This is a genomic window from Riemerella columbipharyngis (genome assembly GCF_900101995.1).
GTDB classification, from domain to species: Bacteria; Bacteroidota; Bacteroidia; order Flavobacteriales; family Weeksellaceae; genus Riemerella; species Riemerella columbipharyngis.
This window is the reverse complement of the sequence record NZ_FNAS01000002.1, coordinates 1-220,104: the sequence shown is the minus strand read 5'-3', so window position 1 is coordinate 220,104 and position 220,104 is coordinate 1. Positions and strand designations below refer to the sequence as shown.

Below are 220,104 nucleotides of genomic sequence, written 5' to 3'. Positions count from 1 at the left end.
AACGAGACATAAAAACAGCTCAAAAACTTCGTGAAAAATTGAAGAAATTGGGCGTGAGTTTTGATGAGATTTGTACGGACAATTGAGAGGCTTTTGTTTCTGTTTTTCAAGGAAGTAGGTATAAAATTGGTAAAAAAAAACACCACCAATATTGAGGGAAACAATACTCTTTTAAGGCATCGAATACGTCGAGCGGTTCGGAAAACTTTCTGTTTTTCAAAAAAGTTAGAAAACCATATCAAAGCCTTTGAAATCATCTTTTTCTACATCAATTTTGGATGGATTTGAATATCATACTTTGGGAAGCACGACCAAAAACATTTTATATAAACAAATATAATGTTTATTTATTTATGTAAATATTTTTAACTGCCTATTAGAGAAAACAACTACTTTTATCTTTTATAATGTACAAAATATGGCTTTTAGTAAAATTGAAATAGATAATTTTAAAGGTATAAAATATTTCTATCATATTGCACATTTGTTTATGCAAAAATAAGTAGTTTTGTACAAATAAATATGCAATTAGTTGATTTGAATGTTATTTTTTTTGAGCCAGTTAAATAAGTTTGCCGGAGTAGTTCCGTATTTTGAGGCTACAAACTTCTTCGTAGAGCCGTTTTTTAGCAGAGCTTCGATTTCTTCTCTATAAACATCGAGTTTACTTTTTCCTATTCCCTTAGGTCTTCCTAGTTTAATTCCTTTGGTTTTTTTTACGACGAGAGCTTCTTTGGTTCTCTTCGAAATCAAGTCCCTCTCAATTTCCGATGCCATAGAGAATACCATAGCCATTATTTTACTTTGAATGCTATTATCCAATTGCCAGTTCCCTTTTACGGTATAAATATTTATACCCTTTTGCATCGCAATAGATAATATTTCCATACATTCCAACATACTCCGACCAAGTCGTGAAAATTCGTTAAGTAAAATAGTATCCCTTGTTTTTAGAGAATCTAAAATATTTCCTATTTTTCTTTTTCTCCAATGTACCTTTCCAGATATTTTTTCTTCTATGAAATTTACCTTACCCAAATTTTTTTCATTGGCAAGGTTTAATATTTCATATTTGTTTTTATCTAAGTCTTGTTCTTCAGATGACACTCTTAGATAAGCTATAACTTGCTTCATAGATTGAAAATTTAATGAAAATGTATTTATCAGATTTTAAATAAATATTTTCGTAAAGCAAAAATAGATATTTTCATTATATATTTATGTTAAGTTAAAATGTTGTTATAAATTTAGCATCTAACCTTGAGCCCATTTAATATAAAGACATTTACTCAGATGATGTTTTGGTTAATCATATCAATGATTTCATTAACAAAGAAAAAAAAACAGAATTTGAGAAAAAATGGTCTGAATATTTGACATTGTTTGGTATAGAGCTTTAAAAAAAAATAAAAAATAAGCGGTAGTTTGAAAAGTTTTGCTTACATTTGCCAAGTAATTACAGGCAGAAGATTTTTGTCGATTTCTGATTTTTAGTTTCTTGAATATTATTTTCCTTTTACTTCTTTTCAGTTTTTACCACAATCTATTGCACTAATTAGAAAAGAAGAATAATAATTTTAATTTTTACAAAATGAAACAAGGAACAGTAAAATTCTTTAACGAAACAAAAGGATTCGGATTTATAACCCCTAACGATGGCGGAGATGATGTTTTCGTACACAGCTCAGGATTAACAACCAGAGTGAGAGAAAACGACCAGGTAACATACGAAACAGAAATGGGTAAAAAAGGCATCAATGCCGTGAATGTAAGATTGGCTTAATTCATTCAATTTATAAAAAATTAGAAGAGGCTTTTGTATTTTGCAGGAGTCTCTTTTTTATTAGATTTGCACAGAGTAAAAAATATGGAAACTAAACGATGCGCGTGGTGTACAAAGGATATACTGTACCAAGCCTATCACGATGAAGAGTGGGGCATACCTGTCTATGAAGATACCAAACTGTTTGAGTTTTTGGTGTTGGAGAGCTTTCAGGCAGGGCTTAGCTGGCTTACGATTCTCAAGAGAAGAGAGTATTTCCGAGAGGCTTTTGATGGCTTTGATTATAAGAAGATAGCCCGCTATTCGGAGAACAAAGTCTTGGAGCTATTGAGTAACGAAAAAATTATCCGACACAAGGGGAAGATTTCTGCGGTAATCAACAACGCCGAAAAGTTTCAGCAAGTACAGCGTGAGTTTGGTAGTTTCTCGGAGTATCTATGGCAATTCGTAGGGGGAGAGCCTATAAAAAATCATTTCAAAACAATATCCGAAATTCCATCGGCTACCGAGCTTTCGGACAAGATTGCCAAAGACTTGAAAAAAAGAGGCTTTCGTTTCTTGGGGTCTACTACTGTATATGCCTATATGCAGGCTGTGGGCGTAGTAGATGACCATACCTCAGATTGCTGGAAAAGACAATAATAACTCTTTTTTGGGTATATTTTAGAGATATTATTATCTTGAATATTATTTATTAATGAGTTATTATTTGATTAGAAAATACTGAGCAAGGAGGAGGATTTATAAGATTGAGTTTGGTTTTATTGATATTAAAATATAAATAGGATAAAAATATCAAAAAAAAATATTAATATGTCAGATGTTTATATATATATTATGTAAAATGAAATATATTAAGTATCTTTGTAAAAAAATATATTATGAAGAGAGATATTGTTTCTTGTTTACTACTTGCATCATCCTTGGCTTATGCCCAGGTAGGGATAAACACAGATACTCCTAGAGCTACATTAGATGTAGTGAAACATGATGCGTTAGCAGTTAATGGTGTTATTTTCCCTAATCTGACTACAGAACAAAGAGATGCGATGCAAAATATTCCGGAGGGAACTACTATTTTTAATACTACTACTAAATGTTTGGAATATTGGGATGCTACCGAATGGGTATGTACAAAAGGAAGTTCTATACCTACGCCTGCACCAGAACCAGAACCACCTATGACTACATTTCAACTGACATTGACGAATGCAAAAGGTACTTTAGATGGAATTGATGCTTTCTTCGTATCGGTAAACGATAACGATTATCTACCATATAGAGCACAAACAGATGCTGCTTCGACAAGTACTGCTGCTGCAGATGGAACTGCTGACAAACTAATAGATTTCCAAGGTGGGCTGGGAGCAGGATCTTTATCAGGAGAAACTAAAACCGTTCCACTGAGATACAACTGCCAAAATGGACCTTGTAGTTGGGAGGCATTTATTCAAACCGTTACTATAAATAGTCAATACTTAGAAAGCGGAAGTGGTAATCAGATAACATTTACCATACCTGCAGGAAATGTACAAACTGGTGAGGGAGATGTCGAAGGAACGCTTACAGCAGCTACTCCTGTCAAGTTTAAAAAATTAGACTTGAATAAAGGTTTAGGCTCAGATAAAAAGGGTATAACGGTTGCTGATTTTAGTGTTCGTTTGGCAAGCAGTCCTGTTGTTTCTCTAAAAGCAAGGTTAATTCCTGCTGTGGTAGATGCTGCAAATAAATTGGCGTATATTCCTATGAATGCTCAAAATTCTGGAGTATCACAAGTAGCTTTGAATTTAGACTTAGGCGCTGAATATGCAGATATGACTTCACCATACTTTAACCCTACTATTTCTGCTAAGCAAGCAGATAAAGACTTTAGAGCGTTCGGGCATTTGTTTCAGTGGCAAAGAAAAGCTGATGGGCATCAGAAAATTAAATGGACTAGTGCTACATCTTTTAATAGAATCAATCTGCCTACAAGTTCTAATCTTGCTAATGATTGGACAAATGCAGGAACTACTGTGTTTATAACGAATTCAACTACTAACACTGTAAATGTTAGTTCTTGGGTAAATCAGACTTTAAATGAGGATACATCAGGTAATAAACAAACGCTTTGGATGGCTAATGGAAATAATAATCCATGTCCAGGAAGTTTTCATGTACCTACCAAAGATGAAGTGACTGATTTATTGAGAGATGCTGGTATAAACCAGACTCTCCAGCTTTCTGGACATGCAGGAGAAAGGTCTGGTAATCCATCGGGAGCTGGGGTAATAGGCTTTTATTGGTCTAGTACACCGGCAGACGGAGTAGCTGCAGCAAACAATGGTGATATTTATAAGAATAGAACCTCCGAATATTATTTTACTACATATAGTAATGGGGCAAGTTATACAGGATCAGGGGTAAGAGCAAAAGGAATGGCTGTTCGTTGTGTGTCTGATAAGTAAAAAAAGTACGATAAATAATCAAAAAGGAGTAGAGCACGGTCTCTATTCCTTTTTTTTGATCTGTTTTATTAGGACTTAGAAAAAATCCTCTGCCTCTCTGCTAAATCTGGTAAATAATTTGTAATTTCAGCTATTTATAATTGGATTTAGTCCAAATTAGCGTATATTTGCAGGTATGAATTCTACAATTATTCCTTTCAAAGTACCTGTGCTTCTTGTGGTCTGTGCCCATACGGAAATGCTGTGCGGTAAAAAGAAATGTTGCAAAAAATATAAAAAAGGCAAAAGATGCAAAAAATGCCCTGGTAGGTTAAAGATGGCTTAGGCAATATCCCAAGGCGAGCAGTACTATAATTAAAACCATAGCGATAGATGCCTTCCGTAAGGTATTCGGTATAGGTATTTCTGTTTTCTGTGGAGTGTTTTCTGTATCTTGTTTGTGGGTAGATGCTTCCCTTTCTTTATAGGATAATATTTTTATCGTAATAGAGTCGGCAACACTCTTTTGCAAAATAGTATTGGTAGCATTAAGTATAATCCTAAATTCTCCGCTGTCTTCCGGATTTTCTATAATGATTTTTTTCTCGCCATAAGGCTTTTCTAAACCAAAAGGCAATATCTTAACCAAATCCGCATTCAGGGTTTTCCAATAAATGATAACTTCTTCCCCTATTGCAGCTCTTATCTTACTTACGCTGAAACTTTTAATTTTGGGCGGTAAATACGGCTTATTTTCCCTCTGGAAATAGTATAGGTTTTCGTCATAGAGTTTTCGCCTGTCTTCATCTATAAGCGTTTCGTAGGCTTCTTTGAGTTCTCTGAACCTGTGGCTGAAAAAATCATCATCCGGATTTTTGTCCGGATGATATTTAAGAGATAATTTTCGGTAGGCTTTTTTTATATCCTCTACCGCAGCCTCTTCTGGTATACCAAGAAAGTAATAATAGTTTTTCACTCTGCCGTAGTTGATGGTATATCCGCGTCTCTATTGTTGTATTATTTGCCAAAGAGGTTTCCCATTCCGCCGGGCATACCGCCTCCCATTTTGCCCATCATCGCCATCAGCTGTTTGCCTTGCGGGCCTTGCAGCATTTTCATGGTTTTGCCGATTTGCTCAAACTGCTTCATGAGCTGGTTCACTTCTTCCAATTTTCTTCCGCTTCCTTTGGCTATTCGTTTTTTGCGGCTTACATCTATTATGCTTGGTTTTCTTCTTTCGGCAGGGGTCATAGACTGGATAATTGCTTCTATGTGTTTGAAGGCATCATTGTCTATATCCACATCTTTTATGGCTTTCCCTACTCCCGGAATCATACCGAGGAGGTCTTTCATATTCCCCATTTTTTTTATTTGATGAATCTGTTTCAGAAAGTCATCAAACCCAAATTCATTCTTAGCAATTTTCTTTTGGAGTTTTTTGGCTTCTTCTTCATCAAACTGTTCTTGAGCCCTTTCTACTAAGGAAACTACATCTCCCATTCCAAGGATACGGTCTGCCATTCTTTCAGGATAGAATAGATCAAGAGCCTCCATTTTCTCACCAGTAGAGATAAACTTAATAGGCTTATTCACCACAGACCTAATGGTAAGAGCCGCACCACCACGAGTATCACCGTCTAATTTGGTAAGCACCACCCCATCAAAATCCAAAGCTTCGTTAAAGGTCTTCGCTGTATTCACAGCATCTTGCCCCGTCATAGAATCTACTACAAAAAGGGTTTCCGTAGGTTTGATGAAGTAATGGACAGACTTAATCTCGTTCATCATTTGTTCATCAACGGCAAGACGCCCTGCGGTATCCACTATCACGACATCGTGCTTGTTTTCCTTTGCAAACTGGACTGCCTGTTCTGCGATTATCGATGGGTTTTTGTTCTCCAAGTCGGTATATACAGGGATATTTGTTTGTTCTCCCAATACTTTCAGCTGGTCAATAGCCGCAGGACGATACACATCACACGCTACCAAAAGCGGATTTTTACCTCTTTTCTTTTTGAGATAGTTGGCAAGTTTACCGGAAAAAGTAGTCTTACCGGAACCTTGCAGTCCGGCGATTAGGATTATTGTAGGCTTCCCAGATAGGTTTATTCCCTCTTGGGTACCTCCCATCAGCTGTACCAGTTCGTCGTGGACTATTTTGGTCATCAGCTGTCCCGGCGTAATGCTTGTAAGCACATTTTGTCCGATGGCTTTCTCTTGAACTCTTTTCGTAAGGTCTTTTGCTATTTTGTAGTTTACATCGGCATCTACCAAGGCACGGCGTATTTCTTTTACCGTTTCTGCTACATTGATCTCTGTAATCTTCCCTCTTCCCGAAAGATTGTGTAAGGCTTTATCTAATTTATCCTGTAAACTATTGAACATAATCTTTGTTTTTAGAAATGCAAATGTAGTAATTTTAGAGTCAAGAGACAAAAAGAGATTTTACTAAATATTCCTCCTTGCTAAGAGTTCGGCATAAAAATTGTAAAAGTTTCCAACGATAAATTTGACATAAATTTTTAACATTATGAAAACTTTGAAAACTTCTGCATTAGGTCTTTTACTGTTGATAGGATTAAGCTCTTGTTCCAAAAAAGAAACCACTACCACACTATCGGATTCTGTTCCTGTAAGTAATGCTGCAGCCTCTGATTCTGCCACTAAACCCGAAGAAACAGCAGCTGCCGAAAGTACGAACGAATCTGCCATAATAGACAAAATAAAAGGCTATATCAAAAACACACTTCTTACAGAGGCTGATTTGAGGGTAATACAAGACAGCGACCGCAAGTTCAAAATGGCTCAAACAGACTTAAACGGTGATGGCAAAAACGAAACTTTTGTATATTTCAATTCCGATTACTTCAGAGGTTCAGGCGGCGGTACGGTATTGTTATTTAGTCCGGAGGGCGAACTTATTACTAAATTTACTCCAATGAAACTCCCAATATATATAGAAAATACGGCAAATAACAATTGGAAATCATTAGTGGTAAGCGTTTCGGGGAAATGGAAAAAATTATCTTATGCTAATGATAAATATCCGTCTAACCCCTCTATGGTAGCAGTAGAAGTGAATGCTCCGGATAAAGGAGATACTGTCTTATTTGACAACCTTGATGCACTTAAAGAATATGGTTTCTAAATTTTAACAATTGATATTCAGTTATTTATAAATGAATATCTTATTCGGAAATAAAAGTACCCGTCTTGTGAGATCAATGGCGGGTGTTTTTTTTAATCGGAGTAAAAAGTAGAAAAACGAAAAACAAGAGTTTCTTAACGACTGTATATGTAATGTATTTGTGTGATTATCAAAGAGTAAGTTGTATTTCTGCCCGTTTATCAGATACTGTAAAATTACAGATGCCATTGAAGAATACTTCCAAAAATCTTTTGTTTTTTGTGGAAATAATTAAGGTAAATAGAAATTGCATACAGAAAAATTAGAATTGTAAAAATAATCTTTCGGCTCTCTTGGGAACAATTATTTTTAAATCCAAAATATAATTCCGATTTTTGCACTGCTTAAATCAAATGAAAGAATGACTTTAGAACAAGAAATCGCTAAACGGAAAACTTTTGGTATTATCTCGCATCCGGATGCCGGAAAAACGACGCTTACAGAAAAACTTTTGCTCTTCGGTGGAGCAATACAGGAGGCAGGTGCTGTGAAATCCAATAAAATAAAAAAAGGGGCTACTTCGGATTTTATGGAGATAGAGCGGCAGAGAGGGATTTCTGTGGCGACTTCGGTTCTTGCCTTTGAGTACAGAGGTCATAAAATTAATATTCTGGATACCCCGGGACACAAAGATTTTGCAGAGGATACTTTTCGTACGCTCACCGCAGTGGATTCTGTGATTGTGGTGATAGATGTGGCGAAAGGGGTGGAGGAACAAACGGAAAAACTGGTGCAGGTGTGCCGAATGAGAAATATCCCAATGCTGGTGTTTATCAACAAGCTGGATAGAGAAGGGAAAGATGCTTTTGACCTCTTGGACGAGGTGGAACAGAAACTCGGGCTAAATGTAGTCCCTCTCTCGCTGCCGATAGGTATGGGAGTAGATTTTCAGGGAATTTATAATATCTGGGAGAAAAACATTCAGCTTTTCCTTGAAGAAAAAAAACAAAAAGTAGGGGAGTCTATTACCTTTAATGACATTAACGATTCTTCTATAGATGATGTCATTGGCACTAAAGCCGCAATCACACTGAGGGAAGAATTGGATCTTATAGAAACGGTCTATCCAGAGTTTGATAAAAATCTCTATATGAAGGGAGAACAGCAACCCGTGTTTTTTGGCTCGGCACTTAATAATTTCGGTGTTCGAGAGTTGCTGGATGCGTTTATAGACATTGCACCAATGCCTCAGCCCAAAGAATCTGATGTAAGGATAGTAAAGCCGGAAGAAAAAGACTTTACGGGCTTTGTATTTAAAATCCACGCAAATATGGATCCTAAGCATAGAGACCGCTTGGCTTTTGTGAAAATAGTTTCTGGAACTTTTAAACGAAATGAAAACTATCTGCTTGTAAGAGAAAATAAGAAAATGAAATTCTCTTCGCCCAATGCGTTTTTTGCAGATAAAAAAGAAGTGGTGGACGAAAGTTTCCCCGGAGATATTGTAGGACTGCACGATACGGGGAATTTTAGAATAGGAGATACCTTGACTTGTGGTGAGAGGCTAAATTTCAAAGGAATTCCAAGTTTTTCTCCCGAACATTTTAGGTATATCAATAATACGGACCCTCTGAAAGCTAAACAGCTGGCAAAAGGAATAGATCAATTGATGGACGAAGGAGTAGCACAGCTCTTTACCTTGGAAATGAATGGGCGTAAAATCATCGGTACGGTGGGAGCTTTACAATATGAGGTCATCCAATACCGTTTGGAGCACGAGTATGGGGCAAAATGTTCGTATGAGCCCATCAATATCCATAAGGCGTGCTGGGTGGAAGCCGATGAAGAATCAGAAGAGTTTAGAGAGTTTGCTAAGTTGAAACAGCGATTTCTAGCGAGGGATAAGCACAATCAATTGGTGTTTTTAGCAGATTCTTCATTTACCATTACGATGACACAAGAGAAGTTTCCCAATATCAAGCTACATTTCATTAGTGAATTTAGAAATAGCAAAGGGTAATTTTTTTACATTAAGAAATTTAAAGTTAGTTGCCATATAACAAAATCAGCCTAGAAATTTCTAGACTGATTTGCATTCGGAGATATTACTCCAGATTATTTAATGATAAGTTTTACATTTTGTCTCTTACCATTATTATCCACAACATTCAAGATGTAAACACCTTTAGGGTATTGCAATAGATTTAGGTTAAATTTATTGCCTTTGAAGTCGTTTGATAAGATTTGTTTACCACTCATATCATAAACTGCGGCTTTCATTCCCGTTACATCAGATACTCCTTCTACGGTAAATCTGCCATCAGACGGATTAGGATAAACTTTAAGTCTATCATTTGCAGAAGTTTCAGAAGTAGATAGGTTCTGAATATCTATGATTACGGTTCTTTTTTCCGAAGTTTTTCCGTCAGAGTACAAAGCATAAACATCATAAGTGTATGTTCCGTTTTGAGACAATGTGTCGTCATAATACTTTTTGTTGTAATCAGTATTGTATTCAACGGACTCACCATTTCGTTCAACTTGATAGCCCAACAGTTTCGGTAGGTTGGTAGCTCCAAATTCTTTTTTAGTAGAAAGATTGATAGCTTCTACAGATTTGGATTGTTCCAACTCTTTCATCGAAATAATTTCTTTACCTTCTTTTATCATAGCTTTGTAGTCCAAAGAAGGTTTGCTTATTGGTGCCAAAGAAACTTTTCTTACTCTTGTATTGCTTCCGTCAGAGTTTGTAGAATTATCATATCCTATGGATATGTCGTCTATTGCTAAATAGAAACTGTTATCAGTTTTCTTAGTTCTATGATGGAACGCCAAGAAGAAATCTTTTTTGCCAAGTTCCTTGATGTCAAACGATTTTTCTACAAAACTTTTATTTATCGTAGCTGCTTCATCAGTCAACAATATATGGCCTTGTTTTAGTTCGTCAAGTGATGGCAGTGCACCAGATGCTGGTGCTTCTACTAAATAAACATCGTATCTCTCGGCATAAGGATTCTGAAGGAAAAACTTCACATTTTCTGCACCACCACTAATTTTAGGAGTGATCAACCAATCATCCGGAGTAAGAGGTTTAAGATACCAAGAAAATGATACGGCACCGTAAATTCCTGAATTTGCAGCTTTACCTACTTGCCATGTTTTTTCATCTTCGTTTTCATTCAATATGGTATAGTCTGCCGGCATTACTTCTTCTTCTCCTTCGAATCCTTCCTCAAATACAGGAAGCATTATAGGTCTGTCCCATGTAAGTTTTACATCTTTATCCTCGCGTGTATAGGCAAGGTTTCTTACAGGAGCGTGTAGACTGTTGACAGTTATAGCATTCTCCACTACTTTAGTATCGGAGTTATATGGAGATTTTGCCATTAAAGAAACGGTATAAATTCCGGATTTACTGAATTTTACTGTAGGGCTGGCATCGGAATCTTTGGTATCGCCTACATAGCTTACTCCTTCCGAAGGCGTAATAGTCCATTTAAACTCGTCAGGAGCAGGGTTGCCTGTGGATGTATTAGTGAATGTTACAGTTTCGTCCTCAAAGATAGAGCTACTGGATAATTTAAAATTAGCTTTTGTATTTGTATTTTTGATAACGATATAGTCTTGCTTTTCAGAAAAATCACTAAGCCCTACAGAGTTAGTAGCAGTTAATTTCACAGAGTATGTACCTTGCTCGTTAAAGACTACTTTAGGTTCTTTAGAGGCATCTGTAGTACCATCTTGGTATGTTACCGTAGAAGGTGTAAATGTCCATTTGTAAGTCGCAGGTTCTTGTGTAGAAGCTATTATTGTAGAGTTGCTAAACGATATTGTTTCAAAAGAGTTTGCTTTCAGCTTATCTGCTTTGAATTCTACGGAAGGCTTCCCTTCTGCGTGTTCAAATGTAACATCGTCAAGGGCGTATGCATAAGAGTTTTCTCCATCTGCCGATTTGTGGTGGAAACCTATATAAGCAACTTGGTCAGAATCAACCTTAAATTCATAAGAATATCTGTTGTATTCACCATTATTACTTGCCTTAACATCAGATGCCAGAACTTTAGTCATTGCTGCAGATTTTGGTTCGTTTCCGATAGCTACAGAGATTGCTTCATCAAGAGCTTGGAATTTAGAACCATAGAATACCACTCTGTACAATACATCTTTTTTGAGTTTTAATGGATTAGAGAATATCCAATCATCGGTAGACTTGTTATTAGGGAAGTTTACTGCAAAAGATGAACCCGAGTGGGCAAGTCTGGCACTGGAGTACTCTATCCATGTTCTACCATCTTTATCGATATCTTCGCTTGTCCAGCCGTTTTTCTCCATATTATCTTCGTAGCCGAAGTAGTGTTTAGAGTCATCTGGCGTCAAGTCTGCCAATATACCATAGGCTGTTTGCTGGGCGTCGTTATTAATATCTATCTGATCCTCGGAGTAAACGATTTTCCCTTTAATCGTATAGTCTACAAAAGATTTGGATAAATCTAGATTTACTACAACTTCTGTATTCGCTCCTCTTGCTATAGCAGGGATGTCTTTTAGACCAGAAGCTACGGTTTTATTTCCAGAGTCTCCTTTTTCAATGAGTTCATAAAATAATTTGGCTCCGGAGACAGATTCTGTACCCACATTGTCCATTGCAAAAATTATAGGAGTCTCTTGGGTGTAATTTGCACGATCTGCATTTACGGTTACGGCAGTGAGTGCTAAATCTTTTTTAACACCTTCGTTAATTCCATTAATTACAATAGAGTAATCTTGTGAAGAGGTACCTACTAATTTTGTAACGTTTTCACCTTGATCATTTAGTGCAACGGTATTTTTTTTAAGATCTCCTTTGTGGCTGATGATGATTTTGTATTTTGCACCGGCTTCAGGATTGTCTATTACGACTTGTTCCACATTGTCCACCACATTATCTCCTTTTGTAGCGGCATTAGCAGGGTGTTCAGGGTCTAGTTTCCAAGGCATAAACTCTGTTCCATCGCCTCCTACTTTTACGACTCTGATGTCCAAATCATTTACGAGCATAGGCGTTCTGTCGTTAAGTTTATCCTCATCGCTAAGTTGTTCAGGTACAGGGTCTGCCCATACAATAGTTACTTTCAAAGGTTCATTTCCTGAAGCCGTAACTTCTATTTCATTGCTTTGATGATTTTGGAGGGATTTCTCCTGTATCAAGCTGTATTTTCCGTTTAGTGTAATGGCTTTAGCTCCTTCGTAAGCATTTAGCAATCCCCATCCCGAAGCATAATCGGGTCCCGGATTTTCGCCTGCTTCATTGGCTGTAGCAATAGCTAACGCTTTTAGAGTAGCGGCCTTCATAAATGATCCATTTACATTTTTGTAATGCTCTTGGAGTAATAGGAGAGAGCCTGTAATATTTGGAGAGGCCATTGAGGTTCCGCTTAGTACTCCGTATTTGTCGTCTCCTGAAGATATAGAAGAATGAAGTCCTACCCCGATACCGGATATATCTGGTTTAATTCTCCCATCGTCTGTTGGTCCAAAACCACTAAAACTAGCCATTGTAACATCGGAAGGTTTTTGGTATCCTTTGTCTATTTTATGAGCAGCTCCTACTACTAAGATATTCTTACCTGTGGCCCCAAACAAAACGGAATCAAATCCGTCATCTCCACCATTTTTTTGGCGTACTTTGGTAGATTGCTTCCACTTTCTTGTTGCCGGATCATACACATAGTGTACGCCTCCTGGTTCTGGACCGTCTCCTCTTGGGTTTCCTGCAGCTTTTACAGGTAAATAAAAAGGGGCGTTAAGAGCAATTAGATCCCAGTTTTTGTCAAATTCAGAGTATTGTCCCCAGCCTTTGAACTCTGTATCTTCATCGTCTCCCATCCAAAGCCAAGCTCTTGCATCTTGATTGTAAACAAACCCTCCGTTGTATCCATAAGAGTGGTTAGATAGTAGTGCTCCATTGATAGCGGCTTCTGTCATTTCATCTTCGTCGCTATTCCAGTCATAGGCGTTTAGTCTTGCTTTAGGTGCCATACCCTTTGCGAGAGGATCTACTCCGGCAGCTACCATAGTACCTGCAACGTGTGTAGCATGGTCACTTAGTTCATTAGGTTGGTCTATTTGGGTTACTCTGTTTTGAAATTCTTGGTGAGAGGTCAGTACGCCTCCGCCGTCCCATTCGTAAACGGTCATACCAGTTCCTTCAAGGTTGAAATAGCCGGCACCAGGGCGTAGTTTGTTTACTCCTGTACCGATGGCAGCTCCCTCGTTGTGAGTGATGTAGTAGAGAGGGTATCCTTTTTTAGTGAAACCTTGAAGCTGAAAATACTTTCCATTAGATTTTCCCGAAAAAGGCACATTGAGCTGTTTAGCTTTTGTCTTAAGCTGTTTGATAGTCAAAGTATTTCTCTTGAAATTTTGACTTAGTTTCCCTAATTCTTTTAGATTAGAGCGTTTTTGGATTTCTTTTATTTGCACACTATTTTGCGAATACAAAAATGAAGGTGCAAACAAAAATCCTGCTGCGATTGGAATTAAGGTCTTAGCATTTAAGCTAAAATCTAAATTCCCCAAAATAGATTTCTTCATAATAAAATGGTTTAAGTTGTTTAAAATGATTTACAAAAATAAATATATTTTTTATTTGAGCAAGTTTTATTATAAAAATAAGTAAATATAATTTTTTTTAATATAAGAATAGTTTAATAAAAATGGTTTTTTACCGATAATTTTGTAATGTATGTTTTTCTTGAAATTCTTTTTTTATTCCTATGGAAGGAGAATAGAGGCAAGCTTATGTTATTTTTAAATTATCATTATTATCGTTTTATTTTGTAAAAAAAATATTTTCAATTAAAAATATTTTTTATATGAGTACATTTACACATATCGTTGTATTTTAACAGTTATTAATAAATATGATATATCTTACTCTTCTATTGGCGGAATGCATAAGATGACAAAAAGCGGACTCGGGAATAGTAGTTTTTCCGGAATTTACCATAGTTATTCGGAAGATGGCCGATGTCAAGATAATCATTGATTCAAATTCGAAAATCAATTCAGAGCATCATCATCTAAAACTAAATGAATAGTAATGGCGCCGTTTGATATCTTATAATCCTTGATATAAGAATCTCCTGTTTTTTTGACTCACCTCAAAAAATCTATCAAAGTTTATAAACATGAAAAAAATCCTTTTAATTTGTTTTCTATTAATAATCTAATGATATTATTTTTTTAGACAATCAAATAATAAGTCCGTCATGTCTCTGATTTTAGAATATAGATTTGATTTTTTGTATTCGTTCCGTGATTTTGTAGAAAACAACTTTAATCACTTCCACTGAATTTTATTATCTATTCACTGAAAAATGAATAAAATATAGTCATCATCCGTTTTTCAGGGGCAAAACATCGTTTATAAACGGTAAAATATCATTTTTCAGTGGGAAGCATTCATTTTTCAGGGGTAAAACATCGTTTATAAACGGTAAAATATCATTTTTCAGTGGGAAGCATTCGTTTTTCAGGGGCTTTCATTTCATTATATATAGTATTTTATTTTCATAACTTAGTTAAATAGGGCTTGTTCAAATTCTTGCTCGGCTTGGTGTTTTAGTTGAATATTTTTAAGAATGTTATCTTTAATTTCTTTTTCTTTTTTCTTAACTAAAGACATTATTTCCTTTTGTTTAGCTACATTTGGAAAAGGTATTTTAATCTCTTTTAACTCCCCTTCAGTTATTGCGGGATATAAACCTCCTGTCATTTTATTTTTTAATTGTTCTATGCCATAAGTACACTTTAGGAATTGTAATAAATAGGGCAAAAAATAATTATTGCTTTCTTCTATAACAGAAAAACCTGATGAGCAAACACTATTATCATGTTTATCAGTAACTATGGCAAATTTTTTTAAATATGGTCTTGTAGTACCAATTATTAAATCATTAGATTTAATGTATTGGGTTGCTCTGCTTGGAGCTTTACTCGCTAATACTTTTTTTGATTTTAGAATACCTTTAATTGGATCAATAGCACCTATTTCAATATATTCAAAAGTCTCTTTTTTATACTTATTTTTATTAAAACTTCTTTTTACAAATGAAAAAACACTCCCAATTTTAACAAGTGGAAATTTTGATTTATTTATTTCTTGATTTATCATTATGTCTGATGAAAAGTAGTCCCACCTTTCTAGATCTTGAAAATCTATTGTCATTAAACCTCTAATTTTTTCTTTTGATTTATAAGGTTCTAATCCCAGCTCATTTAAAAAGTACTTTTCAATTTCTTGTTCTAAGTTTTGGGCTTGTTGTTCTAAATCTTGGGCTTGTTGTATTTTTGTTTGGTAGGCTTTTACTATGGCTTCTTGCTCGGCAAGGCTTGGTAGTGGGATTTTAAAATTTAAAAATAATTTTTCTTGGAGGTAATTTCTATTAGTTGTTCCAACACTAGCAGACTGACTTAATTTTTGAAATTCTTTTGTTCCTGTTAATAGCATAAGATAGACAGGATTTATTTTTGAATAATCTACATCAAATGTCCAAAAATTACCTGTTATTATTCCATTGTCTAACTCCTTAGGTACAACTCCAAACGCTCCGTTTCGAGCATCAATTTTTGAAAGTAAAAACTGTCCTTCTTTTATTCTAAATTGATTTTTAGTCCCTATGTTTATACCATCAACTTCGTCTCTAAGGGTTATACCCTTAGCATTGATTTTAATAGTGGGTCTTTTATATATGACACCATTTTGAATTTCTACTTGCGTTTTATTCCGTTTTAAGAATTTACCAATTTCTACAAATGGATATTTATTTGTATATACTAACCCTTTTCCTAATATAGCATAGATACTCCAACTGTCAATAGAGCTAAATTGTACAAAATTCAAATATTTATAATCAACGGTTTGCTTCATATCCAATTAATTATAAAAAATTTCGGGTTCCGATGCCACATTGTTATCAATTCGCACACGCCTAATCTCGTCTTTTTCTACAGGGTAAGTCATTTCTTTTAGAGGAATATCCCATAGTTTTTCAGTTTCTCTATATGTTTTAAAATCTTTCGCCAAAGGTATTAACTCATTTTCTATTTTTGCCCCCGTAGTACTTATACCTGCTTTTTCTACCTCTGCTATAGGTACTTGGTAATTAAACTCAACTTTTATTTGTGCTTTTATTTCACTGGCGATGGTGGCTTGTATTTGTTTGAGTTCTTCTTTTAGTTTTGCTTTTTCGTCTTTGGGCAATGCTTCTTTTCCTCTAAGTGCTAATTTATCTTTTATAGCTTGGGTTTGGGGTTTGTATTTTTCGGTAATTTCTTTTTTTGCTTTTTGGGCAATTTTATTATACTGTTTTGCCTCGTCTTCGGTAAATTTCTTTAAGAATAGCAAACTGGGTTTTACCGTTGCTCCACTGGCGATAAAAACATCTTGCGGAATAGAAGTAATCAATAATATTTTGGCTTTACGCTCTACAAAATCTCTTATCTTCTGCAAGTTGGTATTATTCAAAACACCTTCTGGCAAAACGATTCCCATTCTTCCGCCTGGTTTTAATAAGTTTAAACACCTTTCCATAAATAACACCTCTGTAAGCGTACTCATACTGCCTGTTTCGTATAAACTAAGTAGCGGTTTGTTTATGTTTTTATTGACTTGTTCCAATGCTTTATCATAAGCATCGCCGTATCTTTCTTGATATTTTTTTATGCGTTCTCTGTCTGTATATTTATCTGCCTCGGTGATTTTAAGTGATTTTTCCACTCTGCTGCCAAAAGGAGGGTTGGTTAGAATAACATCAAATCGATTTTCAAAAATCCCATTTACATTTAATAGCCCATCGTTATGATGAACTCCACCGTGTCCGTCTCCGTGCATAATCATATTCATCTTGGCTGTTCGGCTCATTCTTGGGTTGGCATCGGTACCAAAAATACAATCATAACTCAACTTTCGTATTCTACTCTTGGGGTTGTTGATGTCTAATTCTGTATTGAGTTTCGTAAATAAATCATTTACAATCTGGTCTATCTGTTCTTTTTTCTTTTCATTAGCCTTTTCGTAAGTTTCATTATAGTATTGCGTTTTTATTTTTTCTTTTGCTTGATGTATTTCATTCTCAATTTTGGCTCTTACATATTCAAAGGCTTTAATCAAAAAGCCACCACTGCCACAACAGGGGTCGCACATTACCTCTTCTTCTTGTGGGTCGAGTACTTCTACCATAAAATCAACAATGGTTCGTGGGGTAAAGAACTGCCCGAGCTCTCCACGGAAAGTTCTCCCCAAAAACTCCTCAAAAGCAATCCCCTTTACATCGTCTGAAGTGGTTGATAGATTGTATATTTCTAATTCTTTGACAATGGCTTCAAAACTGTTTTCTCTGATACGAATAATTTCGTTAGGTTCAAACAGGTCATCATCTTTAAAATCTTCTTTGGTTTGTTCAAATAAAAATTGATAGAAATCTTTACCCTCTTTTGGTTTATATTTCTCATAACTGGCTTTGTCTGCCTTAAAGGCTTCTTCTGAGAAAATTTGATTTTCAGAATTATTTCTTTCGTATCGGATTTTTATAAATAGAATTTTACTGATTTCATCAAAGGCAGCCTCTGGAGAAAGTTTATCGTTATTACGAATGATGTTATGGCATTTGAATAATAGTTTTGAAAACTCCCCTCTGGTGAAGGCTTTAGTCTGTTTTAATAGTGAATTGATTTTGTTTTCATTCTTCACAATATCAGCCTTAGGGATATTCACCACCTCTTCTAATTTTTGGGGTATTTTTCCCTTTACAACTTTGAAAATTTTAGTTTCTTTGAGATTGGTTGTAACAAAGAAGTCTGCCCCAGCCCAAGCAGCATAATTATATCCTTGATAATAATCCTCCTCTCTAATAGTTATGTGTTCTGCTTTGCATTCCACAACAATAATAGGGCTTTTTTTATCTTCCTTGTCTTCCTTACTACGCCACACTACAATATCTGCCATAGCACGTCCTTGCCCTCTTTGGGAGTTATTCACCTTAATTTCTTGCCCCATCTGTTCAATTGAAAAACCATAATAATTGACCAGTCTACAAATATATTCCTGTCTTACTTTTTCTTCTGGTTTTAATACTAACCAAACATCTTTACCTTTTAGAGGAGCTTTTATTTTATTGTCTTTTATTTCTATTTCCATAAACTACATTTGCATTATGAGATGCACAAAGATACAGAATATCATTATATGGTGAATGAAATAAAAAACTTCATTATTAAACATTTATATTAACCCAGCTGTTCTGCAAATCTAATGAAGGAGACAAGCCTAATTTGGCAAAAAAAGCACTGAAATATAAACCTTTAACAAAAAACCTTTGTAAGCATTTCGGTAACGAATAGGTAACTCAACTTTGTCTTTTCCTGTCTTTTTTTTGGAAAACCGGAGGCTTGCACTTACATTTGAACTAATTATTAATCTGTCGTTTTATTAATTAGTTTCACTTTTTTTCGCTTACTTATGCCTCTATTGTAATAGTTGAATTAAAAAGCCTAAGATTAAATTAATAATCTTAGGCTTTTAGTTGTTAATTAAGCCCTACCAGTACAACGCCTATCTGAACAGCGTTTTTATTTGGAATCAATGCATTCTTATTAAATATAGGAGTGAAATCTTTTTCTATGAAAAATGTAAGGTTCTTGTAGCTTAAGCCAAGCTTAGCACCGAATAGGAAAGGATTAACGCCGTTATCCACTTTGTTTGTGTATTTTTTGAATTTGCCATTGTCATCATAATACTTTACTTTAATAATACTTCTCAGCTTCACACCGGCATAGATGCCTGCACTTATGCTAAATGTTGATTTATTGGGTTTTATATACCTTACGCCGTCAAAAGTTTCATAGGTAGGAGAGAGATAGTATTTCAGCTCAATGGGAATGACTAAATAATTATTTCTGAATTTAGAGCGTTTGAGGCTGCCAAGTGTGAAATCTTTTAGTATAATTTGATTTTGGTCTTCTACAAAAACCATTGGTCTTTTAGGCATATAAGTGTCCGAACGAAAGCCTAATCCAAATCTCACGAATAAAGGGCTGCTAAAGCTGCCTACTTGTTTTTTCCAATATCTTGTCAGCTGGAAACTATGACTGTTACCCGTACGCATCTGAGAGTTATCGGGAAAAGGATTTAAGTTGCCTGTAGTGTTTACTAAGTTCAAGAAAGAATAAGTAAGTTCCCATCCATCTTTGCTTAGATATTTTGTAAAGTCTTTAGTAGCTTTGGGTGGTTGTGGTTTAAAACTAATATTCCATCCGCCAATAACGAGACTTATATCTTTCTTCTTTATAGTATCATTTTTCCCCATTATGATATCTTTCACGCGTACTTTGGTCAGTTTGTCCAGTTCGGTTCTTTGTACTGAAATCTTTTCATTGATGTTTTTTTTGTACTTGGTAGCGATGCGATGTTTTATGGTAAAGACCGAATCTTTAGGCAAATTCTGAATTTTAGCCGTGTGTTCCAATGAGTCCAATTCCTTGTTCATTTTTGATTTTTCAGACATTGTGATGCTGTCAATCTTTTGAGTGTAGGATTTCATCTGAGACTCGTAGCTACTTGTGTTTTGGGCAAAACTTCCCAATGCCGCCATACCGAGTATGACACTAAATAATTTTGTTTTCATATTTTAAGGGTTTTAATTATTTACTATCTTCTGAATAGATAGGAATACCTAATATTTCCATGTTTTTAGAAAAGATTTTAGGAGATTTGTAAACCATTTTAGTCGGACTCTTTTTCTCTATATCTCTTTGTTTGTCCAGTTCTCTTCCGAAAAGTAAGTCATCTGCACTAATGTATTCTTTTTCCTCTACATCTTGCTTTTTGTTCTCAGCTAAAGCCCTTGTGTGTATGGTGTCCTCTGCTCTTTTTGCGATGGAAGTGTCTGGCTTTTTCTTTATCAAAGTAGGATGGGTACTATCATCATTTTTTATTTTGTCGGATTTTTTGGCAATAGCAAAATTCTTGTCGTTCCGGTATTCTACTTTCTTATCATTATTTTTTGCAATAATGTTTGTAGAAGGCTCTTCCTTTTTTGTTTGCTCCGTTTTAGTAGTGGTTTGTACTAAGACATTTGGGGGAATATTTTCTTTTTTATCATTAATGAAAAATAGAATGCCCAGCCCTACAGTTAGAGTCAATACGGCTGCATACGGCCACCACAGAAGTTGCTTTTTAGGTGTTCTAAAAGGTTGATTGTCCATCTGTTGCTTTATTTTCTCCCATAGGTTTTCAGACGGCATCATTTGTCTTTTTTCGTATGCACTTTTCAGTGGGGTATAATTATTATTTTTCATTGCTTTTGTGTTTTAGTAAAAATTCTCTCAGCCATTTTTTGGCTTTCATCAATTGGCTTTTGCTTGTACTCTCGCTAATGTTCAGAAGTTGGGCTATTTCTATATGTTTTTTTTCTTCAAATACAAATAGATTGAATATGGTTTTGTAGCCCAAAGGCATTTCACTAATAATATCCTCAATATCCCAATTTTCTTCAATATCCATTTCTTCATCATAAATCGTATCATCACTGATATCGCGGTCTATGTAGAGCAAATGTTTATTTTTTCTGATGAAACTTATGGCTTCATTAACGACAATCCTGCGAAGCCACGCCGGAAATAGTTCGGCACTTTTGCAAGTTTCTAATTTTTTGAAAGCTTTACAAAAAGCCTGCATCAGAACATCTTCGGCATCGTGGATATTGCTGGTGTAAGAGTGTGCTATAGCCAGCATTTTTGGGGCAAATATTTCGTATATTTCCTTTTGTGCCAATCGGTCTTGGTGGATTGCTTTTTTATAGATGTCCCTAAAATCCGTTTTCATTTCATCGTTTCTACTTATAAGACGCAAGTTATTGGAAAAGGTTGCCTCGGGAAAGAAAAAAATCTTAATTACCCGAAAAAATAATCCTATCCTCAAATTTAATTTGAGAGAACTAAATTAACTAAAAATACTTTTATATCCTAATACCCAACGAGTTTTAGTATATCTTCCGGAGTTTGTTTCTCGCGGAAAACTTCGTAAATCAAATTCCCTTCCTCGTCTTTTTTTATCAATACATGCTTAGGCTGAGGAATCAGGCAGTGGTGGGCACCGCCATAGCCACTAATGCTCTCTTGGTAGGCACCGGTATTGAAAAAACCTATATATAAAGGTCGTGTATCCGAAAATACGGGGAGATAGATGGCATTGGTATGCTGCTCGGAGTTGTAATAATCATCGGAATCACAAGTGAGGCCGCCCAAGAAAACACGTTCGTAAGTATCTTCCCAGCGGTTGAGCGGTAGCATAATGAAATGTCTGGAAATTGCCCAAGTGTCGGGTAGGGTAGTCATAAAGCTGCTGTCTATCATATCCCATTTTTCTCTGTCGTTTTGGCGTTTTTGGCTGATGACTTGGTAGAGATTGGCACCGCTTTCACCCACTGTAAAAGACCCAAATTCGGTATAGATATTAGGCTCTTCTACGCCCTCTTCTTCGCAGAATTTTTTGATTTGGGAAACGATTTCATTGACCATATATTCATAGTCGTAGTCGAAATTAAGAGAAGTTTTTATAGGAAATCCGCCACCAATATTGAGGGAATCTACTTCCGGTGCAATTTTCTTGAGGCGAGCATACACACGCAGACATTTGAATAATTCGTTCCAATAGTAGGCAGTATCCTTTATTCCAGTATTGATAAAGAAATGCAGCATCTTGAGACGGGCATTTGGGTGTTCTGCTATTTTTTGGCTGTAATAGGGTATAATGTCTTTATAACCAATGCCTAATCTTGAAGTATAAAATTCAAACTTTGGTTCTTCTTCAGAAGCTATTCTTATTCCGATATTGAAAGTTTCATCAATGGTTTCGGTAAGTTTGTCTAGCTCTCTATAATTGTCTAATATAGGAGTTATATTCCTGAATCCATCGTTGATAAGGTCTGAGATTTTGGATAAGTAATCATCGGTTTTGAATCCATTGCAAATGACTTCTATTTCTTTATCGACTTTGCCTTTTTCATAAAGTTTCTTTACAATATCCATATCAAAAGCCGAAGAAGTTTCCATACTAATATCGTTTTTCAGAGCTTCCTCGAGTACAAAAGAAAAATGACTGGATTTGGTACAATAGCAGTAGCGATAATTGTTTTTATACTCATTTTTTACGATGGCTTCTGCAAACCATTTTTTCGCCCTTTGTATATTCTGAGATATTTTGGGAAGGTAGCTTATTTTAAGTGGAGTTCCAAATTTTTCTACTACTTCCATTAGATTGATATCGTGGAAATGCAGGCTCTCTTTGTCGTAGGTAAATTCCTCTTGAGGAAAGTAGAGGGTCTGGTCTATAAGCTCGGAATATTTTATTTTCATTTTATGATTAAAAATTAGGTGGTACAAAAATGATAAAAAAAAATGAGTTTTATCCCATATTGGAGCTATTATCTTTATATGATTTTTTTAAGGCTTAAAAGTGAAACAATAGGGAACAAGTGTGTGTAGTACTTAATTATGATAATTACCTAAGTTCAAATATAAAAAGTAGCAAATGAGATAGAAGTTTTATTTTTATTAAGAAGATTCTTAAAAAAAGAGAAAAAACAAAAAAATCTTTCTCTTGTAAAGTAAAATATTTAATCTTTATTTTCCAAACAAAAATAACAATGGGTCAATTAACTTTAGCACAAAGATACGCATTAAATGCTTATTTGGAAGCTGAGTTTGCCTTCATCAAAAGATTGCAAGAAAGCTATAAACAGATTTTACTTTGCTCATCCATATACCTCTATCAATGTGTCGCATTGGTTGGTTGAATGTATCTTAGAAATATTTTGGGGAAATAGGATTAAATTTGTATATTTGCAAAATCAATTTAGAAAGGTGCTCGAGTGGTTGAAGAGGCTACCCTGGAAAGGTAGTATACGGGTAACCGTATCGAGGGTTCGAATCCCTTCCTTTCTGCAAAATCCATTTCATTCAAAATTTTGAAATGGATTTTTTGTTTTGAGATTTAGAATAAAAACCGCCTAAATTATAGTTTAGACGGTTTTTAAAACAAAATTAAAGGTATGTTTAATAATTCCCTTTTTCTACATAATGGGCAGCTATTTTTTCGCTTAGTGCAATTACATTCGGCATATTGGTATATTTGGTAAATCTTCTAAGCCCAGAAAGCATCATTCTCTGCTCGTCTCCTTCGGCAAAGGAAACAATGCCTTCTTTCGCAGCTACAATAATTTTTTCTACTGCTTTATATAGGTTAAGCTGTGCCATAGCAGCCTCTACGGAACTTTCGGTATAATGCTTTTCTGCTCTTAAAATGGCAGATTCTGCAATGTAGATTTGGTTGAGAATTTCAGAGGCATTGAGCAATAGATGCTGCTGTTTATCAATGTCCATCATATACTTTTGTAAGGCGGCTCCGGAGACCATTAGAAAAACTTTTTTCAGCTTGGCAATCATTGCTTTCTCTTCACTCATAAACTCTGAATAATCCGGAGTTTCAAATGACGGGATACTCATTAGCTCTTTACCGACAGCCATTGCAGGAGACATCAGGTCTATATGACCTTTCATTGTTTTTTTGATAAGCATTCCCACGGAGAGCAGGCGGTTGATTTCATTGGTACCTTCATAAATTCTGGAAATTCTTGAATCTCTCCAAGCCGATTCCATTGGAGTATCTTCAGAAAAGCCCATTCCGCCGTAGATCTGGATACCTTCGTCGGTAGCTTCCTGTAAGCGGTCTGATACGAAAACCTTTAGAATAGAGCATTCTACCGCAAATTCCTCTACACCTTTTAGCTCTGCTTCTTGATGGTTTTTGCCTTCGGCTATAAGTTCGTCTATTTTATCTTGAATATTTTTTGCTGCTCTATAAGTGGCTGCCTCACTTACAAAAATATTGGTTGCCATCTCTGCTATTTTCTTACGGATTGCTCCAAAAGTAGAGATAGAAACGCCGAATTGTTTTCTTTCATTAGCGTATGAGGTGCTATAATTAAGGATTCTTCTTTGGGCATCAAGGCACGCAGCTGCAAGTTTTATTCTTCCCACATTGAGGGCATTAAGTGCAATCTTAAATCCGTTGTTTCTCTCTCCTAGCATATTTTCCACCGGTATTTTCATATTATTGAAAAACACTTGGCGGGTAGAAGAAGCTCGGATACCCAATTTATGTTCTTCTTCTCCTAAGGTAAGGCTTTCAGGGTTTTCCAATTCGGAACGATTGACTACAAATCCTGTGATATTCTTATCATCATCAATTTTAGCAAAAAGGATAAATGTGTCTGCAAATCCGGCATTAGAAATCCACATTTTTTGCCCATTGATGATATAGTGTTTACCGTCTTCGGATAGACGGGCTTTGGTTTTACCGCTGTTCGCATCAGAGCCTGCATCCGGTTCGGTAAGGCAATATGCTCCGAATTTGTTTCCTGCTGCTAAATCGGGAAGGTATTTTTTCTTTTGTTCTTCTGTTCCGTAGAGTAAGATTGGCAAAGTCCCAATCCCTGTATGTGCACCGTATGCTGTGGCCAAAGATCCTGTGGCTCCGGAAAGATAATCACATGCCAGTAGGGTAGAGATATAGCCCATTCCTAAGCCGCCGTACTCTTCCGGAACTGCTATTCCGAGAAAGCCCAAGTCGCCTATTTCTTTCATGCATTCCTCTGTGAAGGCATAGTCTTTTTTTTCAAAACGCTCTTTATTCGGAACGACTTTTTTGTCAATAAAATCTCTTGCAGCATCTCGCAGCATTCTTTGTTCTTCCGAAAAGTCTTCCATTGCAAAAATATCTTTCGCTTCTGTTTCTTTTACGAGGAATTCTCCTCCTTTGATATTGTTCATAATGTTATTTTTTTTAAGTTAGTAATATATTATAGAAGTTCAATGATGCTGGCTGCACCTTGTCCTGCACCTACACACATTGTTACCATTCCGTATTTACTGCCTCTTTTTCTCATTTCATCTAAGAGCTGTACAGTAAGTTTCGTTCCGGTACAGCCTAATGGGTGCCCCAGAGCAATAGCACCTCCATTTACATTTAGAATTTCTGGGTTTAGGTCAAGTTCTTTTTTTATGGCAACAGACTGAGAAGCAAAAGCTTCATTTAGCTCAATCAGTTCAATATCTTTCATCTGTAACCCGGCTTGTTTTAATGCTTTCGGGATAGCATACACAGGTCCCATTCCCATTATTCTCGGCTCAAGTCCTGCTGTGGCATAAGATACCAATCTGGCTTCCGGCTGCAAGCCGAGTTCTTTCACCATTTCTTCGGACATTACCATTACGAATGCAGCTCCATCGGACATTTGAGAGGAATTCCCTGCCGTTACTGTACCGCCATTAGCAAAAACCGGTTTCAGTTTAGCCAAACCTTCCAAAGAAGTATCTTTTCTTGGTCCTTCATCTACCATAAAGTCAAACTTCTTTGTCTGCATTTTTTGGTTTTCATCCAAATAGTTGTATTCTACCGAAATAGGTACTATTTGACTTGTGAAATAGCCTTCTGCGTTAGCTTTTAATGCTTTTTGATGAGATTCAAAGGCAAATAAATCTTGCTCTTCCCTAGAGATATTATACTGCTTGGCTACAGCTTCTGCCGTATAGCCCATTCCCCAGTAATAATCGGGATTAGATTTTGCAATATCGGTTTCCGGAACCGGTTTGTAGCCTCCCATTGGAATGTAGCTCATACTTTCCACACCTCCTGCGATGATGCAATCTGCCATTCCGGCTTGTATCTTTGCTGATGCTATGGCAATGGCTTCCGAACCGGAAGCACAATATCTATTGACGGTAACTCCCGGAACTTTGTCGGTATTAAGCCCCATAAGCGAGATAAGTCTGGCAACATTAAGCCCTTGTTCTGCTTCAGGCATAGCATTTCCTACGATGAGGTCGTCTATGCGGTTTTTGTCCAATTGCGGAATTTCTGCCATTAGCTTTTGGATAACGGTGGCTGCCATCACATCAGGGCGGGTGAAACGCAGCGAGCCTTTTGGTGCTTTTCCTACTGCGGTTCTATATCCTTTGATTATGTATGCTGTTTTCATACTATTGTAATTTTGTAAATTATATTTTGTATTTATACTGAATTTTAATTCAATATAGTTTTATTATTTTTAATTTCTTAATGCTTTTCCTTTTTGCAACATATATTGGATTCTTTCCAATGTTTTTCTTTCTCCGCAAAGCTGTAAGAAAGTCTCTCTTTCCAGATTGAGCAAGTATTGTTCGGATACCATTGTAGGCTCAGAGAGTTTACCTCCTACCATCACATACGCCAACTTGTCGGCGATTTTCTTGTCGTGCTCAGAGATGAAGTTTCCGGCCAACATTTGGTCTGTTCCCACATAGAACATTCCTAAGGCCTCTTTTCCTAAAACTCTTACTTGTTGCTCAATAGGTTTGGTATAGCCTTGTTCAGCCATTAGCAATGCTACTTTTTTAGCCTCTGCGATTTGTCTATTTTTATTGACGACCACAAAATCTTTTCCGTGCTGAAGGATATCCATATCAAAAGCCTCGTATGCAGAAGTCGCCACTTTACCCATCGCTATATTCATAAAGGCATCTCGCAGACGATTGTTTTTTACATCATCTTTATGCAATTTTTTCATGGTTCTAAGTGTCAATTCTTTAGAGCCGCCACCTCCAGGGATAACGCCTACACCGAACTCCACCAGCCCTATATAAGTCTCTGCTGCTGCTACTACGCGGTCGGCGTGCATTGTTATCTCGCAGCCGCCACCCAAGGTAAGTCCGTGAGGGGCTACCACCGTAGGAATAGAGGAGTAGCGAACCCTCATCATTGTTTTTTGGAAATAAGCAATTGCCATATTGAGGTCGTCCCAATCTTGGTCAATCGCCATCATTAGAATCATCGCAAGGTTTGCGCCTACCGAGAAATTAGCTCCTTGGTTGGCAATTACCAGTCCGTCGTATTCTTTTTCTGCGAGGTCTATGGCACGATTTAGTCCGTCGAGAACTTCTCCGCCGAGAGAGTTCATTTTAGACCTGATTTCAAAATTGATGATACCATCTTCCAAATCTTGAATTGCAGAGCCGGAATTACTCCACAGTGTTTTATTTTTTCTGATATTATCAAGGATGATAAATGCCTCTTGTCCTGGAATAGACTGATATTCATTAGATTTCTCATCAAAGAATGTTTTCTGTCCGGCATCATTTACTTTATAGAAAGTTTCCCCTTTCTCTGTCATTTTTTTAGCCCAATCAGAGACTTCGTATCCGGCTTCTTTTGCTAACTCTATCCCTTTGGCTATTCCTACGGCATCCCAAATTTCAAAAGGACCGTTTTCCCAGCCGAATCCTGCACGCATAGCATCATCTATTTTGTAGATTTCATCGGATATTTCTGGCACTTTGTCGGATACATAGGCGAACAATGCTCCCAGCATACTTCTGTATAGTTCTCCAGCTTTATCTTTACCATTTATTAAAACTTTAAAGCGGTCTATCGGTTTTTCTATCGTCTTGGTCAGTTCTAATGTAGGGAAGCTGTTTTTTACTTGTTCTTCGTATTCTAATGTTCCGAGGTTTAGTTCAAGGATTAAAGATTTCCCCTCTGCATCTTTTACTTTTTTGTAAAATCCGCCATCGGTTTTAGATCCCAGCCATTGATTTTTCATCATAGCCTCAATGAAATCCGGCAATACAAACTGGTTTTTGTATTTATCTATCTCTATGCCACTGCGGTGGACCCCCTCTGCCACATGCACCAAAGTATCCAGCCCCACCACATCTGCCGTTCTAAATGTAGCCGATTTTGGACGTCCTATCACCGGACCTGTGAGTTTGTCTATAGCTGAAACACTCAGTCCTAATTTTTTCACATTATGGAAAAGGTTCATTATCCCAAAAATCCCAATTCTATTGGCTATGAAAGCTGGGGTATCTTTGGCGAGAACAGTCGTTTTTCCGAGAAACTTAGCACCATAGTTCATATAAAAATCTATAATTTCCGGTGCCGTGTCTTTTGTGGGAATAATCTCTAAAAGAGGAAGATACCTTACCGGATTAAAGAAATGCGTACCGGCAAAATATTGCTTAAAATCTTCGCTACGCCCTTCGGTAAGCATATGTATAGGAATTCCGGAAGTATTGGAAGAGACCAAAGTACCAGGTTTTCTGTATTGTTCTATTTTTTCGTAAACAGATTTTTTTATGTCCAAACGCTCTACTACCACTTCTATAATCCAATCTGTATTTTTTATTTTCTGCATATCGTCGTCAAAGTTTCCGACTTTAATTCTTTCGGCAAACTTAGGCGAGTAGAGTAAAGCAGGATTTGATTTTTTCAGCTTTTCGAGGTTCTCTGTTGCTATTCTATTTCTTACCGCTTTATCTTCCTTGGTTAGTCCTTTTTTTTGTTCTGCTTCGGTAAGCTCAGAGGGTACAATATCCAGCATCAGCACCTCTACACCTATATTGGCAAAGTGGGCGGCGATACCGGAACCCATTATTCCGGAGCCTAATACCGTTACATGATTGATTCTTCTTTTCATTTATTTTAGATTTAGGTTAAACTTATTTTTTGTTATTCAAATCGTTTGCCGTTTGCAAGATTTCGTTCATTACTTCTTTAAAAATTTCTAACTTATGAGTGGGAATTTTATCAGTAATGGTTTGGTTAAAATCGAGAACCATTTTTTTTGATAAATCCCTGGATTTCAATCCTTTTTTTGTTAGTTTTATGATGACCTCTCTTTTATCCAGATCTGTTTTTTCTTTATAGATATAGCCGTTGTCTTCCAAAAGTTTGATAATTCTGGTAAGAGAAGTGGGCTCAATAGCCATTTTAGGTCCCAGGTTGGTACTTCGCGTTCCTTTTTTTGGATCTATTTTCAGAAGTGTAAGAGCCTGTACTGTAGTAGAATTATGCTTTTGAGCAAGTTCTGCATACATTTTAGAAACTGCCAACCATGTAGACTTTAGAATAAGATCTATATTATCCATTTTCTTTATCATCTTTATGTTAGATTATAAGGAGCTAAATTGTTTTTTCCAAAGATAATAAATATTATGCATGCATAATAGTTTTGTAAATATATTTTTTTTGTAAACTAATGATATACAAAATTATAAAAAATATTCACAGCATAATATAATGAAATTTTAAGATAATTTGTTCTAAAAATTATAAAATAAGATAGTTTGAGAGTTACCTCAATTTCAGTACAAAAAAAAATTGGAAAAGAAAATAGGCTCTTTTCCAATTGATATTCAGAATATAAGAAGAAGTTTATTTACCTCCTTCCATTTTCTTTTTAAGTTCCGCAAGTGCGTCTATATCTCCTAAAGTGGTTTTCTCTTCAGCAGTAGATTTAGCAGCAGCTTCCTTCATATTTTTCTTTTCTTCTTCGCGGAACAATCCGGTGTGAGAAACCACCACTCTTTTAAATTCTTTGTTGAACTCAATTACTTTGAATTCTGTTTCTTCTCCTTTTTTAACTTTGGAGCCATCTTCTTTTTCTAATAGTCTAGAAGGGCAGAAAGCCTCTATTTCTGCATCTTCAAACTTCACTTGAGCACCTTTATCAAATACCTCTGTAGCTACACCTGTGTGTACTGTTCCTTCAGCATATTTAGTCTCAAATTTGTCCCAAGGGTTTTCTGTAAGCTGTTTATGTCCCAGAGAAAGCCTTCTTGCATCTACATCAAGCTCCAATACAACCACATCCATTTTTTCGCCTACATTGCAGAACTCAGATGGGTGCTTGATTTTCTTAGTCCAAGAGAGATCAGATATATAGATAAGTCCGTCTATACCTTCTTCCAATTCTACAAACACACCGAAGTTAGTAAAGTTTCTTACAGTACCGGTATGTTTAGAATCTACAGGATATTTGTCTTGGATATTGGTCCACGGATCTTGGGTAAGTTGTTTCATACCCAAAGAGATTTTTCTTTCTTCTTTGTCAAGAGTCAATACTTGAGCTTCTACTTCATCTCCTACTTTTACAAAATCTCCAGCACTTCTCAAGTGCGTAGACCAAGACATCTCAGATACGTGGATAAGTCCTTCTACGCCTGGTGCAACTTCTACGAAAGCACCATAGTCTGCAAGAACGACTACTTTACCTTTGATTTTGTCACCTACTTTTAGGTTTTCATCAAGAGCATCCCATGGGTGGGCTTCCAATTGCTTCATACCCAATTGGATTCTTGTTTTGTCTTCATCAAAGTCAAGGATAACTACTTTTACGGTTTGTCCGTCTTCCAAAATTTCAGAAGGATGATTGACTCTGCTCCAAGAAAGGTCTGTAATATGTACTAAACCATCTACGCCACCAAGGTCGATAAACACTCCGTAAGAAGTGATATTTTTAACGGTACCTTCCAATACCTGACCTTTTTCAAGCTGAGAGATGATTTCTCTTTTTTGATCTTCAATATCAGCTTCAATAAGAGCTTTGTGAGATACTACCACATTTTTGAATTCAGGATTGATTTTTACTACCTTGAATTCCATAGTTTTACCTACGAATTGGTCATAATCCTTAATAGGCTTCACATCGATTTGAGAGCCCGGTAAGAAAGCTTCTATACCGAATACATCTACAATCATACCGCCTTTAGTTCTGGATTTCACGAATCCGTTTACAACCTCGCCGCTTTCGTGGAATTGATTTACTCTATCCCAAGCTTTCAGCATTCTCGCTTTTTTGTGGGATAGGTGCAGCTGTCCGGTTTTGTCTTCTCTCTTATCTACCATTACTTCCACTTCATCACCTACTTTCAGATTAGGATTGTAGCGGAACTCGTTAAGAGAGATTACACCTTCAGACTTGAAGTCTATATCTACAATAGCTTCTTTGTCTGTCATTCTTACTACTTTTCCGATGATGACATCATCTTCCGTAAGATCGTTAAGAGAGCCTTTGTAAATGGCTTCCAATTCTTGTTTTTCGTTTCTGTCCTCAGCATTAAGTCCAGATTCGAAAGAATCCCAGTCAAATTCTTCAGGGGATACATTTTGGTTCATTAGAACCTCTTCTTGTTGTTTTGTCTTTTCTGACATAATTAAAAATTTGTATTCAAAAGCAGCACTTTTTTTGAGCCTTATGTGAAAAAGTGGCTTTTGAAGTGGGTTATTTTACAATAATTGCTTCGGCTCAAATGGTTCACAAAAAGCGGTGCAAATATAGGATATTTTTTTTGATAAACAGATATTTAAAGATAAAAACAAGCGAAAAATATAATTAAAGTGTTCAATAACATTTTCGTTAAATGAAAACAAAATCAAAAAAGGGAAAAAACTTAGATTTTAATCCCTATTCCTAACTGCATATAAGATTCTTTTATGTTTATGATAAGGCCGTTATTATTGTAAATTACAAATAAAGGCTGCAATGGAAAATGGCAACTAAAGTCTATGAAATATTTTGTATCTAAGCTAAATCTCATTCCTATTTCTGTTTTGAAAGAGGGATGATGGATTTTTATGATCAATTTATCAATATCTTTTTTATTAGGAATAGAGTCCTTTTGGGGAGGGATTTCTTTTATGTTTTTTTCTGTATATCTTCCCAAAAACAATAACGAGGATTGAATTCCCATATATACTTTGACTGCCTGATAAGAGTGTATTAGTTTTATTCCGCTGCTAAATTCGTAAATGAATAATTTCAGCTTAGCATTTTTGTATTTTTCAATATCGTTTGATAAGTTGGTTTTGAGAAAATAGGCGTTGTTGTCTATATGCCCGCCTGTCTCTGAAAATTTAGCAGAAACCTCTAAACTTAAGCGTTTGGAAAAGATACTATACTCTTTTCCTACTTCTATAAAATAGCCTATTTTATTGCCTGATGTTAATACCAAAGAAGTTGCCGAAGGAGAAGACGCCTCTATTTGGGACCAATTCCCTCCCAATATTAATAACACATTAGACTTTTTCTGCTGCTGGGCATTACAAGAAAGAAACAATATCGTAAATAATACCAATATGGCTTTGTTTTCCATTGACAAAAAGCAGAAAGAGTATGGGTATTTCAAAAAATATGAGTTAAGGTTAATAACAAGAGCCGCGTCAATAAGCTGATACGACTCTTGTTAAGTTTATGTATGTAGTTTTTCTCACATACTAGAATTTATATCCTATACTCATCTGGAAATATCTTTGTTTAAGATTTACATAGTCTGTAAAGTTTTTATTAAGACTGGAAGCTCCAAAATTATATCTTGCGTCTACAAATACATTGTCATTAAACATATATTCTCCACCTAAATGTAATCCGAAATTAGCGGAAGAAAGCTGTGATTTAATAGTTTCGTCTATATCCACATCTTCATTAGTATCTATACTTTTACCATCTAACTCAAGTTTGGTTTTCGCTCCTGCTTTGAAATTTATAGTGCAACCGCCTAAAACTGAAAACTTATCAAATGTATACTTCAAAGATACCGGTACTGAAATTTGGCTTAAAGAAAGAGTAGCATTCGCTTTTTTGAAGTCTAGCTCTTCTATTTCTGGTAAATTTCTCAATTGTTCCTCATTTAATTTATCAGTGTCAACGGTTAGTTTAGCTCCTACATTACTATAAAGAACTTCTCCCTGCAAGCTCAAATTATTCCCTAATCCGTATTCTACAAAACCTCCTACATTAAACCCAGATTTGTTTCCTAATAAAAATCTAACACTAGAAGCTGTGCTTTTTGCACTGATGTTTGACAAATTATATCCTGCTTTTACACCGTACTTAACTTGTGCGTTCATACCACTGAATAGTGCTAAAGCACCAACTAAGAAAATCTTTTTCATTTTAATTATTTTTTTATTTATGCAAATTTATAGTTTTTTTTAAATAATTAAAATTGTTAAAAATTTAATTTTTACTACAACTATATAGTAGGATTTCTAAAGAAAAGGTATAAAGTTTTCTTTAGAATACTAGTGATTTATAACTTATAAATAATGTCTCCTTTAGGAGACTCTAAATATTTAAAGCATTAGTGATTTCAAAAAAAACTCTTTTTTATTTTATTTTGTAAAAAAATACATATTTCGTTTTAGAAAGTTGTATATTTTGTATTGAGGATTATATTGTACAGGTATTTCTGAATATAGATTAATAGAAGATTTAGATACTGAAGATAAAAATGTTTAGAAGAAGATTGAAATAAATAATCATCGATTAAGATTAAGTTCTTACAATATAATTATAAAGAAAAGCATCAATAAAAAAAGATTTTCTAAGACCCAATTCTGAGATTAATTTAATGGAAGTCATAATGTGCCAAAAGTGTTGTTAAAGAATTTTATACTTTTATAATAGTAGTAAGAATTTATTGAAAAAGCTTTATATCAAGTTGGTTATAGAACATCAACATTTCCCTATACGAGTAAATATTTGGCAGGTATTTTAAGGATGAAGCATGGTATACTTACGAAGAGAACTTCAAGACATGGCTTTTCGAGGAGTAGAGTTTTGTGTCTTTGACATCGTTCTAAGACGGAAAGGTGTATGCAATTTTGATCGACCATTTGGATACCCTCATCAATATGTACGACGAGCACAGATATGAGATGTGGCATCAGCGGATTGATATGAACGATAAGGACATGAAGGAAAGCTGTTCCAAGATGGACAATACCCACTATACTGCGTGTGTTTTTTATAAGTGAAATAAATAGATAAATATAATTTTGTGGAAAAAAATAATTTAAATGGGTGGAATTATTACTAAAATTTATATATTTGCAACTGAATAAATTTTAAAAATAATTATTATGTCAGACATTGCATCAAGAGTAAAAGCGATTATCGCTGATAAGTTGGATGTGGAGGAAACAGAAGTAACTCCTGAAGCTAGTTTCACTAACGATTTAGGCGCAGATTCTTTGGATACTGTAGAGCTTATTATGGAATTTGAAAAAGAATTTAATATTCAGATCCCTGATGATCAAGCTGAAAAAATTACTACAGTAGGTCACGCTATCGCTTATATTGAAGAAGTGGTTAACAAGTAAATAAAAAATTAATTATGGAATTGAAAAGAGTAGTCGTTACCGGTTTTGGTGCTGTTACGCCTATAGGCAATAACGCTAAACAATATTGGGAAAACCTAGTAAAGGGTGAGAGCGGAGCTGCTCCGATTACTCTTTTCGATGCCTCTAATTTCAAAACTAAGTTTGCTTGTGAGGTCAAAGGCTTCAATGCGTTGGACTATTTTGACAAAAAAGAGGCAAAAAAAATGGATCGTAATACGCAGTTTGGTTTGGTGGCGGCTAGAGAGGCTGTCGAGCATTCTCGTATTATAGAGGATCAAGTGGATAAAAATAGAGTAGGAGTGATTTGGGGATCTGGTATTGGCGGACTTGATACTTTTGAAAAAGAAGTTTTAGGTTGGGCTAATACAGATATTCCTCGTTTTAATCCGTTTTTTATCCCAAAGATGATAGCCGATATTACACCTGGACATATCTCTATAGAGTATGGCTTTCACGGACCTAACTATACGACAGTTTCTGCTTGTGCATCATCTGCCAATGCGATTATAGATTCTAAAATGCTTATCCAGCTGGGGAAAGCAGATGTTATTGTCTGCGGAGGTTCGGAAGCGGCTGTAACGGCAAGTGGAGTAGGTGGTTTTAACGCTATGATGGCTCTGTCTACAAGAAATGACAGCCCTATAACAGCATCCAGACCTTTCGATAAAGATAGAGATGGTTTTGTGTTAGGTGAAGGTGCAGGATGTATTATCCTTGAAGAATATGAGCACGCAGTAAAACGAGGTGCTACTATATATGCCGAACTTAAGGGTGGTGGTATGAGTGCAGATGCTTATCATATGACGGCACCGCATCCGGAAGGTTTAGGGGCTTATCTCGTGATGAAAAATTGCTTGGAAGACGCCGGAATTACTACAGATGAGGTCGATCATATCAATATGCACGGGACTTCTACGCCGTTGGGAGATATTGCAGAATCTAATGCTATTTCTAAATTGTTGGGAGAGCATGCTTATGATATTCAAATCAATTCCACAAAATCTATGACCGGGCATCTTCTTGGTGCAGCAGGGGTTATAGAAGCTATTGCAGCGGTAGGGACTATTATCCATAATATCGTTCCGCCTACTATCAATCATTTTACAGATGATGAGAAGATAGACAGCCGTCTCAATTTTACATTCAATAAAGCTGTGGAGAAAAATGTAAATGTAGCAATGAGTAATACTTTTGGATTTGGTGGGCATAACGCTTGCGTACTATTCCGAAGAGTGGAAAAATAGCTATGGATATTGTCAGGAAGATTACCAAATTACTTTCTAAAGCCCACAAAAAACAATATTTACTAGAAGAGGACAGATTTTTATTTGAAAAGATTAGAACAATTATAGGTTTTAGTCCAAAAGAATTGTCTTGGTATAAAGAAGCTTTTTCGTTAAAGACTTCTTTTGGAAGGAATAACTATGATCGTTTGGAATTTCTCGGAGATTCCGTTCTCGGTAGTATTATTTCGTGCTATCTTTTTGAACATTATCCTAATGGCAACGAGGGATTTCTTACCCAGATGAAATCAAAAATTGTTAATAGAAAAAACCTCAATCAAATAGGTGAGAGACTGGAACTTCGGTGTTTGATTTCAGAGGAAAAAGGGTTTAAGCATAGCAAAGATCTTTCCGGTAATCTTTTGGAATCTTTTATTGGTGCTGTTTATATGGATTTTGGGTACGAAATTTGTAAGGGAATTGTATTGTCCCGTATCATTCCGGAGGCAGAAATGGATAGACTGAAAAATAAAATTATAAGCTATAAAAGTTTGATTTTAGAATGGTGCCAAAAAAATAAATGGACGCTGAACTACGAAACGAAAGAAGAAATTTTACCTTCAAAGCAAGTTGTTTTCAGATCCGTGATTTTTATCAATGGAAATCAAAGAGCTGCGGCTACCGAAACTTCTAAAAAAAAGGCAGAAGAAAAGGTTGCTCAAAGAGCTTTTTATGCATTAAACAAGAAAGTAAAAATAGTATAGCATTAAATAAGTTAATGGAATAAGATTTTATTACGATAATCATTATGCCGGATAATAAAATTGTACTGACTTTTGAAGACGATGAGGAGGAAGAACTGCCTTTAGGGTTGTGTAGATTGACGTATCCTATGGAAGATTTTCAGTTTTTCTATAAATTGAATCGGCTTAATGATTTTAAATTTTGCAGGACGAAAGATATAGTAATAAAAAGAGGCTATTACAAAGCTTTCTTTAGTAGATTTGAAGCGTATGATAGTAGAAACAAAACACATTATATAGTCGTTGTTAATCGCTCTCATACAGTAGAAGAAGTAGAACAACGGATGAATCTTTTCTCGGGAATAGAGCATACGGAATACTTGTTTTCAGACAGAGCATTGGTAGATTATATTTTATTAACAAAGGGAGGATTTGGCGATTTTTCGTTAATTTTGCTTCCGAAAGAGGAGGTTCTTCAGGTGGAAGAATTGGTTTTAAGCTCTCGGCACGAGCTTTTTGATATTATTCAGTGTGATTATTATGATTAGAGATTTAAAAAAAACAAAAATAATAGCGACATTAGGTCCTGCTTGTTCTACCAAAGAAAAAATGGTAGAGCTCATAAAAGCGGGTGTAGATGTTTTTAGAATTAATTTTTCTCACGCCGACTATGATCTGGTGAGAAGGAATGTAGAAATCATTAGAGAAATAAATGAAGAGTACGGTACAGCTGTATCTATTTTAGGAGATTTGCAGGGACCAAAACTAAGGATAGGGATCGTAAAAGAAGGCTCATACCTCAATCCTGGAGATATTCTCACTTTTACAAATGAAGAAGTAGAGGGAGATTCTACACGGGTGTTTATGACATACAAAAAATTCCCTCAAGATGTGAAAGTAGGAGAGACTATATTGATAGACGATGGTAAGCTGATGCTGAAAGTATTGGAGACTAATGGCGTAGATACCGTAAAAGCAGAGACTATACAAGGAGGACCATTGAGCTCTAAGAAAGGAGTGAATTTGCCCAATACTTATATTTCTTTACCTGCACTTACAGAAAAGGATATCCGTGATGCCAATTTTATATTGGATTTACAATTGGATTGGATTGCTCTGTCTTTCGTGAGGCACGCACAAGATATTAAAGACTTGAAAGAGCTGATTAAAAATCATCCCACAAATAATTTTAGAACACCTATTATTGCAAAAATAGAGAAACCTGAAGGTGTAGAAAATATAGATGAGATTCTGCAAGAAGCTGACGGAATAATGGTGGCAAGAGGAGACTTGGGCGTGGAAGTACCGATGGAAGATGTACCTGTTATCCAAAAAACATTGGTGAAAAAAGCCAGAGCATACGCTAAACCAGCCATTATTGCAACACAGATGATGGAAACGATGATCAATAGCCTTACGCCTACGAGAGCAGAGGTAAATGATGTGGCTAATTCCGTTTTAGACGGTGCAGATGCGGTGATGCTGTCCGGCGAAACTTCCGTAGGGAAATATCCTGTAGATGTGGTAAAAAATATGTCAAGGATAGTGAGACACGCAGAGAATACACATTACTATAAGAGAAGAAACGAAATAATAGATAAGGAAGTAAGCTGTATAGACGAAAGATTTATTACCAAGAAAATCTGTCTTTCAGCAGTGAAAATAGCAAAGAGTGCTTCTGCAAAAGCCATTATTACCCTTACATATTCCGGATACACCGCTTTTCAAATTTCATCGCACAGACCGGATGCTCATATATTGGTATTTAGTTCGAACCCAAGAGTACTCACAATGCTTAATCTCCTATGGGGGGTGAGGGCTTATTATTATGATATGCAAAAAACAACAGACGAAACGATTATACAAGTTAATATGCTGGCCACCAATTATGGATTTGTAAGGCAAGGAGATTTTGTAGTAAATCTTAATGCTATGCCGGTACACGATGGCGGAAAAACCAATACATTGCGTCTGTCTAATATATAATCCCTTTTGCAAATATAAGAACATAAAAATCCTACACTATAAGTAGGATTTTTTAATATTTGCGGATAAGGGCTATTTTATTTTTTTGTTAATGAAAATTTGGTATGATAAATAGAGTAGAGGTAGTGTCATTACAGTAAGATAAAAAAAGTGTTGAATAACGATATTCGTCCGTAATAAAGCAACATAAACCAGCCCAAATGCTGCACCTCCAAGGTGGGCAGAATGTCCGAGATTATCCCATTGTTTAGGGTTCAGCATCATATAGACGGAATAAGAAAAGTAGAGAGTCCCGAAAATCCAACCGGGAAGAAAATTGATATTAATATCATTAGGTGCCATCGCAATTGCCGCAAAGATAATTCCTGATACAGCACCGGAAGCCCCAATGGCAGAATACCAAGGTTTGTTTTTGTAAATGAGCAAGCTGAAAAAGTTACCGGCAATCATTGAACCGAAGTAAATAACCCAAAAGCCAATAGTCCCAAAATAAGTTTCTACAATACCTTGAAAAAAATACAACGAAAGCATATTGAAAAAAAGATGAGACCAATCCGCGTGTAGAAAGCCGGAACTCACCAAACGGATATATTCTTTCCGTACGGTAATATCTTGAACATTGAATTTATATTTCTCAAAAAAAGCTCGGTTGTTAAACCCTTGATAAGAGATAATACAAGTCGCAATAATAATTAAAAAACCTATTGTCATATTTATATTTTTATTCAAATAAATCTCCTATGATACCTTCTGCGGGGGATTCGTCATTGCTATTTGTAGGAGCAATAATTTCTTCCGGTTCTTTTTCAGGCTCTTTTTCCGGAACAGACATATTGATAGATTTTACCTTTTCTTTGATAAACTGGTTTCCCATAGCTTTAATTCCTTTTACGGAAATAAATTCATCAATGTTAATGAATTCCGGTTCTTTGTCCTTTTTAGAAAAAATGATTTCTGCAGTGCAGCCGTCGGTAGTTCCTACAAATTCCACAAAGGATTTAGGGTGTTCGCTTGGCATAAAAATCTGAGAATTGAGATGGTTCTCCAAAAGGAATCTTTTGATATAGTAAATATCTTTTTCTCCGTCGTAGTAAATACAAGAAACCACTTGTTCAGGGTTCCATTTTTCAAGGATAAGATACTCGTCATCAAAACGGTTCATTAAATCAAAAGAAGTAAGTCTGGCTTCTCCTTTGGTATTAATAGTAAGGATTTTGTCATCTCCTTTGAAATAGCCAAGCAGCGTCCCTCTGCCTTCGGCGTTTAGGCGGCGTACGGTATCGTCAAACCAAATTTTCCTTGGGGCTAATGTCGATACGCCTTCTTCTTTCAAATCTACTTTTTTTACAGCATATTTGGTAACGAGATTTCCTTTGGAATTTCGTCCTTTGATGGCTAAATCAGAAAAGTCTATCTCTATTTTGTTTTTACGAATTCGGGCACTTGGTTTTAGCAGCACGCTTACTACTTCCGCTTCTCCGTTGGGATTAGCAGAAAAATAGAGAATTTCGGAACCTTTTTTGTCGGATGCGAGAGGATACTCGGTATTTCTTGTAATGGAAGTTACGGCAAAGCGTTTCATATAGTAAGGCCCTGTTTTTCCTTCGCGGTAAATCATATTATAGACCGTTCTGCTGTCGTTCTTTTTCCAGACGCCTACATGCAGAATATCTTTACCCACGAAAGTTTTAGGCTCTACTTTTGTAATCTGCATTATTCCGTCTTTTCTAAATGTAATGATGTCGTCAATATCAGAGCAGTCAAAGACATGTTCGTCTTTTTTGAGTGCCGTTCCGATAAATCCTTCGGTGCGATTAACATAGAATTTTTCATTGGCTACGGCTACTTTGGTCGCATCAATAGTGTCAAATATTCTAAGCTCTGTGCGTCTTTCTTTCCCTTTGCCGTATTTTTTTTGTATGTTTTTGAAGTAATCGATGGCGAAGGCGATTAGGTTGTCCAGGTGGTATTTCACCTGTTCCATTTTCCCCTCCAAAGCGGCTATATTCTCCAAAGCTTTATCCCTGTCATATCTGGAAATTCGCATAAAAGGAAGTTCTGTAAGGCGGATAATATCCTCCGTAGCCACGGCACGCATTAAGTTTTTGGTAAAAGGCTCCAAGGCTTTTCCAATGGCATCATAGACGGCTTCTTTGCTGTCTTTTCCTTTGATTTCTTGGTAGAGTTCGTTTTCGATAAAAATTTTCTCTAATGATGCAAAGTGCCATTTCTCCTCTAACTCTCCGAGCTCTATTTCTAATTCTTTTTTCAATAAAGAAACCGTAAAGTCTGTATTTTGTTTAAGAATTTCAGAGACCGAAAGAAACATTGGTTTATCTCCTACAATGACGCAGGCATTCGGTGATATGGATATTTCGCAGTCTGTAAAAGCATAGAGTGCATCTATCATCTTATCGGGCGAAACATCATTATTCAGGTGTATATTTATCTCTACCTCATCCGAAGTATTATCCTCTATTTTTTTGATTTTAATTTTACCCTTCTCATTGGCTTTGATGATTTTATCAATCAGATTGCCGGTGGTAATGCCATAGGGCAGCTCTGTGATGCAAAGAGTATGTTTATCCTTTTGAATAATTTTTGCTCTTGAGCGTAGTCTTCCGCCGCGTTCTCCGTCATTATAATTGCTCACATCCAGCATACCTCCGGTCATAAAATCCGGATAGAGCTCAAATTTTTTCCCTTTCAAATGTGCGATGGAAGCCTCTATAAGTTCATTGAAATTGTGAGGCATTATTTTAGTGGAAAGTCCTACCCCTATACCTTCTACACCCTGAGCGAGAAGCAGCGGGAATTTTACAGGAAGATCAATAGGTTCGTTGTTTCTGCCGTCGTATGATTTTGTCCAGTGGGTAGTTTTAGGATTAAAAACAACTTCAAGGGCAAAAGGCGTTAGTCGTGCTTCTATATATCTGGCAGCTGCGGCAGAATCTCCGGTATAGATATTTCCCCAGTTCCCCTGAGTGTCAATGAGAAGTTCTTTTTGTCCAATCTGAACCATAGCATCTGTGATGGAAGCATCACCGTGAGGGTGATATTTCATCGTATTTCCCACGATATTGGCCACTTTATTGTATCTACCGTCTTCCAGCTCTCTCATAGAGTGCATTATTCTTCTTTGTACGGGCTTGAAGCCATCGTATATAGAAGGAATGGCACGATCTAAGATAACATAAGATGCGTAGTCTAAAAACCAATCTTTGTATAATCCTGACAGTTTTTTTAATGTTTCTTCTTTATGGCTGTTTTGCTCTTTCATTTAATTTAGCTCAAATAAAATTAAAAACTTTCTATTCTTTGTTTTCTTTTTATGTAGTTATGATGTTTAGTAAAATGTAGACTGTGATTGATGAGAAAATAGCTAAGTTTACTCACATCAAATGCATCATAACTACAGTAGATATCAGCATAAATAATTCTAAATTGAGTTTTAGTCGTTATCTAATATAACCCCTAAAATTTTATAAATATGTTAATTCATAACTTTCGCCGAAATATTCATCAATATACTCATTGATATCTCTAGCAAAATCCTTGGGATGAACAATAAAATTCTCTGCATTTTCTCTAGGGAAAACAGATAAAAAGTAATTGTTTTCAATTAAATTTGGAATAAAATCCAATAAAAATTCTTCTAATGGAATGCTATAAGGTTGAGCTGCTTCCCACTCATTGATGGCATTTAATTCTGCAAAGATTTTTTCAGGCCAAATAGGGAAGTATATTTGCTCTTCATCACCATAAGTTAATATTCCATCATCATCTAAAATCCAAACTTCCTCGTATTCAGCAATTCTTTTTATTGACAGTAAATAAATTTCTTCTATTTTTAATGATAAAATTGAGTTAATTTCTTTTTTTCGGTTTGTCATAGCCAATATTTTCTTTATTATTATTGTTACATACAATCTTTTTTAATGAAATTTTCAAATCTCTAATTTCCCTTTTGGTTAGATACGAGATATCGTATTTCAATAGAATGACTTTTTCTGTTTTGCTGTTTACTTTTATAAACAATCTTTTAAAAAATAATGCATTAAAAAACTCAAAAGAATGTAATTTGTATTTAGGGAATTCATCTTTTGTTTCTTTATTGAAAATAATGGAGATACTTTTATTGATGAACATTACAGCCTCTCCGTCACTGTCATACTCAAAAATTTGTTTACCTTTTATATAGAATATGAAGTACAATAGTGTAGGGATTATTATGAGAAAAAATTTCCAGTTTCCCATAAAAGATATAAGAGAAATATCAAGTATGTATACAATGAGACACATTATAGATATTACATTGATGAAAGTAAAATAAAAACGGAACAAAGGTGCTTTTTTGCGGTTGCTTAATCTCATTTTGTTGGTTTAAATGTTATATATCAGTGTCTTCTAAAATAAGGTTTTCTAATATGAACTGCTGTCTTTCTGGAGTGTTTTTACCCATATAAAAATCCAAAAGCTGCTCTATGGTTTGGTCTTTGCCAAGAACTACAGGCTCCAGACGAATATCTTTACCTATGAAATGCCTAAACTCTTCAGGGGAAATTTCTCCAAGCCCTTTGAAGCGTGTTATTTCAGGGTTTTTGCCAAGTTCGTTTAGGGCCTTCAGTCGTTCTTCCTCTGTATAGCAGTAGCGTGTTTCTTTTTTGTTTCTTACACGGAATAGAGGGGTTTGCAAAATGTGCAGATGCCCATTCTTTATTAAATCCGGAAAAAATTGCAGGAAGAAAGTAATCATCAGCAGTCTTATGTGCATTCCGTCCACATCGGCATCAGTTGCAATAATGACTTGATTATACCTTAAATCTTCTAAGCTGTCTTCAATGTTAAGAGCGGCTTGTAGCAGATTAAATTCTTCGTTTTCATAGACCACTCTTTTGGTTAGCCCATAGCAGTTCAGCGGCTTACCTTTCAGAGAGAATACGGCTTGTGTTTCTACATCTCGAGATTTTGTAATAGACCCTGATGCCGAATCTCCTTCTGTTATGAAAATTTGAGACTCAGACTTTCGTTCTGCTTTTTGGTCGTTGTAGTGCTGGCGGCAGTCTCTTAGTTTTTTGTTATGGAGAGATACCTTCTTAGCTCTTTCTCGTGCTAATTTTTGTATTCCGGAAAGTTCTTTTCTCTCCTTTTCGGAAGTGAGAATTTTCTTTTGTACCACTTCGGCAATTTCGGTGTTTTTGTGCAGGAAATTATCGAGCTTGGTTTTGAGAAAATCCACTACAAATGTCCTTACCGTAGGACCATTGGGTCCCATATCATTAGAGCCGAGTTTGGTTTTGGTCTGAGACTCAAAAACGGGTTCTTCTACATTAACGGAGATAGCGGCAATGATCGATTTTCGAATATCAGCAGCATCAAAGTTTTTATTAAAAAACTCACGAATAGTCTTTACATAGGCTTCTCTAAAAGCGTTGAGGTGTGTTCCGCCTTGTGTGGTGTTCTGTCCGTTGACAAAAGAAAAATAACTTTCGGATTGCGATTTGTCCGAGTGGGTAATGGCTACTTCTATATCCTCCGCTTTTAGATGGATGATAGGGTAGAGGATATCGTCTTCTAAGTTCTCTTCCAGAAGGTCTTTTAGTCCATTTTCAGAAAAGTAAGTTTCTCCGTTGAACACGATTTTTAATCCGGGATTAAGATAAGCGTAATTCCTAAGCATCCGCTCAATATATTCTTTTCTGAATTTAAAGTTTAAGAATATTTCGTGGTCGGGGATAAAGGTGATTTCTGTTCCATTTCTTTCAGAGGACTCCACTTCCGAATGCTCTTCTGTGATAACCCCTTTGGAAAATTCGGCTACTTTAGCTTTGCCATCTCGCACGGATTTTACTCGGAAATAGTCGGAAAGTGCATTTACCGCTTTTGTACCCACACCATTTAGCCCTACGGATTTTTTGAAGGCTTTGCTGTCGTATTTCCCTCCCGTATTCATTTTAGAGACGGCATCTACCATTTTTCCTAAGGGGATACCTCTACCGAAGTCTCTTATGGTAACGGTTTTCTCGTCTAATTTTATCTCTATTTTTTTTCCGGATTTCATTCGGAATTCATCGATAGAGTTGTCTATTATTTCTTTCAGAAGAATGTATATGCCGTCATCAGCAGAGGAGCCGTCGCCTAATTTCCCAATGTACATACCGGGTCTTAGTCTAATATGCTCCTGCCAATCCAGCGTTCGGATATTGTCTTCCGAATAAATAGGTTTAGTTTCGCTCATCTGTTTTTTGCCTAAAAATCCAATTCTTTACAAAAGTACAAAAAAGTAGTTAAATGAGATTACTATTTATTATTGTTTCTTTTTTTTAGTTACAATGTATTATTTTGTTTGTTATTGATTTTTGTGGTTTTGTAATGTTGTTTATAGTGGTTTTTATTTGCTAAACGATGTTTATTTTGATATCTGAATTTTGAGCGTATGATATTCTTTTGAGTATGAGAAGGAAATCCTTTGGGTAAATATTTGTGGAGATTAAAAAAAAGCCATATCTTTGCAGAAGATTTAGGATAGTGAATGGAAAGGCTTCGGAAGAAAGCCTTTTTTTGTAGCCTAAAATAATTTAAAAAAATGGAATTTGAAACGCAAATAAAGCAGCTATTAGAAACCTTTTTGGAGGAAAGACCAGATTTGTTTCTTATTGATATGAAAATATCAGCAGGAGATAATGTGGTGATTATTTTAGATGGGGACAATGGGATTTCTATCCAAGATTGTTTAGATGCCAGTAGAGCCATAGAATTTAATATGGACAGAGAGGAGCACGATTTCGGTCTTCAGGTGATGTCTGCGGGGCTTTCGGAGCCTCTTACCCAAATTAGACAATACAAAAAGAATATAGGCAGAGAATTGGAACTCTTGATGCAGGATTCTTCTAAAATACAGGGCGAACTGGCGAAGGTAGAAGAAGATCGTATTATCTTGATCCTTAGATATAGAAAGCCTAAGGAGGTAGGTAAGGGAAAGGTAGATGTGATGGAAGAAAGAGAGGTGCTGCTGTCAGAAATTAAAAAAGCATTAGTAATAGTTAAATTTTAGATAAATAGAGCATTATTGCTTGTTTAGTAATTAAATAAAAGATTTTATAAATGGATAATTTAGCCTTAATAGAAGCATTCGGAGATTTCAAAGAAGAAAAGAATATAAGTAAAGTAGACCTTATGGCGATTATTGAAGATTCTTTGAAAACGCTTCTTAGAAAAAGATATGATTCTGATGATCATTTTACGGTAATTGTAAATCCGGATAAAGGAGATTTTCAGATATTTCTTAATAAAACCATCGTGGAAGATGAAATGTCCGAAGATGATGACTTGGAAATAGAAATATCCGAAGCTCGGAAAATAGATGAAACCTTTGAGGTAGGAGAGGATTTTACGCAAGAAATCAAAATTTCCCAGTTGGGGAGAAGAAGTATTCTTACGCTTAAACAAATTTTAGCTACAAAAATACAAGAGTATCACAATGCTCATCTTTATCAGCAGTTTAGAGATAGGATAGGGGAAATTATGGTAGGAGAAGTGCATCATATCCGCTACAAGCATGTAATTTTATTGGACGACGAGGGGAATGAGTTTATACTTCCAAAAGAAAACCAAATCTCGTCTGATTTTTTCAGAAAAAGCGATAATGTAAGAGCGGTAATAGAAAGTGTTGATTTCAAAGGGAGCAAGCCTCAAATCATCGTATCTAGAACTTCGCCGAAATTCTTAGAAAAGCTTTTGGATTTGGAAATTCCTGAAATTCAAGATGGTACTATTATCCTTAAAAAAGTAGCGAGAATACCGGGTGAGAAAGCCAAAATAGCCGTAGATGCCTACGATGATAGAATAGACCCTGTGGGCGCTTGCGTGGGGGTGAAAGGTTCTCGTATTCACGGTGTGGTAAGAGAATTGAGAAACGAAAACATAGATGTTATTCAGTGGTCTAAAAATCCCGAATTGTTGCTCAAAAGAGCTTTGGGGAATGTGACCATTAATAAAATAGAAATTGACGAAGCTGAAAATAGAGCTTTAGTCTATACCCCGTCTGAGGAAATTGCCAAAGTCATCGGTAAGCAAGGACAGAATATCAAATTGGCTTCGTGGCTGTCGGGATATGATATAGATGTTTACAGAGAAGCAGCGGAAGATGATGATGTGGAACTGGACGAGTTCTCAGACGAAATAGAGAAATGGATTATCGATATCTTCAAAAAAGTAGGTTTGGATACCGCTAAGAGTATTATAGACAAAGATAACGATGCGTTAGTTCGTCTTACAGACTTAGAAGAAGAAACGATAGAAGAAGTTAAACGAATTCTTCAAGAAGAATTTGAAGAGGAGTAATCCTGATTCTTAAAGGAATTTAAGAATAAACATAATAAAATCAATAAATTAAAAATCAAAAAAGGGCATTGAAGTTTTATGAAACAATGAATGCCGATTTTAAACATTATGCCAAAAAATATTAGATTAAACAAAGCTATTAAGGAACTCAATATCTCTATTGACAGAGCGGTAGAGTATCTCAAATCTAAAGGGATAGAGATAGATAGAAATCCTAACGCACTGCTCAATCCTGAGGCATATTCTGTTTTGGAAGCAGAATTTAAGAAAGATGGAGAGCAAAAAAAGGCATCTAATGAAGTCGTTATTACCAAAGTACCGGAAGACAAATTGGTAATAGAAGAGGATGTTCCGAAAAAAAATGAGGAGGTAAAAATAGAAAGACCTAAAGTGGGAATTACCATTTTGGATAAGATTGATTTGGATGGAAAAGGCAGTAAAACTACTGTGGAAGAAACACCTAAAGAAACCCCTCAAAAATCGGAGGAGCAGCCTAAATCCGAAAAACCTACTGAAATAAAACAAACACCAAAAGTTTTGGATCGGATAGACCTCACAGAGGTAGGAAGTAAAAAAACTAAAAAATCGGAACCTAAGAAAAAAGAAATACCATCTCAACCTAAGGCAGAAAAAGAACAGCTTGTGGTAGAGAAAGAGGTTGTAGAAAATAAACCGAAAGAACAAAAACCTGTTCAAGAGGTAGAGCAGCCTAAAGAAGAGGAGCCGCAAAAGATAGAAACAAAATATCAAAAGTTGGATGGTCCGAAAATTCTCAAACAGACGGTGGACCTTTCTCAGTTTGAAACCAAGCCGAAAAAGAAAAAGAAAAGGAAGAGAATTACCAAAACCGGTGAAGCCGTCAAAGAGGCTACACCTCAGAATAATAAGCCGCAGCCACAGGGTGCAGGTGGTGCTAAACCTGACAATAACCGTCCTAAAAGGGGGGGGAGAAAAGGTAAGAAAGGAGAAAAGCATATGCCGGTAGAGCTTACTGAGGAGCAGGTAAAAAATCAAATTAAGGAGACTTTGGAAAAACTAACTAATAAAGGTGGTAAATCCAAATCTTCTAAATACAGAAAAGAAAAAAGAGTACAGCGTAGAGAGCTGGATGCAGAAATGCAAGAGCTTGAAGCTAAAGATAAAACACTCAAAGTCACAGAGTTTATTACAGTGAATGAACTCGCAAGTCTAATGGATGTAAACCCTACGGAGGTGATTTCGGCTTGTTTCTCTTTAGGCGTAATGGTAACGATGAACCAGAGATTGGAGGCAGATACGCTTACGCTGGTAGCGGAAGAGTTCGGTTACAATGTAGAATTTGCAGATGCGGATTTGGAAGAAGATATCAATACCGAAGAGCCTGACAGAGAGGAAGATTTGCAGCCTCGTGCACCTATTGTTACGGTAATGGGGCATGTGGACCATGGTAAGACATCATTGTTAGACTATATTAGAAAAACCAATGTAATCGCCGGAGAATCGGGTGGTATTACGCAGCATATTGGTGCGTACAGTGTAGTTTTGGAAGATGGTGAGAAAATAACATTCTTAGACACGCCGGGGCACGAAGCCTTTACCGCGATGAGAGCAAGAGGAGCACAAGTGACAGATATCGCAATTATTGTGATTGCAGCAGATGATGATGTGATGCCGCAGACCAAAGAAGCGATTTCCCACGCCCAAGCCGCCGGAGTACCGATGATTATAGCTATTAACAAGGTAGATAAGCCTAATGCCAATCCGGATAAAATCCGTGAACAACTTTCGCAGATGAATATCTTGGTAGAGGAGTGGGGTGGAAATGTTCAGTCTCAAGAAATCTCTGCTAAATTTGGTAATAATGTAGATTTACTACTTGAAAAAGTGTTAATCCAAGCAGAATTACTCGAGCTAAAAGCTAATCCTAATAAATTGGCACAAGGGGTCGTGATAGAAGCTGCTTTGGACAAAGGTAGAGGCTATGTGGCGACTATGCTGGTTCAGGCAGGAACGCTTAGAGTGGGAGACTATGTGTTAGCAGGTAGAAACCACGGTAAAGTGAAAGCAATGCTGGATGAAAGAGGGAAAAATATGCAGACAGCTGGTCCTTCTATGCCGGTAACTATTCTCGGTTTAGACGGAGCACCTACGGCAGGGGATAAATTCCGTGTTTATGAAGATGAAAAAGAAGCTAAAAATATTGCCAATAAGCGTGAGCAGCTTCATCGTGAGCAATCGATTAGAACTAAAAAACATTTGACCTTAGATGAAATAGGACGAAGAATAGCACTTGGAGACTTTAAGGAACTTAACATTATTCTAAAAGGAGATGTAGACGGTTCTGTGGAGGCACTTTCGGATATGCTTCAGAGACTTTCTACTGAAGAAATCCAAATCAATATCCTTCACAAGGGGGTAGGGCAAATTACCGAGAGTGATATTCTTTTGGCTACGGCTTCAGATGCGGTAGTGATAGGCTTTAATGTAAGAGCCGGTGCTAATGCTAAGGAGCTTGCAGAGAAAGAAGAAATAGAAATCCGGTCTTACTCTGTCATCTATGACGCCATAGACGATGTGAAAGAAGCCATGGAGGGAATGCTTTCCCCTGAAATCCGCGAGCAGGTTATTGGTAATGTGGAAATCCGTGAGGTGTTCAAAATCTCAAAAGTGGGCAGCATTGCCGGATGTATGGTGCTTACCGGTAAGGTTACACGGAACTCTAAAATAAGACTTCTAAGAGACGGTATCGTGAAATATGATGGCGAGCTGGAAAGCCTAAAACGCTTTAAAGACGATGTGAAAGAAGTGAATAAAGGCTATGAATGTGGTCTTAACTTGAAAGGTTATAACGATATTGAAATCGGAGATATCCTTGAAGTGTATGAGGAGGTTTCTGTGAAGAAAAAGCTAAAATAAAATTAGAATTAAACAAAGAAAAATACCCTTGAGCTTTAAGTTTGAGGGTGTTTTTATGTAAGATAGGCGGCTATTTTTGAGGTTTTTAGCTAAAAATAGTTTACATTTGTTTCTTTGTTATTCATTATGTCTGTGAAAGAACAAGAATTTTCTGATTTGATACAACAAAACCAAGGACTTATCATCAAGGTATCCCGTATGTACACGAATACTCCAGAGGATGAGCAGGATCTTTTTCAGGAAATTGTATTGCAGCTATGGCGTTCTTACGATTCGTTCCGAGGGCAGTCCAAGATTTCTACTTGGATGTATCGTGTAGCTCTGAATACGGCCATTACATTGTTCAAAAAATCTTCGAAAAGCCCCAAAGTAGATGAACTGAATGATGTCCATTTTGGTAAGGTTTATGATTCCGATGAGGATAAAAACGAACAAATACAACTATTATACACTGTGATAAAGCAGCTTCCTGATGTGGAAAAAGCCGTAGTGATGATGTATTTAGATGATCAGCCCTATAAGGAAATTGCCGAAACTCTCGGTATTACCGAAGTGAATGCCCGTGTGAAAATGAACCGATTAAAAAAAACTCTTAAAGATTTAATGCAAAAATATGCCTAATTCCGAATTTAATGTTGAGCAAATAAAACAAGCGTGGCAAAACCAAACGCCTAAGAGTACTTACACTAATCAAGAGATTAGAGCGATGCTTAATCGAAAGTCGCGTAATTATGTCAAATATATTCTTTGGATTAGTATTGCAGAGCTTTTGCTGTTTTTGTGTATCAATATATTTACCTTTTTCAAGTCCGGTACCGATGAAAATTTCATTCTTATAATCAAGCAGCTGGGGGCGAATATTACGCCTCATATCCGTGCTCGGTACGAGATGATGAATATTATACTGAAAACCATTGTTTTGGTAGTAATGGCTATTTTTATCCAAATGATATATTTCAGTTACAGAAAAATACGCGTAGAAGAAAATCTGAAAACTTTTATTACCCGTATCTTGAATTTTAAGAAAGTGGTCAATTGGTTTATTTTTGCCAATATATTGATTCTTATTTTATTTGAGATTGTGCTGACGGCTTTTGTGTTCAATACCGTTGCTCATCAGAATATCATTATCAATAAATCGACTAAGATAGGAATGATCGTAGGGGTAACGATTGCCACCATAGGAGGAGTGGCTGTTATTTGGCTTTATTATAAAGTAGTGTACGGCATTATTATGAAGAGATTGACCAAACAGATTCGTCAGCTTCAGGATATAGAAAATACCCAATCTATAGAAGATTAGGTATTTTGTAGAGATATCAAATAAATTTTAGAGTGAATCGCTATACGCTTTCCAGCCCTCTATTTTGTAACTAAGTGCGGCTTTCTCTGCATCTTCGGCTTTATAAATGCCTCTGCCGACAATCATAAAATCGGTATGCAGATTTTTGAAAATATATTCCGGCGTATTGTATTGCTGCCCTTTACCATCACACTTATTAGAAAGGCTTACCCCCGGCGTGAAGTGCAACATTTCTTCCGGTAAAGATTTCTGAGATACCCCACCGATTACACTTGGGTGGGACTGTGCGACTTTAAGGGCTTCCTCACTGTAATGAGCATCGGTAAGTGCTCCCTGCGAAGACATACTAATGATGGCTACCACACCGGAATTTAGGAAATAATTAAGCGAAGTACTTCCCGCAATCATATGGGAGGTGATGAGGTCTGCCCAAAATGAAATTCTATAAGTTCCATACGAATATTGCAATTCCTGCGTACTGCCTATGTCTGCGAATTTTCGGTCTTCCATAAGCAAGAAATTGTGTTTTTTCGCAATGTCTTTTAATGGGAGTATCGTCTTATCAAAATCAAAATCGGTAATGACATCGATATGGGTTTTTAATGCCACAATATGAGGTCCCACTTTATCGGCTAAGTCCAATAGTTCTTTGGTGGTAATGACATCAGCAGATGCAATAAGATTAGACTGTTTTTCTATGGCGATTTCCAAAATCTTTTTTCCGGCTTTATGCTCGGTCAGTTTTAGTTTTTCCTCGTAGGAGCGTCTCTTTTTCTCTTCAAATTTTACGGGATTGCCTTTCAGAAAATCTTTTATTCTAATGATTTCTTGTTCCTCTAATAGATGGGATTCTCTCAGTATCTCGCAAACTTCCGTAATGGTAAACAGCGTATGTACGCGGTAGCCTTTGCTTTCCAAGAATGCTTTTCCGCCTTGCTCTCTGTCTAATACCACGACAATGTCGGATACCTTTACGCCTTTATTTTCTATCTCAGGAATGGTTTCCAATAAAGATTTCCCACTTGTGATGATATCTTCTACCAATAGGCAGCTTTGTCCTTTTTGATAGATGCCTTCAATGAGTTTTTTAGTACCATAGGCCTTCGCTTCTTTTCTTTTAATGATTAAAGGAATATTGCTTTCCAAAGACATAGCGGTAGCCATAGGCAGTGCGGCATAAGGTACGCCGCATATCAGGTTAAAATCTTTTTGGGGCACCATACTCAAAAGATGAGAAGCAAGGGATTTCAGTATTTTAGGCTCGGAAGCCAAAGGTCTCAAATCTACATAGAAAGGACTTTCTATCCCACTTTTAAGCGTAAATTTTCCAAATTTAATGATGCCTAACTTGTAGCATTCTAAGAAAAAGTCTTTTTTGTTTTCCACAGTTGTATTGTATTTGGGTAAATAAAAAAGAGATGCCTAATGACATCTCTCGGTATTGTTATTTTATGTAAAGTACATTTTTGATTTCAGTTTTTACCTTTTCCACTTTTGGGAACCACTCTGCAAATAATGCGGCAGAGTAAGGTGCCGGAGCGTCCGGAGTCGTAATTCTTTTGATAGGAGCATCTAAATAATCAAATGCTTTCTGCTGAACCATATAAGTAATTTCAGTAGCTACAGAACCAAAAGGCCAAGCCTCTTCTAAAACGACTAATCTATTAGTCTTTTTAACAGAGTTAAGAACAGTATCGTAGTCTAATGGACGAACAGTTCTAAGGTCTATCACTTCTACGGAAATACCTTCTTTTGCTAAATCTTCGGCAGCTTGTAATGCCAGTTTCATAATCTTACCAAAAGACACCAGAGTAACATCTTTACCTTCTCTTTTGATATCGGCTTTACCGATTGGGATATAGTATTCTTCTTCGGGAATTTCCATTTTATCGCCATACATCTGCTCGGATTCCATAAAAATGACAGGGTCGTTGTCTTGTATAGCGGTTTTTAGAAGTCCTTTGGCATCGTATGGGTTAGATGGGACTACCACTTTCAGACCGGGGCAGTTTGCATACCAGCTTTCAAATGCTTGGGAGTGCGTAGCACCCAGCTGTCCTGCAGAAGCAGTAGGACCACGGAAAACGATAGGCACATTCCACTGCCCGCCGCTCATTTGGAACATTTTGGCAGCGTTGTTGATAATTTGGTCTATGGCAACCATAGAGAAATTGAAGGTCATAAATTCCACAATGGGGCGGTTCCCATTCATAGCAGCCCCTACGGAAATCCCAGCAAAACCGAGTTCTGCAATAGGAGAGTCTATAACCCTTTTAGGGCCAAACTCATCGAGCATTCCTTTGGAAGCTTTATAGGCACCGTTATATTCTGCTACTTCTTCCCCTATGAGGAATATGGATTCATCTTTACGCATTTCTTCGCTCATAGCTTGAGCGATAACCTCGCGAAATGTATATTCTTTCATTATATCTAAATATAGTAATGGTGCAAATTTAGGTATTTTATTTTATATTTGCGAAAAAATAAGCCTTGAAAAAACTATTTAGTGAGACTATCATTTATGGAATAGGTGCGATATTGCCCCGTATCATTTATTTTCTTCTTAATCCGTTTTTTATTCATTTCATAAAGAGAGACGAGTTTGCACAGTTTACCAATCTCTATGCAATGACAGCGTATGTGAATGTCGTACTGCAGATGGGTTTCGAGACTTCATTTTTTCGCTATTCTGCCGAAAGAGAAAACGAGAAAAAAGCTTTTTATACTTCGTTTTGGTTCTTGTTTTTTACATCTGGATTATTTTTGTTTTTGGTTTTGATTTTCAATCAGCCTATAGCGTCTTTTCTCCACTACGATACACATCCCGAGTATATTCGTTGGTTTGCACTCATTGCCTTTTTTGAAAATATTTGCATCATTCCTTTGGCTTGGCTGAGGTTCAACGGAATGCCGATAAAATACTCTGCCGTGCGTGTGGCTCAGGTTTTACTGCAAGTCCTCTGTGTACTATCTTTATTCTTGTTTGTACCAAAGTCTTGGTCCGAGAGTATAGGGATGAAGACACAGGTCTCTTATGCTTTTGCCAGTAATCTTTTTGCCTGCATTATGGGGGTGTTATTTCTTTCACCGATATTCCTCAAAGTGCGATTTCGTTTTTCGAAGACGCTTTTCAAGAGAATGATTAAATACTCTTATCCTGTAATGTTGGCAGGATTAGCTTTTATGATCAATGAAAATTTTGACAAAACCGTTCAGTATTATCTCATCTCGCCTACGGATGCCGGAGCCTACGGCGGATGCTACAAATTGGCAGTACTGATGACGCTTTTCGTTACCGCTTACCGTATGGGGGTAGAGCCGTTTTTCTTCAAAGAGATGGGAAAAGAAAACCCCCAAAGTACTTATGCAAAGGTTACGGAATATTTTTCCGTTTTCGGTTCTATAGTGGCGTTTGGCATTATTGCTAATATCGGCTGGCTCAAGGTATTGTTTATCCCAAACTCTAAATATTGGGTTTCTATAGACATTGTGCCTATTATCGTTATCGGCAATCTGTGTTTTGGGATATATTACAGCTTATCGGCCTGGTACAAAGTAACGGATAGAACAGTCGTAGGGACATTTATTTCTTGGAGTGGGGCGGTGATTACTATTGTTCTCAATTTAGGATTTCTCAAAACTTACGGATTTATGATATCTGCTTGGGCAACTTGGTTTGTTTATTTCTTTATGATGGTCTTTTCTTATTTTTTAGGACAAAAGTATTACCCTGTTCCTTACCGCGTGAAAAAAATCGGAATGATATTGATAACACTGGGTGTATTTAGTTTTGTTTCTTACAAGCTGTTTGATGCTGATATTATTATTGGCAATCTTATGTTTGTGCTTTTTGTGGGAATTATTGCTTATTCCGAAAGAGAAATGCTTGCAAGGCTTGTAAAAAGGGAATTTTAACGATAATTAATATAAAAAGGAATAATAATTGTATTATGCACTAAAACCAATTTTATGACAAAAACATCAAGCGTAATCTTGGCAGCGTCTTTGGGTTTTCTTGGCGTTGTGGTACTTATCAAACTAAGAAAACAAATACAGTCTAAAAAATCAACATCTGATTTTGAGCATCTCTTTTTGGAGGAAGAATCAGAGTACAATGATATAGAGCTCAATGCCCTTTTGTAAGATAGGCTAAAGCAAAGTCCTATGGCGGAACACAACGACTTTGGAAAATATGCAGAACAACTTGCTGAAAAGTATTTGATAGACAAAGACTATGTTATTTTGACAAAAAACTACCGCTACCAAAAAGCGGAAATTGACATTATTGCCCAAAAAGAAAATACAATAGCCATAGTAGAAGTAAAGGCAAGGCAGTCTAATGCCGTAATGGCACCTTACGAAGCCGTAGGAAAAAAGAAAATGAAACTTTTGGTCTTGGCGGCAGATGCCTTTTTACAAGATAGAGGCGATGAATTGGAAGCACGGTTTGACATTATTTCCATAACAATTTCTGATAACAAAGAACCAAATATCGTCCATATAGAAAATGCCTTTGAAGTAATAGATGTCTGTTGATATATCCTAATCCGGTAAAAGATATTCTCTATGTAAATACATTGGAAGTTCCTACGGAAATCAAAGTGTATGATACCCTCGGGCGTTTGGTAGCTGCCAATACCCACCAGAATACCATAAACCTAAGCCAGCTAAACAAAGGTATATATATGGTATCCGTAGTAGTAAACAGCAAAAAACAAGTGAAAAAAAATATTAAGAATTAAATTATAATATTCTTACGAACTATGCCGCCTTGATTTTTTTTGAGGCGGTTTTTTATTTTGAATAAAATAATAGAGGTGTAAATTTTGTTGCTTGATGTAGTCTAAAACTAAAGCGGTTTTTACTATCTTTGCCACTATAACAAACGGGCTTTTCAATGAAAATTTTACACTTAGAGACCTCGTCCAAAAATTGTTCTGTCGCCATTTCCAATGGGAATGAACTTTTATGTCTTTGCGAAGAAAGAACAGGCGATTACAAGCAAAGCGAAAACCTACACACTTTTGTGGAATGGGCATTGGAGGGAGCAGAAATTACCCTGAAAGATTTAGATGCCGTATGTCTGGGAATGGGGCCGGGCTCTTATACCGGATTGCGGATTGGTGCGGCGTCTGCTAAGGGATTTTGTTTTGGATTAGGGATACCTTTGGTAGCGGTTAATTCTTTAGTTTCTATGGCAGAGCCTTTTTTAGGAAACGGGTACGATGCCATTATCCCGATAATAGATGCCCGAAGAATGGAGGTTTATACGGCAGTATTTGATCCTAATAATGGAGAAATGATTACAAAAACAGAGGCAAAAATATTAGACGAGAATTCTTTTGATGAACACACAGGACAACGGGTTCTTTTTGTGGGAGATGGCTGCACCAAAGCTCAAGAAGTGCTAAAACTACCGAATGCAGAGTTTCGCTCCGATGTTTATCCATCGGCTCAATATCTTATAAAGAAAGGAGTTGAAAAATTCAAAAATAAAGAGATTGAGGATGTGGCTTATTTTGAACCTTTTTATCTAAAAGATTTTCAAGGAGTAAGGCAGAGAAAGAAAGAAATATTTTGATTTAGTTTGAGTGCAGTTTTCTGTTTTATTTCAAAATTTTGTTTATCTTTACTCGTTTTAAGCTAATAACTTTGGTTTAAATAATTTATAATTTGTATTTTTGCATTCAGTAAGTGTTTTATGAAGTTTATTATTAAGAAAAGACCAAAATTCAACTATATCGAAGAAGGAAAAGGAGAGCCTATCGTTCTTCTTCATGGGCTAATGGGGGGGCTCAGTAATTTTGATAAGATGGTAGATTTTTTTTCTGCCAAGGGGTATAGAATGTTAGTACCGGAGCTTCCTATTTATGATTTATCAATTATCAATACCAATCTTACGGCTATTTCTAAATTTGTGGCAAGGTTTATTAAAGAGGAAATAGGCGAATCTGTAACCATCGTAGGTAATTCTATGGGGGGGCATGTAGGGCTTATTCTTACTTTGGCAAAACCGGAGCTGGTAAGCCGCCTGGTGCTTACGGGAAGTTCTGGGCTGTATGAAAAATCTTTCGGAGACAGTTTCCCAAGAAAAAGCGATAAAGAATATATCAAGAGGAAAACTCAAGAAGTGTTTTTTGATCCTGATGTTGCTACGGACGAATTGGTAGATGAGGTTTTTGCTGTAGTAAACGATAGAATGAAAGGCATAAAAACAGTAATGCTTGCCAGAAGTGCCATAAAACATAATATGCTGAAAGACCTTCCGTTAATCTCTTGTCCTACTTGCATCATTTGGGGAAAACAAGACAATGTAACCCCTCCGGAAGTGGCAGAAGATATGCATAAGTATATTCCAAACTCCGAACTTTTTTGGATAGATAAGTGTGGGCACGCTGCTATGATGGAAAGACCAGAAGAATTTAATGAAATTCTATACCAATGGCTGTTAAAGCATAATGCCTAAATATAATATGCTCATAAAATCTGCAATATTTGAGAAAAGTAGCCAAAGATGGCAGGATTGTCCCGATGACAAAATTCCGGAATATGCTTTTATAGGACGGTCTAATGTTGGGAAATCTTCTCTTATCAATGCTGTTACTAATCATAAAGGTTTGGCAAAAACTTCCCAAACACCGGGTAAAACTCAGCTTATCAATCATTTCAGAATTAACAATGATTGGTTTCTTACTGATTTGCCAGGCTACGGTTATGCAAAGGTGTCTAAATCTCAAAGGCAGGTTTTTGAAAAACTCATTACCGGCTATATCCTTAACCGTAAAAATCTGGTTAATCTTTTTACGCTAATAGACATAAGGCATACCCCTCAAAAAATAGATTTGGAGTTTCTGGAATGGTGTGGAGAAAATGGAGTACCTTTCTCTATTATATTTACCAAAGAGGACAAAATGAAACCCAATGCCGCCAAAAGCAATGTGGAAAAATATTCCCAAAGGCTTCTTGAAACTTGGGAAGAGCTTCCTCCTATGTTCATTACTTCGGCAGAAAAAAAAACGGGGACAGACGCTATTTTAGACTTTATAGAGCAGACTAATCAACTTCTGAGAGATAATAAGGTTGGTTTTTGATGCTTAGTTCCATAGGTTAAGATTATCTGCTGAATTTGATTTTTACAGCTTCGAAATTATAAATTACCACTAAAACAAAACTTCTACTGTCATACGGTTATTGATATTGAAAATATTTTATTTAGGAATAATAGTATATGAATTGTATGTCTTATATAAATTGAAATAGGGCAAATTCATTATTTTTATGAAAGTAAAATCAAACTCAATTTTGGCTTTCAGCAACTTTCTTTTGAGGAGAAAGGCTATGGATTTTTTTATTGATTACGGTTTTGAAGAGTTTTACAATAGGAAATTCGGCTTCAAATGTATAGAATAGGATATTTCCTAACGAAGAAAAAAGTTTAATTTTTCAATTAAAAAATATAAAAAACGAAGCGAGATAAATACATTCCGATTTTGTTTGATTATCTTTGCAGAATAAATTATTTTTATCTTTTGTATGATTACCGCATTATTGATTTTGGTTGTTTGCCTTGGTGCTTTGGTTGGCAGGCTTCTGGGGACTAATAGAGGTTTTGCTAAGAAACTCTTGGTACTCAGTGCGGGGTTCATTATAACGGTTTGTGTATGTGAGATTTTTCCAGCCGTCTATGAGAATGGCGGGCCTAATATAGGTATTTGGGTTATTGCCGGGGTTCTTTTACAATTGATTTTAGAAAATATCACTAAAGGCTTGGAGCACGGGCATTTTCATTACAGCAAAGATAATAATGTTTTGATACCTACGGCGTTGATGTTTGGGATGTTTGTACATGCCTTTATAGAGGGAATGCCATTAGCAGGCTCTACTACTATTCGTCTGCCTTATTTGCTTGGTATATTGGTGCATAAATTCCCTATTTCTTTTATACTGGGTGCATATCTCTACACTTCCAAGATGCCTAAGTTTTATGCTATGGCATTGATAGGGGCTTTTGCGGCAGCATCTCCTTTGGGGTTTTTCTTCGGAAACTATATCAATGGACGGTACGAATCTTATCTGTTGGCATTGGTAGAAGGAATATTTCTACATATTTCTTCTGTAATTATTTTTGAGAGCAATAAGAACCACAAGATGGATTTTCAGAAAATTTTTCTTGTTCTTATGGGGGGAGGGGTGGCACTATTAGGACATTTGTTTCATAGTCATTAGAGAATGAATTTTATCAGATTTTAGTAGTCACAAAGTAATTGAACAAAAATTTTAAATTTATTCGATAAGCTCAAAAAATCCTGAATAATTTACTAAAACCAATGGCGGTATAATATATATATGCGTCTGATTTTCAAAATGAGTTCAGACGCATATGGAGTTTTGTGTTTTTTTTTAATTTTATTTTTAATACTTGATGGATTTTCAATCTAATCTTACAAACGAGAGATTGAATGGATGAAATAGGTTACTTCTCGTGTTTTAAGTCAACATTCCGCCATCTATATTAAGAACTTGCCCCGTGATATAAGCAGACAACTCTGAGGCTAAAAATACGCAAGCATTAGCCACATCTTCCGGCTGTCCGCCTCTTTTTAGAGGTATGGCATCTCTCCAGCCTTGTACTGTTTTTTCATCCAATGCGGCAGTCATTTCTGTTTCTATAAAGCCGGGAGCTATGGCATTGCAACGAATATTTCTGGAGCCCAATTCCAAGGCGATAGATTTAGTAAATCCTATTACACCGGCTTTGGATGCCGCATAGTTGGCTTGTCCTGCATTTCCTTTTATGCCTACCACAGAAGTCATATTGATAATACTGCCGCTGCGGGCTTTCATCATAGGTTTGATTACCGCTTTGGTAAGATTGAATACAGAATCGAGATTTGTCTTAATAATAGTATCCCAATCATCTTTGGACATTCTGAGCATAAGATTATCCCGAGTTATTCCCGCATTATTGATTAAAATGTCTATTTTTCCAAAATCTTTCAAAACTTGTTCTGCCAACTGCTGTGATGCTTCGTAGTCTGACGCATCACTTTGGTATGCTTTTATTTCTGTGATTTTACTTAGTTCACTTTCAATAGCTTGAGCTTTATCTGCAGATCCTGCGAAAGTAAAAGCGATCTGAGTGCCTTGTGCTGCAAATGCTTCTACGATACCTTTGCCAATTCCTCTGGTACCACCAGTAATTAGAGCTGTTTTTCCTTCTAATAATTTCATAATTTCGTTCTTTTTAATAGCCCAAAAGTAAGAATTTTAATTTATTTCATTGCTTTTAGAAGGGATATTTCTTCTTTTAGAAGAGCGATGATATCGTCTTTGGCTTTATGAGTTGATCGGTAACTTCTTTGTTTTCTTGATAGAAATTTTCTATTTTAGAAGAATAAATACTCTCGCTTCCGTAGTTGTGCTGTACAAAACTGCATTTGTCAAAATCTAATATTTGGCTGATAGGAGTTTCTAAAATTTCAGAAATTTTAAACAATCTTTCCACGGTTAGTTTTGGTTTCTCCGGTTTCTATTTTTCTATAAGCAGCGGGCGTAAGCTCTAGCTCGTTTGCCATATTTTCGTAGGTATAGCCTTTTTTGTTTCTGTACTGAACAATTTTTTCTACTACTTTTTCTATTTCCATGATATACTAAATTTTTACCAAAAGTATAAAATTTTATACTAATAGTAAAATAAAAGAAACCGAAAATTAAATGTTAATAGATGTTAAAGTTTAATTTTGTAACATAAAAATTAACATTTATGAAAATAAAAACTTTATCTACGATGATGTTGTTGAGTGGAATTTTGGCATCTTGCAACTCTTGGGTGAAAATAGGGAATTTGAATTCTATAAGTAATAGAAATATAGATGATAGCAAACAATATTCATTGATAAGCAGAGATGTAGAAGCCGAAGCAAAATCAGGTTCAGATGCTTTGGAGCAGGCTGTTGACAATCTTACGGGAAAATATCAAGGAGAGTTTGTAAGAAATGCTAAAATTTATGTGAAAGATAATGGTGAGAAAGTAAAAGTAATAGGAGATGTTTGGGGAGTGCAAAATACCATTACGAATATCAAAACAGTGGCAAATGCAGAAATAGATTTGAAAATAGGTGATTCGGTTGTGTTTAAGAGAAAAGGCGATATTACGGAAGGAAAGATTATAGGAATTGGTGCAGAAAAAGTTGTTGTGGAATATGGAAGAAAAGGAAGGAAAAAGATTGAGCTTAGATTTGATGAAATAACGAAAACAAATAAAGAATTAAAATAACTCAAAAATGAAAAAGCTGTTATTAGTGCCATTAACTGTTATTGTGTTTAGTGGCTTGCAGAAAAGAGGAAAGTACTACAAGTACTTCGTCGTCATCCTCTACAGAAATTATTAAAACCTCTACAAGTGCAAAGATTACCGTATTGCACGAGAATGGTTCTACGCAAGAAGGAGTAGTGGTGCTGATGTTTGATGCTAAAGTAGAAACGGATAAACCGCTTCCTAGAATATTGAAAGAGGCGGTTACAGATTCAAATGGATTGGCATACTTTGATTTGGCTTTTTTTGAGTCTTCTGAGGGGCAAACTTTTTACTTTGCCGGATTTACTAAAAATAGCGATGATTCCTATAGTTTGATAGGTAAAAACCAGCCGGCGTTTACTCTGAAAAAAGGACATGTGTATTCTTCTGAAATTGTGATTAAATAACTTAATAAAATAAATAAAACAATGAGAAAGTTTATTCTTTTTACCATTCTTATGGTATTCTTAGGCGGAGTAGTTACATCTTGTAGAAAAGATGATGACAAGAAATCTAACTCAACAACTACAGAAGCAAAAATTAAAGTAGTACAAAATGGAAAGGTAAAACAAGGGGTTACAGTTTATATGTTTGATGCTAATGCTGGACCAAACACTGTTTTCTTTAAACCAATACATTCTGACAGATCTGTTGTTACAGAAGCTGATGGAGTAGCTACATTTAAGTTACAAGATGTTTATGATTTGGAAGTTATAGACAAACAAACTACTATTTATTTCGGAGTTTTTAGTGGAAATAATGTATTGGGATATACTGCTGTAACAATAGAAAAGGGACAAATAAAATCAGCCGGCCTAAAATTTAAGCCGACCGGTTTTTTGGTTAATCATATAGATTCAGAACAAAATGATTTAATCAAATAGATATTGTAGCTGATTGCGTTATAGAAGATTGAGAGAAAATAATTATCTATATTTTATTGGTCAAAATAAAAAAAATGGCTACAAGTTTTTTAATGATTAGAGATAGGTTTAATTAAAATAGGCTGCGTGATATTTGTCTCTATATTTTTACATATGATATTGAATATTAGTCGTTATAATAATTTTTAAGTAATGGTTGTTTTACGGATTTAATAATCGGTGTTTGTCTTGATATAATATAGAGGTAAGATTTTTTAGTCAATTACTTTATTCTTAACCTAAAAAATTTTATATTTGTAGAAATTCAAATCAAGTATGAAAACTAACTATATAGAGACACAAAGTGTGTCGTTTGAAGATTTCAAAAAGTCTGTATTAGAAGATTATAGACTGGGGCGTGTTTCCAGAGAGATGTCTTATTTAGGTAGAAGAGAGGTTCTTACGGGGAAGGCTAAATTTGGGATTTTTGGAGACGGTAAAGAGCTGCCACAGATTGCAATGGCTAAAGTTTTTAGAGATGGTGATTTCCGCTCGGGCTATTACAGAGACCAAACTTTCTCTATGGCTGTAGGTGCCGTTACGATTGAAAGTTTTTTTGCACAACTATATGCGGATACCAGCGTGGAGAGAGAGCCCGCATCGGGGGGGAGACAGATGAATGGTCACTATGCTACAAGAAGTTTGAATGAAGATGGTTCTTGGAAAAATTTAACACAACAAAAAAATATATCTTCCGACATTTCTCCTACGGCGGGGCAGATGCCAAGACTTTTAGGATTGGCGTATGCTTCCAAAATTTATAAAGAAGTGTCGTTTGAAGGGGTGGAAAAATTTAGTAATCAAGGTAGGGAAGTAGCTTTTGGAACGATAGGCGATGCTTCTACGGCAGAAGGACATTTTTGGGAAACCCTCAATGCAGCTTGTGCTTTGCAGGTACCAATGATTGTAAGTATTTGGGATGATGGCTATGGTATTTCTGTGCCTACTAAAAACCAAAGGGCAAAAGCGGATATCTCTGAAATGCTTTCCGGTTTTCAAAGAAAAGAAGGCGAAAACCAAGGCTGTGAAATCATTACTGCCAAAGCGTGGGATTACGAGGGAGTACTGAATGCCTACGCCCGTGCAGAGCAGTTTGCAAGAGAGGAAAGTATTCCTGTGGTGGTGCATATAACGGAGGTTACGCAGCCTCAGGGGCATTCTACTTCCGGTTCTCACGAAAGGTATAAATCTCAAGAGCGACTGGACTGGGAGATAGAGTTTGACGGACTTAAAAAGTTTCGTGAATGGATTCTCGGCTATGAAGCTGTAATAGAAGGGAACAAGGAAATCATTGCAACAGAAGAAGAATTGGATACCATTGAAAAAGAAGCCAAAAAAGCGGTAAAAGATGGGCAAAAGAAAGCATGGGAAAATTACCAAAAAGAAATTTCCGATTTGAGGGACAAGGCAATGCCGTTAGTGAAAAAGATGATTCCTCAGAATGCAGAAATTCAATCTATTATAGATAAATTCAATAAGGTTATATCTAAATCTAAGAAAGATGTTTTTCATCTTGTGCGTAAAACATTGTTGGTAACCAGAGGCAGTCATACCATAGAAAGACAGGCATTACAGCAGTTTTACAAAGAGATTTCGAGCGTAGAGAAAAACCACTATTCTTCTCATCTGTATTCGGAATCCCAGTGGAAAGCAACTAATGTAAAAGAAATAAAACCTATATATAGCGATTCGTCTGAAGAAGTGGACGGCAGAGTAATCATCAGAAATAATTTTGATAAAATATTTGCAAAATACCCTGAAACACTTGTGTTTGGTGAAGATTCTGGAAATATTGGCGATGTGAACCAAGGCTTGGAGGGAATGCAAGAGAAATATGGGGAATTACGTGTCGCCGATACCGGTATTCGCGAAGCAACTATTCTTGGGCAAGGCATCGGAATGGCGATGCGTGGACTGAGACCTATTGCCGAAATTCAGTATTTGGACTATATTCTTTATTGCTTACAAGGAATGAGCGATGATTTGGCTACGGTACAATACAGAACCAAAGGCGGACAGAAAGCCCCTGTGATTATTCGTACCAGAGGGCACCGTCTTGAGGGAATATGGCATTCCGGTTCGCCTATGGCTGGTATTCTCAATTTATCGAGAGGGATTAACATTTTAGTACCAAGGAATCTCACTAAAGCCGCAGGATTTTACAATACGATGTTGAAGAGTGATGAACCCGCACTGATTGTAGAATGTCTCAATGGTTATCGTCTAAAAGAAAAACAGCCGGACAATCTGGGTGAATTTACCGTTCCGGTGGGTAGGGTAGAGGTAACGAAAGAGGGTACGGACATCACTGTACTTACTTATGGCTCTACATGGCGTATTGTGATGGAAGCTGCAGCCGAGTTGGAAAAACTTGGCATTTCTGCGGAAGTCATAGATGTGCAGTCGCTGATACCGTTTGACTTAGGCCATGCTATCGTGGAGAGTGTTAAGAAAACCAACCGTTTAGCGGTAATAGATGAAGATGTACAAGGTGGAGCATCCGCGTATATCCTACAGCAGGTATTGGAAAAACAACAGGCGTTCCGCTATTTAGACAGCGCTCCTATCACGGTTACGGCAGAAGACCATCGTCCTGCTTATGCCAGTGATGGAGACTATTTTAGTAAGCCGTCTGCCGATGATATGGTAGAGAAAATCTATGCCGTGTTTAATGAGGTTAATCCTAAAAAGTTTCCTAATATTTTTTAGTAAAAATCAAAGTCGATTTTCTTTGTTAATAAAATAAAAGAATGAAAATAGGTATTTTAGGCGGAGGACAGCTGGGGAGAATGTTTATACAGGAGGCACTGAAGTATGATGACGCGTTTTATACTTTGGATCCTGCGGAAGATTGTCCGTGTGCGAACATTTCTCATCATACGAAGGGTGATTTTAATGATTATCAGAGCGTCATTGATTTTGGTAAGGATAAAGAGGTACTTACCATTGAAATAGAGCATATAAATGCAGATGCACTTGAATATCTTGAGAAACAAGGCGTGAATGTAATTCCAAAATCCTCTGTTGTCAAAATGATTCAGCAGAAAATTTTGCAGAAAGAATTTTATAAAAAAAATCATATTCCCACGCCAGATTTTCAGGTTATTCAGAACAAATCGGAGGTTGATTTTCCTTTGCCTTTCGTTCAGAAACTGAATACAGGGGGGTATGATGGAAAGGGTGTACAAATCATTAGAACAAAAGAAGACCTAGGAAACCTTTGGGATGCACCGTCTGTATTAGAGACATTAGTAGATATTGATAAAGAGTTGTCTATTATTATAGCCAAAAATCAACGAGGAGAAGTAGCAGCTTTTCCGGTTACGGAGATGGTAGCAGATCCAAAGCTCAATCTTTTAGATTTTAATATCTGTCCGTCCGAGCTTACGGAAGAGGTTCAGAAGCAAATTGCCGAAATAGCAGCATTGTTTATCGAAAAAGTGGATTCTGCAGGACTTTTTGCCATAGAATTATTGTTGGATAAAGAGGGAAAAGTATGGGTGAACGAAACCGCTCCTAGACTTCATAACAGCGGACACCAAAGCCAAGAAGGAAACAGGAACTCTCAGTTTGAGCAATTTTATAGAGTGCTTAGAAATTTACCTCTTGCAAATACGGAGGCTACTGGCTATTCAGGGATGCTAAACCTCGTAGGAGAGCAAGGCTTTTCGGGGAAAGTAGAATACGAGGGACTGGAGGAAGTACTCAAAGATTCCAAAACCTTTGTACATCTTTATGGAAAAACGGAGACCAAACCAGGTAGAAAGATGGGGCATATCAATGTCGTGGCTCATACCAAGAAAGAACTAATGGATAAACTTATTGCTATAAAATCTATGGTAAAAGTGAAAAGTATTAACGAAAAAGTAAAATAATGGTAGGAATAATTATGGGAAGCACAAGCGATCTTCCCGTTATGGAACAGGCTGCAACATTTTTGCAGTCTATGGAAATTCCGTTTGAATTAACGATAATTTCCGCCCATCGTACGCCGGAGCGTATGTTCCGTTATGCTAAAATCGCCAAAGAGAGAGGCATAAAAGTAATTATAGCAGGAGCCGGAGGTGCCGCTCATCTGCCCGGTATGGTAGCGAGCTGTACCACTCTGCCCGTTGTAGGCGTGCCGATTCTTAGCAGCAACTCTATCGACGGCTGGGATTCCATATTGTCTATTCTTCAGATGCCGTCGGGGATTCCTGTGGCTACGGTGGCACTAAATGGAGCTACAAATGCAGGAATTTTAGCCGCTAAAATTATCGGTGCGAATGATGAAAATATCAGCAAAAAGCTGGAAGCATACCAGCAGTCCCTTACCGATAAGGTGCTGAATGGCGTGGAAGAAGTAAATACAAGGTATCCCAATACCTTTGAGAAATAAAAAAAAGAAAATATGAAATCCGAAAAAATTATCTCACATATTGTTAATTGGTTAAAAGACTATGCTGAGAAATCCAAAGTAAAAGGTTATGTAGTAGGGGTTTCCGGGGGTGTGGATTCCGGTGTGGTATCTACCCTTTGTGCTATGACGGGGTTGAAAACATTACTATTAGAAATGCCTATCCGCCAAAAGCAAGACCAAGTCAATCGTGCGTGGGAACATATAGAAAATCTTAAAAATAGATTTGATAATGTGGAGGCTATGAGTATTAATCTTACACCGGCTTTTGAGGAATTGTACAAAACCTTTGATGTTCAAGACGAAATTTATCCTAACGAAAAATTGGCCTTTGCCAATACACGCAGCCGGCTGAGAATGCTTACGCTCTATTATTACGGACAAATTAACGGACTTTTAGTATGCGGTACAGGGAATAAAGTAGAGGATTTCGGGATAGGATTTTATACCAAATACGGCGATGGCGGGGTAGATGTTTCGCCCATTGCAGACCTCTATAAAACCGAAGTTTACGAACTTGCAAGAGCACTTGATTTAGTAAGAAGCATTCAGGAGGCAATCCCTACAGACGGACTTTGGGATGTGGATAGGACGGATGAACAGCAGATAGGTGCCACTTATCCCGAATTGGAAAAAATTCAGAAAGAATACGGCGTGAAAACGGAGAAGGACTACACGGGAAGAGATTTGGAGGTGTATGAAATTTTTGATCGAATGCACAAAGCTGCCCAACACAAAATTAATCCTATACCCGTTTGTAAGATTCCGGAGGATTATAAAAGCTAAATTTTTACTTTTTAATGATAAAAATCGAGGAATTAACCTTGATAGAATTAATAGAACAAAATATGATTCTCAACCATCTATTTACAAACGAAAGGACAGGAGAACAGGATAACCGAAAAGCCTCTCGTAGTGATTTTCAGAGGGATTACGATAGGATAATCTTCTCATCCGCATTCCGAAGACTGCAAAACAAAACTCAGGTGTTCCCGCTTCCGGGGAGTGTTTTCGTGCATAATCGTTTGACACACTCTTTGGAGGTGTCTTCTGTGGGGCGGAGTTTAGGCAGTTTGGTAGGTGAATTTTTGGTTGATAAATTTAGCAAGGACTTGACACTCGAAGCTCAAGAGTTTTATTTGCATCAGTTGGGGAGTGTTATTGCATCGGGGTGTCTGTGCCATGATATTGGAAATCCTGCTTTTGGACATTCCGGAGAAGATGCTATAGCGAGTTATTTTGATAAAAACGAGGCATCCATTAAGTCTAATTTCAGTGATAAAGAATGGAAAGACCTTATTAATTTCGAGGGAAATGCTAATGCAATAAGAGTACTCACTCATCAGCAAAATGGTAAAGATGCAGGCGGTATGCATCTGACTTATACTACATTGGCAAGTATTGCAAAGTATCCGTGTGAGTCCATTGCTAAGGACAAAAAAATCCTTCACAGAAAGAAGTTTGGTTTTTTTCAGAATGAAAAAAGTACATTTGAGGCTATTGCGGCTAAAACTCAAATGATTAAAGAAACGGATGAACCTCTAATCTACAAAAGGCATCCTTTCGTGTGGCTGGTAGAGGCGGCTGATGATATTTGCTATAATATCATTGATATGGAAGATGCTCATCGCTTGGGGATTATATCCACCTCAGATTGTAAAAACCTTTTTTACGACCTTGTGAAATCCGTAGATGGCAATACCAAGAGGGTAGATGCTAAGATGGCTACTCTGGCTGATGATAATGAAACGATATCTTACCTTAGAGCAAAGACCATCAATGCCCTTATCAATAAATCTTTTGAAATTTATAAGGAAAATGTTTCGGCGATTCTCAGTGGAGAAATGGATATGGGGCTACTGGATATCTACCGAAAGCAAAATGATTCTCTTCAGCAAATTGAAAAATTCTCTATAGAAAAAATATATAATCACAAGGCAGTGGTAGAGATAGAAAATGCAGGGTATAATGTAATGTACGAGCTTCTCGACCACTTTATTCCGCCTATGATTTTGGATAAAGAAAAGCGTAAAAAGTATGATGAAAAAGCATTGCTTCTTATCCCTAAACAATTCCGTTACGAGGACGAAAGTACCTACCGAAAAATTCTCGGAGTACTTGATTTTGTGAGTGGAATGACGGATAACTTCGCTACCGACCTTTATCGGAAAATAAAAGGGATAGAGATCGGAATGACAATGTAGAATTTATATCATTTGATAATAATTCCACGCGGCTAAAAATACGCCTGCAGTCTCCGTCCGCAAACGCTGAGAGCCAAGGCTTACCGCCTTTATTCCTCTCTGAGAAAGTATTTTTATTTCATTTGGGCTAAAATCCCCCTCGGGTCCTACGAGAAAAGTCAATGCCGGAACTTTACCGATGGTCTTAATATCAGCTCTTTCAAAAGCCTTATCACAGTGTGCTACAAATGTATTCTCTGTATCTATTTGCTCCAAAAAAGAAGAGAGCTTTTGCATCTCATTCACCATTGGGAAATGGTATCTTAGGCTTTGTTTGGAGGCAGCCACCACTTTTTTTCTTATTTTATCAATATTAATATTTTTTCGCTCAGATTTTTCCGTGAGAAGAAATGAAATTTCGGAGATGCCCATCTCTGTGGCTTTTTCCACAAAAAAATCGATGCGGTCTATATTCTTGGTAGGGGCTATGGCAATGTGGAGTTTTGGAATAAATTTATTTTCGTAAAACTGGATTTTAGCCACTTCTACATTAGTCTTTTTGCCCTCTATACGGAGCGTCCCTTCTGCTAAATTCCCTTTGCCATCGGTGATATAGAGCTGAGCTCCGCTTTTCATTCTCAATACTTTTAGAATATGCTGTTGTTCGTCTTCGTCTAAAATAACGGCATTAGAGTTTATTTCTCCAAAGAATAATTTCATTTTCTGTTTTTGTAGTTTTGTTTAGGATAATGTATGTGGTTGTTTTACAATGTTTTGATTACTGTAAGCAACGGCAAATATAGGAAAATAAATTGACAGCGGTTAATTTTTTAATTGAGTTTAAGGGATTTTTAGCCAATGAGATTTTCAAGATTATAAAATTAGTAATATATTTGAAAGAAATCTATACCATGCGAAAATGAGTTTTTTAGAATATACCATTAGCGAACTCCTTAATCAAAATTCTGATTTATCAGGGTTTAATATTATTTTACCGAATAAAAGACCTGAGATATTCATTAAGCAAATTTTGCAAAACAATCGTTATACAGGTATGTTACCTTGTATTTTTACCATAGAGGAGTTTATGCAATATGCTACAGATAAACAATTGATAAAAGGGGTTTCGCTGTGGCTGTTTGCCTACGATGTATATAGGAGGGGATATAATGATGATTTTTCTTCTTTCCTGAAATGGTTCCCTACATTGTCAAAAGATTGGGAAGATATGCTGAAGTTTTCGGAAGATTACACTAAGGTGCTCGGCTATATGCAAGATGAAGAACGGATAAAAAATTGGGGGGAAAACCTCAATCAAGAACAAAAAATCCGTTACAAGCACTTAGACTTTTGGAAAAAAAACTGTGTTTATTTGCCGGAGCTGGAAAAGGCTTTGGAGCAAAAAGGCTTTGCCACTATGGGAATGATGTACAAGGCACTTAAACAAAATATGAAAAGTTTTATAGAGAAAATTTCCGAAGATTTTGTTTTTTGTGGTTTTAATGCGATGACGCCTATAGAAGAAACTTTGGTAAAAGAGCTTATCAAATACGATAAAGCCCAATGTTTCTTCGATGCGGACGCTTACTATATGAATGATGAAAAGCAGGAAGCGGGTAAATTCCTGAGAACTTACAAAAAATGGAATGTGTTTAATGAAAATAGACCTTTCCGAAGGATAGAAAATAGTTTTAGTCAGCCTAAGGCTGTTACAGTCTATGAAGCACCAGGTAACATTACACAAACGAAAATTCTACCGAAACTCATCAATAGCAATGATGCCTCTTCCAAAACAGCTGTGGTTTTATTAGATGAAAATTTACTTACGGCAACGCTGGAAGCCTTGGGAGAGGTAAAGAGCATTAACATCACGATGGGTGTACCCATTAAAAATTTAGCTTTTAGTACAATAATGAAAGCGGTTTTTCATCTGCATAAGCAAATCAGCCAAAAGAAAACTTATTATCATAAGAATATTGTAACCATACTTGGCGGAATACCTTGCAGTAAGGCAGACCAAGCGTATATTTCGGAGTTTCTGAAACATATCAAAGAGCATAATATGGTGTATATTTCTGCTAAAGTCTTGGAAGAAAAGCTGGGCAGCCTGTCTTTTTTCAAAATATTTCAGGTGCAAGAGGCAGACACACTTTTGGATACTCTTATTGATTTTTGTACTCATCTTAAAGGTTTGCTGTTAGAAGATATTCAGTATGAAAATATATCCTACTTTGAACAAAATTTCAAGACGATTAAAAACCAAATTCAGGCGTATCATTTTCCGATTAGCATAGATGTTTTAGAAGTATTGATGAACCAAATGCTACAGTCGGAGAGTATCAATTTCAGGGGTGAGCCGCTTTCGGGGCTTCAAGTAATGGGGCTTTTGGAAACGCGTTTGCTTAGCTTTGATAATGTGATTTTGGTGTCTGCCAACGAGGGAAAACTACCGCAGGGAGACCAGCAGAGTTCATTCTTGCCATTTGATGTAAGGCGAATTTTTGGACTGAATACCTTTTTGGAGAATGACAGCATTCACGCTTATCACTTTTACAGACTTATCCAGTCTGCAAAAAAAATTAGCATCATATACAATAGCTTGAGTTCCGGATTGAATACCGGAGAGAAAAGCCGATTTATCCGACAATTGGAAATCGAAAGCCCCCACGATATAAAGCAAGTGGTAATAGAAGCCCAATCCGAAGAGGTAAAAAATGATTTAATTACCATTCCTAAAACTCCTGAAATTATTGAAAACCTTAGGGAAAATTGGGCTAAAAAAATATCCGTATCGAGCCTTAACACTTACCTCAGAAATCCTATAGATTTTTATTTCAACAAAGTTTTAGGGATATCGGAAGAGCGGGAAATAGAGGAGGAACTGTCCGTACGAAGCTACGGAACGATAGTGCATAATGCGCTTGAAGCGGTTTACAAAAATTTTGTAGGGAAAATCGTTACAAAGTCAGATTTGGAGCAAGCTATCGGCGAGGCTGATGCGATATTGGACCAATGTATAGAACAGCTTAAATACACCAAAGATTTTTACAATACCGGAGTGAATTACATTCACAAAGCTCTCGCCCGAAAAACCCTTGAAGAGATGCTTCGTTATGATTTGGATTTAGTACAAAAGGGGCATCGTTTGGAGATTATAGGATTAGAGAAGTCATTCAAAGATGTGTCGTTTTCATTGGGAGAAGAGGCAGACGACAAAGTTTATTTTACAGGGATTATAGACCGTATAGACCGGCTGGACGACAAAGTACGGGTGATAGACTACAAAACCGCAAAGGCTAAAAGCTTAAATTCAAGAATAAATAGTGAATATTTTGTTAATGACAGCAAAAAGCAGATTATACAGCTTTGCTTCTACGATTATTGCCTCAGGCATATCTCACCGGAATTGTTTACTTCCTCGGTAGAATGTAGTATTTGGAGTTTCTACGAAATAAAAAAAGGGCCACAGAGCATCAATAATATGACTGTGGCTGATAGGGTGATGATAGGCGTAAAAAATTTAATTTTAGAAATCTTAAACCCTGAAATTCCTTTTTTAGAAAAGCAATATCCAAAATTCTAAGTTTATTTAGCAATAAGCTCCATTATTTTCAGTGCGGCTTTCAGAGCGTGGGTGCCATCTTCCAATGATACTTCTACTGCTTTGTTTTCCGTAATGGATTCGGCGAAGCTTTCTAATTCATCTAAGATGGCATTATTAGGCTGTATATTGGGGTATTCAAAAAGGATTTGATTGCGTTCTCCTTCTGCATTTTCGATAATCATATCAAACTCAGACGGATGTTCTGGTGCCGTTTGCATTCTTATGACTTCTGCCTTCTTTTCTAAGAAATCTACGGAGATATAGGCATCTTTTTGGAAAAATCTGCTTTTTCGCATTGCTTTCATTGATATTCTGGAAGTAGTAAGATTGGCCACACAGCCATTTTCAAAAGATATTCTGGCATTGGCAATATCCGGTGTTTTACTGACTACGCAGACACCGCTGGCGTGTATTTCCTTTATTTCAGATTTTACAAGGCTGAGCAGAATATCCAAATCGTGAATCATTAAGTCTAAAACCACGGAAACATCTGTCCCTCTCGGATTGAACTCTGCCAAGCGGTGAATCTCTATAAACATAGGCTCTTTGATGTATGGCTTGGTAGCTAAAAATGCCGGATTGTAGCGCTCTACATGTCCCACCTGGGCTTTTATGTTTTTTTCTTTACATTGCCTAATGATACTCTCGGCTTGTTCCAAAGTTTGGGTAATTGGTTTTTCTATAAAGAAAGGGAGCCCCCTATCAATAGCCTTCTGAGCATAATCGTAATGGTAGAGCGTAGGCGTTACGATGTCTAACATTTCTATCTCGGAGAGAAGTGCTTCTAAGTCTTCAAAATATTTGTAGCCAAATTCAGCTTCTATGTGTTTTCCGTTTTCTCTATCGGAATCGTGGAAGCCTATGAGATTGTATTTTTCTGATTGTTGGAGTAGCCGGAGGTGAATTTTCCCAAGGTGACCGGCACCTACAAGTCCTACTTTAATCATATCTAAATAATTTCACCAAAGATAAAGAGAAAATTGTAAATGATCATATTGTTAATCATAAAATCTTAACGGCTTTTATTGGGCTTAAGTCTCTAATCAATTTAAATATGCTTAACTTAGATTTGAATGATGAACTCTTAAAGACATTAAATTCAGTAAGTTTATAGAAATAAATGATGAAAAAAATGTACGGCAAAATGTTTATGGCTATGCTCACCTTTATTGCTTATAGCGATTGTAAGGAAATCGGTAAGCATATGGAAAGATGGAATGCGGAAGTGTATAGTTCTCTCTCTTCGTTATACTGTTTTTGGAAAAAAATGAGGTTTTTATCATTGTTGTGATAGGGCATACTTGTTTTTAGATATTTTTATTTAGAGATTCTTCCAATCGATAATCTTTAATAGTATTTTTGTTGATTAAGTCTTTATGGCAATTGTGTGTTATTGCTTGATGGGCATTAGTTTATAAATATATGCCTTGTTGGCTATCTCCGTCTGTGTAAAACCGTATTCCATACAATTGGTGTCATTTATCGAGGTGTATCGGTTGCCGTGAATATAAAATTTACATAAACTCTTACCCTTCCGTAAACTTACTTTTTGTATTTTTGTGCTATGAGAGATGGAAAAGACGAAACGGTAGATTTATTTATCCAAATAAGTGATGCTATGCATCAATGGGTTCTTGCTCACTTTCCAAATGTATGGTGGAGGCTGTGGGTAGATATCGCTGTGGAATTTTTGTTTTTGGTTTTACTTTTATTAACAATAGATAGAATATTCAAGATTATTTTTCGGATATTTTATTTTGTATTGAAAAAATACTCGTATAAATCATTGATAAAAAGTCTCTACGAAAGTAAAGTTACTAATTCGTTTGCCAATTTTATTGCCATTGGACTAACTTCCGAAGCGGTATATTCTATTTTCTATAAACACCCCAAGAGCTATGCTTTTTTAGATACTATTTTTGGATTGTTGCAAGTGGCGGCATTTGGTATTTTATATTTTAGGATTCTAAAATCTATAGAGAAATACTATTATTACAAAAAAGATTTTTATAGGATTACCACCATTAGAGCCATTACTCAATCTCTAAAACTTATAGGGTATATTTTCTTTATATTCATAGGTGTTTCTGTGATTTTTCATATAAAGGCAGGGACAATTCTTGGGAGCTTGGGAGCAATGACTGCGGTTATTTTGTTGATCTTCCGAGATACTATATTGGGATTTGTTACGGGTATTCATGTTTCTACTTCCAAAAATCTAAAAGTGGGGGACTGGATAGGCATACCCAAATACAACATAGAAGGAACGATAGAGGAAATAAGCCTGCTCACTGTCAAAATATTGAACTTTGATAAAACGGTCTCTACCGTGCCTACTTACGATCTTCTTTCGACAGAGATAAAGAATTATCAGCTGATGTCTGAAACCAACACAAGACGGATAAAAAGGGCTATTATTTTTAATATAAAATCTTTCAAATTCGTAGATGAGCAACTTTATGAGAGGCTTTCAAAAATTAACCTTATACAAGATTATCTGCAAGAAAAATGGCAAAATGTAGCACGAGTAAAATTGGGGATGCCCAATAATAAGGAAATCATAAACGGTCCTCAGCTTACCAATATTGGAACTTTCAGAATATATGCACTGAAATATCTTGTCAATAATCCTAACATAGACCCAAGCGGCACATTATTGGTAAGACAGCTGGAAATAACGACTCAAGGGCTACCTTTGGAAATCTATTGTTTTACGAATGACTCCAAATGGGAGCGGTACGAGGAAATACAAGCCGATATATTTGACCATTTACTCGTGGCAGCAAAAGAATTTGACTTGGAAATAATGCAAGTAAGCGTTAAAATATAAAAGAACATTATGACTAAACTAAGTGTAAATATCAATAAAATAGCGACCCTCAGGAATGCACGAGGTGGTGATGTGCCGAGTGTTACCCAGGTAGCCGTAGATGCACAAAAATTTGGAGCACAAGGGATTACCATACACCCACGCCCAGACCAGAGGCACATTACGAGGAAAGATGTGTATGACCTGAAACCTCTTGTCTATACAGAATTTAACATAGAAGGAAATCCTCATCGTTCCTTTATCGATATGGTTTTGGAAGTAAAGCCGGAACAAGTAACTCTGGTGCCGGATGCTGATGATGCCATTACTTCTAACGCCGGCTGGGACTGCAAAAAACACAGTGAGTTCCTTAGCGATACCATCGCCGAATTCAAAAATGCAGGAATACGAACCTCTATATTCCTCGACCCAAATCCTGAAATGGTACAGTATGCTGCTAAAACAGGAGCCGACCGCATAGAACTATATACGGAAAGCTACGCAAAAAACTATGCCGCAGACAAGCAGAAAGCCATTGAAGCGTACATTGCAACAGCTGAAGAAGCCTCAAAACATAGTTTAGGCATCAATGCAGGACACGATTTAAGCCTTGAAAATCTTAAATTTTTTGCCGATAATATTCCTAATCTTCTGGAAGTTTCTATTGGGCACGCCCTGATTTCGGAGGCACTTTATTTAGGACTGGAAAATACAATACAAGCCTACCTCAAGAGATTAGCAAAATGGTAATTGATGATAAATATGGAAATACTACATTCAAAAATATACGGTAAAGAACAATCTGCCACCCCGCTACTTGTATTTCACGGACTGTTTGGTATGTTGGATAACTGGGGAAGTTTTGGGCGAGAGTTTGGGGAACTAATACCTACTCACTTGCTGGACCTAAGGAACCACGGTAAGAGTTTTCATTCCAATCAAATGTCTCACGATGATATGGCGGAGGATATTCTGAACTATATGAATGCCAACCATATAGAAAAAGCCCATCTTTTGGGGCATTCCTTGGGTGGCAAAGCGGTAATGCAATTTGCTGTAAAATATCCCGAAAAAGTAGAAAAACTCATTGTGGTAGATATATCTCCAAAAGCCTATCCACCTCATCATCAGGGGGTGATAAAAGCCTTGAAAACTGTAGATTTTGACAAAATTACTTCTCGGCAGGGCGTAGTGGAGCATCTTTCTCAATATATTCACGAGCCGGCAGTAATTCAGTTTTTGGCAAAAAATCTTTATTGGACAGAAGAAAAGAAACTTAATTGGAGATTTAACCTTGATACTTTATGCAGCGAATACAATACAATGGTGGCCAATGCCATTACTTTTTCTATCTTTAATGGAGAAACTTTATTCATAGGTGGCGAAAAATCCAACTACATATTGCCGCAAGATGAATTTCTCATTAAGCAGCAATTTCCAAACGCCAAAATTCTGAAAGTGCCTAATGCGGCCCATTGGGTACAAGCAGACAATTCGAAGTATTTTAACCAAGCAGTAAAAGATTTCTTATTAAAAAATTAGTATCTTTATGCCTTGAATAAATTAAAGAGATGGTTTTAGTAATAGGAGCTACAGGAATTTTAGGTCGCACAATTGTTTTGGAATTGCTAAAACAAGGCAAAGCGGTGCGTGCTGCCAAGCGTCTTCATTCGGATACGGAAGATGTAAGAAAAACCTTTATGCAATATGACAAAAATGGCGAAAAATTCTTTTCCAACATAGAGTGGGTAGATGTAAATTTTGATGATTTGGATTCTTTAAGGAAAGCTATGGACGGGGTGGAGGAAGTCTATCACTGTGCTGCGATAGTGAGTTTTAATCCTAAAAATAAAAAGAATATGTACCATACCAATATAAATGGTACAAAAAATATACTCTATATCTCGAGCGAAAAGAATGTGAAAAAGTTTCTTTTCGTTAGTTCTATCGCGGTATTAGACGGAGCTAATGAAAAAGGATTTTTGGATGAAAATTCCAATTATAATTCCAAACTGCTGCATCCGTATTATACCGTATCTAAGCATTTTTCTGAAATGGAAGTTTGGAGAGCCGGTGCAGAGGGGATGAATGTCTGTATCATCAATCCCGGTATTATCATAGGCTCCGGGAACTGGGGTAAAAGCAGCGGTACGATGTTTAGTACTCTTATGAAGATCAAATATACTACCCAGGGCGTCATAGGCTATGTAGATGTGAGAGATGTAGCCAAGATAGCAACGGAACTGATGAATAAAAATATCTTTGGAGAAAGATTTATCTTGATTTCAGAAAATAAATCTTACCAAGAGGTATCCGATTTTGTGAGAGGAAAAATGAATCTAAAAAAAGCGGCTGTAGTTTCGTCATCTGTACTGCGAGCTGTAGGGAAATTAGCATCATTAGTCAGCTGGGCGATACCGCTGCTTAGAGCTGTTAATCTTGCGAATATCAATGCTTTGATTACGGACGGGAAAGTAAGCAATGAGAAAATTAAAAATTTATTGGACTATGATTTTATTCCTGTAGAAGAAAGTCTGGAATATCATCTTAATCATTATCTTAATCATAAAGAAAAGCTTAATGAACATTAGTAATTTTATAGAGATAAATGCCGAAAAATTCGTTACAAAACCAGCTATTGGTTTCAAAAAATACGATGAATGGAAAGACATCAGCTGGCAGATGTTTCGCAGGACTATTTATAAAACAGCCAATGCACTGAAAAAATTAGGAATAAAAGAAAACGACCGAGTTGCAATCTATGCAGACAATTCTGCAGAATGGATTATTATGGATTTGGCGACGATGGCGATAGGTGCCATTACCGTACCCATATATGCTACCAACAACAAAGAGCAAACACTATATTGCATAAAAGATTCGGAAGCCAAAGCCGTAATGGTAGGCAATCAGGAGCAGTATGATGCTTGTGCGGAGATTATGCAGGAATGCGAGACTTTGGAACATATCATCGCCGCTAAAAAATCCACCGTACTGAGAGCAAAAAACAGCTGTCATTTTGAGACTATTATCGTTAAAAGTCCGGAGGATTTAGAAATAGTTCCAAAAGAAGAAGACGATATAGCGACGATTATTTATACTTCCGGAACTTCGGGAACCCCCAAAGGCGTAATGATTACACACGGTAATTTTGCAAATGCTTTTGAAGCACATTTTGAGTTTTTTAAGTTCAAAAATTTTACGGAAGAAACTTCTTTGGCATTCCTGCCGCTAAGCCATATTTTTGAAAGAAGCTGGACTCTACTCTGTCTGTATGGAGGAGCGAAGGTGGTATTTTTAGAGAATACAAAACTTATCGCCCACACATTAGAAAAAGTGAAACCGACGATGATGTGTGCCGTGCCGAGATTCTACCAAAAAATATATTGTGCTATACAAGAAAACTTGGAGAAAAGTAATAATACAACTAAAAAACGCCTCTTCTACTGGGCACTGAAACAAGGTGAAATATATGCAGAGCTGAAACGGCAAGGTAAATCTATTCCATTAGGATTGAGATTTAGAAATGGTATAGCTAATGCTTTGGTATTTAAGAAAATAAAGAAAAAACTCGGAGGTAATTTGTGGTTTATGCCTTGTGGCGGAGCATCTATATCTCCGGAAATCATTAAGTTTTTTGATACTATAGGGGTACACATTACTGTGGGGTATGGGCTTACAGAGACTACAGCGACTCTTACTTGTTTCCCAAACACACACTATGAATATGGTACAGCAGGTGTCCCTATCGGAAGTACTCAAATAAAAATAGGGGAGAACAACGAAATCTTAGTAAAAGGAAAAAGCGTAATGAAAGGCTACTACAAAATGCCTGAAGAAAATGAAAAAGTATTTACAAGAGATGGCTGGTTCAAGACAGGAGATGCTGGCATTTTTAAAAACAATACCCTTACCATCACCGATAGAATAAAGGATTTGATGAAAACCTCTAATGGTAAATACATTATCCCCCAATCCATAGAAAATCTTCTTACTAATTCTAATCTCATTCAGCAAGTGATGGTAGTTGCAGAGGGAAAACCCTATGTAACCGCACTTATCGTTCCTAATTTTGAGGTTTTAGAAAAGAAACTGAATGCACTTGGTGTTAAATTGACATCTTGGAAAGAAACTTTGAAGAACGAAAAAATTTATCAACTTTACCAAGATGTTATTACAGAGTTACTCAATCCTCTGTCAGGATATGAAAAAATAAAGAAATTCGTACTGCTTCCCAAAGATTTTGAGATACATTTGGGAGAGATTACCCCTACCTTAAAAATCCGGAGACAAGTAGTAATGAGTAAATATGCTAATGAAATTGAAAGCTTGTATTTTTAACCCGTAAAATTATAAAATGTCTGATATATTCTTAGGTAAAAAAGATTTTAGTCTTAAAAGCACTATTGTAGAAGCAGAATGCCCTTCTAATATTGCTCTCATCAAATATTGGGGGAAATTTCCATCTCAAATTCCTGCCAACCCCAGCATCAGCTATACGCTGAACTATGCTAAAACAAATACAAAAATTGATTTTACTTGTGATAAGAGTTTCGGTGTAAGACTTTTTCTTGGAGGCAAAGAGGAAGTGAAATTTGCAGAAAAAATTGCCCTATATTTTAAGACTATTGAATCTTATCTACCTTGGGTATTAAAAGGGGAATATATTATTAGAACCGAAAACTCTTTTCCTCACAGTTCTGGCATAGCAAGTTCGGCTTCGGGGTTTGGTGCCATAGCAAAGGGGTTGATGCAATTGGATAAAATTTTTACTTCATCAGACAACGATGAATTCTCTATTCAAAAAGCGAGTTTTCTGGCAAGATTGGGAAGTGGGAGTGCCTGTAGAAGCCTCTACAAAGGACTTGTGGTATGGGGTGAAACTCTCGAAGTAGAAGGAAGCTCCAATTTATTTGGTGTACCATATCCCAAAGATGAAGTTCACCCTATTTTCAGAAGTTTTAATGATTGGGTACTACTTATTCATGAAGGGCAAAAAAGTGTATCTTCTACTTTAGGACATGCTCTAATGGATACAAATCCTTATGCCAAAAGGCGTTTTCAAGAAGCTAAAGAGAATTTTATTCCATTAAAAAAAATACTAAAGAAAGGTGATTTAGAGGGGTTTATGAAATTAGTGGAACACGAAGCACTATCTCTTCACGCGATGATGATGATGTGCGACCCTGCGGTTATTCTAATGAAAACCAATACATTAAATACTATCAATAGAATCTGGGCATTCCGAAAAGAAAGTCAGCTGCCTTTATTCTTCACTTTGGATGCAGGTGCCAATGTACATTTGCTGTTCCCTAATAATGGTACAGAAACGGAAATTAAATCTTTTATCAATACAGAGCTTTTACCTTTTGCCCAAAATAGAGGCGTAGTAAAAGATGAAATGATATTTTAAGATATTTTGATTTGTTGTTTTTTTAGAAAATAAATCCGTAAATCGTATTCACTTTTAGTATTTTGCTAAATAAAATTTAGCATAAAACATTATTGTGGAAATTTGTATATACTGGTACGAAAGAATCTTTTAAATTCTCTAACTCTCAAAATAATATTAAAAATAAGTTTTGGATTTAGGAAGGTTTGGTGAAATAAGGAATTGGAGCTATTTACAAAAAACAATAGGCGAATATAAAAGAAAACAACTTCGATATAAATTTTATTGAGCTTTATAGGAAATTGTATTAAATTACTCTATCATCAATCAATATAAAATCCTAAATTCTTATTTTTGCAGTATGGAAATAAGAGAGAAAATTATCATTATAGGAGGTGGATTTGCGGGATTGCAGCTTGCTAGACAGCTGAATGGTAAAAACAAAAAAGTATTACTTATAGATAAGGTGAATCATCATATGTTTCAACCTCTTTTTTACCAAGTAGCTTGTGGGCGTATAGATCCATCTAATATCTCGTTTCCTTTTAGGAAAATTTTTCAGCGTTCGCATAATATTCAATACCGAATGACAGAAGTTACTCAAATACTTCCCGAAAATAAAAAAATAATAACAACAGATGCAGAGTATAGTTATGATAAGCTCGTTATAGCAACAGGATGTAAAACCAATTTTTTCGGAAACAAAAATATGGAAAAGCTGTCCTATGGTATGAAAAATACAGGACAGGCTATTTCTATTAGAAACCATATCCTATTGACTTTTGAAAAACTTATCATAGAAAGACACAGTTCTGATAAAGGAAACTGGAATATTGTGATTGTAGGAAGTGGTCCCACTGGAGTAGAACTAGCTGGTGCATTTGCAGAAATGAAAAAAGATATTCTTCCAAGAGATTATCCTAGAATGAACTTTGACGATCTGAAGATAATATTGATAAGTGCAACAGACCGCCCTCTTTCTGTGATGAGTCAAGAAGCTCAAATAAAATCCGAAAAATATCTGAAAAATCTTGGTGTAGCTCTAATATCTGGTGACAAAGTAACGGATTACGATGGGGAAACATTGTATTTCAACAGTGGAAAAACCCTTGCTTCTACCAATGTCATTTGGGCTGCGGGAGTTACGGGAAACATTATAAAAGGGCTAAAAGAAGAACAAATTTTCCGCAATAGATATATTGTGGATAGATATAACCGTGTCATCGGCTATGAAGATATCTTTGCCATCGGAGATATTGCATATATGGAAACACCAAAATATCCCAAAGGACATCCGCAGGTAGCTAATGTAGCCATTAATCAAGGAAAAAATTTAGGAAAGAATATCTGTAAAAAATCTAAAAAAGATTGGAAAGAATATGAATATTTAGATAAAGGCTCTATGGCTACCATAGGCAAACACCGTGCAGTTATAGATTTACCATTCGTAAAATTTCAAGGTATTTTTGCTTGGTATTTTTGGATGTTTTTGCACCTAATGCTGATACTTTCGGTAAGAAATAAATTGGCAATATTTTTCAACTGGATGTGGAGCTATATCAATAGAGATTCTTCCTTACGCCTTATATTTTATCCATCTAAGAAAAAAATATTATGAGAATAGATATCATCAGTGTAGTACCGGAGCTTATGGAAAGCCCTTTCCAAACTTCCATACTTAAGAGGGCTATAGAAAAAGGACTGGCAGAAGTTCATTTTCATCAATTAAGGGATTATGCATCCAATAATTACAAACAAGTAGACGATACACCATACGGAGGCGGTGCAGGAATGGTAATGATGGTAGAGCCCATAGACAAATGTATTTCTAAATTAAAATCCGAAAGAGACTACGATGAAATTATCTATCTGACTCCGGATGGGGAAACACTGAATCAAAAGACGGTCAATAGACTCTCTATTACAGAAAATCTAATTTTTCTATGTGGGCACTATAAGGGGATAGACCAAAGAGTAAGAGACCTGCACATTACCAAAGAGATATCTATAGGAGATTATGTCTTGACGGGAGGAGAACTGGCGGCTTGCGTGCTGGCAGATGCTGTGATAAGGCTTATTCCGGGAGTTCTCAATGACGAACAGTCTGCACTTTCAGACAGTTTTCAAGATGATTTACTTTCGCCCCCCATATACACTCGTCCGGAAATTTATAAAAATCTTTCTGTGCCAAAAATTCTCCTTAGTGGAAATTTTGCAAAAATAGAAGAATGGAGATACGATCAAGCTCTGAAAATAACACGAGAGAAGCGTCCGGACTTACTGAAAGACGAATAGTTGGTTCCTGTCTTATGATAGTCTCTATAATGATGATATCTTTTTATAGATAATATTGAAATCTAAGTTTCATTGTTTGAATAGTTTGAAAAAATAAGGCTAAAGTTTTTTATGCCTTAGCCTTATACCACAAACACAAAAAATCAATTGAATCTGATAATCCCTATAGCATATGGAAATTTCATGAAAGAAAAAAGTTACTCTGTATGAAAAAATACAAAACTAATTTCTAAAAAAGGACAAAATTTATTTTCTCATCAAGTTTTAAAATTAAATTACTACCTTCTAATTTTTAAGCCTTTCAGAATGATTTTAAATACATAATTTCTAATTTTATTTATGAAATATGTTTCCATTAATTTATAGTGTTTTTTATTTATATCGGTATCAAAAAATTTCAATAATGAGTTTATTAAAAATGTGAGTTGTAATTCTGTTCCTTTCCATTGAATTTTTTTGAAATATTTATTCTCTTCAAATATTGTTTCAAAGTCTTCGATAGAACATTCAATAAAATTTTTCGAGATTAATTTTGAATATAAAAGAGATACAAATTTCTGCTTATCAAATTTATCTTTCAAAAGAAAATGACCTATTCTATTATATTTTAATGGTTTTTCGTCAACAGAATTATTTGCTAACTTAGTATCAATTACTCTTTTGAGTTTTATTAATCTTATTTTAAGCTTCATAAATTCACTGCTCGTCTCATTTTCAACCTCTAAAAGTAAGTTGATAATACCTTGTTCATATTACTCAAAATATTCTTCATAAAAAAACTCATCTTCAATCCTCTCATTATAGCCTCCTTCATAAAAATCTATTAAAACGAATTGACTGAAATGCTGTTACAATTCTGTCTTCAAAGTACTCTACAAGTTGTTTTGTTTTTTCTAATTCCATTGTCTTAAAATTAAATATATTATTTACTATTTTTATTTTCTCCTATTACATATTGCAAAAATAGGTTGCCCGAAGACAACCTATCGTAAGTATTTAGTGTATATTCAATAAGTACTTATATTTACTCGACCATTTGAAAATATTTATTCTCTCCCTCGATTACTATATGAATTAAATTGTTAGAGACTAATAGTTTAGAGGATTTGTCCCATTTTTTTCCGCTTAAACCTGATTGAGTTTTCAAATCTCCAATCAACATTTTTCCGTTATTCTTATTAAGAATATTAAGGATAATTTCTTCATTTTCTCCTAGTTCTACTTTCGGTAGAGCTTTCTCCGGTTTCATTTGAGGGAAGAATAGCACTTCTTGAATAGACGTATTATTGGTAAGGAACATAATAAGCCTATCCATACCTATACCCAAACCGGCTGTTGGCGGCATACCGTATTCCAACGCTCTTAGGAAGTCTTGGTCGATGAACATTGCTTCGTCGTCTCCTTTTTCGGATAGTTTTAGCTGTTCTTCAAAGCGTTCTCTTTGGTCGATAGGGTCATTGAGCTCGGAATAAGCATTTGCAATTTCTTTTCCGCAAACCATCAGCTCAAATCTCTCCGTAAGCCCTTCTTTGCTACGGTGCTTTTTGGTAAGCGGCGACATTTCCACAGGATAATCCGTAATGAAAGTGGGCTGAATGAAATTTCCCTCGCATTTTTCACCAAAAATCTCGTCTATCAATTTGCCCTTACCCATTGTTTCATCTACCTCAATGCCGATAGATCGAGCAAAACTTCTTAGTTCTTCTTCTGTCTTACCCGTAATGTCAAAACCTGTATATTTTTTAATGGCATCCGTCATAGAGATTCTCGGGTAAGGAGCCTTGAAGTCTATCTCGTGTTCCCCGAAAACAGCTTTGGTAGTACCGTTAACCGCCAAGGCACAATGTTCCAAAAGTCTCTCTGTAAAATCCATCATCCAGTTGTAATCTTTGTATGCTACATAGATTTCCATTGCGGTAAATTCCGGATTGTGGGTTCTGTCCATTCCTTCGTTTCGGAAGTTTTTTGAGAATTCATAAACGCCGTCAAAACCGCCTACAATCAAACGTTTTAAGTATAGCTCGTTGGCAATCCTCATATATAGCGGAATGTCCAATGCATTATGGTGGGTGATAAAGGGTCTCGCCGCAGCACCTCCCGGAATGGCTTGTAGGATAGGCGTTTCTACCTCGAAATAGCCTGCATCGTTAAAAAACTGACGCATAGCATTGAATAGTTTTGTCCGCTTTACAAAAATTTCTTTAACCTGCGGATTTACGGTCAAATCTACATAGCGTTGTCTGTATCTTAGCTCCGGGTCGTTAAAGGCATCGTGTACCACGCCGTTTTCATCTGTTTTGGCTTGTGGTAGCGGGCGTAGAGCTTTGGTTAATAGTGTGAAATTTTTAACCATTACCGTCATTTCTCCCACTTGAGTTTTGAACAGCTCTCCTTCGATACCGATAATATCACCAAGGTCTAAAAGGTGTTTATAAACATCGTTATAGAGTGTTTTATCTTCTCCGGGGCATATCTCGTCACGGTTGAAATAAATTTGGATACGCCCGCAAGAGTCTTGCAGTTCTGCGAAAGATGCCTTGCCTTGTATTCTTCGAGACATCAACCTTCCAGCGAGTTTTACCTTTTTGCCTTCTTGGAAGTTTTCTTTTATAGTCCGGGTAGTATCTAAAATTTGATATTCATCTGCAGGAAAGGCATTGATGCCCATCTGAGTTAGTTTCTGTAATTTTTCTCTGCGGATAATTTCTTGTTCGGATAACTGCATAATCTAAATCTTATTTAAAATCAACTGCAAAGGTAATTAAAATTCATAAAAATCAGACTTAGAATAGATACCTTTTGTAGTTTATTTAAGGATTTGTTTAACCAAAGACCTACAATGTTTTTTGAATAGATTTTATCAAATACTTACTTTTGCACTATGAATTATACCAAAAAACTGAAACAGTTCTATTCTGCAAAGCAGACTTATGCAGGAGTGAGGAGTGCATTGGCTATTGTCGTTCCCTCTATTATATTTGGATATTTTGGGATATTCGAGATGATGTTTTTGTTCCCTTTGGGGACCAGTTTTGCAGGGTTTGTAGATAATCCTGGACCATTTATTAGAAGACGGAATACACTTATAGGCTCTATTATATCTTTTTTTGTAGTAGCTATAATAGCCAGTTTGTTGAAAGATTTTCCTATACTCGGTTTTTTAGAGATAATTATTTTCAGCATGTTTTTCAATATGATTGGCATATATGGTGCTCGTCTTACTTCTTTGGGGGGCTTATCGCTTATTGTTTTAGCGATATTTATAGATGGGCATATTACGAGTGGACATATTGTTATAAGTGTTTTATCCTTTGTGGCAGGCAGTATTTGGTATTTCTTGTTGTTGCTTGTATTGTCCAAACTGCAGCCTTATAAATTGGCACGGCAGATGGTGGGAGAAAATTATATAGAACTTTCGCAGTTTCTAAAAGTAAGGTCGGGGTTTTATAAAGAAAATACGGACATCAGCCAGGTGGTAAAAGATCTTTTGGGAAGACAAATTTTGATTAAAAATAAACAAGAGGAAACTCGGGAATTGGTTTTCAAGACGAGAAAATTTGTCAATGAATCTACTACTACAAGCAGATTACTGATGCTTTTGTTTATCAACAGCATAGATTTATATGAAAGGCTGTTTACTTCCGAAAGTGATTACAAAAAACTCCATCAGGCATTTGAGGGGGAAGAGATTTTTTCTAAGCTGGAGAGGCTGCTTGTTATTTTATCCGAGGAATTGGAGAATATCGGCATCGCTATTCAGTCCGGGACGAAACCCAAAATATTGCACGATATAGATGCTGTTTATAGTGATTGTTTTAGTACTTATTTTGAGCTTAGACAGAGGCGGTTAAGTTCCGGCAATGTAGAGGATTTTATGATTTTAAGGCAGATTTTGATGAGAATAGCCGAGGTGGGCGAAGACATTAAAACGATCTATACTACGGCGACACAAGATCCGAAACTTGCGAAGAGCTTGTCTTCAGGGTTGGATCTTGAAAAATTTTTACCAAAAGAACAACCGCTAAATATCAAGATTTTCAAAAATAATTTTTCGTTAAAATCCACTCATTTCAGGCACGCAGTTAGAGTAACACTGGCTATGTTGATAGGTTATGCCATTGCTTTAGCTTTTCCGGATTTGGGACATTCTTATTGGATTCTCATTACTATAATTGCCATTATGAGACCGGCATATAGTATTACAAAAAACCGAAATATATTAAGGCTGTATGGTACTTCGGCAGGAGCTGCTTTAGGGTTTCTTATTATTTACTTTGTTCATATACCTTGGGTACTTTTGTTATTGTTGTTTTTGTCTATGACTATTTGTTTTATGCTCATTAAGACTCAATATTTTTGGGGAGTACTTTTTCTAACGGTATATGTCTTTTTGACTTTTAATTTTTTGAAACCGGGCGGAGAAATGCAGCTGCTTGAGTATCGTATATTTGACACATTTATAGGCGGTATAGTGGCTTTTGCAGTTTCGTATTTTGTACTTCCCGTATGGGAGCATACGCAGAATAAACAGTTTATGAAACAAACGATAAGAGATAATCATAAGTATTTTGAAGAGGTAATGGATATCTTTTTGCATCAGGCTTCGGATGATGAACGCTACCGCCTTCTTCGTAAAAATGCCATTATATCTTTGGCAAATTTTTCGGATAATTTTCAGCGAATGCTTTCGGACCCTAAGGCACAGCAGAAACGGATGGAGCATATCCACCAGTTTGTAACTACAGCTCATCTTTCCACAGCTTACATCGCATCGTTATCTCGTTTTGCAAAGTCGAAGGAGCTGTTCCCAGAAGTTGATTTTCAGACTTGGAAAACAAAGATAAGCTCTGAATTTAGAAAAATAGAGACAATACTAAATGATGATTATTACGACCAAGAACTCAATGATAAAAGTGATATGACACCAGAGGACTATGTAGATGAGCTTCTGAAAAAAAGAAAAACAGAAATTGCAAATGACGGATTAGTGGCTAATACAGAGTTGGATAATGTTACCCATCTCACGCAGCTCAAGAGTATTAGAGAATTGTTAGAACTTATTTTCAGTGTGGTAAAAGACCAACGAAAGATAGCCTTAAAACTCAGAAATCAGGCGGTTACAACGGATAAAATATAATCCTCTATGTGTTCAATTTTAGCATTGTAGTGTGTTGTTTGTCCATTGTTTAATACTTTACAAGAAATGGGCGAAGTGTTTTTATTAGTGTAAGGCATTACTTGATAATATTTTTTCAGCGACCAAAATTTTTCGGGATGTATTTTGTACAAACTTTCCTTAATGCACCATATTTCCGTGAGTTGCTCGGTATCATCTTTAGGAGAAAGCCATTCTTTTTCTTCCGGACTAAGGAATTTGTCTTTTAGTTTTAGTATTCTATCGGATATTTTTTCTATATCCACACCTATTTTTTTATTGGATACCGCCAAAACCGCAAAAGGGTAGGAGTGGCTGATGGAAATATGTGTAGAGGGAATTTCTACAAATGGAGAGCCGTCAGTATAATGTTTCAATTGATGATTGGGCAGTACCGACTGGAGCATCGCTTTTATCATTTTTTTTTCTATGATTTTTTTAGGGTTAATGATAGGTTTTGAGTCTAAGTCATCAAGGCTTACAGCCTCTAAAATCGGTATATCATCGGTCTTATGATGTTTCCAAATCAGTATGGCGGTCGTGCCAAAAGATAATTCTTTGTAGAGCGGCATTTTTCTTTTCGTATTTAAGTTTGTAAATTTGCGAAAATAAGTTTTAATTCTAAAACAAAATATTATTAAAAATCAAAAATTTCAATTATGGCAAAGCTAATATTAGTCCGTCACGGACAGTCTCAGTGGAATTTGGAAAACCGTTTTACAGGTTGGAAAGATGTGGACATTACAGAAAAAGGAAAAGCAGAAGCACAAAAAGCAGGAGAGGAGCTTAAAAACGAAAAGTTTGCACTCGCTTACACCTCTGCACTCAAGCGTGCACAGCACACTTTAGGAATTATCTTAAAGGAAATTCACCAAGAGGATATTCCGGTGATTAAGGACAAAGCACTTAATGAGAGATGCTACGGCGATTTAGAAGGGCTTAACAAAGCCGAAACAGCCCAGAAATTTGGCGATGAGCAAGTGCATATATGGAGACGCTCTTACGATGTAGCGCCACCTAACGGAGAAAGCCTTAAAGATACTTACGATAGGGTAATTCCTTATTACGAGTCTGAGATTAAGCCTCACCTCGACAAAGGCGAAAATGTGTTGGTAGTAGCTCACGGAAACAGTCTTCGTTCGCTTATTATGTATATGGAGAAACTTACGCCTGAACAAATTGTAAAACGAGAAATCGCAACAGGAGAACCTATTATCTACAATGTTGATTAAGGTTTCAGAATGAAACAGGCAATACTACTCATCATCGGAGACGAAATTTTATCCGGTAATGTACAGGACTCCAATTCTTGTTTTATAGCCTCTGCGATGAAGGGGATAGGGATAGAAGTTAAGGAAATTATTGCTCTGGCAGACGAGGCATCGTCTATCACTCGTGGTTTGGAATATGCATTGGCTAATGCGGATGTCGTTATTTCCACCGGAGGCTTGGGACCTACGAAGGACGATAAGACTAAAAAAATTGTAGCATCATTTTTTGGCGATGAATTGGTTTCGGATTCGGAAACTTTAGCCCATCTCAAAAATTATTTGATAAAACGAAACAGAGCAGAACTTTTTGAGATTAATCGTTCTCAGGCAGATGTACCGTCTAAGTGCAAAGTATTGCAGAACCATAATGGGACAGCACCGTGTATGATGATGGAGGAGCAGGGGAGACTGCTATTTGTACTGCCGGGAGTACCTTACGAAGTAAAGCCTTTGGTGAGAGATCAGATAGTGCCGCTTCTCGCTGAAAAATGGGATTTGCCGTATATTATGACAAAAATAATTTCTGTGGTGGATTTTCCAGAAAGCCAGTTGTCGGAGCATATAGCATCTTGGGAAGACGCACTTCCGAGCAATGTTTCGCTGGCTTACCTCCCCACAGGGAACCGTGTAAGGCTTAAACTAACCGCCAAGGGTTCGGACAAAAAGGCGCTTGAGGTACAGCTCTCTAAACTATCGGAAGATTTGAAACCTTTGGTAAAAGGAAAGATTCTTTCTTGGAATGGAGACAACATAGCAGAAATTCTTGCAGAGGTACTGAAAGAGCGAAAACTATCTATAGCCACTGCAGAGAGCTGCACAGGAGGGACTATCGCTAAGATGATCACTTCGGTATCGGGTAGTTCTGCATATTTTATAGGTGGAATAGTTCCTTACGATTATCATCAGAAAATCAAAATTTTAGGTGTCTCCGAAGAGAGCATTCGTCTTCATACCGTAGTTTCTGAAGCCGTAGCCCAAGAGATGAGCAAGGGTTGTCAAAATATGTTTGATACGGATATTGCCGTTGCAACCACCGGAGTGGCAGGGCCTAATAAAGATGAATTTAACAATGATGTAGGGATAGTGTATTATTCTATCAGGATAAAAGATAAGGAAAAAACATACAAACTTCATTTGCCTCATTTGGTTCGGGAAGATTTTGTAAATTTTGTTTCGCAAAGAGTGATACAAGATCTCGTAGTGATGTTATCCTTATCTTAAAATGTAACAAAAGTATTCTCATTAAGACTTATAAAAAAGAAAAATAATTATTCTAAAATTTTTAATAATATGAAAAAAGTAACCATAGCTGTTTTAGCTTTATCGGGTGCTGTATCTCTTACTTCTTGCTCTACGATGCAGAAAACAGCTGTAAAACCAGAAAAAAAAGTGGTTGTACAACTAAATGATCCTAATGAACACGGTCTCAAAATCAATGAAATGGATACGAGTGTTCGTCCTCAAGATAATTTTTACAATTATGTAAACGGAGGTTGGATGAAAACTGCGGAAATACCATCTGACAAAGCTTCTTGGGGAAGCTTCAACGAACTCAGAGAAAATACAGATAATAATTGTTTAAGTATTCTTGATAATATTCTAAAAGATCATTTTCCCGCAAATTCAGAAGGTGAAAAAATCCAAAATCTCTATGCCTCTTATATAGATATGGATAAGCGGAATGCAGAGGGGATTAAGCCAATTCAGTCCGATTTGGCTAAGATTGATGCCATTAAAAGCATTAAAGATCTTCAAGCCTATTTTGTTGATAGAGTGAAGTATGGCGGAGGCAATCCGTTCTATGACTGGAGTGTCTATGCAGATATGAAAAACTCTAAAATGAATGCAATCTATCTTAATGGTCCGAGATTGGGTCTTGGTAGAGATTATTACCAAAAAGAGAACGCGGAGAATACTAAAACTATTGCCGAATATCAGAAATATGTAGCAAAACTACTCGGTATATTAGGCTATAAAGATCCGGAAGCAACAGCGAGCCGGATTGTAGCGTTGGAGAAAGATTTTGCTAAGAGTTTACTAACACTTGAGGAGGGCAGAGATGCTAATAAACGCTATAATCCGAAAACTTCGGCAGAGCTATCCCAACTATCAAAGAACATAGACCTCAGTGCTTATCTGAAGCAAGTAGGGGTAGATACGAATAAAGTAATCATCGGTGAAATAAAGTATTATGAGAACTTAGACCGCTTCTTGAACGAGAAAAATCTTCCGCTCATTAAGGATTATCTTAAAGAAAAACTTCTTGCCTCAAATGCGTCTAATCTCGACAAAAATTTAGACGAAATCAGTTTTAATTTCTATGGTAAATATTTACAAGGGCAAAAAGAACAACGCCCTATGAACAAGAGAGCTTTGGGAATTATAAATGGAATATTGGGAGAAGCTTTCGGTAAACTTTATGTACAGAAGTATTTCCCTGCGGAAGCCAAAACTCAGATGGAAATACTTATAGGCTATTTAATAAAATCATACGACGAACATATCAAAAATTTGAAATGGATGTCTGATGAGACCAAGCAAAAAGCTTTGGAGAAGTTGAATAAGATTATGGTGAAAGTAGCTTATCCTGATAAGTGGGAAGATTATTCTGCCCTTGCCCTTAACGGCAATAATCTCTATGAAAATCTAAAGCAAGTAAATGAGTGGGAGTATAATAAAAGCCTGAAAGAAGAAGTTAATAAACCTGTAGATAAAAGCAAGTGGGGAATGTCTCCTCAGACTGTAAATGCCTATTATAATCCTTCTAATAACGAAATCGTCTTCCCTGCTGCTATTCTTCAGCCTCCATTCTTTAATTTTAAGGCAGACCCTGCGGTTAATTTTGGAGGAATAGGTGCGGTAATCGGACATGAAATCAGCCATGGATTTGATGATGGAGGTTCTCAGTTTGATGCTGATGGTAACCTTAAAAACTGGTGGACCAAAGAAGACCGTAAAAATTTTGAGGAAAAAGTAAAAGAACTTGCAAGCCAATATAATAAATATGAGCCCGTTAAAGGTAGTTTTGTAAACGGCGTATTTACTAGCGGAGAAAATATCGCAGACTTAGGAGGCGTGAGTATCGCTTACACTGCATTGCAAATGTATTTAAAAGACCATGGGACACCAGATAAAATTAGCGGCTTTACACAAGAACAAAGATTTTTCTTGAGCTGGGGAACTGTTTGGAGAACAAAATCTACCTCTCAGTATATGGTGAATCAAGTGAAGACAGACCCGCACTCACCTGGCTATTTCAGAAGTTTTGGTCCATTGGTGAATACCAACGGCTGGTACGATGCTTTTGGAGTAAAAAAAGGAGATAAACTATACAAAGCTCCGAAAGATAGAATCGTTATTTGGTAATTAATTTTTATAATCAATCTCGCTTGTATCAGCGGGGTTGATTTTTTTTTAATAAAATAAACATAAATATAAATTAAAATGAAATTTTTTATTGACACAGCTAATCTCGAGCAAATAAAAGAGGCAAAGGATTTAGGAATTTTGGACGGTGTAACTACCAACCCCTCTCTAATGGCAAAAGAAGGTATACAGGGCAAAGATGCCATTATGAAACATTATAAAACAATTTGCGAAATCGTAGAGGGAGATATTTCTGCGGAGGTTTTATCGACCACTTACGACGAGATGATTGCCGAAGGGGAGGAGCTTGCAGCCATTCACTCTAATATCGTGGTAAAAATTCCAATGATAAAAGACGGTGTAAAAGCACTTAAATACTTCTCTGACAAAGGGATAAAAACCAATTGTACATTAGTGTTTTCTGCAGGACAAGCATTACTTGCTGCTAAAGCAGGAGCTACCTATGTATCGCCATTTTTAGGAAGATTGGATGATATTTCTACAGATGGGCTGAACCTTGTGGAAGAAATCCGCCTTATCTACGACAATTATATGTACGAAACTCAAATATTGGCGGCATCCATCAGAAACTCTATGCATATTATCAATTGTGCTAAAATAGGATCAGATGTTATCACATCTCCATTAGCACCTATATTGAGTTTGTTGAAACATCCATTAACAGACAATGGATTGGCACAGTTCATCGCTGATGCTAAAAAATTAGGATAATATCTTGATCAAGTAAAAAAATCCTCACTTTATTTTGTGGGGATTTATTATTTTATTGTATATTCGTGGAATATTAATTTTTATTACTTATGAAAAAAATATCACAGGTTTTATTACTGTTTTTAGCAGTAATGGCTTTTGGACAAAAGGAAGCTGTCAATTTTGAAACTACTACATTCAAGGAAATTTTAGCAAAGGCTAAGAGTGAAAACAAACTGATTTTTTTAGATGCCTATACCTCTTGGTGCGGACCTTGCAAAATGATGGCAAAAAAAGTCTTTACCCAGAAAGAAGTAGGAGATTATTACAATACCCACTTTATCAACGCTCGTTTTGATATGGAAAAAGGCGAGGGTAAAGACATTGCTAAGAAATACGAAGTTTATTCTTATCCTACTTATTTATTTTTGAATGGGGATGGAGAAGTTATCCATAGATCGGTGGGGTATTTTGCTCCAAAGGAATTTATAGACTTGGGGGAAACGGCTGTTAATCCTGAAAAACAGTACAAAGTGATGAAGGAAAGATTTGAAAAAGGAGATCGCAATCCCGATTTTTTATTCAAATTAGCAGAAGTATCAGCAATGGCTGAACCGGGATTTTTCCCTCAAGTAACAGAAGCGTATTTTAAAGCTAAAAAGACAAAAACTTATAGTAAAGACGAAGCGATGCTGCTTGTTGGGAGTATCAGCAAAGTAGGAGATCAGTATTACCAAAAATTTGTAGAGGATAAAACAGAGTTGTCTAAAACATTAACTCCGGAGGGGTATCAAAAAGTAGATAATGGCATCAAAATGCGTGAAGTAATGGCTAAAGCATTTGACAGAAAAACTTTGGCTGTAAATGATAAAATTTATTTATCCGAAGCGGAGAAGTTTTTGGGTAAAGAAAAAGCAGAGCAATCACTTTCAGCATTAAAAATGGAAATTGCTTTTTACCAAAAGGACTATAAAAAGTATGTGGAATTGGCATTGAAAGTCTATAAAAATCCTGAAAATTTTGAGTCAGGACAGCTTAATGAAATAGCTTGGAATTTCTTTGAGAAAGTAGATGATAAAGCCGGCTTGGAAAAAGCTTTGGAGTGGGCTAAGGTTTCTGTGAAAAAATCAGAGGAGTATGCGAATACGGATACATTGGCCAATCTTTACCACAAACTTGGCGATGATAAAAATGCCAAAATTTGGGCAGAGAAATCCATTGAATTAGGCAAAAAAGAAGACGAAGATACTTCTTCTACAGAGAAACTTCTCAAAAGTTTGAAGTAAAAAATTAAGAATAAGTCGTTTCAGAAATTTTGGAGCGGCTTGTTCTTTTAAGTCTTTTTATACCAGATAGACGAAATGAATTCAAAACTTCTCGAGCAGAAGTTTTTTTTAATAATAACAACAAAAACGAATTAAAGTGTTATTCCTTATTCCGGCATATCTTACGGAGCAAACACCTTTGGAGTATTTTGCACCTGCCATTAAATCTTACATTCTGAATACGGATTATTTTTTTGTGGAAAACGAAAAGACCGCACGCAGAGTAATTAAGTTTTTCTGTCCGGAGAAACCCCAGTCTGCACTCAAATTGTATTTGCTTGACAAATACTCCGAAACTTCTGATTTGGCAGAAGCTCAAGATTTGATGAAGCAAGGGCAGGATTTTGGGTTGCTTTCAGAAGCAGGGTTGCCGTGTATAGCAGATCCTGGAAACATTATGGTAAAATGGGCACACAAAAATCAAATCCGAGTGGTACCCATCAGCGGACCGTCGTCTATCATTTTGGCACTTATTTCGAGTGGTTTTAATGGGCAGAATTTTACTTTTAACGGCTACCTGCCGATAGATAAGGCTGAACGGAAAAAGAAGATAAAGCACCTGGAAGAGGTTGTACAGAGAACGGGATATTCTCAAATTTTTATGGAAACTCCTTATCGGAATAATGCTATGGTAGAGGATTTGTGTAAAGTCTTGAATCCTAACGCTCAGCTCTGTATAGCAGCAAATATCAATCACCCGAGCGATGAATTCATTAGCACTCAGCCTATTAAGTTTTGGGCTAAAAACAAACCTGATTTGCATAAAATCCCTTCGGTATTTGTGTTAGGGAGGTGAAAATGCGGTATTGGTTTTTTAGTGAAAAAGCTTTAGTTTTTCCTGCTTAAAACCGATAATTTTACTACTTTTGTACTCGGAAATTTGTAACTGCGTCTTACAATGAAGAGATGGTATCTTTATCCTTTTTCTGTTTTGTATCATATAGGGACCTCTTTTAGAAATAAAGCTTATGATATAGGATTGTTTCGTTCCACTTCGTTTAGGACACCTATCATCAATGTAGGGAATTTGTCCGTAGGAGGGAGCGGAAAATCACCTATGGTAATGTATCTGGCAGAGCTTTTGTCTAAAAGATACCGCACAGGGGTACTTTCAAGAGGATATGGGAGAAAGACCAAAGGCTACAAAATTACCAACTACGACAGCAATTATAAAATGGTGGGGGACGAGGCAATGCAGCTTTTTGAACGCTTCAAAAACAAATTTGTAATAGGCGTATGCGAAGACCGTGTATTTGGAGCTAAAAAAATTATCAGCGATATGGATTTAGGAGTGTTGATTTTAGACGACGCCTACCAGCACCGCAGTATCAAAGCTGGATTCAATATCTTGATGACGGATTATAACGACCCTTATTTCAAAGATTTTATACTCCCCGCAGGGGATTTAAGGGAAAGCCGAAACGGAATGAAAAGGGCAGATGTTATTATGGTATCCAAATGCCCATCGGATATTACAGAGGAGAAAAAACGGTATTACATATCAAGAATAAAACCAACACCTCATCAAGAAGTTTATTTCTCTACGATAAGCTATGATGAAAATGTTTTTTCAAAAACAGAGAAACTTCCTGATAATAATCTGGCTTATTACGACATCTTGCTGATTACTGGGATTGCTAATCCTAAGCCATTGTTGAAGCATTTGGATAGGTTTGCTAAGAAAGTAAAGCATCTAAAATTTCCAGACCATCATAGTTTTTCAGATGCAGATGTAAAGAAAATTGTAGGCGAATACAAAAAAATGGGAGACTACAAGCTTATTCTGACCACAGAGAAAGACTATGTGAGGTTAAAAACTTTTGATCAACTAAGAGAGAAATTATACTATTGGCCCATCAATGTAGAGATTGATAGGGTGGAGGATTTTAATAATAAAATAATAAATTATGTTAGAAAAATTTAAACAAACAGCGGATTTTATTAAAAATATAATCAAAGAAACACCTGACTTTGCCATTGTATTAGGCTCCGGTCTTGGTAAGTTGAAAGATGAGGTGGAAGCTATTCATGTATTGGATTATAAGAAAATTCCTAATTTCCCTCAGACTACCGTAGCAGGGCACGGTGGAAAACTTATCTATGGTATTCTGGAAGGTAAAAAGGTGCTTATGATGAGTGGGAGATTTCACTACTACGAGGGACACTCTATCGAAACGGTGACTTTTCCTTTCCGTGTTTTTCATCTTTTAGGCATCAAAAATCTTATTGTGTCTAATGCTTCTGGTGGGGTAAATCCTAATTTCAGGGTAGCAGATATAATGCTTATCAATGACCATATCAATATGATACCAGAGCATCCGCTAAGAGGAAGAAACTACGATGAGTTGGGGCCTCGTTTTGTGGATATGAGCGAGCCTTACAATAGAGAAATGCTTAGAATAGCCGAAGATGTAGCACAATCAGCAGATATCAAAGTACACAGCGGTGTCTATGTAGCCCTTCAAGGTCCTACCTTTGAAACCCCAGCAGAGTATGGAATGGTTCGTGCCATAGGCGGCGATGCTGTAGGTATGAGTACAGTACCAGAGGTAATTGTAGCAAAGCATCAAGGAATGGATGTTTTTGGTATTTCTATCATTACGGATCTCGGTGGTCCTGAGATTTCCTTTAATGTTTCTCACGAGGAAGTTTTAGCCGCTGCTAATAAAGCAATGCCAAGTGTGATAAAAATAGTGAAAGGTGTAGTGAAAAATTATCACTAAGTCACTTGTATCTATAAAATATTTGAAACACGAGATAGGTTAATCAATATGAAATTATAAGATGAAGTCTCGTGTTTCTGATTCTCTGCCCCAAAGAAAAATTATCCATATTGATATGGATGCTTTCTATGCGTCTGTAGAGCAACACGATTTCCCCGAATTGAAAGGTAAGCCGGTAGCAGTAGGATATGAGCATCGAGGCGTGGTGGCGGCAGCGAGCTACGAGGCAAGGAAGTATGGTGTCCGCTCGGCAATGTCTGCCAAAATAGCGAAAGAGAAATGTCCTCATCTTATTTTTGCAAAGCCAAGATTTTCACGATACAAAGAAATTTCCAAAATCATTAGGAATATCTTTTTGGAATATACAGATTTAGTAGAGCCTTTATCTTTGGACGAAGCCTATCTGGATGTTACCCAAAATAAAAAAAATATAAGTTCTGCCAATCAGATTGCAAAAGAGATTAGGCAAAAAATATATCAGACTACGGGGCTTACGGCTTCTGCCGGGATTTCAGTTAATAAGTTTTTGGCTAAAGTAGCCTCGGATATCAATAAGCCCAATGGACAAAAAACGATACACCCTCAAAAAGTTTTGAATTTTCTGGAAGAACTGCCTATAGAGAAATTTTATGGCATAGGAAAGGTTACTGCGGCTAAAATGTTTAGTTTAGGCATATACAGAGGCAAAGACCTTAGGGGTAAAGATAAAAACTTTCTGATACAGTATTTTGGAAAGTCAGGAGAATATTATTACAATGTTGTCAGAGGAATTCACCTTAGCCCTGTGAAACCCAATAGAACTCCAAAAAGCATAGGGGTAGAGCATACTTTTGATGAAAATATTGATGAGGAGGCTCATCTCTACGATAAATTGAAATCATTAAGCATAGAGCTTTATAACCGAGCTGCTGCCAAATCTATTAAAGGAAAAACACTGACGCTAAAAATAAAATACAAGGATTTCTCGCTCTACACACGCAGCAAAACACAGGAACACTATTACGAAACCGCAGACGAGTTTTATACAAATGCTTTAAGGCTATGGGAGCTGAGACCCTACGATAGGGCGGTACGGCTGTTGGGGCTTTCTATATCGGGGCTGAATACAAGCGGACAAAAGACGGTCTATGTACAATTGAAAATTCCTTTTGAGGATTTATGAAAATGTAAGTTGAATTTTTGTTACTTTTGCAAGAAATTTTTCAGCATATGGACAACCAGCTTTTTGCATTTTCATTAACAGTTTTTACAGGTTTAATTGCGATGTTGAATCCTCTCACAAGTATTCCTGCATTTACAGGAGTTTTGAGTGGCTATACAGCAGAACAAAAACGGTACATTATTAAGAAAGCGTGCATTGTAGCTTTGGTTATTATTATTGCTTTCGTTTTACTTGGGAAATTTATATTTTCTATTTTTGGAATTACAATACCAGCGTTTAAGATTACCGGAGGGATTTTGATATTTAAGATAGGTTTTGATATGTTGCAATCAAGGACTGCAGGGACCAAGAAGATGCCAGCAGATATAGAGTTAGATGACAGTATTGCTATTTCTCCCTTAGCTATTCCTCTATTGTCCGGCCCTGGTACTATTGTTACTACAATGGATTTTATTTCTAATACCGGCTACATCCATCTTTTTATTGTAACAGTAATCGTAACTTTTGTCTTGTATATCAATTATCTGGCATTGAAGTATGGAGACTTTATCCTCTCTAAGCTTGGACGGAATGTAATAAGCGTTCTGGATAAGCTTATGGGGCTTATTCTTGCCATTATGGGTACTGGTATGGTAATTGCAGGTATTAAATTGTTATTTTAATTATTAAAAAATGCAGATATTTCAAGATAACCCCAATCAAACTCCGGAGGATTTTTATAAATCTCTCGAAGAAAAATTGACGGAAGCCCACAGCTTTCCCGAAGATTACCTTTTCAAATTCATTGTTCCTAATGATAAAGAAAAACTTACGGAAGTATATAAAATATTTGACGGAACTAAGAACACAATCTCTACTCGTGAGAGTAAAAACGGGAAATATATCTCTATAAGTGCCCAAGTTTTTGTATTAGATGCGGCACAAGTGATAAAGATCTATAAATCCGCAGGAAACATTCCTGATATTATGATGTTGTAAGAAAAATAAAGCTACTAAAATTTAGTAGCCTTTTGAAAAATTATTTCAGCACTTCATTAAGTATTTTGGCCAGTCTTAATCCGCCTGAAAGAAGTTGGTATTCCAGTAAATCTTTAAATTTGTAGTTGTAATAGTACTTTAAGTTTTCATCGGGTTTTATATCGGCGTAGATTTTATTAGTGGCTTGTTGGGTTTCGTAGAGCCATTGTTCCAATGTTCCGCTTTGGATTTTTTTTACTTCTTTTGGAGATTTTGTGTCTAAGACTTGGGCAAATTCCGTATAGCTGTATTTTTGGAAATCGATTAGCTTGTCGTCCCATACGCTGTGTAGATTAGTAGGTTTGTTGAAAAATTTTACATTTATTTTGTTTCCGCCTAAATCTTCTTCGCGTCCCACATGCAGAGGCTGCGACATATCGCCCATCAGGTGGATTAAAAATATTAGAGCTATTCTTCGGTCTTTGGGCGAAGTATTTTTGTTTTTTATTTGTTCGGACAACATTTTTATTTGAGTATATAGGTTAGGTCCTTTGACAGCTTTAAGCTCTTTTACAAAATCAGGGAAATTTTTGGCAGGTTTCAAGTCTAAATAATGCCAGCTGTAAGTAGGTTTCCATACGCCTGTGGTATCAGATTTTATAAAATCTGCCCAGTTTGCCCAGTTTGCTAACTTTTGGTTGCCAATAATTTTCTTTAGATTTTTTTTTGCTTTAAGCGAGAGGTGGTTTTCTGCAATCTCTGCAACTACTCTATGCCCTATGGTTCCCCATGCAAAAGCATTCTGAAACACCATTAGGAGCATAAATGCTAAAATGCTTGTTTTGGTTTTCATAATTGTTGTTAAGGTTTTTTATTTTTTTATTTGAAAATTTTGATAGCCATCGTAGGGTCTTAGGTAGCCCATATTCCAATTGGATTGAAGGAGCGATTCTATGAATGCATCTTCTCTGTTTTTATGAGGGGCGTAAGGCTCATTTATTTCTACGTTGGCAAGGTTGCCTTTTACATTCCACCAGAAAGCACTCCAGCCTCCCTTCAGTTCTTTTATGATTTGATATACCGTCTTTCCAGTGGCACGATACATTAGCTTGGCAAATACACGACCTTCCGTAGTTGTAAGATCTCGTAGTTTTGCCTCGTACTGATTTGCAAGTTCTTGTTGTTTCGCTTTTATGAATTTTCTTCTTTCTTTTTTATCACTCATATTAGCAGTTTCTTCGGATATTTCTCGGTATTGATACAAAGCTTGAAGAAAAAGAGGATAAACTCGGTTTAGTTTTTTACTAAGAAAGGAGTAGAAATTTCGGTCTAATCTGTTGTTAAAATGAGGTTTAGCCACCAATACAATTTCGTCCATTACAATGACCGGCTCGTCATTGATATTATATATTTTAGCTTTCTGCTGGGCATCATAATAAAAACGATTTCCAAACTTATCGGTTTGGATTTTATCTTGTGGATATTCGGACAAAGGTTTTACCTTAATGCCATTAGCGTTTTGAGCAAAGGTTAAAAAACCTAAAATCAAACAAAATACAGAGGAAAATAACTTAAAATTCATTACTTTTACAGCGTTAAAATAATCGAAAGTTAAACACGCAAAAATCATTCCTTTGTATGAAATTTGAGAAGAAATCTTTATCATTTTTAGAGAATTATCTTAATGAAGCCTCTCCGACAGGCTACGAAAGAAACGGGCAAGAAATTTGGATGGACTATATCCGTCCTTATGTAGATGAGATTCGTGTGGACCACTATGGCACGGCTTACGGCATTATTAATCCCGAAGCAGAGTTCAAAGTGGTAATAGAAGCCCACGCTGATGAAATCTCTTGGTATGTTAATTATATTACTGATGACGGGCTCATCTATGTTATTCGCAATGGAGGTTCAGACCAAACGATAGCACCTTCCAAAGTGGTTCATATACACGGGGAAAAAGGTATCGTAAAAGGTGTTTTTGGTTGGCCGGCGATTCATACCAGAGCAAAACAAGATGAACCTATACCTAAGATCAGTAATATATTCATAGACTGTGGGGCAACTTCCAAAAAAGAAGTGGAGGAAATGGGGATCTATGTAGGCTGTATGATTACTTATCCGGATAAGTTTTTTGAAATGAACGACCGTTATTTTGTTTGCAGAGCTTTAGACAATCGTATAGGTGGCTTTATGATTGCAGAGGTAGCGAGATTACTGAAAGAGAATAAGAAAAAACTTCCGTTTGGGCTTTATATTACCAATTCTGTGCAAGAAGAGGTGGGACTTTATGGGGCAGACATGATAGCAGATACCATTAAACCAAATATTGCAATAGTAACTGATGTTACTCACGATACGACAACGCCTTTTATCGATAAGAAAAAAGAAGGTGATCAAAAGTGTGGTGATGGTCCGGTGGTGTTCTTTGCGCCGAGTGTGCATCACAATATTAGAGAGCTTATTGTGAAAACAGCTCAAAAGAAAAAAATTCCTTTTCAGAGGGCAGCAGCCAGCCGTTCTACCGGTACGGATACAGACGCCTTTGCTCATTCTAATGGAGGTGTACCGTCGGCACTTATATCCTTGCCTTTAAGATATATGCATACCACTGTAGAGATGGTGAATAAGGAAGATGTAAGGAATGTAATTTTACTTATCTACGAAACATTACTTAGTATAAAACCGGAAATGAAACTTACATACCATTAAAACAAATAAGCTGCCCTATTGGACAGCTTATTTTAATTTATATCAATTCTTTAGTTTAGAATTTCAAATCGCCGTTTACTTCTCTTACTGCTTTTGCAGAGTCTGCAAATTTTGCTTTTTCAGCATCAGTAAGGTTGATGTTTACGATTTTTTCTACACCATTTTTACCAATGATTACAGGAACTCCCATACAAATATCGGATTCTCCGTATTCTCCATTAAGCATTACAGAACAAGGTATCATTTTCTTTTGGTCGCAAGCAATTGCTTGAACGATAGCAGATACTGCAGCACCAGGTGCATACCAAGCAGAAGTACCCAAAAGTTTAGTAAGAGTAGCTCCTCCTACTTTGGTTTCTTCTATCACATAGTTTTGTTGTTCTTTGCTAAGGAAATCAGTTGCGGGAACTCCATTTCTGGTTGCTTTGCTCATTAGAGGAAGCATACCTTTATCAGAGTGAGCGGCTATTACCATTCCATCTACATCAGAGATTGGACAGCCTAAAGCTTCTGCCAGTCTATACTTAAATCTTGCACTGTCTAATGCTCCACCCATACCTATAATTCTTTCTTTTGGTAATCCTGAAGTTTTGTGTACAAGGTAAGCCATTGTGTCCATAGGATTGGATACCACAATGATAATAACATTAGGTGAATACTTTACTAAGTTTTCGGTCACTTCTTTTACGATACCGGCATTGATGCCAATAAGCTCTTCTCTCGTCATTCCAGGTTTTCTCGGGATACCGGAAGTGATTACTGCTACATCAGATCCTGCAGTTTTGGAGTAATCGCTTGTTACTCCTGTGATTTTTGTGTCAAATCCGTTTAGAGAAGCTGTTTGCATCAGGTCCATTGCTTTACCTTCGGCAAACCCTTCTTTGATGTCCAATAATACAACTTCTGAACAGAAATTTTTAATGGCAATGTATTCGGCGCAACTCGCACCTACTGCACCTGCACCTACTACAGTTACTTTCATAATTTTTATAAATTTATAAATTAAACAATTAAATACTAAGAAAAACAGAGTATACTAAACTTCCACTTTTCGGACTGCTAATTTAAGAAAAAATGATAACATAAATATGGATAAAAAAATATTTAATTTGACAAAACAGTATAATTTGATATTTTTTTATCTCTATATTTTTATAATAAAGATAGACTATATTTTTAAGGATTAAGTATTTGGAGAGACATATAGACTGTTTTTTATTTAAGCTCTTTAAAGCTAACTCACATTAAATGGATAAATAAATTATAGAAAGTTTGGTTTAAGTTTTTTTTTAATTTAATTTTGTGAGAATTAAAAAATCAAAATAATGAATAGAACAGCATTATACAACAAACATGTTTCCTTAGGCGCTAAAATAGTTCCTTTCGCCGGTTTTGAAATGCCGGTGCAATATTCTGGCGTTACAGAAGAACACTTCGCCGTAAGGGAAAAAGCAGGGATTTTTGATGTATCTCATATGGGGCAATTCTTCATTGAAGGAGAAAATGCTAAAAAACTCTTGCAGTATATTACTTCTAATGATGTAGATACTCTGGAAGACGGAAAAGCCCAATATTCTTGCTTGCCGAACGGAAAAGGTGGTATCGTAGATGATTTGATTGTTTACAGAATGAATGAAAACAAATACTTTGTAGTTGTAAATGCTTCTAATATAGATAAAGACTGGGCTCACTTCCAGAAGTACAATGAAAAGTTCGGTGCAGAGATGACTAATGTTTCTGACGATACTTCGCTCATTGCATTACAAGGTCCGAAAGCCACTGAAATTTTACAGAAACTCACAGATGTAAATCTCTCCGAAATCCCATATTATCACTTCCGCGTAGGAACTGTAGATGGCGTACAAGAGGTTATTATCTCGAATACGGGATATACGGGCAGCGGTGGTTTTGAGCTTTATTTCAAAAACGAATATGCAGAACAGCTTTGGGACGCTATAAGCAATGCCGGAAAAGATTTGGGGCTTATCCCTTGCGGGTTGGCTGCTAGAGATACCCTTAGATTGGAGAAAGGGTTTTGTCTTTACGGAAATGATATTGATGACACCACTTCGCCTTTAGAGGCAGGATTGGGCTGGATTACAAAACTTTATGTAGACTTTGTAGATAGAGATTTTCTCGCTAAGCAAAAAGAGGAGGGCATCACGAGAAAATTAGTAGGTTTTGAAATGCAAGAAAAAGCAGTTCCAAGACACGACTATCTCGTAGTAGATGCAGAAGGCAATGCGATTGGCAAAGTAACTTCAGGGACGATGTCGCCAATGAAAAAAATAGGTGTAGGATTGGCTTATGTGAACAAACCTCACTTCAAAGTAGGCTCCGAGATATTTATCCAAATTCGGAATAAAAATATCCCTGCCAAAGTAGTTAAACTTCCTTTTGTATAAAATAAAACCTTAAAAGCACTCGAAATCCAATCGGGTGTTTTTTATTTTACCATTGAAAGAAATTTCCAATGCATTACTTAGCCTTAACCATAATAATACTGATGAAATTTTTGGCTACCCTGATTTTATGAAACTAAAGTCTTCGATGACGCTTTTTTCAATAGCTGATTTGGGACAAAACAATTTATTTGGGCAAGTTTTGGATGAATTTTTTGATGGAGAAAAAGATGAAAAAACATTAAATATACTCAAATATAATAATTGTAAAATGAAAAGAGCACTTATTTCAGTTTCCGACAAAACGAGACTTACAGAATTTGCAACATTTTTAGCCCAACAAAACTACCAGCTCATCTCTACCGGAGGAACTTTCAAGCACCTCAAAGACGCGGGGCTGTCACCTATTCCCATTGATGAAGTGACCGAATTTCCCGAAATGCTGGACGGAAGAGTGAAGACATTACACCCGAAAGTACACGGTGGTCTTCTGGCTCTTAGAGATAATGATGAACATATGAGCACCGTAAAAAACCATAATATAGAACTTATTGATATGGTGGTGGTTAATCTTTATCCTTTTTTTGAGAATGTGGGTAAAGACATTCCTTTAGAAGAAAAAATTGAATTTATAGATATCGGTGGGCCTTCTATGCTTCGTTCGGCTGCCAAAAATTTTGCTTCCGTTACCGTAGTCACAGATGTAGAAGATTACGAAAAAGTAATGCAGGAAATTTCGGAACAAGGAAATACCACTTCCGAAACCCGAAAACGCTTCGCCGGAAAAGTATTTAACCTGACTTCGGCTTATGATGCTGCTATTTCCCAAATGCTTTTGGACGAGGAATATCCAAAGTATCTCAACTCATCTTACAGAAAAGTCTCTGACCTCAGATATGGAGAAAACCCGCACCAGTCGGCAGCATATTATGTTTCTAATACAGAAAACGGTGCGATGAAGGATTTTGAGCAATTGGGTGGCAAAGAATTATCCTTCAATAATTTAAGGGATATGGATCTTTGTTGGAAAGTGGTAAATGAATTTAAGGAGGAAATGGCTTGCTGTGCTGTTAAACATTCCACACCTTGCGGCGTAGCGATAGGAAACACCCCTCTGGAGACTTATCAAAAAACTTTTGAGTGCGATCCTGTATCTATTTTCGGAGGTATCGTTGCAATGAATTACAAAATGGACAAATCCACTGCGGAGGAACTCAATAAAACATTCTTGGAAATCGTAATGGCACCTGATTTTAGTCCGGAGGCATTAGAAGTATTATCCAAAAAGAAAAATTTGAGAATCATTAAAATTAAAAACGCGGTATCCGATAAACAAGTTTGGGTAAAGATAGACGGTGGAATGCTCGTGCAGAATGCAGATAATCAGTTTTCTAACAACATAAAAGTAGTAACGGAAGTCCAGCCAACCGAAGCTCAGATGAACGCCTTATTGTTTTCACAGCGTGTAGTGAAATATGTGAAATCCAATGCCATTGTCGTAAGTAACGGACAACAAGCCTTAGGCATAGGCGGAGGACAAGTTAATCGTATCTGGGCTACACAGCAGGCAATAGAACGCGCCAAAGAAAAATTCGGTGGTGAATTGGTATTAGCATCAGATGCATTTTTCCCATTCAGAGATGTAGTAGACACTTGTGCCAAAGAGGGAATTAAAGCCATCATCCAGCCTGGTGGAAGCATGAGAGATGAAGACAGCGTACAGGCAGCAAACGAGCATAAGATACCAATGGTTTTTAGCGGAATGAGACATTTTTTTCATTAGAAATTCTTTTTATCAATTCTTAATTTGTAAATTTGTAAAATAAAAAATCTTAGAATGAGAATACTAATCGTAGGGCACGGCGGTCGTGAATCCGCTCTTGCAATGAAACTTAAAGACGATAAGAGAATTACAGGTTTGTATTTTGCTAAAGGAAATGCTACCACAGACCATTTAGGCAAAAACTTTAACGAAGAAGATATCGTTGCGATGAGAGATTTTGCCCTCAAGGAGAGAATCGATTTAGCAATCGTAGGTCCTGAGGCACCTTTAGTGGACGGTATTGTAGATGAGTTTGAAAAAAATGGAATCAGGGTTTTTGGTCCTAATAAAAAAGCGGCTTCTCTAGAAGGCAGCAAGGCATTCTCTAAAAAATTTATGCAGACGCATAATGTAAAAACAGCTAAAGCCAAAATTTTTGACTCTTACAAAGAAGCTTGCGAATATATCAAAACGACAAGCTATCCTACCGTTATCAAAGCTTCTGGACTGGCAGGAGGAAAGGGTGTGGTCATCTGTGAAGACTTAGAAGAAGCACAGGCCACATTAGACGACTTTATGATTAGAAGAATATTTGGAGACGCGGGCATCCGTGTAGTGATAGAAGACTATCTCAAAGGCTTTGAAGCGTCTATTATTGCTTTTTCTAATGGTAAGAAACTTTTTCCCTGCATTCCCGTAAAAGATTATAAAAAAGCAGGAAACAAGGATAAAGGTCCAAATACTGGAGGAATGGGAAGCGTAGCCCCAAGCCCCGAATTTACAATGGTTCATATGGCTGATTTTCAAAAAAATATCCTTGAACCTACGATGAAAGGACTTCAAGAAGAAAATATACAGTTTCACGGCGTTATATTTTTTGGTCTAATGGTTACCCAAGACGGTTGCTATTGTCTTGAGTACAATATGAGATTGGGTGATCCTGAAACACAGGTAATTATGCCGCTTCTTGAAAACAATCTTTATGATTTGATAGATGATTGTCTTCATGAGAAAGATATCGAGCTTAAATTCAAAGATGAGAAAGCGGTTTGCCTCGTGATGTGTTCCGGTGGATATCCAAGGAATATAGAAACAGGCTTTGAAATAAAAGGTTTGGACAAAGTGAAACATAGCCAAGTATTATTTGCAGGTGCAAGAAATCAAGGCGATAGAGTCATTACCACAGGTGGTAGAGTACTTAATCTCGTAGCAACTGCCTCTACTTATAAAGAGGCAAGAGATAAAGTCTATGCAGATGCTCTGCCGGTAAGGTTTGACTATTGCTTTTATCGCGAAGATATTGCAGACTTTCACTAATTTTATATGATATTTCAACAAGGTTTAGAATGCTTTTTTCTAAACCTTTTTCTTTTATAACTGTTAAAAATATTTATTTATGACCAACGGAATAATCATCTTAGATTTTGGTTCTCAGTACAATCAGCTCATCGGAAGAAGAATCCGAGAGATGGAAGTTTATTCGGAAATTATTCCATTCAATACCCCTTTAGAGGAAATATTAGCCAAAAAGCCGGCAGGGATTATCTTATCCGGCGGACCGAGCTCAGTAAATGCAGAAGATGCTCACTTGGTGAAAAAATCTCTTTTCGAAGCAGGAATCCCCATATTGGGAATTTGCTACGGAATGCAGCTTACCACACATTTGTTAGGTGGAAAAGTGAAAAAAGGAATCAAGGGAGAATATGGAAAATCTAGTTTGAGAATTAGAGAAAAATCAAAATTATTTACTGATATTCCAGAGAACTCCGTAGTGTGGATGAGCCACTTTGATGAAGTGGAGAATATTCCGGAAGGTTTTGTCATCAATGCTGAAACTGATGTGATTTCTTCTATTTCTAATGAAACAAAAAATATCTATTGTGTGCAATTTCACCCCGAAGTTTCACATTCCGAGTATGGCACAAAGATGTTGGAGAATTTTGTTTTTAATATCTGTAAAGCAGAGAAAAACTGGAAACTTACCAACTATATAGACAGGACAGTAGCCGAAATCAAAGAAAAAGTAGGCACTCAAAAAGTAATATTAGGATTATCCGGAGGTGTGGACTCTTCTGTGGCTGCGGTGCTTATTCATAAAGCAATAGGCAACCAATTGACTTGTATCTTCGTAGATACGGGACTTCTAAGGAAAAATGAAGCCCAAAAAGTAATGGAAAATTATGGTGAATATTTTAACCTTAATATAAAACTTATAGATGCTTCGGAGCACTTCTTGTCCAAGCTCAAAGGTGTGTCGGATCCTGAAAGAAAACGGAAAATCATTGGCAATGAATTCATTGAAGTTTTTGATGAAGAATCTTCTAAAATAGAAGGCGCTAAATTCTTAGCTCAAGGAACTATATATCCAGATGTGATAGAGTCTCAGTCTGTTAAAGGACCATCGGCGGTTATCAAATCCCACCACAATGTAGGAGGACTTCCGGAGGATATGGATTTTGAACTATTGGAGCCTTTGAGAGAATTGTTCAAAGATGAAGTGAGAAAAGTAGGAGAAGAATTGGGTATTCCTCATCATTTGGTCTATCGTCATCCTTTTCCTGGTCCGGGCTTAGGTATCCGCGTTTTGGGTGAAGTAGATGCCGAAAAAGTAAGGATACTGCAAGATGCTGACGATATTTTCATAGAAGAGCTGTACAAAAATGATTTGTACCACAAAGTTTCACAGGCTTTCGTTGTACTATTGCCGGTAAAATCAGTAGGTGTAATGGGAGATGAAAGAACCTATGAATACACGGCTGTGGTGCGTTCTGCCAATACTATAGACTTTATGACAGCGACATGGAGTAAGCTGCCTTACGAGTTTTTGGAGAATGTTTCCAATAGAATTATCAACGAAGTAAAAGGTATCAACCGCGTTGCCTACGATATTTCCAGTAAACCGCCGGCAACTATAGAGTGGGAATAAAAGTTTTATAATACCTCTAAATTCGAAAATTCTTCTTAGATTTGAAAGTAGAAAAAAGATTTAATATAAAACTGATATGAAGAAATCTAACAAATCTATAGCGGGATATCATTTACTAATGATTCTTTCGGCTGTCGATTACGAATTTTGCCCCGAAGAAGGGCTTTTGGTGAAAGAATATTTACAAGAAGAATTTCCATTCAAAATGAATTTGGATAATGAATTGGAGGTTATTTCCAGCCTTCAGCCTGAGGAATGGAAAGACCACTTTGAGTTTCACGCCCACTGTTTTTACGACGATTCTACGGAAGAAGAGCGTATAAAATTTGCGGATTTTGCCAAAAGATTGATTAAAGCTGATAATGAAGTGACAGAGCGTGAGCATCAGTTTTATAAATTAATGAAAACCATTTGGAAATTAGATTAACCCTAAAAAAATAAAAATGAGAAGTAAAATAGTTGCGGGTAACTGGAAAATGAATAAAACCTACCTCGAAGCAAAGAAATTAATGGAGGAGCTGTTGGCTTATTCTAAATCTAATAAGCCTAATTGCAAAGTAATGATAGCCCCGCCTTCGCTATACCTTGCTATGGGGAAAAATATTTTTGACAATGGAGAGGTAGAAGTCTATGCTCAGGACCTCTCTACCCACGATGCCGGAGCTTACACAGGGGAAATATCTGTGGATATGCTGTTGTCCTTAAAGGCAAACGGCAGTATTGTAGCCCACTCGGAGCGCAGACAGTATCACAATGAAACCGATGAGTCTGCAGCGGTAAAAGTAAAAAAACTTCTGGAAAAAGGACTTACGCCTATCTATTGTAATGGTGAAAAGCTGGAAGAAAGAAAAGCAGGAGAATACCTTGATGTTATAAAAAAACAAACCGAAACGGCTCTATTTGATTTGTCTGCAGAAGACATTAAAAAAGTAGTTATTGCCTACGAACCTGTATGGGCAATAGGCACGGGAGAAACCGCTACGGCAGAACAAGCTCAGGAGGTTCACGCTTTTATCCGAAACCTGATTGCCGATAAATATGGTAAAGAAGTTGCTGATGAAATATCCATTCTCTATGGGGGCTCTGTAAAACCTAATAACGCTAAAGAAATTTTCTCTCAGCCTGATGTAGATGGAGGTTTGATTGGCGGTGCGGCACTCAATGTAGAGGATTTTACAAAAATTATAGAAGCGTTTTCTTAAAAAACGGAAATATTTTCTTAGAACATAAACCCTCTTTACATAGTTTAGAGGGTTTGTTTTGTTAAAAAAAAGATTAAATCTATTCATTTGTAATATAAAGGGATATGCCAAATAAATTTTTCCATCTTTTGTACCTTTATAATATTTCTGCTAAATTTGCACAAACCTAATCTAAATGAACAAGAATACCAAATTTATCTTTGTGACGGGAGGGGTTACTTCGTCCCTTGGTAAAGGGATTATATCCTCTTCTCTCGGATTGCTGCTGAAGTCCAGAGGCTTTAATGTAACCATTCAGAAATTAGACCCTTATATTAATATAGACCCGGGTACGCTTAATCCCTATGAACATGGCGAGTGCTATGTGACAGAAGACGGAGCGGAGACAGATTTGGATCTTGGGCACTACGAGAGGTTTTTGGATGCACCTACTTCCCAAAACAACAATGTAACCACAGGGCGGATATACCAAACTGTAATAGAAAAGGAACGAAAAGGCGATTTTTTAGGGAAAACGGTTCAGGTAATTCCTCACATTACCAATGAGATTAAAAGAAGAATAAAACTTTTGGCTCAAAAAGATTACGATATCATCATTACCGAGATAGGCGGAACGGTAGGGGATATAGAGTCTCTTCCTTATATAGAATCTGTAAGACAGCTCAAATGGGAACTTGGGGAGCATAATTCTATGGTTATCCATCTTACGCTGTTACCATACCTCTCTGCCAGTGGAGAACTTAAAACAAAACCTTCTCAGCATTCTGTTCGCCAGCTGATGGAGAGCGGTGTTCAGGCAGATGTTTTGGTATGTCGTTCGGAGCATAAGATACTCAAAGATGTTAGGGCTAAGTTAGCTCAGTTCTGTAATGTTCCTACGGACAATGTCATAGAATGTATGGATGCAGACACTATTTACAGAGTACCGCTGGAGCTTCAGAAGCAGCATTTTGATGAAGTGGTAATGAAAACTTTGGATTTGAAACCAAAAAAAGAATTGAATTTAGATAATTGGAATAGCTTCCTTAAAAAATATAAAAATCCGAAGAAAAAAGTAGAAGTCGCACTCGTAGGGAAGTATGTTTCTCTTCAGGACTCCTATAAATCTATAGTAGAGGCGTTTATCCACGCAGGTGCGGATTTGGAAACGGAGGTCAAAGTAAGGTGGGTTTATAGTGGAGATTTGGAACAAAATCCTGTAGATGAAATCTTAAAAGGTGTAGATGGTATTTTGATAGCACCTGGATTCGGAGACAGAGGTATTGAAGGGAAGGTTATTGCAGCACGATATGCTCGTGAACATAAAATTCCGCTATTGGGCATATGCCTAGGAATGCAGATTATAACAATAGAGTTTGCAAGAAATGTTTTGGGCTACGAGAAAGCCAACTCTATGGAATTTGATGCTACCACAGATGCACCGGTCATCTCTCTGATGGAAGAGCAAAAGAATGTGTCCGAAAAAGGAGGGACAATGAGATTGGGGGCGTGGAAGTGTAGCCTTGATCCAAAATCCCAATTAAAGGAAATCTACGGACAAGATACCATTAGCGAACGCCACCGCCACCGCTACGAATTTAATAGCGACTATCGCGAGGAGTACGAAAACAAAGGACTAATGCCGGTGGGCTTTAATCCTGAAACCAATCTCGTAGAAGCATTAGAACTAAAAGATCATCCTTTCTATATTGGTGTGCAGTACCATCCGGAATACAAAAGTACGGTAGCTACGCCACACCCGTTGTTTAAGGCTTTTGTAAAAGCTGTAACGGCTCACAAAGGGAAATAATATGTTTAATCCCGGATTTTTGTTCGGGGTTATTCTTTTTATAATAGGGGATAATGTTCAATTCGTGAAAAAAACTTAAATTCGCAGTCTGAAATTGGAGGCATTATCTCTGATTTAATCATTAAAAAAAATTGAAGAATGCAACAGAATAATGGATTAGACAAAAACCAACTGATAAACTTTGCTGTATTGACTTTGGTGCTTTTCGGTGCTTTGTTTTATTTTCAAAACAGACAAGCCGAAAATTACAAAAACCAACAGAAAACAGAACAAAAGACAGACGCAAAGACCGTTCAGGACAACACTTTGCAAAACAATGTACCGGCAGTACCAGAAGGAGAAATACAAACGGTAAGTCTTAAAAACAAAGATTTAACATTAGCCATAAACGGACTGGGTGGGCAGCTTTCATCGGTGATGATGAATAACTACAAAGCCTATAATTCTAAAACAGATAAAGATGACCAGCCTCTCTATCTAATGAATGATAAAAGTTCGTCTTATGGTTTTCGTTTTAAGGAAAAAAACGGAAAGGTAATCGATACACGAAATTTGCTTTTTACCCCTCAGGTGAATGGTAACACCGTAACGATGACAGCTTCCGTAGATGGGGCAACCATCCAATATGTCTATACCATAATGGATGACTATCGCGTAGATTTCAAGGTGAGAACGAACGGACTTGCAGCAATATCCGATGGTTCGGATGCTGATTTTGTGTGGAATTATGATGTCCTCGCGGCAGAGAAGGGTCGTCGCCAAGAGCAGAACCATTCGGAGTTTGTCTATGCATTTGACAACTATGGAAATACAGACTACGACTCGCGAGGTGAGATGGAAGAAGATAAAGTAACGCTCAATTGGTTAGCCGTAAAACAACAATTCTTTACTTCTATAATAGAATCTAAAACAGGCTTTACACATTCCACCGGTAAACAAGACCTTGTAGAAACAGGAAAAGAAATAAAGAAATTCAGCTATGGCGGTCGCGTGAAAATATCCGGAGATGAGTTCAATCAAGATTTTACTTGGTACTTTATGCCGTTAAATATTGATTTACTCAAAAGTTACGATAAAGAATTTGATAAAATATTGCCATTAGGCTGGTCTATCATCGGTTGGGTGAACCGCATATTCTTTATCAATATGTACAATCTACTTTCTTCTTGGGGAATAGCGGCAGGCTGGGTTATATTCCTGATGACCATTGTGGTAAAGATTATCTTATCACCGATTATGTACAAGCAGCATAAGCTGAGCGCGATGATGAAGGTAATCCGTCCCGAAATAGAAGAGGTAAACGAAAAGTATAAAGATGCCGACGCTATGAAAAGACAGCAGGAAACAATGGCTGTTTATAGAAAAGCCGGAGTCAATCAGTTGGCAGGGTGTTTACCTGGATTGATACAGATTCCTATCTTCTACGCATTGTTCCGATTCTTTCCGAATATGCTTGATCTTAGAGGTAAGAGTTTTTGGTTTGCAAATGATTTGACGGCTTATGATGATGTGATAAAATTCCCGTACAGTATTCCGATTTTAGGAGACCACTTGAGTATATTTGCATTGGCTTGTACTGCTGTAATGCTCATTTATACCGTAATGACAGCAGGGAATATGCAGCAGCCTACACAGCAGGGAATGCCTAATATGAAACCTCTGATGTATATTTTCCCGATTACATTTTTATTCTTCTTAAATTCAGAAGCATCGGGGTTGTCTTGGTATTATTTTGTGTCCAATACCATCAATATTATCATTATTTTGGTTATTAAAAATTGGATATTAGATGAAAAGAAAATTCACGCTCAGATTCAGGCTAATAAAACAAAACCGAAAAAAGAAGGTAAGTTTCAAAAAAGGATGCGTGAAATGATGGAAAAAGCACAAGAGCAACAACGCCTTCAGGAACAGCAAAGAAAAAACAGAAAATAATTTATTTTCAATTTATATTTTTTGTTATGACTTTAATCTCGCTGTTATTATAAGCAGCGAGATTTTTATTTGACCCCATTCAAAAGAAAACATCAAGTTTTTATAAACATTATTTTTACGAACAAGAAAAGTCTTTCTCTTACAAAGAATGTTTTTTGTGCAATTAAGAGAAAAAGCCTATATTTGAGGCTGAATAAATAATATAGATATGCCTTTTCAAAATAAATTTCCGTTGTATTTTCCTTATAGAAAAAATGAGGAACATAACGGCAAGAGCATCATTGCGGCAGATGTGAAACAGGATAAAACAGTATTAGCCCATTTTACAAGCAATGGCGGTAAGCTTACTCAGAACCATCGTAGAGAATATCTTACGAAAGAGTTCAGCTGTTTTAGTGATATGCTCAAACTGTTTTTACGAGATGTAGCAATAGAGAAAACGGATAAAATATCGGTAAGCGTTCCCGGGCCTGTAATGAATGGCTTTTGTGTTACTCAGCATTTGCCTTTTGAGCTTTCGGAAACCATTATCAAGACTAAAACTTCTATAGAAAATGTTTATCTTATCAATGATGTAGAGGCTCTGGCATATGGTGTAGGCGGGATGCAGGAAAATGATTTTCAGGTCATCCACCAAGGGAATAGTAAAATTAGAGGAAATGTAGCCATAATAGCTCCAGGTAAAGGTTTGGGTGAAGCAGGAATGTTTTGGGACGGTACTTTTCTCCGACCTTTTGCCACAGAAGGTGGACATTCGGAATTTTCCCCAAGAACCGACGAAGAAGTAGAGTTTTATCAATTCTTAAAAAAAATATACGGTATAGTGACTTGGGAATCGGTGCTTTCTTATGAAGGGATTTTCAATATTTTCAGATTTCTCAGAGATGTAAAGCACCAGAGAGAAACCAATGTGAATTTTACAGACAGCTCTTGTTATCAGGAGATTATAAAAGAAGGTCTTAGCGGTAATGATAGAACTTGTGTGATGGCATTAGAGCGGCTTTCGGAGTTTATTGCGAGAGAGGCACACAGCCTTACCTTGAAATTAAAATCTGTGGGAGGACTCATCATTACCGGAGATATTGTCAAGAGTATAGAAATCTGTCTTAAAAATTCTAACTTTTATGAAAATTTTATCGTAAGTGATAAGATGGAGAATATTTTGTGCAATACTCCCATTTATCTATTGACCAATGGAGAAGCTAATCTTTTAGGTGCGGCTTATTATGGGGCTTTTGGTACGAATTAAATAAAATAAATTAAATCTGAAAATCTATGAAAAAAATACTTTTTGCTTTGGAAATTGCAGCGGTGTCTTATTCATTGCAATCTTACGCTCAGGTTACTAAAGATGATGGGCAGAACCTTATCAATGCCACTGTGTGGATGCAGAAATCCGGAGAGTACAAGGCTCTCGCTTATCAGGCTTATCAGATTGGGCAGACGAGGCTGGCGGATATCATTACCCATGATAAAACTCCGAAGCCTAAGGCGGTAGTTTTGGATATTGATGAGACAGTATTGGATAATTCCCCATTAGAGGCTTATGAGATTCTTCATAATAAAGAGTTTTCTAATGAGGATTGGATGAAATGGTCAGACCTTGCGGATGCTAAGCCTATTCCGGGAGCATTGGGGTTTTTGAACTTTGCTAAAAGAAACGGCGTAACTATTTTCTATATTACAAACAGAGATGAAAAAGAAAGAGTGAAAACCCTTAAGAATCTTCAAAAATACAATTATCCTTTTGCAGATAATGAGCATCTTATCCTTAAATCGGAAAAATCTTCAAGCAAAGAAAGCCGAAGACAAAGCGTGGCAGAGCATTATAATATAGTACTGCTTTTTGGGGATAATTTGAATGATTTTTCGGATATTTATTATTACAATGGTGAAGGTAAATCTGCTTCTGAGATGGTAAACGAAGATCCTGGTATATTTGGCAAAAAGTTTATCATTCTTCCAAATGCTATGTATGGAAATTGGAGTACAGAAATGAATAAGGAACTTAAGAAAAAATATCCTCAGAGGAAATTCAATTCTAAAGAGGTTAAAATACAAAATTTGGAAACATTTAAAGACTAAAAAATGACAATAGCAGAAATATTAAAATCAGGTAATTACCACTTAGTAGATGTAAGAGAACCTATGGAACTGGAGATGGATGGTTATTTTGAGTCCGCAGTCAATATTCCTTTGGGAGAAGTAGCGGAGCGAAAGGACGAAATACTATCTTTGGAAGGTCCTAAAATCCTATTTTGCAGAAGTGGTAAAAGAAGTGAGAAAGCCATCGAGTTTTTGGCGTCCGAGGGAGGGACTAATCTTTATAATGGAGGAGGCTTCGCAGATTTGGAAGAAATTTTTAATACCATCTGATGAATGGAAATAGGTAAAATACAATTACTAAAATATATTCGTAAAACTTCATATGGAGTCATATTGCAGAATGAAAAGGGAGAAGAATGCATTCTCCCTAATATTTTTGTGGAAGAGAAATGGGAAGAAGGAGAGGAGATAGAAGTTTTTGTCTATCAAGATGACGGGAAGCTATTTGCTACTACCGAAATACCATATTGCGAAGCTGGTGAATATGCTGCACTGAAGTGCGTACAAGTATTGAGCAGCGGGGCTTTTGTAGATTTGGGAATAATCAAGGATTTGTTTGTGCCGTATAAACAGCAGAAAGGTAAAATGCAGGAGGGGAAGCGGTATATTATCTATGTCTATGTGGATGAAGAAACGGGACTTCTTACAGGGACTACTAAGTTTAAGCGAAATCCGCAATATGAAAACTTACCTCTGAAAAAGGGGCAGCAAGTGGATTTGCTGATGATGAACGAAACAGAACTGGGCTGGAATGTCATTATTAACAAGAAGTACATTGGACTAATCTATGCATCGGATGTTTATGAAAAGATATATCCTCTCTCCGAAAAAACAGGCTATATCAAAAATATTCGGGAAGACCACAAGATAGATGTTTCCCTACAGCCGGAAGGTTTCCAAAATATAGATGAGTTTAAGCAAAGAATTTTGGATAAATTAGACGAAAATTATGGTATCCTTTATTTGTCGGACAAGTCTTCGCCTGAGGAAATAAAAGCGGAAGTCCATATGAGCAAAAAGAATTTCAAAAAGGCAATAGGCGGACTTTATAAAGAGAAAGTTATAGAAATATTAGAAGATAAAATAAGACTTTTGTAATCTCAAAAATAAATAATGAAAAAGGTATTCTATCTAAAAACTTGCAGTACTTGCAGGAGGATAATGTCAGAACTGGATTTGGACGGATGGGAACTACGAGAACTGAAATCTAATAATGTAACAGAGGAGGAGCTCTCTGAAATGCATCATTTTACTAAATCCTATGAAGCACTTTTCAGTAAACGCTCTACGCAGATTCGTATTCAAAATATAGAGGTGAAAAAACTTACAGAAAAAGATTTTAAAGACTTGATATTAAAACATTACAGCTTTCTGAAAAGACCGGTATTCCTTACTGAAAAGGGTATACTCATAGGTAGAGATGGCGTAAATATTTTGGAAATTTTGTAGAGACTTATATTGGTGTCGTTATATAATAAATCAGTGGAATTTCCGTTTTTACAAATTATGTAGTACTTTTGGCCAATTATATTTAGAATGAAAAAAAACTTTTACTTCTTTTTCTTTTTGTTTCTACTGAGCCTTTTCTCTTATGGACAGAAGGTAAATGTTTTATGGAAAGGTAAAAGAAATGTCGTTTTTTCTAATAATACCGTAGAGCTGCCTAATTTTGACAATAAAAACTTTGATTACGACAAGAATAATATATTCATAAGCTACTCTGAAGTGCTTTCGGAGCCTTATCAATATACTATTGAAAATCTTGTTTGGGAGAAGATGCCCCGGAATCAATTGTATGATATTGATAAAAATGCCATCAATTCGGAGGAAGAAAACATAGCCGGTATTCAAAAAAATCCGATAGCACCAGGATATCTGTTGAATGTGAGAGTAAAAACTTTGAAAAAAGTGGGGCAAGATATTTATCGTTTGGTGTCTTACGATTTGAAAAAGTCTAATCAATATGTCAATTTTGGAAGTACAGCTGCACTTGGCACTTCTGATAACCCTCTGAAATCAGGGACTTTCTACAAGATAAGAGTGGATAAAAGCGGTGTTTTCAAAATAACCACGCAGTTACTTCGCTCTATGGGAATTACTCCGTCGGATGTAAATCCTAAAAACCTCAGAGTCTATGGAAATGGAGGATTGATGCTGCCAGAAGTTAATACAAACCCTTACTACAAGACGCTTCAAGAAAATGCCATAGAAGTAGTGGGGGAGGAAGATGGAAAATGGGATGATGGAGACTATGCTCTATTCTATGCACAAGGTCCTAATGGATACAGGGTTTTTAGAAATGGAAGGACAGATAATAGGACAGACAGAGCTTCCAACTTTCAGAATTTATATAGCGACTATTCATACTATTTTATAACCTTTGATAAAGGGGAGGGGAAGAGGATAAATATCGGCTCAGCAGCAGGTACAGCATCCCAAGTTGTTAGAAATTATGATGATTATCAATACATAAATGAGGATAAAACAAATCTAAAAAATGTAGGGCGGCTTTGGGTCGGTGATTCTTTTACCAAAGAACTGTCTTTTAATTTTAAGACTACGCAGTCTATACCCTCTGGTTCCGATATTTTTCTTAGAACGCGTATCATAGCGGAAAATCCAAAAAACTCTTCTGTTTCAGTTAATACCAATGGGACTGTAAATACAATAAATGCAAATTCAGATTTTTATATATTCCAAAGTGTAAAAGCTAATGGAGAGAAAGAAATAAATGTAAAAATATCGCCGGATATCTCGCGAAATCCGAGTGCTGTTTTTTATTTGGATTATGTAGAAGCCACTTATAAACAGCCTTTGATTTTTAATGGACAGCAGATGAATTTTAGAAACTATGATATCCAAGAGGGAAATGGTGGCATTTATCAATTTCTAATGGACAATACCGCTTCTGCTGACGAAGTTTGGAATGTTTCTGATGTGGTCAATCCTAAACGGGAAAAGAACAATGCCACTAATGCTAATGAATTCAGCTTTGATTATCAAGCAGATTCTGAATATTTTGCCAATGAATTTGTTGCATTTAAGAGAGAGGCCGCTTACGAGCCTGTTTATGTAGAGCGTGTCCAGAATCAAGATTTGCATAGCCTCACAAATACGGATTATCTCATTATTACCATTCCGGAATTTTATAATGAAGCAAAACGCCTTGCAGATTACCACGAGAGGGAAAATAATTTCAAGACAGCAATTGTTTATATTCAGCAGATTTATAATGAATACAGTTCCGGGAGCCAAGATATTACTGCCATTAGAAATTTTGTTTCACATTTGAAAAATGATGGGCAGCTAAAGTATGTTCTTTTGATGGGGAATGGTTCTTATGATTACAAAAATAAAGATTATACCTACTCCAATATCATCCCAAGCTATGAGAGTGAGTACAGTCTTAATTATGAAAGATCTTATGTTACAGATGATTATTTTGTAATGACGAGTCCGCAAAATTATAATTCAGTAGGAACAATACTTCCGGATTTACCGATAGGGAGGATTTTAGCCAATAATGTAACAGAAGCCAAAACAGCAGTAGATAAAACTTTAGCCTATTATAATGCTTTACCCCAGCAGAGTAATCCTTTTGGAGATTGGAAAATGAATATTGATATGGTGGTAGACGATGATAGAGATTATGGCAGTAAAGCATTTTACGCTACTATAGACCCCTATATAAAAAATATTTTCGAGACAAGAGATTCCAATGAAAAGGAGTATCATATTCGCAAGCTTTATTTAGGAGCTTATCCTGCTGTGAGTACTGCAGGAGGAGTAAGGTATCCTAGCATCAACAAGGCGATAACAGATGCTATGAGCAGCAGTCTTTTTGTATTTTATTTTGGGCACGGAGGCGTTAATGGCTGGGCACAGGAGCGTGTTCTTACGACGGACAATATCAAGAACTTTAATAATTTCAATAAATCGTATAGTAGATTTCCTTTGGTTTCTACCATTACCTGCGAATTTACGCTTTGGGATAATGCCAAAATCAATTCGGCAGGGGCGATGCTTTACAAACTAAAAGAAGGAGGTCCTGCTGCGATGATTACTTCCAGCCGAGCCTTGCCTATAAGCTATGGTGTAGATTTTACCAGCATTTTTCTTAACGGTATATTGTCTAAAAATAACGAAGGGAATTTTAATCGTCTGGGAGATGATTTCTTGAAAGCAAAAATAGAGTTTGGGGCTTCGTCTAATCATTTAAGAGTTAATTTTATAGGAGATCCGGCGATGAGGCTTACCAGACCATTGCCAAAAATAGTTATTGATGATATAAAAACACCAGTATCAGGAAAAATAAGAGGCTTGGATTTTGTCTCTGTTCAGGGGCATATTGATGGGCATAATGATTTTAATGGAAAGGTATCTTTAACATTGTTTAATCAATTTCAGGATAAAACAATTCCGGATTTGACTTATAAAGAAGAAGGAAATCCTGCGGTAAAATCCTCAGCCATTGTAAAAGATGGAAAATTTAATGTAGAGTTCTATATGCCGAAAGATATTGATGCCAAAGACAGCCATATGAGAATGATGGTCTATGCGAATGATAACGAAAAAGATTTTTACAAATCAGACAGTGTTTTGGTAGGAGGTATCAATCCTGATGGAATTAATGACCATCAGCCGCCGGGCATTAAGCTCTATATGAATAATACCAATTTCGTTAATGGCGGTATAACCAATGAAAGCCCTACACTGCTGGCTTGTCTCACAGATGACACTGGTATCAATGCTACAGGAGCGGGGATAGGTCACGATATTACGCTTGTTTTAGACGGAGAAGTAGTCAATACTACGGTACTTAATAATTATTTTACTTCCGGGCAGTCAGGCGGCTGCATCACTACTAATCTTAAAGAATATCAAAAGGGGTCGGTAAGTTATCCTTTCAAAGATTTAAAAGCAGGAGAGCATCAATTGTTGCTTAAAGCTTGGGACATTAACAATAATTCTGCTACTGCTTCGTTAAACTTTATAGTAAGACCTCAGGGCGAAGAAAATTTAGTTATAAAAAAATTACTAAATTGGCCGAATCCTTTTACGGATAAGACATATATTCAGTTTGAGCACAATTGTGCTGATGCTTTGGAAGTTACGGTACAGATATATACTATTACAGGGCATCTGGTAAAAATTATACACCAGATGGTAAGCTCGGAACCGTACTTAGAAGGATATAGAACGGGAAGAGAGCAGATAGAGTGGGATGGTACCGATAACTATGGTGCCACAGTAGGGAAAGGCACTTATATTTACAAAGTTTTTGTAAAAGGTCAAAATGCTGATGTGTGCAAAGGAACTGCTACGGGATTAGAAAAAATGGTATTATTGAAATAAATTTTAATATAATAATGATATGAAACTAACGAAAAAACTTATTTTGAGCTTGGGTATGGGGCTTTCAGGCTTAGCGTTGGCACAGCAGAAAGGTCAGGTACTTACAGGAGCTCCTTTTCTTAGGATCTCACCAGATGCCAGAGCAGGAGGTTTGGGAGACCAAGGGGTGGCTACTTCACCGGATGTTTATTCTCAGTATTGGAATGCTGCTAAATATCCATTTAGTAGAAATTCTTCGGCTGTGGGAGTAAACTATATGCCGTACTTGAGTAAATTGGTAAGTGATGTATTCTTGCTCTACGGTTCTTATTATACTTTTTTAGGAGATTCTGAAAGATCTACTATCGGAGCAAGTGTTTATTATTTCAATATGGGACAGGTGGAACTAAACTCTATATCGGGAACTCAAATTGTTCAAGAGGGGACTGTCCACCCAAATGAGTTCTCTATAGATTTATCCTATGGATTGAAATTATCGGATAATTACTCAATGGCGGTTACGGGACGATACATTCGTTCAGACTTTGGAAATTTTAATTCCAATAGTAATCTAAAACCTGCAAATTCTTTTGCCGTAGATGTATCCGGATATTTTCAATCCGACAGAGGCGAAAGCTTCGGAAACTATGAAGGCCAAGCCAAAGCCGGTTTTGCGGTACAAAATTTAGGTCCGAAATTGGATTATACGGGGAACGATGATTCTCGTTCTTATCTGCCTACAACATTGAGGTTAGGAGCCGGATATGATTTATTTTTAGACGATACCAATAAAGTAGGGCTAAGTGTAGAGGCTTCTAAATTATTAGTACCAGGAGCAGAAGAGAATGAAGACGGAACATATTCTATTCCAAATGTAGGGGTAATGGAAGGAGTAGGAAAATCTTTCAGTAACCCTAAAAGCTGGATGTTCAGCGGGGCATTAGAGTATTCTTATGATAATGCTTTTGCGGTAAGAACAGGGTATTTTGCAGAAAATGAATTGCAAGGTGCAAGACAATACGCTACTTTAGGGGTAGGGTTTAATTACCAATCCTTTGGATTAGATGTTTCCTACTTAATCAATACATCTAAACAAAATAGTGCATTGGATAATACGCTTCGTTTCGGGCTTACTTGGAACATAGGTGGAGAAACTTCAAATACACAGAACTAAAAATTTTTAGTCATAAAAAATAAAAGTTTTGAGAAATTTTCTCAAAACTTTTATTATGTTTTCCAAGCGTTGATCATTTCTCGTTTCCCCTTCGGACCTTCTAATTTTTCTAAATTAAAATTAAGTGACTTTAGTACACGCTGAAAACTTCCCTTAGAGGAGTAGGTGCTGAGTAAACTTCCTGTTGTCATTTTATCTGAAACCATTTTCACCAGAGGTAATTCCCACAAGTCTGGCTGAACTCTTGCCCCAAAACAATCAAAATAAACTAAATCTATCGTTGGAAGCTCTATATTTTCAAGATTATGAAAATCGGATTTTATTTTTTTTAGGCTAAGTTTTGGCATAATACTGCAGAGCGTCTCCCATTCACAACTATGAATTTTTTCATAGATAGATGCCATCTTAGTATTTTCAAATAAATGTTCAAAACCCATATTTTGGATTTCGTCAGAGGTAACTGGATATTTTTCTATGGTGTAATAGTTTATTTTGGAAATATTTGTCGCCATTAGAGCTTCGGCAGTTACCAAAACATTCAGCCCCGTGCCAAATCCTAATTCCAAAATATTAAACTCAATTTTTTCTATGCGTGCAAGGCCATTTTTTATAAAAACATGTTTTGCTTCCTGCAAAGCACCATGGTGTGAGTGATAGCCTTCATTCAGCTCGTTTATAAAAAGGGTTTTAGAGCCATCGGCAGTAGTTCTTATTTCTCTTTTCAATTTAATTCAATTTTAGCAAACAAAAAGCCACCTCTATTACAAGGCAGCTTATTAGATGTTTTTTAAGATATTAACTGAATAAATTTTTCAATTTGTCTAAGCCGTCTTTCAAGGAATCTGGTAGTTTTTTAGATAATTCGGAGAAAGAGTTTTTTAGATCTTCTAACTTATCCTCGGCAGCATCTTCTAATTCCTCATATTTTTTCTGCATACTTTCCTTTAAATTTTCTAAGTGGGAAAGCTGCTCCTGAACTTCATCTTTCAGCTCTCCGGGGTTTGAAGAGATTTTAGCTTTAATGTCTTCGATGTGTTTAGAAACTTCGTCAATTTTCTGTTGTGCGTCGTTTTTTAAATCTTGTAGATCCATAATTTCAGAATTTATTAAAATTGTTTTACTCTTTCTCTTGCAACAATTGTTCCAAAGAGTCAAAAACAAATCAAGCATTTTTTGTCCCTCCTTGCAATAAGCATATAGAGGGATTTTTGTAATTCTCTTTTTTAGACAACTCGTAAAAAGTAAGTTAAGATGCTAAATATTAGGGTAATCCTTCTTTTAGCAAATACATACTTGAAAATATGGATAAATCTAATCAGATGGCTGGGGTAAAAAAGGGATTTTTAAGCGGTACGGATCCGATTTCGCAGAAAAGAAGCCCTCGAAAGAAAAGTGTGTAATGTACCTAGATTATAGAGAAATCCCTTTTTCTGATTAGTGTTTTACCTTTTAAAACAGTAGATGATTATTATCTTTTACATAGATATTATAAGGTGTGTTTATTTCACTTCCTTTTCTAAAAGTATTCCACCTCATTATCATTATCGCCGGCTTCATCATCTTTCATTTCGTCAATCCAGTCTTCAAGCGTTTTCCCCTGATATATCCATTTATTGATGCCCCAATAAGCACCGGAGCGATTTCTTCGGTTTTTTCTGGTCTCAATTTCACAGGTAAGAGGTGATAGTTTCCAATCGGTTCCCTCAAATTTTAATTTTTTATCCCCAATAACTTCTGCCACAATATTTTCGTCATCAAAATAGACAATCGTTTTACCTATCAATCCTAATTTTAAAAAAGAAAGCTTACGACCTCTCCCTCTTTTTTCATTTGAATAATTGTTGTTTGTTTTAAATTTATCACTTATTGGTAATATCTTTTCGGTCAATAGCCTTATCAAATATTCGGCTCTGGTTTTTATTTGCGTTTCACCCCAGCTTTGTTCGGTAACGATTTTATCTTTAGCTATCTGCATACCTGCATTATTTTCGTAAATCGCTTTTTTATCAGCAAAAGGTTTGTTGCCCAGTTCTTGATTGTGGCGAATTAAAGTTAAGTTGCCGATATGGTGCAAATAATTATTATGGATTTCCTCATACTTTTCGCCCAATTCATTTTTCCAAGTACTGTTGAGTTTTTGTGGCATAATGTGTTCTACTTGCAGATCTTTTTCATTCAAAATCGGACGGCTTTTTGTGAGTTTTTCTTCTATCAAACTAAACAAAAATTTACCGCTTCTCAAGTTGTAGAAATTGGATTCTTTACTTGATAAATAATTCATCACATCGTTATCGTTTGGTAATCTTAAGGCGTATTGCTGGTTGGATAACAGCGACAACATTTTTTCTTTCTTATCTGTAGCAGTAATCAAGTTATCAAAGTATTTTACCAATAAAGGGGCATTTTTATTCTCCCCTTGTGTAAGCCTCAAAATCCTTCTACGGGCAACGTAAATAAAAATCGCCTCTAAAATAGCAAGCGTATCACTATCATTTAATTGTGTTCCTTTTCTTAAGTGTAATACACCTAAAATGAAAGAATAAAATCCCGATGCTTCAACCAGTTTTAAATCAGCAATTTTTTGATCAATTTTAAGGTTTCCACTTGATTGATAGCCGGCTAAAACAGCATAAAGATAGGAATGTTCAGCTAATTTTCTTATCAGTTGTTCGTAATTTTCACCTTCAAATAAGCTCTTGAAATTACGATAGAGTTCTTTGTGATTAGTATCAGTGGCTTTTTTATAGCTGGTGGCATCCTCAAGCTGCATATAATCACGAATAAAAGCCGAAACTGAAAAGGCATCATTATCACCCGACAAGTTTTCTTCTATTTTCAACCAATAGCGGCGGTATAAATTATCTTGCTCTTCAGAAGACTTGCCAAGCAATAGGTAATTTCTTACCAAATCCGCTAAAGATAAGGGCTTCCCAAGCGAGTTCATGCTCTCAAAAATTTCTTGAGGTTTCTCCCAAGCATTTCTTTCGGGTTCTAACTGAATGGTTACGATATTAAAATTAGTCAAACCTTTCTCAATCAAATGACGAATATCGCCTTCACTTAGATTAGCTAATTTAAATTTAAAAAATTGGTAGTTTCTAAATACAGCAGATTTTTTATCCTTTTCATTTAAAGGCTCGTTCAATATGATATTTTTATAGGCTTGCCAGTCGGATTCAACTTGTTTTAATTTGATTTTATATTCAACATCGCCACTGACATTGTTATTTTTAAGGTACTTGGAATCAATATAGTTTCTTAAATTCTCATCTGATATACAGTCACGAGCTGCTATTAAGAATAGCATTGTAGTGGTCAGTCTTTGCTGTCCGTCAACCAGAATATATTTATCGGGCTGTCCTAAAATTGTACTTTCCGCATAATAGATAACCGTTCCAAAAAAGTGCTGACTACCACTATTGTAAGCTACTTTCTCAATGTCTTTGTAAAATATCTCACAGATATCTGTTTCCCATTCATAATTTCTTTGGTAAGGGGGAATAAAAAACGTTACATCATTATTTGATAATAATTCTAAAATTTTGGGCTCATTGGTTTTCATATTGTTTAATATTATCAAGAGTGTTGTTAAGTAACTTTCAAATATACCCTATATCTACTATATGTACCAAATTATTGGAGCAAAAACTTAACTTGAATTTCATACAAAAATCTGAATTAAATATCCTATTTCCGCACTTAATTACTGCATGAAGCCGGATTTGAGCTGCCCGTACGCTTTTTTTAATCGTTGAATTATATGGGGGGTATGGCGAAAAAGGGAAGGGGATAAGCCTAAGTTTTTGACAAGCAATTTTAGCGGTTTTTTTTGCCTTTTACCCAAAAACAAAGACTGCCTTTTGCAGGGCAGCCTTTGGATAGGAATATTATTTTTTCGGCGGAGCATCAACGCCCGACAGCCGCAGTATCGGAGCCGGCAATCTTTCTCCGAATATTTGAATTTCAGACAACTCGGAGTTAAAAGCTTCCAGTTCTGAATCGGTAAATACAAACGCTTCCGACGCTGTGTTTTCAAGCATATGTGCCATTTGCGTCGTTCCGGGTATGGGGACAATCCAGTCTTTTTGCGACAAAAGCCACGCCAGCGATATTTGAGCCATTCCGGCTTGTTTCCGTTCCGCCCATTTTTCCACCAGATTCAGCAAAGCCTTGTTTTCATCAATGTTTTCAGGCGAAAATCTGCTTTCTATTCCCCGTATGTCGCCTTGTGCAAAACGCGTGTTTTTGTCTATGGTACCGGCAAGAAATCCCACTCCAAGCGGGCTCCACGGCACAAAACCGATACCCAGTTTTTCGCATAGCGGGATAATCTCTTTTTCCGCACCACGCCAAAGCAGCGAGTATTCGTTTTGAACCGCCGTTACGGGATGTATTTTATGAGCCGCATTATGGTTTTCGCTCTGGGTTCGGATAATCCATAGTGCAGTACTTTGCCCTGCCGAATCAAATCCTGAATCGTTCCCACGACATCTTCTATGGGAACTTCGGTGTTCACCCTATGCTGGTAGAGCAGGTCTATGCGATCGGTTTTCAGGCGTTTGAGCATCGCCTCCACAACGGCTTTTATGTGCTCGGGTTTGCTGTTGAGTACCGGGCAGCATCTGTTCTTTTTTGGGGTCTGTGTTCCAGTCGAATTTAGTGGCGATTACCACCTCGCTGCGGAAATCCCTTACGCCTTCGCCCAAAATCCGTTCCACTTCAAAAGGTCCGTAAGCCTCTGCGGCATCAAAGAAAGTAACGCCGGCATCGAATGCCGAGCGGATAATGCGGTGCATTTCCTTTCTGTTGGGAATGGTGGTCTGGTAAGTTCTGCTCATATTTTGCACGCTCAGCCCGATGCCGGAAACTTTCAGCCTGCCTAAATTCCTTTTGCCCGTGCGGCTGCTTTTTTTCTCCTGCCGCAAAAAAGACTGCAACGGAAGCAAGACACTCCTCAGCACCGCCAGCCCTGCGGTTTTTAAAACATCTCTTCTTTTCATTGTTTTATTTGTCTGATTTCATTTCGGAAATCCATTTTACCATATTGGGGTCTCGGTGGTCGAAAAACAGGCTGGAATTCGTGTCCAGCGTTTTGATGAAGTTCATTTCTTCTTCTGAAAGCTCAAAGTCGAAGATATTGAAATTCTCCTCCATTCTTTCTCTGCGGACGGATTTCGGAATGGCAATAATGTCTCTCTGCGTAAGCCAGCGGAGAATGACTTGTGCCGCCGATTTGTTGTATTTTCGCGCAACGGATACCAATGTTTCGTTTTGAAAAATATTGTTTTTGCCCTCTGCAAACGGTCCCACTGCATTTGGACATGGTTGTCTTTCAAAAACCGATGGGCTTCTGTTTGCTGGTGGAACGGGTGCGTTTCAATTTGGTTTACGGCAGGAGAAAATCCGCTGTTGGCAATTAAATCCATTATCCTGTCCGGATGAAAATTTGCAATGCCGATTGCTCTTATCTTCCCCTCGTCATACAGCTCCCGCATCGCACCTTCCACGAGCCGAATACATCGCCATAAGGCTGGTGTATGAGGTACAGATCTAAATAATCCAGTTGGAGTTTTTCCAATGACGTCTGAAAAGCCGCCTTTGTTTTCTCGTAGCCCATATCTTGAACCTTTTATTTTATAATAGGTAGTATATCAGCCGTTGAGTAGTTTTTATAATTTGAGTATATACCTTTCCTTCTCTTTTTAACATACCAAAAACAGGTATTTTACCCTTCTCACCTCTTCCTCTTTTTCCTCGAACTCGTTGGACTCCGAAATAACTCTCGTCAAGTTCTATTTCTCCTTTATCTTTCTCGTATTCTCCTGCAATAAGTTCTCTTATTTTATCAAACACTTTATTAATAGTTGGGCAAGAAATGCCAGTAATTTCACTAACTTTTTGGGCTTCAATATCAATACAAAATAGAATTAAAATTTCTCTAAATTTTGCTTCAGAAATTATTGAACGGACAATATACTTATTTTTTATTGATTAAGAATAATTTACAAAGTTATAAACATCCTTAAATTATCTTGAACCTAACAAAATGTAGATAAAGAATCAACGCTTTATACGGACGGATTTAAAGCCTACGACGGACTTGCTGATTTTGGATACAAGAAGCATTATCGTATTAAACATAGTGATAATGAATTTGCCTTAGGGAGGAATCATATCAACGGAATAGAAACTTTTTGAGGGCTCTGTAAAGTAAGATTATCTCGATTTAGAGGTATTGCATAAGTTTTATTACCACCTAAAGGAATGTGAATTTAGATATAACAATAGAAATAGAAATTTGTATTTTTGTTTATGTAAATTGATACGAAATAATCCTCTTAATTATCTTGAACTTAATTTTTTTTAAATGATATTTTATGATACATCCAGAATCCGTACTTTTGTACAAATAAAATTATAGCATTGAACGAAAATAGTCCATTGGCCGAAAAACTAAGACCCAAGAAATTAGATGATGTTCTCGGGCAGGAGCATCTTACGGATACCCATGGAACTATACGGAAAATGCTGGAGAATGACACCCTTAATTCTTTGATTTTCTGGGGGCCACCGGGGACGGGCAAAACAACTTTAGCTGAAATTATATCGGAGCATTCCGGAAGGCGGTTTTTCAAATTGTCTGCCGTATCGAGTGGCGTAAAAGATGTAAGAGAGGTCATAGAGGAGGCAAAGAAACAACATTTATTTTCCGGAAAATCCCCGATATTGTTTATTGATGAGATACATAGGTTCAATAAGTCTCAGCAGGATTCGTTGCTTCACGCGGTGGAAAAAGGTTGGATTATTCTCATAGGCGCCACTACCGAAAATCCGAGTTTTGAGGTGGTATCGGCATTACTTTCTCGCACTCAGGTTTTTGTGTTAAAATCTCTTTCATTTGAAAAATTGGAAGAATTGATAAGCATTGCCTTAAATAGATTTAATCAAGATGCAAATACTAATTTTGTATTTTCTGAAAATCAATCTCTTATACAATATTCCGGTGGTGATGCAAGAAAACTCATTAATGCCATAGAGTGGGTTCTCAATCAGTTTAAAAACTCTACTAAAACGACGATTGACAATCAAGATATACTGTCTGTATTGCAGGAAAATATGGCGATTTATGACAAGAATGGCGAGCAGCATTATGATATTATTTCTGCATTCATCAAGTCTATTAGGGGGAGTGATCCGAATGCTGCAGTATATTGGCTGGCAAGAATGCTGGCAGGAGGGGAGGATATTAAGTTTATCGCTCGGCGGCTGTTGATTTTGGCTTCTGAAGATATCGGGCTGGCTAATCCTAATGCCTTAGTCATTGCTAATAATTGTTTTCAGGCAATCAATGTTATAGGAATGCCGGAGGCACGGATTATTCTCAGCGAGTGTGCGGTTTATTTGGCGGTATCTCCTAAGAGTAATTCTACTTATAAAGCTATAAATGAGGCAATGGCCTTAGTAAAGAAAACGGGGCATCTTCCTGTTCCGCTTCATCTAAGAAATGCCCCTACAAAACTGATGAAGGATTTGGATTATGGTAGAGAGTATCTTTATGCCCACGATTATGACAATCATTTCGTGGAGCAAGAATTTTTACCCACAGAGCTATCCGGAACAAAATTCTATATTCCGCAGGATAATACCACGGAGCAAAAAATTCAAAGTGAGCTCAATAAGAAGTGGAAAGATAAGTATGAGTAAAATTATCCCTCAAAACTCTCAAAAGTACCGTCTTCAAAAAAGATAACGATTCTTTTTATCTTAACTTTTTTATTATCAGTATTTTGACAGGTATATAAAGTTTCTTTGTAGGCTAATGGCTGAGAATGCGTTATATTTTTTTTCTCCGTGGGTTCTACTTGTATAGGCGATTCTGGAGCATTATTAGAAATTTTGTGTTTTTCCAAATTCAGATTTTCATTTATGTCTTGATTGGCAAAAGAAAATAAATCGAGTGGGGGAGTTGTTGTTATTTCTTTCTTAGGCGTTGTTTTTTCGTATGCTTTTTCTTGCTTTTCGAGCATATCTCCCTCACCATTGATGAGCCAATCCCAGCTAAGCTCTGGAAATTTGTTTTTAATTTTTTTTATAAAATCCAAAGAAGGCTTGTTTCTGCCAGAGGTAATATGCGAAATATTAGAACGCTGTACTTCTATTTCATCGGCAAAATCCGATGCTGTTAGTCCAGAGTATTCTATAACCTTAGTTATTCTTGTATCAAAAGTCATTTACAAATATAAAATTTACCAATAACAAATGTAAACAATTAAATTTAATTCACAATACACAAATGTAACAAATGAAAGATAGTTTAGTTTATTTTTGTAAATTAAAATACAGGTGTTTGATTGTCAAAGATATATACACTCTAGCCATTTTTTTTTTCCGGTGTAGCTAATGAAGTAATAATGCTTATAATCAATATTGATACAATAATAAGCAGAGAATGATTATTATTAAAACCAATGCTTTCTAATTGTGTATGAAGAAGCATTTTTAGACCTATAAAAGTCAATAATACGGCTAAACCTACTTTCAAAAACCGGAACTTATCCACAATCCCAGATAAAAGAAAAAACATAGACCGAAGCCCTATAATGGCAAAAATATTTGAGAAGAAAACGATATAAGGGTCTTTGGTTACCGAAAATATCGCGGGGATACTATCCACTGCAAAAATCAAATCGGAAACCTCTATGATGATAAGAACTAAAAATAAAGGCGTTATTATTCTCTTTCCGTCTATTTTCACAAAGAATTTATTGCCTACAAAGCTATTATGTACTCTGAAGTATTTATTTGCAAATTTTACAACAGGGTGGTTATCCGTACTTATTTCATCAGTTTCATCTTTTTTTATAAACATATTGATAGCAGTGTAGATTAGGAATAATCCAAATAAATACATTATCCAGCTGAATTTTTCAATGAGTGCTGCACCTATAAAAATAAAGATAAAACGCATCATAATAGCTCCTATAATCCCCCAGAATAATACTCGATGATAATGCCTTTTGTTTACACCGAAAGAAGTAAATATGAGTAATATTACAAAAATATTATCTACAGACAAGGCGTATTCTATAATATATCCGGTAAAAAATTCAATTCCTATATTATGGTTGTAGAGGGCTATGCTGTGTTCAAAATCTCTGGGCATGATTTTGATGGGATGATAGTGTTTTTTGACAAGCAACTCCAAGTGTTCCACATCGGTAATACCGTGTAGATAATTACCATAATTGACCAAGAAAAAGTAGAATCCTGCTGAGAGTGCAACGACAAAGAAACTCATAAGAGATGCTTTCTTAAAGGATACTACTTCTACATTTTTGCGATTGAATAGTCCTAAGTCTAAGGCTAATATAACTGCAATAAATAATAAAAAACCGGATAAAAATATTTCTTCGTTACTCATAAATAAAAATATAGCAAATATAAGATAAAAAAAATTTTCTCTCTTATTTATATTTGTAAACACATATATAATAACTCAAATATAAGAAAAAATAATGTTTGAATAAATTTTATACACTTCATAATTATATCCCAGTTTAATACCTAAAGTATATTTAATAATTAACTTTATATAAATTTTATAAATAACTGATTATATTTATTTTGTATTTTAAATTTAATTAGTTTTCAATCCACAATTTAATCCACAGACTTTTTGTCATATATAGGTGTTTGATAGTGTTACAAAAGTGAATTTTGATAGGTTGAAAAAATCGTAGTATCTTTGAATTAGAAAAGAAGCAAAATGATCGATAAATTTCCTTATGTTAGAAATGTAAACTTTCCTCATCGTTATATTTCGCCTGAAAAATTGTTTATCTATCTTAGAGAAAATTTTAGTGATGGTATTCAAGAGATAGGCAGGTCTGTTTTAGGGAAACCTATATACTGTTTTTCTATTGGCAAGGGCAATATAAATGTGGCAGCTTGGTCTCAAATGCATGGAAACGAATCTACGGCTACTTTGGCAATGTTGGATTTTCTAAGCACGATTTTGGAAGCACCCTATTTGAGCAATGAACTTTTTGAAAAAATTCATTTGGATTTTATCTTTATGCTGAATCCTGATGGTGCGGAAAAATGGACGAGGAGAAATGCTTTAGAGATAGATCTTAATCGTGATTTTTTGAAGTCTTCATCTCCGGAAATCAATGTGCTGAAAAATTTTATACTTAAAAAGAAATACGACTATGCATTGAATTTGCACGACCAGCGAACTATTTTTACCACCGATGGTAGTACTCCTGCCACGCTTTCGTTTCTTTCTCCTTCTGAAGATGAAGAGCGTACGCTCACGGAAAACCGAAAAAAAAGTATGGCGGTGATTGGTAAAATTTATGAATATTTGGAACAAGAGATACCTAATCAAATAGGCCGCTATACCGATGAATTTTATCCTACTTCCGTGGGAGATAATTTTATGAAAGCAGGTATTCCTACGTTGCTGTTTGAAGGAGGTCATTTTCCAGATGATTATATCAGGGTGGGAACGCGTAAATATTATACTTATGCTTTTTATCTTGCGTTGAAGGCGATGACAGAGCTGAAAGGAAAAATAGACTTTTATAAAACTTATAATGAAATTCCTGAAAATAAAGCAACGCATTGCGATTTGATTTACCGTAATGTACAACTGCCGATTTCCTTTGACTGCGAAGTGGATATTGCGGTTCAGTATCAAGAATGTTATGAAGGAGATAGTGAGATTAGTTTTGTTCCATATATAATAGAGATAGGCGACTGTTCCAAAAGAAAAGCTTGGAAGGAAATAGATTGTAAGGACAAGAAAATTATCTTTTCGGATAATTGTTTCCCAAAGATAAATGAAAAAGTCAATTTTGAAGTAAAGTAGATTTTATAGAGTTAGCAAAAAAAACTAAGATTATGAGAGATAATATTATATTTGTTTAATTAACGGTGTTATTGTAATCTAAAAGTTATATTTAATGTGTAAGAAAGCTTTGCTATTCATCAATGGAGTTCCGCCCAAATCTATTCCAGATATTTATAAATACGATGTAATAGTTTGTACAGACGGAGCATTACATTATCTGAAAGAACTGGATTTTCCCATACAAAATTTGGATTTCGTATCCGGGGATTTTGATTCTTTTACAGACGAAGAGATGATGTCTGATGGGAAATTCATACATACTCCTGACCAAGATTTCACAGATTTTCATAAAGCCCTTCAGCTTCTTTTGGATAGAGGTATAGCAGAGGTTGATGTTTTGGGAGGAAGCGGAGGAGAACAGGATCATTTTCTCGGAAATATCTCGGTAGCTTATCATTTCAAAAAGTTAATGAAAATTATCTTTTATGATGAGTTTTCAAGGTATTTTTTTATTCCTAAAAATTTTTCTGTAGAAGGCGTAAAGGGAAAAATGATTTCGTTGTATCCGTTTCCTTATGCTAAAAATATCGTAAGCAAAGGTGTGAAGTGGTGCCTTTGTGGAGAAGATTTGGATATTACCAAAAGACTAGGAACAAGAAATATGGCAACAGATGATATTATTTCAGTTTCTTATGAAGAAGGAAATCTTTTGATTTTTATTGGATGTTAAAAGTTATTTTCTTTCAAAGTTCTATACTGTTATTCGTAGATAAAATATATAGTCAGACCTATAAAGCCAGAGTCCAAACCAAAACTAATTTTCTTTGCTCATTATTGTAGGTAAATACAGACGACAAGAGCCTTTTCCCAGTTATGGTATCAAAAAAAATTAATAGACCACAATACAGAGAATAGAAGCATAAATCACTTCATGCAAATAAATACCTTAAAACATACGTAAAAAGCCAGTAGACGTAAATAAAAACTATTGATGAAACTCTTCAATTCTATGCTCTAATGATAGTCGAAATTCTAAAGAAAACAATATCCCAAATACTTAAATTCGTACTTAAACTACTTTTTAATTTATTTGATTGATAGGATTTGATCTTAAATCATTGATTCATATGCTTTTATTATTCAAAATTTTATATAGCTTTGAAATAGTGTTTTATTATATTTGAAAATTTAGCCGGCTAAATCAAGGTTAAAAGACAAAATATATCTAAAATCGAGCGAAGGTAAATTTTAGAATTGTAATTATTTTTTTGATAAATAAACCGCCTCCGGATAAAGCGGTTTTAATTCATCAAAAATATATTTTAAATAAAAAAATATTACTAATGTTATATTTTTTCTATTTTATCGGTTAGGGCATTGATGAAATTTTGCAATGGTTTTTCTACCATCATTTTGATGAAAGGATTGAATTTTCCTTCAAAAAGCAGCTGTACCTCTGTTTGATTTTCATTGATAGGATTCATAGTTCCTGTCAGGAAAAAATCCAAACTGGAACTAGCTGATTTTAGCACAACTCTTTGCTGGTCCACATCGTCTATTTTTAGGGCAATTTCTGGCATTCCTTTTAGTCCGAATTTGAAACCATCTCCTGTAGATTCAAATTTTTGGAGACCTTCCGGCATTAGATTTTTGTAATCTTCCGAGTTTTTCAGCATATTGGTGAGTTCTTTTGCCGATTTATTTACAATAATTTTTCGTCCTTCTAAATTCATTTCTTATTTTTGTTTTATAATTCAGATACAAATGTATAAAGTTTTTATTAATGACAAAAAAATTTGTCTAAGTAAGAAGCCTCAGAATTTGCAAAGAGATATTCCTTATACGGGTGCAGCCTCTTTGGAGAAGGCGATAGAGTATATAGAAAGGGTTTCTATATCCGAAGTCGGAGTTTATGGAGAAAATTTGGATTTGATCTGGGAAAACTTTCAGGCAATGTTCAAAATAATAGAGGCTGCCGGCGGGGTGGTGCTTAATTCTAAAAAAGAAATATTGTTTATCCACAGATTAGGAAGATGGGATTTGCCTAAAGGAAAGCTGGAAAAAGGCGAAACGCCCAAAAAAGGTGCAAAACGAGAAGTGGAGGAAGAAACGGGAGTTAACGGCTTAAAAATTTCAGAGCTAGTGGAGACTACTTATCATATTTATATCAATAAAAAAGATAAGAAAATTCTCAAAAAGACATATTGGTATCTTATGAATACGGAATTTAGTGATAAGCTGATACCACAGGCAGAAGAAGGAATTACGGATGTTGCTTGGAAATCTTTTTCTGAGGTACAATACCATATTTTTCCTAAGACATTTCAGAATATTCAAATAGTACTCAATACTTTTTTCAAGATGTTCCGTTAGGATTTTTATTTCACAAAATCGGTGAATGAATTCGGATGGAGAAGAGATTTAGTGTTCTCAAATAAAAATACTATCTTTGTGCCTCAATTTTATAAACTTATTAAAGTATGAAATGTGGAATCGTGGGACTACCTAATGTAGGGAAATCAACTTTGTTCAATTGTCTTAGTAATGCGAAAGCTCAGTCTGCAAACTATCCTTTTTGCACCATAGAACCTAATCTGGGTACTGTTTCTGTACCGGACCCTCGTCTTAATGTATTGGAAAGTTTGGTAAAGCCGGAGCGGGTACTTCCTGCGGTAGTGGAAATTGTGGATATTGCCGGATTGGTAAAGGGAGCGAGTAAAGGAGAAGGTCTTGGCAACCAGTTTCTTGCAAATATACGCGAATGTGAGGCGATTATCCATGTACTCAGATGCTTTGAAAACGGAAATATCGTCCATGTAGAAGGTTCGGTAGATCCTATCAGGGATAAAGAGATTATAGACATAGAACTTCAGCTTAAGGATATAGAGACCTTGACTAAGGCAGCCGAAAAAGCTAAAAAGTTTATAAAATCCGGTAAAAAGGAGGATATTCAGAAGTATGAAACACTAAAATCTATCTTGGAATTTGTAGAAAGCGGGAGGAATGCCAGAGAATTTGAAACAGACGATCTTACCAAACCTATTATTGATGAAATACATCTTCTGACCAAAAAACCAATTCTTTATGTTTGTAATATTGATGAAAATTCTATAAAAGCAGGAAATCCTTGGATAGAGAAAGTAGAAGAAATGGCAAAAAAAGAAGGTGCCGAAGTCATTGCTCTTGCCGCACAAATAGAAGCCGATATCAACGAGCTGGAAACTTACGAAGAGAGACAGCTCTTTTTAGATGAGTTGGGTTTGGAAGAGCCGGGCGTGAATAGGCTTATCAGAAAGGCTTACGAATTACTGAAACTACAGACATATTTCACTGCGGGAGTGAAGGAAGTTCGCGCTTGGACGATTGAGAAAGGCTGGACGGCACCACAGGCAGCGGGCGTTATCCATACCGATTTTGAGAAAGGGTTTATCCGTGCAGAGGTAATAAAATATGATGATTTTGTAAACTATGGCTCTGAAGCGAAAGTAAAAGAAGCCGGAAAACTTTCTGTAGAGGGTAAGGAATATGTGGTTCAAGACGGCGATATAATACACTTTAGATTTAATGTATAAAACTTTTATAGCCAGACTAATATAGGAATTATTAGTCTGTGCTTATCTCTCCGCAAATATCTGTTGTAAACATTTCTCTGAAAGGCTTGTCGTAATTAGGGTTTTCTATTAGGTGCATTGCTTTGGTGATGGCACTTTCTGCTGTGATATCTCTGCCATTTACAGCCCCTATCTCTCTAAAAATATTACTATTTTCGTATTTACCAAAGGCTATTTCTCCGGAAACGCATTGGCTTATCACGACGATTTCTATACCTTTATTCCTCAGTTGTTTTAGGGTCTGTTTGGTTTTTTCATTATTAAAAATAGTTCCCGAGCCGAAGACTTGTAGAATAAGCACTTTGAAATCAGCATTATGAGGGAAGAACTGCCAATCCATACCAGGGAATATACGCCAAAACAATACTTTTTCCGACAGATGTAAGTCTACTTGAAATCTCCTGTCTTTTGGTCTCAACAAGACTTCTCTATCTATGTTTAGATGTACGCCGGATTGTCCCAATATGGGATAGTTGGGGCTTTGGTAGGCGTCAAAAAATTCTGCGGAATACTTTAATGTTCTGTTTCCTCTCAATAGTTTGTATTCAAAATATATGGCAACTTCTTGTATCACGGGTTCATTATCATTATACAGACTGGCATAGTATAAGCTCGTGAGCAGATTTTCTTTGGCATCTGTCCTCAGGTCTCCTATAGGAAGCTGGGAGCCTGTTAAAATGACGGGCTTGCTCAATCCTTTCAACATAAAGCTTAGAGCAGAAGCGGTATAAGACATAGTATCCGTACCGTGTAGAATCAAAAATCCATCAAAACTGTAATAAGCATCGTTAATTATTTGGGCGATAAGCTGCCATTGTTTCAATGCCATATCCGAAGAATCGACGGGAGTATCGAAAGACTTAATACTAAGCTCGCATTCCAAAAGGTTTAGCTCCGGGATTTTATTAAAAATATTTTCAAAATCGAATGGCTGAAGGCTGCCCGTATCGTAATTTTTTTCCATTCCGATAGTCCCTCCCGTATAGATTAGCAAAACTTTCTTTTTCATTACAGTATAGATTTCTTTTATAAATACCAAATTAAGTTTAAGGCAAATTAGAAGTTTTTTTTCTTGCATTAACTCGATAAGCAAAGGTACAAATTTTCATTTTATGCCTCGCCTCATATTCTTTTGAATAGGGGGGGGATACACCGAATAAAAATGCGGGCTGTGTTCAGTACGGTGGTGTTTTTTATTTTCAAAAGTTATTATAAATTCTAACCAATCTGTCTTGAATTTTACCCCACAAAAAAGGCAGTGAAAATTTTATGTTAATTTCCCGCAAAAAATATTTTGATAATTGATGATAAAATAGGTATCTTTACGGAGCTAAAATAAAGTCTGTTTTAGTTAAAGTAAATCAGTGAATTACACTAAATTTAATACTAAGTAAAATGAGTCACAAAGGAGAAATGCTCTACGAAGGTAAGGCAAAACAAGTATTCGCTACAGAGAAAGCGGACGAGGTGGTTGTTCGTTTCAAGGATGATGCTACAGCTTTTAATGCTCAAAAGCGTGGCCAGGTAGACAAAAAAGGAGAGATGAATAATGCCATCACTACTTTAATTTTTAAATACCTCAATCAAAAAGGGGTGCCTACGCACTTTATTAAACAGTTAGACGAGCGAGAGCAATTGGTGAAAAAGGTAAATATCATTCCATTGGAAGTTGTGGTAAGGAATTATTCTGCTGGAAGTATGGCTAAGCGTCTGGGATTAGAAGAAGGGATAAAATCACCGGTAACTATTTTTGATATTTGCTACAAAAAAGACGAATTAGGAGACCCGCTTATCAACGACTACCACGCTATTTTCCTCGGTGCAGCTACAGAGCAGGAGCTGAAAGAGATGTATGCTTTGGCAAGGAAGATTAACGATATCCTTACAGAGTTGTTTGACAAGGTAAATATTATCTTGGTGGATTTCAAAATTGAATTAGGAAAAACCTCCGATGGCAAAATAATCCTTGCCGATGAAATTTCTCCTGATACCTGCCGCCTTTGGGATAAGGATACTAAGAAAAAACTTGACAAAGACCGTTTCAGAAGAGATTTGGGAGAGGTTACAGAAGCATATGTGGAAATTTATAACCGCCTAAAAACTATTTTAGAATAATTCAGTTATTTTCTCGGATTGTAAAAAAATGAAAAAATTAGAACAGTACAGAGAAGAGTATTTAAAACAATTCAAAAATCGTGCTTACGGAAGAAACCTTTTCAGAACCCAAAAAGAGGAACAAATAGATGCACCTGCGGAGGAATGCGGTATTTTCGGGCTTTATTCCGAAAATAATTTAGATACTTTTTCTCTGTCTCAGTTTGGTCTTTTTGCTCTGCAACACAGGGGGCAGGAGGCGTGTGGTATCTCGGTAAGCAAAAACGGAAAAATCAACAACATAAAAGACGAAGGACTGGTTTTGGATGTTTACAAAGAGATCAATGAACCAGAGGCTTTTATGGGAAACAGTGTCATAGGGCACACGAGATATACAACGGCAGGTGATAAGAAAAAATACAATTACCAGCCGTTTTTCGCTAAAAACGAATATGATCAAATCATTCTTTCTATAGCTCATAATGGCAACCTTACCAATGCAAGACAATTGAGAAAAGAGCTGGAAGAGGAAGGCGTGGTTTTCAAAGCAACTTCGGATTCGGAAGTGATACTACGGCTTTTGCAGAAAAACTTGGATTTGGGACTTAGAGGTGCCATCAAAGCTGCTATGAGCCGCATTCAGGGTGCTTACTCGGTAGTGGGAATGACACGGAATAAATTTTTCGCATTTAGAGATTTTCATGGCATCCGCCCTTTGGTTTTAGGAAGTATAGATGACAAAACCTTTGCTGTGGCTTCCGAAACTTGTGCTTTGGATGCAGTAGGTGCAAAGTATATCAGAGATATAGCTCCGGGAGAAATTGTTTATACCAGTACAAATGAAGAAGGACTAAAATCTTACTTGGTAAAAGATGATTGTGTGAGGCATATTTGTGCCTTTGAATATATATATTTTGCCCGTCCCGATACGGAGATGGAGCATATCAATGTCCATGAGATTAGGGAGAAATCCGGAGAGAAAATTTGGGAGCAAGCTCCTGTGGAAGCCGACATCGTGATAGGTGTTCCGGATTCCGGTGTGCCTGCGGCTATTGGGTTTTCCAAAGCATCGGGGATACCATTTCGCCCGGTATTGATAAAAAACAGATATATAGGGCGTTCGTTCATCGTACCGACACAAGAAATGAGAGAACGAATCGTCAATCTAAAACTAAATCCTATTATTTCGGAAATTAAGGACAAGAGGGTGGTTATCATTGACGATTCTATTGTTCGAGGGACTACCTCTAAGCGCCTGGTGAAGATATTAAAAGATGCGGGCGTGAAAGAAATCCACTTCCGAAGCGTTTCCCCACCGATAATAGCCCCGTGCTATTTAGGTATAGACACCCCGACTAAAGACGATTTAATATCGGCTAATATGTCCCTTAAGGAACTTACAAAATACTTGGGCGTAGATTCGTTGGAGTTTTTGAGTATGAAAAGTTTAATGGAGATATTAGGTTCGGATAAACATTGTTTTGGTTGTTTTACGGAAAAGTATCCCGTTCCTTATCTGGACGAGATGAAATAAAAAAGAAGGGCGTAGATTTTAATCTATCTATGTCCTTTTAATTTCACTCCGATAAATAAAAATGATTTAATTTTGAGTATTCTGTCATCATATTTAATTATGTCAAAAGAAATTATTTCAATTTTGGTATTTGATTTTTTATAATCATAATACCCACTTTATTCTATTTTTATCCTCCTAAAAATATCAATGGTGTATATGGGTATAGAACAGTGTGCTCTATGAAAAATATTCAAAACTGGGTATTTTTTTTAAAAAAATAATTTTCAAAATAATGGATTTAGTTTCTTTAATTGTTATAATTACACAACTTATATTGATATTTATTGTTAATATTGACTTAAAGTAAGATCTTTATAATTGCAATGATAGGATTTTTTTTGCTGGGAGTATTTTTACTGTTTTACCACTGGAAATAAATTGGAAGATAAGTCATAAAATAGTAGTTTTTTTATAATCACTATCTAAAGTTGAATTTTAATAATCTAAAGTTAAGTTCTAATAAGTATATTAAATAATTATTATTTAAAATTGAACTAAGTTGTATTTAAGGTAAGAGTAATGGATATCAGAACAGTTATTCGTTGTGTATAATACCTAATCTTTTTTAGAAGTTCATTGGCAATTTTGCTGTTCGAATTCACTGCAACTTCTGAAGCATTTGCTAAAGTTGTTGGGTATCATATCCTTTTGTTGGAATATATAAGAAATTATTTTGAAACTTAAGTTCAATTTAATAATGAATTCTTTTTAATAAAGAAAAAAGAGATGGAATGAATATATGAAGAGTTAGCTGAAAAAAAACATAAATTTTATGAGATAAAATTCCATTTAATTTTTTACTTTTGTGCATCTGTGAAAGTGAAGAAAAAGAATTTATAGATTTAGCATAATTTAATGTTCTCTCGATAAAATTTTTTTGACTTTCTTTTTTGTGTTAATGTTCTAATAAATAAAACAATGAGTAACAATACTTACAAATCTGCAGGGGTGGATAAAGAAGAAGGCTATAAAACAGTAGATAAAATAAAAGCTGCCGTAGCCGATACTCACAATGCTAATGTCTTGAATAATCTTGGAAGTTTCGGGGCTTTCTATGATATTTCCGGTTATAAAAATCCTGTTTTGGTAAGTGGTACCGATGGGGTAGGAACTAAGCTTAAAATCGCTTTGGATACCCGCCAGTATAGTTCTATCGGAATAGATTGTTTTGCTATGTGTGCCAACGATATTCTTTGTCATGGGGCGCAGCCGCTTTTCTTTTTGGATTATTTGGCGTGTGGAAAATTAGATGCTGATGTAGCTGCAGAGATAGTGCTGGGTATGGTGAAGGCTTGTAAGGACAATTATTGTGCTTTGATAGGAGGAGAAACAGCAGAAATGCCCGGTATGTACCAAGTAGGGGATTATGATGTGGCAGGTTTTTGTGTAGGAGTGGTAGAAAAAGACAAAATAATAGATGGCTCCAAAATTGTTGATGGACAAAAAATAGTAGCTTTACCAAGCTCTGGATTTCACTCAAATGGATTTTCTTTAGTGAGAAAAGTGTTTACGGATTTTCAAGAAATATTTAACGAAAAACCACTCTACGAGACGCTTTTGGTTCCTACAAAGTTGTATTACCAATCGGTTCATCGGCTGATGAAAGAAATAGAATTGAAAGGAATTGCCCATATTACAGGAGGAGGTCTCATAGAGAATGTGCCGAGAATTATCCCAAATGGACTATGTGCCAAAATAGATACGTATAAGATTAAAATTCCAGAGATAATGTTAGAGCTTGAGAAGAGAGGAAACATAGATAGAATGGAGATGTACGGTACATTTAATATGGGAGTGGGGATGGTAGTAGTGGTAGCGGAAGAAGATGTACAAACTGTATTGAGATTATTAGATGATGCCTATGTGATAGGAGAAATAGTGAAAGGAGAAAACAAAATAGAATTAGTAAACTAATCGTTATGGTACCCAAGAATATAGTTGTGCTGGTAAGCGGTTCGGGGACTAATCTCCAGCGTATTTTGGACTGTATAAAAAAAGGAGAAATAGCCGATGCTAAAGTTTCTAAAGTTATTGCAGACAGAGAGTGTTATGGTCTTGAAAGAGCAGCAAAGGTAGGGATTCCGTATAAATTGGTTGAAAGAGGCGTACGCTTTGCAGAGCGTTTGTTTGAAGAAATTCCCGCCAACACTGATTTAGTTGTTTTAGCTGGTTTTTTATCTATTCTCAGCGGTGAAATTCTTAAAGTTTTCTCCGGAAAAATACTTAATATACACCCCTCTCTATTGCCAAAATTTGGAGGTAAAGGGATGTGGGGAATGAATGTTCATCAAGCCGTTATAGACAGCGGAGATCCGGAAAGCGGTGCGACGGTACATCTTGTAACAGCAGGGATAGACGAGGGCGAGATTGTTTTGCAAAAAAAAGTAAGCGTTAATTACGGAGATACAGCCGAAGTACTATCGAAAAAAGTCCATCAGGTGGAGTATGAGATTTTGCCTAAGGCAATTAGTATCGTTTTAAACTGATTTTTAATAGATAAGCTATTTTGGGAATATAATTTTTTATTGATAAAATTTGCAGAAACAAAAAATATTTTTATATTGCAAACCTTAAAAAATAGAATTATGGCAAAAATTAAAGTGAGTTATGAATTTCCAATGCATTGCCTTTCAGAAATATTATATGAATATATGGCTACGGCGGAAGGATTGGCAGAATGGTTTGCAGATGAGGTAACAGAAAAAGGAGACGATTTTTATTTCAGATGGGGAGACGGACCACAAGAAAAAGCTACACTTATACGCTATAAACCAGAAAGTTTTGTGAGATTCAGATGGGAAGAGGACGAAGGAACTAAAAATTTCTTTGAAATGAGCATCATCATTGATGAAATTACGGAAGATTTATCCCTTAATATTACAGATTTCTGTGATCCGGGTGATGAGGAAGAAAACAAACTCTATTGGGAAAACCTTATTGAAAATCTGAGGATAAAACTCGGAGCTGCATAGAAAATTTTTAAGTAAATGAGCGGTCTTTTGTTGTTCATTTTTTATAATTAAGATAAAAAGTATGTATCTCAACGGACAATTATTATCACCGGAAGAGGCAAAGCCCTATTCCAATGGTGCCTTCATCAATGGAGATGCTGTATCGGTGTCTTTTTTCTTTATTCAGGAAAAAATATATCTTGCAGAAGATGTCTATTTTTTTCTAATGTCTTCTATGCGAAAAATGAGAATGAATATTCCTCTTAGCTTTACACTTGAGTTTTTTGTAGAGACATTTACCATGGCTATCTCTGAACAAAAGATAAATTCCGGAAGAATCAACTTTATCGTTTTTAGAAATAGAGAAGATATTTTCTCTAGTAAAGCGCCTGTTCATTATTTCTATGAAATAGAAGAAGAGCCTAATCTATTTTCTATTAATCAAGAAATAGAAATGGATCTCATAAAGGAAATCTTCGTGAATACAAACTTGTTGAGCAATATACGCACACACTGTCCCGAGAATATTTATGCGGAAATTTACGCTAAAGAAAACGATCTAGATGATTTACTACTTCTTAATTCTAACAAACGAATAGCAAGAGGCATTTATGGAAATCTCCTTTTTTTGGAAGGTAATGTCATCAAAATTCCTAAACAATCGGAAGGAGTCTATATTTCGCCTCTGATGGAGAGTTTTGTTACCTTTGTGCACCGCCAAAAACTCGCTGATATAGAGCAAGCGGAAATCATAGCATTTGAAAGTCAAAAAGCGGAAGAAATTCTTATGATTTCGGATACCAAGGGGATTCATTCTGTTTCTAAAATCAGGAATAAAACATTTCCTAACACACGATTTTCCAGTATGGTGGAGCAGTGGCGTGCAATGTTGTTGCATTGATACAAAAAAAATAAAGCCAAGTTGTCTTGACTTTATTTGAAATTGATAGGGAACATTATATTTTGGTAGTCGTCTATATCTGCTTTTAGAGAGCCTACAGCCAATTCGGCTTTCACTTCTATAGGGATGTGGTTGGCGTCATTAGTTACCCACATTGTTACCCCTTCTTTGTCTTTGAATACCCGTCCGCTCATTACTCTTGGGATTATTCTAAGGCATTCTATTTTTCCAAACTTGGTACTTTTCACATCTTTACCTACTACTCTTAGCTGGAATGGAAAAAGGTTGTCATCTATCCATACATTTATTTTGATGACGCTTCCTATGTTGAGATTTTTGTTGTTAAGGCTTCTCAGATAATAAAATGCAGAGAGCATATCCTGAACTCCACTTACAGTTTTTATCATTTTTGGAGGGGTATTATTTTTTTTGTCGGATAGGATTAAAGTATTATTATCGTGGTTAAATACAGTTTCCAAATGCTGGGTGTAGTTACCCTCTTTTACATTTCTTATGTAGTAGCTTGGCAGTCCGGTTTTTATATTGATGAAACTTTCGTACAAATCTTTTACTTTGAAGAAAAAACCTACCGTTCTCGAAGTTCTTCCCTCACCTTTCACGAATAGGGTAGGCTGTCCTTTGTAGGTCGTATTTGTAGCGGTAAGGGTGGCATATCCGGCATTCAGTGGTCCGTAGTGGACTCTATAAACTAATTTTTCACCCGATTTGATGTTGTTGATTTGAGCCGATGACAGCCCAGTCATTACGAATAATAATAAAAGAAATATTTTTTTCATTTTTATAACTAATTTAATTTACTAATAGATTTAAAGTTCTTCGCAAAGAGCTTGCCACATTTCAAAATATATTTTTGAAACTTATGACAAATATTATAATGCTGTAACTTTAAAAATCACTACTTTTGCAAATATAATCTAAATTTATCAAAAAAAGTTTTTCCAATGATTACAACAGACTTACTTATCATAGGAGCAGGGCCTACAGGGCTTTTTGCTGTTTTTGAAGCAGGACTATTAAAACTAAAATGCCATATTATAGACGCATTGCCACAGCCGGGAGGGCAGTTGGCAGAGTTGTATCCCAAAAAACCTATTTTTGATATTCCGGGATATCCGTCTGTAAATGCAGGAGATCTTATTGATAACCTGATGGAGCAGATTAAGCAATTCCAGCCCGGATTTACACTCGCTGAAACGGCAATGACTTTGGAGAAAATAGACGATGAGTGGTTTGAGGTGGTAACGAATAAAGGAACTGTTCACCGCGCTAAAGCCGTAGCGATAGCAGGAGGCCTCGGGACTTTTGAGCCAAGGAAACCACCTATTGAAAATATCGCCCTCTATGAAGAGAAAGGGGTAGAGTACTTTGTAAAAGACCCTGAAGTTTTTAGAGATAAAAAAATTGTGATTGCAGGCGGGGGAGATTCTGCACTGGACTGGAGTATTTTCTTGTCTGATGTCGCTAAAGAGGTAACACTGGTGCATAGAAGAAATGAGTTCCGTGGGGCTTTGGATTCTGTGGAAAAAGTACAAGTACTGAAAGACCAAGGTAAAATAAATCTTATCACCCCTGCAGAAGTTACAGGAATAAAAGGTGATGGACATGTAGAAAGCCTTATCATTACTAAAGAGGGTGAAGAGGTAGAGATTACCGCAGACTATTTCATTCCATTGTTCGGGCTTACACCTAAGCTTGGTGCTATAGCAGACTGGGGACTTGAGATAGAAAAGAATGCCATCAAAGTAGATAATTCTTTGGATTATCAAACTAATAGGGAAGGGATTTATGCTATTGGTGATGTGAATATTTATCCGGGTAAACTCAAGCTGATTCTCTGTGGTTTCCACGAAGCTACACTGATGTGTCAAAGTGTTTACAAAAGACTGAACCCGGGTAAAAACTATGTCCTCAAATATACTACCGTAAGCGGTGTAGATGGGTTTGATGGCAGTCGTAAAGAGGCTGAAAAGGCAGTAGTGAAAAAAATAGACTAATATGGGAGATGTAAATATTAAAATTACGGATCGTAATGGTGTAACGCATAATGTAGCGGCACCTACCGATATGGCGATGAGCTTGATGGAAGTGGTAAGAGCCTACGAAATAGCGGAAGACGGTACGATAGGTGTATGCGGTGGAATGGCGATGTGTGCATCTTGCCAAGTCTATGTCTTAAACGACACTCCGCTTCCGGAGATGGGCGACGAGGAAGACGCTATGCTGGCAGAGGCTTTTCATGTGCAGGACAATTCCAGATTGGGATGCCAGATTCCTATCACAGAGGAATTGGAAGGCCTTGAGGTACAGCTGGCACCATATCCATAGGCATTGTTATTTAACAGAAATAAAACTTTAACAAACCTTGCTCGTACTTTTTTAGAAATAAAAAAAGGGTAGAGGTTTGTTATTTATAATGATTTAATGAGATATTGTATTGCTTTTTCTTATGACGGTAAAAATTATTTTGGTTATCAGATACAGCCGAACCAGATTTCCGTACAAGAAGAATTGGAAAAAGCACTATCCACAATACTAAGAGAGCATATAAAAATAACTGCAGCAGGGCGTACGGATACCGGTGTCCACGCCAAGAAAATGTTTGCCCACTGGGATACGAATACAGAGGTAGGAGAGGACTTGGTAAAAAGGCTTAACGGATTTTTGCCGCCGGATATTGCGGTTCGGAGTATTTTCAAGGTAACCCCTGATTTTCACGCTCGTTTTGACGCGATTTATCGGACTTACGAATATTATATCTCTTTAGATAAAAATCCTTTTACCCGAAATTCGGCTTGGCAACATTGGAAAAGATCTCTGGATTTGGATTTGATGAACAAGGCTTGTGGTTATCTTTTTGATTACAATGATTTTACGAGCTTTTCTAAACTTAATACCGATACTAAAACCAATCTCTGTGAAATCTATAAAGCAGAATGGGTAAAGGACGGAGAGCTTTTGATTTTCACAATATCCGCCAATAGATTTCTGAGAAATATGGTGAGGGCTATCGTGGGGACGATGGTGGACATTGGGCTAAAAAAAATACCACCGGAGGAATTGAAAACCATCATAGAAAAAAAACACCGAAATATGGCAGGAAGTTCGGCGCCGGCACAAGGTCTTTTTTTGGTAGATGTGGGGTATGACTGGAATCGTTTTATTAGAGAGTAAATGAAAAAAAAATCAACGAGGGCTATAATCAAGCAATTGTTTTCTATTGGAATGAAGTTCAGGGCGTGGTTTATCACAGCTTTTATCACTTCTGTTATTTTGGCATTTGTCTCTACCTATCGTCCTATTCTTACCAAAGACATTGTAGATTACGATATCATTAGACATAAAAGCAAAGTGCTTTTAATGCATGATATTTATTGGCTTGTAGGTTTGGTTTTTGCAGAGACCTTTCTTAATTTCGCATTGGTTTTTTTGTCTAACTATATTTCTCAGAATGCGATAAGGGATATTCGGGAGCATCTCTATCATAAGTTGATTTACTTCAAGACTTCATTTTTTGATAAAACCGCCATAGGGCAATTGGTAACCAGAGCAGTGGGTGATGTAGAAACTATCGCGACGATTTATACAGACGGTTTTCTTATGGTATTTGGTGATGTTCTTCGTGTGGTAATGGTTTTGGTGGCAATGTTTAATGTCAATGCCAAATTGAGTTTTATAGCATTGGCTATACTGCCTGTAATGTTGATAATTACCAGATTCTTTCAGACGAGATTGAAGAAGGCTTTTGGAGACGAACGCCAGTGGACTTCCATACAAAACTCATTTGTACAAGAGCGGCTTTCGGGAATGTCTATTATTCAGGTGTTTAATAGAGAGCAAGCGGAGTTTAAGAAATTCGATGAGATTAATTTAACGCTGAGAACCGCATTGCTGAAAACTGTTTTTTATTTTTCTTTGTTCTTCCCTGTGGTAGAGCTTATTTCTTCTGTATTCATTGGATTGATTTTGTTTTATGCGGGGTATAAAGCATTGTACAGTAGTGACGCTACTCCCGGAGAGGTGATTGCTTTTATACAATTTATCAGTATGCTCATTCGTCCGCTTAGGCAGATAGCAGATAGATTTAATAATATCCAAAGAGGTCTGGTGGGGGCAGAGCGTGTTTTGGGAGTAATGGAGCAGAGTGAAGAAATGCCCAATACAGGAAATAAAAAGCTGGAGTATATCCAAGGCGAAATAGTATTTGATAATGTACATTTTTCTTATGATGATAAACAAGAGGTACTGAAAGGCATAAACTTCCGAGTAAACAAAGGAGAAACTGTGGCTGTAGTAGGGGCTACGGGAGCAGGAAAATCTACTATTATTAGCTTGATTACACGGTTTTATGATGTCCGTTCTGGGCGTATTTTGTTAGATGGGGTAGATTTAAGAGAATATGACCTCTATGAGCTTCGTAGAAATATAGGCGTGGTATTACAAGATGTATTTTTATTTAATGGAAGTATTTTTGAAAATCTTACGCTGGGCGAGTCTCATATTACATTAGAAGAAATAAAAAACATAGCCCAAGAAATAGGGGTGGATGATTTTATAGAAAGTCTTCCGGGGGGGTACCAATATGTTGTAAGTGAGCGTGGAGCATCTATATCATTAGGACAAAGGCAGTTGCTATCTTTTCTAAGGGCATATCTTTCTAATCCTAAAATTCTTATTCTGGACGAGGCGACTTCTTCCATAGACCCCGAGAGTGAAAAATTGATACAGAGTGCCACAGAAAAAATCACCAAAAACCGAACTTCTATTATTGTAGCCCATCGTCTATCTACTATAGTGAATGCCGATAAAATTATTGTAATGCATAAAGGCAAAGTAGTAGAAGCAGGGACTCATCAAGAGCTTTTGGCTAAGGATGGCTACTATTCTTTATTGTATCAATCCCAGATAAAATAAAATAAAAATTATTTCTGTCTTATTGATTGTTTTTCTATTGATAAATAAAAAGTAATTAACCATCTTCAAGGTTGAATTCTATTTTACGGAATCTTTAATGAATTTACATTATTATTGTTGTTGTTATTATCGTGGTAATGTCGTAAATTCATTGATTTTAGATATTGTTTTGTAATTATAATGATCTTTTTGTTGTTTTTAATGAGAAGAAATAACACTTTATTTAAAAAATAAAAAAGAAATATTTTTTTTAGTATATGAAAATTGTTATCTTTGCAACCTTTATTATAAAAAAATAGCGATGAGAAAAAGACTGATAAAATTATCTACAGCGGTATGTTTACTTTTCGCCCCAATGATTTATGCACAGCAAGAAGGCAAAGTAGGCATTAACACGGAATCTCCTGCAGCTACGCTGGAGGTAAAACCTTATAGCACAGAACCTAGTACAGCAGAAGGTGTAATTATTCCAAAACTTACATATGCTCAACTAAAAGCAAAAAATAGTGCTTATGCTGATAGTGATGATCAAGTAGGAACATTGATTTTCGTTACAGATGTGACCGGTTATGACAGCTCTGATGCTAAAACTACAGAAGTTAACAGGCCAGGATACTATATATATGAAAGAAATCCGAATGGTACTGAGCCTCCATATCTATGGAGGAATGTAAAAACAGAAGTTGATGGAGTAGAAGTAAGTAAAATTGTTTATACATCTACTACTCCTTTGGACGACAAAACAGTTAAATCCTTAGACTTGGAATTTCGTATTCATTTAGATGGTAGCGTGTGGAGGCCTCAAGTGCGTTTTAGAGATGATATTGCTACTTTAACAGGAAATAGAAGACTAGATTTTGGATACAATAAACAGATGGCTAGTAATAGGTTTTATTATCTTAATGGGGGTATTACATTTAGCCCCAGAGATATGACTACTTGGAAAAATCTAGCCCCTTCTTCTAACAGTAATTTTCCTTTGACAACTGGGAGTTTGATTTTAGTACATCTGGTAGATTCGGCTAATGAGGTCTATTACAGAGTGACATTTTTTTCAGCAAATTCCTCCGATTCACGAACTGATAACGATTATGCTATAGTAGTTGAAAAATACTAATTCTTATGAGAAAAATAATTATATCAATATTTTTGAGTTTTGTTACGAAAGCATTGTTTTCACAAAATGTAAACAAAGTGGGGATTAATACAACAGATCCTAAGGCAACATTAGATATCCGTATAATAGATCCATCTGTAGAAAATAGAGCCGAAGGTTTTTTAATCCCAAAACTGACTGGGGAAGAGCTTAAATTAAAAGATAGTCAATATTTAGAGGCTCAAGATGGGACTTTAATCTATGCAACAAGTGGATTAGAGGCTGAGCACCGTTCTTCGAAAACCAAATATGTGGGAAGCCCCGGAGTATATTATTATGACGCCCCTAATGAGGTATGGAGAAAACAGATAATAGGTGCAGATGATATATTTAGTTCTAGAAAATTAATATATAAAGGGAGAGCTACAAGAAATAAAAAACTAACAATAGGAATTCTTAGATTTTTTATAGATGATTATGGTAATACTCCTCAGGCTAGTACTGGAACTACAGTTCCTAATACTAATCCTGTGGCTAATATTGGTTTTTCTCAATATTGGCAGGGAAAAAATGATGGTAGATCTGGATTTGAGTATGGGTATAATAAAATGAGGTACTCTAATTCAAATAATGACGTGTTTATGCCTCCTAGTAGAGTCGTAGCAGGCATGGCGTCATCAGAGCTGAATGTTGCTTCTCTCATACTCGATGGTTCATTCTATAGAGTAACTTATTATAGAGCAAGGGATAATGGTGGATCAAGTCAAAATCGAAATAAATATATCCTTTCTGCAGAGAAATTTTAGAGAAATATTTTATAATTATTTAATAAGTACGATACTATTAGTGTCGTACTTATTTTTTATGAGTTTAATCTAATAGTATTTTCAGAGAGAGGGAAAAAGTAATAGGAGTCTCTATGATAAAATTATTTTAATTTATAACCATTGAAAGAAGCATGAAAAAATAAAATGCTAAAAAAAGCCACTTTTAAATAAAAAGTGGCTTCATAAATAAAAATAATTATGAGAAAAATAATCTATTTTTTATCTAAAATGTATTGATTTACTAGAACTTTAGCTTCTTTGTTTTGTTTAGGATTCAGTTTCATAAGTGCATCATATAGATGAGTATCTTTTACGGCAGGTAAAACATACAAATCTTTTTTCTGATCCATTCTTGTTTGCCAAGTATCTCTCACGGTTTTCCAAAGAGAAGCATAGTCTTTCCAGTAAGCAACGGCTTTAGCACATTTGGCATTATCCGTTTTTCTATAGTAATCTTTACCTATTTCCTCTGTAATGAGTTGATCTGGTTTACCGTCTTCTCTTACTAATTTTTTATTATCTTGGAAATGCAACCAGCCCCAATCAAATATTTCTTGTCTATTGGTTCTGTTCATTACATTGTAGTCATTTCTTTTAGTTTTATCTCTTCTCGGTAGCGGTGCATCAGCGTTGTTTTCCCAATAGTTTTTACCATCTACATGCACCCAAGTTCCAGAGCCGGAATATCTAGGAGCATCATCTACTTGATAAACTATTTGTGTCCATTGTCCCTTTACATCTTTTGGAGATAGTTTTTTGTAAGTCCAATGGTTATCTTTATCATACAAGTAAAGGTCTGTGTTTTGGTAGATCCAGTCTTGTCTCCAATGTTTTACGATAGCATCTTTTCCTTCTCCGTCTGGATCAGCTATAAGAATGTGTTGTAATTCTATTTTACCCGGAGCTTCTTCTGCTACGGTTACCCATTCTACCGCGTGAGATTGCGATGTTGGTTTTCTTACATAATCCTTGCTTTGGGAAAATGTTTCCGCAAAATTAAATGTAACATCATAACAGCCTGTCATATCCTTGATGGATTGAACATCTTGTTTGCTCTGAGCACTCATACCTAAGCTGCATAAAAATAGAGCAGCGATAATTGATTTATTACTTTTCATTTTTAAAAAATTTTTAGCAAAAATAAATAAAAATATTTTAAATACTAATATGATAAATATCATTTGCTTTATTTAGAATTAGTAAAATTAAATGTATAAATTTGCAAAAAAAATAATTTCGTATAAAATGAAAAATGTTAAATTATTACCTTTATCTGTTATTTTTTTTTGTGGATATCTATCTTATGGGCAGCAAAAGAAGGAAGATAGTATAAAAACTAAAAATATAGAACAGGTAGTAATATCGGGGAATACTTTTTTACAAAAAGCTAAAAATGTTCCTATTCCCATTGAAATTATAAGCAAGAAGCAAATAGAACAATCGGGAAGTAGAAATCTTGGACAAGTTCTTCAAGAGCAATCGGGTCTCGTACTAGTACAAGATCACGGTACAGGTCTTCAAATGCAGGGATTGAATTCGGAATATACCTTGGTGTTAGTCAATGGGCAGCCTCTCATAGATCGTGTTCCGGGTATAGGCACATTGGATTTATCAAGAATATCTATCAATAATATAAAAAGAATAGAGGTCGTGAGAGGTCCCAGCTCGTCGTTATACGGTTCTGATGCTATCGCTGGAGTGGTAAACATCATCACAGAAGATGCCAACACTAATAGTGGTAGTATTTATACCCGCATAGGGAAAAACTATTCTTATGAACTAAATGGCGATCTGAATGTTGTGAAGAATAATTTTTCCGGAAATTTTATGGCGTCCCGATATTCCACTAATGGTTTTAAGGTAAAAAGAGGAAGTGGTATAGCCGCTTTTTCTACGCCGCCGTATCAGTCTTATACTTATTCTGGAAATATGAAGTATAAGTTTTCGGATAAATTCTCGGCAGAACTTTATTCAAAAATGTATTTGGAGCATAGTGATGAGTATAATACAAGCAGTCAATTTGGAAAATATGATGAGATTTCTAATTCATTGAATTATACTATTGCACCTACTTTATCTTGGACTCCAAATTCCAGAGTTAAATCTGTGCTAAGAGCATACATTACTCAAACTTCCAATAAAGGAAAAATAGAATTTTTGGACAGAGGAACATCTGAAGATACCGGCTCATACACAGAGAATTATAAAAAAATAGAAAACTTCACTAATATCAAGCTGAATGATAGGGTAGAGGCTACAGTAGGGATAGGAGGGATATTGCAAGATGTTACATCTCCTGTTTTTTATGAGAATAAAAAACACCAGCATCAGTATTATGGATTAGCTCAGATAGGGTATAAGCCTATAAATAGGTGGAATATTCAGGTAGGGTTTAGATTTGATAAAAATAGTGCTTACGGCTCCCAGTTTAATCCCAAATTAGCAATGGACTTTAAAGCAACGGATTGGCTTACATTAAGGGCTTCTGCAGGAAGAGGATTCAAAGCTCCTGATTTTGGAAATTTATATCTCAATTTTAGCAATCCTTCCAATGGCTACTCGGTTTTTGGTGTATTAGTTCTTAAAGATAAACTGAATGAACTTGCTTCGAAAGGGCTTATTTCCAATGTAATTATACAACCGGAGACATTAGAGGCATCATTGAAGGCAGAGAATTCGTGGGCTTTTAATTTTGGTGGTACACTTAGCTTTTTCAATACATTGAAAATCAATGCAAATGTTTTCAGGAATAATATTGAGAACTTTATAAATGCTGTTACCGTAGCTCAAAAGACAAATACTAAATATGTATTCTCTTATCGTAATATGGATAAGATTTTTACGCAAGGAATAGAAGCAGAACTTAACTGGAATGTATGCAACAGCATCAACTTTTCAGGAGGGTATCAATATTTGGAAGCAAAAAGTCCTGCAGTATTAGACAAAATAAAACAGAGAAAATTATACGGAACAAATGATAAAGGTCAGTTAATAAGAATTAAAGAGAAAAATTATTTTGGTATTCCATCAAGGAGTAAACATACTTTTAATGCAAAAGTATTCTATCATAACAAGATAGGAACATTTGTTAATCTGAGAGGAATCTATAGAGGCCCTTATGGATTTGCAGATTTAGATGGCAACGGGATTATCAATAAAAAATCAGAACTTGCACCTGGTTACTTTTTATTAAATGGCTCTGTCGGGCAAAAGTTTTGGAATAAATTTACTACCCAGCTGAGTGTAGATAATATACTCAATTATAGGAACGACAAATATAATCCCGAGCTTTTAGGAAGATTATATTGGGTAACTCTTAAAATGGAATTTTAGTCTAAATTTAACTCATAACGAATAATAGAATGATTATGAAAAAATATATTTTAGGTTTATCGCTACTAACATTAGCAATGAACTCCTGCTCGAGAGAAGAAGACGATGTAATAACAGAGGAGCAGCTATCAGAATCTGTAAGAGTAGAGACTGTAAGGAACCTCAAAGCAGCACCTGGATATGCAGGTCCTGGTAGTCAGTTTAATCCTAATCGTTATAAATTATACAGTCTGGCAAAGCATGATACTATCCCATTAACAGAAATTGATACGGATAAATGGGATATAGGTTTCCAGGGAACAAAAATTATCATTAACGGAGGTAATATAAGAACTGGAAATGGAGGAGCTGCTCTATTGGATAAGCCATATGAAACCGTAAATTCTCTTGTTTCTATAGCACTTTTAAGAAAAGATAATTCGGAACAAAAATTGGCCATTCCAAGTGATGTAACCGATGGAAAAAGCTGGTGCCAGTATGACAAAAACACACACAATGTTTTTGCTTTGCCAAAAACAATAGTACTAAGAACAGGGGATGGTAAACATTTTGCAAAAATAAAAATTACGAGTTATTATAAAGACAACGAAATACCTACTTATGATAAAACACTATTATCATCAGGGTATTATAATTTTGAATATGCCTATCAGGAAATCCCTGATATTAAAGTGTTTAGTAGATGATTTTTTCATTTTTTTCAATATCAGGGTGTCTTTAAAGTGTATTGGACACCCTGATAAATAAAATAAAAACTTAACAATAAAATATAATTTATTATGAAAAAGATTTCATTTTCAGCCGCTTTGCTTTTGGCTATTACATTTTCATTTTCTGTTGCAGCACATAATAGAAATAATGACAGCAAAATAGAAATATCAACGGCTCTGAATTTACCAGTATCCGGAGTATATGAATGGGATTTTGAAATTCCCGGATTGGGAACAGAAAAATCAACAATTACATTTAGTAATACGATTGTACTTCAGGAAATGAAAGGGAAAGCGTACAATACTAAATATAGAATGAAAGTAGTAAGTTATGATTCTAAAACTAAAAAAATTGTTCTTGAAGGAGTGGATAGTAAAAAAGGCAAATACTATGCAATGTTTCTAAAAGATATCACAAGCAAGAGTACAATGATTTACAAAGCTGAATTTGAAACAAAATCAGACGCTGACAAATTCGCTAGACCAGCAGATGATAATAAAGAAAATCACGGCTGGAATATTTATACAAAAAAATAAAAACTAATTTTTCTAATCTGTTATTTTATCAATCTAAAGAAAGGGCTTATAAAAATCTATAAGCCCTTTGATTTATAGATGAAAAAATAAACAAAGAAAGAAACAAAATAACAAATATCGAAATTCTAAATACTAGTCTTATAATTTATATTATCTAAAATTAAAGGTATTTGTTTTTCATCTTGTTAGCTATTCTTTTACAGAGGTAAATTATAGTTTGGAATGTTAAATATTGTATAAATATTTTCTATACTCTTCAATTTTCACACTGCAATATTACGAGGACAAAATGTCAAAAAAGAATTTTTTAAATGTCTATTTGTCATATTAATGTATAGAGTTTGAAAAATGAAGTATTAGATAAATCCATAATATGAGAGCGCTCCAGCTCTATGTATATGGGTTTTTTTTACAATACGTGAAACCGCAGTAATTGAGAATTTTATTTTTGTAAACAAAAAAAAGACAGCTTTAAATAACTGTCTTTTTTTTCTGCGTATTCCACACCTAAGTTATTGTTATTAAGTTGCACCCCTGCAGAGCTTTTTTATCATTCACTTAGGTACGACAAAGATACAAATAAATTTCAACTATCAAAATTTATACAGCTTTGTTTTTCCGATATATATATGTTGAATTCCTTTACTCTTCTTTTATATAAAGCTTTATTCCAGATACCTTTTACATAACTCCATCTTAACCATTCTTTTTTTATATCTTGTATTTCATACTCTCTGTTAATTTTTTTTAGTAGAATAGAGCGATTGAAAGCACTCTCACCAATATTATAAATTAAAGAAATGAGAGCTATATATTGAGATTTTTGCAATGGTATACTAATTCTCCCCATTATATTATAGTATATTTTCTCGACTTTTTCTTGTACAAAATATAGGGCTTCCTCCTTTTTTATCCTCTGGTATTCATGTATTTTTCCGCCGTGTATTGTATTTGTTTGTCCATATCCTATTGTCCATACACCTGCACTATCTTTATATGCATACTCGCGAAAGCCTTCAAATTCGCAAATTATTTTTGTTGCTTCTTGTAATATTTCTTTTGTATTCATTTTTTTTATTTTTTATTATTTAAATTATTGTCTATAGCTTTACCAATCATTAGAATAATGAGCACTGCTAGAAGCAAACTATTATAGTTATCTAGCGCTTTCTCACTTTCATTTAATATAATTATTATATTTCTCATCCTTAATTTTTATAATAAATTTCACTAACTGCATAAGTATTTGCAACGGATTGTGTGGTGTATCCCATTATCAAATCCATTTTTTCAATTGAATAACCTTTTTCTTCCATTTTCTTAATGTAATTATGTCGGAAAATATGCCCTCCAATTTTTTTATTTCCACACATTAACCCATTTATAGGCATTTCTACCTCTATTATCCGTTGCAAATTCCTCTTATTGAGATGAAATAATGGCTGTGTCATATTTATTTCTTCTATCCACTTCAATACTTCCGGCTTCGTAACCTCTAATATTCTAGTGTTGTTTTTTTTCTGGGGTATTATTTCTACTTTATTAATTTCGGCATTGTAAGATATTCGGAAGTCAAAAAGCTCGTTAATGCGACAACCATACTCATAGATAAAATTAATATAAGATTTATAAGGTGGATATTTTTTTTCTATTCTATCTCTTAGCTCTTGACATACGTAATCAATAATTTTATTATCTAATATTATTTTGTTTTTCATCTTGTTTTTTTTATTTAAAAAAAGGCTGGAAATTACTATCCAACCTCATCAATGAATCACAATATGTTTTTTTTTAAATTTCTATAAACTTTGCTGTGGTGCTTTCTTTTCCATCTGCTCCCTCAAGCCACACAGCTAAAATGACCCTTGTATTTTGGGCGAGGTGTAAATTTTCAAAAGATTTTGAGGGTGTACCCGCAGATAATAAGGCTGTATCTACTTCAATCTCTGAATAAGATATATTCTCATCATTTACATTTGTAGCTACCATTTTAATTTTATCACCCACTTTAGCGATATTTTCAAGACTTGTTTTATCAAATGTAACAGTTATACTATCTGTATCATCTGCGGATGCTGTGTATTTTAATGTGCCTAATTTTCCATATGTTGCTAAACTGCCTTTTAAATCTTCCCCTGTTACTCTATCCTCATTAAAATCTTTGCTTGCAAATCCGTGCATATTTTTGGATGTGTATGTTTGGTATTGCGAACAAAAAGGTAGCAATGAAGTCCATCCACTTTTTACATAATTTCCCACAGCTTGCCATGCTAATACCGCCTTCGCCAACTTGTTTCTTTGCGCTTGTTGTGCTTGGGTATTTGGATTACTTACAATAGTTGCCTTTTGTTTTGCAATTACTCTCCCTTTAACTGTTGCAAGGGTTACATTTCCAATAGAGCCCTTAGCTCTGCCTAAGATAATACTATCTACTATTGCCATAACTTATAAATTTAATTAGTTAATATTACTATTCTTAACTTGTTGTCACAATTTCCGGAATGCGACGAGCGGAGTTGCTTCGGAGCTAATTCCCTAAATTGCTATTTTTTTTTTGGTCGATAGAATTATTTATTTTCCCGTCATCTACTAAATCCAATACTATTCTTTCCAGTATTGACACTACTATTTTAAAAATTGTTTCTTTCATAACTATGTCATTTTGTCCTGCAAATATATGTCATTTTGTCATATACCCAAAAAAAACTTTGTTTTTTTTGGAGAGCTCCGCTCTCTTATACGGGGGTTATGCGTGCCTTTAACTGCCACCCAATGGGATAGGAGAGGGGGCGTTTTTTTTCGTTGCTGGCTTTTTTGAGGCTGGGGAAAAAAATGCCCCCAGTTGTTGGCTGGGTGGCAGTGCGTGCAGAGTGCTGGCGTGTAGTGGCTGGTGCGGAAGCTCTTCAAGGCTGTAGTAACCAGCCACGAAACTGAAATGCCACGCCTATGGGCGTATGCCCTCAAAGGGCTACGCATAAATAATTTGTGGCTTCCAGCACGACAAAGCGGCACGCCGAAACAATAAGCTGTGCAGTACACGCAACGCAGTGGAGTGGAATGCCAGCGGGTGAGCCGAAGTATGTGACACAAAGGGTGAAAGCATACGCAAGGGCGTAACGAAGTGGAGCTTTGTGTTACCCTTGCGGATGCTGTAGCCCTGCAGAGCTCGCATACGAGAGCGAACACCATATAACCCCCGTATAAGAGAGCGGAGCTGTAAAACTGGAACAAATGGTTTTTCAGCTCCGCCGATATAAAAATAAAAAAAAATTTTTAAAGCGGTTTTTGTATTATGGCACGGAGTGCCATAATACAAAAAGCAAGACAAACTGCTTCTTTTTTTTACGCTCTATTTATAATAGTTATTATATTTTTTTCTGTACATATCCAAGCTATCAGCAACTTGTGTAAAAATTCTCTCTTGTCCTGTACTAATTTCTGTCATTCTTTTGAGCTTCCACAATAAAAATATATTACAAATAATTGATACAGCTAAAGTTATTATAACAGCTTTTTTTATCTTTTTTTTCATTTTTATAACATTTCAAAATAATTATCTTCCTCGAAGTCATCGGGACTGGCTTCTTTTACTTTACTCTCAATAAATTTGAGATTGCCAATATAGTAATTTTTTTCCTCTTTATATTCCTTTTTGTTTTGCGTGGTAATACTTGCATCTTGTCCAAATTTTGGTACTTCATTTATCCATACATTTACATTGATAGCTCTAAATTTTGTACCATCTTTTTTTGTTACTATACTTGTTTTCACTTTTCCACTTCTAACGGCATTTATAAGCTCGTCAAAATTGATTTGTCCGTAAAGATTTTTTGATTTTTCCATAATTTAAACTTAATTTTGATTATAATATTGATAAACTTTTTCATTTATTTCATTTAGTGATACAAAATATTTTTCCTCTGGTGTAAATAAAAAGTAATGAAAACTAAAATATTCATTGTGAAAAGATTTAACGGCTTCTGGATTATCGGATACTAATTTAAAAATTTCATTTTCTGAATATTCCGAATAATTTACAGATATAAATAACGCTGAAATGTCGCGAGAACAATGCCATGGTAACTTTTTGCTTTTCGTTTCATTTTTAGTTACATATTTCGATAAATAATACATTAACTTTCTTTGAGCTTCTATTTTTGACAGCCTTTTATTTTTTTTCTTATGCCTTTTTGAATGATACAAATTATCAACATCTACTCCGTTATATTTTTCTAAAACTTTATCCTCGCAATATAATAAATCTTTTTTTTTGGCATTCTTGAGGGCTATTTTCATATACTCATTAACTTCTCTTATATTCATATAATTATTTGTAATTAGGTGGAAATGTAGAGTACCATTTTTTTGTCTTTCCGCTACCCATAAATAAGATTTTAACCCTTGTAATTTTCTACATCTTGTAAGCCAAGTATTTAATAATTTGTAAGCTATTTCATCAGGTATATTTAACGGAAAGGTAACTGTATAGAATGCACAAAATTTACGAGATGATTTCAAGCTAAAAAAATTCATTATTTTATTTCTTATTTTAAATTTTCTTAACTGATATTCTTTTTTTTGATTGTCTTTTTCAATTTTTTTCATCGCATCGCTTTCCATTTTCTTAATTATATCTTTGCTTTTTGAGGCTTCTTTTTTTATTAACAAGCCTTTCCAAGACTTAAATAATGAGCTTCCGCCGTGCTGTGAATTTTTGGATTGTGTTCTAATCTCTGCAATGCCTAAGCGTGATAACTTGTAAAACATAGCTATATAGTTATATTATGGTTAAATTCAAATTTTTTAAATCATTTTCTTTTCCGCTGGTATTAAATAATTCCTCCCGAATAATTAAAATTCTTTCTATTATCTTTGCTTGAGCCGAAAATGATGCACCGTGATACCTTTTTAAATAATTTAATTTATCCTCAATCATATATACCAAATTAGATACTTTTTTATCTAATTCATATCCCGCAAAAATTTCGTTTTTTTGATAGTCAAGAAGTGCAAGTTTGTTTTTGATATGCATATTTAACTCTTGGTAATCTGTAAATGTTTTTTCTGATATTTTTTTTGTGTGTAGGCTTGTGATTTCAAATCTGTACAAGCTTTCATTTATCAAACAGAGATATGCATATATTTCTCTGTAGAATTTTCCCAATTTTACTCCGTAATCATACGCATTTTTTTGCGTACTAAATTTCAAAATAACACCATAACCTAAATGAATATGATATCTTTCATTTTTGGGAACTCTTTGATAATGTTCTTTTGCATCAATAAATTTTACTCTGTACATAATATTATTTTAGTTTGTTAAACTAAAATTTATATCTGTAAAATCTTGCGCCTTAAAATCCTATAATTTATATTATCTAAAATTAAAGGTATTTGTTTTTCATCTTGTTAGCTATTCTTTTACAGAGGTAAATTATAGTTTGGAATGTTAAATATTGTATAAATATTTTCTATACTCTTCAATTTTCACACTGCAATATTACGAGGACAAAATGTCAAAAAAGAATTTTTTAAATGTCTATTTGTCATATTAATGTATAGAGTTTGAAAAATGAAGTATTAGATAAATCCATAATATGAGAGCGCTCCAGCTCTATGTATATGGGTTTTTTTTACAATACGTGAAACCGCAGTAATTGAGAATTTTATTTTTGTAAACAAAAAAAAGACAGCTTTAAATAACTGTCTTTTTTTTCTGCGTATTCCACACCTAAGTTATTGTTATTAAGTTGCACCCCTGCAGAGCTTTTTTATCATTCACTTAGGTACGACAAAGATACAAATAAATTTCAACTATCAAAATTTATACAGCTTTGTTTTTCCGATATATATATGTTGAATTCCTTTACTCTTCTTTTATATAAAGCTTTATTCCAGATACCTTTTACATAACTCCATCTTAACCATTCTTTTTTTATATCTTGTATTTCATACTCTCTGTTAATTTTTTTTAGTAGAATAGAGCGATTGAAAGCACTCTCACCAATATTATAAATTAAAGAAATGAGAGCTATATATTGAGATTTTTGCAATGGTATACTAATTCTCCCCATTATATTATAGTATATTTTCTCGACTTTTTCTTGTACAAAATATAGGGCTTCCTCCTTTTTTATCCTCTGGTATTCATGTATTTTTCCGCCGTGTATTGTATTTGTTTGTCCATATCCTATTGTCCATACACCTGCACTATCTTTATATGCATACTCGCGAAAGCCTTCAAATTCGCAAATTATTTTTGTTGCTTCTTGTAATATTTCTTTTGTATTCATTTTTTTTATTTTTTATTATTTAAATTATTGTCTATAGCTTTACCAATCATTAGAATAATGAGCACTGCTAGAAGCAAACTATTATAGTTATCTAGCGCTTTCTCACTTTCATTTAATATAATTATTATATTTCTCATCCTTAATTTTTATAATAAATTTCACTAACTGCATAAGTATTTGCAACGGATTGTGTGGTGTATCCCATTATCAAATCCATTTTTTCAATTGAATAACCTTTTTCTTCCATTTTCTTAATGTAATTATGTCGGAAAATATGCCCTCCAATTTTTTTATTTCCACACATTAACCCATTTATAGGCATTTCTACCTCTATTATCCGTTGCAAATTCCTCTTATTGAGATGAAATAATGGCTGTGTCATATTTATTTCTTCTATCCACTTCAATACTTCCGGCTTCGTAACCTCTAATATTCTAGTGTTGTTTTTTTTCTGGGGTATTATTTCTACTTTATTAATTTCGGCATTGTAAGATATTCGGAAGTCAAAAAGCTCGTTAATGCGACAACCATACTCATAGATAAAATTAATATAAGATTTATAAGGTGGATATTTTTTTTCTATTCTATCTCTTAGCTCTTGACATACGTAATCAATAATTTTATTATCTAATATTATTTTGTTTTTCATCTTGTTTTTTTTATTTAAAAAAAGGCTGGAAATTACTATCCAACCTCATCAATGAATCACAATATGTTTTTTTTTAAATTTCTATAAACTTTGCTGTGGTGCTTTCTTTTCCATCTGCTCCCTCAAGCCACACAGCTAAAATGACCCTTGTATTTTGGGCGAGGTGTAAATTTTCAAAAGATTTTGAGGGTGTACCCGCAGATAATAAGGCTGTATCTACTTCAATCTCTGAATAAGATATATTCTCATCATTTACATTTGTAGCTACCATTTTAATTTTATCACCCACTTTAGCGATATTTTCAAGACTTGTTTTATCAAATGTAACAGTTATACTATCTGTATCATCTGCGGATGCTGTGTATTTTAATGTGCCTAATTTTCCATATGTTGCTAAACTGCCTTTTAAATCTTCCCCTGTTACTCTATCCTCATTAAAATCTTTGCTTGCAAATCCGTGCATATTTTTGGATGTGTATGTTTGGTATTGCGAACAAAAAGGTAGCAATGAAGTCCATCCACTTTTTACATAATTTCCCACAGCTTGCCATGCTAATACCGCCTTCGCCAACTTGTTTCTTTGCGCTTGTTGTGCTTGGGTATTTGGATTACTTACAATAGTTGCCTTTTGTTTTGCAATTACTCTCCCTTTAACTGTTGCAAGGGTTACATTTCCAATAGAGCCCTTAGCTCTGCCTAAGATAATACTATCTACTATTGCCATAACTTATAAATTTAATTAGTTAATATTACTATTCTTAACTTGTTGTCACAATTTCCGGAATGCGACGAGCGGAGTTGCTTCGGAGCTAATTCCCTAAATTGCTATTTTTTTTTTGGTCGATAGAATTATTTATTTTCCCGTCATCTACTAAATCCAATACTATTCTTTCCAGTATTGACACTACTATTTTAAAAATTGTTTCTTTCATAACTATGTCATTTTGTCCTGCAAATATATGTCATTTTGTCATATACCCAAAAAAAACTTTGTTTTTTTTGGAGAGCTCCGCTCTCTTATACGGGGGTTATGCGTGCCTTTAACTGCCACCCAATGGGATAGGAGAGGGGGCGTTTTTTTTCGTTGCTGGCTTTTTTGAGGCTGGGGAAAAAAATGCCCCCAGTTGTTGGCTGGGTGGCAGTGCGTGCAGAGTGCTGGCGTGTAGTGGCTGGTGCGGAAGCTCTTCAAGGCTGTAGTAACCAGCCACGAAACTGAAATGCCACGCCTATGGGCGTATGCCCTCAAAGGGCTACGCATAAATAATTTGTGGCTTCCAGCACGACAAAGCGGCACGCCGAAACAATAAGCTGTGCAGTACACGCAACGCAGTGGAGTGGAATGCCAGCGGGTGAGCCGAAGTATGTGACACAAAGGGTGAAAGCATACGCAAGGGCGTAACGAAGTGGAGCTTTGTGTTACCCTTGCGGATGCTGTAGCCCTGCAGAGCTCGCATACGAGAGCGAACACCATATAACCCCCGTATAAGAGAGCGGAGCTGTAAAACTGGAACAAATGGTTTTTCAGCTCCGCCGATATAAAAATAAAAAAAAATTTTTAAAGCGGTTTTTGTATTATGGCACGGAGTGCCATAATACAAAAAGCAAGACAAACTGCTTCTTTTTTTTACGCTCTATTTATAATAGTTATTATATTTTTTTCTGTACATATCCAAGCTATCAGCAACTTGTGTAAAAATTCTCTCTTGTCCTGTACTAATTTCTGTCATTCTTTTGAGCTTCCACAATAAAAATATATTACAAATAATTGATACAGCTAAAGTTATTATAACAGCTTTTTTTATCTTTTTTTTCATTTTTATAACATTTCAAAATAATTATCTTCCTCGAAGTCATCGGGACTGGCTTCTTTTACTTTACTCTCAATAAATTTGAGATTGCCAATATAGTAATTTTTTTCCTCTTTATATTCCTTTTTGTTTTGCGTGGTAATACTTGCATCTTGTCCAAATTTTGGTACTTCATTTATCCATACATTTACATTGATAGCTCTAAATTTTGTACCATCTTTTTTTGTTACTATACTTGTTTTCACTTTTCCACTTCTAACGGCATTTATAAGCTCGTCAAAATTGATTTGTCCGTAAAGATTTTTTGATTTTTCCATAATTTAAACTTAATTTTGATTATAATATTGATAAACTTTTTCATTTATTTCATTTAGTGATACAAAATATTTTTCCTCTGGTGTAAATAAAAAGTAATGAAAACTAAAATATTCATTGTGAAAAGATTTAACGGCTTCTGGATTATCGGATACTAATTTAAAAATTTCATTTTCTGAATATTCCGAATAATTTACAGATATAAATAACGCTGAAATGTCGCGAGAACAATGCCATGGTAACTTTTTGCTTTTCGTTTCATTTTTAGTTACATATTTCGATAAATAATACATTAACTTTCTTTGAGCTTCTATTTTTGACAGCCTTTTATTTTTTTTCTTATGCCTTTTTGAATGATACAAATTATCAACATCTACTCCGTTATATTTTTCTAAAACTTTATCCTCGCAATATAATAAATCTTTTTTTTTGGCATTCTTGAGGGCTATTTTCATATACTCATTAACTTCTCTTATATTCATATAATTATTTGTAATTAGGTGGAAATGTAGAGTACCATTTTTTTGTCTTTCCGCTACCCATAAATAAGATTTTAACCCTTGTAATTTTCTACATCTTGTAAGCCAAGTATTTAATAATTTGTAAGCTATTTCATCAGGTATATTTAACGGAAAGGTAACTGTATAGAATGCACAAAATTTACGAGATGATTTCAAGCTAAAAAAATTCATTATTTTATTTCTTATTTTAAATTTTCTTAACTGATATTCTTTTTTTTGATTGTCTTTTTCAATTTTTTTCATCGCATCGCTTTCCATTTTCTTAATTATATCTTTGCTTTTTGAGGCTTCTTTTTTTATTAACAAGCCTTTCCAAGACTTAAATAATGAGCTTCCGCCGTGCTGTGAATTTTTGGATTGTGTTCTAATCTCTGCAATGCCTAAGCGTGATAACTTGTAAAACATAGCTATATAGTTATATTATGGTTAAATTCAAATTTTTTAAATCATTTTCTTTTCCGCTGGTATTAAATAATTCCTCCCGAATAATTAAAATTCTTTCTATTATCTTTGCTTGAGCCGAAAATGATGCACCGTGATACCTTTTTAAATAATTTAATTTATCCTCAATCATATATACCAAATTAGATACTTTTTTATCTAATTCATATCCCGCAAAAATTTCGTTTTTTTGATAGTCAAGAAGTGCAAGTTTGTTTTTGATATGCATATTTAACTCTTGGTAATCTGTAAATGTTTTTTCTGATATTTTTTTTGTGTGTAGGCTTGTGATTTCAAATCTGTACAAGCTTTCATTTATCAAACAGAGATATGCATATATTTCTCTGTAGAATTTTCCCAATTTTACTCCGTAATCATACGCATTTTTTTGCGTACTAAATTTCAAAATAACACCATAACCTAAATGAATATGATATCTTTCATTTTTGGGAACTCTTTGATAATGTTCTTTTGCATCAATAAATTTTACTCTGTACATAATATTATTTTAGTTTGTTAAACTAAAATTTATATCTGTAAAATCTTGCGCCTTAAAATCCTATAATTTATATTATGTTAAATAGTGATATTGGAAAACAATCTAAAAAAAAGACAGCATACAAAGATGCCGTCAAAACCTGTTGTCTACAAAAAAATGTGGAGAATACGGGATTGTAACTTTTATATCATTAAGGTTCATTGAAACATTTAAAATCTGTTTATCAATCAGTTGGAAAAAAAATAATATCATTAAGTTTTATTAAGTTTCATTTAATTAAACCAATTTTAGTCCCTGTTTTTATTATTAGGGACTTTCTAAAAACTAAATCTGGTTAAATCTTTCCATTGCATTGGCTTTGACTTCATCGGCAATATCAATATAAGGTTTCATTGCTTTGTAATCGCTATGTCCCGTCCATTTCATAACGACTTGTGGAGGAATTCCCAAAGACAAGGCATTACAAATAAAAGTCCGACGACCAGCGTGTGTGCCAAGCAAGGCAAACTTCGGAAATATTTCATCAATACGCTTATTACCCTTGTAATAGGTTTGACGAATAGGCTCGTCTATTCCAGCCAGCTCTGCTAATTCTTTAAGGTATTCGTTCATCTTTTGATTGCTGATTACCGGAAGAGCTTTGTCTTGTTTAAAATATATTTCTTTGTATTTGTTAAGTATACCTTTACTATGATTATTTAGTTCTATTCTTAAACTATCTGATGTTTTCATTGTTGTGATCTCTATGATATTATTTTTTATATCACTTCTGCGAAGATTGAATACATCAGAATAACGTAAACCTGTAAAACATTGAAAAAGAAATATATCTCTTATTTTTTCCAAATGCTTTTTTTCTGCAGGAATCTGAAAAGCTCTGAATTTTTGAAATTCGGCTGGTGTCAAAAAGATGATTTTATTTTGGGTACTTTTGAGCTTAGGATTAAAATTCTCAAAATCGCTATTTTCTAAATATCCTCTTTTGAAAGCCCAACGCAGGAACCATTTTACAAAACTTATATTTTTTAGTATGGTTGAATTTTTGAACTCCAGTTCTTGTTGTAGATAGATCAAATAATCGTTGAGCCTTTCCTCAGAGAAAGCTTGGATATTCAGCTCCGAATCGAAATTAAATAGATGATTTTTTATACTTAAAAACTTCTTAAAGGTACTTTTCGTCCATTGATTTGATCCCCCCTCCTCCATCATAAACTCATCAAAAACTTCCCAGAAACCCAATTTATTGTTATCCTTTTTCTTTCTACCTATTTGGACATTGAAAGCTTCTCTAAATTCCTCTACCGTCGGAATTTTCCCTCCTGCTTCATATTTTAAAAAAACAGTATCTCTCGCTTCCTCAAACCGCTGTATTTTACGATTAATAATGTTTGCTGGTATTTTCTTTTTTCCGTGTGTAGTATTGGCTTTACACCGTTGAGTTTCCAAACTCCATTTAGTAATCTCTACCCTGTAACCCAGATTAAAAGCAACCACATTACCACTCCATTTTATGCGATAACGAAGACGAGCATCTCCCCTTCCTTTTTCTATATCTAATAAAAATTGAGCGTGGTGTTTCATCTATTTTTCAAAATTTCTAATAAAGTATTTATTTGGTTTTGACTCATTTTCAGACTTTCTGCTAAATCTTTATGCATTTCAATTATATTAGAAATATCATTATTTGATATTGTAACATTATTACCTGTTATATTATTTCCCAAAAAACTATTATCAGCTTTTGAATTTGAGTTATCAATTTTCACTTCTTTGAGCATTTCTCCTTTTCCAGTAAGCAACCACACAGGGTTTAAATCATCATATTTAGCAATAATTCTTTCTATAACATCAGAGCTAAGAGCTTGGTTTTTAGCTTTTCCCTTAAAATTACCATAAGTAATCTGTAACTCTTCAAAAAATTTCTCTTTGCTAAAGCCTTTTATATCAGTGTAATACAATATCCTCTCTTTAATGTTAGTCAAATTTCTTTCCATTTATTTGTTTTTTTAGAAAAAATTATTTCTATATTTGCAAATGTATTTATAAATGTATTTTAATTTCAAACGCAAATATAATAAAAAGATGAGAGTGACTAAGTTAATTTTAGAAAAAATACTCAGTGATAATGAGTTCAGTATTGAACTAGCTAAAGAGCTAGGTATTCAGCAGCAATCAGTGTTAGGGTTAGCTCGACGAAATAGTCAAAAATTAACTCTATATCAAGCTGTAAATTTCTATATAGAAAAAGGATTTAGCAAAGAGGAAATTTTTGAACCTGAAAAAAAACATTAAAAAATGAAAGATAATAGACCTATTTGGCAATTAACGGTAAACGAATTTATAGATATTGTAAATAGTTCTACTAGTAAGGCTAATAACAGTCAGCTAGAAATGGAATTAAAATTATCTGAAGAGAAGTTTGTTTATGGATTGGATGGTTTAGCAAAATTATTAGGTTGTTCAAAAACGACAGCCTATAAACATAAAAAGAGTGGGCTTTTCGACCCTGCTATTCGCCAAAATGGTAGAATAATAATAACAGACAAAAAAAAGGCTCTCGAATTATTTGATAAAAATAAAAAATAGATAATGATGGATTACCTCGATTTACTTGTTAAATTTTGGGATTTTAACAATCATAAAAAACTTGCACCTATAGAGGTAACCCTTTATTTGTATATACTACATAAATCTAAAATAAATAGTCTAACAAAAGTGCAAATTAGTGATACTGAGATATCAAAGGATTTATCTGTTTCTAAAAAAACAATTTTTAACGCTCGGAAATCTATAATAAAAGAAAAGTTAGTAATGGTAGAAAGGAAAAAAGGATTTAGCTCCATCTACTCTATTTTAGATTTGGATACTTCTTTACCTATAACTTCATCCTCAAAAATTCAATCTTTAGAAAATACAGAAAAAATCAAAGAGAATAAGCCGAATGGGAAAAAGGAAATTCCATCTTTGGAAGAATTTATGAACTATGCAAAAACTGTTGAAATTTATGATAGTACGATGGATTTTCAAATTAAAATCAAATATCAATCTTGGATTGATAATGATTGGAATAATGGATACAATAAACCTATCATAAATTGGAGAATAGCACTAAAAACAGCAATGTCATATATGAAAAAAGCTTCTATGCCTCAAAATAATATTTTTAATACTCCTTCTATTAGAAGACCAAAAACCACATACAATGAATAATATATTAGTAAATAAAGAGCTTGAGGATAGCGTGCTAAGCTCAATTATTCAGAATCCTACTATTTACTTTAAATATTATCATAGGTTGTCAGAGGAAATATTTGAAAATCTTGATAATAAGCTGATATTTCTAAGTATTAAAGAGCTTGTTGATGAAAATAAAAATTTCGACACCCTCATTCTGTTGAAAAAAATGGAAGGAAAAAATCTTGAGAATAGGGTCATCGAGTTGCTTTCAAAATATAATTCTTCATATAGTATAGAAGAACATATAATGATATTGGTGGAACTTGCCATAAAGAGAGACTTTATAAAAAAGTTTACTTCTCTGATAGAAATTGCCAAATCTTCAGAATACGATATATTTTCAATCAGAGATATTGCAATGAGTAATTTTGATGAACTATTCATTGATAAATTTATTGAAAGAAATTCTCCACAAAATAATTTTCCCAGATTGATAGACCAAATACAAAATAAATTTGAGAATATAACCTCTCAAATAACAGGTGTAATGTCATCTATTGATATCATAAATAAAGCTATAGGCGGTTGGCAAAAATCAAATTTAAGCATTGTTGCTGGTCGTCCTGGAATGGGAAAAACAGCATTTATGGTACAGGAAATAATAGATGCAGTAGCACAAGATATTCCTGTTGGAGTTTTTTCATTGGAAATGTCGGCAGAGCAAATAGCTACTAGAATAGTAACAAACGCCACTGAAATACCGAATTCATCATTATTAAGAAAGGGACTGAGCGATGCAGAAAAAGAAAGATTTTATGACTTCAAACCTTATCTTCAAAGTCTAAATATTCAAATTGATGATAGTTCGTCCATAACTATTCAAAATCTACGACTGAAAGCTAAAATGATGAAATTACAATATGGAATTGGAATTTTATTCGTTGATTATCTTCAACTAATTTCTTATGAATCAGCAAAAAATAGAGAACAAGAAATTTCTAAAATATCAAGAAGTTTAAAAGCTCTTGCAAAAGAATTAGATATTCCAGTAATAGCATTATCCCAATTATCAAGGCAAGTAGAGCAAAGACCTGATAAACGCCCAAAATTATCTGATTTAAGAGATTCCGGTTCAATTGAGCAAGATGCAGACGAAGTTATTTTTCTCTATCGTCCGGAATACTATGGAATAGAACAATGGGATGAATATTATAATTGTTCAGCTACAGCTGGAGAAATAGAAATTTTGATACAGAAAAATAGACAAGGTGGTCTATTGTCAAATAGATATAAAGTGAATATGGCAACATCTAAATTTAACGATATTTATTAAAAACCTTAATTATGAACAATACTATTTATCAAGCAAAAATTCATTGGACAAGTTACATTATCCCTTCCATTAAATTTGTGATAGGTTTCATTGCTGCTATCATCGGGATAAACTATTGGTCAATACCATTTGTTTTATTATCCCTTATAGGTCTTCGGGATTATTTAGAAAACTATTTTACCGATATTACTTTGATGAATACAAAAACACTTACTATAAAACAAGGCATTATCAGCACTTATATCAACGATATAACACTGAATAGATTAGAAAGTATTGAAGTTTATCAAAGCCTATTAGGAAAGATATTTGGATATGGTTATCTAAAAATAACAAATTTAGGAGTTTCAACAATTTACAAAATTTCTGACCCACTAAAATTCAGAAAAGAGATTTTAGACAATAAATAAAAACACTATGAATAAAGAAAAAAACAAGCCAAACATAGATATGGACACTCCCTTATTTCATCTGTCTATCGGAGAATTCTTAGAAATGACAAAAGAAGTGACGAAATCTGTATTATCTGAATCTGAAGCTAATAAAAGTGAAAAGACATACTTGTATGGATTAGCTGGTTTATCTAAATTACTAGGTTGCTCAATATCAACAGCTTCTAGGATAAAAAAAGAGGGGATATTTGACGAAGCTATCTTCCAACAAGGAAAACTAATAATAATAGATAAAGAAAAATTTATAGAATTAATGAAGCAAAAAAAATATAAATGACAGCAAAAGACTTTAAAATATTTATATTCAGATCCTTCCTGTCTAAAAAAAGTTTTTTATATTTGACCTTATAAAAATTTAAAAAGAAGTATTATGAAAAAAATTATTCTATTAGTGTTGTTTTTTCTTTCTGCAACAGCTACTACTGCATTTGCACAGTCACAGACAGAATCATTATCCGTTACCTCTATAAGAGCAAATGATAGTGGGGTAACAATCAATACCGTAGACAATAAGGTATATAAACTCAATAAAGGAGATACATTAACTGTATATTTGCCATATAATGGTAGAGATTTTATGTCTATTAAGCCTAAAAGATTTTTAAATACTAAACTCTTGTCAAATGTAGCTGATATAGTTTCCGACGGAGCTTCCGTTGTTGGATTGAATACTAGTAATATAGGAACTATGATGACAGTAAATGAGATTATCAGTAAAACTGCAGCTTTTCAATATAGTGCAGACGCATTAGAAAAAATTCAAGATTTATCTATCTCAAAAACAGCTAAAAAAATAGCTGGTAAAACAGCTAAAATATTGGATTTTCAGTTTGATGACGATAGTGAAGACTATTCTGCCGTTGTAGAGATTAACGGAAAAAAATACATTGTAGAACTTGCTACTGCTCTAATGAGTGGAGAAGTCCAAATATCCCACTAATTAGATAAGAAATCCCTCCTGTATTCAGAAGGGATTTTTTTAGTAGTTACTTATTTTTTTCTTTCCATTCTATTGCATAATTATATTGAGTTTTGAACTCCTCTTTCTTATCAATTTTTCCATTTTGATAATCTTTAATAAAGACATCTATAGGAGGATTGCCATTCAATGCCGGAAACATCAAATACCTTACGCCTCCTTTGAATCCTTTCTCATTATTTATTTTTTTCCCAAACTGTGTGTAGCCAATAATTTTATATGTTGAAAAATAAAATAAAGGAAGGATTAATACAATTGCTATTGGTAAACGATTGAACTTACATTCAACACCTTTCCCCATTGCCACAAGTAAAAATACATAAGGAACTAATTGAAACACATAGCTGTCCGAGACATCGTGTTTTATTATGAATACAAAATAAGGGATAAGTATTGCCAGAACATATTTTTTGTACTGAATTTTTCGAAATCCTATTAATATAAAATACAAGAATATAGTAAAATTATAGACCAAAAAGCCAATATTTCTAAGCAATGCTTTACAAGATTCTATTATATTGATTTTTAGAAAAGAGTAATTAGGATTATCGTCATTAAGAATTGCCATAAAATCGTGCTTTCCCAAAGCTACAGGAATAAGCAATATAGAAGAAACAACTAAAAACAAACAAGTCCCAATGATAGTCTGTTTATAATCGATTTTCATCGATTTATAAGCCAATAATAGATAGGAAGGGATTAATAAAATAGATTGGATATGTATTAGAAAGCATAAACCTAATATAAAAGAGAGTATTATAAAAGTTGAATTTTTAGGTGTTTTCACATATCGAAAGACATAGTATAAAAATAATACTGTAAAAAATATATAAAATGCGTAAACTTCTGTGATAATAGAAATCCTCCAATAAGTAAAAGATAATCCCAATAAAAAAAATAGCAATAAAGTATTTTTATGAGAAATATCAAATAATAAAAGAAATTTCCGGATTAACCATAAAGTAGCTATAGAAAATAGGATACTCACGGAAGTGAAAATATAGTGTGGATTCACAGAAATGGGAAATAGCTTAAATATTAATGCAAGAAAGTTAGAGTATAAAAAATGATTGGTAGCATTAGTTCCTATATCAAAGCCCTTACAAGCTTGAACAGAAAAGGCAAGACTATCCCCTAAAATAGGGTCTTTTGCAATAGAAAAAACATATACAATAGCGATTATTGAAAGACATAATATTACTAAATGATTTTTTCTCATCAAAATAATTTTAGCTTAAAATACAAAGATACGATTCTTCTAAATATAATATTTTACCTTTTAAACCCTCTTTGTTTTTGTTGCTGTTCCACTTCCCTCAGTTTATAGAATGTTTTATTTTCTTGAGCTCTTTCAGCTACATAGTCATAGTCTTTATTTTGTTGGAGTTGTTTTTCTTTTTCTGCAATGTATTTCTGCTCTAGTTCAGATTTCACCTCCCCTAAGCCCTCTATTTTTAAATCTATTTCTTTTACTTTCTCTTCTAAGATAGCCTGTTTCTTCTGAAAACCATCTACATCAATTCCTGTTTTTCTTAACTTTTCTAATACCTTTTCTGTTTCAGCTTTTGCTTCAGCTAAAGATTTTTGTTGTAGAACCGCCCTGTCTTTCCAATAATCACCGCCATCTTTACTCCACTCTTCGTATTGTTTGATTTCATCTTCAATTCTTTTTTCTTTACTCCGAGCTTCATAGTATTTTTCCATTTTTCTTGAGGAAAAAGCTCCATCAGCTATTAAGCGAGTTTTTTCTTCTTCTAACCGCTTTCTCATCACTTCTATTTCTATCCCTGCTCTCGTTGTAGGATTAGTAATAATAGCCGTTTTCAATTCTGCCGTATTAATATCAGAAACATCCAGAATATCCACATCTTTCTTCATTGCCTCCATGTAACGCGCTTGTTTAACTTGCAATTTTTGTAGCATAAAGACATCTATACTGTCGTTTGTAAGCATGAAATTAATCCGTACATTTTCCCATTGATTGCCTTGTCTCCAAGCTCTACCCTCTGTTTGTCTCAACGAAGTGAAATTATAAGGCAGGGACAAAAGATACATATCGCTGGTTTTTTCCTGCAAATTCATTCCTTCTTGTATGGCTGAACTGCCGATGATAACCTTTATTTTTCCCTCATTAAAATCCTCTTGGATTTGGATCCTTTGATTTTTTGAAGTGGCACCTGTTATCAATGCTACTTCCTTCTCTTTAAATCCTACTTCTTGAACTAAATACTCTTTCAGCTTCGGAAATTCATTTACCGCCAATTCGGAATAAATAATCTGTCCTGCGTTGGGTTCATCTTTTTTATTCTGTGCGATTAAATCCATTGTGGTTTTCAGTTTAGGCGAGTTTTCTACGAACTCTTTTGCCGTCGGTTGTTTTCCCTCATAGTAAGGCGACAAATACGGAGAAATAGCTGTTAATCGTGCGTTCAAAATATGTGTTAAAATTGCTCCATCTTGGCTTTCATCGTAATTTTCATTTAATAGGTCATACTGCTCTATCGTTAAATTGTTTTGTTCAATTTTATATTCTTTATTAATACGATTAGGGCGTTTAAGCTCTGGGTTGTCTTCTTCGCCTTTGATATCTATAAATTCCGATAACAATTGTTGAAATAAAGCGTTATTTTTAAACCTACGAATATTAGTTTTATTTTTAATGCCTCCTGTGGCATCGATTTCCATTTCATTGTCCGCCTCCATAAAGGTTTCAAAAAAATTATTAACATGGAAATAGCCCGATTTTTCAAGTCGTTTATTGGCTATCAGTGATAAAATGGAATAATACTCCAGGGGCTTGTTGGTAAATGGCGTTGCAGAAAGAAGCGTAACATTTCGTCCATCATTCTGTTCTTGAATATATTGAGCCGCCATCCAAGTATTAATTCCCAAAGCACTGGTGCGTTGATTTTGACTTCTAAAATCAGAGGCAAAGCGTCTATCTTCTATCTTTACCTTGCCTACAATATGATTAGCATTATGCACTTCATCAAAGGTCAAATGGTCAAAGCCAAAATCTTCCCAATCGTACACTTTGCCTTTTTTCATTTTACCTTTTAACTCAGCTTCCTGAGCAATTTCTTTTTGTATATCCCTTTCAGATTTTGAGTCTTCTATGATAGCATAGGGGGCTATCTTATCACTATCATTTTCTGCATTTCGCAAACCTTTTATTTCTTGTTTGGAAATGTAACTAAATTTATTTGCCAGTCGGTCTGTAGTTTCTTTCGAAAAACCGATATTATTAAATCCCTCGTAAGTTACTAATGTTATCTCCCCATCTTTATTGTCAAATTTAGAAAGGTCGTAGTCTTTTCCTAAGTTACCCAAAACATTAACTTTAGCATTGGGTATCGTTTCAAAAATGGTTTCTACCCATTGCTTTAGTATATTGTTATTCGGGACGACAATAAGAGGTCGCTTAGCATTTTCTCTCTCCATTGCTTCGTGCATAGAGAGTACACCGGATAATGTTTTGCCAAACCCAACCTCGTGTGCCAACAATCCTACGCCTTTGGTGGTTAATCGTCCAATACCAGCCTTTTGTACTTCGGTTAATCGCAACGGACTTCCTTTAAAATTTTGGTGTATTTTTGAAAACAAAGGAAACTGCGAATAATCCGGAACATATATATTATTAAATCTTCTGTTGAATTCCGATACAAATTTTTCTTTTTCTGCATCAGTTAATTCCTCCCTCAAAAACTTGTTGAATAAGTCGTTGGCAACTTCTTTTCTCCGTTCTCTCACTAACGCATTTCGTTTGGCATCTCCACCTGTAACACTCTCATTATCTACAAAAGCTCGAACTTCCCACCTATCAGATGAGCCAAAAGCCTCTTGAGGAAGTGTATGGATAAAATCTTTGAACTTATCAGATAGATAATAATCTTGAATCTTTGTTTCATATTTTTTCGTAGAATAGTTATAATATTCCTTTTGTCTCGAATCCAAATAATGAGAATGCACAAACTCGTGATTGGGCGCTATAATGATTTCGTCTAAACTTTTCTTTTTGGGTAAAACGCTTTCTAAAAGACTTTTTTGTTTTTCATATTGCGCTTCTGAAATTTTTTCTTTATCTTCCTCTAACTGCTCTAATTTATCGTAAATATTGCCCTCTTGATAGTAAAAGTCGTGTATCCAAACACCATCTTGGTAATTCGCATATTTTTGAAGTTTCTCATCGTGGATTAAAAGCTCTCCGTCGTATCGAGTATTGGTAAAGGCTTCGATTTGCTCTTGTTGGATTTGAGAATTGTTTTGTATTGCCGTTTCAACAATATTATCTTTTTTCTCAAATATATATTTGAGAACCCCTTTTTTGATTTCGGGCTTGTTTTGGATTAAATATTCCTTATCCTGCTTCTTTTGCAGTTTGATAATGTTATCTGCCTTTTGTGAGATTTCTTCCAGATTCTCTTGACTAAATTCATTCGGCTCTTCTTCCAAACGGATTTTTAATTTACTGTATTTTTCTATCTCCTGTACGACGGAGAACGATTTAAATTTGATATTTTCTAATGTGTTGAGGGCATTTTCTACTTTCCCTTTGGCTTTGGCAAGAATGACGGCATTTTCATTTTGTTTGCTTGGTTCTTCTTTTTGTTGTTTATCTTTTCCATTTTTTGCATTAACATCAACTTCTAAACTCTGTGAATTATTTACTTCACTAAAAAGATCTAATTGTATCGGTTCTTTTTCTCTTTCCTGTATCTTTAAATTGTTTCTTGAGATTTCTTGAATCACTGTCAAGGCGCTAAATAAATCGCCTTTCACATAAGATTCTTCTCGACCATAGCGATTTGTTTTTATGCCTATCTCACCTAAAACTCGTTTTTGGTTTTCTTCGAGATTGAAATAATTAGAAATATCATTGTTTTGGATATGGCTATTTTTCTTTAAAATTAGAATATCTGTAGCGACATCAGTTCCTTTAAATACGCCATTAGGCAAACGAAATGCTTGGACCATTTCTGCATTATTTAGCTTGTTTTGCCTATTTAGATAAGAAGACGGAAGAACCATTGCTAATGTCCCCCCCTCTTTTAAAACATCCAAAGAGCGTTTGACAAAATAATCTTCGTATCGGCTGATTTTAGATTCTTCTCCCAATCCATAATAATACCCCCTGTGTTGTCCGTAAGGCGGATTACCGATGACTAAGTCATACTGGGGAGCAAAGGATTTTTTCTGTCCGTTATCATCTATAAATTCCGTCTCAAAAGAGCGTAAATTTATTATGGCATTAGGATGTAATATTTTGGCTATTTTTGCCGTAGTTTCATTGATTTCAAAGGCATTTATCTGAGTTTTTACACCTAATTCTTCACTGGCATACAAGAAGTTACCTATACCCACACTGGGTTCTAATACTTGTATTTGACCTTGTCCTTTGAAATTGTCCTTGATGAGATTGTGGACGCTGGTAACAATTTCAATATCGGTGTAATATTCATCTAATACACCACGCCCTTTTTTGGCTATGCCTCCGCTTTTGTATTGTGAAATTATATTTTTTAAATCTTCTTGAAGTTCCTGTGGAATTTCTTTTAATTCAATAGTCTTTTCAGAAGAAACAGAAGTAGCCAAATTGACTACCTCTGTTATTTGCTCATTGGTAGGCTTTGGGTGCTTTTTAATCTCTTGGATTAATACGGCAAGTCTCTCACTTGTAGTGTTTTGATTCTGAGGAATTCCCTCATCTCTGGCTCCGTCTCGTTCTCCCACATTTGGTCTAACGCCTCTATATCCCCCTGCTCGAGATAATCCTCCGCCATTATCTGCTTGATTTTGCTCTCCACGAAAGTTATTGTGTTCGGCTGATTCACTTCCTCTAACAGCTCCTTCAGTCCCTCTATGTCCCTCTTCGTGTATAATTCTTGTGCCTTCAACGCTGCTTTGTTGTGTTCCAAGTAAGGTGGTTCCCACGCTTCCTCCTCTTCCCAAATCGCCCCGCTCTGACTGGCTAAGTCCATTTCCAGCATCGTGGCTGTCCATTCCTTGTCCGCCTGAGTGATTTCTTGCTTGCTCGGATTGGCTTTGCGTGTCAAGCTCTCTATCGTTTGATTTAGGTGTTTCTCTTCCCACTGGCTCAGATGTGGAAAAATTTTCGGATTGTCTTTTACTATTTTCATTTTCTATTAATTGTTTTACGTTATTTTCTTGTATAAAAATACGACTTTTTTCTGAATATTCAATCTTTTCTCCATTAAAATCATAGAAATCGTAACGATTAAACAGCTCCTCAATATTAGAATATGGAGAAAAACTGATTTGACGAACTCTTGAAAATCCTGTTGCCTTTTCTAAATTTATTTCATTGTCAGAAAGAGAATAAAGTGTAAAGGTCTCGCCTGTACTTTTAGAACGAACCTCCATCCCCTTTTCTAAAACTATTTCTTTGTTTTGAGAATTCTCCGCAGTGGCATTCTCTTGATTGATATTTTTTTGTGCATTTATTTTTGGATTTTCAAAATTTTGTATTATCTTTGTGGTGCTATCGATAAGTTGAGTAGCCTCAGCGGAATTGAACTGCTGTCTGTTCAACCATTCGGTAGTTTTTTCTTTATTAAGATATAGTGTTTGATTGGTAGCTATAGCTCTTATTATTTGAGTATTATTACGAGGATAAACGCTTCTAATATCGTTTACTTCTATTTTATTTTTATTAATTTTTTCCAGTTCTAATACAGCCACAAAGTTTTTCTCCTTATGCTGTAACTCTGTAAAAATTACTCGTCTGCCAAAAATGGTGCTACTCTCAAATACTGCTATGGGGTTTTGTATTGCATCTGGCAGGTTCTCGACCTCTGATAACTCAAAAGGGTGATTGTCTTGTTGAGATTTCTCTCGCAGTCTTACGGCGTTCATTTCAATAGGTAAGTCTGGTATGCCAGTACTTTGTAATATTTCATTAGGATAACCCAACTGCAAGATATAGCCTTTGGGAAGTGTATTTTCTTTTAATTTTTGTAAGTCTGTGTTGAATTGTTCATTAACACTATTTATATTATTTTTTTCTTGTATTCCCTTTGTGTTAGTACTTTCTTTTTGTTTGACAAACCCTATGAGTACTGCATTTAAGTCTGGATAGCCATTTTCATTTATATTAAATCTCTGTCTTAAATCAATCACATTAGTTTGCTTGAAGTAATCCTTTATTTTTTGTGTAGCTTCCTCTCCTACCTTATCTCCGTCTAAAACAAGATTAATTTTACCTGAATAGTCTTTGTATTTATCTAAAAATTTATCTACATTGGTAACCGAGTTTAAGACAACCAAAGTTCTATTATTTGGTTTATTGCGTTCTTTTGCCAGTTGCAGAAAGGAAAGCATATCAGTCATTCCCTCGAATACTACTAATTCGTTTTTTGTACCTTTAATGACGGATATATCGTTTCCTATTTTTGATTTCATATAGGGACTACGAATTTCATATCCTCCACTTTCATTTTTGACACCTATACCAAAATATTTTTTATCGCCTATTTTGTAATGAACCTGCTCTGTATTGGCTTTCAGAATATCTCTGTCAATCCCCCTGCTCTCGAAATATGCTAATAGTTTTTCGTTATTGGGAATTGTTGTGAATTGTTTTTTAATTTTTCCGCCATTTTCCTTATGCTCTTTTTCAATCTTTTCTTTTTCTGCATTAAAACTCATTTCTCTCTCTATTCCTGAAAAATTTTTGAGAAAATCAACTGCTTCTTTCCACGATTTGTTTTCTAATTGCATCACGGCTTTAATGATTTTTCCTCCCTCTCCTGTTTTGAAATCATAATAACTACTATCGGTAACTGAAAATTTATTATTCTCTGTAATGAAGTAATAATCGTGACCTGTTTTACGGTCAAAATTAACTTTACCTTGTTTTTCCAAATACAAGAAGTAATCAAGCACAGAAAGGCTTTCGGTTATTCTCTGTATATCCTCGTTAGATAGTCGGTTCATCACTTATTTTTAAAAATTAAAATTAAACTCTACTCTAAAGTCATCATTAAGCGTCAGTTTAGCTTCAAAAGGCTTTCCTGCTTTGCTTTTAAAGCCCTTGATTTTAGAGGTTGTGCCTTTCTCAATTAGGCTTTTCACATTGCTTTCTGTTATTTTTTTACCAGCTATTTGTTTCCAAATCACAAAATCGCAACCTTGTTTCCATTCGGTACAGCCAAATCCTTTTTTACCCTCAATTACATTCCCTTTTTTACATTTGGGGCATATTCCAATTGCTTTTTTAGTTTGCTTAGTTTTAGTTATGGTGTTATTTTGTAATGAAAATATGTCATTTACAACATTCGTTACATATTGATTAAGTTCTGTATAAAATTGATTTTCTGAAATATTACCCTCTTGTATATCTTTCAGTTGCTTTTCAAGTATCGCAGTATTTGCAATATTTGAGACTTGTAAATCTTTGATAGTGTTATAGTAGTTCAACCCTGTTTCTGTAGGGATATATTTTTTCTTTTCAACTTTGATTAAGTTTAGTTTTTTTAGCCTTTCAATAATAGCTGGTCGTGTGGCTTGCGTGCCTATTTGCACATCTTTTAAATCTATTTTCTGTTTAAGTTCTTGGTATAATGCTGGGTTTTCTTCTTGCAAAAATTTATCAATATGTGTAAGGGCTGGCGTCAAATTGGCGTCGGTATATAATGCAGGTGGTTTCGACTCGATTTTAACTATCTCGAATTCTGTTACAGGCACAAATTCATTGGGTTTTAAATCTAATTTAAAAGCCTTTTCATCTTCATCTTGATTTTCATCTTTTTCGGTATTTTGTAGGCTGTATCTCTTCCAACCAGAATCTATTAAAATACTCGTATTTGTAGTAAATTTTATGGTATTATTGAGAAATTTGTAGGTGGTTTTTTCATATTGTGCAGGAGTTGAAAAACTCTCCAAACATCGACGTAAAATCAGCTGGTACACTTGTTTTTCTTTCTCTGTAAGACCTTCATAATTATCGGTTTGACCTGTAGGAACAATAGCATCGTGCGAACCTGTGAGCTTCTCTGCATTGACAGACTTGGGTTTTTCCACAGAAAAATAAAAATCTATTTGTAACAATTCTTGTGAGAGGCTTGGTATAAATTTTTTCAAGTTTGAAAAATTTTCTTCATTGATATAATTACTATCGGTTCTTGGGTAAGTAGTCAGTTTTTTTTCATATAATGATTGTGCGATATTTAAGGTTTCCTGTCCTGAAAGATTAAATAATTTATTACAACTAACTATTAGCGTATCAATAGAAAATAAAAGCGGTGGTGCTTGTTGCGTGGTTTTGGTTTCTGAATTGACAAACTGATGTTTTTGTTTATCTAACTGATTAAGATAATTATTAGCTATCAGTTCGGTTTCAAAAATAGCCGTCTTGGAATCAAATTCCAATGGTTGATTATGATTGGCTTTTAATCGATAGGTATATGAAGTTTTAAAATCTTTATTCTTCAAATAACGTTCACAGATTATTTTAAGAATAGCCGTTTGTACTCTTCCGATGCTTAAAAGTTGTCCGCCTCCTAATTGAAGTGTTGCTGATTGCGTTCCGTTGATACCAATAAGCCAATCTGAAATAGCCCTTGCGTAGCCTGATTTTGAAAGATTCTTTACTTCATCGGAAGAAAGAAGATTTGAGAAACCTTTTAAGATGTCTCCTTTTGTCAATGAGCTTATCATCCATAAGCGTTTGAAAGGCTTATCAAGTTTTAGATAATTATATACATACCTAAAAATCAGCTCGCCCTCTCTGTCTGCATCGGTAGCATTAATAATTTCAGAGGATTTGTCTGCTAAGGTTTTTATCAAATCTAACTGCTTTTTCTTTCCTGCATCTACATTACCTTTGGCATCTGTTCCTATGCTGTATTGAAAAGTTTTAGGTAATAATGGTAAGTATGATTTTTCCCATTTTGTACCCTCTCTGTAAGCCGTGTCTTTGGCTAATTCAACTAAATGTCCAAAGCACCAAGTTATATAATATTCGGAACTTTCAAGATAACCGTCTTTTCTTGTAAAACCGCCCAAAGCGTTAGCGTAGTCTCTCGCTTGTGCGGGCTTTTCAGCGATGATGAGTTTCATATTTATTTTGGATTAAAAGTTAACTCGTGCGTATTTATTAAATTTATATAAAGCCTCCCAAATAGAAGCTTCATTTTCAAGAAATTCTAAAAATATCTTAGGTTTTTCTATGCTAATTCTCGTATCGCTGTTTACAGAGGTAAAGGCTCTATCGATCAAAACAAACGGAAGTGAAGGAAAATCAAAAATCCTTTCAATTTCTTTATATTCTTTTGAAAATTGCCTTTCTATTTCAAAACTATCTTCTTCCTTTTCTATTATTGGAATATATTTTTTATAGATTTGTATAAGCCTTACTTTGAATGCATTTTCTAAGGTGTTGGCACGAACAAATTTATTTCTTCTCTTCATCTTTATGATAATTTTTATTTCTACTTTCCTTTTTTTCTAAGAACTGATTAAAATCAAAAATATCTTTGGCTTCTTTATCCCACTTTTCTTTTAAGAGAATTTGCATCGTCATGAATATGTTTTTTTCCTTGTTATAACTGTCTATTCGCTCTATTCTTCCTCCATACTGTTCTGCTACTTTTGGATATAACTGATAAGGCAATATAGTATCCGTAGGATGAATGTAATAGATAGAAAAACTTTGCGGAGAATTTATCTGAAATCTTTTATACCTTTTTCCAAAAAGAATAGTATCTTTCAAATCTATTTTATTCAAATAATTAGGTATCCAGTCTTTTTTCAAATACACAGCACCCATACCCTTTGCGTGAGCATATGTAGGTTTAGTTTTTGAGATTATATCTTTAATATTTTTGCTTCTTGAACTTAGCGTATCGCCTAAATCCCAGCATAGAGAATCTTTAAGTAGTAACACTCTGTCATATAATACAGGTATCTCCATATTAGGAATGAGCTCAATGATAGTATCACCTTTATAATTCAACTTTGATACTATAAAGGTTTTCATACTATCAAGACTTTTCTTTGGATTAAAATAGACATTAGAAACGATATCAATCCCGCCGGAATATGGTTTTATTTTCTTTTTACAAGATACAAGAACGAGACAACATATTATAGAAAATAATACATACTTTATTTTTTCCATTTGTTTTTCTTTTTTGATAAAATTTAGAGAGGACGATATTATCCATCCTCTCTGTGTCGAAAAAAATTATATACCTCTGGATATTGATTGCTGCACTACTTTAGATTTTTCTTTCTCTTGATCAATTTCCAAGTCTTTCAAGGGCTTGTTAGTATTAATTCGGTTAAGATTTTTATCATACATATTAAGCATCTTATATTGAACATTCAAATAAGCCTTTCCTTCTTGTAATTGATTTTTCTCATCCTTAAAAGAAATGTTTGTGATATTTCCTTTTTCTAAATGGTGTTTAATATTTTCTTTTTCTGCATCATCTTTGAATACGAGTTTTGATTTTTCCATTATTTTATCGACATCTATACCATAATTTTTATGGTAGTATTCTGTCTTATAATTCCCGTACTCATTTTTTTCCTTTAAATTTAATCTAACGAAGACCTCTTGTTTTTGTCCTTCTTTATTTTCCAACTCAGTCTTAACAGCTCGTCCTTCTAAAAGATTAACAGCTTCTTTAGCCGTTATAGTTCCATTAGCCTTAAAGCTATGACTTCTATCCTCTTTTTTTTCATTTCGTAGTACTGCATTAAAGGAATTTAGGAATACCCCTCCCTTTTCTGATTTAGAAAAATTAAGATTGAATACAGCTTCATTTCCCTTTAATAATTTTTCTTTTGGGTAAGAAGTTTCGATAGAAAACTTATCATCTCCTGATTCTATTCCCTTTTTCAAATCATTTTTGATTTTTTCACTTTCTCCAAAACCTAAATATTTAATTTTGTTTTCGAGATACTCTTGTTGGTTAAATTCTTTTTCCATTGTTTTGTTTTGATTGTTTTTGTTCTATTTCATATTTATATATATTAAGTATTAATATCTTCTAAATCCCCTCTTTCTTTCCTGCTCTTGTTCCTGTTCTTGCTTTTCTTTCATCCTGTTGGCATCTTGGTATAAGTCTTGGTCATTCACATCTAATTCAATGTCTGACTTTTCTTGTTTCCATTGGATATCGGAGTCTACAGATAAGCCATCAATAGAACTAATCTCGTTACTTATTATATTGATGTTTTCTTCTATTTGTTTCCCAATCTCAGGATATTTCTCATATTTGTCTTGAAGAAATCCTTTCAATTTGAGTAATTCGTTTTTATACTTGTTTAGTTCCTTTTGGTCTTTTGACTTTATAATCTCTTCTTTTAGTAACTCTTTATGTTGCAGAATATCATACTCTTTGATTTCATTGTTCTTCTTGTCATAAACAAAGGCGTGGATACTATGAGAGTTGCTCTGATTCTTACAATTTTCATCTAAGTATGATTTCATTATAATTTCCTCATTCCCATTTTCCCTTTTATATTTTACGCCTATGATGTTTTCATTTTTATCGTTTAAAATTTCTGTAACTATATTTTTCTCTTCGGGAACATCCTTAAAGATGAATACATCCCCTACATTTACATCAGTAAGTTTTTCACTCTTTGCATATTGGATTTCTTGTCTGCTTTTCTCCATAATGTCTTCTAAACTTTTCTCAAATTGAAAAGCGGAATATTCCAATTTTGTGTTATTTTCTTTCAACTGAAAAATCAGTCTTTTATCCTTATTTTCGGCAATCATAACATATCCGTTTAGAAATTTTTCTAAATCGGTTTCCTTCAACTTTTTATTAAATGATCCGTCATTATTCATAATTCCGAACCTTTTTAAATCTTCTGTGGGTAATGTGCTTTTATTCATTATTTTTAGATATTAAATTGTTAGCTTTAATTAGTTCTTTTAGGAATTTAACGGGGTTGATAAACTTCCCATATTCTTTAACGGCAAAATGTAGATGTGGTCCGGTAGCTTCTCCACTCATTCCGCTTTTACCTATTACATATCCGGATTTTACCAGTTCTCCTACTTTGTAATAAACTTTAGACAAATGCAGGTATTCCGTTTGAAATCCCATAGGGTGGTTTATTACGATGTAATTTCCACCACCTTTAGTATCCCAACCTGCTTTTGTCACAAAACCATTCAGGACGGCATATACATTTTGAAAATTAGCTTTCAAATCAACCCCGTTATGTAATTTCCATTTTCTTTCAATAGGATGAAATCTCATTCCATATTTCGATGTCACGACCAATTCATCTCCAATAGGCATATGTATTCTTGGGCTTGAATCTTTTTCTTGGTTATTAGATGATTTATTTTTTCTATTTTCTATTTCTTTATATTTTTCTATAAATACTTTCTTGAGAATATTTTCATTGTACTCCTTAAATAGAGTTTTCAATGAATCTATAATTTCGTTTTTCTCGTTTTTATTCTTTGTTTCAGTATTTTTCTTTTCTTTATTTCTTTTTTTAGAGAATAGTTTTAATAGAAAGTTTTCTTTTTTATTTGATACCGCATTAGTATCAATAACATTTTTAACTTCTCTATCTTTTAATTTTGTAGCAAATAGAGTATTGAATTGTTGTGAATTTACTTGCAAGAACCCACATAATAGTCCTATTGTAAATATTATTTTTATTTTCATAGCTTACCATTTACAATTATATCCACCTCTTTATTTATCTTTCTGAAGTTGGTCATCAGAACCTCATTCTTTTTGTCCGCTCCGGATTTATCAATGAAGGAATAATAATTGGGCATTTCTACATAGTTCTGTTCTTCTTGTTTGATAGCATTCATATCTAAATTAATTTTCCCACTTATAGCGGATGTTTTATATTCCTCCTCTTCATTATTCTTTCCTTTTGCTATCATCCCCACCATTTCTCCTGTTTGAAGCGTTGAGATTTTTCCTGCTGGAATAAGAAAATCCATTTTTTCAGATATACTAGTGGAAGTACCCTGCTGGGAAATAGATTGAGAATAACTTTTCTGTTTTATTTTGCCAAATAGTTTTTCCAACCAATCTAATGTATTCTTGTCCCTCACAGCTCCTGATAAGATATTCCCGGTAATGGCAGTAATGGTATCCGCCACTTCTTTTTTATAAAACTGTCTTAGCTGTGGGAGTTCTTGCAAACCTAATAATACGGCTATCTTCTTACTTCTTGCAGTAGCTACCACATTGTCGATTTTGTGAATATAAATTGTAGGGAACTCGTCTGCGATAATAGCACCGGGTAAGTTTCCATCAGAATTTATAACTTTCAATATACGGTTAAGAACGGAAGAATATAAAGCTGAATTAATATCTTGTGTGTTAGGATCAGAAGCTAATACTAAAATTGAGGGATTTTCTCTATCTGTAATTTTTAATTCTACTTCGTCTCCCGAAAACACCCAAAAGGATTCTTTGGTAGCTAATCTAGACATAAATATTTTCAAAGTACCTACCTGTCCTTCTAATTGGTCGAAAGCTTGATTTTCATATGCAGATTTAAATGGAGACAATAAGGACTCCAACTCCTCGTGAGCAAAAAGAGTATCAAAAATTTCTTGATAACTTTTATTCATAAATGATAGAATATGAGGTAAATCCGAATATTTACCATTTTCGTAAGTGGCAAAGAAGTAGACTACACAGGAAAAGAAATTGATTGCAGATTGGGTGAAAAATTGTTCTGAACTACCTCCGGCTGAAGATCCTCCTTTTTGTAAGGCTGACACCATAGCTTCTGCCATTTCTTGAGCCTCCGCCAAAGTGGTAATATATTTCTTGTTGAAAGGATTTACTCTTTTAGACTTCTCAACTTCATTTAGATTAATAACCACAAAATTATGTTTATACTCTTTGTCTGTTTGTTTCTTAATTAGATAATGATAGTAGGCGATTTTAGTTAAATCCGGAAACTTAAAATCATACAGACATATAGAAAACCCTTTACTTACCATTTGGCGTATCGCAGGATTTATTACGCCAAAAGATTTACCACTTCCCGGCACTCCAATGACCACAGTACCTCTAAAAGGATCGATATTTATCCAACCTTTATTAGTTTTCTTTTGATATCTAAAAAGATATGGGAGATTAATAGATGTATCAGTTTCAATCAATTCTCGATTTTGCTCGAAAGATTCCTCTTCGGTATTAAATCTATCTTTCCCCATCTTTGTTTTCATATGTTTTGATATATTATCTGCTCCTATTTGAGCTATTAAAGCTCCCGCTAAGGATAATATCCCATAGATAATTTGATAGAGATTAAGTCCTTTAATTGCTACAGGTAGATTAGGATTTCCAGCTTCGGAAGTAAAGAGTAATGAAAACATCATCATCCCTACACCAATAATTATAGGAATAACAATTTCTTTCACAACATTTAAGTCTTTTTTCTTTTGTGCTTTAGTTCCTGTTGCTACTATAGCAATTAATATCAGAGTAAAAATTTTGGCATTAAACGGCGGATAAAAAAAGCCCATTTTAGAAAATCCTTGCAATAAATTTGAAAGAAATTTAATATCTGCTTTCCCATAAAAAAGAATCAAACAATCTAAAACTACAGTGCCATAGACTAATTTTTGAAAAAGCCCATATAATTTTATTTGATGTTGTTGTTCTTGTATCATTCCTGTCTTTTATATAGTATCTGCTTCTAAAATGTCTTTGTATTTAACCTTTAATTCTATTGTTCTACCCGAAATAGGGTCTTCAGCAATTCTAATTTTTAATACCTTACTATTTGGAAAAGTGAATTTTCTAAAAACAAATATGTTATGATATTTTTTCTTGAAACTATTCATTCCGAATAATCTAAATATTGGTTTCAGCTCAATTGTCTGGCTATTTGTAGCTTTGTATATCTTTTTATCATCAATTGTAAATTTCAATTGATTGATATCGTAACTAAGATTTGATGAATTTTCTATTGATAAATCGAGAAAAATGTAGTCATCAATTACATAAATGTGATTGAGTGATAAATTTAGTTTTAAGTCTTTAACACTCCGAATCTGTTTTTTGTCTTTCAATTCAAAAATTCTCATAGCAAAGTTCGTCAGTTCTTTATTACTAAAAGTTTCTTTTGGAAATTCTAGTGGTTGCATATCATCAGGCTGAACTTCTATATTCGTAGTTATATTATACTTGTTTTTCTTGTATATAGCCTTATATTGAGCCATAAAAGATTGTCCAACAACTGTTATCACTCCTAATAATTGCCCATTGCTAAACTTATATTTATTAATTTTCGATGAATTTGATTTTAAATTCAAGGTATCCGAAACCTCACTTTTGCTATTAAAAATTTTAATTCTTGCAATGTTATCTGTTGGTAAATCTCCAACAAGTTTATTAGTAGAAATATCGACAAACTGTATAGGTTCAGGCGAAATAAAATGGAGATTAACATCTTCTGTCATATAGACTGCTGGCAAAGTCTCTATATTAGTTACTTTTTTCCCACTCTGAGCATTAACTAATACAGTTATCATTACAATAATTAATGCTAATGTTTTTCTTATTCTTTCCATATTCTTTGAGTTATTTATTATTTTTACTTTCAAGTTCTTTTTCATCTATTAAATAGATATATGTGTTATATTTCAATCTTACCTTATTGCTTCTGATAATGTTAGAAATAGTTTGAGATGCAGAAGAAAACACATTGCTCAATAGGCTTTTATAAAATGACTGCCCACCGTTTTCCAATGGTGTGCCTCCTTGAATGGTATTACTTCCCAATTGTCTTAACATTTCTCGAAAAATGCTATTTGGAACATATAGTCCTTTCATACCATCAATATCATACACGCTAAGATTTACAGGTAGAATTTCTCCGTTATCTAATATAGCAACAACACTAAGCTCTACTCTTTGTAATTTGAATCCGGAAATTAAACTGTATAATGTCGTTCCTTTTGGAATTTTAATGCCTTTAACATATATATCTTCTAATAATCTTAGTCTAATTCTGCTGCCCAAATATGATTTTGTATTTTCGTCTATCACGGCTTTAATCATTTTATTCTCAGTATGAACCTTTATGTCGTTGAAAATCCCTTTATTTGGATTTTTATTTACTCCATAAGTAGAAGTCAAAAACTTTTTCATTTTCTCCTTATTATCCTTCAATCTTTGCTCTGCTACTAACTTGGCTTGGTATTCAGGATCTCTTGATTTTTCAAGTGAATCCATCATAAGCATTTGCTGTCTCATCATTTTAATTGGGTCCTCTTCTTTTTCTTCATTATTAGAATTGGATAGATTTTCTTTTTTCATTTCATTTCTATCATTATTACTATCCCCATTCCCATTAAGCATTTTTATAATCCTTTCCGAGTTTTTGAAATCTTCATCATCGTCATTATTGCTATTGTATCTCTCTCTATTCCTTTTTCGGATTTTACTGCTGCTGTCCTCTTCTTGGTTGTTATATTCATCATCTCGACTTCTTTCTTTTATTCTTCTTAACTGAGCTAATGAATCTATCATTCTCTTTTGAGTTTCAGTAAGGTTGTCTGTATATACATTTGTACTGTCTTTCATTTTGTCCAACCCATCAATCATTGTCCTTGTATCGCCATTCCTATAAAACTTGTCATAAGCATTATTTTTAGTCATAATTGTATCGGGAACATCCCCAAGCGAAGTTTTCACTTCTTGACTTATTTCATTTTTTTCTTTTTTGTTTCCATCAAATAAATCAATAAACTGATACCCCAAAAAAAGAATGAAAGGAAATGCAATTAATGGATAGATATACTTCTTTTGCTTAAAATCTATATTCTTTATTTTCATCTTATTTAATGTTTTTTAGTTGAGATATTAAATAATCCACTCTCAGACTATCTTCCTTAGTGAACGCCCCTGCTTTTCTTTTTTCTTTCAGAAACTTGAGCTCTTCTATTATTTCATTGGCTTGTTTGCTGTTTTCAAAATCCTTGAATGATTTTTTCATTTCATTATCACTACTACTGTTATACATTAATGGAAGTGTAATCCCATTTTTTTGTTCCTTATTAGGAATCAGTAAATCTTTTGTTATTGAAATCATACTTAATACGCATAGTATTATAAATGATATTTTGAAAAACTTTTTGGGATTTTCATTAAGTTTATTAATAACTCTTTCTTTTATCCCTTTTTTTTCTGTTTCTTTTTCGTTGTTATAATCCATATCTTTCTTGACTTGATATTTGTTCATTATTTAGTATTCTCCAGTTTTCAATCAATACTCCGTGTGCATTATTTGGAGTTCTTTGAATATCTTTCAGATAACCTTCACTAATTAATTTTCTAATTAACAATTGGGATCTTCTATTGATAACTTCTTTTCCATAATAAGTGAATTTCATTTCTTGAAGATTTAGTTTTATAGAATCAGTTTGGATAGAAACCATACTATTAGAAGAAATAACTTGATTGTAAAAACCTTTTTCTTTCAAATTATTGTATTCTCGTTTTCCTGTGTCATCTATTAGGTATAACGATTTCTCTATATTATCCTTAATGTAACTGTCATCAGGTGCAAGAGTGAAAAACAAACGATGAAATAACTCAATTTGAGCTTTGTATTCTACGGGTCTATTAAGACTTAAATCTGTTTGTTTCACTAACACAGGAACTCCATTGTCCAATATATATATAGATTTTCGGGAGTTTTCTATTAATCTGTAAGAAAAAACAAATGCCGAAATTACCATTATCAATGCTGCTATGATGGTTGCTATAGCTATTGCTTTATTGATTTTTATTTTCTTTTCTATTGATTTTACTAACATATTTTATTTTTTTATCATTCCCATTAATTTACCTCCAACATTTGTTGCAACATTCCCAATCATTCTACCCCCTTTAGCAATTCCAGATGCTGCACCTTTTGCTTTTGACTGTACAGTAGTTGCTGCACTTTTTGCCTTACTCATTATTCCAGCACCTCCTGCACTAACTATCGTATCCGCTATCGTTGGTGTCATCAATATTCCTATAGCTGTTATTAAATAAGCTACAATAGGAAATAACTCATCATATATTAATCCGTCTTTAGAAATAAATAAGTAAGCCATAGCTTTGTCTATCGTACCTGAATCGTTTACAATTTGATTTAGTCTGTCGATTTGCATATGATATCCCGCAAGAATCAGCTCTTGACCTATATTCATTATTGTATAAGCGATAAATGTGTATAGATTTATATTAATAAATTTTGCTATCCAATTATTCATTGAGCTTTCAAACCCTGGAATGAGTGAAATTCCAATAGCAAAAGGACCTAATACAATGAGTACAAAAACCCATATTTTTTGAATAAAGAAAATCAAATAGATGCAAATTCTAAGAATTGCAAGACCTAAAAATTCTATGATACTAGCAACTAATTTCTGAAGTCTAAATTGAATACTTAAAGACCATTTTTCAATAGGTATCATTATTTCATTGAATTTATCATCTATTCCAAGATTGATCAAATCTTTGTCATTTTCTAATTTTTTTTTCGCTAAATTATCTTTCACTTTTTCTTCAATAATAAAATCAATAATTTTATTCTGAAGTTCAAACTTTTTAGCCCTCAAATCTTCTGCATCTTTTTGTACCTCTTTGAAAGATGCTTTCGTTGGATTTCCTAATGCCTCAAATGGAGCTTGTAACATTCTTGTAAATGGAACCCAATTTATTAGTATCATACCTACTATTATAGGTTTAATCATTGGTGTTACACTCCACGCATCCATTCCCTCTTGCATTCTCCAGCCTAAATATCCCATATACATTAACATACCTAAACTTCCAATAGCTCTTCCTACTAAACTTGCAGCACTTGCTTGGTCATTTATTTTAACTTGTAATTTGTCAAATATTTCGATGAACCATTTCTCTATAGCTCCATCACCTTGAAGAAATTTAAGCGTATTTGCTGAGTCAGAATGATTTTGTCCAAACATAAATACAGGAACAAGTATAACTACTGCAAACACTCCAAATATTACTAATTTTCTTTTCATTTTTTATTGCTTAATTATTATGTATCAATTGCCGATATTTTATAAATACTCTTTCTGCTATTTTCATATCTGTTTGATGATTATAGATTTCTGACGGTTGTTTTCTTTCTTTTTCTCTTTGTTTATAAGAAATCATTAGCGATGCATTTTTCTTTTCACTATCCAGATTGGATAAAAATTTCCTCCAGCCAATTAAAGTTTTATGATATAGAATAAACCTTTTCCCTCTTGGCATAGATACTGTTCTTGATATTTCGTACTGATTTTTCAGCAAATCCAAATTTTCTTGTAGCCTTGTAATTGTACCTAGACTATATAACTTTTTATATCCTTCTTCATCAAAGCCATTCCAATCACTCAATTTATCCGGAAATTCTTTTAGAGGCTTAAGCATTCTTTTATAATAAAGTAGCCACAAAGGGTCTGCATCTACAGTAAGTGGAGTCCAATATGCAAAATCTTGCAATTTTCTTTTATATATAGAGTCTTGCCTAATCTTTATTTTTTCGGCTAATTTTTCTTGTTCTTTTGCTAGAATCGTTCTTTTCATTTCCTCTCCCCCTATTTTAAGCGGTCTTATATCAGCTCCTGCTTTGTACCGCCTATTTCGCTTGGGAGCTAACCACCCCCATACTGTTGCGTACGCAAAGTTTGTTTGAATCCCAAGAAAGTATTTTCCGTAAGGTCTCCAATCTCCCCACCTGTCATAAACCATTCTCTTATGTTGGGAAACGATTGCTTCATCATTTAGCCTATTTTGAGAGTAGCATAAACTTAGAAGAAAATAAAAAAATAATATTATACTTTTTTTCATTGCTTAATACTTTAAAAGATTATATTTTATCATAATAGAGCCAATTATAGATTTGTCTTGAATTACCCAGTTATTTAGAAATGTATTATTAATTACATTTCGCATATAACTTTTTGTTTTTGCATATTTTATAAGATAAATCAAATAGTTAGTATTTATTTCTACAAGTCTTACTTTATCATACAATCTGCTTATAAAGAAATGTCTGTCGTAGTTATCCATCAATCTATTCCACACCTTCTGAGTATATTGTTTTAACTCTTCTCTTATATCTAATACTAATTTTAATAATTCTCTATAATATTTTGTATATAATATAGAATATTGGATATTCCCTGCTGATAATTCTGACAATTCAATCAATTTTATCATAACATTAGTGGTATGTTGCAATGTATAGCGTACTTGTTTTGAGTCTGAAATAGCATTATTAACCTTTTGAAGATTATCATAAATATATTGCTCTATAAGTGTAATTTCTGTAGCTTTTTTTTCCATATCCTCATAAAACTCTCTTTGTTTTTTGAAGATATTCGTTAGAACATTGTTATTAGCAACTCTTACAGCTTGGTTTTTAGATAACTGAGATAATAATTTATCATTAACAACAATAGTTTGAGAATGAATATTTACATATAAAAACAATGTACAAATGACTAATATTGAGAATTTCACATTCATTTTTTTCAATTATATATTTGACAATATTTCTTTTACAATTTCTTTATCTTGATTTTTCCAAAATTTAATTTTAAATAAACTAAATTCCATTCTTCTTTTCACTTCTCTTACCATAAATAATGTCATTTCAGACTCTCTTTCTATTCTTTCAACTTCACTTAATGCGTAATCCAATAAAATTTTCCTGTCAGCTTTTTCCATTTGGTTAATAGCTCCGTAAGATGCTACTATGCCTACTAAAAGTCTTAATGTCATCTGAAAATCGTCTATAAAATGAAGCTCTTTTTCTCCAGCCCAAGCAATTGTATATGGAGCAGATTTTACTTCTCTAATAATGGCTTCTTGTATTTCTTTTATTTTTAGCCCTTTTCGATATATTTTAACACCTGTAGGAGTCCCCTGCATTGCAAAGTCCACAAATCTCAATCTATTCTGAATTTTTTTTACTTTTTTTTCTAATTTCTCCCATTGAGTTTTATTTGTATTCTCCAAAGCTGTATTACTAACTTGCTTGTTTTTCATATCAACTTGCCTTTCATTTTCCTGCATAGAATGACGAATTTCTTGGTTCATCATTGGGAACGATACATTTTCTTTTTCCCAAGGTGGTTTCGGTCTAGGACCGTGAGAGCATATTACTAAATAGATGCTTATTACTAATTGACCTAATATTATCCTCTTTTTCATAGTTTTTGCTTAAAGTGTTAATATGTGAGTATCTTATATTTGTGAAAGATATTTTCTACTATACTTTTATCTGTATTGATGTACCCTTGAAATGGGTTTATAGACTGCCAAAAACCAACATTTACTGCTCTTTCTATTGCTAATGCAATACCTAATAATTGAATTTTAAGTAAAGCAGTCTTATCTTCTAATCTACTAAGCATTCTGTATCTATCCCCTGCCGTAGCTAGATTATTAGTTCCTCCTTTAAGAGTCTCATTTACTTCGCTAATAATCTCTAAAATCGTTTCATAGCTTTCAGATGTAGCCTTAGCTCCAAATACTGCGTACTGAGGATGTTCTCTTACAACTTTTGAAATTCTATCACTGTACATTTTACATCTCTCCAAATTGTCGTAAATACTTTTAGCTTGAAGGGAATTACTCATAAATCCTGATACAGTAGATAAGCCTTTATACACCTTATCTTGGATTTTGTTTGCTAATAATACTTGAGAAGCAACCCACCCCTGTGCTCTTTGTAATTTGGTTTGTTGTTCTACCATTTTATTTTGTTCCTTTTTCAAATTATCGGAATATAACTTTAGAGCCAATGTTACTGTAGGATCAATGTATGTATTTTGTGCAAAGACAGATATAGCTGTTGCAGAAAGAAAAAACAACACTAATAATAATTTCTTATACGGTTTCATATTGTTCATTTTTTATTAATTGCTCAAAGTTTAAATTTTCATCTTCCATTTTTTCTTCTATTATCTTGAATATATTTTTACCCTTATATTTTTTCTTTAAGTTCCAATAGTACTGAATAACTTCGTCGTTTATAGGTTTTTTGTACAGGTTAACTATTGGATATAAATTGTCAATCCCGTCTCTTAACCTTTCGGCATCTTTCACAAATAGGCTTAATGCTTTATTATAATCCCCCAACTCTTTTACATAATACTGCAAGGCTGATTTTTGGGGCTTTTCCGTAGTATAGGTCAAGTATTGATATATGGAAACTTCGTTACCATAAACTTCTCCTTTTGAGCCTCTTTTGAGATAAAATTCCTTGAATCGGCTTCTTCCGAATTTATTGTCAAGATTGTTTATTGTAAATATTTTATTTTGTTCTATTTGATTCAGAGACAATAAGGCGGCTATTCTATCAAAGTTATCTTTGAATTTGGTTTGGTCAAGCAATACAAAGGTATCAGAGTTGTTTATGATAGCATCTTTTACCAGTGTATTCCCGATAATATCATCTAACTCCTGAGTGACCACAATTGCCTCCCCCCAAAATTTTCTAACCGTTTTATACAGATATAATATATATCCTCCCATTAGCTTATTAGCTATCGCTTTCCACGCTTCCTCTATAATAAGTGCTTTCCGCCTATCACTTCTCAGTCTCATTTTTTGGATAAATGTATCCATAATGATTAGCGTTACAATAGGAAATAGCTTAGGGTTATCCTTTACATTATCTATCTCAAAAACAATGAATTTTTCGCTGAATAGGTTATTATTGCTACTTTCGTTTAGTGTTTTTTCATATCTCCCTCCTTTGTAAAAATCGGCTAAAACTCTGAAAAAAGTTCTTTTATTAAATTCTTCCTCTTTTATTTTGTGTTTTCCCTCAAGGAAGATGGGAAGACTTTTTTCACAATACTCATAAAAAGAATTGAATGACAGCTCTGTAACATTTAATTGTGTTTCATAGTGTTCTATCTTTTTAATAAGCATTTTCCTATACTCTGTTTCCCATTCCTCCCTATTTTTAGGTTTTATTCTCGGTGTGTTAGATACTTTTAGTATAAGTTCTGTTTCGTTATAAATTTTTCTTTCTTTCTCATCAGTTAATATTCTGTATGCCTCTTGAATTTTAAGATATTTTTCCTTGTCGTAATTTGGATTATCTATGTTATGGTCTGGGTGGTGTAACATAATTAGCTTTCTTCCTTTTTGCTTTATAACTTCGGTAGTATCATCATATGTTACTCCTAATATATCATATAGTGTTTTGCTTTCTTCAAAACCATTTTCCAATTCACGCTCTAAATCCTTTTCTGTATAGTTATACTTTCTAAGATAATGCTCAAGTTCGGTATTATTTTTATTCTCATACCACCTTGTACCTCCCTTGAAAAACTGATGATAGTAGGACATTAACAAATTATCTAATATGGATTTTTCGGTATTATTTATATTAGCTTCAGCTCCCCTCCATATTAAAAATATGAGATTACTTAGAAATTCAATCTTTTCTATATTAAATTCTTTTTCTTCTATATGAAAAGGGTTCATTGTTATTGGTTTTTCTTCAGTATATTGGATATACTTCCCCCCATAATATGCACAAGTACTGGAATATGAATCTCCCGTATCTACTATCACTACATCGTAGTTATAAGTCAGATACTGCTCTACAATATTGTTCATCAAGAAAGATTTTCCACTTCCCGAAGGTCCAAGTACGAATTTATTCCTATTATTAATTCTTCCTGTTTTCATAGGTAAATCTGCGGTATCAATTTTCAAGGGAACCCCTTGTCTATCTGAAAATCTCAAATAAAAATTGGATTCTTCATCTATTGGATAACTTTCCTTAAAAAAAAAACACAAGGCTGCTTCGCTTGTCGTTGTGAATAAATCATATCCTTTTAGCTCTACTGCATTGCCTGGAAGGGCAGACCTGAAGAGTTCTAATTGATTGTAAGCACTCCTTGACACTATTATCCCTTTTGTAAAAAGCTTACTTTCAATTATACTCTGATTAGTTTCCATACTTTCTAACGAAGATGTGGCAAACCCAATAGAAAAATGTGCATCTACTATAAATTGTCCATCGATAGCAATATTAGTGAGTAGAGCTTCTATTTCTTCTGCTATTATCCCATTTGATGGTGAAGAGCTTGCTGCACCTTCATGTCTTCTTTTTTTTCTGTCTAATTCTCTTTGTCTTTGAGCCTGTTGGGGAATAGATATCACTTGATTATATAAAATGGTATTATAGTCCTCCAATTCATTTATAAAAGTGAAATTATCTACTGCCGTTTCTTTTGCTGCACCATTTCCTCCTAATTCTGTATAAGTCTCAATTTCACTGGGTAGTTCTATGTTTTCAACATCAACAAGAGAGATAAATTTCACAAATTGATTCCCTATGTTAAGATATTCATTGCTTGATTTTATGTTATCGTATTTTATTCTATCTCCCAATTGCATTGTCAAGACTCCAGAAAGATACCTTTCAAAATCTTTTTCAAACATATATTTTGGATTGAAATCATATTGTTTCAGTAATAAAAATATCTTTGAACATCTATCTCTCAAATCTTTATACTTTCTTTCGGAAAACGAATAGCTGTTTTTTTTCTTTTTAGAATCTATGACAACATCTGTAAATAACAATATGGTATCTATCGTTTTATACAACCTCCCATTGAAATGTTCAATATATTTTTTCTGTAAAAACTCTTTTGGAATTTCTTTTTCTTTGTATATTTTTTTTGAAAAAATATCTATCTTTTGGATTATTCTATTCTCTCCAATCGTTTTAACAATTTGATTTAGAACTGTATGATACTTCAGATACTCTTCGGGATCTGCAGAATACTGTTCCACCGTATTCTTTATTTTTATTCCCACAATAGGATTGCCATATTTTCCTATTATAGTGTCATAATTCCATCCGTGTTCTTTTCCGTAATCATAACCAATAAATGGAATTTCAAATTCAAACCTTTTGTTTTTCATATTTTTTGTTTATGATTTTAGTTTTCATTCTACTTGGAACAATATGTATTTCTCCGTCGTTTCTTTTTTTATTGTACAGTCCTTTTTTATCTTGCTTTTTGTAAATCATCCATACGACTAAACCTCCTGCTCCTAAACTAGCCAACATTCCTAAGAAGCCTATAATGTTCGATAAAAATACGCTTATAACTATTGTCCCAACTGCACTTCCAATAGCTTGATAAATATATTTATCTTTTAACCCGAATAGAACAAGGGGTTTTTTAAGCCCCTTGTATAAATAGTAGCCCATTTTATACTACATTTTATACTATTTAACTATTGAAAAAAGCTGATATAAATGTTGGGACTAAGAGTAAAAAAATACAGGCTCCACCCCATCCCATAATTTCTTTATTGATGTCTTGGTCTCCGTTTTGCCACTTGTTGTAAATCCTAACCCCTCCGACTAATCCTACTACACCTCCTATAGCATAAATAAGATTTTTTACTTGATCATAGTATCCTTTTATACTATTAACAGCATCACCGATTGCCTCTGCACCACCTGCAGCCCATACTGGAGATATAGCAAATATCATCAAGACTAATGTTAAAATTTTAGATTGTGTCTTTTTACTCATTTTAAAACTAAATTTACTTTTCATAATCTCTATTTTTGTTTTTAATTAAACCATTAAACTCTTTTTGTTTCTGTTTTTAAGTTCTAATCATCTTCTTTCATATTTTTGTTTTTTTAGGGTTAAACATTAATTACATTCGAGACGCATAAACTTTATGCCCATTTAAGTTCTCAACCATATAGACTTTTGTCTCTGCCATTTTCATTATCTCATTAAAATCGTAAGCAACGAGTTTCTTTTCTTCTTCTTTGTCCTCTTTATACTCGCTTTCATTATTAAGTGAGTTCTCATTCTCGAATCTTTCTCTGAGTTCACTTATCGTTAAATCCTTTTCTCTTTCTATTTCAAATCCCTCCTCTCCAAAATTTACAGCATCGGGAATTAAGATGTCCTCTTCATCATCTATAGTGATATTTTTCACTTCTTCATCATCACTTTGAATAGAAAACACTTCTTGATGATTCTCTTTAGGTTCTTTATTACCTTTTCCTTTTGGTTTTACAAATAAATCGTATATTATATTCCCCGCATAGTAAATTATATATGTGCAGACTACGATTAGTACAAATTTTCCCATTTTAATTATATTTTAACTTTTATTTCTGATGAATTATTTATTTTCCGTATTAGTTCCTCAAATGTTGGTTTTACAGCATATTTCTGATTTTTAGACAACTCCCTCGTATTGATAGTTTGTAGGCAATTTCTCTTATACACAGGACAATCTATTATGTGTGCATTTATATTTTCATTTATAGCTTCGTTCATTCCGACTTCATTTAAGTAATTGTAACCTTTATCGTATCGAGACTTGATGAAAAACATCTCCGTTGTTATTTCAACTATCGATGTGAAATTTATAAATACCAATGTTGATTTAGCACTCACATCTGAATACTCAAATGGAATAACCAAACAATCACTATATCGAAGAATATCATCATATCTTTGGTCTAATGTACCTGCCAAATCAAAAATGAATATTTCTTCACTTTCTTTCATATCGTATATTCTTTCTAACTTCAGCTCCTCCTCTTCTACAACATCTACATCATATAATTTTGGTATATCAACCAAATCTTTATCCTCTAAAAATTTTGAATAAAAAGATTTTTGAAAGTCGTAGTCATACACATGTACCTTTTTCTTCTTTTCAAGCACTAAAAAGTTTGAAAAAGCAATAGCAAGAGTGGTTTTCCCGCTTCCTCCTTTCTGTGTTGCAAATGTTATTATCATTTCCTTTTTTTCTTTTTCTTTTTATTTTCTTTCTCAATCTCGTAGGGGTCTTTTGACACATATGTAGGACCTCCTATACTAAAAATACTTGTCGTTAAATCTTTTGCTGCTTCTTTTGCTAATTGAATACTACTTTCTTCCTGTTTAGTGATATATTTATGATATAATTCTTCTCCTATTAGGCTTTTTAACTCTTGAATATGATGAAACTTCATATGTGTCAAGTATAATTTCCCATTTTCCCCTTTTATAATACTTATATCATCATTCTTCTTGTTGCTTAAAAATTTGATTGCATCATTCCTAATCTCATTTACCATTTCTTTTTTCAGCCTTAGTTTATGGGATATGATATGATAAGGCTGAACCTTAACCCCTTTTTGTTCAAATAGCGTTATTAATATTTTCTTTTCTTCTTCGTTTCTTATGTTAAAGTCGTTTAGTTGTTCAAAAATCTTTTTGTCTATCTCCTCCTGATTGAACTCAAATAATTCATTCAACTTAATCAGATCACTTCCTTTGTATATCTGTTTAGTTTTGTTATCAATCAATGTATATCCGAATGATTCTTTCCCATCCTTGTGATGAAACACTATATCAATTCCAAACATATCCTTCATCCTTTTCGAAAGTTCAGATTGATATTCTATCTTAGGATTTTTATTTTCAGTTCCTACATCAGCTCTTCTATCAATGACCCTAAATACTTTATTGGAATATTGGTTTTGATATTTTAATAGAATAGCTTTTATCTGCATTTTTCTTTTCGCATCCGGTTTTCTGAAATTAATATCACTCGGATTTAATATTTTAACCAAGTTTCCATTCTTAGAGATAGAGTAGGAGTTATCCTCTTTTTCGTGAATTTCATATCCGTTTCTCTCTAAAAGGGACTTCAATTGATTAAAAGAACTATATTTATATCTTAACAGCTCATTTAATTTTTGTTCGCTCTCTTCAATACCAAATACTTTTTTTAAGCATACCTCCATTGCTCTTTGGGCTTTCAACCTCTCAAAACTGTCATTTATTTTTCTGCCTGTTTTCTTATCCACCCTTGTTGATACTATATGAACATGATTGTTTTCAGTATCATTATGAAACACCACAATATATGGTTGTTTATCATATCCCATTTCAGACATAAATGTCTCAGCTATCTTACTTAATTCCTCCTTACTGTTTTCTCTAAATTTAGCCGATATTACAGCGTGAAATTGAGGTTTTTTCACTTTTGGATTAATTGCAGAAATAGCTTTTAGATAATTTCTAACATCTTCTTGAGATGAGTTTTTATTTATATTTTCGGGGAAATTTTTCATCAACATTAGCTCTCCATCTCCTTTCTTCATTTTTTTATCGTTATATCTCACGCCATTAAATTCTCTACTTGATGAACTTAATATCTTTACAATCATATTTTTGCTAAAATTTTGTAAATATCCCCCAGAATTTCATTCTGCTTAATTCTAAGATTTTCCACTTCTTTCAATTCCCGAATGAAGCCTTTCAGAGTTTCATTATCTATTCTTTTTTCTGCATTAACCTTCTTAGCAATTTGATTTATATTGTTTCCTATTTTAGAAAACTGGTAATCCTGATTTTCAATGAACGCTATTACTTTGCTCTTGTCCGAGCTTAAAATTTTATTTTCTACAGAATTAATTATCAACTCTGTTAAAGAAATATTTTTTTGTTTACATATATTTTTCCATTCTTCTTTTTTATTTTTCTCTATTCTAAAATCTATTCTTTCTGCTTTTTCTTTCATTTTTTACATTGATGTCCATTCTGAACCATTCCACACTTTATATTTTTTCACAGAGGTGTCAAACCACAAGTCTCCGGCTTCTAAGTTTTCGTTAGATGGTTGTGTATTCGAAAAAATGACAGGAATATACTTTCTCCATTTCTCTCCATCATAAGTGTTTATTTTACCTGACAAATCTTGGGCATTCATACCCTTTTTAGGGATAAAATTTAAGTTCCACTGATTTCTGTAAGCATCAATAGTCCCTTGAGGATTTATCAGATTAAATTTCCAATATCCTTCATACCATACAGTTAAAGCATTTTGTTTTCTTGCTTTTGTTCCATTTCCTATCACAAATGCTCTATTAGCTCCTAATGTTCCACTGGTTAAGTATTCTCCCTCTTCCACTTTTTCATTATTTACTCCAATAACAAATTCAAGTGGAGATTGAGTGGTTAAATCCTTTCCAAAAGCAAAAGAGTATCCTCCGTTCAAAGTATTATCAGAGCCTGCGACAAAAGAATGTCCATATATTGTATTTATAGTATTATTTTCTCCAAATGCTCCAGAATAAGAACTGTTTATAGTGTTACTTTCTCCAAATGCGGAAGAATAATAACCATTTTCAGTTATCTTATTGTTCGCCCCTTGAATAAACGAATAATTTCCAAATGCCCCACCACTACCGTCTGAAAAATCTATTGCATTATATCCAATAATCTTATTACCCTTGTATCTATTCGTTAGAGTTAAATCATCATTAAGTCCATCTACAACATATCCCTGCCCTTGTTTTATGAAATAATTATAGTTTAAAGGTTGCCAAATTGCTCCATTATAATAAAAAAGACCGTCTCTTCTAACTTCTTGGGTAGTTAAATCTCCATTACCTGTTGTATTTGCAAATACAATAGTGTTTTTTGTAAGATTGTTTGGATTGATTTGTGCAAGCCGTGTTCTTGATAATTCCGGAATAATTATCCCTTCGTTAGAATCCGTTTTTGAGCTTACATTAATATCTAATGTAGCTCTTGGCGTTTCTGTATTAATTCCTACCTGAGCTTTTAATACTAAAGTAGCAAAAATCACCGAACCTAAAATTAGTATTTTTTGTTTCATTATACCTCTATAATTTTTAATAATTATTAATTAGTGCAAAAAAAACGAATTAAATATAAAAACTAAACACAAAAACTATTTTTAGATTAAATTGAATATAAAAGAAAATAAAAAGTTATAAAAAAACATATAATATAATGATAGTGTGATGATATAAGAGAATAAAAAAGCATATATATTTCATCTTTCTATATATCTGTACAGGTATATTTTACCTTTTTTGAGATTTACATAATAAAAAAAACGAGTTCCGAAGTTTTTTTCTCCTTTTTGAAAAAAAGGCAAGATGGTCTTTGTTAGAGCAAAATTTATAATTTTGTACGCACAAAGACACATCTTGCAATACACAGAATCAGGTGCAGAAAAAAACAAAAACGCTTTTCTCCCATTTTTTTCGAAATCAGAATACCATATATCTAATATTTAATATAATTATATGTAGGTTAATTTTCAATATTTTATTTATTGAATAATTCAAATAAAATACTTTTCGTTTTGATAACCAGCTATTTTTAAGCGAGAGTAGTGTAATTTTTACGCGAGAGTAGTGCAATTTTTACACAGGGGTAGTGCAATTTTTACGTGAGGGGAGTGCAATTTTTACGCGAGGGTAGTGCAATTTTTACACAGGGGTAGCATAATTTTTACGCGAGGGTAGTGCAATTTTTACACAGGGGTAGCATAATTTTTACGCGAGGGTAGTGCAATTTTTACACAGGGGTAGCATAATTTTTACGCGAGGGTAGTGCAATTTTTACACAGGGGTAGCATAATTTTTACGCGAGGGTAGTGCAATTTTTACACAGGGGTAGCATAATTTTTACGCGAGGGTAGTGCAATTTTTACACAGGGGTAGCATAATTTTTACGCGAGGGTAGTGTAATTTTTACAAAGGGGTGGAGTAATTATTACACAAGGATAGTGTAATAATTACCAAGGGCAATCAAAAGTCCCTTATTTAGTCCCTTATTTTTACAAATAACTGATTATCACAGTTAAATGTGGAGAATACGGGATTCGAACCCGTGACCTTTTGACTGCCAGTCAAACGCGCTAGCCAACTGCGCCAATTCCCCAACTGCTAAATACAGTACAAAGATAATATTTTTTTACAATTTTCCAAGTTCTGAAACCGAATTAAATTCGCTAATGATTCCTTTGAAAACTTCTTCCACCGTCAAAATAGAATCTATCATCGCTGAAACCTGTCCTATTTCCAGCTCTCCGCTATCTAAATCTCCCTCAAACATTCCTTTTTTAGCGCGCCCTTTTCCCAATTTCTCTCTAAGGCTTTCTGTATTAGTTCCCTTAGAATACATTTCTTCAAGTTCAAAAAAGAATTTGTTTTTTAAAAGTCTTACAGGTGAAAGTTCTTTCAAAGTAAGGAGAGTATCCCCTTCTTGGGCTTCTATTATTTTATTTTTAAAGTTCTGGTGAGCACTTGCCTCTTGCGTTGCGGCAAAACGCGTTCCCATCTGCACTCCCTCTGCTCCCAAAATCATTGCAGCTTTTATCTGTACTCCGGTAGCGATACCTCCCGCTGCTACTAATGGAATATCAATATGCTTAGCAACATTTGGGATAAGGCAAAAAGTAGTGGTTTCATCTCTTCCATTATGTCCCCCTGCCTCAAAACCTTCTGCCACTACGGCATCTACGCCTGCATCTTGACATTTCTGTGCAAACTTAAGTGAAGATACAACATGGGCTACCTTTATTCCTTCCTTTTGTAACAGCGAAGTATAAGTTTTGGGATTGCCTGCCGATGTAAAAACTATTTTTACGCCTTCTTCTATAATGATTTCAATGATTTCCTCTATATTAGGATAAAGCATAGGAACATTCACGCCAAAAGGTTTCTGTGTGGCATTTTTACACTTTCGGATATGCTCTCTCAGCACATCGGGATACATACTCCCTGCACTCAATAGCCCAAGCCCACCGCACTCCGATACGGCAGAAGCTAGTCTCCAGCCGCTATGCCAGACCATTCCGCCTTGTATAATAGGATATTTAATTCCAAAAAGTTCTGTAATTCTGTTTTGCATAATATTTATATTGATAACAAAAAGACTCCAAAAAATGAAGCCTTTTAATTGATTTACGATTAAGATTTAGCCATTCTTTCAGCTCTTTTTCTTTCTTCTTCTGTAAGGATTTTTTTCCGCATTCTGATGAAATTCGGTGTTACTTCTATACACTCGTCTTGCTGTATGTACTCCATACACTCCTCTAATGTCATCAGGATTTTAGGGGCTATATTGCCATCTTTGTCCTTACCTGCGGCACGCATATTATTGAGCTGTTTACCTTCTACAATGTTTACTACGAGATCTCCGGGTTTATTCTGCTCCCCTACTATCATACCTGTATAGACTTCTTCTCCCGGATCTACGAAGAAACGCCCTCTGTCTTGTAATTTTTCGATAGAATAAGCAGTGGCACTTCCTTGGTTCTTAGAAACCAAAACGCCGTTGTTTCTTCCAGGAATCTGACCCTTGAAAGGTTTATATTCAGAAAAGCGGTGTGCCATAATAGCTTCTCCGGCAGTAGCTGTAAGCATTTGAGAACGAAGCCCTATCAAACCTCGAGAAGGAATTTCAAACTCCAAATGCTGCATCTCTCCTTTGGTTTCCATAATGTGTAAATCTCCTTTTCTCTGTGTTGCCAGATCGATAACACGAGAAGCATACTCCTCTGGAACATCTACTACTAGGCTTTCATAAGGTTCGCACTGCTCTCCATTGATATTTCTAAGTATAACCTGAGGCTGGCCTATAGTCATTTCGTAGCCCTCTCTTCTCATAGTTTCAATCAATATCGATAAGTGCAAAATCCCTCTACCAAAAACAAGGAATGTATTGGCATCATCTGTTTGTTCCACTCTCAGGGCAAGATTTTTCTCTAATTCTTTTTCCAAACGCTCTTTCAAATGGTTAGAAGTTACATATTTACCATCTTTACCGAAGAACGGAGAGTTGTTAATAGAGAAAGTCATATTGAGCGTAGGCTCATCGATAGACAGACGAGGCAATGGCTCCGGATTCTCCAAATCTACAAAGGTATCCCCTATCTGAAAATCATCAAAGCCTACAATTGCACAAATATCGCCGGCAAATACTTCGCTTACTTTTTTCTTTCCAAGTCCTTCAAAAATATAGAGTTCCTTTACTTTACCTTTGATGATTTTCCCATCTTCTTGTGCCAATCCTATCCATTGGGATTCTTTTACAGAGCCTCTCGTTACTTTTCCTACGGCTATTCTTCCTAAAAACGAAGAATAATCCAAAGAAGTTACCTGCATTTGAAGTGTCCCCTCCTCTACTTTAGGTTCTGGCACATACTGTAATATTCCATCTAAAATAGGCAGAATGCTGTCTGTTTGTTCTAAACTTGTGTTAAACCAACCTTGCTTAGACGAGCCGTAGAAAGTCGGGAAATCTAACTGCTCTTCAGTCGCATCTAAGTTAAAGAACAGATCAAAAACTTGGTCGTGCACTTCCTCTGGGCGGCAGTTTGGCTTATCCACTTTATTGATTACTACAATGGGTTTCAGCCCTAATTCTAAAGCTTTATGTAACACGAAACGCGTCTGCGGCATAGGACCTTCAAAGGCATCTACCAAAAGAAGCACACCATCAGCCATCTTTAGTACCCTCTCTACTTCGCCTCCGAAATCGGCGTGTCCAGGGGTATCTATCACATTGATTTTTGTATCTTTATAAGTTACCGATATATTTTTCGATAAAATGGTAATTCCCCTTTCTCTTTCGAGGTCGTTATTATCCATAATAAGCTCTCCACTCTCTTGGTTTTCTCTAAAAAGATGGGTAGCGTGAATGATTTTGTCCACCAAAGTGGTTTTTCCATGGTCTACGTGAGCGATTATCGCTATGTTTCTTATGTGTTGCATCAATTAAATTTTACGAGGGCAAAAGTAAGGATTTTTTAATCAATAAATTAGAGATTACTGATTTTTTATTTTCAGTCGTTTTTTTTATCTAATCTATCCCATATTTAGGAAAAAGATGAAAAATGAGTTGCTTCAACAAAAAACAACTCATTTTATATATTTTGATTGAGGCTTAAAATCTAAAACTTATATCCTACTCCGAAAGAGAATGTTCTATCAGAGCTTGGCATTATCCCACCCCAATAGCTATATCTTTTTGTAAAATATTCTCTATCTAAGATATTCTGCATATTGAAGTTAAAGTTTATGTTATTTAAGTCATAATTGATTGTACCGCTTAGAATATTATATCCTGGTATTTTACCATGATTTCCATCTGCAGAAATAGGAGTACTGTTATCGTTGTCAGCATATTGTTTAGCAGTATAAGAGTCATAGATATTGATGGTAAGCAAACCATTTCCTAATGCTGTTTTAAATTTGGCTCCAGGGGTAATCATAAAATCGGGAGCATATGGTAGTCTATTTCCTTTGAAATCTCCATTAGAAAATGTAGCTTTCTGTAATGATCCATTTACATAGAATGAAAAGTAGTCCGTAGGTTTTACATTCATTACAAACTCTATCCCTCTGTGGAAACTTTTACCTGCATTGTCCGGAATTCCGTTTACACGAACGATCTTGTTATTGAAATAAAGAAGATATCCCGTTAAATCAAAACCTAACCAATCCGTAGGTCTTGTTCTTACACCTATTTCATAATTGTCAGATGTTTCCGCTTTTATGAATTTTCCGGCTGCCAATACTCTTGGGTCCGTTGCCAAGCCGGAGCTTGGAGGTTGATAACCTTTAGACAAAGTAGCATAGAACTCTGTGTTTTTAACACCTTGATAAACAAATCCTAATGAATAAATAAAACTATCACTATGAGCTTTTGTTCTTGTGCCTGAAGTAAGATTATTCGTTCCATATTTCACATAAGTATAGCGTAATCCGGGATTTATAATGAAATCCGGACGTAGATAGAATTGATCATATACATAAGCCTCATATACATTAGTATTTCCATCATTTCCATTCTGGAATATACCTGAGCGAGCATCTTTATCTTGCCCTTGAACCATTCTATTTCTAAAAATATCAGTATGATACCTCAATCCAAACAAGAAATTGTTTTTGGAATCCCATAATTGATTTGTATTTTTATAATCTACATAGGTTCCAAAAGAAGGAATATTTCTAAGTATTCCGGTATTTTTATTCTGTCCTAATACAGACCTGTCCGAACCTATCCACCAATCTCTTTGGAAATAACCACCATAAAGAACGGCAGAGAGGGTATTGTTTTCATCAAGATGCCTTGTATAGGTCATATTAGACATAAATCTTTTGGCAAGGAAGTTATCATGGTCATGAACAGCTAAAGATTGTCTTGGATCTTCAGCATATTGTTTAGCATTAAGCCCTCCAGGGGTTTTAGAATTTTCCCAGAAAGTGCTAAAATAGAATTTAAATTCATTTTTATTATCTGGTCTAGCTGCTAATGAAACGGTAAAATCATCAGTACTGAACTTAGAGTTACTTTTACGTGAACCATCACTTTGTCTTCTATTGTATCCTACATAGTAATTAAAAGTATTGGTTCCACCACCAGCCTCAGCACCAAAGTTAAGACTGTTGTAATTTCCATATGAAAGATAAACTCTCTTATAAGGATCGTAGGCTCCACTTTTAGTAATAATATTCATTACACCACCGATAGAACCACCTCCATATAAAACAGGCGAAGCTCCGCGAATGATTTCTATTCTTTCTACAGAGGCGGCCGGAACCATCGTATATTCGCTCATAGAACTATAGCTTTCACCCAACGGTATTTTACCGTCAATCAAAGTAAGTAGTGCGGAAGAACGCCCCGGATCTAACCCTCTAAGTCCTATACTTGGTTTTATACCTCTGCCATCTTCATCTACAAAATTAGCTCCTGGTATTAGGCGCATTGCATCTCCCACGGATTGAATACCTAACTCTTTAAATGTTTTTTGACTTACGGTACTTACAGAGCCGGCATAATTTTTTATTTTTTCTTTAGCTCCGGTAGCTGTAATTACAACTTCTTTAATTTCTTTGTTCTTAATAGAGTCTTGTTTTATTTGTGCAAAACCCTTCGCACCAAGAACCACTAATACAGCAGAAATCATTAGAGTGTTCTTTTTCATAATGTTTATTAATTTTGATTTCGGGGATCAAATTTACATTAATTTATAACTGGTCTAAATTTAAAAAAAACAAATAACGTTTGTCATGTTTTATATAAAGATTCCGATTCAGAAAGGGATTAATTAATTTTTAAAGCAACGGTATCACACGCTTTATCAAGTATTTGGAATACTTTTTCAAAGTCATTGATATCACCGTAATAAGGATCCGGGACTTCAGCGTCATTATCTAAAATGAGCATTATTTTATCCTTTTGTTCCTGATTTTCTGCCATTGCTAAGACATTTTTGTAATTATTTTTGTCCATACAATAGATGCGGTCAAAATAATTTAAATCCTCCTTAGTTATAGGTCTAGAGCGGTGCATACTGATGTCTATGTTGTGGTTTTTAGCCACTTCTATAGAGCGGTAATCGGCTTTTTCGCCTTCGTGAAAGTTTATAGTTCCCGCAGAATCTACCAAATGTTTATCATTTATTTTACTTCTAAGAATACCTTCTGCCAATGGACTTCTACAAATATTACCGAGGCAAACCATTAGTATTTTCATAAACTCTATTATTAAAATGAAAAAAGGAATTTTCTAAACCTTAGCCTAAAAAATTCCTTTTTCGCAATGATATCAATTTATTTTTTAATCTTCATTGTCAATTCTTTCATATATTTCTTCATCTGTTTATCGACTTCTATTCCATCTTTTATGGTTTTGCAGGCGTGCATCACAGTAGAGTGGTCTTTTCCTCCCATTTCGGTGCCTATTTTGGCGTAAGTGGCATCTGTAAACTCTTTGGCAAAATACATTACAAACTGTCTTGGTAATGTAATCTCCCTTTTTCTTGTTTTGGAGTAGAGCTGTTCTCTTTTGATACCGAAGTAATCGCACACCACTTCTTGTATATATGGTATGTCAATAATTTTCTTTTGATTGCTGGCTATTTTATTGATAACATCTTTCAATAAGTCTAATGTCAAATCAGATTTATATATTGTAGAATAAGCAATCACAGAATTTATCACACCTATCAACTCTCGTACATTAGACTGTACTTCTCCCGCTAAAAAATCCACAATATCCTCACTCAGCTGGATGCCGTCTCTGTCTAATTTGTTATTAATGATTTTCTTCCTTGTTTCAAAGTCAGGTGATTTGATATCTACGGTAAGCCCCCATTTGAAGCGAGAAATCACACGCTCTTGAATATCTATGATATCCGCAGGTGCTTTATCCGAAGTGATGACAATCTGCTTCCCATTCTGGTGCAAATAATCAAAAATATGGAAGAAAGACTCTTGGGTAGCCGGTTTACCTGATAAAAACTGAATATCGTCTATAATAAATACATCTACAATCTTGTAGAAATCCATAAATCCGGCTTTATTTTTTTCTTTACTTTCTTTGATGAAATGCTGAATAAATTTTTCCGAAGAAACATATAGAACTACTTTATCAGGAAAATTATTTTTTACCTCCAGTCCTATAGCCTGTGCGATATGGGTTTTTCCTACCCCTACCCCTCCGTATATGAACAATGGGTTAAATGAAGTTTCACCAGGTCTTTTGGCAATGGTTTTAGACACCGTAGTGGCAAATCTATTGCTTTCGCCTTCGATAAAGTTATCAAAAGAGTGTATAGGATTTAGATTAGAGTCTATTTCCATTTTTTTTATTCCCGGCATCACATAGGGCGTGGATATTTTCCCTGAGTAAGCGGGGGGCACTACTTTCTGCACTTTAGGCACAGGCGTATTGATTCCTTTTATATTATGGAATACCGGTGCTTGGTTTTCCGTGGATTTTTTTTCTAAAATAGAATACCAAAGTTTAACACCTTTTCCAATATTTTTTTTGAGCGCCGCAGAAAGTAGAGGAATATAATTTTCCTCTATATATTCTTTGTAAAAATCACTCGGAACTACCAAAGTGAGATTTTTATCCGTGAGGGACAATGGATAGACTTTATCAAAAAGTATATCAAAAGAATCTTTTAGTTTACCAAAATTTTCGGCATTTTCCATAGCACCGAGATTATCTCTCATAAATTGAAGACAATTATTCCAGATAAGATTTAAATTTTGGCTCATTTTCACTTGGTTAAATTGATTAGTTTTACTGAAAATTTTGTACGACAAATATCTAAAATAAAAAAACTAAAAAAAAATTTTGCACCCTTGATTATTAAAAAATATATTTGTATAGAAAAACAAATCGACAAAGAAATGATACACACAAAACATTGTATAAGAGTAAGATATGGAGAGACTGACCCTATGAAGTATGTTTATTATGGTAATTATGCCGAATATTTTGAAGTGGCGAGGGTGGAACTTTTTCGGAGTATAGGCATGGCATATAGTGATATAGAGCATAGAGGAATTTGGCTACCCGTTTCTGAATATAAAATCAAATATCTGAAGCCTGCGCTTTACGATGAAATTTTAGAAATCCATACTTACATAAAAAAAATACCGAGTGTAAGAATTGAGTTTGAATACGAAATTTTTAACTCAAAGGGAGAAAAAATTACCCAAGCCCAGACGACATTATTTTTTATGGACGCTGAAAAACAAAAAATATGCAGATGCCCCGATTTCTTAACGGAACTAATGCTTCCTTATTTTAAGAGTTAATCAATTTCCGTACCGCTTTTTACTTCGTAAGGTTCTTTTCCTTGCTCAAATATTCGGGTAAGGTGTAATCCTTCTACGGTAATTTTATTCCCTATCCTCCGTACCCAATTGCCTTCTCTCAGTCCTACCACTTTTGTATTGTTTTGAACTAAAAATTCTTTAATGCGCGTTTCTCTTGTTTCCCCATTATGTTTCAGCTCCGGAGTCGGATCCAAATAATGAGGATTAATATTGAAAGGAACAAGCCCCATACATTCCAGACTCGGTGGATATACGATAGGCATATCATTAGAGGTTTTCATATTCAGGCCTCCTATATTACTCCCCGCGCTGGTTCCTAAATATGGTTTTCCGGATTCCACATTTTTTTTCAGCAAATGCATTAATTTATTTTCGTAAAGCATTTTTACCAAAAGAAAAGTATTTCCCCCTCCCGTAAAATAGGCTTTACTGTCATCAATAGCTTTAGCCATATCCTGAAATTTATGGAGACCTCTTACTCTTATATTAATTTTCTGAAAAAATTCGGAAGCGATTACCGTATATTCATCGTGAGTAATTCCACTGGGTCTCGCAAATGGGATAAACAAAATTTCATCTATCCCCTGATAAAGTTTAACGAGTTCATCTTTTATATAATCAAGATATTGTCCCCCGAAAAGCGATGATGTAGAAGCTAAGATGATATTCATAGTAGTGTCTGTTTTAGAGCACAAAAGTAAAAAATAATCTGTAAAAAATTGGCTAAAAATCCATAATCTCTTTTACAATTTTACAAAAATTTTGATGAACAAACATACGCCGCCCCCTATTAGCCCTAACGGAAAAAGTACTATTGCGAATATAGATTATTATCACTATTTTTGCATTTCTAAAATATTTTATAAAAAATTATGGATACGGTATTCACATTATTTATGGTTCTTATTGTTATAGCTTGTGTACTATTAGTAGTTATCATTATGGCACAAAACCCAAAAGGAGGCGGTCTCTCAGGGACTTTCGGAGGGGCATCTTCTGCGTCTTTTGGGGTACAGAGAACCAATGATTTTATGGAAAAAGCCACTTGGTCTTTAGGGATTACAGTTGTTGTTTTGGTTATTTTAAGCATCGCTCTTACAGGAAAGCCAATAGTAAACCAAGTTTCAAGTTCTAAATCTCAAGAGCAAACACAGCTTCCTCAAGCACCTCAGGCACCGGTTCAGACGCCTACTCAGACACCAGCTTCTTCGGGCAAGTAATATTTTGGTTTAAGATTTTGTTTTTGAATATTTGTTAAACATTGACACTAAAATATAATGCGCAAAAAGAAAAACATTATCTTAGAAAATATAAAACTTACGACTGCCGGAGCCAAAGGCGTGTCTATAGGGAAAACAGATGATGGCAAAACGGTTATCGTATCGGGTGCCGTGCCAGGAGATGTAGTAAACGCCCGCGTAAGGAAATCTAAAAGTAAGTACTACGAAGCCGAAGCTGTATCTTTTATAGAATTGTCCCCCGACAGAGTATCGCCGGAATGTACGCACTTTGGCGTATGCGGAGGCTGTAAATGGCAGAATTTAAGCTACAATAAGCAATTAGAGTTTAAGCAAAACGAAGTTCTAAACAATATCAGAAGAATAGGTGGTATTGACGATTTCCAGACCTTAGAAATTTTAGGTTCTGCCCAGCAATATTTCTACCGAAATAAAATGGAATTTTCTTTTTCAGATGCCCGCTGGCTTACTTCTGAAGAAATTAACGCCGAAAATGAAATTTCCAATAAAAATGCCTTAGGCTTTCATATTCCCGGAATGTGGAGCAAAATATTAGACCTAAAAGAATGCTACCTGCAAGAGAGCCCTTCCAATGAAATACGCCTTGCCGTAAAACAATATGCAGATGAACATCATTTAGATTTTTTTGATGTAAAAAATCAAGAAGGATTTCTTCGGACACTGATGCTCAGACAAAATTCCAGAGGCGAATGGATGGTTCTTTTTCAATTCTTTAGAGAAGAACAAGACAGTAGAGAAGCTCTGTTTGCCTATTTATTGGAATGCTTCCCTCAAATCAAAACATTGGTCTATGCCATCAACTCTAAAAATAATGATTCCGTCTATGATTTAGATATAAAAACATTTTTCGGCAAAGGCTATCTGATGGAAGAGATGGACGGCTTAAAGTTCAAAATCGGACCTAAATCTTTTTTTCAAACCAATTACAGACAGGCATTAGAGCTTTATAGAAAAACATTGGAATTTGCCGACTTAAAAGGAGATGAAGTGGTCTATGACCTCTATACGGGAACCGGCACCATAGCCCAATATGTGGCACGAAAAGCTAAAAAAGTAATCGGAATAGAAGCCGTACAAGAGGCAATAGATGCTGCAACAGAACACGCCGCTCTCAACGGACTGGATAATTGTACTTTCTATTGCGGAGATATGAAAGATATTTTTACGGCTGATTTCCTCGAAAAGCATCCTCCGGCTGATGTCCTCATCACAGACCCGCCTCGGGATGGTATGCATACGAAAGTAGTGGAACAAATATTGAAACTTGCCCCAAAGAGAATTGTATATGTAAGCTGCAACTCTGCAACGCAAGCCCGAGATTTGGCTTTAATGAAAGGCCAATACAAAGTGGAAAAGATACTTCCTGTAGATATGTTCCCACAGACACACCATGTAGAAAACATTGCATTGCTAACCCAAAAATAACCAATATGAATCATCTGAAATTTTTTCTATTTACCATTATCGCTTCGCTGATGATTTATAGTTGTGCTAATGATGATGATATCTGTGAAAATGGACTGGGGACTCCAAGGCTTAAAATAAAATTCAAAACCGAAGAGGGTAAAATTACAAAACCAGACAGCCTATATGTAGGGGTAAAATTGGATAATACCGAAACGATAAAAACCATAGCATACGGCATTGCAAAACCGGACTCCGTATTAGTTCCGCTAAGGGTGGATGACAGTCCTTATACAGAAATATATGTCTCCACAAGAAAAACACAAATACCTTCTATTATCAAACTAAACTATACCCTATCCTCGCAGTATGTTTCTGTGGCGTGCGGACTGAGGCGGCTTTATGAGAATACAAGTGCCGTATTGGAACAAGCTTCTGCCGTAAGCAAAGTAGAAATGGTGCAAAAAAATATTACCGATGAAACACACACGCATCTATATCTTATTTTTTAGCATTGCAATGTCATTGGCGTTTGCTCAAAGTCAATTGCCAAAGGATAAGGATACGATTGTCAAAAAAAACAATTGGAGGTATACTCCTAACTTCTTAGTAGGTTTTAACATATTAGAAGCTGGATTGTCTTTCGGTTCAGAACAAAAATTCCAAGGGTATATTTCATCGGAAATAAAGGAAAATACAAATCTCATTGCTGAGGGTGGCTATGCAAAAAATAATTATAAAAAAAATTCTTATGATGCCTCAGCTAAAGGTATTTTCCTAAAATTGGGAGCGTTCTATATGCTTTCTACAGACTCTGAAAACAAGAAAAACGGATTCTATGTCGGTGGCAAAATAGGCGGCAGTTCCTACACTCAGGAATATTTTTCTCTGCCCGTAAAAGGTGCTGAAGGACAAGTATTCGGCGTAGCTTTCCCTGCTTCTCGGCAGTCTTCGTATTGGGTAGAAGCGATGATAGGCGGACGCGTACAGCTTTTTAAGTCCGATTTCTTTATCGATGTCAATGTACAGCCCCGTTATCTGATCTATACAACGAAACAAGATAAAATTTTCCCAATGATAGTTCCAGGATTTGGGAAAAGTTCTACGAAATTCGGTTTTGGCTATAGCTGGAATTTATCCTATTATTTCTAAGTTACAAGTCCTTAAATAAACTTTCGAGCATTACATTCGTTTGCATTGACAAGCTTTCCAAATCGCCATTATTATAAATAATGTAGTTGGCTCTTTTTGCTTTCTCCTCCTCGCTCATTTGCTTTTGGATAATATCTTTTACTTGGCTGTAAGTTTTGTGGTCTCGTTCCATTACCCTTGCTATCCTAATGGACTCATCAGCTGTTACCAAAACACTTTTGTAACAATTTTTATCCAAGTTCAGCTCAAATAAAAGTGCGGTCTCCTTAAAAATAAATTTTGATTGTTGAATATTCATCCAATGCTCAAAATCCTCTTTTACAGCAGGATGTATAAGTGTATTGAGCTTCATCAAAAGTGTATCGTCATTGAAAATTTTATCCGCCACCCATTTGCGGTTATAACTTCCTTCCTCATCATAAGCCTCATCCCCTAATAGATTGATGATTTCTGACTTTAAGATACTATTGTCATTTACTATTTCCTTAGCCCTAATATCAGAATAATAAACAGCGAAGCCCTTAGCCTCTATAAATTTAGCGACTGTAGTTTTCCCGGAACCTATCCCGCCGGTCAAGCCTATAAGATATTTCATCATCAATACCCAAACACTTCATTAAAACTAAATGTCTCATCTAAGCGAATGCCTCTCTCTGTCATTTTCAGTGTTGCTAATTCGTGGTAGGCGTCGTGTTCAAAGAAAAGAAGATATTCATTATCCACACATTGTTTCAGGAATTTTTCTTTTTCTTCCATAGTCAATAGAGGGCGGGTATCGTAGCCTACTACATAGACCAAAGGGATATGTCCTATTGTTGGGATAAGGTCTGCCGCAAAGATGATGGTTTTCCCTTGGTACTTCAGTATGGGAAGCATTTGTTTTTCTGTGTGCCCGTCGACAAAGATGATATCCATTTTCAAATCCGGTGCAAAGCCATAATTGCCGTTTACCGGTAGCGGCACAAAATTAAGCTGTCCGCTCTCTTGGATAGGCAGAATATTTTCTTTCAGAAAACTTGCTTTCTCTCTCGGATTAGGATTTACAGCCCAATTCCAATGATTTTGGTTACTCCAAAATTGGGCATTCCGAAATGCAGGTCTGTATCCCGTTTTATCATCATTCCACTCAATGGCTCCTCCACAATGGTCAAAATGAAGGTGCGTAAGGAATACATCAGTAATATCATCTCGCATGAAGCCATATTTTTTGAGGTTTTTGTCTAAGGACTCATTTCCCCATAGAGCGTAATGCCCAAAGAACTTTTCGTTTTGTTTGTTTCCAAGACCACAATCTACCAGAATGAGCTTTTTGCCGTCTTCTATAAGTAGAGAGCGCGTTCCTAAATCGATAAGGTTTCGTTCATCTGCCGGATTGGTCTTATGCCAAATCGATTTTGGAACAATGCCAAACATTGCTCCGCCATCTAATTTGAAATTTCCACATTGTATAGGGTATAGTTTCATTTTTTAATATGTGTTTTATATAAAGATTATTCTAATTTAATTTCAACTAAATTGTTTCTCGCAAAATTGATAACGATAGCTGAATATTTTGGTTAATTTATTTTTAATCATTTTTCCTGCCACCAGCCTTCCCAAAAGCCCCATTGGCAACTTAAAGAATATGAGGTCCGTCATTTTCACCTCGTCTTCCGACAATGGCTCAAAATGATGCTCGTGGTGCCATATTCGATAAGGACCAAAGCGCTGCTCGTCTATAAACAACTGCTTCTCTTTTACCAAAGTGATTTCCGTCACCCAACTGTGCTTCATCATGAGCAAAATTTCTATTTCGTAAGTGATGATTTGCCCTTGATAAGTCTTTGCCGGAAGATGGGGCGTTGTAATCTTAAACTTCAAGTCCTCGGGGGTTATTTTGTTTAAGTTTTCGGGATGAGAGAAAAAATCCCAAATCTCCGCTAAATTCCCCCGAAGCCGCTGTTCGCTCCGTAAAGTGTAAATGCCGGACTGGTATGCTATCTCTAATGCCATTTAGTCTGACTTTATTCTATTAAAGCAAATTTTCATCTACCATATTAGGTAGCGTTACTTTGAGTTTCGGTTCAGTTTCCATAGCACGTTTTATGGCAAAAATAGCTCCTTCGTTTCTTGCCCAGTTTCTTCTGGCGATACCATTGTTTACATCCCAGAAAAGCATAGATTTCAGGCGTCTGTCGGCATCGTCTGTACCGTCTAAAAGCATTCCGAAACCACCGTTAATCACTTCTCCCCAGCCTACACCGCCGCCATTGTGAATAGAAACCCAAGTCGCCCCGCGGAAGCTGTCTCCTATCACATTGTGAATCGCCATATCTGCAGTAAATCTCGAGCCATCGTAAATGTTGGAAGTCTCGCGATAAGGAGAATCTGTACCAGACACATCGTGGTGGTCTCTTCCCAATACCACAGGGCCAATCTCGCCGTTTCGGATAGCCTCATTGAATGCCTTAGCAATTTTGATACGTCCCTCGGCATCGGCATATAGAATTCTCGCCTGAGAGCCTACTACGAGATTATTTTCCTGAGCACCTTTTATCCATTGGATATTATCTGCCACCTGCTGGTGTATTTCCTCAGGAGAATTATCCATTATTTCGTGTAATACTTTAGTTGCAAGCTCATCGGTCTTAGCCAAATCTTCTGATTTGTCGCTTGTACAAACCCAGCGGAATGGTCCGAAACCATAGTCAAAGCACATAGGTCCCATAATATCTTGCACATAAGACGGATACTTAAATTCCTTGCCGATAGTAGGATGTGCTGCCAATACATCTGCTCCGGCACGGCTTGCTTCCAATAAAAAGGCATTTCCATAATCAAAAAAGTAAGTCCCTTTCTCCGTATGGCGACCGATGGCTTTCACTTGTCTGCGAAGGCTTTCTTGGACTTTTTCTTTAAACAATTGAGGCTGGTGTGCCATCATTTTGTTAGACTCCTCAAAGGACTGCCCTACAGGATAATAACCACCTGCCCAAGGATTGTGCAAAGAGGTTTGGTCTGAGCCTATATCTATTTTCAGGTTTTCATCTGCAAATTTTTCCCAGACTTCCACCACATTACCAAGATAAGCTAAAGAAACGGTTTCTTTTGCAGACTGGGCTTCCCTTACTCTTTCTACGAGTTTATCGAGGTTTGTATGGATTTCGTCTACCCATTTTTGTTCGTAGCGAATTTTGGCAATTTTAGGATTGACTTCGGCACAAACGGTTACGCAGCCTGCAATATTACCTGCTTTGGGCTGGGCACCACTCATTCCGCCCAATCCAGAAGTTACAAACAAACCGCCTTTAGGGTCTTTTTTTATTTTTCGGAAAGCATTCAGCACAGTGATTGTCGTCCCGTGCACAATGCCCTGAGGCCCAATGTACATATAGCTCCCCGCTGTCATTTGCCCATATTGGGAAACCCCTAAGGCATTGAATTTTTCCCAGTCGTCGGGTTTGGAATAATTCGGGATAACCATACCATTGGTCACTACCACCCTCGGAGCATCTTTATGAGAAGGGAACAATCCCAAAGGATGGCCGCTGTACATTACCAAAGTTTGCTCGTCCGTCATTTCTGAGAGGTATTTCATCGTGAGAAGATACTGTGCCCAATTCTGAAACACGGCTCCGTTTCCTCCATAGGTAATCAGCTCGTGAGGATGCTGTGCCACAGCGTAGCTCAGGTTATTCTGAATCATCACCATAATGGCTTTCGCTTGCAGACTGTTACCCGGATATTCGTCTATCGGACGAGCGTACATTTCGTAATCCGGACGAAAGCGGTACATATAGATACGGCCGTATTGCTCTAATTCCTGCTTAAATTCAGGGATTAGCTCTGTATGAAATTTTGGATCAAAATATCTGAGTGCATTTTTCAGGGCTAATTTTTTCTCTTCATCACTTAGGATATCTTTACGCTTCGGAGCGTGGTTGATATAATAGTCGTATTCTTTTGGCTGGGGCAGTTCATTGGGAATGCCTTGTTTTATTTGTTCTTGGAAAGTCATTGTCTTAATAATTTAAAGGTCGTGTTTTAAAAAGTATGATGATATAAAAATTTGACAATCAGGGAATAAAGTTGTATTTTTGTTGAATGTTAATAATAATTAAACTCCACTGCCCCAATTGTCAAGGTACAAAGATAGTCAAAAACGGAAACAAAAAGAACAAAAAGCA

General features: G+C 35.2%; 204 protein-coding genes, 2 tRNA genes and 4 pseudogenes. 104 read left to right on the top strand and 106 right to left on the bottom strand.

All coding sequences use genetic code 11. From position 1 onward, the window contains the following. The first annotated feature begins 63 nt into the window (after positions 1–63). Entirely contained in the window at positions 64–288 is a 225-nt protein-coding gene (locus tag BLS89_RS11320; RefSeq protein WP_092735917.1) for an IS1 family transposase, read from the top strand. A gap of 240 nt (positions 289–528) precedes the next feature. Here BLS89_RS11320 and BLS89_RS02475 read toward each other — a convergent pair whose 3' ends face one another. After that, on the bottom strand, positions 529–1,134 hold the full coding sequence (locus tag BLS89_RS02475) for a recombinase family protein (protein WP_092735916.1): 606 nt from the start codon (positions 1,132–1,134) through the stop codon (positions 529–531). Positions 1,135–1,591: 457 nt separating this feature from the next. Here BLS89_RS02475 and BLS89_RS02470 point away from each other — a divergent pair, with 457 nt between their 5' ends. The 3 genes from BLS89_RS02470 (at position 1,592) to BLS89_RS02460 (ending at position 4,230) form a co-directional block, all read left to right on the top strand. After that, positions 1,592–1,783: a cold-shock protein gene (locus tag BLS89_RS02470; protein WP_092735915.1), complete on the top strand. Its 192-nt coding sequence runs from the start codon at positions 1,592–1,594 to the stop codon at positions 1,781–1,783. An 84-nt stretch (positions 1,784–1,867) separates the two neighbouring features. Continuing rightward, entirely contained in the window at positions 1,868–2,425 is a 558-nt protein-coding gene (locus tag BLS89_RS02465) for a DNA-3-methyladenine glycosylase I (RefSeq protein ID WP_092735933.1), read from the top strand. A 239-nt stretch (positions 2,426–2,664) separates the two neighbouring features. Then, complete coding sequence (locus BLS89_RS02460) at positions 2,665–4,230, top strand: hypothetical protein (protein ID WP_092735914.1); 1,566 nt, start codon at positions 2,665–2,667, stop codon at positions 4,228–4,230. Positions 4,231–4,540: 310 nt separating this feature from the next. Here the strand turns inward: BLS89_RS02460 and BLS89_RS02455 are convergent, their stop codons facing one another. Beyond that, positions 4,541–5,185, bottom strand: coding sequence for a J domain-containing protein (locus BLS89_RS02455; RefSeq protein WP_092735913.1), 645 nt, complete (start codon positions 5,183–5,185; stop codon positions 4,541–4,543). Positions 5,186–5,226: 41 nt separating this feature from the next. Then, positions 5,227–6,594: a signal recognition particle protein gene (gene ffh, locus BLS89_RS02450; RefSeq protein WP_092735912.1), complete on the bottom strand. Its 1,368-nt coding sequence runs from the start codon at positions 6,592–6,594 to the stop codon at positions 5,227–5,229. Positions 6,595–6,739: 145 nt separating this feature from the next. On the opposite strand from ffh, the gene BLS89_RS02445 reads away from it, so the two are divergent. Both BLS89_RS02445 and BLS89_RS02440 read left to right on the top strand, forming a co-directional pair. Next, positions 6,740–7,357 (top strand): hypothetical protein, encoded by a 618-nt coding sequence (locus BLS89_RS02445; protein WP_092735911.1) that lies wholly within the window; start codon positions 6,740–6,742, stop codon positions 7,355–7,357. A gap of 400 nt (positions 7,358–7,757) precedes the next feature. Continuing rightward, entirely contained in the window at positions 7,758–9,356 is a 1,599-nt protein-coding gene (locus BLS89_RS02440; protein WP_092735910.1) for a peptide chain release factor 3, read from the top strand. A gap of 95 nt (positions 9,357–9,451) precedes the next feature. On the opposite strand, the gene BLS89_RS02435 is transcribed toward BLS89_RS02440, so the two are convergent. From BLS89_RS02435 to BLS89_RS02405, 7 genes are all read right to left on the bottom strand, one after another. Next, complete coding sequence (locus BLS89_RS02435; RefSeq protein WP_092735909.1) at positions 9,452–13,909, bottom strand: S8 family serine peptidase; 4,458 nt, start codon at positions 13,907–13,909, stop codon at positions 9,452–9,454. Positions 13,910–14,894: 985 nt separating this feature from the next. Further along, positions 14,895–16,247: a restriction endonuclease subunit S gene (locus tag BLS89_RS02430; RefSeq protein ID WP_092735908.1), complete on the bottom strand. Its 1,353-nt coding sequence runs from the start codon at positions 16,245–16,247 to the stop codon at positions 14,895–14,897. 6 nt (positions 16,248–16,253) lie between these two features. Next, positions 16,254–18,515 (bottom strand): type I restriction-modification system subunit M, encoded by a 2,262-nt coding sequence (locus BLS89_RS02425; RefSeq protein ID WP_092735907.1) that lies wholly within the window; start codon positions 18,513–18,515, stop codon positions 16,254–16,256. A 388-nt stretch (positions 18,516–18,903) separates the two neighbouring features. Beyond that, a complete protein-coding gene (locus tag BLS89_RS02420; RefSeq protein WP_143017710.1) occupies positions 18,904–20,001 on the bottom strand; it encodes a porin family protein in 1,098 nt (365 codons plus the stop codon). 16 nt (positions 20,002–20,017) lie between these two features. Beyond that, positions 20,018–20,674, bottom strand: coding sequence for a hypothetical protein (locus BLS89_RS02415; protein ID WP_092735905.1), 657 nt, complete (start codon positions 20,672–20,674; stop codon positions 20,018–20,020). Next, entirely contained in the window at positions 20,664–21,200 is a 537-nt protein-coding gene (locus BLS89_RS02410) for an RNA polymerase sigma factor (RefSeq protein WP_092735904.1), read from the bottom strand. Before BLS89_RS02410 ends, BLS89_RS02415 begins: the two co-directional genes overlap by 11 nt. Positions 21,201–21,340: 140 nt before the next feature. Then, entirely contained in the window at positions 21,341–22,732 is a 1,392-nt protein-coding gene (locus BLS89_RS02405; protein ID WP_092735903.1) for a type III PLP-dependent enzyme domain-containing protein, read from the bottom strand. Between the two features lie 501 nt (positions 22,733–23,233). Between BLS89_RS02405 and BLS89_RS02400 the strand changes: the two genes are divergently transcribed. Next, positions 23,234–23,320, top strand: a tRNA-Ser gene (locus tag BLS89_RS02400). A 111-nt stretch (positions 23,321–23,431) separates the two neighbouring features. Here BLS89_RS02400 and BLS89_RS02395 read toward each other — a convergent pair. The 7 genes from BLS89_RS02395 to BLS89_RS02365 all read right to left on the bottom strand — a co-directional run bounded on the left by BLS89_RS02395 (position 23,432) and on the right by BLS89_RS02365 (position 33,146). After that, complete coding sequence (locus BLS89_RS02395) at positions 23,432–25,207, bottom strand: acyl-CoA dehydrogenase family protein (protein WP_092735902.1); 1,776 nt, start codon at positions 25,205–25,207, stop codon at positions 23,432–23,434. Between the two features lie 29 nt (positions 25,208–25,236). Next, positions 25,237–26,415, bottom strand: a complete 1,179-nt coding sequence (locus BLS89_RS02390; RefSeq protein ID WP_092735901.1) for a thiolase family protein — start codon at positions 26,413–26,415, stop codon at positions 25,237–25,239. Between the two features lie 69 nt (positions 26,416–26,484). After that, positions 26,485–28,890: a 3-hydroxyacyl-CoA dehydrogenase NAD-binding domain-containing protein gene (locus tag BLS89_RS02385; protein WP_092735900.1), complete on the bottom strand. Its 2,406-nt coding sequence runs from the start codon at positions 28,888–28,890 to the stop codon at positions 26,485–26,487. Between the two features lie 22 nt (positions 28,891–28,912). Beyond that, complete coding sequence (locus tag BLS89_RS02380; RefSeq protein WP_092735899.1) at positions 28,913–29,353, bottom strand: MarR family winged helix-turn-helix transcriptional regulator; 441 nt, start codon at positions 29,351–29,353, stop codon at positions 28,913–28,915. A gap of 274 nt (positions 29,354–29,627) precedes the next feature. Continuing rightward, complete coding sequence (gene rpsA, locus BLS89_RS02375) at positions 29,628–31,406, bottom strand: 30S ribosomal protein S1 (protein WP_092735898.1); 1,779 nt, start codon at positions 31,404–31,406, stop codon at positions 29,628–29,630. 239 nt (positions 31,407–31,645) lie between these two features. After that, the gene (locus BLS89_RS02370; RefSeq protein WP_092735897.1) at positions 31,646–32,347 is read right to left on the bottom strand and encodes a hypothetical protein; all 702 of its coding nucleotides are present in this window, start codon (positions 32,345–32,347) and stop codon (positions 31,646–31,648) included. 121 nt (positions 32,348–32,468) lie between these two features. Then, on the bottom strand, positions 32,469–33,146 hold the full coding sequence (locus BLS89_RS02365; RefSeq protein ID WP_092735896.1) for a porin family protein: 678 nt from the start codon (positions 33,144–33,146) through the stop codon (positions 32,469–32,471). A 699-nt stretch (positions 33,147–33,845) separates the two neighbouring features. On the opposite strand from BLS89_RS02365, the gene BLS89_RS10535 reads away from it, so the two are divergent. The 6 genes from BLS89_RS10535 (at position 33,846) to pyk (ending at position 38,328) form a co-directional block, all read left to right on the top strand. Continuing rightward, entirely contained in the window at positions 33,846–34,010 is a 165-nt protein-coding gene (locus BLS89_RS10535) for a hypothetical protein (protein ID WP_176763220.1), read from the top strand. A gap of 105 nt (positions 34,011–34,115) precedes the next feature. Then, positions 34,116–34,355: an acyl carrier protein gene (locus BLS89_RS02360; protein ID WP_002976354.1), complete on the top strand. Its 240-nt coding sequence runs from the start codon at positions 34,116–34,118 to the stop codon at positions 34,353–34,355. 14 nt (positions 34,356–34,369) lie between these two features. Further along, a complete protein-coding gene (gene fabF / locus BLS89_RS02355) occupies positions 34,370–35,620 on the top strand; it encodes a beta-ketoacyl-ACP synthase II (protein ID WP_092735895.1) in 1,251 nt (416 codons plus the stop codon). 2 nt (positions 35,621–35,622) lie between these two features. Beyond that, complete coding sequence (locus BLS89_RS02350; RefSeq protein ID WP_092735932.1) at positions 35,623–36,363, top strand: ribonuclease III family protein; 741 nt, start codon at positions 35,623–35,625, stop codon at positions 36,361–36,363. A gap of 44 nt (positions 36,364–36,407) precedes the next feature. After that, positions 36,408–36,890: an IPExxxVDY family protein gene (locus BLS89_RS02345; RefSeq protein WP_092735894.1), complete on the top strand. Its 483-nt coding sequence runs from the start codon at positions 36,408–36,410 to the stop codon at positions 36,888–36,890. Next, the gene (gene pyk / locus BLS89_RS02340; RefSeq protein ID WP_092735893.1) at positions 36,883–38,328 is read left to right on the top strand and encodes a pyruvate kinase; all 1,446 of its coding nucleotides are present in this window, start codon (positions 36,883–36,885) and stop codon (positions 38,326–38,328) included. The genes BLS89_RS02345 and pyk overlap by 8 nt, the downstream gene beginning before the upstream one ends. Before the next feature lie 72 nt (positions 38,329–38,400). Here the strand turns inward: pyk and BLS89_RS02335 are convergent, their stop codons facing one another. From BLS89_RS02335 to BLS89_RS02315, 5 genes are all read right to left on the bottom strand, one after another. Beyond that, positions 38,401–39,039, bottom strand: a complete 639-nt coding sequence (locus BLS89_RS02335; RefSeq protein ID WP_092735892.1) for a rhomboid family intramembrane serine protease — start codon at positions 39,037–39,039, stop codon at positions 38,401–38,403. Positions 39,040–39,049: 10 nt separating this feature from the next. Next, positions 39,050–41,608 carry a DNA gyrase/topoisomerase IV subunit A gene (locus tag BLS89_RS02330; RefSeq protein ID WP_092735891.1) on the bottom strand — a complete coding sequence of 853 codons (2,559 nt, stop codon included), beginning with the start codon at positions 41,606–41,608 and terminating at the stop codon, positions 39,050–39,052. 202 nt (positions 41,609–41,810) lie between these two features. After that, on the bottom strand, positions 41,811–42,221 hold the full coding sequence (locus BLS89_RS02325; protein WP_092735890.1) for a DUF2750 domain-containing protein: 411 nt from the start codon (positions 42,219–42,221) through the stop codon (positions 41,811–41,813). After that, positions 42,196–42,543, bottom strand: coding sequence for a hypothetical protein (locus BLS89_RS02320; protein ID WP_245688794.1), 348 nt, complete (start codon positions 42,541–42,543; stop codon positions 42,196–42,198). The genes BLS89_RS02325 and BLS89_RS02320 overlap by 26 nt, the downstream gene beginning before the upstream one ends. Before the next feature lie 175 nt (positions 42,544–42,718). Further along, positions 42,719–44,566, bottom strand: a complete 1,848-nt coding sequence (locus BLS89_RS02315; RefSeq protein WP_092735888.1) for a DNA topoisomerase IV subunit B — start codon at positions 44,564–44,566, stop codon at positions 42,719–42,721. 348 nt (positions 44,567–44,914) lie between these two features. Here BLS89_RS02315 and rimP point away from each other — a divergent pair, with 348 nt between their 5' ends. The 5 genes from rimP (at position 44,915) to BLS89_RS02290 (ending at position 50,869) form a co-directional block, all read left to right on the top strand. Then, on the top strand, positions 44,915–45,382 hold the full coding sequence (rimP, locus tag BLS89_RS02310; protein ID WP_092735887.1) for a ribosome assembly cofactor RimP: 468 nt from the start codon (positions 44,915–44,917) through the stop codon (positions 45,380–45,382). Positions 45,383–45,432: 50 nt separating this feature from the next. Continuing rightward, entirely contained in the window at positions 45,433–46,671 is a 1,239-nt protein-coding gene (gene nusA, locus BLS89_RS02305) for a transcription termination factor NusA (RefSeq protein ID WP_092735886.1), read from the top strand. 108 nt (positions 46,672–46,779) lie between these two features. Continuing rightward, positions 46,780–49,566: a translation initiation factor IF-2 gene (gene infB, locus BLS89_RS02300; RefSeq protein WP_092735885.1), complete on the top strand. Its 2,787-nt coding sequence runs from the start codon at positions 46,780–46,782 to the stop codon at positions 49,564–49,566. A gap of 126 nt (positions 49,567–49,692) precedes the next feature. After that, positions 49,693–50,187, top strand: coding sequence for an RNA polymerase sigma factor (locus BLS89_RS02295; protein ID WP_092735884.1), 495 nt, complete (start codon positions 49,693–49,695; stop codon positions 50,185–50,187). Further along, the gene (locus BLS89_RS02290; RefSeq protein WP_092735883.1) at positions 50,180–50,869 is read left to right on the top strand and encodes a hypothetical protein; all 690 of its coding nucleotides are present in this window, start codon (positions 50,180–50,182) and stop codon (positions 50,867–50,869) included. The genes BLS89_RS02295 and BLS89_RS02290 overlap by 8 nt, the downstream gene beginning before the upstream one ends. A 27-nt stretch (positions 50,870–50,896) precedes the next feature. On the opposite strand, the gene pyrF is transcribed toward BLS89_RS02290, so the two are convergent. Continuing rightward, positions 50,897–52,255, bottom strand: coding sequence for an orotidine-5'-phosphate decarboxylase (gene pyrF / locus BLS89_RS02285; RefSeq protein ID WP_092735882.1), 1,359 nt, complete (start codon positions 52,253–52,255; stop codon positions 50,897–50,899). 58 nt (positions 52,256–52,313) lie between these two features. Continuing rightward, the gene (locus tag BLS89_RS02280) at positions 52,314–53,294 is read right to left on the bottom strand and encodes a pyruvate dehydrogenase complex E1 component subunit beta (RefSeq protein ID WP_092735881.1); all 981 of its coding nucleotides are present in this window, start codon (positions 53,292–53,294) and stop codon (positions 52,314–52,316) included. 65 nt (positions 53,295–53,359) lie between these two features. Between BLS89_RS02280 and BLS89_RS02275 the strand changes: the two genes are divergently transcribed. The 8 genes from BLS89_RS02275 to BLS89_RS02245 all read left to right on the top strand — a co-directional run bounded on the left by BLS89_RS02275 (position 53,360) and on the right by BLS89_RS02245 (position 59,095). Further along, positions 53,360–54,784: a lipopolysaccharide biosynthesis protein gene (locus tag BLS89_RS02275; RefSeq protein WP_092735880.1), complete on the top strand. Its 1,425-nt coding sequence runs from the start codon at positions 53,360–53,362 to the stop codon at positions 54,782–54,784. Positions 54,785–54,838: 54 nt separating this feature from the next. Next, on the top strand, positions 54,839–55,012 hold the full coding sequence (locus tag BLS89_RS10530; protein ID WP_176763219.1) for a hypothetical protein: 174 nt from the start codon (positions 54,839–54,841) through the stop codon (positions 55,010–55,012). 21 nt (positions 55,013–55,033) lie between these two features. Next, entirely contained in the window at positions 55,034–55,405 is a 372-nt protein-coding gene (locus BLS89_RS02270; RefSeq protein ID WP_092735879.1) for a YraN family protein, read from the top strand. Next, positions 55,402–55,611 (top strand): T9SS type A sorting domain-containing protein, encoded by a 210-nt coding sequence (locus BLS89_RS02265; protein ID WP_176763218.1) that lies wholly within the window; start codon positions 55,402–55,404, stop codon positions 55,609–55,611. Before BLS89_RS02270 ends, BLS89_RS02265 begins: the two co-directional genes overlap by 4 nt. A 155-nt stretch (positions 55,612–55,766) precedes the next feature. Further along, a complete protein-coding gene (gene tsaB / locus BLS89_RS02260) occupies positions 55,767–56,450 on the top strand; it encodes a tRNA (adenosine(37)-N6)-threonylcarbamoyltransferase complex dimerization subunit type 1 TsaB (RefSeq protein WP_092735877.1) in 684 nt (227 codons plus the stop codon). 120 nt (positions 56,451–56,570) lie between these two features. Next, the gene (locus BLS89_RS02255; RefSeq protein WP_092735876.1) at positions 56,571–57,335 is read left to right on the top strand and encodes an alpha/beta fold hydrolase; all 765 of its coding nucleotides are present in this window, start codon (positions 56,571–56,573) and stop codon (positions 57,333–57,335) included. 7 nt (positions 57,336–57,342) lie between these two features. Then, positions 57,343–57,960, top strand: a complete 618-nt coding sequence (yihA, locus tag BLS89_RS02250) for a ribosome biogenesis GTP-binding protein YihA/YsxC (RefSeq protein WP_092735931.1) — start codon at positions 57,343–57,345, stop codon at positions 57,958–57,960. A 442-nt stretch (positions 57,961–58,402) separates the two neighbouring features. Further along, on the top strand, positions 58,403–59,095 hold the full coding sequence (locus tag BLS89_RS02245; protein ID WP_092735875.1) for a ZIP family metal transporter: 693 nt from the start codon (positions 58,403–58,405) through the stop codon (positions 59,093–59,095). Between the two features lie 261 nt (positions 59,096–59,356). Here the strand turns inward: BLS89_RS02245 and fabG are convergent, their stop codons facing one another. The 3 genes from fabG to BLS89_RS10895 all read right to left on the bottom strand — a co-directional run bounded on the left by fabG (position 59,357) and on the right by BLS89_RS10895 (position 60,513). Beyond that, a complete protein-coding gene (gene fabG, locus BLS89_RS02240; RefSeq protein ID WP_092735874.1) occupies positions 59,357–60,100 on the bottom strand; it encodes a 3-oxoacyl-[acyl-carrier-protein] reductase in 744 nt (247 codons plus the stop codon). Positions 60,101–60,176: 76 nt separating this feature from the next. After that, positions 60,177–60,365: a hypothetical protein gene (locus BLS89_RS10900; RefSeq protein WP_245688792.1), complete on the bottom strand. Its 189-nt coding sequence runs from the start codon at positions 60,363–60,365 to the stop codon at positions 60,177–60,179. Next, positions 60,358–60,513, bottom strand: coding sequence for a helix-turn-helix domain-containing protein (locus BLS89_RS10895; protein ID WP_245688790.1), 156 nt, complete (start codon positions 60,511–60,513; stop codon positions 60,358–60,360). The genes BLS89_RS10900 and BLS89_RS10895 overlap by 8 nt, the downstream gene beginning before the upstream one ends. Before the next feature lie 119 nt (positions 60,514–60,632). On the opposite strand from BLS89_RS10895, the gene BLS89_RS02230 reads away from it, so the two are divergent. From BLS89_RS02230 to BLS89_RS02195, 8 genes are all read left to right on the top strand, one after another. Continuing rightward, entirely contained in the window at positions 60,633–61,145 is a 513-nt protein-coding gene (locus BLS89_RS02230) for a hypothetical protein (RefSeq protein ID WP_092735873.1), read from the top strand. A 50-nt stretch (positions 61,146–61,195) separates the two neighbouring features. Further along, on the top strand, positions 61,196–61,573 hold the full coding sequence (locus BLS89_RS02225; protein WP_092735872.1) for a hypothetical protein: 378 nt from the start codon (positions 61,196–61,198) through the stop codon (positions 61,571–61,573). Between the two features lie 21 nt (positions 61,574–61,594). Continuing rightward, the gene (locus BLS89_RS02220) at positions 61,595–62,050 is read left to right on the top strand and encodes a hypothetical protein (RefSeq protein ID WP_092735871.1); all 456 of its coding nucleotides are present in this window, start codon (positions 61,595–61,597) and stop codon (positions 62,048–62,050) included. A gap of 315 nt (positions 62,051–62,365) precedes the next feature. Then, positions 62,366–64,798, top strand: coding sequence for an alpha-ketoacid dehydrogenase subunit alpha/beta (locus BLS89_RS02215; protein WP_092735870.1), 2,433 nt, complete (start codon positions 62,366–62,368; stop codon positions 64,796–64,798). Positions 64,799–64,839: 41 nt separating this feature from the next. Next, complete coding sequence (locus tag BLS89_RS02210; RefSeq protein WP_092735869.1) at positions 64,840–65,964, top strand: 5-(carboxyamino)imidazole ribonucleotide synthase; 1,125 nt, start codon at positions 64,840–64,842, stop codon at positions 65,962–65,964. Further along, a complete protein-coding gene (purE, locus tag BLS89_RS02205; protein WP_092735868.1) occupies positions 65,964–66,467 on the top strand; it encodes a 5-(carboxyamino)imidazole ribonucleotide mutase in 504 nt (167 codons plus the stop codon). The genes BLS89_RS02210 and purE overlap by 1 nt, the downstream gene beginning before the upstream one ends. 12 nt (positions 66,468–66,479) lie before the next feature. After that, positions 66,480–67,271 carry an NAD(+) synthase gene (gene nadE, locus BLS89_RS02200; protein ID WP_092735867.1) on the top strand — a complete coding sequence of 264 codons (792 nt, stop codon included), beginning with the start codon at positions 66,480–66,482 and terminating at the stop codon, positions 67,269–67,271. A 62-nt stretch (positions 67,272–67,333) separates the two neighbouring features. Next, the gene (locus tag BLS89_RS02195) at positions 67,334–68,689 is read left to right on the top strand and encodes a deoxyguanosinetriphosphate triphosphohydrolase (protein WP_092735930.1); all 1,356 of its coding nucleotides are present in this window, start codon (positions 67,334–67,336) and stop codon (positions 68,687–68,689) included. Between the two features lie 3 nt (positions 68,690–68,692). Here BLS89_RS02195 and BLS89_RS02190 read toward each other — a convergent pair whose 3' ends face one another. Next, positions 68,693–69,388 carry an RsmE family RNA methyltransferase gene (locus BLS89_RS02190; RefSeq protein WP_092735866.1) on the bottom strand — a complete coding sequence of 232 codons (696 nt, stop codon included), beginning with the start codon at positions 69,386–69,388 and terminating at the stop codon, positions 68,693–68,695. A 199-nt stretch (positions 69,389–69,587) separates the two neighbouring features. Between BLS89_RS02190 and BLS89_RS02185 the strand changes: the two genes are divergently transcribed. Further along, positions 69,588–72,251 carry a PD-(D/E)XK nuclease family protein gene (locus tag BLS89_RS02185; RefSeq protein ID WP_092735865.1) on the top strand — a complete coding sequence of 888 codons (2,664 nt, stop codon included), beginning with the start codon at positions 69,588–69,590 and terminating at the stop codon, positions 72,249–72,251. 2 nt (positions 72,252–72,253) lie between these two features. On the opposite strand, the gene BLS89_RS02180 is transcribed toward BLS89_RS02185, so the two are convergent. Next, a complete protein-coding gene (locus tag BLS89_RS02180; protein ID WP_092735864.1) occupies positions 72,254–73,219 on the bottom strand; it encodes a Gfo/Idh/MocA family oxidoreductase in 966 nt (321 codons plus the stop codon). Positions 73,220–73,836: 617 nt separating this feature from the next. Between BLS89_RS02180 and BLS89_RS02175 the strand changes: the two genes are divergently transcribed. The 8 genes from BLS89_RS02175 (at position 73,837) to trmD (ending at position 82,768) form a co-directional block, all read left to right on the top strand. Next, complete coding sequence (locus BLS89_RS02175) at positions 73,837–75,102, top strand: mechanosensitive ion channel family protein (protein WP_092735863.1); 1,266 nt, start codon at positions 73,837–73,839, stop codon at positions 75,100–75,102. Between the two features lie 9 nt (positions 75,103–75,111). After that, entirely contained in the window at positions 75,112–75,831 is a 720-nt protein-coding gene (locus BLS89_RS02170; protein WP_092735862.1) for a pyridoxine 5'-phosphate synthase, read from the top strand. A 3-nt stretch (positions 75,832–75,834) separates the two neighbouring features. Then, positions 75,835–76,623, top strand: coding sequence for an alpha/beta fold hydrolase (locus BLS89_RS02165; RefSeq protein WP_092735861.1), 789 nt, complete (start codon positions 75,835–75,837; stop codon positions 76,621–76,623). Between the two features lie 29 nt (positions 76,624–76,652). Further along, the gene (locus BLS89_RS02160; RefSeq protein WP_092735860.1) at positions 76,653–77,672 is read left to right on the top strand and encodes an NAD-dependent epimerase/dehydratase family protein; all 1,020 of its coding nucleotides are present in this window, start codon (positions 76,653–76,655) and stop codon (positions 77,670–77,672) included. Beyond that, positions 77,662–79,422: an AMP-dependent synthetase/ligase gene (locus BLS89_RS02155; protein WP_092735859.1), complete on the top strand. Its 1,761-nt coding sequence runs from the start codon at positions 77,662–77,664 to the stop codon at positions 79,420–79,422. Before BLS89_RS02160 ends, BLS89_RS02155 begins: the two co-directional genes overlap by 11 nt. Before the next feature lie 16 nt (positions 79,423–79,438). Continuing rightward, entirely contained in the window at positions 79,439–80,494 is a 1,056-nt protein-coding gene (locus tag BLS89_RS02150) for a diphosphomevalonate decarboxylase (RefSeq protein ID WP_092735858.1), read from the top strand. 340 nt (positions 80,495–80,834) lie between these two features. Continuing rightward, the gene (locus tag BLS89_RS02145) at positions 80,835–82,091 is read left to right on the top strand and encodes an NAD(P)/FAD-dependent oxidoreductase (RefSeq protein ID WP_092735857.1); all 1,257 of its coding nucleotides are present in this window, start codon (positions 80,835–80,837) and stop codon (positions 82,089–82,091) included. After that, a complete protein-coding gene (trmD, locus tag BLS89_RS02140; protein WP_092735856.1) occupies positions 82,088–82,768 on the top strand; it encodes a tRNA (guanosine(37)-N1)-methyltransferase TrmD in 681 nt (226 codons plus the stop codon). Before BLS89_RS02145 ends, trmD begins: the two co-directional genes overlap by 4 nt. 278 nt (positions 82,769–83,046) lie before the next feature. Here the strand turns inward: trmD and BLS89_RS02135 are convergent, their stop codons facing one another. Beyond that, a complete protein-coding gene (locus tag BLS89_RS02135) occupies positions 83,047–83,460 on the bottom strand; it encodes a hypothetical protein (protein WP_092735855.1) in 414 nt (137 codons plus the stop codon). A 332-nt stretch (positions 83,461–83,792) separates the two neighbouring features. Continuing rightward, entirely contained in the window at positions 83,793–85,493 is a 1,701-nt protein-coding gene (lysS, locus tag BLS89_RS02130) for a lysine--tRNA ligase (RefSeq protein WP_092735854.1), read from the bottom strand. Between the two features lie 156 nt (positions 85,494–85,649). Between lysS and BLS89_RS02125 the strand changes: the two genes are divergently transcribed. After that, positions 85,650–87,905, top strand: coding sequence for an FUSC family protein (locus BLS89_RS02125; RefSeq protein ID WP_092735853.1), 2,256 nt, complete (start codon positions 85,650–85,652; stop codon positions 87,903–87,905). Here the strand turns inward: BLS89_RS02125 and BLS89_RS02120 are convergent. Further along, positions 87,878–88,495, bottom strand: a complete 618-nt coding sequence (locus BLS89_RS02120; protein WP_092735852.1) for a 4'-phosphopantetheinyl transferase family protein — start codon at positions 88,493–88,495, stop codon at positions 87,878–87,880. The genes BLS89_RS02125 and BLS89_RS02120 overlap by 28 nt on opposite strands. Positions 88,496–88,582: 87 nt before the next feature. On the opposite strand from BLS89_RS02120, the gene BLS89_RS02115 reads away from it, so the two are divergent. From BLS89_RS02115 to BLS89_RS02065, 11 genes are all read left to right on the top strand, one after another. Continuing rightward, the gene (locus BLS89_RS02115) at positions 88,583–89,155 is read left to right on the top strand and encodes a 2,3-bisphosphoglycerate-dependent phosphoglycerate mutase (protein WP_092735851.1); all 573 of its coding nucleotides are present in this window, start codon (positions 88,583–88,585) and stop codon (positions 89,153–89,155) included. Positions 89,156–89,164: 9 nt separating this feature from the next. Continuing rightward, positions 89,165–90,415, top strand: a complete 1,251-nt coding sequence (locus BLS89_RS02110; RefSeq protein ID WP_092735850.1) for a CinA family nicotinamide mononucleotide deamidase-related protein — start codon at positions 89,165–89,167, stop codon at positions 90,413–90,415. A 69-nt stretch (positions 90,416–90,484) separates the two neighbouring features. Further along, a complete protein-coding gene (locus BLS89_RS02105; protein ID WP_092735849.1) occupies positions 90,485–92,560 on the top strand; it encodes a M13 family metallopeptidase in 2,076 nt (691 codons plus the stop codon). Between the two features lie 78 nt (positions 92,561–92,638). Continuing rightward, positions 92,639–93,292, top strand: coding sequence for a fructose-6-phosphate aldolase (fsa, locus tag BLS89_RS02100; protein WP_092735848.1), 654 nt, complete (start codon positions 92,639–92,641; stop codon positions 93,290–93,292). Between the two features lie 89 nt (positions 93,293–93,381). Beyond that, on the top strand, positions 93,382–94,557 hold the full coding sequence (locus tag BLS89_RS02095; RefSeq protein ID WP_092735847.1) for a thioredoxin family protein: 1,176 nt from the start codon (positions 93,382–93,384) through the stop codon (positions 94,555–94,557). A 136-nt stretch (positions 94,558–94,693) separates the two neighbouring features. Continuing rightward, a complete protein-coding gene (locus BLS89_RS02090; RefSeq protein ID WP_092735846.1) occupies positions 94,694–95,392 on the top strand; it encodes an SAM-dependent methyltransferase in 699 nt (232 codons plus the stop codon). Positions 95,393–95,494: 102 nt separating this feature from the next. Then, positions 95,495–96,520 (top strand): tetraacyldisaccharide 4'-kinase, encoded by a 1,026-nt coding sequence (gene lpxK, locus BLS89_RS02085; protein WP_092735845.1) that lies wholly within the window; start codon positions 95,495–95,497, stop codon positions 96,518–96,520. Then, positions 96,504–97,319 (top strand): purine-nucleoside phosphorylase, encoded by an 816-nt coding sequence (locus BLS89_RS02080; RefSeq protein WP_092735844.1) that lies wholly within the window; start codon positions 96,504–96,506, stop codon positions 97,317–97,319. Before lpxK ends, BLS89_RS02080 begins: the two co-directional genes overlap by 17 nt. A gap of 61 nt (positions 97,320–97,380) precedes the next feature. After that, positions 97,381–98,481, top strand: coding sequence for a DNA polymerase IV (gene dinB, locus BLS89_RS02075; RefSeq protein WP_092735843.1), 1,101 nt, complete (start codon positions 97,381–97,383; stop codon positions 98,479–98,481). A 47-nt stretch (positions 98,482–98,528) separates the two neighbouring features. Next, the gene (locus BLS89_RS02070) at positions 98,529–99,143 is read left to right on the top strand and encodes a MarC family protein (protein WP_092735842.1); all 615 of its coding nucleotides are present in this window, start codon (positions 98,529–98,531) and stop codon (positions 99,141–99,143) included. Positions 99,144–99,153: 10 nt separating this feature from the next. Next, entirely contained in the window at positions 99,154–99,459 is a 306-nt protein-coding gene (locus BLS89_RS02065) for a DUF493 domain-containing protein (protein ID WP_092735841.1), read from the top strand. Between the two features lie 40 nt (positions 99,460–99,499). Here the strand turns inward: BLS89_RS02065 and BLS89_RS02060 are convergent, their stop codons facing one another. Then, the gene (locus BLS89_RS02060; RefSeq protein ID WP_092735840.1) at positions 99,500–100,291 is read right to left on the bottom strand and encodes a S1/P1 nuclease; all 792 of its coding nucleotides are present in this window, start codon (positions 100,289–100,291) and stop codon (positions 99,500–99,502) included. Between the two features lie 18 nt (positions 100,292–100,309). Beyond that, complete coding sequence (locus BLS89_RS02055) at positions 100,310–101,020, bottom strand: DUF4294 domain-containing protein (RefSeq protein ID WP_092735929.1); 711 nt, start codon at positions 101,018–101,020, stop codon at positions 100,310–100,312. 56 nt (positions 101,021–101,076) lie between these two features. Between BLS89_RS02055 and BLS89_RS02050 the strand changes: the two genes are divergently transcribed. Next, complete coding sequence (locus BLS89_RS02050; protein ID WP_092735839.1) at positions 101,077–102,150, top strand: M28 family peptidase; 1,074 nt, start codon at positions 101,077–101,079, stop codon at positions 102,148–102,150. A 55-nt stretch (positions 102,151–102,205) separates the two neighbouring features. Here BLS89_RS02050 and BLS89_RS02045 read toward each other — a convergent pair whose 3' ends face one another. Beyond that, complete coding sequence (locus BLS89_RS02045; RefSeq protein ID WP_092735838.1) at positions 102,206–103,132, bottom strand: malate dehydrogenase; 927 nt, start codon at positions 103,130–103,132, stop codon at positions 102,206–102,208. Positions 103,133–103,475: 343 nt separating this feature from the next. On the opposite strand from BLS89_RS02045, the gene gcvT reads away from it, so the two are divergent. The 15 genes from gcvT (at position 103,476) to porV (ending at position 122,780) form a co-directional block, all read left to right on the top strand. Further along, a complete protein-coding gene (gene gcvT, locus BLS89_RS02040) occupies positions 103,476–104,555 on the top strand; it encodes a glycine cleavage system aminomethyltransferase GcvT (RefSeq protein WP_092735837.1) in 1,080 nt (359 codons plus the stop codon). 34 nt (positions 104,556–104,589) lie between these two features. After that, entirely contained in the window at positions 104,590–106,335 is a 1,746-nt protein-coding gene (gene purH / locus BLS89_RS02035) for a bifunctional phosphoribosylaminoimidazolecarboxamide formyltransferase/IMP cyclohydrolase (RefSeq protein WP_092735836.1), read from the top strand. A gap of 54 nt (positions 106,336–106,389) precedes the next feature. Next, a complete protein-coding gene (gene purD / locus BLS89_RS02030; RefSeq protein WP_092735835.1) occupies positions 106,390–107,631 on the top strand; it encodes a phosphoribosylamine--glycine ligase in 1,242 nt (413 codons plus the stop codon). 79 nt (positions 107,632–107,710) lie between these two features. Next, the gene (gene guaA / locus BLS89_RS02025) at positions 107,711–109,240 is read left to right on the top strand and encodes a glutamine-hydrolyzing GMP synthase (RefSeq protein ID WP_092735834.1); all 1,530 of its coding nucleotides are present in this window, start codon (positions 107,711–107,713) and stop codon (positions 109,238–109,240) included. Between the two features lie 76 nt (positions 109,241–109,316). Then, positions 109,317–109,667, top strand: a complete 351-nt coding sequence (locus BLS89_RS02020; protein ID WP_092735833.1) for a hypothetical protein — start codon at positions 109,317–109,319, stop codon at positions 109,665–109,667. Between the two features lie 16 nt (positions 109,668–109,683). After that, entirely contained in the window at positions 109,684–110,442 is a 759-nt protein-coding gene (gene tpiA / locus BLS89_RS02015; protein ID WP_092735832.1) for a triose-phosphate isomerase, read from the top strand. Between the two features lie 175 nt (positions 110,443–110,617). Then, positions 110,618–112,231, top strand: a complete 1,614-nt coding sequence (locus BLS89_RS02010) for a CTP synthase (RefSeq protein WP_092735831.1) — start codon at positions 110,618–110,620, stop codon at positions 112,229–112,231. 138 nt (positions 112,232–112,369) lie between these two features. Next, positions 112,370–114,166: a membrane protein insertase YidC gene (yidC, locus tag BLS89_RS02005; protein ID WP_092735830.1), complete on the top strand. Its 1,797-nt coding sequence runs from the start codon at positions 112,370–112,372 to the stop codon at positions 114,164–114,166. A gap of 208 nt (positions 114,167–114,374) precedes the next feature. Next, complete coding sequence (locus tag BLS89_RS02000) at positions 114,375–115,415, top strand: glucokinase (protein WP_092735829.1); 1,041 nt, start codon at positions 114,375–114,377, stop codon at positions 115,413–115,415. A gap of 26 nt (positions 115,416–115,441) precedes the next feature. Next, complete coding sequence (locus tag BLS89_RS01995; RefSeq protein WP_092735828.1) at positions 115,442–116,251, top strand: 5'-nucleotidase, lipoprotein e(P4) family; 810 nt, start codon at positions 115,442–115,444, stop codon at positions 116,249–116,251. A gap of 3 nt (positions 116,252–116,254) precedes the next feature. Continuing rightward, the gene (locus tag BLS89_RS01990; RefSeq protein ID WP_092735827.1) at positions 116,255–116,542 is read left to right on the top strand and encodes a rhodanese-like domain-containing protein; all 288 of its coding nucleotides are present in this window, start codon (positions 116,255–116,257) and stop codon (positions 116,540–116,542) included. 3 nt (positions 116,543–116,545) lie between these two features. Continuing rightward, positions 116,546–117,370, top strand: a complete 825-nt coding sequence (locus tag BLS89_RS01985; protein WP_092735826.1) for a CvfB family protein — start codon at positions 116,546–116,548, stop codon at positions 117,368–117,370. A gap of 15 nt (positions 117,371–117,385) precedes the next feature. Beyond that, a complete protein-coding gene (locus BLS89_RS01980) occupies positions 117,386–117,721 on the top strand; it encodes an arsenate reductase family protein (RefSeq protein ID WP_176763217.1) in 336 nt (111 codons plus the stop codon). Between the two features lie 87 nt (positions 117,722–117,808). Continuing rightward, positions 117,809–121,627, top strand: a complete 3,819-nt coding sequence (porU, locus tag BLS89_RS01975; protein WP_092735824.1) for a type IX secretion system sortase PorU — start codon at positions 117,809–117,811, stop codon at positions 121,625–121,627. Between the two features lie 19 nt (positions 121,628–121,646). After that, entirely contained in the window at positions 121,647–122,780 is a 1,134-nt protein-coding gene (gene porV / locus BLS89_RS01970; RefSeq protein ID WP_092735823.1) for a type IX secretion system outer membrane channel protein PorV, read from the top strand. 53 nt (positions 122,781–122,833) lie between these two features. Here porV and mnmD read toward each other — a convergent pair whose 3' ends face one another. The 9 genes and pseudogenes from mnmD to BLS89_RS01940 form a co-directional block, all read right to left on the bottom strand. Further along, on the bottom strand, positions 122,834–123,505 hold the full coding sequence (mnmD, locus tag BLS89_RS01965; protein ID WP_092735822.1) for a tRNA (5-methylaminomethyl-2-thiouridine)(34)-methyltransferase MnmC2: 672 nt from the start codon (positions 123,503–123,505) through the stop codon (positions 122,834–122,836). A 70-nt stretch (positions 123,506–123,575) separates the two neighbouring features. Next, a complete protein-coding gene (locus tag BLS89_RS01960; RefSeq protein WP_176763216.1) occupies positions 123,576–123,872 on the bottom strand; it encodes a sll1863 family stress response protein in 297 nt (98 codons plus the stop codon). 424 nt (positions 123,873–124,296) lie between these two features. Then, a complete protein-coding gene (locus BLS89_RS01955; RefSeq protein WP_092735820.1) occupies positions 124,297–126,342 on the bottom strand; it encodes a DUF262 domain-containing protein in 2,046 nt (681 codons plus the stop codon). A gap of 325 nt (positions 126,343–126,667) precedes the next feature. Then, positions 126,668–127,347 (bottom strand): annotated as a pseudogene (locus tag BLS89_RS01950) (aldo/keto reductase). Further along, complete coding sequence (locus BLS89_RS11165; protein ID WP_262501459.1) at positions 127,298–127,780, bottom strand: aldo/keto reductase; 483 nt, start codon at positions 127,778–127,780, stop codon at positions 127,298–127,300. Before BLS89_RS11165 ends, BLS89_RS01950 begins: the two are co-directional and overlap by 50 nt. Before the next feature lie 4 nt (positions 127,781–127,784). Then, positions 127,785–128,090, bottom strand: a complete 306-nt coding sequence (locus BLS89_RS11160; protein WP_262501458.1) for an aldo/keto reductase — start codon at positions 128,088–128,090, stop codon at positions 127,785–127,787. A 65-nt stretch (positions 128,091–128,155) separates the two neighbouring features. Then, a pseudogene (locus BLS89_RS11155) lies at positions 128,156–128,275 on the bottom strand (aldo/keto reductase); the annotation flags it as partial. Further along, positions 128,245–128,397 (bottom strand): hypothetical protein, encoded by a 153-nt coding sequence (locus BLS89_RS11315; protein WP_394330507.1) that lies wholly within the window; start codon positions 128,395–128,397, stop codon positions 128,245–128,247. The gene BLS89_RS11315 and the pseudogene BLS89_RS11155, both read right to left, overlap by 31 nt. Positions 128,398–128,412: 15 nt before the next feature. Continuing rightward, positions 128,413–128,768: pseudogene (locus tag BLS89_RS01940) on the bottom strand (transposase); the annotation flags it as partial. A 78-nt stretch (positions 128,769–128,846) separates the two neighbouring features. Here BLS89_RS01940 and BLS89_RS10380 point away from each other — a divergent pair. Continuing rightward, positions 128,847–129,147 (top strand): annotated as a pseudogene (locus BLS89_RS10380) (IS1595-like element ISIse1 family transposase); the annotation flags it as partial. A 56-nt stretch (positions 129,148–129,203) separates the two neighbouring features. Further along, positions 129,204–130,484: a replication-associated recombination protein A gene (locus tag BLS89_RS01935; RefSeq protein ID WP_092735819.1), complete on the top strand. Its 1,281-nt coding sequence runs from the start codon at positions 129,204–129,206 to the stop codon at positions 130,482–130,484. A 2-nt stretch (positions 130,485–130,486) separates the two neighbouring features. Here BLS89_RS01935 and BLS89_RS01930 read toward each other — a convergent pair whose 3' ends face one another. Beyond that, positions 130,487–131,011 carry a helix-turn-helix domain-containing protein gene (locus BLS89_RS01930; protein ID WP_092735818.1) on the bottom strand — a complete coding sequence of 175 codons (525 nt, stop codon included), beginning with the start codon at positions 131,009–131,011 and terminating at the stop codon, positions 130,487–130,489. A 140-nt stretch (positions 131,012–131,151) separates the two neighbouring features. After that, positions 131,152–132,201 (bottom strand): TerC/Alx family metal homeostasis membrane protein, encoded by a 1,050-nt coding sequence (locus BLS89_RS01925; protein ID WP_092735928.1) that lies wholly within the window; start codon positions 132,199–132,201, stop codon positions 131,152–131,154. A gap of 345 nt (positions 132,202–132,546) precedes the next feature. Here BLS89_RS01925 and BLS89_RS01920 point away from each other — a divergent pair, with 345 nt between their 5' ends. Then, positions 132,547–133,653 (top strand): M14 family zinc carboxypeptidase, encoded by a 1,107-nt coding sequence (locus BLS89_RS01920; RefSeq protein ID WP_092735817.1) that lies wholly within the window; start codon positions 132,547–132,549, stop codon positions 133,651–133,653. A 94-nt stretch (positions 133,654–133,747) separates the two neighbouring features. Next, positions 133,748–134,365, top strand: a complete 618-nt coding sequence (locus BLS89_RS01915) for a thiamine diphosphokinase (RefSeq protein ID WP_092735816.1) — start codon at positions 133,748–133,750, stop codon at positions 134,363–134,365. Between the two features lie 616 nt (positions 134,366–134,981). On the opposite strand, the gene BLS89_RS01910 is transcribed toward BLS89_RS01915, so the two are convergent. Beyond that, complete coding sequence (locus BLS89_RS01910) at positions 134,982–135,368, bottom strand: orotate phosphoribosyltransferase (RefSeq protein WP_092735815.1); 387 nt, start codon at positions 135,366–135,368, stop codon at positions 134,982–134,984. A 31-nt stretch (positions 135,369–135,399) separates the two neighbouring features. On the opposite strand from BLS89_RS01910, the gene BLS89_RS01905 reads away from it, so the two are divergent. Together BLS89_RS01905 and ychF are read left to right on the top strand one after the other, a co-directional pair. Then, positions 135,400–136,008, top strand: coding sequence for an NUDIX hydrolase (locus BLS89_RS01905; protein ID WP_092735814.1), 609 nt, complete (start codon positions 135,400–135,402; stop codon positions 136,006–136,008). A gap of 107 nt (positions 136,009–136,115) precedes the next feature. Further along, the gene (gene ychF, locus BLS89_RS01900) at positions 136,116–137,207 is read left to right on the top strand and encodes a redox-regulated ATPase YchF (protein ID WP_092735813.1); all 1,092 of its coding nucleotides are present in this window, start codon (positions 136,116–136,118) and stop codon (positions 137,205–137,207) included. Between the two features lie 31 nt (positions 137,208–137,238). Here ychF and BLS89_RS01895 read toward each other — a convergent pair whose 3' ends face one another. Next, positions 137,239–138,255: an asparaginase gene (locus BLS89_RS01895; protein ID WP_092735927.1), complete on the bottom strand. Its 1,017-nt coding sequence runs from the start codon at positions 138,253–138,255 to the stop codon at positions 137,239–137,241. A 386-nt stretch (positions 138,256–138,641) separates the two neighbouring features. On the opposite strand from BLS89_RS01895, the gene purC reads away from it, so the two are divergent. The 6 genes from purC to BLS89_RS01865 all read left to right on the top strand — a co-directional run bounded on the left by purC (position 138,642) and on the right by BLS89_RS01865 (position 144,768). Continuing rightward, entirely contained in the window at positions 138,642–139,361 is a 720-nt protein-coding gene (purC, locus tag BLS89_RS01890; RefSeq protein WP_092735812.1) for a phosphoribosylaminoimidazolesuccinocarboxamide synthase, read from the top strand. A 28-nt stretch (positions 139,362–139,389) separates the two neighbouring features. Then, positions 139,390–140,874: an amidophosphoribosyltransferase gene (purF, locus tag BLS89_RS01885; RefSeq protein ID WP_092735811.1), complete on the top strand. Its 1,485-nt coding sequence runs from the start codon at positions 139,390–139,392 to the stop codon at positions 140,872–140,874. 960 nt (positions 140,875–141,834) lie between these two features. Next, positions 141,835–142,830 (top strand): phosphoribosylformylglycinamidine cyclo-ligase, encoded by a 996-nt coding sequence (gene purM, locus BLS89_RS01880; protein WP_092735810.1) that lies wholly within the window; start codon positions 141,835–141,837, stop codon positions 142,828–142,830. Between the two features lie 5 nt (positions 142,831–142,835). Beyond that, entirely contained in the window at positions 142,836–143,402 is a 567-nt protein-coding gene (gene purN / locus BLS89_RS01875) for a phosphoribosylglycinamide formyltransferase (protein ID WP_092735809.1), read from the top strand. 99 nt (positions 143,403–143,501) lie between these two features. After that, positions 143,502–143,888: an START-like domain-containing protein gene (locus tag BLS89_RS01870; RefSeq protein ID WP_092735926.1), complete on the top strand. Its 387-nt coding sequence runs from the start codon at positions 143,502–143,504 to the stop codon at positions 143,886–143,888. Positions 143,889–143,949: 61 nt separating this feature from the next. Continuing rightward, positions 143,950–144,768, top strand: coding sequence for an aminotransferase class IV (locus BLS89_RS01865; protein ID WP_092735808.1), 819 nt, complete (start codon positions 143,950–143,952; stop codon positions 144,766–144,768). A gap of 32 nt (positions 144,769–144,800) precedes the next feature. Here the strand turns inward: BLS89_RS01865 and BLS89_RS01860 are convergent, their stop codons facing one another. Beyond that, a complete protein-coding gene (locus BLS89_RS01860; RefSeq protein WP_092735807.1) occupies positions 144,801–145,565 on the bottom strand; it encodes a DUF3108 domain-containing protein in 765 nt (254 codons plus the stop codon). A gap of 165 nt (positions 145,566–145,730) precedes the next feature. Here BLS89_RS01860 and BLS89_RS01855 point away from each other — a divergent pair, with 165 nt between their 5' ends. The 6 genes from BLS89_RS01855 to BLS89_RS01835 all read left to right on the top strand — a co-directional run bounded on the left by BLS89_RS01855 (position 145,731) and on the right by BLS89_RS01835 (position 151,602). Next, positions 145,731–146,783 (top strand): NAD(P)/FAD-dependent oxidoreductase, encoded by a 1,053-nt coding sequence (locus BLS89_RS01855; RefSeq protein ID WP_092735806.1) that lies wholly within the window; start codon positions 145,731–145,733, stop codon positions 146,781–146,783. 1 nt (position 146,784) lies between these two features. Next, positions 146,785–147,114, top strand: coding sequence for a 2Fe-2S iron-sulfur cluster-binding protein (locus BLS89_RS01850; RefSeq protein WP_092735805.1), 330 nt, complete (start codon positions 146,785–146,787; stop codon positions 147,112–147,114). A 96-nt stretch (positions 147,115–147,210) separates the two neighbouring features. Then, positions 147,211–147,960 (top strand): tRNA pseudouridine(38-40) synthase TruA, encoded by a 750-nt coding sequence (gene truA, locus BLS89_RS10525; protein WP_176763215.1) that lies wholly within the window; start codon positions 147,211–147,213, stop codon positions 147,958–147,960. Beyond that, on the top strand, positions 147,961–149,700 hold the full coding sequence (locus BLS89_RS01845) for an ABC transporter ATP-binding protein (protein ID WP_176763214.1): 1,740 nt from the start codon (positions 147,961–147,963) through the stop codon (positions 149,698–149,700). It begins immediately after the preceding gene. Between the two features lie 301 nt (positions 149,701–150,001). Continuing rightward, the gene (locus BLS89_RS01840) at positions 150,002–150,817 is read left to right on the top strand and encodes a hypothetical protein (RefSeq protein ID WP_092735804.1); all 816 of its coding nucleotides are present in this window, start codon (positions 150,002–150,004) and stop codon (positions 150,815–150,817) included. A gap of 32 nt (positions 150,818–150,849) precedes the next feature. Continuing rightward, positions 150,850–151,602: a hypothetical protein gene (locus BLS89_RS01835; RefSeq protein ID WP_143017709.1), complete on the top strand. Its 753-nt coding sequence runs from the start codon at positions 150,850–150,852 to the stop codon at positions 151,600–151,602. A 233-nt stretch (positions 151,603–151,835) separates the two neighbouring features. On the opposite strand, the gene BLS89_RS01830 is transcribed toward BLS89_RS01835, so the two are convergent. Further along, positions 151,836–152,741 (bottom strand): DUF6607 family protein, encoded by a 906-nt coding sequence (locus BLS89_RS01830; protein ID WP_092735925.1) that lies wholly within the window; start codon positions 152,739–152,741, stop codon positions 151,836–151,838. Between the two features lie 127 nt (positions 152,742–152,868). Between BLS89_RS01830 and BLS89_RS01825 the strand changes: the two genes are divergently transcribed. The 3 genes from BLS89_RS01825 to BLS89_RS01815 all read left to right on the top strand — a co-directional run bounded on the left by BLS89_RS01825 (position 152,869) and on the right by BLS89_RS01815 (position 156,203). Then, on the top strand, positions 152,869–154,956 hold the full coding sequence (locus BLS89_RS01825) for a TonB-dependent receptor plug domain-containing protein (RefSeq protein WP_092735924.1): 2,088 nt from the start codon (positions 152,869–152,871) through the stop codon (positions 154,954–154,956). A 35-nt stretch (positions 154,957–154,991) separates the two neighbouring features. After that, entirely contained in the window at positions 154,992–155,642 is a 651-nt protein-coding gene (locus BLS89_RS01820) for an HmuY family protein (protein ID WP_143017708.1), read from the top strand. Positions 155,643–155,735: 93 nt separating this feature from the next. Further along, positions 155,736–156,203 (top strand): hypothetical protein, encoded by a 468-nt coding sequence (locus BLS89_RS01815; RefSeq protein WP_092735801.1) that lies wholly within the window; start codon positions 155,736–155,738, stop codon positions 156,201–156,203. Positions 156,204–156,789: 586 nt separating this feature from the next. Here the strand turns inward: BLS89_RS01815 and BLS89_RS01810 are convergent. From BLS89_RS01810 to BLS89_RS01735, 18 genes are all read right to left on the bottom strand, one after another. After that, on the bottom strand, positions 156,790–157,272 hold the full coding sequence (locus BLS89_RS01810; protein WP_092735800.1) for a lysozyme: 483 nt from the start codon (positions 157,270–157,272) through the stop codon (positions 156,790–156,792). Between the two features lie 139 nt (positions 157,273–157,411). Further along, positions 157,412–157,921, bottom strand: a complete 510-nt coding sequence (locus BLS89_RS01805; RefSeq protein ID WP_092735799.1) for a tyrosine-type recombinase/integrase — start codon at positions 157,919–157,921, stop codon at positions 157,412–157,414. Between the two features lie 73 nt (positions 157,922–157,994). After that, positions 157,995–158,645 (bottom strand): DUF6266 family protein, encoded by a 651-nt coding sequence (locus BLS89_RS01800; protein ID WP_092735798.1) that lies wholly within the window; start codon positions 158,643–158,645, stop codon positions 157,995–157,997. 85 nt (positions 158,646–158,730) lie between these two features. Then, positions 158,731–158,853 (bottom strand): hypothetical protein, encoded by a 123-nt coding sequence (locus BLS89_RS11150; RefSeq protein WP_262501457.1) that lies wholly within the window; start codon positions 158,851–158,853, stop codon positions 158,731–158,733. 699 nt (positions 158,854–159,552) lie between these two features. Beyond that, positions 159,553–159,735 carry a hypothetical protein gene (locus BLS89_RS01795; RefSeq protein WP_092735797.1) on the bottom strand — a complete coding sequence of 61 codons (183 nt, stop codon included), beginning with the start codon at positions 159,733–159,735 and terminating at the stop codon, positions 159,553–159,555. 2 nt (positions 159,736–159,737) lie between these two features. After that, positions 159,738–160,046 (bottom strand): hypothetical protein, encoded by a 309-nt coding sequence (locus BLS89_RS01790; RefSeq protein WP_092735796.1) that lies wholly within the window; start codon positions 160,044–160,046, stop codon positions 159,738–159,740. A gap of 9 nt (positions 160,047–160,055) precedes the next feature. After that, complete coding sequence (locus BLS89_RS01785) at positions 160,056–160,970, bottom strand: rolling circle replication-associated protein (RefSeq protein WP_092735795.1); 915 nt, start codon at positions 160,968–160,970, stop codon at positions 160,056–160,058. A gap of 10 nt (positions 160,971–160,980) precedes the next feature. Continuing rightward, positions 160,981–161,505, bottom strand: a complete 525-nt coding sequence (locus BLS89_RS01780) for a hypothetical protein (protein ID WP_092735794.1) — start codon at positions 161,503–161,505, stop codon at positions 160,981–160,983. A gap of 508 nt (positions 161,506–162,013) precedes the next feature. Further along, entirely contained in the window at positions 162,014–162,496 is a 483-nt protein-coding gene (locus BLS89_RS01775) for a lysozyme (protein ID WP_092735800.1), read from the bottom strand. Between the two features lie 139 nt (positions 162,497–162,635). Next, positions 162,636–163,145, bottom strand: coding sequence for a tyrosine-type recombinase/integrase (locus BLS89_RS01770; protein ID WP_092735799.1), 510 nt, complete (start codon positions 163,143–163,145; stop codon positions 162,636–162,638). Between the two features lie 73 nt (positions 163,146–163,218). After that, complete coding sequence (locus BLS89_RS01765; protein ID WP_092735798.1) at positions 163,219–163,869, bottom strand: DUF6266 family protein; 651 nt, start codon at positions 163,867–163,869, stop codon at positions 163,219–163,221. An 85-nt stretch (positions 163,870–163,954) separates the two neighbouring features. Continuing rightward, entirely contained in the window at positions 163,955–164,077 is a 123-nt protein-coding gene (locus tag BLS89_RS11145) for a hypothetical protein (RefSeq protein ID WP_262501457.1), read from the bottom strand. 699 nt (positions 164,078–164,776) lie between these two features. Next, positions 164,777–164,959, bottom strand: coding sequence for a hypothetical protein (locus BLS89_RS01760; RefSeq protein ID WP_092735797.1), 183 nt, complete (start codon positions 164,957–164,959; stop codon positions 164,777–164,779). Between the two features lie 2 nt (positions 164,960–164,961). After that, positions 164,962–165,270, bottom strand: coding sequence for a hypothetical protein (locus BLS89_RS01755; RefSeq protein ID WP_092735796.1), 309 nt, complete (start codon positions 165,268–165,270; stop codon positions 164,962–164,964). A gap of 9 nt (positions 165,271–165,279) precedes the next feature. Further along, complete coding sequence (locus BLS89_RS01750; protein ID WP_092735795.1) at positions 165,280–166,194, bottom strand: rolling circle replication-associated protein; 915 nt, start codon at positions 166,192–166,194, stop codon at positions 165,280–165,282. Positions 166,195–166,204: 10 nt separating this feature from the next. Then, a complete protein-coding gene (locus BLS89_RS01745) occupies positions 166,205–166,729 on the bottom strand; it encodes a hypothetical protein (protein WP_092735794.1) in 525 nt (174 codons plus the stop codon). 324 nt (positions 166,730–167,053) lie between these two features. Further along, positions 167,054–168,310, bottom strand: a complete 1,257-nt coding sequence (locus BLS89_RS01740) for a site-specific integrase (protein ID WP_092735793.1) — start codon at positions 168,308–168,310, stop codon at positions 167,054–167,056. Further along, on the bottom strand, positions 168,307–168,723 hold the full coding sequence (locus BLS89_RS01735) for a transcriptional regulator (RefSeq protein ID WP_245688787.1): 417 nt from the start codon (positions 168,721–168,723) through the stop codon (positions 168,307–168,309). The genes BLS89_RS01740 and BLS89_RS01735 overlap by 4 nt, the downstream gene beginning before the upstream one ends. Before the next feature lie 88 nt (positions 168,724–168,811). On the opposite strand from BLS89_RS01735, the gene BLS89_RS01730 reads away from it, so the two are divergent. From BLS89_RS01730 to BLS89_RS01700, 7 genes are all read left to right on the top strand, one after another. Further along, a complete protein-coding gene (locus tag BLS89_RS01730; protein ID WP_092735922.1) occupies positions 168,812–169,021 on the top strand; it encodes a hypothetical protein in 210 nt (69 codons plus the stop codon). Positions 169,022–169,024: 3 nt separating this feature from the next. Continuing rightward, positions 169,025–169,315 carry a DUF3853 family protein gene (locus BLS89_RS01725; RefSeq protein WP_092735792.1) on the top strand — a complete coding sequence of 97 codons (291 nt, stop codon included), beginning with the start codon at positions 169,025–169,027 and terminating at the stop codon, positions 169,313–169,315. Between the two features lie 3 nt (positions 169,316–169,318). Beyond that, positions 169,319–169,939: a hypothetical protein gene (locus tag BLS89_RS01720; protein WP_092735791.1), complete on the top strand. Its 621-nt coding sequence runs from the start codon at positions 169,319–169,321 to the stop codon at positions 169,937–169,939. Then, positions 169,932–171,239, top strand: coding sequence for a replicative DNA helicase (locus BLS89_RS01715; protein WP_092735790.1), 1,308 nt, complete (start codon positions 169,932–169,934; stop codon positions 171,237–171,239). Before BLS89_RS01720 ends, BLS89_RS01715 begins: the two co-directional genes overlap by 8 nt. A gap of 11 nt (positions 171,240–171,250) precedes the next feature. Further along, entirely contained in the window at positions 171,251–171,649 is a 399-nt protein-coding gene (locus tag BLS89_RS01710) for a PH domain-containing protein (RefSeq protein ID WP_092735789.1), read from the top strand. 7 nt (positions 171,650–171,656) lie between these two features. Continuing rightward, positions 171,657–171,968 carry a DUF3853 family protein gene (locus BLS89_RS01705; RefSeq protein ID WP_092735788.1) on the top strand — a complete coding sequence of 104 codons (312 nt, stop codon included), beginning with the start codon at positions 171,657–171,659 and terminating at the stop codon, positions 171,966–171,968. A 93-nt stretch (positions 171,969–172,061) separates the two neighbouring features. Beyond that, entirely contained in the window at positions 172,062–172,631 is a 570-nt protein-coding gene (locus tag BLS89_RS01700; protein WP_092735787.1) for a hypothetical protein, read from the top strand. A gap of 46 nt (positions 172,632–172,677) precedes the next feature. On the opposite strand, the gene BLS89_RS01695 is transcribed toward BLS89_RS01700, so the two are convergent. From BLS89_RS01695 to dnaA, 33 genes are all read right to left on the bottom strand, one after another. Next, the gene (locus BLS89_RS01695) at positions 172,678–173,889 is read right to left on the bottom strand and encodes a protein O-mannosyl-transferase family (protein ID WP_092735786.1); all 1,212 of its coding nucleotides are present in this window, start codon (positions 173,887–173,889) and stop codon (positions 172,678–172,680) included. A gap of 53 nt (positions 173,890–173,942) precedes the next feature. Then, entirely contained in the window at positions 173,943–180,623 is a 6,681-nt protein-coding gene (locus BLS89_RS01690) for a MuF-C-terminal domain-containing protein (protein ID WP_092735785.1), read from the bottom strand. 9 nt (positions 180,624–180,632) lie between these two features. Beyond that, on the bottom strand, positions 180,633–182,747 hold the full coding sequence (locus BLS89_RS01685) for a type IA DNA topoisomerase (protein ID WP_245688785.1): 2,115 nt from the start codon (positions 182,745–182,747) through the stop codon (positions 180,633–180,635). A 12-nt stretch (positions 182,748–182,759) separates the two neighbouring features. Then, complete coding sequence (locus tag BLS89_RS01680; RefSeq protein WP_092735783.1) at positions 182,760–183,098, bottom strand: hypothetical protein; 339 nt, start codon at positions 183,096–183,098, stop codon at positions 182,760–182,762. Continuing rightward, positions 183,082–183,807, bottom strand: coding sequence for a hypothetical protein (locus tag BLS89_RS01675; RefSeq protein ID WP_092735782.1), 726 nt, complete (start codon positions 183,805–183,807; stop codon positions 183,082–183,084). The genes BLS89_RS01680 and BLS89_RS01675 overlap by 17 nt, the downstream gene beginning before the upstream one ends. Positions 183,808–183,873: 66 nt before the next feature. Next, the gene (locus BLS89_RS01670) at positions 183,874–184,623 is read right to left on the bottom strand and encodes a hypothetical protein (protein ID WP_092735781.1); all 750 of its coding nucleotides are present in this window, start codon (positions 184,621–184,623) and stop codon (positions 183,874–183,876) included. A 51-nt stretch (positions 184,624–184,674) separates the two neighbouring features. After that, the gene (locus BLS89_RS01665; protein ID WP_092735780.1) at positions 184,675–185,541 is read right to left on the bottom strand and encodes a hypothetical protein; all 867 of its coding nucleotides are present in this window, start codon (positions 185,539–185,541) and stop codon (positions 184,675–184,677) included. Further along, the gene (locus BLS89_RS01660) at positions 185,534–186,331 is read right to left on the bottom strand and encodes a M23 family metallopeptidase (protein WP_092735779.1); all 798 of its coding nucleotides are present in this window, start codon (positions 186,329–186,331) and stop codon (positions 185,534–185,536) included. Before BLS89_RS01660 ends, BLS89_RS01665 begins: the two co-directional genes overlap by 8 nt. Next, positions 186,328–188,310 (bottom strand): type IV secretory system conjugative DNA transfer family protein, encoded by a 1,983-nt coding sequence (locus BLS89_RS01655; protein ID WP_176763221.1) that lies wholly within the window; start codon positions 188,308–188,310, stop codon positions 186,328–186,330. Before BLS89_RS01655 ends, BLS89_RS01660 begins: the two co-directional genes overlap by 4 nt. 12 nt (positions 188,311–188,322) lie before the next feature. Continuing rightward, on the bottom strand, positions 188,323–189,216 hold the full coding sequence (locus BLS89_RS01650; RefSeq protein ID WP_092735921.1) for a DUF4138 domain-containing protein: 894 nt from the start codon (positions 189,214–189,216) through the stop codon (positions 188,323–188,325). Between the two features lie 10 nt (positions 189,217–189,226). Then, the gene (gene traM, locus BLS89_RS01645) at positions 189,227–190,483 is read right to left on the bottom strand and encodes a conjugative transposon protein TraM (RefSeq protein ID WP_317039406.1); all 1,257 of its coding nucleotides are present in this window, start codon (positions 190,481–190,483) and stop codon (positions 189,227–189,229) included. A gap of 1 nt (position 190,484) precedes the next feature. Next, complete coding sequence (locus BLS89_RS01640) at positions 190,485–190,889, bottom strand: hypothetical protein (RefSeq protein ID WP_092735777.1); 405 nt, start codon at positions 190,887–190,889, stop codon at positions 190,485–190,487. After that, positions 190,852–191,466, bottom strand: a complete 615-nt coding sequence (gene traK / locus BLS89_RS01635; RefSeq protein ID WP_092735776.1) for a conjugative transposon protein TraK — start codon at positions 191,464–191,466, stop codon at positions 190,852–190,854. Before traK ends, BLS89_RS01640 begins: the two co-directional genes overlap by 38 nt. A gap of 3 nt (positions 191,467–191,469) precedes the next feature. Beyond that, positions 191,470–192,687 carry a TraJ family protein gene (locus tag BLS89_RS01630; protein WP_092735775.1) on the bottom strand — a complete coding sequence of 406 codons (1,218 nt, stop codon included), beginning with the start codon at positions 192,685–192,687 and terminating at the stop codon, positions 191,470–191,472. Between the two features lie 10 nt (positions 192,688–192,697). Next, positions 192,698–193,237: a hypothetical protein gene (locus BLS89_RS01625; protein ID WP_143017706.1), complete on the bottom strand. Its 540-nt coding sequence runs from the start codon at positions 193,235–193,237 to the stop codon at positions 192,698–192,700. Positions 193,238–193,305: 68 nt separating this feature from the next. Continuing rightward, positions 193,306–193,434: a hypothetical protein gene (locus BLS89_RS11140; protein ID WP_262501456.1), complete on the bottom strand. Its 129-nt coding sequence runs from the start codon at positions 193,432–193,434 to the stop codon at positions 193,306–193,308. Positions 193,435–193,504: 70 nt separating this feature from the next. After that, on the bottom strand, positions 193,505–194,182 hold the full coding sequence (locus tag BLS89_RS01620) for a hypothetical protein (protein WP_143017705.1): 678 nt from the start codon (positions 194,180–194,182) through the stop codon (positions 193,505–193,507). Positions 194,183–194,191: 9 nt separating this feature from the next. Continuing rightward, positions 194,192–194,869 carry a hypothetical protein gene (locus BLS89_RS01615; RefSeq protein ID WP_092735772.1) on the bottom strand — a complete coding sequence of 226 codons (678 nt, stop codon included), beginning with the start codon at positions 194,867–194,869 and terminating at the stop codon, positions 194,192–194,194. 17 nt (positions 194,870–194,886) lie between these two features. After that, complete coding sequence (locus BLS89_RS01610) at positions 194,887–195,561, bottom strand: hypothetical protein (RefSeq protein ID WP_176763213.1); 675 nt, start codon at positions 195,559–195,561, stop codon at positions 194,887–194,889. After that, on the bottom strand, positions 195,548–198,610 hold the full coding sequence (locus BLS89_RS01605; RefSeq protein WP_092735771.1) for a TraG/VirB4 family ATPase: 3,063 nt from the start codon (positions 198,608–198,610) through the stop codon (positions 195,548–195,550). Before BLS89_RS01605 ends, BLS89_RS01610 begins: the two co-directional genes overlap by 14 nt. Continuing rightward, positions 198,591–198,902: a DUF4133 domain-containing protein gene (locus BLS89_RS01600; protein ID WP_092735770.1), complete on the bottom strand. Its 312-nt coding sequence runs from the start codon at positions 198,900–198,902 to the stop codon at positions 198,591–198,593. Before BLS89_RS01600 ends, BLS89_RS01605 begins: the two co-directional genes overlap by 20 nt. A gap of 22 nt (positions 198,903–198,924) precedes the next feature. Next, positions 198,925–199,257 (bottom strand): DUF4134 domain-containing protein, encoded by a 333-nt coding sequence (locus tag BLS89_RS01595; protein WP_092735769.1) that lies wholly within the window; start codon positions 199,255–199,257, stop codon positions 198,925–198,927. A gap of 106 nt (positions 199,258–199,363) precedes the next feature. Continuing rightward, entirely contained in the window at positions 199,364–199,810 is a 447-nt protein-coding gene (locus BLS89_RS01590) for a hypothetical protein (RefSeq protein ID WP_092735768.1), read from the bottom strand. A gap of 5 nt (positions 199,811–199,815) precedes the next feature. Continuing rightward, positions 199,816–200,469: a ParA family protein gene (locus BLS89_RS01585; protein ID WP_092735767.1), complete on the bottom strand. Its 654-nt coding sequence runs from the start codon at positions 200,467–200,469 to the stop codon at positions 199,816–199,818. After that, positions 200,466–201,887: a relaxase/mobilization nuclease domain-containing protein gene (locus tag BLS89_RS01580; protein WP_092735766.1), complete on the bottom strand. Its 1,422-nt coding sequence runs from the start codon at positions 201,885–201,887 to the stop codon at positions 200,466–200,468. Before BLS89_RS01580 ends, BLS89_RS01585 begins: the two co-directional genes overlap by 4 nt. After that, positions 201,884–202,240 carry a plasmid mobilization relaxosome protein MobC gene (gene mobC, locus BLS89_RS01575; RefSeq protein WP_092735765.1) on the bottom strand — a complete coding sequence of 119 codons (357 nt, stop codon included), beginning with the start codon at positions 202,238–202,240 and terminating at the stop codon, positions 201,884–201,886. The genes BLS89_RS01580 and mobC overlap by 4 nt, the downstream gene beginning before the upstream one ends. 3 nt (positions 202,241–202,243) lie before the next feature. Next, a complete protein-coding gene (locus BLS89_RS01570) occupies positions 202,244–203,341 on the bottom strand; it encodes a hypothetical protein (protein WP_092735764.1) in 1,098 nt (365 codons plus the stop codon). A 1,002-nt stretch (positions 203,342–204,343) separates the two neighbouring features. Beyond that, positions 204,344–204,417 (bottom strand) — tRNA-Ala (locus BLS89_RS01565). 33 nt (positions 204,418–204,450) lie between these two features. Beyond that, positions 204,451–205,389, bottom strand: coding sequence for an NAD(P)H-dependent flavin oxidoreductase (locus BLS89_RS01560; protein ID WP_092735763.1), 939 nt, complete (start codon positions 205,387–205,389; stop codon positions 204,451–204,453). Between the two features lie 59 nt (positions 205,390–205,448). Beyond that, positions 205,449–207,254: a translational GTPase TypA gene (gene typA, locus BLS89_RS01555; protein ID WP_092735762.1), complete on the bottom strand. Its 1,806-nt coding sequence runs from the start codon at positions 207,252–207,254 to the stop codon at positions 205,449–205,451. Between the two features lie 179 nt (positions 207,255–207,433). Next, positions 207,434–209,473, bottom strand: coding sequence for a TonB-dependent receptor family protein (locus BLS89_RS01550; RefSeq protein WP_092735761.1), 2,040 nt, complete (start codon positions 209,471–209,473; stop codon positions 207,434–207,436). A 119-nt stretch (positions 209,474–209,592) separates the two neighbouring features. Further along, on the bottom strand, positions 209,593–210,024 hold the full coding sequence (locus tag BLS89_RS01545; RefSeq protein WP_092735760.1) for a low molecular weight protein-tyrosine-phosphatase: 432 nt from the start codon (positions 210,022–210,024) through the stop codon (positions 209,593–209,595). Between the two features lie 77 nt (positions 210,025–210,101). Continuing rightward, the gene (dnaA, locus tag BLS89_RS01540) at positions 210,102–211,556 is read right to left on the bottom strand and encodes a chromosomal replication initiator protein DnaA (RefSeq protein ID WP_092735759.1); all 1,455 of its coding nucleotides are present in this window, start codon (positions 211,554–211,556) and stop codon (positions 210,102–210,104) included. A gap of 135 nt (positions 211,557–211,691) precedes the next feature. Here dnaA and BLS89_RS01535 point away from each other — a divergent pair, with 135 nt between their 5' ends. Beyond that, positions 211,692–212,102, top strand: coding sequence for an acyl-CoA thioesterase (locus BLS89_RS01535; RefSeq protein WP_092735918.1), 411 nt, complete (start codon positions 211,692–211,694; stop codon positions 212,100–212,102). Here BLS89_RS01535 and pepE read toward each other — a convergent pair. Continuing rightward, positions 212,099–212,794, bottom strand: a complete 696-nt coding sequence (gene pepE / locus BLS89_RS01530; protein ID WP_092735758.1) for a dipeptidase PepE — start codon at positions 212,792–212,794, stop codon at positions 212,099–212,101. The genes BLS89_RS01535 and pepE overlap by 4 nt on opposite strands. Before the next feature lie 201 nt (positions 212,795–212,995). On the opposite strand from pepE, the gene secG reads away from it, so the two are divergent. Genes secG through BLS89_RS01510 form a run of 4 tightly spaced genes read left to right on the top strand, consistent with a single transcriptional unit; the run spans position 212,996 to position 215,938 of the window. Beyond that, positions 212,996–213,343, top strand: coding sequence for a preprotein translocase subunit SecG (secG, locus tag BLS89_RS01525; RefSeq protein WP_092735757.1), 348 nt, complete (start codon positions 212,996–212,998; stop codon positions 213,341–213,343). 57 nt (positions 213,344–213,400) lie between these two features. Further along, positions 213,401–214,807: a 23S rRNA (uracil(1939)-C(5))-methyltransferase RlmD gene (rlmD, locus tag BLS89_RS01520; protein ID WP_394330505.1), complete on the top strand. Its 1,407-nt coding sequence runs from the start codon at positions 213,401–213,403 to the stop codon at positions 214,805–214,807. A 5-nt stretch (positions 214,808–214,812) separates the two neighbouring features. Beyond that, entirely contained in the window at positions 214,813–215,298 is a 486-nt protein-coding gene (locus BLS89_RS01515; RefSeq protein ID WP_092735755.1) for a DUF6452 family protein, read from the top strand. Continuing rightward, positions 215,264–215,938 carry a DUF6048 family protein gene (locus BLS89_RS01510; RefSeq protein WP_092735754.1) on the top strand — a complete coding sequence of 225 codons (675 nt, stop codon included), beginning with the start codon at positions 215,264–215,266 and terminating at the stop codon, positions 215,936–215,938. Before BLS89_RS01515 ends, BLS89_RS01510 begins: the two co-directional genes overlap by 35 nt. 1 nt (position 215,939) lies before the next feature. Here BLS89_RS01510 and coaE read toward each other — a convergent pair whose 3' ends face one another. The 4 genes from coaE to BLS89_RS01490 are packed head-to-tail and all read right to left on the bottom strand — an operon-like array spanning position 215,940 to position 219,935. Further along, positions 215,940–216,533 (bottom strand): dephospho-CoA kinase, encoded by a 594-nt coding sequence (gene coaE / locus BLS89_RS01505; protein WP_092735753.1) that lies wholly within the window; start codon positions 216,531–216,533, stop codon positions 215,940–215,942. A 2-nt stretch (positions 216,534–216,535) separates the two neighbouring features. Then, complete coding sequence (locus BLS89_RS01500) at positions 216,536–217,402, bottom strand: MBL fold metallo-hydrolase (protein ID WP_092735752.1); 867 nt, start codon at positions 217,400–217,402, stop codon at positions 216,536–216,538. 42 nt (positions 217,403–217,444) lie between these two features. Continuing rightward, complete coding sequence (locus tag BLS89_RS01495) at positions 217,445–217,930, bottom strand: SRPBCC family protein (RefSeq protein WP_092735751.1); 486 nt, start codon at positions 217,928–217,930, stop codon at positions 217,445–217,447. A gap of 19 nt (positions 217,931–217,949) precedes the next feature. After that, positions 217,950–219,935, bottom strand: coding sequence for a urocanate hydratase (locus BLS89_RS01490; RefSeq protein ID WP_092735750.1), 1,986 nt, complete (start codon positions 219,933–219,935; stop codon positions 217,950–217,952). Positions 219,936–220,104: the final 169 nt, after the last annotated feature.

Coding starts and splice junctions, on each gene's coding strand:
- dinB (WP_092735843.1), top strand. CDS start 97,381: ATGAAGTCTCGTGTTTCTGATTCTCTGCCCCAAAGAAAAATTATCCAT.
- fsa (WP_092735848.1), top strand. CDS start 92,639: ATGAAATTTTTTATTGACACAGCTAATCTCGAGCAAATAAAAGAGGCA.
- BLS89_RS01830 (WP_092735925.1), bottom strand. CDS start 152,741: ATGAAAAGTAATAAATCAATTATCGCTGCTCTATTTTTATGCAGCTTA.
- BLS89_RS11320 (WP_092735917.1), top strand. CDS start 64: ATGAGATTTGTACGGACAATTGAGAGGCTTTTGTTTCTGTTTTTCAAG.
- BLS89_RS02110 (WP_092735850.1), top strand. CDS start 89,165: ATGAAACAGGCAATACTACTCATCATCGGAGACGAAATTTTATCCGGT.
- ffh (WP_092735912.1), bottom strand. CDS start 6,594: ATGTTCAATAGTTTACAGGATAAATTAGATAAAGCCTTACACAATCTT.
- porV (WP_092735823.1), top strand. CDS start 121,647: ATGAAACTAACGAAAAAACTTATTTTGAGCTTGGGTATGGGGCTTTCA.
- BLS89_RS01735 (WP_245688787.1), bottom strand. CDS start 168,723: ATGGAAAGAAATTTGACTAACATTAAAGAGAGGATATTGTATTACACT.
- BLS89_RS01755 (WP_092735796.1), bottom strand. CDS start 165,270: ATGGAAAAATCAAAAAATCTTTACGGACAAATCAATTTTGACGAGCTT.
- BLS89_RS02365 (WP_092735896.1), bottom strand. CDS start 33,146: ATGAAAAAGATTTTCTTAGTTGGTGCTTTAGCACTATTCAGTGGTATG.
- BLS89_RS02165 (WP_092735861.1), top strand. CDS start 75,835: ATGATAAATATGGAAATACTACATTCAAAAATATACGGTAAAGAACAA.
- BLS89_RS01850 (WP_092735805.1), top strand. CDS start 146,785: ATGGGAGATGTAAATATTAAAATTACGGATCGTAATGGTGTAACGCAT.
- BLS89_RS02180 (WP_092735864.1), bottom strand. CDS start 73,219: ATGATTAAAGTAGGACTTGTAGGTGCCGGTCACCTTGGGAAAATTCAC.
- purE (WP_092735868.1), top strand. CDS start 65,964: ATGGTAGGAATAATTATGGGAAGCACAAGCGATCTTCCCGTTATGGAA.
- BLS89_RS02195 (WP_092735930.1), top strand. CDS start 67,334: ATGATTCTCAACCATCTATTTACAAACGAAAGGACAGGAGAACAGGAT.
- BLS89_RS02175 (WP_092735863.1), top strand. CDS start 73,837: ATGAGAGATGGAAAAGACGAAACGGTAGATTTATTTATCCAAATAAGT.
- BLS89_RS01640 (WP_092735777.1), bottom strand. CDS start 190,889: ATGAACAAATATCAAGTCAAGAAAGATATGGATTATAACAACGAAAAA.
- BLS89_RS01920 (WP_092735817.1), top strand. CDS start 132,547: ATGATCGATAAATTTCCTTATGTTAGAAATGTAAACTTTCCTCATCGT.
- BLS89_RS01905 (WP_092735814.1), top strand. CDS start 135,400: ATGTATAAAGTTTTTATTAATGACAAAAAAATTTGTCTAAGTAAGAAG.
- BLS89_RS01730 (WP_092735922.1), top strand. CDS start 168,812: ATGAGAGTGACTAAGTTAATTTTAGAAAAAATACTCAGTGATAATGAG.
- BLS89_RS02150 (WP_092735858.1), top strand. CDS start 79,439: ATGTCTGATATATTCTTAGGTAAAAAAGATTTTAGTCTTAAAAGCACT.
- BLS89_RS02220 (WP_092735871.1), top strand. CDS start 61,595: ATGAGAAAGTTTATTCTTTTTACCATTCTTATGGTATTCTTAGGCGGA.
- rimP (WP_092735887.1), top strand. CDS start 44,915: ATGGAATTTGAAACGCAAATAAAGCAGCTATTAGAAACCTTTTTGGAG.
- BLS89_RS01810 (WP_092735800.1), bottom strand. CDS start 157,272: ATGAATACAAAAGAAATATTACAAGAAGCAACAAAAATAATTTGCGAA.
- lysS (WP_092735854.1), bottom strand. CDS start 85,493: ATGCAGTTATCCGAACAAGAAATTATCCGCAGAGAAAAATTACAGAAA.
- BLS89_RS02435 (WP_092735909.1), bottom strand. CDS start 13,909: ATGAAGAAATCTATTTTGGGGAATTTAGATTTTAGCTTAAATGCTAAG.
- traK (WP_092735776.1), bottom strand. CDS start 191,466: ATGTTAGTAAAATCAATAGAAAAGAAAATAAAAATCAATAAAGCAATA.
- BLS89_RS01625 (WP_143017706.1), bottom strand. CDS start 193,237: ATGAAAAGAACGATTCTAGCAAAAGAACAAGAAAAATTAGCCGAAAAA.
- BLS89_RS01560 (WP_092735763.1), bottom strand. CDS start 205,389: ATGCAAAACAGAATTACAGAACTTTTTGGAATTAAATATCCTATTATA.
- BLS89_RS02060 (WP_092735840.1), bottom strand. CDS start 100,291: ATGAAAACCAAAACAAGCATTTTAGCATTTATGCTCCTAATGGTGTTT.
- BLS89_RS01795 (WP_092735797.1), bottom strand. CDS start 159,735: ATGAAAAAAAAGATAAAAAAAGCTGTTATAATAACTTTAGCTGTATCA.
- mobC (WP_092735765.1), bottom strand. CDS start 202,240: ATGAAAGAAAAAGCAGAAAGAATAGATTTTAGAATAGAGAAAAATAAA.
- BLS89_RS01545 (WP_092735760.1), bottom strand. CDS start 210,024: ATGAAAATACTAATGGTTTGCCTCGGTAATATTTGTAGAAGTCCATTG.
- rlmD (WP_394330505.1), top strand. CDS start 213,401: ATGCGCAAAAAGAAAAACATTATCTTAGAAAATATAAAACTTACGACT.
- BLS89_RS02000 (WP_092735829.1), top strand. CDS start 114,375: ATGCCTTTTCAAAATAAATTTCCGTTGTATTTTCCTTATAGAAAAAAT.
- BLS89_RS02385 (WP_092735900.1), bottom strand. CDS start 28,890: ATGAAAAGAAGAATCAATCATGTAACGGTATTAGGCTCCGGAATAATG.
- BLS89_RS01745 (WP_092735794.1), bottom strand. CDS start 166,729: ATGTACAGAGTAAAATTTATTGATGCAAAAGAACATTATCAAAGAGTT.
- BLS89_RS02330 (WP_092735891.1), bottom strand. CDS start 41,608: ATGAAAGAGCAAAACAGCCATAAAGAAGAAACATTAAAAAAACTGTCA.
- BLS89_RS01695 (WP_092735786.1), bottom strand. CDS start 173,889: ATGAGAAAAAATCATTTAGTAATATTATGTCTTTCAATAATCGCTATT.
- pyk (WP_092735893.1), top strand. CDS start 36,883: ATGATTAGAGATTTAAAAAAAACAAAAATAATAGCGACATTAGGTCCT.
- BLS89_RS02255 (WP_092735876.1), top strand. CDS start 56,571: ATGAAGTTTATTATTAAGAAAAGACCAAAATTCAACTATATCGAAGAA.
- BLS89_RS02295 (WP_092735884.1), top strand. CDS start 49,693: ATGTCTGTGAAAGAACAAGAATTTTCTGATTTGATACAACAAAACCAA.
- BLS89_RS01845 (WP_176763214.1), top strand. CDS start 147,961: ATGAAAAAAAAATCAACGAGGGCTATAATCAAGCAATTGTTTTCTATT.
- BLS89_RS02405 (WP_092735903.1), bottom strand. CDS start 22,732: ATGAAAATAAAATATTCCGAGCTTATAGACCAGACCCTCTACTTTCCT.
- BLS89_RS01590 (WP_092735768.1), bottom strand. CDS start 199,810: ATGGGAAAATTTGTACTAATCGTAGTCTGCACATATATAATTTACTAT.
- BLS89_RS01490 (WP_092735750.1), bottom strand. CDS start 219,935: ATGACTTTCCAAGAACAAATAAAACAAGGCATTCCCAATGAACTGCCC.
- BLS89_RS02120 (WP_092735852.1), bottom strand. CDS start 88,495: ATGCCGCTCTACAAAGAATTATCTTTTGGCACGACCGCCATACTGATT.
- BLS89_RS11150 (WP_262501457.1), bottom strand. CDS start 158,853: ATGAAAGAAACAATTTTTAAAATAGTAGTGTCAATACTGGAAAGAATA.
- fabF (WP_092735895.1), top strand. CDS start 34,370: ATGGAATTGAAAAGAGTAGTCGTTACCGGTTTTGGTGCTGTTACGCCT.
- BLS89_RS02335 (WP_092735892.1), bottom strand. CDS start 39,039: ATGACAATAGGTTTTTTAATTATTATTGCGACTTGTATTATCTCTTAT.
- BLS89_RS02185 (WP_092735865.1), top strand. CDS start 69,588: ATGAGTTTTTTAGAATATACCATTAGCGAACTCCTTAATCAAAATTCT.
- infB (WP_092735885.1), top strand. CDS start 46,780: ATGCCAAAAAATATTAGATTAAACAAAGCTATTAAGGAACTCAATATC.
- BLS89_RS01980 (WP_176763217.1), top strand. CDS start 117,386: ATGAAAAAGGTATTCTATCTAAAAACTTGCAGTACTTGCAGGAGGATA.
- BLS89_RS01860 (WP_092735807.1), bottom strand. CDS start 145,565: ATGAAAAAAATATTTCTTTTATTATTATTCGTAATGACTGGGCTGTCA.
- BLS89_RS11315 (WP_394330507.1), bottom strand. CDS start 128,397: ATGGGCTACGAGAAAACAAAGGCGGCTTTTCAGACGTCATTGGAAAAA.
- BLS89_RS01515 (WP_092735755.1), top strand. CDS start 214,813: ATGAATCATCTGAAATTTTTTCTATTTACCATTATCGCTTCGCTGATG.
- BLS89_RS11145 (WP_262501457.1), bottom strand. CDS start 164,077: ATGAAAGAAACAATTTTTAAAATAGTAGTGTCAATACTGGAAAGAATA.
- BLS89_RS02360 (WP_002976354.1), top strand. CDS start 34,116: ATGTCAGACATTGCATCAAGAGTAAAAGCGATTATCGCTGATAAGTTG.
- BLS89_RS02350 (WP_092735932.1), top strand. CDS start 35,623: ATGGATATTGTCAGGAAGATTACCAAATTACTTTCTAAAGCCCACAAA.
- rpsA (WP_092735898.1), bottom strand. CDS start 31,406: ATGTCAGAAAAGACAAAACAACAAGAAGAGGTTCTAATGAACCAAAAT.
- BLS89_RS02415 (WP_092735905.1), bottom strand. CDS start 20,674: ATGAAAAATAATAATTATACCCCACTGAAAAGTGCATACGAAAAAAGA.
- purD (WP_092735835.1), top strand. CDS start 106,390: ATGAGAATACTAATCGTAGGGCACGGCGGTCGTGAATCCGCTCTTGCA.
- yihA (WP_092735931.1), top strand. CDS start 57,343: ATGCTCATAAAATCTGCAATATTTGAGAAAAGTAGCCAAAGATGGCAG.
- BLS89_RS02245 (WP_092735875.1), top strand. CDS start 58,403: ATGATTACCGCATTATTGATTTTGGTTGTTTGCCTTGGTGCTTTGGTT.
- BLS89_RS01775 (WP_092735800.1), bottom strand. CDS start 162,496: ATGAATACAAAAGAAATATTACAAGAAGCAACAAAAATAATTTGCGAA.
- BLS89_RS01710 (WP_092735789.1), top strand. CDS start 171,251: ATGAACAATACTATTTATCAAGCAAAAATTCATTGGACAAGTTACATT.
- BLS89_RS01665 (WP_092735780.1), bottom strand. CDS start 185,541: ATGAATAAAAGCACATTACCCACAGAAGATTTAAAAAGGTTCGGAATT.
- BLS89_RS01600 (WP_092735770.1), bottom strand. CDS start 198,902: ATGGGCTACTATTTATACAAGGGGCTTAAAAAACCCCTTGTTCTATTC.
- BLS89_RS01910 (WP_092735815.1), bottom strand. CDS start 135,368: ATGAATTTAGAAGGACGAAAAATTATTGTAAATAAATCGGCAAAAGAA.
- nadE (WP_092735867.1), top strand. CDS start 66,480: ATGAAATCCGAAAAAATTATCTCACATATTGTTAATTGGTTAAAAGAC.
- BLS89_RS01925 (WP_092735928.1), bottom strand. CDS start 132,201: ATGAGTAACGAAGAAATATTTTTATCCGGTTTTTTATTATTTATTGCA.
- BLS89_RS02190 (WP_092735866.1), bottom strand. CDS start 69,388: ATGAAATTATTCTTTGGAGAAATAAACTCTAATGCCGTTATTTTAGAC.
- BLS89_RS02215 (WP_092735870.1), top strand. CDS start 62,366: ATGAAAACTAACTATATAGAGACACAAAGTGTGTCGTTTGAAGATTTC.
- BLS89_RS01685 (WP_245688785.1), bottom strand. CDS start 182,747: ATGAAACTCATCATCGCTGAAAAGCCCGCACAAGCGAGAGACTACGCT.
- BLS89_RS01995 (WP_092735828.1), top strand. CDS start 115,442: ATGAAAAAAATACTTTTTGCTTTGGAAATTGCAGCGGTGTCTTATTCA.
- BLS89_RS01720 (WP_092735791.1), top strand. CDS start 169,319: ATGATGGATTACCTCGATTTACTTGTTAAATTTTGGGATTTTAACAAT.
- BLS89_RS01715 (WP_092735790.1), top strand. CDS start 169,932: ATGAATAATATATTAGTAAATAAAGAGCTTGAGGATAGCGTGCTAAGC.
- BLS89_RS02370 (WP_092735897.1), bottom strand. CDS start 32,347: ATGGAAAACAAAGCCATATTGGTATTATTTACGATATTGTTTCTTTCT.
- BLS89_RS01510 (WP_092735754.1), top strand. CDS start 215,264: ATGAAACACACACGCATCTATATCTTATTTTTTAGCATTGCAATGTCA.
- BLS89_RS02345 (WP_092735894.1), top strand. CDS start 36,408: ATGCCGGATAATAAAATTGTACTGACTTTTGAAGACGATGAGGAGGAA.
- BLS89_RS01700 (WP_092735787.1), top strand. CDS start 172,062: ATGAAAAAAATTATTCTATTAGTGTTGTTTTTTCTTTCTGCAACAGCT.
- BLS89_RS01740 (WP_092735793.1), bottom strand. CDS start 168,310: ATGAAACACCACGCTCAATTTTTATTAGATATAGAAAAAGGAAGGGGA.
- BLS89_RS11140 (WP_262501456.1), bottom strand. CDS start 193,434: ATGATGAAGCAATCGTTTCCCAACATAAGAGAATGGTTTATGACAGGT.
- BLS89_RS02470 (WP_092735915.1), top strand. CDS start 1,592: ATGAAACAAGGAACAGTAAAATTCTTTAACGAAACAAAAGGATTCGGA.
- tsaB (WP_092735877.1), top strand. CDS start 55,767: ATGAAAATTTTACACTTAGAGACCTCGTCCAAAAATTGTTCTGTCGCC.
- truA (WP_176763215.1), top strand. CDS start 147,211: ATGAGATATTGTATTGCTTTTTCTTATGACGGTAAAAATTATTTTGGT.
- BLS89_RS02115 (WP_092735851.1), top strand. CDS start 88,583: ATGGCAAAGCTAATATTAGTCCGTCACGGACAGTCTCAGTGGAATTTG.
- BLS89_RS02080 (WP_092735844.1), top strand. CDS start 96,504: ATGTTAGAAAAATTTAAACAAACAGCGGATTTTATTAAAAATATAATC.
- BLS89_RS01780 (WP_092735794.1), bottom strand. CDS start 161,505: ATGTACAGAGTAAAATTTATTGATGCAAAAGAACATTATCAAAGAGTT.
- lpxK (WP_092735845.1), top strand. CDS start 95,495: ATGAAGAGATGGTATCTTTATCCTTTTTCTGTTTTGTATCATATAGGG.
- BLS89_RS02155 (WP_092735859.1), top strand. CDS start 77,662: ATGAACATTAGTAATTTTATAGAGATAAATGCCGAAAAATTCGTTACA.
- BLS89_RS01820 (WP_143017708.1), top strand. CDS start 154,992: ATGAAAAAATATATTTTAGGTTTATCGCTACTAACATTAGCAATGAAC.
- BLS89_RS01930 (WP_092735818.1), bottom strand. CDS start 131,011: ATGACTTTTGATACAAGAATAACTAAGGTTATAGAATACTCTGGACTA.
- BLS89_RS02145 (WP_092735857.1), top strand. CDS start 80,835: ATGGAAATAAGAGAGAAAATTATCATTATAGGAGGTGGATTTGCGGGA.
- BLS89_RS02440 (WP_092735910.1), top strand. CDS start 7,758: ATGACTTTAGAACAAGAAATCGCTAAACGGAAAACTTTTGGTATTATC.
- BLS89_RS02280 (WP_092735881.1), bottom strand. CDS start 53,294: ATGAAAGAATATACATTTCGCGAGGTTATCGCTCAAGCTATGAGCGAA.
- BLS89_RS01705 (WP_092735788.1), top strand. CDS start 171,657: ATGAATAAAGAAAAAAACAAGCCAAACATAGATATGGACACTCCCTTA.
- secG (WP_092735757.1), top strand. CDS start 212,996: ATGGATACGGTATTCACATTATTTATGGTTCTTATTGTTATAGCTTGT.
- purM (WP_092735810.1), top strand. CDS start 141,835: ATGAGTAACAATACTTACAAATCTGCAGGGGTGGATAAAGAAGAAGGC.
- BLS89_RS10530 (WP_176763219.1), top strand. CDS start 54,839: ATGACAAAAACATCAAGCGTAATCTTGGCAGCGTCTTTGGGTTTTCTT.
- BLS89_RS02105 (WP_092735849.1), top strand. CDS start 90,485: ATGAAAAAAGTAACCATAGCTGTTTTAGCTTTATCGGGTGCTGTATCT.
- BLS89_RS01620 (WP_143017705.1), bottom strand. CDS start 194,182: ATGAATGTGAAATTCTCAATATTAGTCATTTGTACATTGTTTTTATAT.
- BLS89_RS02390 (WP_092735901.1), bottom strand. CDS start 26,415: ATGAAAACAGCATACATAATCAAAGGATATAGAACCGCAGTAGGAAAA.
- BLS89_RS01690 (WP_092735785.1), bottom strand. CDS start 180,623: ATGAACCGACTATCTAACGAGGATATACAGAGAATAACCGAAAGCCTT.
- BLS89_RS01855 (WP_092735806.1), top strand. CDS start 145,731: ATGATTACAACAGACTTACTTATCATAGGAGCAGGGCCTACAGGGCTT.
- BLS89_RS01500 (WP_092735752.1), bottom strand. CDS start 217,402: ATGAAACTATACCCTATACAATGTGGAAATTTCAAATTAGATGGCGGA.
- gcvT (WP_092735837.1), top strand. CDS start 103,476: ATGAATAGAACAGCATTATACAACAAACATGTTTCCTTAGGCGCTAAA.
- BLS89_RS01680 (WP_092735783.1), bottom strand. CDS start 183,098: ATGAAGAGAAGAAATAAATTTGTTCGTGCCAACACCTTAGAAAATGCA.
- BLS89_RS01895 (WP_092735927.1), bottom strand. CDS start 138,255: ATGAAAAAGAAAGTTTTGCTAATCTATACGGGAGGGACTATCGGAATG.
- BLS89_RS02125 (WP_092735853.1), top strand. CDS start 85,650: ATGAATTATACCAAAAAACTGAAACAGTTCTATTCTGCAAAGCAGACT.
- traM (WP_317039406.1), bottom strand. CDS start 190,483: ATGAAAATAAAGAATATAGATTTTAAGCAAAAGAAGTATATCTATCCA.
- BLS89_RS01915 (WP_092735816.1), top strand. CDS start 133,748: ATGTGTAAGAAAGCTTTGCTATTCATCAATGGAGTTCCGCCCAAATCT.
- BLS89_RS01610 (WP_176763213.1), bottom strand. CDS start 195,561: ATGAAACCGTATAAGAAATTATTATTAGTGTTGTTTTTTCTTTCTGCA.
- BLS89_RS02045 (WP_092735838.1), bottom strand. CDS start 103,132: ATGAAAGTAACTGTAGTAGGTGCAGGTGCAGTAGGTGCGAGTTGCGCC.
- BLS89_RS02050 (WP_092735839.1), top strand. CDS start 101,077: ATGAAATTTGAGAAGAAATCTTTATCATTTTTAGAGAATTATCTTAAT.
- BLS89_RS01955 (WP_092735820.1), bottom strand. CDS start 126,342: ATGAAAACCAATGAGCCCAAAATTTTAGAATTATTATCAAATAATGAT.
- BLS89_RS01675 (WP_092735782.1), bottom strand. CDS start 183,807: ATGGAAAAAATAAAGTATGTATTATTTTCTATAATATGTTGTCTCGTT.
- BLS89_RS02210 (WP_092735869.1), top strand. CDS start 64,840: ATGAAAATAGGTATTTTAGGCGGAGGACAGCTGGGGAGAATGTTTATA.
- typA (WP_092735762.1), bottom strand. CDS start 207,254: ATGCAACACATAAGAAACATAGCGATAATCGCTCACGTAGACCATGGA.
- coaE (WP_092735753.1), bottom strand. CDS start 216,533: ATGAAATATCTTATAGGCTTGACCGGCGGGATAGGTTCCGGGAAAACT.
- BLS89_RS02070 (WP_092735842.1), top strand. CDS start 98,529: ATGGACAACCAGCTTTTTGCATTTTCATTAACAGTTTTTACAGGTTTA.
- BLS89_RS01805 (WP_092735799.1), bottom strand. CDS start 157,921: ATGAAAAACAAAATAATATTAGATAATAAAATTATTGATTACGTATGT.
- BLS89_RS02475 (WP_092735916.1), bottom strand. CDS start 1,134: ATGAAGCAAGTTATAGCTTATCTAAGAGTGTCATCTGAAGAACAAGAC.
- BLS89_RS01550 (WP_092735761.1), bottom strand. CDS start 209,473: ATGAAAAAGAACACTCTAATGATTTCTGCTGTATTAGTGGTTCTTGGT.
- BLS89_RS01670 (WP_092735781.1), bottom strand. CDS start 184,623: ATGGAAAAAGAATTTAACCAACAAGAGTATCTCGAAAACAAAATTAAA.
- BLS89_RS01815 (WP_092735801.1), top strand. CDS start 155,736: ATGAAAAAGATTTCATTTTCAGCCGCTTTGCTTTTGGCTATTACATTT.
- BLS89_RS01765 (WP_092735798.1), bottom strand. CDS start 163,869: ATGGCAATAGTAGATAGTATTATCTTAGGCAGAGCTAAGGGCTCTATT.
- BLS89_RS11165 (WP_262501459.1), bottom strand. CDS start 127,780: ATGAAAAGAAGAGATGTTTTAAAAACCGCAGGGCTGGCGGTGCTGAGG.
- BLS89_RS01840 (WP_092735804.1), top strand. CDS start 150,002: ATGAGAAAAAGACTGATAAAATTATCTACAGCGGTATGTTTACTTTTC.
- BLS89_RS01725 (WP_092735792.1), top strand. CDS start 169,025: ATGAAAGATAATAGACCTATTTGGCAATTAACGGTAAACGAATTTATA.
- fabG (WP_092735874.1), bottom strand. CDS start 60,100: ATGAAATTATTAGAAGGAAAAACAGCTCTAATTACTGGTGGTACCAGA.
- BLS89_RS01615 (WP_092735772.1), bottom strand. CDS start 194,869: ATGAAAAAGAGGATAATATTAGGTCAATTAGTAATAAGCATCTATTTA.
- BLS89_RS02425 (WP_092735907.1), bottom strand. CDS start 18,515: ATGGAAATAGAAATAAAAGACAATAAAATAAAAGCTCCTCTAAAAGGT.
- nusA (WP_092735886.1), top strand. CDS start 45,433: ATGGATAATTTAGCCTTAATAGAAGCATTCGGAGATTTCAAAGAAGAA.
- BLS89_RS02135 (WP_092735855.1), bottom strand. CDS start 83,460: ATGAAGCTTAAAATAAGATTAATAAAACTCAAAAGAGTAATTGATACT.
- ychF (WP_092735813.1), top strand. CDS start 136,116: ATGAAATGTGGAATCGTGGGACTACCTAATGTAGGGAAATCAACTTTG.
- BLS89_RS02460 (WP_092735914.1), top strand. CDS start 2,665: ATGAAGAGAGATATTGTTTCTTGTTTACTACTTGCATCATCCTTGGCT.
- BLS89_RS02325 (WP_092735890.1), bottom strand. CDS start 42,221: ATGACAAACCGAAAAAAAGAAATTAACTCAATTTTATCATTAAAAATA.
- BLS89_RS02065 (WP_092735841.1), top strand. CDS start 99,154: ATGCAGATATTTCAAGATAACCCCAATCAAACTCCGGAGGATTTTTAT.
- BLS89_RS02055 (WP_092735929.1), bottom strand. CDS start 101,020: ATGAATTTTAAGTTATTTTCCTCTGTATTTTGTTTGATTTTAGGTTTT.
- BLS89_RS02445 (WP_092735911.1), top strand. CDS start 6,740: ATGAAAACTTTGAAAACTTCTGCATTAGGTCTTTTACTGTTGATAGGA.
- BLS89_RS02270 (WP_092735879.1), top strand. CDS start 55,034: ATGGCGGAACACAACGACTTTGGAAAATATGCAGAACAACTTGCTGAA.
- BLS89_RS01770 (WP_092735799.1), bottom strand. CDS start 163,145: ATGAAAAACAAAATAATATTAGATAATAAAATTATTGATTACGTATGT.
- BLS89_RS02160 (WP_092735860.1), top strand. CDS start 76,653: ATGGTTTTAGTAATAGGAGCTACAGGAATTTTAGGTCGCACAATTGTT.
- BLS89_RS01570 (WP_092735764.1), bottom strand. CDS start 203,341: ATGAAACAAAAAATACTAATTTTAGGTTCGGTGATTTTTGCTACTTTA.
- BLS89_RS01495 (WP_092735751.1), bottom strand. CDS start 217,930: ATGGCATTAGAGATAGCATACCAGTCCGGCATTTACACTTTACGGAGC.
- BLS89_RS02010 (WP_092735831.1), top strand. CDS start 110,618: ATGAACAAGAATACCAAATTTATCTTTGTGACGGGAGGGGTTACTTCG.
- dnaA (WP_092735759.1), bottom strand. CDS start 211,556: ATGAGCCAAAATTTAAATCTTATCTGGAATAATTGTCTTCAATTTATG.
- BLS89_RS01825 (WP_092735924.1), top strand. CDS start 152,869: ATGAAAAATGTTAAATTATTACCTTTATCTGTTATTTTTTTTTGTGGA.
- BLS89_RS01800 (WP_092735798.1), bottom strand. CDS start 158,645: ATGGCAATAGTAGATAGTATTATCTTAGGCAGAGCTAAGGGCTCTATT.
- porU (WP_092735824.1), top strand. CDS start 117,809: ATGAAAAAAAACTTTTACTTCTTTTTCTTTTTGTTTCTACTGAGCCTT.
- BLS89_RS01580 (WP_092735766.1), bottom strand. CDS start 201,887: ATGATTGTAAAGATATTAAGTTCATCAAGTAGAGAATTTAATGGCGTG.
- BLS89_RS01585 (WP_092735767.1), bottom strand. CDS start 200,469: ATGATAATAACATTTGCAACACAGAAAGGAGGAAGCGGGAAAACCACT.
- BLS89_RS01785 (WP_092735795.1), bottom strand. CDS start 160,970: ATGTTTTACAAGTTATCACGCTTAGGCATTGCAGAGATTAGAACACAA.
- BLS89_RS01865 (WP_092735808.1), top strand. CDS start 143,950: ATGTATCTCAACGGACAATTATTATCACCGGAAGAGGCAAAGCCCTAT.
- BLS89_RS02430 (WP_092735908.1), bottom strand. CDS start 16,247: ATGAAGCAAACCGTTGATTATAAATATTTGAATTTTGTACAATTTAGC.
- BLS89_RS02380 (WP_092735899.1), bottom strand. CDS start 29,353: ATGATAAAGAAAATGGATAATATAGATCTTATTCTAAAGTCTACATGG.
- BLS89_RS01650 (WP_092735921.1), bottom strand. CDS start 189,216: ATGGAAAGAATAAGAAAAACATTAGCATTAATTATTGTAATGATAACT.
- BLS89_RS01870 (WP_092735926.1), top strand. CDS start 143,502: ATGGCAAAAATTAAAGTGAGTTATGAATTTCCAATGCATTGCCTTTCA.
- BLS89_RS01660 (WP_092735779.1), bottom strand. CDS start 186,331: ATGAAAATAAAAATAATATTTACAATAGGACTATTATGTGGGTTCTTG.
- BLS89_RS01630 (WP_092735775.1), bottom strand. CDS start 192,687: ATGAAAAGAAAATTAGTAATATTTGGAGTGTTTGCAGTAGTTATACTT.
- BLS89_RS02315 (WP_092735888.1), bottom strand. CDS start 44,566: ATGAGCGAAACTAAACCTATTTATTCGGAAGACAATATCCGAACGCTG.
- trmD (WP_092735856.1), top strand. CDS start 82,088: ATGAGAATAGATATCATCAGTGTAGTACCGGAGCTTATGGAAAGCCCT.
- BLS89_RS02465 (WP_092735933.1), top strand. CDS start 1,868: ATGGAAACTAAACGATGCGCGTGGTGTACAAAGGATATACTGTACCAA.
- BLS89_RS02170 (WP_092735862.1), top strand. CDS start 75,112: ATGACTAAACTAAGTGTAAATATCAATAAAATAGCGACCCTCAGGAAT.
- purF (WP_092735811.1), top strand. CDS start 139,390: ATGAAAAAATTAGAACAGTACAGAGAAGAGTATTTAAAACAATTCAAA.
- BLS89_RS01605 (WP_092735771.1), bottom strand. CDS start 198,610: ATGAAAAACAAAAGGTTTGAATTTGAAATTCCATTTATTGGTTATGAT.
- BLS89_RS01760 (WP_092735797.1), bottom strand. CDS start 164,959: ATGAAAAAAAAGATAAAAAAAGCTGTTATAATAACTTTAGCTGTATCA.
- tpiA (WP_092735832.1), top strand. CDS start 109,684: ATGAGAAGTAAAATAGTTGCGGGTAACTGGAAAATGAATAAAACCTAC.
- BLS89_RS02395 (WP_092735902.1), bottom strand. CDS start 25,207: ATGAACAATATCAAAGGAGGAGAATTCCTCGTAAAAGAAACAGAAGCG.
- BLS89_RS01960 (WP_176763216.1), bottom strand. CDS start 123,872: ATGGATCTACAAGATTTAAAAAACGACGCACAACAGAAAATTGACGAA.
- BLS89_RS02020 (WP_092735833.1), top strand. CDS start 109,317: ATGAAGAAATCTAACAAATCTATAGCGGGATATCATTTACTAATGATT.
- BLS89_RS01985 (WP_092735826.1), top strand. CDS start 116,546: ATGGAAATAGGTAAAATACAATTACTAAAATATATTCGTAAAACTTCA.
- guaA (WP_092735834.1), top strand. CDS start 107,711: ATGACCAACGGAATAATCATCTTAGATTTTGGTTCTCAGTACAATCAG.
- BLS89_RS01535 (WP_092735918.1), top strand. CDS start 211,692: ATGATACACACAAAACATTGTATAAGAGTAAGATATGGAGAGACTGAC.
- BLS89_RS02420 (WP_143017710.1), bottom strand. CDS start 20,001: ATGAAAACAAAATTATTTAGTGTCATACTCGGTATGGCGGCATTGGGA.
- BLS89_RS01790 (WP_092735796.1), bottom strand. CDS start 160,046: ATGGAAAAATCAAAAAATCTTTACGGACAAATCAATTTTGACGAGCTT.
- purN (WP_092735809.1), top strand. CDS start 142,836: ATGGTACCCAAGAATATAGTTGTGCTGGTAAGCGGTTCGGGGACTAAT.
- BLS89_RS01990 (WP_092735827.1), top strand. CDS start 116,255: ATGACAATAGCAGAAATATTAAAATCAGGTAATTACCACTTAGTAGAT.
- BLS89_RS02095 (WP_092735847.1), top strand. CDS start 93,382: ATGAAAAAAATATCACAGGTTTTATTACTGTTTTTAGCAGTAATGGCT.
- BLS89_RS01750 (WP_092735795.1), bottom strand. CDS start 166,194: ATGTTTTACAAGTTATCACGCTTAGGCATTGCAGAGATTAGAACACAA.
- yidC (WP_092735830.1), top strand. CDS start 112,370: ATGCAACAGAATAATGGATTAGACAAAAACCAACTGATAAACTTTGCT.
- pepE (WP_092735758.1), bottom strand. CDS start 212,794: ATGAATATCATCTTAGCTTCTACATCATCGCTTTTCGGGGGACAATAT.
- BLS89_RS02290 (WP_092735883.1), top strand. CDS start 50,180: ATGCCTAATTCCGAATTTAATGTTGAGCAAATAAAACAAGCGTGGCAA.
- BLS89_RS02410 (WP_092735904.1), bottom strand. CDS start 21,200: ATGAAAACGGATTTTAGGGACATCTATAAAAAAGCAATCCACCAAGAC.
- purC (WP_092735812.1), top strand. CDS start 138,642: ATGAGTCACAAAGGAGAAATGCTCTACGAAGGTAAGGCAAAACAAGTA.
- BLS89_RS10895 (WP_245688790.1), bottom strand. CDS start 60,513: ATGGAAATAGAAAAAGTAGTAGAAAAAATTGTTCAGTACAGAAACAAA.
- BLS89_RS02230 (WP_092735873.1), top strand. CDS start 60,633: ATGAAAATAAAAACTTTATCTACGATGATGTTGTTGAGTGGAATTTTG.
- BLS89_RS01595 (WP_092735769.1), bottom strand. CDS start 199,257: ATGAAAAGTAAATTTAGTTTTAAAATGAGTAAAAAGACACAATCTAAA.